The 230,686-nt window shown below is 39.7% G+C and carries 203 protein-coding genes, 21 tRNA genes, 12 rRNA genes, 3 pseudogenes, 1 riboswitch and 2 other annotated features (1 of these 242 cut by a window edge); of the genes and pseudogenes, 30 read left to right on the top strand and 209 right to left on the bottom strand.

Annotation, left to right across the window (positions count from 1 at the left end; translation table 11 throughout):
• From gnd to JFV29_RS29720, 7 genes and pseudogenes are all read right to left on the bottom strand, one after another.
• Positions 1-963 carry the 5' portion of a decarboxylating NADP(+)-dependent phosphogluconate dehydrogenase gene (gene gnd / locus JFV29_RS29750; RefSeq protein WP_201188359.1) on the bottom strand. It extends 441 nt beyond the left edge of the window, so only the first 963 of its 1,404 coding nucleotides appear in the window; it begins with the start codon at positions 961-963; its stop codon lies beyond the left edge, outside the window.
• Between the two features lie 77 nt (positions 964-1,040).
• Positions 1,041-2,387 carry a GntP family permease gene (locus tag JFV29_RS29745; RefSeq protein WP_201188357.1) on the bottom strand — a complete coding sequence of 449 codons (1,347 nt, stop codon included), beginning with the start codon at positions 2,385-2,387 and terminating at the stop codon, positions 1,041-1,043.
• 18 nt (positions 2,388-2,405) lie between these two features.
• Entirely contained in the window at positions 2,406-3,950 is a 1,545-nt protein-coding gene (gntK, locus tag JFV29_RS29740; protein WP_201188355.1) for a gluconokinase, read from the bottom strand.
• Complete coding sequence (locus JFV29_RS29735; RefSeq protein WP_201188353.1) at positions 3,943-4,674, bottom strand: GntR family transcriptional regulator; 732 nt, start codon at positions 4,672-4,674, stop codon at positions 3,943-3,945. The genes gntK and JFV29_RS29735 overlap by 8 nt, the downstream gene beginning before the upstream one ends.
• 193 nt (positions 4,675-4,867) lie before the next feature.
• Positions 4,868-4,984 (bottom strand): annotated as a pseudogene (locus JFV29_RS29730) (IS6 family transposase); the annotation flags it as partial.
• 122 nt (positions 4,985-5,106) lie between these two features.
• Positions 5,107-5,874, bottom strand: coding sequence for an ABC transporter ATP-binding protein (locus tag JFV29_RS29725; RefSeq protein WP_201188351.1), 768 nt, complete (start codon positions 5,872-5,874; stop codon positions 5,107-5,109).
• 170 nt (positions 5,875-6,044) lie between these two features.
• Positions 6,045-8,462, bottom strand: a complete 2,418-nt coding sequence (locus tag JFV29_RS29720) for an ABC transporter permease (RefSeq protein ID WP_242486996.1) — start codon at positions 8,460-8,462, stop codon at positions 6,045-6,047.
• 651 nt (positions 8,463-9,113) lie between these two features.
• On the opposite strand from JFV29_RS29720, the gene JFV29_RS29715 reads away from it, so the two are divergent.
• Positions 9,114-9,290, top strand: coding sequence for a hypothetical protein (locus JFV29_RS29715; protein ID WP_242486995.1), 177 nt, complete (start codon positions 9,114-9,116; stop codon positions 9,288-9,290).
• Positions 9,291-9,361: 71 nt separating this feature from the next.
• Here the strand turns inward: JFV29_RS29715 and groL are convergent, their stop codons facing one another.
• On the bottom strand, positions 9,362-10,999 hold the full coding sequence (gene groL, locus JFV29_RS29710) for a chaperonin GroEL (RefSeq protein WP_053348953.1): 1,638 nt from the start codon (positions 10,997-10,999) through the stop codon (positions 9,362-9,364).
• Between the two features lie 59 nt (positions 11,000-11,058).
• A complete protein-coding gene (groES, locus tag JFV29_RS29705) occupies positions 11,059-11,343 on the bottom strand; it encodes a co-chaperone GroES (RefSeq protein ID WP_053348954.1) in 285 nt (94 codons plus the stop codon).
• Between the two features lie 337 nt (positions 11,344-11,680).
• Between groES and JFV29_RS29700 the strand changes: the two genes are divergently transcribed.
• The gene (locus JFV29_RS29700; protein ID WP_201188347.1) at positions 11,681-12,406 is read left to right on the top strand and encodes a CPBP family intramembrane glutamic endopeptidase; all 726 of its coding nucleotides are present in this window, start codon (positions 11,681-11,683) and stop codon (positions 12,404-12,406) included.
• Complete coding sequence (locus JFV29_RS29695) at positions 12,403-12,618, top strand: YdiK family protein (RefSeq protein ID WP_201188345.1); 216 nt, start codon at positions 12,403-12,405, stop codon at positions 12,616-12,618. Before JFV29_RS29700 ends, JFV29_RS29695 begins: the two co-directional genes overlap by 4 nt.
• 27 nt (positions 12,619-12,645) lie before the next feature.
• On the opposite strand, the gene JFV29_RS29690 is transcribed toward JFV29_RS29695, so the two are convergent.
• Both JFV29_RS29690 and moaC read right to left on the bottom strand, forming a co-directional pair.
• Positions 12,646-13,305, bottom strand: a complete 660-nt coding sequence (locus tag JFV29_RS29690; RefSeq protein ID WP_053348957.1) for a redox-sensing transcriptional repressor Rex — start codon at positions 13,303-13,305, stop codon at positions 12,646-12,648.
• 34 nt (positions 13,306-13,339) lie between these two features.
• The gene (gene moaC, locus JFV29_RS29685; protein WP_053348958.1) at positions 13,340-13,849 is read right to left on the bottom strand and encodes a cyclic pyranopterin monophosphate synthase MoaC; all 510 of its coding nucleotides are present in this window, start codon (positions 13,847-13,849) and stop codon (positions 13,340-13,342) included.
• Between the two features lie 130 nt (positions 13,850-13,979).
• On the opposite strand from moaC, the gene JFV29_RS29680 reads away from it, so the two are divergent.
• Entirely contained in the window at positions 13,980-15,899 is a 1,920-nt protein-coding gene (locus JFV29_RS29680) for an ABC-F family ATP-binding cassette domain-containing protein (RefSeq protein WP_201188343.1), read from the top strand.
• 280 nt (positions 15,900-16,179) lie between these two features.
• On the opposite strand, the gene tsaD is transcribed toward JFV29_RS29680, so the two are convergent.
• The 20 genes from tsaD to JFV29_RS29580 form a co-directional block, all read right to left on the bottom strand.
• Positions 16,180-17,193: a tRNA (adenosine(37)-N6)-threonylcarbamoyltransferase complex transferase subunit TsaD gene (gene tsaD, locus JFV29_RS29675; RefSeq protein WP_056523290.1), complete on the bottom strand. Its 1,014-nt coding sequence runs from the start codon at positions 17,191-17,193 to the stop codon at positions 16,180-16,182.
• Entirely contained in the window at positions 17,190-17,642 is a 453-nt protein-coding gene (rimI, locus tag JFV29_RS29670; RefSeq protein ID WP_201188341.1) for a ribosomal protein S18-alanine N-acetyltransferase, read from the bottom strand. Before rimI ends, tsaD begins: the two co-directional genes overlap by 4 nt.
• A gap of 25 nt (positions 17,643-17,667) precedes the next feature.
• Positions 17,668-18,360: a tRNA (adenosine(37)-N6)-threonylcarbamoyltransferase complex dimerization subunit type 1 TsaB gene (gene tsaB / locus JFV29_RS29665; protein WP_201188339.1), complete on the bottom strand. Its 693-nt coding sequence runs from the start codon at positions 18,358-18,360 to the stop codon at positions 17,668-17,670.
• On the bottom strand, positions 18,360-18,812 hold the full coding sequence (gene tsaE / locus JFV29_RS29660) for a tRNA (adenosine(37)-N6)-threonylcarbamoyltransferase complex ATPase subunit type 1 TsaE (protein ID WP_053348963.1): 453 nt from the start codon (positions 18,810-18,812) through the stop codon (positions 18,360-18,362). Before tsaE ends, tsaB begins: the two co-directional genes overlap by 1 nt.
• 225 nt (positions 18,813-19,037) lie before the next feature.
• Positions 19,038-19,111, bottom strand: a tRNA-Met gene (locus JFV29_RS29655).
• A gap of 71 nt (positions 19,112-19,182) precedes the next feature.
• Positions 19,183-19,298 (bottom strand): 5S ribosomal RNA (rrf, locus tag JFV29_RS29650).
• Between the two features lie 115 nt (positions 19,299-19,413).
• A 23S ribosomal RNA gene (locus JFV29_RS29645) occupies positions 19,414-22,347 on the bottom strand.
• A gap of 175 nt (positions 22,348-22,522) precedes the next feature.
• Positions 22,523-24,075, bottom strand: a 16S ribosomal RNA gene (locus tag JFV29_RS29640).
• Together the 16S, 23S and 5S rRNA genes with 12 tRNA genes alongside form the textbook arrangement of a ribosomal RNA operon.
• 97 nt (positions 24,076-24,172) lie before the next feature.
• Positions 24,173-24,246: transfer RNA gene (locus JFV29_RS29635), tRNA-Gly, on the bottom strand.
• Between the two features lie 32 nt (positions 24,247-24,278).
• Positions 24,279-24,355 (bottom strand) — tRNA-Pro (locus tag JFV29_RS29630).
• Between the two features lie 6 nt (positions 24,356-24,361).
• A tRNA-Arg gene (locus JFV29_RS29625) sits at positions 24,362-24,438 on the bottom strand.
• Positions 24,439-24,456: 18 nt separating this feature from the next.
• Positions 24,457-24,542, bottom strand: a tRNA-Leu gene (locus tag JFV29_RS29620).
• A gap of 59 nt (positions 24,543-24,601) precedes the next feature.
• Positions 24,602-24,683, bottom strand: a tRNA-Leu gene (locus tag JFV29_RS29615).
• Positions 24,684-24,692: 9 nt separating this feature from the next.
• A tRNA-Lys gene (locus tag JFV29_RS29610) sits at positions 24,693-24,768 on the bottom strand.
• Between the two features lie 9 nt (positions 24,769-24,777).
• Positions 24,778-24,852 (bottom strand) — tRNA-Gln (locus JFV29_RS29605).
• A gap of 82 nt (positions 24,853-24,934) precedes the next feature.
• Positions 24,935-25,010: transfer RNA gene (locus JFV29_RS29600), tRNA-Asp, on the bottom strand.
• Between the two features lie 27 nt (positions 25,011-25,037).
• Positions 25,038-25,112: transfer RNA gene (locus tag JFV29_RS29595), tRNA-Glu, on the bottom strand.
• A 17-nt stretch (positions 25,113-25,129) separates the two neighbouring features.
• Positions 25,130-25,220 (bottom strand) — tRNA-Ser (locus JFV29_RS29590).
• A gap of 6 nt (positions 25,221-25,226) precedes the next feature.
• Positions 25,227-25,301, bottom strand: a tRNA-Asn gene (locus JFV29_RS29585).
• A gap of 132 nt (positions 25,302-25,433) precedes the next feature.
• Positions 25,434-25,913 carry a SprT family protein gene (locus JFV29_RS29580; protein WP_201188337.1) on the bottom strand — a complete coding sequence of 160 codons (480 nt, stop codon included), beginning with the start codon at positions 25,911-25,913 and terminating at the stop codon, positions 25,434-25,436.
• An 85-nt stretch (positions 25,914-25,998) separates the two neighbouring features.
• Between JFV29_RS29580 and cmpA the strand changes: the two genes are divergently transcribed.
• Positions 25,999-26,118, top strand: a complete 120-nt coding sequence (cmpA, locus tag JFV29_RS29575) for a cortex morphogenetic protein CmpA (RefSeq protein WP_089364909.1) — start codon at positions 25,999-26,001, stop codon at positions 26,116-26,118.
• 96 nt (positions 26,119-26,214) lie between these two features.
• Here the strand turns inward: cmpA and JFV29_RS29570 are convergent, their stop codons facing one another.
• The 14 genes from JFV29_RS29570 to acpS all read right to left on the bottom strand — a co-directional run bounded on the left by JFV29_RS29570 (position 26,215) and on the right by acpS (position 37,625).
• Entirely contained in the window at positions 26,215-28,398 is a 2,184-nt protein-coding gene (locus JFV29_RS29570; RefSeq protein ID WP_242485343.1) for a Tex family protein, read from the bottom strand.
• A gap of 93 nt (positions 28,399-28,491) precedes the next feature.
• Positions 28,492-29,103, bottom strand: coding sequence for a PP2C family serine/threonine-protein phosphatase (locus JFV29_RS29565; protein WP_309558402.1), 612 nt, complete (start codon positions 29,101-29,103; stop codon positions 28,492-28,494).
• On the bottom strand, positions 29,103-29,888 hold the full coding sequence (sigB, locus tag JFV29_RS29560; RefSeq protein ID WP_056526373.1) for an RNA polymerase sigma factor SigB: 786 nt from the start codon (positions 29,886-29,888) through the stop codon (positions 29,103-29,105). The genes JFV29_RS29565 and sigB overlap by 1 nt, the downstream gene beginning before the upstream one ends.
• The gene (gene rsbW, locus JFV29_RS29555) at positions 29,866-30,339 is read right to left on the bottom strand and encodes an anti-sigma B factor RsbW (protein WP_053348277.1); all 474 of its coding nucleotides are present in this window, start codon (positions 30,337-30,339) and stop codon (positions 29,866-29,868) included. Before rsbW ends, sigB begins: the two co-directional genes overlap by 23 nt.
• Positions 30,336-30,668: an anti-sigma factor antagonist gene (locus JFV29_RS29550; RefSeq protein ID WP_201188335.1), complete on the bottom strand. Its 333-nt coding sequence runs from the start codon at positions 30,666-30,668 to the stop codon at positions 30,336-30,338. Before JFV29_RS29550 ends, rsbW begins: the two co-directional genes overlap by 4 nt.
• Before the next feature lie 59 nt (positions 30,669-30,727).
• Positions 30,728-31,738: a PP2C family protein-serine/threonine phosphatase gene (locus JFV29_RS29545; RefSeq protein WP_201188333.1), complete on the bottom strand. Its 1,011-nt coding sequence runs from the start codon at positions 31,736-31,738 to the stop codon at positions 30,728-30,730.
• Between the two features lie 8 nt (positions 31,739-31,746).
• Positions 31,747-32,148, bottom strand: coding sequence for an anti-sigma regulatory factor (locus JFV29_RS29540; protein WP_053348280.1), 402 nt, complete (start codon positions 32,146-32,148; stop codon positions 31,747-31,749).
• A 3-nt stretch (positions 32,149-32,151) separates the two neighbouring features.
• A complete protein-coding gene (locus JFV29_RS29535; RefSeq protein WP_034306376.1) occupies positions 32,152-32,508 on the bottom strand; it encodes an STAS domain-containing protein in 357 nt (118 codons plus the stop codon).
• Between the two features lie 2 nt (positions 32,509-32,510).
• Positions 32,511-33,338, bottom strand: coding sequence for an RsbT co-antagonist protein RsbRA (locus JFV29_RS29530; RefSeq protein ID WP_053348281.1), 828 nt, complete (start codon positions 33,336-33,338; stop codon positions 32,511-32,513).
• A gap of 483 nt (positions 33,339-33,821) precedes the next feature.
• A complete protein-coding gene (locus JFV29_RS29525; protein WP_034306610.1) occupies positions 33,822-34,172 on the bottom strand; it encodes a type II toxin-antitoxin system PemK/MazF family toxin in 351 nt (116 codons plus the stop codon).
• Between the two features lie 7 nt (positions 34,173-34,179).
• Complete coding sequence (locus tag JFV29_RS29520) at positions 34,180-34,461, bottom strand: CopG family ribbon-helix-helix protein (protein WP_034306380.1); 282 nt, start codon at positions 34,459-34,461, stop codon at positions 34,180-34,182.
• 160 nt (positions 34,462-34,621) lie between these two features.
• The gene (gene alr / locus JFV29_RS29515; RefSeq protein WP_242486994.1) at positions 34,622-35,896 is read right to left on the bottom strand and encodes an alanine racemase; all 1,275 of its coding nucleotides are present in this window, start codon (positions 35,894-35,896) and stop codon (positions 34,622-34,624) included.
• A gap of 133 nt (positions 35,897-36,029) precedes the next feature.
• On the bottom strand, positions 36,030-37,034 hold the full coding sequence (locus JFV29_RS29510; protein WP_056526359.1) for a LolA family protein: 1,005 nt from the start codon (positions 37,032-37,034) through the stop codon (positions 36,030-36,032).
• A gap of 234 nt (positions 37,035-37,268) precedes the next feature.
• The gene (acpS, locus tag JFV29_RS29505) at positions 37,269-37,625 is read right to left on the bottom strand and encodes a holo-ACP synthase (protein WP_056526356.1); all 357 of its coding nucleotides are present in this window, start codon (positions 37,623-37,625) and stop codon (positions 37,269-37,271) included.
• Between the two features lie 110 nt (positions 37,626-37,735).
• Here acpS and JFV29_RS29500 point away from each other — a divergent pair, with 110 nt between their 5' ends.
• Complete coding sequence (locus JFV29_RS29500) at positions 37,736-38,326, top strand: rhomboid family intramembrane serine protease (RefSeq protein ID WP_201188331.1); 591 nt, start codon at positions 37,736-37,738, stop codon at positions 38,324-38,326.
• A gap of 27 nt (positions 38,327-38,353) precedes the next feature.
• Here the strand turns inward: JFV29_RS29500 and JFV29_RS29495 are convergent, their stop codons facing one another.
• The 3 genes from JFV29_RS29495 to JFV29_RS29485 form a co-directional block, all read right to left on the bottom strand.
• Positions 38,354-39,829 carry a PH domain-containing protein gene (locus JFV29_RS29495; protein WP_201188329.1) on the bottom strand — a complete coding sequence of 492 codons (1,476 nt, stop codon included), beginning with the start codon at positions 39,827-39,829 and terminating at the stop codon, positions 38,354-38,356.
• Positions 39,822-40,295, bottom strand: coding sequence for a PH domain-containing protein (locus JFV29_RS29490; RefSeq protein ID WP_056526348.1), 474 nt, complete (start codon positions 40,293-40,295; stop codon positions 39,822-39,824). Before JFV29_RS29490 ends, JFV29_RS29495 begins: the two co-directional genes overlap by 8 nt.
• Positions 40,296-40,514: 219 nt before the next feature.
• Entirely contained in the window at positions 40,515-42,014 is a 1,500-nt protein-coding gene (locus JFV29_RS29485) for a DEAD/DEAH box helicase (RefSeq protein ID WP_201188327.1), read from the bottom strand.
• Between the two features lie 1,452 nt (positions 42,015-43,466).
• Here JFV29_RS29485 and JFV29_RS29480 point away from each other — a divergent pair.
• The gene (locus JFV29_RS29480) at positions 43,467-44,618 is read left to right on the top strand and encodes a PP2C family protein-serine/threonine phosphatase (protein WP_201188325.1); all 1,152 of its coding nucleotides are present in this window, start codon (positions 43,467-43,469) and stop codon (positions 44,616-44,618) included.
• Positions 44,619-44,671: 53 nt separating this feature from the next.
• On the opposite strand, the gene JFV29_RS29475 is transcribed toward JFV29_RS29480, so the two are convergent.
• The 3 genes from JFV29_RS29475 to JFV29_RS29465 form a co-directional block, all read right to left on the bottom strand.
• On the bottom strand, positions 44,672-46,054 hold the full coding sequence (locus JFV29_RS29475; protein WP_201188323.1) for a UDP-N-acetylmuramoyl-tripeptide--D-alanyl-D-alanine ligase: 1,383 nt from the start codon (positions 46,052-46,054) through the stop codon (positions 44,672-44,674).
• Between the two features lie 160 nt (positions 46,055-46,214).
• Positions 46,215-47,297, bottom strand: a complete 1,083-nt coding sequence (locus JFV29_RS29470; RefSeq protein ID WP_056526341.1) for a D-alanine--D-alanine ligase — start codon at positions 47,295-47,297, stop codon at positions 46,215-46,217.
• Positions 47,298-47,821: 524 nt separating this feature from the next.
• The gene (locus tag JFV29_RS29465) at positions 47,822-48,604 is read right to left on the bottom strand and encodes a hypothetical protein (protein WP_201188321.1); all 783 of its coding nucleotides are present in this window, start codon (positions 48,602-48,604) and stop codon (positions 47,822-47,824) included.
• 244 nt (positions 48,605-48,848) lie between these two features.
• Between JFV29_RS29465 and JFV29_RS29460 the strand changes: the two genes are divergently transcribed.
• Positions 48,849-49,592, top strand: coding sequence for a class I SAM-dependent methyltransferase (locus JFV29_RS29460; RefSeq protein ID WP_201188319.1), 744 nt, complete (start codon positions 48,849-48,851; stop codon positions 49,590-49,592).
• Positions 49,593-49,654: 62 nt separating this feature from the next.
• On the opposite strand, the gene JFV29_RS29455 is transcribed toward JFV29_RS29460, so the two are convergent.
• The 4 genes from JFV29_RS29455 to JFV29_RS29440 all read right to left on the bottom strand — a co-directional run bounded on the left by JFV29_RS29455 (position 49,655) and on the right by JFV29_RS29440 (position 54,924).
• Positions 49,655-50,917, bottom strand: coding sequence for a cation:dicarboxylate symporter family transporter (locus JFV29_RS29455; protein WP_201188317.1), 1,263 nt, complete (start codon positions 50,915-50,917; stop codon positions 49,655-49,657).
• A 171-nt stretch (positions 50,918-51,088) separates the two neighbouring features.
• Positions 51,089-51,236: riboswitch (cyclic di-AMP (ydaO/yuaA leader) on the bottom strand.
• A gap of 210 nt (positions 51,237-51,446) precedes the next feature.
• Complete coding sequence (locus JFV29_RS29450; RefSeq protein WP_201188315.1) at positions 51,447-52,706, bottom strand: efflux RND transporter periplasmic adaptor subunit; 1,260 nt, start codon at positions 52,704-52,706, stop codon at positions 51,447-51,449.
• 204 nt (positions 52,707-52,910) lie between these two features.
• A complete protein-coding gene (locus JFV29_RS29445) occupies positions 52,911-53,384 on the bottom strand; it encodes a hypothetical protein (RefSeq protein ID WP_201188313.1) in 474 nt (157 codons plus the stop codon).
• Between the two features lie 661 nt (positions 53,385-54,045).
• Positions 54,046-54,924, bottom strand: coding sequence for a TetR/AcrR family transcriptional regulator (locus tag JFV29_RS29440; RefSeq protein ID WP_201188311.1), 879 nt, complete (start codon positions 54,922-54,924; stop codon positions 54,046-54,048).
• A 191-nt stretch (positions 54,925-55,115) separates the two neighbouring features.
• Here JFV29_RS29440 and JFV29_RS29435 point away from each other — a divergent pair, with 191 nt between their 5' ends.
• Positions 55,116-58,247, top strand: coding sequence for an efflux RND transporter permease subunit (locus JFV29_RS29435; protein WP_201188309.1), 3,132 nt, complete (start codon positions 55,116-55,118; stop codon positions 58,245-58,247).
• 405 nt (positions 58,248-58,652) lie between these two features.
• Here the strand turns inward: JFV29_RS29435 and JFV29_RS29430 are convergent, their stop codons facing one another.
• The 11 genes and pseudogenes from JFV29_RS29430 to JFV29_RS29390 form a co-directional block, all read right to left on the bottom strand.
• Positions 58,653-59,492 carry a tyrosine-type recombinase/integrase gene (locus tag JFV29_RS29430; protein WP_201188307.1) on the bottom strand — a complete coding sequence of 280 codons (840 nt, stop codon included), beginning with the start codon at positions 59,490-59,492 and terminating at the stop codon, positions 58,653-58,655.
• A 329-nt stretch (positions 59,493-59,821) separates the two neighbouring features.
• Positions 59,822-59,937, bottom strand: a 5S ribosomal RNA gene (rrf, locus tag JFV29_RS29425).
• Between the two features lie 61 nt (positions 59,938-59,998).
• Positions 59,999-62,930: ribosomal RNA gene (locus JFV29_RS29420) — 23S ribosomal RNA — on the bottom strand.
• Positions 62,931-63,105: 175 nt separating this feature from the next.
• Positions 63,106-64,656 (bottom strand): 16S ribosomal RNA (locus JFV29_RS29415).
• A gap of 416 nt (positions 64,657-65,072) precedes the next feature.
• A complete protein-coding gene (locus tag JFV29_RS31830; protein WP_446728274.1) occupies positions 65,073-65,177 on the bottom strand; it encodes a hypothetical protein in 105 nt (34 codons plus the stop codon).
• 6 nt (positions 65,178-65,183) lie between these two features.
• Positions 65,184-65,977: pseudogene (locus JFV29_RS29410) on the bottom strand (transposase); the annotation flags it as partial.
• Positions 65,978-66,211: 234 nt separating this feature from the next.
• Entirely contained in the window at positions 66,212-66,427 is a 216-nt protein-coding gene (locus tag JFV29_RS29405) for a DUF3951 domain-containing protein (protein ID WP_201188305.1), read from the bottom strand.
• Between the two features lie 775 nt (positions 66,428-67,202).
• On the bottom strand, positions 67,203-67,415 hold the full coding sequence (locus tag JFV29_RS30060; protein ID WP_207205218.1) for a hypothetical protein: 213 nt from the start codon (positions 67,413-67,415) through the stop codon (positions 67,203-67,205).
• 85 nt (positions 67,416-67,500) lie between these two features.
• Positions 67,501-67,616 (bottom strand): 5S ribosomal RNA (gene rrf / locus JFV29_RS29400).
• Positions 67,617-67,677: 61 nt separating this feature from the next.
• A 23S ribosomal RNA gene (locus JFV29_RS29395) occupies positions 67,678-70,610 on the bottom strand.
• A gap of 175 nt (positions 70,611-70,785) precedes the next feature.
• Positions 70,786-72,336: ribosomal RNA gene (locus tag JFV29_RS29390) — 16S ribosomal RNA — on the bottom strand.
• 714 nt (positions 72,337-73,050) lie between these two features.
• Between JFV29_RS29390 and JFV29_RS29385 the strand changes: the two genes are divergently transcribed.
• Both JFV29_RS29385 and JFV29_RS29380 read left to right on the top strand, forming a co-directional pair.
• Positions 73,051-73,809 (top strand): alpha/beta hydrolase, encoded by a 759-nt coding sequence (locus JFV29_RS29385; RefSeq protein WP_201188303.1) that lies wholly within the window; start codon positions 73,051-73,053, stop codon positions 73,807-73,809.
• A 78-nt stretch (positions 73,810-73,887) separates the two neighbouring features.
• On the top strand, positions 73,888-74,058 hold the full coding sequence (locus tag JFV29_RS29380) for a CsbD family protein (protein ID WP_082527580.1): 171 nt from the start codon (positions 73,888-73,890) through the stop codon (positions 74,056-74,058).
• A gap of 102 nt (positions 74,059-74,160) precedes the next feature.
• Here JFV29_RS29380 and JFV29_RS29375 read toward each other — a convergent pair whose 3' ends face one another.
• From JFV29_RS29375 to JFV29_RS29355, 5 genes are all read right to left on the bottom strand, one after another.
• Positions 74,161-75,303 (bottom strand): fused response regulator/phosphatase, encoded by a 1,143-nt coding sequence (locus JFV29_RS29375; RefSeq protein ID WP_056525851.1) that lies wholly within the window; start codon positions 75,301-75,303, stop codon positions 74,161-74,163.
• A gap of 305 nt (positions 75,304-75,608) precedes the next feature.
• Complete coding sequence (locus JFV29_RS29370; RefSeq protein WP_201188301.1) at positions 75,609-76,442, bottom strand: CheR family methyltransferase; 834 nt, start codon at positions 76,440-76,442, stop codon at positions 75,609-75,611.
• A gap of 28 nt (positions 76,443-76,470) precedes the next feature.
• Positions 76,471-79,248 (bottom strand): response regulator, encoded by a 2,778-nt coding sequence (locus tag JFV29_RS29365; protein WP_242486993.1) that lies wholly within the window; start codon positions 79,246-79,248, stop codon positions 76,471-76,473.
• 341 nt (positions 79,249-79,589) lie between these two features.
• Positions 79,590-80,885 (bottom strand): hemolysin family protein, encoded by a 1,296-nt coding sequence (locus JFV29_RS29360; RefSeq protein WP_053348273.1) that lies wholly within the window; start codon positions 80,883-80,885, stop codon positions 79,590-79,592.
• A gap of 214 nt (positions 80,886-81,099) precedes the next feature.
• The gene (locus JFV29_RS29355) at positions 81,100-81,531 is read right to left on the bottom strand and encodes a MerR family transcriptional regulator (RefSeq protein WP_309558392.1); all 432 of its coding nucleotides are present in this window, start codon (positions 81,529-81,531) and stop codon (positions 81,100-81,102) included.
• A gap of 529 nt (positions 81,532-82,060) precedes the next feature.
• On the opposite strand from JFV29_RS29355, the gene JFV29_RS29350 reads away from it, so the two are divergent.
• Positions 82,061-82,486, top strand: a complete 426-nt coding sequence (locus JFV29_RS29350) for a DUF4395 domain-containing protein (protein WP_201188297.1) — start codon at positions 82,061-82,063, stop codon at positions 82,484-82,486.
• 39 nt (positions 82,487-82,525) lie between these two features.
• Here JFV29_RS29350 and JFV29_RS29345 read toward each other — a convergent pair whose 3' ends face one another.
• From JFV29_RS29345 to JFV29_RS29330, 4 genes are all read right to left on the bottom strand, one after another.
• On the bottom strand, positions 82,526-84,280 hold the full coding sequence (locus JFV29_RS29345) for an FTR1 family protein (RefSeq protein ID WP_201188295.1): 1,755 nt from the start codon (positions 84,278-84,280) through the stop codon (positions 82,526-82,528).
• Between the two features lie 89 nt (positions 84,281-84,369).
• Positions 84,370-85,656 carry an iron uptake transporter deferrochelatase/peroxidase subunit gene (gene efeB / locus JFV29_RS29340; protein ID WP_397329060.1) on the bottom strand — a complete coding sequence of 429 codons (1,287 nt, stop codon included), beginning with the start codon at positions 85,654-85,656 and terminating at the stop codon, positions 84,370-84,372.
• Positions 85,657-86,508, bottom strand: a complete 852-nt coding sequence (efeO, locus tag JFV29_RS29335; protein ID WP_201188293.1) for an iron uptake system protein EfeO — start codon at positions 86,506-86,508, stop codon at positions 85,657-85,659. It lies immediately after the preceding gene.
• Between the two features lie 204 nt (positions 86,509-86,712).
• Entirely contained in the window at positions 86,713-87,201 is a 489-nt protein-coding gene (locus JFV29_RS29330; RefSeq protein ID WP_201188291.1) for a MarR family winged helix-turn-helix transcriptional regulator, read from the bottom strand.
• A 132-nt stretch (positions 87,202-87,333) separates the two neighbouring features.
• Between JFV29_RS29330 and JFV29_RS29325 the strand changes: the two genes are divergently transcribed.
• Both JFV29_RS29325 and JFV29_RS29320 read left to right on the top strand, forming a co-directional pair.
• Positions 87,334-88,848 carry an MDR family MFS transporter gene (locus JFV29_RS29325; RefSeq protein WP_053348259.1) on the top strand — a complete coding sequence of 505 codons (1,515 nt, stop codon included), beginning with the start codon at positions 87,334-87,336 and terminating at the stop codon, positions 88,846-88,848.
• 168 nt (positions 88,849-89,016) lie between these two features.
• The gene (locus JFV29_RS29320; protein ID WP_201188289.1) at positions 89,017-89,709 is read left to right on the top strand and encodes an SGNH/GDSL hydrolase family protein; all 693 of its coding nucleotides are present in this window, start codon (positions 89,017-89,019) and stop codon (positions 89,707-89,709) included.
• Positions 89,710-89,751: 42 nt separating this feature from the next.
• Here JFV29_RS29320 and def read toward each other — a convergent pair whose 3' ends face one another.
• A complete protein-coding gene (gene def, locus JFV29_RS29315) occupies positions 89,752-90,330 on the bottom strand; it encodes a peptide deformylase (protein ID WP_201188287.1) in 579 nt (192 codons plus the stop codon).
• A gap of 232 nt (positions 90,331-90,562) precedes the next feature.
• Here def and JFV29_RS29310 point away from each other — a divergent pair, with 232 nt between their 5' ends.
• On the top strand, positions 90,563-92,290 hold the full coding sequence (locus JFV29_RS29310; protein ID WP_201188285.1) for an AAA family ATPase: 1,728 nt from the start codon (positions 90,563-90,565) through the stop codon (positions 92,288-92,290).
• A 45-nt stretch (positions 92,291-92,335) separates the two neighbouring features.
• Here the strand turns inward: JFV29_RS29310 and nagE are convergent, their stop codons facing one another.
• Positions 92,336-94,246: an N-acetylglucosamine-specific PTS transporter subunit IIBC gene (nagE, locus tag JFV29_RS29305; RefSeq protein WP_201188283.1), complete on the bottom strand. Its 1,911-nt coding sequence runs from the start codon at positions 94,244-94,246 to the stop codon at positions 92,336-92,338.
• 312 nt (positions 94,247-94,558) lie between these two features.
• On the opposite strand from nagE, the gene nagA reads away from it, so the two are divergent.
• The 5 genes from nagA (at position 94,559) to JFV29_RS29280 (ending at position 98,750) form a co-directional block, all read left to right on the top strand.
• Positions 94,559-95,737: an N-acetylglucosamine-6-phosphate deacetylase gene (nagA, locus tag JFV29_RS29300; RefSeq protein ID WP_201188281.1), complete on the top strand. Its 1,179-nt coding sequence runs from the start codon at positions 94,559-94,561 to the stop codon at positions 95,735-95,737.
• Positions 95,737-96,471, top strand: coding sequence for a glucosamine-6-phosphate deaminase (gene nagB / locus JFV29_RS29295; protein ID WP_201188279.1), 735 nt, complete (start codon positions 95,737-95,739; stop codon positions 96,469-96,471). The genes nagA and nagB overlap by 1 nt, the downstream gene beginning before the upstream one ends.
• A gap of 14 nt (positions 96,472-96,485) precedes the next feature.
• Positions 96,486-97,208, top strand: a complete 723-nt coding sequence (gene phnF, locus JFV29_RS29290; RefSeq protein ID WP_053348252.1) for a phosphonate metabolism transcriptional regulator PhnF — start codon at positions 96,486-96,488, stop codon at positions 97,206-97,208.
• Positions 97,209-97,294: 86 nt separating this feature from the next.
• Positions 97,295-98,017 carry an SIS domain-containing protein gene (locus JFV29_RS29285; protein WP_201188276.1) on the top strand — a complete coding sequence of 241 codons (723 nt, stop codon included), beginning with the start codon at positions 97,295-97,297 and terminating at the stop codon, positions 98,015-98,017.
• Positions 98,018-98,225: 208 nt separating this feature from the next.
• Positions 98,226-98,750: a YtxH domain-containing protein gene (locus tag JFV29_RS29280; protein WP_201188274.1), complete on the top strand. Its 525-nt coding sequence runs from the start codon at positions 98,226-98,228 to the stop codon at positions 98,748-98,750.
• A 171-nt stretch (positions 98,751-98,921) separates the two neighbouring features.
• Here JFV29_RS29280 and JFV29_RS29275 read toward each other — a convergent pair whose 3' ends face one another.
• The 10 genes from JFV29_RS29275 to JFV29_RS29230 all read right to left on the bottom strand — a co-directional run bounded on the left by JFV29_RS29275 (position 98,922) and on the right by JFV29_RS29230 (position 110,198).
• Entirely contained in the window at positions 98,922-99,812 is an 891-nt protein-coding gene (locus tag JFV29_RS29275) for a foldase protein PrsA (RefSeq protein WP_201188272.1), read from the bottom strand.
• A gap of 365 nt (positions 99,813-100,177) precedes the next feature.
• Positions 100,178-101,251: an ABC transporter substrate-binding protein gene (locus tag JFV29_RS29270; protein WP_201188270.1), complete on the bottom strand. Its 1,074-nt coding sequence runs from the start codon at positions 101,249-101,251 to the stop codon at positions 100,178-100,180.
• A complete protein-coding gene (locus JFV29_RS29265; RefSeq protein WP_201188268.1) occupies positions 101,248-102,051 on the bottom strand; it encodes an ABC transporter permease in 804 nt (267 codons plus the stop codon). The genes JFV29_RS29270 and JFV29_RS29265 overlap by 4 nt, the downstream gene beginning before the upstream one ends.
• A gap of 1 nt (position 102,052) precedes the next feature.
• Positions 102,053-102,856, bottom strand: a complete 804-nt coding sequence (locus JFV29_RS29260; RefSeq protein ID WP_053348246.1) for an ABC transporter permease — start codon at positions 102,854-102,856, stop codon at positions 102,053-102,055.
• Complete coding sequence (locus tag JFV29_RS29255) at positions 102,846-103,955, bottom strand: ABC transporter ATP-binding protein (protein ID WP_053348245.1); 1,110 nt, start codon at positions 103,953-103,955, stop codon at positions 102,846-102,848. The genes JFV29_RS29260 and JFV29_RS29255 overlap by 11 nt, the downstream gene beginning before the upstream one ends.
• 73 nt (positions 103,956-104,028) lie before the next feature.
• Positions 104,029-104,571, bottom strand: a complete 543-nt coding sequence (locus JFV29_RS29250) for a helix-turn-helix domain-containing protein (RefSeq protein WP_201188266.1) — start codon at positions 104,569-104,571, stop codon at positions 104,029-104,031.
• A gap of 173 nt (positions 104,572-104,744) precedes the next feature.
• On the bottom strand, positions 104,745-106,130 hold the full coding sequence (locus tag JFV29_RS29245) for a protoporphyrinogen oxidase (RefSeq protein ID WP_201188264.1): 1,386 nt from the start codon (positions 106,128-106,130) through the stop codon (positions 104,745-104,747).
• Between the two features lie 296 nt (positions 106,131-106,426).
• The gene (locus JFV29_RS29240; RefSeq protein WP_201188262.1) at positions 106,427-106,921 is read right to left on the bottom strand and encodes a GNAT family N-acetyltransferase; all 495 of its coding nucleotides are present in this window, start codon (positions 106,919-106,921) and stop codon (positions 106,427-106,429) included.
• A gap of 114 nt (positions 106,922-107,035) precedes the next feature.
• A complete protein-coding gene (locus JFV29_RS29235) occupies positions 107,036-109,069 on the bottom strand; it encodes a Na+/H+ antiporter (RefSeq protein ID WP_201188260.1) in 2,034 nt (677 codons plus the stop codon).
• Positions 109,070-109,307: 238 nt separating this feature from the next.
• On the bottom strand, positions 109,308-110,198 hold the full coding sequence (locus JFV29_RS29230; protein ID WP_201188258.1) for a diacylglycerol/lipid kinase family protein: 891 nt from the start codon (positions 110,196-110,198) through the stop codon (positions 109,308-109,310).
• Between the two features lie 714 nt (positions 110,199-110,912).
• On the opposite strand from JFV29_RS29230, the gene yhfH (JFV29_RS29225) reads away from it, so the two are divergent.
• The 6 genes from yhfH (JFV29_RS29225) to yhfH (JFV29_RS29200) are packed head-to-tail and all read left to right on the top strand — an operon-like array spanning position 110,913 to position 111,892.
• Positions 110,913-111,047 (top strand): protein YhfH, encoded by a 135-nt coding sequence (gene yhfH, locus JFV29_RS29225; RefSeq protein ID WP_082527581.1) that lies wholly within the window; start codon positions 110,913-110,915, stop codon positions 111,045-111,047.
• Positions 111,048-111,093: 46 nt separating this feature from the next.
• Positions 111,094-111,231 carry a protein YhfH gene (yhfH, locus tag JFV29_RS29220; protein ID WP_098176682.1) on the top strand — a complete coding sequence of 46 codons (138 nt, stop codon included), beginning with the start codon at positions 111,094-111,096 and terminating at the stop codon, positions 111,229-111,231.
• A gap of 28 nt (positions 111,232-111,259) precedes the next feature.
• Positions 111,260-111,400: a protein YhfH gene (gene yhfH / locus JFV29_RS29215; protein WP_082527583.1), complete on the top strand. Its 141-nt coding sequence runs from the start codon at positions 111,260-111,262 to the stop codon at positions 111,398-111,400.
• 23 nt (positions 111,401-111,423) lie between these two features.
• The gene (yhfH, locus tag JFV29_RS29210; protein ID WP_082527583.1) at positions 111,424-111,564 is read left to right on the top strand and encodes a protein YhfH; all 141 of its coding nucleotides are present in this window, start codon (positions 111,424-111,426) and stop codon (positions 111,562-111,564) included.
• 23 nt (positions 111,565-111,587) lie between these two features.
• Positions 111,588-111,728, top strand: coding sequence for a protein YhfH (yhfH, locus tag JFV29_RS29205; protein ID WP_082527583.1), 141 nt, complete (start codon positions 111,588-111,590; stop codon positions 111,726-111,728).
• A gap of 23 nt (positions 111,729-111,751) precedes the next feature.
• Positions 111,752-111,892, top strand: a complete 141-nt coding sequence (gene yhfH / locus JFV29_RS29200) for a protein YhfH (RefSeq protein ID WP_082527586.1) — start codon at positions 111,752-111,754, stop codon at positions 111,890-111,892.
• A 148-nt stretch (positions 111,893-112,040) separates the two neighbouring features.
• Here yhfH (JFV29_RS29200) and JFV29_RS29195 read toward each other — a convergent pair whose 3' ends face one another.
• The 11 genes from JFV29_RS29195 to JFV29_RS29145 form a co-directional block, all read right to left on the bottom strand.
• Positions 112,041-113,675, bottom strand: coding sequence for a PucR family transcriptional regulator (locus JFV29_RS29195; RefSeq protein ID WP_201188256.1), 1,635 nt, complete (start codon positions 113,673-113,675; stop codon positions 112,041-112,043).
• 324 nt (positions 113,676-113,999) lie between these two features.
• Positions 114,000-114,215 (bottom strand): hypothetical protein, encoded by a 216-nt coding sequence (locus JFV29_RS29190; protein WP_053348238.1) that lies wholly within the window; start codon positions 114,213-114,215, stop codon positions 114,000-114,002.
• 16 nt (positions 114,216-114,231) lie between these two features.
• Positions 114,232-115,716: an NCS1 family transporter gene (locus JFV29_RS29185; protein ID WP_201188255.1), complete on the bottom strand. Its 1,485-nt coding sequence runs from the start codon at positions 115,714-115,716 to the stop codon at positions 114,232-114,234.
• A gap of 46 nt (positions 115,717-115,762) precedes the next feature.
• On the bottom strand, positions 115,763-117,181 hold the full coding sequence (gene hydA / locus JFV29_RS29180; protein ID WP_201188422.1) for a dihydropyrimidinase: 1,419 nt from the start codon (positions 117,179-117,181) through the stop codon (positions 115,763-115,765).
• A gap of 27 nt (positions 117,182-117,208) precedes the next feature.
• Complete coding sequence (preA, locus tag JFV29_RS29175) at positions 117,209-118,495, bottom strand: NAD-dependent dihydropyrimidine dehydrogenase subunit PreA (RefSeq protein ID WP_056525941.1); 1,287 nt, start codon at positions 118,493-118,495, stop codon at positions 117,209-117,211.
• A gap of 26 nt (positions 118,496-118,521) precedes the next feature.
• Positions 118,522-119,880 carry an NAD(P)-dependent oxidoreductase gene (locus JFV29_RS29170; RefSeq protein WP_201188420.1) on the bottom strand — a complete coding sequence of 453 codons (1,359 nt, stop codon included), beginning with the start codon at positions 119,878-119,880 and terminating at the stop codon, positions 118,522-118,524.
• A 744-nt stretch (positions 119,881-120,624) separates the two neighbouring features.
• Positions 120,625-121,887: a GTPase HflX gene (hflX, locus tag JFV29_RS29165; RefSeq protein WP_201188254.1), complete on the bottom strand. Its 1,263-nt coding sequence runs from the start codon at positions 121,885-121,887 to the stop codon at positions 120,625-120,627.
• A gap of 625 nt (positions 121,888-122,512) precedes the next feature.
• Entirely contained in the window at positions 122,513-124,636 is a 2,124-nt protein-coding gene (locus JFV29_RS29160) for a heavy metal translocating P-type ATPase (protein WP_201188253.1), read from the bottom strand.
• Positions 124,629-124,991 carry an ArsR/SmtB family transcription factor gene (locus JFV29_RS29155; RefSeq protein ID WP_376107593.1) on the bottom strand — a complete coding sequence of 121 codons (363 nt, stop codon included), beginning with the start codon at positions 124,989-124,991 and terminating at the stop codon, positions 124,629-124,631. The genes JFV29_RS29160 and JFV29_RS29155 overlap by 8 nt, the downstream gene beginning before the upstream one ends.
• A gap of 691 nt (positions 124,992-125,682) precedes the next feature.
• The gene (locus JFV29_RS29150) at positions 125,683-125,883 is read right to left on the bottom strand and encodes a cold-shock protein (protein WP_034304915.1); all 201 of its coding nucleotides are present in this window, start codon (positions 125,881-125,883) and stop codon (positions 125,683-125,685) included.
• Between the two features lie 251 nt (positions 125,884-126,134).
• Positions 126,135-126,713 carry a TetR/AcrR family transcriptional regulator gene (locus JFV29_RS29145; RefSeq protein WP_056525955.1) on the bottom strand — a complete coding sequence of 193 codons (579 nt, stop codon included), beginning with the start codon at positions 126,711-126,713 and terminating at the stop codon, positions 126,135-126,137.
• A 185-nt stretch (positions 126,714-126,898) separates the two neighbouring features.
• Here JFV29_RS29145 and JFV29_RS29140 point away from each other — a divergent pair, with 185 nt between their 5' ends.
• A complete protein-coding gene (locus JFV29_RS29140) occupies positions 126,899-127,657 on the top strand; it encodes an SDR family oxidoreductase (protein ID WP_056525958.1) in 759 nt (252 codons plus the stop codon).
• 61 nt (positions 127,658-127,718) lie between these two features.
• On the opposite strand, the gene JFV29_RS29135 is transcribed toward JFV29_RS29140, so the two are convergent.
• The 11 genes from JFV29_RS29135 to sigW all read right to left on the bottom strand — a co-directional run bounded on the left by JFV29_RS29135 (position 127,719) and on the right by sigW (position 139,343).
• A complete protein-coding gene (locus JFV29_RS29135; protein ID WP_242486992.1) occupies positions 127,719-129,413 on the bottom strand; it encodes a methyl-accepting chemotaxis protein in 1,695 nt (564 codons plus the stop codon).
• Between the two features lie 13 nt (positions 129,414-129,426).
• Positions 129,427-130,596, bottom strand: coding sequence for an ATP-grasp domain-containing protein (locus JFV29_RS29130; protein ID WP_201188252.1), 1,170 nt, complete (start codon positions 130,594-130,596; stop codon positions 129,427-129,429).
• 625 nt (positions 130,597-131,221) lie between these two features.
• A complete protein-coding gene (locus JFV29_RS29125) occupies positions 131,222-131,593 on the bottom strand; it encodes an iron chaperone (protein WP_201188251.1) in 372 nt (123 codons plus the stop codon).
• Position 131,594: 1 nt separating this feature from the next.
• Positions 131,595-131,741, bottom strand: a complete 147-nt coding sequence (locus JFV29_RS29120) for a hypothetical protein (RefSeq protein WP_201188250.1) — start codon at positions 131,739-131,741, stop codon at positions 131,595-131,597.
• A gap of 366 nt (positions 131,742-132,107) precedes the next feature.
• Positions 132,108-133,910 (bottom strand): glutamine--fructose-6-phosphate transaminase (isomerizing), encoded by a 1,803-nt coding sequence (gene glmS, locus JFV29_RS29115; protein WP_201188249.1) that lies wholly within the window; start codon positions 133,908-133,910, stop codon positions 132,108-132,110.
• 94 nt (positions 133,911-134,004) lie between these two features.
• Positions 134,005-134,163, bottom strand: coding sequence for a hypothetical protein (locus JFV29_RS30055; RefSeq protein ID WP_201254159.1), 159 nt, complete (start codon positions 134,161-134,163; stop codon positions 134,005-134,007).
• Between the two features lie 196 nt (positions 134,164-134,359).
• Complete coding sequence (glmM, locus tag JFV29_RS29110; protein ID WP_056525971.1) at positions 134,360-135,709, bottom strand: phosphoglucosamine mutase; 1,350 nt, start codon at positions 135,707-135,709, stop codon at positions 134,360-134,362.
• Positions 135,710-135,764: 55 nt separating this feature from the next.
• Positions 135,765-137,105 carry a CdaR family protein gene (locus JFV29_RS29105; protein ID WP_201188247.1) on the bottom strand — a complete coding sequence of 447 codons (1,341 nt, stop codon included), beginning with the start codon at positions 137,103-137,105 and terminating at the stop codon, positions 135,765-135,767.
• Complete coding sequence (cdaA, locus tag JFV29_RS29100) at positions 137,098-137,922, bottom strand: diadenylate cyclase CdaA (RefSeq protein ID WP_056525977.1); 825 nt, start codon at positions 137,920-137,922, stop codon at positions 137,098-137,100. Before cdaA ends, JFV29_RS29105 begins: the two co-directional genes overlap by 8 nt.
• A gap of 211 nt (positions 137,923-138,133) precedes the next feature.
• The gene (locus tag JFV29_RS29095; protein WP_201188245.1) at positions 138,134-138,763 is read right to left on the bottom strand and encodes an anti-sigma factor family protein; all 630 of its coding nucleotides are present in this window, start codon (positions 138,761-138,763) and stop codon (positions 138,134-138,136) included.
• A gap of 16 nt (positions 138,764-138,779) precedes the next feature.
• On the bottom strand, positions 138,780-139,343 hold the full coding sequence (gene sigW, locus JFV29_RS29090; protein ID WP_098176663.1) for an RNA polymerase sigma factor SigW: 564 nt from the start codon (positions 139,341-139,343) through the stop codon (positions 138,780-138,782).
• A 172-nt stretch (positions 139,344-139,515) separates the two neighbouring features.
• On the opposite strand from sigW, the gene JFV29_RS29085 reads away from it, so the two are divergent.
• A complete protein-coding gene (locus JFV29_RS29085) occupies positions 139,516-139,701 on the top strand; it encodes an aspartyl-phosphate phosphatase Spo0E family protein (protein WP_201188243.1) in 186 nt (61 codons plus the stop codon).
• 132 nt (positions 139,702-139,833) lie between these two features.
• Here the strand turns inward: JFV29_RS29085 and rocF are convergent, their stop codons facing one another.
• From rocF to JFV29_RS29015, 14 genes are all read right to left on the bottom strand, one after another.
• The gene (gene rocF / locus JFV29_RS29080; protein ID WP_201188241.1) at positions 139,834-140,736 is read right to left on the bottom strand and encodes an arginase; all 903 of its coding nucleotides are present in this window, start codon (positions 140,734-140,736) and stop codon (positions 139,834-139,836) included.
• Positions 140,737-140,972: 236 nt separating this feature from the next.
• Positions 140,973-141,048, bottom strand: a tRNA-Ala gene (locus JFV29_RS29075).
• Positions 141,049-141,068: 20 nt separating this feature from the next.
• A tRNA-Gly gene (locus JFV29_RS29070) sits at positions 141,069-141,140 on the bottom strand.
• A gap of 3 nt (positions 141,141-141,143) precedes the next feature.
• Positions 141,144-141,218: transfer RNA gene (locus tag JFV29_RS29065), tRNA-Gln, on the bottom strand.
• A 103-nt stretch (positions 141,219-141,321) separates the two neighbouring features.
• Positions 141,322-141,405, bottom strand: a tRNA-Tyr gene (locus JFV29_RS29060).
• A gap of 18 nt (positions 141,406-141,423) precedes the next feature.
• Positions 141,424-141,499, bottom strand: a tRNA-Thr gene (locus JFV29_RS29055).
• A gap of 19 nt (positions 141,500-141,518) precedes the next feature.
• Positions 141,519-141,594 (bottom strand) — tRNA-Val (locus JFV29_RS29050).
• 18 nt (positions 141,595-141,612) lie between these two features.
• A tRNA-Glu gene (locus tag JFV29_RS29045) sits at positions 141,613-141,687 on the bottom strand.
• Positions 141,688-141,716: 29 nt separating this feature from the next.
• Positions 141,717-141,789 (bottom strand) — tRNA-Thr (locus JFV29_RS29040).
• A gap of 3 nt (positions 141,790-141,792) precedes the next feature.
• Positions 141,793-141,867, bottom strand: a tRNA-Asn gene (locus JFV29_RS29035).
• 46 nt (positions 141,868-141,913) lie between these two features.
• Positions 141,914-142,029, bottom strand: a 5S ribosomal RNA gene (gene rrf, locus JFV29_RS29030).
• 74 nt (positions 142,030-142,103) lie between these two features.
• Positions 142,104-145,034: ribosomal RNA gene (locus JFV29_RS29025) — 23S ribosomal RNA — on the bottom strand.
• A gap of 176 nt (positions 145,035-145,210) precedes the next feature.
• A 16S ribosomal RNA gene (locus JFV29_RS29020) occupies positions 145,211-146,762 on the bottom strand.
• A 290-nt stretch (positions 146,763-147,052) separates the two neighbouring features.
• A complete protein-coding gene (locus tag JFV29_RS29015) occupies positions 147,053-147,283 on the bottom strand; it encodes a hypothetical protein (RefSeq protein WP_201188239.1) in 231 nt (76 codons plus the stop codon).
• 132 nt (positions 147,284-147,415) lie between these two features.
• On the opposite strand from JFV29_RS29015, the gene pdaB reads away from it, so the two are divergent.
• On the top strand, positions 147,416-148,168 hold the full coding sequence (gene pdaB / locus JFV29_RS29010) for a polysaccharide deacetylase family sporulation protein PdaB (protein ID WP_201188237.1): 753 nt from the start codon (positions 147,416-147,418) through the stop codon (positions 148,166-148,168).
• A gap of 129 nt (positions 148,169-148,297) precedes the next feature.
• On the opposite strand, the gene JFV29_RS29005 is transcribed toward pdaB, so the two are convergent.
• Entirely contained in the window at positions 148,298-148,975 is a 678-nt protein-coding gene (locus JFV29_RS29005; protein ID WP_056521928.1) for a KinB-signaling pathway activation protein, read from the bottom strand.
• 137 nt (positions 148,976-149,112) lie between these two features.
• On the opposite strand from JFV29_RS29005, the gene gerD reads away from it, so the two are divergent.
• On the top strand, positions 149,113-149,712 hold the full coding sequence (gene gerD / locus JFV29_RS29000) for a spore germination lipoprotein GerD (RefSeq protein WP_201188235.1): 600 nt from the start codon (positions 149,113-149,115) through the stop codon (positions 149,710-149,712).
• Between the two features lie 36 nt (positions 149,713-149,748).
• Here gerD and JFV29_RS28995 read toward each other — a convergent pair whose 3' ends face one another.
• The 85 genes and pseudogenes from JFV29_RS28995 to JFV29_RS28580 form a co-directional block, all read right to left on the bottom strand.
• A complete protein-coding gene (locus tag JFV29_RS28995; RefSeq protein ID WP_201188234.1) occupies positions 149,749-150,807 on the bottom strand; it encodes an Mrp/NBP35 family ATP-binding protein in 1,059 nt (352 codons plus the stop codon).
• Positions 150,808-150,956: 149 nt separating this feature from the next.
• Entirely contained in the window at positions 150,957-151,673 is a 717-nt protein-coding gene (gene cwlD, locus JFV29_RS28990) for an N-acetylmuramoyl-L-alanine amidase CwlD (RefSeq protein WP_201188232.1), read from the bottom strand.
• 86 nt (positions 151,674-151,759) lie between these two features.
• Positions 151,760-152,185 carry a DUF2521 family protein gene (locus tag JFV29_RS28985; protein WP_201188230.1) on the bottom strand — a complete coding sequence of 142 codons (426 nt, stop codon included), beginning with the start codon at positions 152,183-152,185 and terminating at the stop codon, positions 151,760-151,762.
• 438 nt (positions 152,186-152,623) lie between these two features.
• On the bottom strand, positions 152,624-153,169 hold the full coding sequence (locus JFV29_RS28980) for a LysR substrate-binding domain-containing protein (protein ID WP_242486997.1): 546 nt from the start codon (positions 153,167-153,169) through the stop codon (positions 152,624-152,626).
• Positions 153,170-153,831: 662 nt separating this feature from the next.
• On the bottom strand, positions 153,832-154,782 hold the full coding sequence (gene manA / locus JFV29_RS28975) for a mannose-6-phosphate isomerase, class I (protein WP_201188226.1): 951 nt from the start codon (positions 154,780-154,782) through the stop codon (positions 153,832-153,834).
• A 61-nt stretch (positions 154,783-154,843) separates the two neighbouring features.
• Positions 154,844-155,737 (bottom strand): ROK family protein, encoded by an 894-nt coding sequence (locus JFV29_RS28970; protein ID WP_201188225.1) that lies wholly within the window; start codon positions 155,735-155,737, stop codon positions 154,844-154,846.
• Positions 155,738-155,761: 24 nt separating this feature from the next.
• Complete coding sequence (locus tag JFV29_RS28965) at positions 155,762-156,661, bottom strand: ROK family protein (RefSeq protein ID WP_201188223.1); 900 nt, start codon at positions 156,659-156,661, stop codon at positions 155,762-155,764.
• A gap of 61 nt (positions 156,662-156,722) precedes the next feature.
• On the bottom strand, positions 156,723-158,129 hold the full coding sequence (locus tag JFV29_RS28960) for a glycoside hydrolase family 1 protein (RefSeq protein WP_201188221.1): 1,407 nt from the start codon (positions 158,127-158,129) through the stop codon (positions 156,723-156,725).
• Positions 158,130-158,204: 75 nt separating this feature from the next.
• Positions 158,205-159,659: an ABC transporter substrate-binding protein gene (locus JFV29_RS28955; protein WP_201188219.1), complete on the bottom strand. Its 1,455-nt coding sequence runs from the start codon at positions 159,657-159,659 to the stop codon at positions 158,205-158,207.
• 39 nt (positions 159,660-159,698) lie between these two features.
• Positions 159,699-160,553 (bottom strand): carbohydrate ABC transporter permease, encoded by an 855-nt coding sequence (locus tag JFV29_RS28950; RefSeq protein WP_053349095.1) that lies wholly within the window; start codon positions 160,551-160,553, stop codon positions 159,699-159,701.
• Positions 160,554-160,742: 189 nt separating this feature from the next.
• Entirely contained in the window at positions 160,743-161,627 is an 885-nt protein-coding gene (locus JFV29_RS28945; protein ID WP_053349096.1) for an ABC transporter permease, read from the bottom strand.
• Positions 161,628-161,882: 255 nt separating this feature from the next.
• On the bottom strand, positions 161,883-163,388 hold the full coding sequence (locus JFV29_RS28940) for a response regulator transcription factor (RefSeq protein WP_201188217.1): 1,506 nt from the start codon (positions 163,386-163,388) through the stop codon (positions 161,883-161,885).
• 1 nt (position 163,389) lies between these two features.
• Positions 163,390-165,060: a sensor histidine kinase gene (locus JFV29_RS28935; protein ID WP_201188215.1), complete on the bottom strand. Its 1,671-nt coding sequence runs from the start codon at positions 165,058-165,060 to the stop codon at positions 163,390-163,392.
• 304 nt (positions 165,061-165,364) lie between these two features.
• Positions 165,365-168,499: an alpha-mannosidase gene (locus JFV29_RS28930; protein ID WP_201188214.1), complete on the bottom strand. Its 3,135-nt coding sequence runs from the start codon at positions 168,497-168,499 to the stop codon at positions 165,365-165,367.
• 20 nt (positions 168,500-168,519) lie between these two features.
• Positions 168,520-169,164 carry a YesL family protein gene (locus tag JFV29_RS28925; RefSeq protein WP_201188212.1) on the bottom strand — a complete coding sequence of 215 codons (645 nt, stop codon included), beginning with the start codon at positions 169,162-169,164 and terminating at the stop codon, positions 168,520-168,522.
• Between the two features lie 67 nt (positions 169,165-169,231).
• Entirely contained in the window at positions 169,232-171,889 is a 2,658-nt protein-coding gene (locus JFV29_RS28920) for an endo-beta-N-acetylglucosaminidase (RefSeq protein WP_207205217.1), read from the bottom strand.
• Positions 171,890-171,964: 75 nt separating this feature from the next.
• Positions 171,965-173,293 (bottom strand): glycoside hydrolase family 125 protein, encoded by a 1,329-nt coding sequence (locus tag JFV29_RS28915; protein ID WP_201188210.1) that lies wholly within the window; start codon positions 173,291-173,293, stop codon positions 171,965-171,967.
• Positions 173,294-173,298: 5 nt separating this feature from the next.
• Positions 173,299-176,016 carry an alpha-mannosidase gene (locus JFV29_RS28910; RefSeq protein ID WP_201188208.1) on the bottom strand — a complete coding sequence of 906 codons (2,718 nt, stop codon included), beginning with the start codon at positions 176,014-176,016 and terminating at the stop codon, positions 173,299-173,301.
• A 1,085-nt stretch (positions 176,017-177,101) separates the two neighbouring features.
• Positions 177,102-177,494: a 30S ribosomal protein S9 gene (gene rpsI, locus JFV29_RS28905; protein ID WP_053349043.1), complete on the bottom strand. Its 393-nt coding sequence runs from the start codon at positions 177,492-177,494 to the stop codon at positions 177,102-177,104.
• A 20-nt stretch (positions 177,495-177,514) separates the two neighbouring features.
• Positions 177,515-177,952, bottom strand: a complete 438-nt coding sequence (gene rplM, locus JFV29_RS28900) for a 50S ribosomal protein L13 (RefSeq protein WP_034304960.1) — start codon at positions 177,950-177,952, stop codon at positions 177,515-177,517.
• Between the two features lie 267 nt (positions 177,953-178,219).
• Positions 178,220-178,960, bottom strand: a complete 741-nt coding sequence (gene truA / locus JFV29_RS28895) for a tRNA pseudouridine(38-40) synthase TruA (protein WP_201188206.1) — start codon at positions 178,958-178,960, stop codon at positions 178,220-178,222.
• Positions 178,961-178,976: 16 nt separating this feature from the next.
• Positions 178,977-179,774, bottom strand: coding sequence for an energy-coupling factor transporter transmembrane component T family protein (locus JFV29_RS28890; protein ID WP_056521844.1), 798 nt, complete (start codon positions 179,772-179,774; stop codon positions 178,977-178,979).
• Entirely contained in the window at positions 179,774-180,640 is an 867-nt protein-coding gene (locus JFV29_RS28885) for an energy-coupling factor ABC transporter ATP-binding protein (RefSeq protein ID WP_056521841.1), read from the bottom strand. The genes JFV29_RS28890 and JFV29_RS28885 overlap by 1 nt, the downstream gene beginning before the upstream one ends.
• The gene (locus JFV29_RS28880) at positions 180,616-181,455 is read right to left on the bottom strand and encodes an energy-coupling factor ABC transporter ATP-binding protein (RefSeq protein WP_056521838.1); all 840 of its coding nucleotides are present in this window, start codon (positions 181,453-181,455) and stop codon (positions 180,616-180,618) included. Before JFV29_RS28880 ends, JFV29_RS28885 begins: the two co-directional genes overlap by 25 nt.
• Before the next feature lie 375 nt (positions 181,456-181,830).
• A complete protein-coding gene (gene rplQ, locus JFV29_RS28875) occupies positions 181,831-182,193 on the bottom strand; it encodes a 50S ribosomal protein L17 (RefSeq protein WP_056521835.1) in 363 nt (120 codons plus the stop codon).
• Positions 182,194-182,275: 82 nt separating this feature from the next.
• Positions 182,276-183,220 carry a DNA-directed RNA polymerase subunit alpha gene (locus JFV29_RS28870; RefSeq protein WP_053349049.1) on the bottom strand — a complete coding sequence of 315 codons (945 nt, stop codon included), beginning with the start codon at positions 183,218-183,220 and terminating at the stop codon, positions 182,276-182,278.
• A 176-nt stretch (positions 183,221-183,396) separates the two neighbouring features.
• Positions 183,397-183,786, bottom strand: coding sequence for a 30S ribosomal protein S11 (gene rpsK, locus JFV29_RS28865; protein WP_028390438.1), 390 nt, complete (start codon positions 183,784-183,786; stop codon positions 183,397-183,399).
• A 22-nt stretch (positions 183,787-183,808) separates the two neighbouring features.
• Complete coding sequence (rpsM, locus tag JFV29_RS28860) at positions 183,809-184,174, bottom strand: 30S ribosomal protein S13 (protein ID WP_053349050.1); 366 nt, start codon at positions 184,172-184,174, stop codon at positions 183,809-183,811.
• A gap of 22 nt (positions 184,175-184,196) precedes the next feature.
• A complete protein-coding gene (gene rpmJ, locus JFV29_RS28855; RefSeq protein WP_003156543.1) occupies positions 184,197-184,310 on the bottom strand; it encodes a 50S ribosomal protein L36 in 114 nt (37 codons plus the stop codon).
• A gap of 40 nt (positions 184,311-184,350) precedes the next feature.
• Positions 184,351-184,569 carry a translation initiation factor IF-1 gene (infA, locus tag JFV29_RS28850; protein ID WP_028390440.1) on the bottom strand — a complete coding sequence of 73 codons (219 nt, stop codon included), beginning with the start codon at positions 184,567-184,569 and terminating at the stop codon, positions 184,351-184,353.
• A gap of 177 nt (positions 184,570-184,746) precedes the next feature.
• Positions 184,747-184,964 (bottom strand): annotated as a pseudogene (locus JFV29_RS30835) (M24 family metallopeptidase); the annotation flags it as partial.
• Between the two features lie 169 nt (positions 184,965-185,133).
• Complete coding sequence (locus JFV29_RS28845) at positions 185,134-185,787, bottom strand: adenylate kinase (protein ID WP_201188204.1); 654 nt, start codon at positions 185,785-185,787, stop codon at positions 185,134-185,136.
• Between the two features lie 58 nt (positions 185,788-185,845).
• Positions 185,846-187,141 carry a preprotein translocase subunit SecY gene (gene secY / locus JFV29_RS28840; protein WP_053349052.1) on the bottom strand — a complete coding sequence of 432 codons (1,296 nt, stop codon included), beginning with the start codon at positions 187,139-187,141 and terminating at the stop codon, positions 185,846-185,848.
• Positions 187,141-187,581 carry a 50S ribosomal protein L15 gene (rplO, locus tag JFV29_RS28835; RefSeq protein ID WP_053349053.1) on the bottom strand — a complete coding sequence of 147 codons (441 nt, stop codon included), beginning with the start codon at positions 187,579-187,581 and terminating at the stop codon, positions 187,141-187,143. The genes secY and rplO overlap by 1 nt, the downstream gene beginning before the upstream one ends.
• A gap of 32 nt (positions 187,582-187,613) precedes the next feature.
• On the bottom strand, positions 187,614-187,796 hold the full coding sequence (gene rpmD, locus JFV29_RS28830) for a 50S ribosomal protein L30 (RefSeq protein ID WP_053349054.1): 183 nt from the start codon (positions 187,794-187,796) through the stop codon (positions 187,614-187,616).
• Positions 187,797-187,812: 16 nt separating this feature from the next.
• Positions 187,813-188,313 carry a 30S ribosomal protein S5 gene (rpsE, locus tag JFV29_RS28825; protein WP_034304987.1) on the bottom strand — a complete coding sequence of 167 codons (501 nt, stop codon included), beginning with the start codon at positions 188,311-188,313 and terminating at the stop codon, positions 187,813-187,815.
• A 23-nt stretch (positions 188,314-188,336) separates the two neighbouring features.
• Positions 188,337-188,699 (bottom strand): 50S ribosomal protein L18, encoded by a 363-nt coding sequence (gene rplR, locus JFV29_RS28820; protein ID WP_053349055.1) that lies wholly within the window; start codon positions 188,697-188,699, stop codon positions 188,337-188,339.
• A 32-nt stretch (positions 188,700-188,731) separates the two neighbouring features.
• Positions 188,732-189,268: a 50S ribosomal protein L6 gene (gene rplF / locus JFV29_RS28815; protein ID WP_053349056.1), complete on the bottom strand. Its 537-nt coding sequence runs from the start codon at positions 189,266-189,268 to the stop codon at positions 188,732-188,734.
• Positions 189,269-189,298: 30 nt separating this feature from the next.
• Entirely contained in the window at positions 189,299-189,697 is a 399-nt protein-coding gene (gene rpsH, locus JFV29_RS28810) for a 30S ribosomal protein S8 (protein WP_053349057.1), read from the bottom strand.
• A gap of 30 nt (positions 189,698-189,727) precedes the next feature.
• A complete protein-coding gene (locus JFV29_RS28805; RefSeq protein ID WP_034304998.1) occupies positions 189,728-189,913 on the bottom strand; it encodes a type Z 30S ribosomal protein S14 in 186 nt (61 codons plus the stop codon).
• Between the two features lie 25 nt (positions 189,914-189,938).
• Positions 189,939-190,478: a 50S ribosomal protein L5 gene (gene rplE / locus JFV29_RS28800; RefSeq protein ID WP_053349058.1), complete on the bottom strand. Its 540-nt coding sequence runs from the start codon at positions 190,476-190,478 to the stop codon at positions 189,939-189,941.
• Positions 190,479-190,507: 29 nt separating this feature from the next.
• Complete coding sequence (gene rplX / locus JFV29_RS28795; RefSeq protein ID WP_053349059.1) at positions 190,508-190,819, bottom strand: 50S ribosomal protein L24; 312 nt, start codon at positions 190,817-190,819, stop codon at positions 190,508-190,510.
• A gap of 43 nt (positions 190,820-190,862) precedes the next feature.
• Positions 190,863-191,231, bottom strand: coding sequence for a 50S ribosomal protein L14 (gene rplN / locus JFV29_RS28790; RefSeq protein ID WP_053349060.1), 369 nt, complete (start codon positions 191,229-191,231; stop codon positions 190,863-190,865).
• Between the two features lie 41 nt (positions 191,232-191,272).
• Entirely contained in the window at positions 191,273-191,536 is a 264-nt protein-coding gene (gene rpsQ, locus JFV29_RS28785; protein ID WP_034305007.1) for a 30S ribosomal protein S17, read from the bottom strand.
• A gap of 18 nt (positions 191,537-191,554) precedes the next feature.
• A complete protein-coding gene (gene rpmC, locus JFV29_RS28780; protein ID WP_034305010.1) occupies positions 191,555-191,758 on the bottom strand; it encodes a 50S ribosomal protein L29 in 204 nt (67 codons plus the stop codon).
• Positions 191,748-192,182, bottom strand: coding sequence for a 50S ribosomal protein L16 (gene rplP / locus JFV29_RS28775; RefSeq protein ID WP_053349061.1), 435 nt, complete (start codon positions 192,180-192,182; stop codon positions 191,748-191,750). The genes rpmC and rplP overlap by 11 nt, the downstream gene beginning before the upstream one ends.
• Before the next feature lies 1 nt (position 192,183).
• Complete coding sequence (gene rpsC / locus JFV29_RS28770) at positions 192,184-192,840, bottom strand: 30S ribosomal protein S3 (protein WP_053349062.1); 657 nt, start codon at positions 192,838-192,840, stop codon at positions 192,184-192,186.
• Between the two features lie 3 nt (positions 192,841-192,843).
• Positions 192,844-193,185 carry a 50S ribosomal protein L22 gene (rplV, locus tag JFV29_RS28765; RefSeq protein WP_034305017.1) on the bottom strand — a complete coding sequence of 114 codons (342 nt, stop codon included), beginning with the start codon at positions 193,183-193,185 and terminating at the stop codon, positions 192,844-192,846.
• 17 nt (positions 193,186-193,202) lie between these two features.
• Complete coding sequence (gene rpsS / locus JFV29_RS28760; RefSeq protein WP_034305018.1) at positions 193,203-193,481, bottom strand: 30S ribosomal protein S19; 279 nt, start codon at positions 193,479-193,481, stop codon at positions 193,203-193,205.
• A 60-nt stretch (positions 193,482-193,541) separates the two neighbouring features.
• On the bottom strand, positions 193,542-194,372 hold the full coding sequence (gene rplB / locus JFV29_RS28755; protein ID WP_053349063.1) for a 50S ribosomal protein L2: 831 nt from the start codon (positions 194,370-194,372) through the stop codon (positions 193,542-193,544).
• Positions 194,373-194,398: 26 nt separating this feature from the next.
• Positions 194,399-194,683 (bottom strand): 50S ribosomal protein L23, encoded by a 285-nt coding sequence (gene rplW / locus JFV29_RS28750; protein ID WP_034305023.1) that lies wholly within the window; start codon positions 194,681-194,683, stop codon positions 194,399-194,401.
• The gene (gene rplD, locus JFV29_RS28745; RefSeq protein WP_053349064.1) at positions 194,683-195,306 is read right to left on the bottom strand and encodes a 50S ribosomal protein L4; all 624 of its coding nucleotides are present in this window, start codon (positions 195,304-195,306) and stop codon (positions 194,683-194,685) included. Before rplD ends, rplW begins: the two co-directional genes overlap by 1 nt.
• 25 nt (positions 195,307-195,331) lie before the next feature.
• Complete coding sequence (rplC, locus tag JFV29_RS28740; RefSeq protein ID WP_201188202.1) at positions 195,332-195,961, bottom strand: 50S ribosomal protein L3; 630 nt, start codon at positions 195,959-195,961, stop codon at positions 195,332-195,334.
• 40 nt (positions 195,962-196,001) lie between these two features.
• On the bottom strand, positions 196,002-196,310 hold the full coding sequence (gene rpsJ / locus JFV29_RS28735; RefSeq protein WP_019244375.1) for a 30S ribosomal protein S10: 309 nt from the start codon (positions 196,308-196,310) through the stop codon (positions 196,002-196,004).
• A gap of 421 nt (positions 196,311-196,731) precedes the next feature.
• Entirely contained in the window at positions 196,732-197,919 is a 1,188-nt protein-coding gene (tuf, locus tag JFV29_RS28730; protein WP_201188200.1) for an elongation factor Tu, read from the bottom strand.
• Between the two features lie 120 nt (positions 197,920-198,039).
• On the bottom strand, positions 198,040-200,118 hold the full coding sequence (gene fusA / locus JFV29_RS28725; RefSeq protein ID WP_056521830.1) for an elongation factor G: 2,079 nt from the start codon (positions 200,116-200,118) through the stop codon (positions 198,040-198,042).
• 44 nt (positions 200,119-200,162) lie between these two features.
• Positions 200,163-200,633 carry a 30S ribosomal protein S7 gene (rpsG, locus tag JFV29_RS28720; protein ID WP_048677878.1) on the bottom strand — a complete coding sequence of 157 codons (471 nt, stop codon included), beginning with the start codon at positions 200,631-200,633 and terminating at the stop codon, positions 200,163-200,165.
• A 41-nt stretch (positions 200,634-200,674) separates the two neighbouring features.
• Complete coding sequence (gene rpsL / locus JFV29_RS28715; protein WP_053349068.1) at positions 200,675-201,097, bottom strand: 30S ribosomal protein S12; 423 nt, start codon at positions 201,095-201,097, stop codon at positions 200,675-200,677.
• Positions 201,098-201,201: 104 nt separating this feature from the next.
• Positions 201,202-201,450 (bottom strand): 50S ribosomal protein L7ae-like protein, encoded by a 249-nt coding sequence (locus JFV29_RS28710; RefSeq protein WP_034305040.1) that lies wholly within the window; start codon positions 201,448-201,450, stop codon positions 201,202-201,204.
• 294 nt (positions 201,451-201,744) lie between these two features.
• On the bottom strand, positions 201,745-205,344 hold the full coding sequence (gene rpoC / locus JFV29_RS28705) for a DNA-directed RNA polymerase subunit beta' (protein ID WP_098174991.1): 3,600 nt from the start codon (positions 205,342-205,344) through the stop codon (positions 201,745-201,747).
• Positions 205,345-205,527: 183 nt separating this feature from the next.
• Entirely contained in the window at positions 205,528-209,097 is a 3,570-nt protein-coding gene (rpoB, locus tag JFV29_RS28700; protein ID WP_201188198.1) for a DNA-directed RNA polymerase subunit beta, read from the bottom strand.
• A gap of 238 nt (positions 209,098-209,335) precedes the next feature.
• Positions 209,336-209,941, bottom strand: coding sequence for a class I SAM-dependent methyltransferase (locus JFV29_RS28695; RefSeq protein ID WP_201188413.1), 606 nt, complete (start codon positions 209,939-209,941; stop codon positions 209,336-209,338).
• 190 nt (positions 209,942-210,131) lie between these two features.
• Positions 210,132-210,491 carry a 50S ribosomal protein L7/L12 gene (rplL, locus tag JFV29_RS28690; RefSeq protein ID WP_053349071.1) on the bottom strand — a complete coding sequence of 120 codons (360 nt, stop codon included), beginning with the start codon at positions 210,489-210,491 and terminating at the stop codon, positions 210,132-210,134.
• A 63-nt stretch (positions 210,492-210,554) separates the two neighbouring features.
• On the bottom strand, positions 210,555-211,055 hold the full coding sequence (gene rplJ, locus JFV29_RS28685) for a 50S ribosomal protein L10 (RefSeq protein WP_201188196.1): 501 nt from the start codon (positions 211,053-211,055) through the stop codon (positions 210,555-210,557).
• Positions 211,056-211,094: 39 nt separating this feature from the next.
• Positions 211,095-211,245, bottom strand: a sequence feature (ribosomal protein L10 leader region).
• A 46-nt stretch (positions 211,246-211,291) separates the two neighbouring features.
• A complete protein-coding gene (rplA, locus tag JFV29_RS28680; RefSeq protein WP_056521819.1) occupies positions 211,292-211,987 on the bottom strand; it encodes a 50S ribosomal protein L1 in 696 nt (231 codons plus the stop codon).
• Positions 211,988-212,091: 104 nt separating this feature from the next.
• Positions 212,092-212,517, bottom strand: a complete 426-nt coding sequence (gene rplK / locus JFV29_RS28675; protein WP_053349074.1) for a 50S ribosomal protein L11 — start codon at positions 212,515-212,517, stop codon at positions 212,092-212,094.
• A 174-nt stretch (positions 212,518-212,691) separates the two neighbouring features.
• Positions 212,692-213,225, bottom strand: a complete 534-nt coding sequence (gene nusG, locus JFV29_RS28670; protein ID WP_053349075.1) for a transcription termination/antitermination protein NusG — start codon at positions 213,223-213,225, stop codon at positions 212,692-212,694.
• A 257-nt stretch (positions 213,226-213,482) separates the two neighbouring features.
• A complete protein-coding gene (gene secE, locus JFV29_RS28665; protein ID WP_053349076.1) occupies positions 213,483-213,665 on the bottom strand; it encodes a preprotein translocase subunit SecE in 183 nt (60 codons plus the stop codon).
• 54 nt (positions 213,666-213,719) lie between these two features.
• Positions 213,720-213,869: a 50S ribosomal protein L33 gene (gene rpmG / locus JFV29_RS28660; protein ID WP_082527447.1), complete on the bottom strand. Its 150-nt coding sequence runs from the start codon at positions 213,867-213,869 to the stop codon at positions 213,720-213,722.
• A 206-nt stretch (positions 213,870-214,075) separates the two neighbouring features.
• Entirely contained in the window at positions 214,076-214,708 is a 633-nt protein-coding gene (gene sigH / locus JFV29_RS28655) for an RNA polymerase sporulation sigma factor SigH (RefSeq protein WP_098175004.1), read from the bottom strand.
• Between the two features lie 85 nt (positions 214,709-214,793).
• Positions 214,794-215,303 (bottom strand): NYN domain-containing protein, encoded by a 510-nt coding sequence (locus JFV29_RS28650; RefSeq protein WP_053349078.1) that lies wholly within the window; start codon positions 215,301-215,303, stop codon positions 214,794-214,796.
• Positions 215,304-215,307: 4 nt separating this feature from the next.
• Complete coding sequence (gene rlmB / locus JFV29_RS28645) at positions 215,308-216,051, bottom strand: 23S rRNA (guanosine(2251)-2'-O)-methyltransferase RlmB (RefSeq protein WP_056521815.1); 744 nt, start codon at positions 216,049-216,051, stop codon at positions 215,308-215,310.
• Positions 216,048-216,470 carry a Mini-ribonuclease 3 gene (locus tag JFV29_RS28640; RefSeq protein WP_201188195.1) on the bottom strand — a complete coding sequence of 141 codons (423 nt, stop codon included), beginning with the start codon at positions 216,468-216,470 and terminating at the stop codon, positions 216,048-216,050. The genes rlmB and JFV29_RS28640 overlap by 4 nt, the downstream gene beginning before the upstream one ends.
• A 3-nt stretch (positions 216,471-216,473) precedes the next feature.
• Positions 216,474-217,871 (bottom strand): cysteine--tRNA ligase, encoded by a 1,398-nt coding sequence (gene cysS / locus JFV29_RS28635; RefSeq protein WP_201188194.1) that lies wholly within the window; start codon positions 217,869-217,871, stop codon positions 216,474-216,476.
• Position 217,872: 1 nt separating this feature from the next.
• Entirely contained in the window at positions 217,873-218,523 is a 651-nt protein-coding gene (gene cysE, locus JFV29_RS28630) for a serine O-acetyltransferase (protein ID WP_201188193.1), read from the bottom strand.
• Between the two features lie 85 nt (positions 218,524-218,608).
• Positions 218,609-218,858 (bottom strand) — a binding site (T-box leader).
• Positions 218,859-218,900: 42 nt separating this feature from the next.
• Complete coding sequence (gene gltX / locus JFV29_RS28625) at positions 218,901-220,358, bottom strand: glutamate--tRNA ligase (RefSeq protein ID WP_201188192.1); 1,458 nt, start codon at positions 220,356-220,358, stop codon at positions 218,901-218,903.
• Between the two features lie 90 nt (positions 220,359-220,448).
• Positions 220,449-220,928: a 2-C-methyl-D-erythritol 2,4-cyclodiphosphate synthase gene (gene ispF, locus JFV29_RS28620; protein ID WP_056521805.1), complete on the bottom strand. Its 480-nt coding sequence runs from the start codon at positions 220,926-220,928 to the stop codon at positions 220,449-220,451.
• A gap of 17 nt (positions 220,929-220,945) precedes the next feature.
• Positions 220,946-221,626: a 2-C-methyl-D-erythritol 4-phosphate cytidylyltransferase gene (ispD, locus tag JFV29_RS28615; RefSeq protein ID WP_201188191.1), complete on the bottom strand. Its 681-nt coding sequence runs from the start codon at positions 221,624-221,626 to the stop codon at positions 220,946-220,948.
• Between the two features lie 21 nt (positions 221,627-221,647).
• On the bottom strand, positions 221,648-222,745 hold the full coding sequence (locus JFV29_RS28610; RefSeq protein ID WP_056521799.1) for a PIN/TRAM domain-containing protein: 1,098 nt from the start codon (positions 222,743-222,745) through the stop codon (positions 221,648-221,650).
• 226 nt (positions 222,746-222,971) lie between these two features.
• Positions 222,972-224,045: a DNA integrity scanning diadenylate cyclase DisA gene (disA, locus tag JFV29_RS28605; RefSeq protein WP_201188190.1), complete on the bottom strand. Its 1,074-nt coding sequence runs from the start codon at positions 224,043-224,045 to the stop codon at positions 222,972-222,974.
• Between the two features lie 2 nt (positions 224,046-224,047).
• Positions 224,048-225,436 (bottom strand): DNA repair protein RadA, encoded by a 1,389-nt coding sequence (radA, locus tag JFV29_RS28600; RefSeq protein WP_201188189.1) that lies wholly within the window; start codon positions 225,434-225,436, stop codon positions 224,048-224,050.
• A gap of 234 nt (positions 225,437-225,670) precedes the next feature.
• Positions 225,671-228,112: an ATP-dependent protease ATP-binding subunit ClpC gene (gene clpC / locus JFV29_RS28595; RefSeq protein WP_056521792.1), complete on the bottom strand. Its 2,442-nt coding sequence runs from the start codon at positions 228,110-228,112 to the stop codon at positions 225,671-225,673.
• Between the two features lie 118 nt (positions 228,113-228,230).
• Positions 228,231-229,307: a protein arginine kinase gene (locus JFV29_RS28590; protein ID WP_053349090.1), complete on the bottom strand. Its 1,077-nt coding sequence runs from the start codon at positions 229,305-229,307 to the stop codon at positions 228,231-228,233.
• On the bottom strand, positions 229,304-229,855 hold the full coding sequence (locus tag JFV29_RS28585) for a UvrB/UvrC motif-containing protein (protein ID WP_201188188.1): 552 nt from the start codon (positions 229,853-229,855) through the stop codon (positions 229,304-229,306). Before JFV29_RS28585 ends, JFV29_RS28590 begins: the two co-directional genes overlap by 4 nt.
• A gap of 20 nt (positions 229,856-229,875) precedes the next feature.
• Entirely contained in the window at positions 229,876-230,337 is a 462-nt protein-coding gene (locus tag JFV29_RS28580) for a CtsR family transcriptional regulator (protein ID WP_053349092.1), read from the bottom strand.
• Between the last annotated feature and the right edge of the window lie 349 nt (positions 230,338-230,686).

The following is a 230,686-nucleotide window of genomic DNA, read 5'->3' as shown; positions in this document are numbered from 1 at the left end:
AATATAGTCAATCCACTCATTTTCATCTAATTTTTGCTGAACGTTCTCAGGGCCTGTTAGAATATTTTCTGCATTAATCCGTTCCTCTTTTAAAGCGGAAATGTAACGAGCAAACAAAGACTCTGTAATAATTGATGCTGGTATTCCGTTATTAATAGCTTGCATGCTGGTCCATTTACCTGTGCCTTTTTGTCCTGCTTTATCAAGAATCACATCGATCAAGGGTAAGCCCGTTACTTCATCTTTTTTCCTTAAAATCCCGGCTGTAATTTCGATTAAATAACTTTTCAGTTCGCCTTGATTCCATGTTTCAAAGATGTCAGCAATCTCATTAACTTCTAAATGCAACTTTTCTCTTAAAAACGTATAGGCTTCGGCGATTAATTGCATATCTGCATACTCAATCCCGTTATGTACCATTTTTACAAAATGACCTGCTCCTTTTGGACCGATATAGGTACAGCAAGGGTTATCATATACTTTGGCTGCGATTTTTGTCAGAATCGGAGCTACTTTTTCATAGGCGTCTTTATCTCCACCTGGCATGATTGAAGGTCCTTTTAACGCCCCTACTTCTCCACCAGAAATACCAATTCCTAAATAACTGATTCCTTTAGATTTCAATTCATCATATCTGCGTTCAGTATCTTCGTAATGGGAGTTACCGCCGTCCATGATAATATCGCCTGATTCAAGATGAGGAAGTAATGAATTGATCACCGAGTCGATCGGCTTACCCGCCGTCACCATTAGAAAAATCTTTCTTGGAGTTTCTAGTGACTGAACAAAGTCCTGGATTTCGTAATACGAATGGAGCGACTGACTGTCCAATTTAGCAACAAGCTGATCCGTTAAATCTCTTGTGTAGTTATAGACAGCTACTTGTTCCCCTTTACTAGCCATATTTAAAGCTATATTACTGCCCATTACCCCTAAACCTATGACACCAATTTTATTGAACATTTAATTCTGCTCCTTTTATGTAAGAATAATAGGCAGTAAATCCCTACATAAGTGGGGGATTTACTGCCGGGAAAGGCCTATACAAATAAGCTTAGTAATAGAATAAATCCTAATCCAGCTACTGAAATAATCGTCTCAAGCAAGGTCCACGTTGCAAATGTTTCTTTCATGCTTAAACCAAAATACTCTTTAAACATCCAGAAACCAGCATCGTTAACGTGTGAAGCGATTAAACTTCCCGCGCCTGTAGCAAGTACTACTAGAGCAAGGTTAACGTCCGTCTGACCTAACATCGGAATAACTAAACCAGCTGTTGTTAAGGCAGCAACGGTAGCAGATCCTAAGGAAATACGCAGGATTGCCGCGATGATCCAGGCAAGCAAGATTGGTGATAATGATGTTCCTTTGAATAATTCAGCTACGTAGTCACCTACACCGCCGTCGATCAATACTTGCTTGAAGGCTCCGCCGCCCCCTATGATTAATAGCATCATTCCAATATGCAAGATTGCTGATGTACAAGATTCCATAATATCTTTCATTGGAATCTTTCTTGCTAATCCCATTGAATAGACCGCAAATAATAAGGAAAGCAACATGGAAGTACCGGCTTCGCCAATAAAACGGATAGCTGCTAGTAAACCATTATCTTCAAAGCCCATTGTTTTTTGCATCAAAGTGATAATCGTAGCAATTGACATTAAAATAACGGGAAGTAAAGCGGTAAATACACTGATCCCAAATCCAGGTGTGTCTTCAAGTTTAAATGATTTTTGGTTTCCTAAAGAGGCAATGCTGCCTGTTTTCGTAAATGATGCAGGTACGAGTTTTTTAGCTATCTTCGTAAATACTGGTCCAGCTAAAATAACTGTTGGGACCGCAATAATGAAGCCGTAAAGTAAAACTTGACCAATGTCTGCACCATATTCACCAGCGATAACGGTTGGTCCTGGGTGCGGCGGCAAGAAACCGTGTGTTACGGATAATGCCGCTACCATTGGAATACCAAGATATAATATCGAAACTTTTAATTCTCTTGAAATTGCAAATACGATTGGAATTAATAATACTAATCCCACTTCAAAAAATAACGCGACACCGATAATAAATGATGCTGCTACTACTGCCCATTGAATATTCTTTTCACCGAATTTTTTAACAAGGGTCATGGCAATGCGTTGCGCGCCGCCTGAATCTGCGATTAACTTACCCATCATCGCTCCAAGTCCAAAGATTAACGCTAAGTGACCAAGTGTTCCGCCTAATCCAGCTTCAATGGTTTTGACAATTTCCTCAAGTGGCATCCCAAGTGCTAAAGCTACTCCAAACGATACAATGATTAAGGAAATAAAGGTGTTTAATTTTAAGCCCATTATTAAAATTAATAAAGCGACAATTCCTAAAGCGACAATAACTAATGGCATTGTAATTCCTCCATGTGTTTACTTTGTAGCATTTATTAAGTTTCTTTGATAATTCGCAATCTGAGTATATTCGTTTTCCAATACCCTTGATAGGTTAATAAAAATCGGCAGTAGTTGCCTATATTCTTTTACAGAATCATATTTCGGTGTGTGCTTGTGGGTATTGCCTATCATTTCAGAAACTACTTCGAAGGAATCAATTTCCCCGGTGGCATATAATCCTAATATACAAGCACCCAGGCATGAACTTTCGTAGCTTTCTGGAACCACCACTTCCGATTCGAAGATATCGGACATCATTTGCCGCCAAACAGACGACCTTGCGAAGCCTCCCGTAGCTTGAATTCGGGTCACCGGACCGTCCATACATTCGGTTAAGGCTAAAAATACGGTGTATAGATTGTAAATGACTCCTTCTAGAGCCGCTCGAATCATATGTTCTTTCTTATGCGATAGTGTTAATCCGAAAAATGAACCCCGTACGTCTGGATTCCATAATGGTGCACGTTCACCTGCAAGATATGGATGGAATAACAATCCATCAGCGCCTGGTCTTACACGTTCGGCAATCTTGGTTAAGACTTCATAAGCGTCGATTCCAAGTCTTTTAGCTGTTTCTACCTCGGAAGAAGCAAATTCGTCGCGAATCCAGCGAAGGACCATCCCGCCATTATTTACCGGCCCTCCAATCACCCAATGCTTTTCCGTTAAGGCATAGCAAAAGATTCTTCCTTTTTCGTCTGTTTTCGGCTCGTCAATAATCGTTCGAATCGCACCGCTTGTCCCAATCGTGACAGCAATTTCACCTTTCCGGATAGCGTTTACACCTAGATTTGAAAGGACACCATCACTTGCCCCAATGACAAAAGATGTTTGTGGATCAATCCCGATCTGTTTGGCTAAATCCGGGTCACAGTTGTTAAAGATCTTTGTTGTTGGTACGAGTTCAGATAATTGATCACGCGTTATTCCAGCAATTCTTAGGGCTTCCTCATCCCAATCCATGTTTTTGAGATTCATCATGCCCATAGATGAAGCAAGGGAATAATCGACAACATATTGATCAAAGAACTTTTTAAAGATATATTCTTTAATCCCGATATACTTTTTAACATTGGTTGCGATCTCTGGGCGATCATTCACGATCCAGGTGATTTTGGATAATGGTGACATCGGGTGAATCGGTGTTCCGGTTCGTTTGTAAACTTCATGCCCATCTAATTCATCTTTTATTTTATGGGCCAAAGCTTCACTGCGATTATCTGCCCAAGTGATACAAGGGGTTAGCGGCTGGTCATTTTCATCCATAGCTATAACACTATGCATCGCACTGCTAAATGAAATAAATGATATCTTTTTATCTGAATGCTGTTTCGTTATATTTGAAAAGGCTTTCAAAACGGCCTGAAAAATCTCTTCAGGGTCTTGTTCCGCTGTTGCCATATCCGGTGTGTAAAGAGGATAACCAATATTCTCTTGCTGAATGACATCGCCTTTTTTCGTAAATAATACAGCTTTTGTACTTGTTGTTCCGATGTCTACACCTAACATATAGCTAGTCATTTTCTTGTTCGACTCCTTTTGAAAGCATCTGTTGAGACATCCATAAGTCATCAACTTTCTCTTGAACATCATCAAAGTTTTCATGTAACGACTTAATCATGAGGTCTCGATCTTTTGTTTTGATCGCATCAATATAAAGTTGATGATTATTTATGATCCGTGTAAAGTCTTCATACTTTTCTTTAAAACGACAACGCATGGATAGAAGAATCAAACTTTCCATCACAGGTTTTAAATTATCCCAGATCATCAGAATGTAGGAATGATTGATCGACCGAATAATTGTTTCGTGGAATAGGACATCCTGATAGGAAAACTCATCAGCATCTCGGTATTTTATGGAGATTTTCATCATTTCCAGTATTTTACTAAGTTCCATTACTAATTCATTCGTGTCCATCCTCACTAGACGTTCAAATACAAACGTCTCGATGAGTATCCGTACATCATATATTTCTGCATATTTTTTTCCTGTTAAACCAATGACAACCGCACCCATTCTTTCTAATCGGATGATATTTTCAGATGCCAGTATTTTTAACGCTTCTCGAACTGGTGAGCGACTGACACCGAAATCAGCAGCTAATTTATTTTCAGACAGGATGGTACCGCTTTCAATCATCCCCGAAATAATACGCATTCTAAGCTCGGATGTTACACGATCACCAGCTGAAGCTTTTGAAAGCCATTTTACAGGATAAAGAAATTCCTTTGATTCAGCCATAAATTCACCTTCTTGTAGAGTTCAAGTACACTTGTATACAAGTATTATAATAAAAATAATGAATAATGCAAGCATTTTGAATGTAACTAGATTCTCATCAATATAAGTCAAAGTTTGTTGGGAGTTTAGAAGGTTCTAGTGCAAAAATAATGAAATAGAAACATAGAATGGTAATATCCTGTTAACTTTGGGATTAAGCAGCTACTCCGAACAACTTACGAATGAATTCAACCTCATTTTGGGCAGACTTTGCCTGTTGATGAGGTTGATTTTTTTTAACCATATGCATAGGTTCGATACCACTCAAAATATTCTGCTTGATTGTGTTAACAAATTGTTAGCGTGTCTTTCCTTACAAACATTCTTCATTTTTCCTATCGAACTTACCAAATAAAGTTTCCATATGAACTTTATGCGAATGCCAATGAAAAATTAGAATCCATTTTCTACTAACCATTTCATAATGCTTTCTTCTCTTTTCTTAATATCGTCATGCTGGTTATCGTATTTACTCATTTTCTTCTGTGCAACAAGATTTCCATCTACCATAAACAATATTCTTTCGGTTTTTGCTGCCACCTTTGCATCATGCGTCACGAGCATGATGGTTGTCCCTTCATTATTAATCTCTGCCAGAATAGACATAATGTCTGCTGACGATTTGGAATCTAATGCTCCGGTCGGTTCGTCTCCAAAAATGATATCCGGATCATTTATCAATGCTCTGCAGATGGCGACTCTCTGCAGCTGGCCGCCAGAGCCCTGAGTGATCGTATTATCTGCAAGCTTTTCAATTCCTGTCATTTCCATCAGTTTTTTTGCTTTTTGATACACCGCACTTTTATCCGCATCTTTTGATACAAGAGCAGGAAACATAACATTGTCAATCAATGACAGATTTTTTAATAGATTAATATCCTGAAAGATAAATCCCATGTGATTCAGTCGAATCTTCGCCAATTCTTCTTCTTTTAGTGTGCCAATTTCACAGTCTTTAAATTTCACACTGCCGGAAGTAATTCTATCCATACCGCTTACATTATAAAGAAGTGTTGATTTCCCGCTTCCGGATGGCCCCATGACCGATACGAATTCACCTTCTTCTATATCCAGGTTTACATCCTTTAAGATATGAAGCTCATTATCTTTTCCTAATTCTACTTTTTTGTTCATACTTATTGCTTCTAATATATTGCTCATCTATATTCCTCCAATGCCAAATATTAAAATCAAAGTCTATTTCCACAGAGGCGCCCCGGAATGCTTTTTTTCAGGCATCTGCATTCTTATCTGCATAGGGGTCTTCACACAGGAGACTTCTTCTGCCTTAGCAGATACACTTCCTGCCCGAACCTTTTTTTTCAGTACTTCTAACTTCTTAAAACGACAGATAAATCATCTTTTACGGCTACCTTACAGGACACAAATATCGTAAAGCCGACTACTACAATCAGCACTAACGGACATAACAGCCAAGTCTGCCATACAACATGAACAAATTCAATTTTTGCAGCTCCCATAGTGGACATTGCCATACTTACAAGTAACTCCCCTAAATAATTAGAAGCCAGCACTCCAACTATGATTCCCAATATCAGTACCATCATAGTTCCTGCCATATATTGATGTTTAATATTTTTAGAAGTTAATCCCATACTTCGCATGATTGCAATCTGAGACATATCCTTTGATAATAGCATCCGAAGGAATAGTGCCGTGATCAATACAGCTATGATTACTGCAATGGCGAATGCGCCTATCACAACTGTGCTCATCTGATCAATGATATTTCCAAGAGTCTGCCGTGTATATTCTTTGATATCATTGACCTGCGTAGAATCATAGGCATTCTGGTAGTAGTCCATTTTCTCACGAATATCAACGCCTTGAGCCACATCCATGTACACAATATACCAAAGAACGGCCTCATTATTTACTCCAAGACTGGTAGGCGCCTTTGCTGTTTTCCCGCCATTTGTAATATCTTGATAAATACCAGTTACTTTCAAATTCTTTTCTTCCCCGCCAACCTTTACTGCTACTTCATCTCCTACGTTCTTGTTTAATCCGTCTTTTGACGCATTGGCAAAGGAAAGTGATATTTCTCCTTCACCCTCCGGTGCTCTTCCTTCCAGATAATTTAATGGAAATACGGAAAAATCTCCGGTTTCAATATTCATATAATCCCAGGATTCCGCATTTTTGACCTGGTAGGAACTTGTGATGTAGGCCGCATACTTTTCAATATCCGAATCATTTTCCAGCTCTTCCTGCAGCTTTTTAAAATCTTCTGTAATACTATCGGTCCTTCGAAGATCGATTCTCATATCGGACTTTCCTATTCCCATGTATGTAGAAAATTCCGGTGAATTCATGGTGTTATAAATATTTATAGGAAGTATTACAATAAACGTACATACGATAAAAATAAAGAACAGTAGCCTGTATAATTTGAATCGTTTACATACATCCCTAAGTCCCATATAAATATTGGTGCTGAAGAATTTGTTCTTAAGCAGTGGAAAACTGTATTTTTGGTTCTTTCCATGCTCCATAGAATCTTTCCGTAAGGCTTCTACCGCAGAAATCTTATCGATTCTTTTCAGTACTTTCTTGCAATACATCACAATCATGAAATATACCAATAATGGAGCTATAAGAGATAGTACATATTTTAAGTTTCCTGATAAATCCGAAGATATGTAAAGTCTCATATTACCGTTAAACAGATTTACCACGGCAAAGGAAAGCAGATAGCCTATTATACCGGCTACTACTGACATGACTCTGTATTTGTTAAGATATACCTTCTTTATATCTTTTTGGGATATTCCTATTGCTTTCATCACACCGATTTCTCTTAAATCTTCATCAATGGTTGCCAGAAACGTAAGTCTGATACAGAGCGAAGCTATAATAATCAGCAGAACACTGATAAGTATAATGACCATCACAACTGCCGCATCTGACATGGCATTAAACATCAGAAATATCTTTCCTCCGACTGTAGGACCGTTTGCTGGAAGACCTCCTTCGATATATGCAGTCTGAAGTCCTTGAGAATCACCGTTTTCATGCAGTTTGAATTCGATCAGATATTCCAGTTCCCCGGCCTGCTTTAAAAGCATTTCATTATAGTCTGCCTGATTAATAACAAACCGTTTCGAAGAAGTAAGGGAAGAGTTCATCTCATAATCTCTTGCATAATCTGAAATGACAAACTCATTCTCATACTCTCCGCTTTTCACCGTAATCGTATCACCTATTTTTAAGTCATATTGTTGCATGAAATAGATGGGAACCGCCACTTCCCCTTCCGTTACATCCAGCTTTTTATTATCCAGATCCAATATAAAATCGAATTTTTTATTCTGTACAACAAATGAAATATCCTGTACAGTTCCAGCCATCGTTTGATTATTGCCGAAATGAATATTACTTCCATCCAAAGTCAGAAGAAACATCGTCTCCTGCATCGCTATATTCTCACGCTGTTCTTCTGTAAATTTATCGATTTCTGCCTGATCAAATTCTCCGGAATGCATCTGCGTAATGTCAGCTGGTACTGCACGTTCCTGCAGGTCCGACATCGACTGAATCAGATTGGCAATGTTATTTATTGCACTAGCTCCCAAAAGAACTGCCATAGCGATAAATACAAATACTGAAATTGTTACAATTTTCTGTCTGACAAAATCATTCCTTACCATCTTTAAAAACAATATTTTTCCTCCTTCTACATAGATAATTTTTTCTATTTTATCCTTGCCTCTATCAATCTTGCTCATTTCTTCAGGGGAATAATTTCCGTAAACTTTCGAATTAATAAGGCTCTTAATGAACTTTTTTCATTTCTATAACTTTTTCATTTCCAGAACAAGCACTAAGCATGGATGTTGAAAATCTTAAACAATAACCTTTGAAAAACTATACATGCTGATTTCTTAGTAGACTTGACCTGAATAATTATTGAGAGTACAAAGTAATCATACAAAATGGTATTTATTAGGTAAACCAACTTAAGCCTAATTGTTTACTAAGCCCGCAGCCCTATTTTAGTATGTTGACTATTGGAGTTAATTAGAAAAAATCAATCGAAATGGAGGGAAGGAAGTGGAAGGAGTAACAATTGCTTCAACTGCAACTGACAATCCCAAAGAGTTAATTGATGAACTAATGCGTACATATGGTCAAGATTTAGGAATTTAATTCAAACATATGGATATACAATAGGTCTAGTAATCTTTATCTATCTTTCTAGCTCGAATTTGGATGATTTCACTTTCAATAAAAGACCCATTCGGAAAATTACTTATCATTTGAAGCGTATTACTTTTTGCTACTCAATATATAGTTTAATTACCGCTTCACCTACCACAACCTTTCGTCTAGATTTTTTCGCTTTGGGCGTGACCAACTGATATTACACTATATTATTATTGGGATTAATCATACCTTCTCTACTTGCAGAAGCTGATGTCTCACTTGAACAAATTATGGACAGACTTGGTCATACCGATGATCTGATTACAAAGAATGTATATCTCTATGTAACTCAAGAAATGAAAAAAGAAGCTTCCCATAAGTTTGTTCAACTTATGAGAAGCTTCCGTTAAAATCCTCAATGTTAGCAAAATGTTACCATTTCACTCTCAAACCCTTATATATCAAGGGATTGACGGCTTTATTACATCATGCCGCCCATTCCGCCCATGCCACCCATATCAGGCATGCCCATGCCACCAGCGCCAGCAGGTTCTGGTTTGTCAGCAACAACAGCTTCTGTTGTTAAGAACATTGCAGCAACAGAACCAGCGTTTTGTAGAGCTGAACGAGTTACTTTAGTAGGATCCACGATACCAGATGCAATCATGTTAACCCATTCGCCAGTAGCTGCATTGAAGCCAGTTCCAACTGCTTCACCTTTAAGGCGTTCTACGATTACAGAACCTTCAAGTCCAGCATTGTGAGCGATTTGGCGTACTGGCTCTTCGATAGCACGAAGAACGATTTTCACGCCTGTTGCTACGTCGCCTTCCGCTTGAATTTCTGCCACTTTATTGTATACGTTTAGAAGAGCTGTACCACCACCGGCTACGATACCTTCTTCAACAGCAGCACGAGTAGAGTTCAATGCATCTTCAATACGAAGTTTACGTTCTTTTAATTCTGTTTCAGTAGCTGCACCGACTTTGATTACTGCTACACCACCAGCTAATTTAGCAAGGCGTTCTTGTAATTTTTCACGGTCGAATTCAGAAGTTGTTTCTTCTAATTGAACACGGATTTGGTTTACACGAGCTTGAATTTGAGCTGTATCTCCAGATCCTTCAACGATAGTTGTGTTTTCTTTTGTAACAACCACTTTAGACGCACGTCCTAAAGATTCGATTGTTGCAGATTTAAGATCAAGTCCGATTTCTTCAGTGATTACTTCGCCGCCTGTAAGAGCTGCGATGTCTTCAAGCATTGCTTTACGACGATCACCGAATCCAGGAGCTTTAACCGCAACTGCATTGAATGTTCCACGAAGTTTGTTCACAACAAGAGTTGCAAGCGCTTCGCCTTCTACATCTTCAGCAATCAATAATAGTGGTTTTCCTTGTTGAACAACTTGCTCAAGTACAGGAAGGATTTCTTGGATATTCGTTACTTTTTTATCCGTGATTAAGATATATGGATTGTCTAAAACAGCTTCCATTTTATCTGAATCAGTAACCATGTAAGGGGAAGCATATCCACGGTCGAACTGCATACCTTCTACAACGTCCAATTCAGTTGTGAAACCTTTAGACTCTTCGATTGTGATGACGCCGTCGTTACCAACGCGTTCCATAGCTTCAGCAATCAGTTGGCCTACTTCTTCATCAGCTGAAGAGATAGCAGCAACTTGTGCAATCGATTCTTTGTTTTCAACAGGTTGAGAAATGGCTTTTAATTCTGCAATCGCAGTATTAACCGCTTTTTCGATTCCTTTACGGATACCCATTGGGTTAGCACCAGCTGTTACGTTTTTAAGACCTTCACGGATCATTGCTTGCGCTAGAACCGTTGCAGTAGTTGTACCGTCACCAGCTACGTCGTTTGTTTTGCTTGCTACTTCAGCAACCAATTTCGCACCCATGTTTTCGAATGCATCTTCTAATTCGATTTCTTTAGCGATTGTTACACCGTCATTTGTGATAAGCGGTGAACCGAATTTTTTCTCAAGAACCACGTTACGACCTTTTGGTCCAAGCGTTACTTTAACTGCATCTGCAAGTGCGTCCACACCACGAAGCATTGAGCGGCGTGCTTCTTCACTAAATTTAATTTCTTTAGCCATTTATAAGTACCTCCCTAAAATTTTAAGAAAATTTTCGTTCAGTTAAGTATGATGTATAATTAGCCAATAACAGCTAAAATGTCGCTTTCACGTAAAATTAAGTATTCAGTATCTTCGTATTTCACTTCAGTACCAGCATATTTTGAGAAGATAATTAGATCGCCTTGGGCAACCTCTAAAGCAACACGTTCGCCATTTTCAAGAACACGGCCCGTACCAACTGCTACGACCTTACCTTCTTGTGGCTTTTCTTTTGCAGTATCAGGAAGAACAATACCGCTTGCCGTTTTTTCTTCAGATTGAACTAGTTCAATAATAACGCGATCACCTAATGGTTTTAACAAGTGAAACAACCTCCTCATATTCTCTTGATAATTTGCTTTGTGATTATTAGCACTCTTCATCATCGAGTGCTAACACATTTATAATATTAAATAAACCGAGCCTTTTTTGCAAGTATCTTATCGAAAATTTTTTATTAATTTCTGATAAATTCCGGGTATACTACTTTAGGATAATGTTTCTTTTAACAAAGGAGATGAAATGTTCTCTTATGCGTACGTTTAAGTGGAGTTATGTCTCATTATTTGATACCATTTTGGAGTATACGTTTAGAGATTGTCCCCATGTCAGGACCGTTATAAGAGAAATGGCGGACTAAAATAAAAGGAGTTTTCATTTTTGAAAAAAGAATATTGGTTCGTCATCATCACTTACATAGCCATGCAATTATCCAGTATTGTTGGGATGCCTATTTTCATGCTGATTGGATCTTTAAGCGAAATGCCTGCTGATGAACTCAAAGTTAAAGCAGCAGCATACTGGATTGTATTCAGCTTTCTCGCAGCTCTAACACTGATTTTAATTTTGATGAGAAAAGATATGAGGGAAAGGATAGACACACGTAATCAAGCTTCAATCCCTACGTCTATATTGTGGGCGATAGCAGGTGTATTTCTGGCACTTATTGCTCAAAGCCTAGCTGGAAGCATTGAACAAATGCTCGGGGTGAAGTCTGAATCTGAAAATACGCAGAATCTTATTTCACTCATATATGAAGTCCCAATGGTCATTTTCGTGACTTCAGTAATTGGACCTATTTTGGAAGAAATCCTTTTCCGGAAAATCATTTTCGGATCACTTAATAAACGCTTTAATTTCTTTATTTCTGCTTTAATTAGCTCAGTTATTTTCGGCTTGGCGCATGGTGAACTCGAACATCTTCTTTTATATTCAGCAATGGGCTTCACCTTTGCATTTCTTTATGCGCAAACCGGTCGTATCCTTGTGTCGATGGTGGCACATATTGCAATGAATACCCTTGTTATCATCCTTCAAGTGTTTTATAGAGATGATATTGAGAAGATGCTAGATACTGCACAGGCCTTTATCGGAGGTTTATTATGAAACGTCGTCAATCACCACTATTTATCGGTATCATCTATGCAGGCTTAGGGGCTCTTTTTACGGCTATCGCAATCCAAACCGTCAATTCAACAGGATGGGGAATCTTTGCCTACATACTCGTACTTATTGCAACTCTTGACTTTGGGTCAGGGTTACGTATGATCATGATGCACTTTAAAATTAAATCCGCAAACAATAAGAAGAAAAAATAAAAAACGCTGCGAAGACGCAGCGTTTTTTTATTCCTCTAATGCAACTTCTTCTACCACAGGATAATGCTTTAAAAAGTAGATGAGGGACTGAAGCTCTACAGCCAGGTCAATGTGGTGAACTCTTATGGACGGCGGTACAGTCAGCCGAGCAGGAGTGAAATTCAATATTCCTTTTATATCAGCTTTAACTAAACGATCGGTTATCGTTTGAGCCACTTGGGCAGGTACTGTCAAAATAGCTGCTGTAATATTATTTTCCTGCAAAAGCGTATCTATTTGGTCCATATGATAGATTGGCACATCAGCTATTCGCTTTCCAACCTTATCTTCAGAAACTTCAAATGCCATTTCAATTTTTGTATTATTATTTTTCAAAAAATTGTAATTTAAAAAAGCGGTCCCTAAATTCCCTACTCCAATTAAAGCGACTTTTGTCAATTCATCTTGATCTAGTGTTTTTCTGAAGAAGGATAGTAAATAATTTACATTATAGCCGTAGCCCTTTTTTCCAAGCGCGCCAAAGTAGGAAAAATCACGGCGAATTGTAGCCGAATCAACTTTTACAGCTTCGCTAAGCTCTGCCGAGGATACTCTTTGTTTACCTGAGGAATGTAAGTTCTTTAAAAATCGATAATATAAGGGCAACCTTTTGGCCGTTGCCTGCGGTATCTTTGGGTCATGGTTCATCGTTCTTCCCCGCCTTCACACATGCTTTTCAAACTTATTCTTCTTTATCTGTTTGATTCAACTGTCTTTTGTAATCGCTACTAGACACCCCACCTGTTTTCTCCACTAAAAATGTAGGCCCGATTACCATTCCTTTATCAATAGCCTTACACATATCGTAGACAGTTAAAGCGGTCACAGATGCAGCTGTTAACGCTTCCATTTCAACACCTGTACTCCCTTTTGTCTTGGCTTCTGTTTCTATTTTAAGCCTATAACCTTGTTCTTCTTTTACCCAATCAAAGGCTATATTGACCCCTTGTAGAGAAATAGGGTGACACATCGGGATTATATTGGATGTATTTTTGCTTGCCATGATGCCTGCAACCTGTGCAACTGACAGAACATCACCTTTTTTCATTTTCTGGTTCGTGATTTTTTCATATATTTCATCGTTCAATAAGATACTCGATTGAGCTGTTGCCGTCCGAATGGTTTCAGGCTTCGCACTCACATCAACCATTTTAGCTCTGCCTTGTTCATTAAAATGCGTTAAGTCCCCCATTAATAACCCCTCCTAAATCATACACTATTATTCCACATTATGTAACAGCTTGTTTTTGCTTAGACCTCAGCTGTTGCCGATAATTACTATAATACGTTACACTAACAATAATCAATTGAGGTGAAAATTTATGATTTTATTACAAATCAATCAACTATCCAAATATTACGGAGCTGAACTTATTTTATCAAATATGAAGCTCGAAGTTCAAAATAAAGATCGAATTGCCCTAGTTGGCCGAAACGGCGCTGGAAAATCAACTCTGCTAAAAATCATAGCCGGACAACTTTCCCATGATGGCGGCGAGATCATCAAACCCAAAGGCGTCACTATTGGCTATATGGCACAGGATACAGGTTTAGAATCCGAACTTTCCATTTGGAATGAGATGCAGACTGTATTCAAAGACCTAATAGAGCAAGAGAAAGAACTGCGCCGACTTGAGGCCGAAATGGCCAAACCTGACACTTTTGATAACGAAATACTTTACCAAAAGGTGTTAAATGAATATGACACTTTACAGGTAGCCTTTAAAGAAAAGGGGGGCTATCAATATGAAGCAGATATCCGTTCCGTATTACATGGTCTTCAGTTTGGTGACTTTGACTATTCCACTCTCATTTCCACGTTGAGTGGAGGCCAAAAAACACGGCTTGCATTAGGAAAGCTGCTTTTAAAGAAGCCCGATATATTGATTCTCGATGAACCAACAAACCATCTGGATATCGAAACTCTCTCCTGGCTTGAACAATATTTACAAAGTTACCAAGGTGCTGTACTTATTGTTTCCCATGACCGCTATTTTCTAGATAAAGTTGTAAACCAGGTGTATGAAATTTCAAGAAATAATATGAAAAAGTACTATGGTAATTACAGTTCTTACTTAGAAGGAAAAGCGGAAGATTATGAACGGGACATGAAGCAATTCGAAAAACAACAAGGTGAAATCGAAAAACTGCGTGACTTTGTTCAACGTAATATCACAAGAGCTTCGACCACCAAAAGAGCGCAAAGCAGGCGCAAGCAGCTCGAAAAGATGGACGTATTGGACAGGCCACAAGGTGACGAAAAATCTGCTAATTTTTCCTTCCAAATTGAAAAGCAAAGCGGAAACGAAGTACTTCATCTTCAAAGCTTAGCTATTGGTTATGAAGGGGAAACAGTATCTAATAATATTAACTCTCGGATGACAAAAGGAGAAAGTATTGCCCTTGTCGGTCCAAATGGCGTTGGTAAATCGACGTTATTAAAAACGATTATATCCAAGCTGCCTGCAATTTCTGGCGATTTCCGTTTTGGAACGAACGTCGAGGTCAGCTACTACGATCAAGAACAGGCCAATTTGATTTCTAATAAACGCGTACTAAATGAACTATGGGATGAATATCCCCTTAAACCGGAAAAAGATATCCGCACAGTACTTGGTAATTTCCTTTTTAGTGGAGATGATGTATTGAAAACCGTTTCGACACTAAGCGGTGGTGAAAAGGCACGGCTTGCTTTAGCCAAAATGATGATGGAAAAAGGGAATTTTTTAATTCTTGATGAACCAACGAACCATTTAGATCTCGACAGCAAATTAGTGCTTGAAAACGCTTTGATAGATTATCCAGGAACCATTCTTTTCGTCTCACATGACCGTTATTTTATTAATCGAATTGCAACAAAGGTCATTGAGCTATCCAAAGACGGCAATGAAGAGTTTCTCGGCGATTATGATTACTATGTAGAGAAGAAACAAGAGCAAGCAGAAATTGAAGCACTCGAACAACAAAATAAATCGACCAATGTGGAACTAATCGTCGAAAAGACAAACTACAAAATTGATAAAGAAGCAAAAAAAGCAGAACGCCAGCGAAAACGCCGTATCGAGGAAATCGAGTCAGCCATGGAGCTACTCGAAACTGAAATAAACGAGTATAATGAGCTCCTTTGTGACCCAAACGTCTTCCAAGACCATGAGAAGGTAATGGAAGTTCAGACAAAGCTTGATAAAGCACAGGAAACTTTAGATCAGCATCTTGAAGAATGGGCTGAATTAGAAGAATAAACAATCGGACCGAGTTATTTAACTCGGTCTTTACATGATGTTTTGAAAAGATCGACTCAAAGTTATCCACATTTTTATACACAAACAAGTTGCTACTCAATAGCTACTCAATCAATTTATCCACAATATCCACAGAAACTTATGCACTTATCCACATAACAATTGGTTATACACAGCGGGTTTGAATAATAAAAAAACGTTATCCACAGAATATTCTATTTTTTTAAAACATGATAAAAAAGACAGGATACCGAAGTTTGGTCTCCTGCCTTTTTTATCGTTAGAAAACTTCTAAATCTAATCCGGGGTTTCCGTTCAAATCTAACCCAGAGCGCTTTCCTTTTTCAAACATGACACTTGCAGCTGCACCAATCATTGCTGCATTATCCGTACAAAGGTATAAAGGGGGAATAGAAATATCCATTGGTAAATCCATAAAGGCTTCAGTTAGTGCTTCCCGTAGGCCTTTATTAGCGGCAACACCACCTGCAAGTAACACCTGTTTCACATCATATTCCTTAGCAGCTTTTACAGCTTTTGTCACAAGTACCTCTATGACGCTTGCTTGGAAACTTGCGGCCAAATCTTTAGGATCAATTTTTTCTCCACGTTGTTCTGCATTATGCAAAGTGTTAATTACAGCTGATTTCAACCCACTGAAAGAAAAGTCATAGCTGCCATCCAGCCATGCCCGAGGCAGTTTCAAAGATGGTGAACCCTCTTGTGCAAGCCTATCGATATGAGGACCGCCTGGATAAGGAAGTCCTAAAGTTCGAGCTACTTTATCATATGCCTCTCCTGCTGCATCGTCCCGCGTCTCCCCTATTACTTTAAAGGAACCGGGCTCCTCTAAAAGCACCAATTCCGTATGGCCTCCTGAAACGACTAATGAGAGGGCTGGGTACTGAATTTCTTGAACAAGTCTATTAGCATATATATGGCCCGCGATATGGTGCGTTCCAACAAGCGGGATTCCATGAGCGAATGCCACCGCTTTAGCAGCATTAACACCTATTAACAATGCCCCTACTAGCCCAGGACCTTCTGTAACAGCAATAGCGTCCAAATCTTCGTACGTCACACCAGCCTGAAGCAAAGCCTCTTCAAGCACGATTGTAATTTGCTCTACATGGTGCCGGGACGCTATTTCAGGTACAACACCACCAAACCGCTTATGGCTTTCTATTTGTGAAGCAACGACATTGCTCAATATCTCTGTTCCATTTTTTATGACAGCTGCAGCAGTTTCGTCACAGCTGGTTTCAATTCCTAATATAAGTTGATCTTTTTTCATGAAAAATTCACCCACATAACATAAGCATCTTCTTGATTATCTGTATAATAATTTTTACGAATTCCACCCTTTTGAAAGCCTAGTTTTTCATAAAGTGAAATGGCCACTGCATTACTAACACGAACTTCAAGCGTCATCCTTACAACGCCCATGCTAATTGAGATTTCAATCATCTTTCTAAGCAGAGCTTCACCCAGCTTTTGCCCTCGGTATTCAGGTAAAATAGCGATATTGGTAATATGCGATTCATCAATGACAATCCACGCGCCGCAATAACCAGCAATTTCCCCTTCATCTTCAATAACCATGTAAACAGCATATTGATTATGATTTAATTCATTAAAAAAAGCTTCCCGGCTCCAAGGCAAAGTAAAGGATTGTTTTTCTACGTTTAACACTTGGTCGATATCTTCCGTTTTCATCTTTCGAAACGTCAATGTTTTACTCATAATAATCGGTCGCTTTCCTATTATTTTATTTCCCCTGCTGTTCGAGCCACTTAGCTTCCGCTTCAGCCATACGAATATAGTTCGGTACAAACTGGTGTATGTCCACTTCATTCTTGTTCAGGCCAATAAATGCAAGTTCGCTTGGTCGAGAGTTAAATAACTGTACGGGAGAAAATGCTGCTAAATTCCCTAACACTTTCGTAATCGCTTCCCGATGAATTTCTACATCCTGACCAACAAATAAAACAGGACGCTTTAATTCCTTTAATCGAATTGCCCATTCAGAGGATAGAATATTGCAATCTTCCATGACTGTATTTAACACATTATTTTCTATTTCATATAATCCAGTATAAATCTGGCCTCTTCTTGCATCAAACAAGGGCGAAACTAACCCGTTAAAATAACGTCCATTAGCAGCTAAAACTTCTAAACTAGAAACAGCCGATAATGGAATTTTCAACGTCCACGCCAATGTTTTCGCAATTGTCACACCAATCCTAACCCCTGTATAAGATCCAGGGCCCTGAGCGACCACAATTTTAGTCAATTCCTTAGGACTAGTATCACAATCCCTTAATAGGGTCTCAATTGCTGGCATCACTCGAACCGAATGATTTTTCTTTAAATTCGTAGTATACTCGCCAATTACTTGAGTATCATTTATTAGAGCAATCCCTAACGTGAAGTTCGATGTATCTATAGCTAAAACCTTCATCAAATAATCTCCTTACATAACGTAACATACCTTTCGCCTTTGGCTTCTAAGACAAGACGGCGGCTTGTATCACTAAGACGATAAATATAAATAGTTAAGATTTCATTTGGAAGCTGGTCTTTAATTAAATGAGCCCATTCCACAACGGTCACACCTTCACCATCAAAATATTCATCGAAACCTAAATCTTCTTCTGATTCACTTACCCGATATACATCCATATGGTATAAGGGTAATCTCCCAACGTATTCCTTTATTATCGTAAAAGTTGGGCTATTCACAGTTCTAGATACACCTAAACCTTTAGCAAGACCTTTTGTGAACGCCGTTTTCCCTGCTCCCAAGTCCCCTTCTAAAGCAAGTACATCACCACTTGAAAGCTTTTGTGCTAATTCCTGTGCAAAATGCGCTGTTTCTTCCTCATTCTGAGAAATCCATTCAAATTGTTGCATATATCAATCACCTTTATCATCTATTAGGAAAATGTTCTCTAGTTTTATCTTGAGAACCATAAACACAATACTTAAAAAAGCTAACGACCATAATTATATCCCTAATAAAGCATTCTATATGTAGTTTACCTTGTTTCAAAAGAAGAAACAAATAAGTTAAGGACATTATTATCCGAAATTCAGATAAAACAAAAAAACGAAACCAAGGTTTCGTTTTTTTCATGATTGCGGGGACAGGATTTGAACCTGCGACCTTCGGGTTATGAGCCCGACGAGCTACCGGACTGCTCCACCCCGCGACGGTATAAATGTTTCTTTTATAAAATTTAGTATGTCCTTTTTTTAAAAAAGGATACAATTAAAGGTTATAGCTTGGCGGCGTCCTACTCTCACAGGGGGAAACCCCCAACTACCATCGGCGCTGAAGAGCTTAACTGCCGTGTTCGGAATGGGAACGGGTGTGACCTCTTCGCTATCGCCACCAAACATTTAACCTTTTATCAGGACATATATTATTATAACATGCATCCTAATAAAATGCAAGAAGAAATTTTCATTCCTTCAAAACTAGATAATAAGAAGGTATTTCATTTTTTAAAGCGTGGTTAAGTCCTCGATCTATTAGTATCAGTCAGCTCCACATGTCGCCACGCTTCCACCTCTGACCTATCAACCTGATCATCTTTCAGGGATCTTACTAGCTTGCGCTATGGGAAATCTCATCTCGAGGGGGGCTTCATGCTTAGATGCTTTCAGCACTTATCCCGTCCGCACGTAGCTACCCAGCTATGCCTTTGGCAAGACAACTGGTACACCAGCGGTGCGTCCATCCCGGTCCTCTCGTACTAAGGACAGCTCCTCTCAAATTTCCTGCGCCCGCGACGGATAGGGACCGAACTGTCTCACGACGTTCTGAACCCAGCTCGCGTACCGCTTTAATGGGCGAACAGCCCAACCCTTGGGACCGACTACAGCCCCAGGATGCGATGAGCCGACATCGAGGTGCCAAACCTCCCCGTCGATGTGGACTCTTGGGGGAGATAAGCCTGTTATCCCCGGGGTAGCTTTTATCCGTTGAGCGATGGCCCTTCCATGCGGAACCACCGGATCACTAAGCCCGACTTTCGTCCCTGCTCGACTTGTAGGTCTCGCAGTCAAGCTCCCTTGTGCCTTTACACTCTACGAATGATTTCCAACCATTCTGAGGGAACCTTTGGGCGCCTCCGTTACTCTTTAGGAGGCGACCGCCCCAGTCAAACTGCCCACCTGACACTGTCTCCCACCCCGATAAGGGGCGCGGGTTAGAATTTCAATACAGCCAGGGTAGTATCCCACCAACGCCTCCACCGAAGCTAGCGCTCCGGCTTCTCAGGCTCCTACCTATCCTGTACAAGCTGTACCAAAATTCAATATCAGGCTGCAGTAAAGCTCCACGGGGTCTTTCCGTCCTGTCGCGGGTAACCTCGCATCTTCACAGGTACTATAATTTCACCGAGTCTCTCGTTGAGACAGTGCCCAGATCGTTACACCTTTCGTGCGGGTCGGAACTTACCCGACAAGGAATTTCGCTACCTTAGGACCGTTATAGTTACGGCCGCCGTTTACTGGGGCTTCGGTTCAAAGCTTCGCTTGCGCTAACCTCTCCCCTTAACCTTCCAGCACCGGGCAGGTGTCAGCCCCTATACTTCGCCTTGCGGCTTCGCAGAGACCTGTGTTTTTGCTAAACAGTCGCCTGGGCCTATTCACTGCGGCTTTTCTGGGCTATTCACCCTAAAAAGCACCCCTTCTCCCGAAGTTACGGGGTCATTTTGCCGAGTTCCTTAACGAGAGTTCTCTCGCACACCTTAGGATTCTCTCCTCGCCTACCTGTGTCGGTTTGCGGTACGGGCACCTTACATCTCACTAGAGGCTTTTCTTGGCAGCGTGGAATCAGGAACTTCGGTACTATATTTCCCTCGCCATCACAGCTCCGCCTTAATGGAAACGGGATTTGCCTCGTTTCCGGCCTAACTGCTTGGACGCGCATATCCAACAGCGCGCTTACCCTATCCTTCTGCGTCCCCCCATCGTTCAAACGATGTATAGGTGGTACAGGAATATCAACCTGTTGTCCATCGCCTACGCCTTTCGGCCTCGGCTTAGGTCCCGACTAACCCTGAGCGGACGAGCCTTCCTCAGGAAACCTTAGGCATTCGGTGGAAGGGATTCTCACCCTTCTTTCGCTACTCATACCGGCATTCTCACTTCTAAGCGCTCCACCAGTCCTTCCGGTCTGACTTCAACGCCCTTAGAACGCTCTCCTACCATCGACACCATACGGTGTCAATCCACAGCTTCGGTGATACGTTTAGCCCCGGTACATTTTCGGCGCGGAGTCACTCGACCAGTGAGCTATTACGCACTCTTTAAATGATGGCTGCTTCTGAGCCAACATCCTGGTTGTCTAAGCAACTCCACATCCTTTTCCACTTAACGTATACTTTGGGACCTTAGCTGGTGGTCTGGGCTGTTTCCCTTTCGACTACGGATCTTATCACTCGCAGTCTGACTCCCAAGAATAAGTATTTGGCATTCGGAGTTTGACTGAATTCGGTAACCCGTTGGGGGCCCCTAGTCCAATCAGTGCTCTACCTCCAATACTCTCATCTTGAGGCTAGCCCTAAAGCTATTTCGGAGAGAACCAGCTATCTCCAGGTTCGATTGGAATTTCTCCGCTACCCACACCTCATCCCCGCACTTTTCAACGTGCGTGGGTTCGGGCCTCCATTCAGTGTTACCTGAACTTCACCCTGGACATGGGTAGATCACCTGGTTTCGGGTCTACGACCTCATACTCATTCGCCCTATTCAGACTCGCTTTCGCTGCGGCTCCGTCTTATCAACTTAACCTCGCATGAAATCGTAACTCGCCGGTTCATTCTACAAAAGGCACGCCATTACCCATTAACGGGCTTTGACTACTTGTAGGCACACGGTTTCAGGATCTATTTCACTCCCCTTCCGGGGTGCTTTTCACCTTTCCCTCACGGTACTGGTTCACTATCGGTCACTAGGTAGTATTTAGCCTTGGGAGATGGTCCTCCCTGCTTCCGACGGGATTTCTCGTGTCCCGCCGTACTCAGGATCCACTCAGGAGGGAACGAAGTTTCAACTACAGGGTTTTTACCTTCTTTGACGGACCTTTCCAGATCACTTCATTTACCCCGTTCCTTTGTAACTCCATGTTGAGTGTCCTACAACCCCAAGAGGCAAGCCTCTTGGTTTGGGCTAATTCCGTTTCGCTCGCCGCTACTCAGGAAATCGCATTTGCTTTCTCTTCCTCCGGGTACTTAGATGTTTCAGTTCCCCGGGTCTGCCTTCAGTACCCTATGTATTCAGGTAAAGATACTGTTCCATTACGAACAGTGGGTTTCCCCATTCGGAAATCTCCGGATCAAAGCTTACTTACAGCTCCCCGAAGCATATCGGTGTTAGTCCCGTCCTTCATCGGCTCCTAGTGCCAAGGCATCCACCGTGCGCCCTTTCTAACTTAACCGTTAAAAAAGATCTTACTGATGCTTTGAAAAAATTAATTGCCTTCTATCTATTATCTAGTTTTCAAGGAACAAAGAAGAAAGAATTCCATCACTACGTGATGAGATCTTTCGAATCTGAATGAATTACTCATTCAAAACTGAACAAAACAAAAGCGCTCTCGTATTTATCCTTAGAAAGGAGGTGATCCAGCCGCACCTTCCGATACGGCTACCTTGTTACGACTTCACCCCAATCATCTGTCCCACCTTAGGCGGCTGGCTCCATAAAGGTTACCTCACCGACTTCGGGTGTTACAAACTCTCGTGGTGTGACGGGCGGTGTGTACAAGGCCCGGGAACGTATTCACCGCGGCATGCTGATCCGCGATTACTAGCGATTCCGGCTTCATGTAGGCGAGTTGCAGCCTACAATCCGAACTGAGAATGGCTTTATGGGATTCGCTTACCTTCGCGTAGGTTTGCAGCCCTTTGTACCATCCATTGTAGCACGTGTGTAGCCCAGGTCATAAGGGGCATGATGATTTGACGTCATCCCCACCTTCCTCCGGTTTGTCACCGGCAGTCACCTTAGAGTGCCCAACTGAATGCTGGCAACTAAGATCAAGGGTTGCGCTCGTTGCGGGACTTAACCCAACATCTCACGACACGAGCTGACGACAACCATGCACCACCTGTCACTCTGTCCCCCGAAGGGGAACGCCCTATCTCTAGGGTTGTCAGAGGATGTCAAGACCTGGTAAGGTTCTTCGCGTTGCTTCGAATTAAACCACATGCTCCACCGCTTGTGCGGGCCCCCGTCAATTCCTTTGAGTTTCAGCCTTGCGGCCGTACTCCCCAGGCGGAGTGCTTAATGCGTTAGCTGCAGCACTAAAGGGCGGAAACCCTCTAACACTTAGCACTCATCGTTTACGGCGTGGACTACCAGGGTATCTAATCCTGTTTGCTCCCCACGCTTTCGCGCCTCAGTGTCAGTTACAGACCAGAAAGTCGCCTTCGCCACTGGTGTTCCTCCAAATCTCTACGCATTTCACCGCTACACTTGGAATTCCACTTTCCTCTTCTGCACTCAAGTTCCCCAGTTTCCAATGACCCTCCACGGTTGAGCCGTGGGCTTTCACATCAGACTTAAGGAACCACCTGCGCGCGCTTTACGCCCAATAATTCCGGACAACGCTTGCCACCTACGTATTACCGCGGCTGCTGGCACGTAGTTAGCCGTGGCTTTCTGGTTAGGTACCGTCAAGGTACCAGCAGTTACTCTGGTACTTGTTCTTCCCTAACAACAGAACTTTACGACCCGAAGGCCTTCTTCGTTCACGCGGCGTTGCTCCGTCAGACTTTCGTCCATTGCGGAAGATTCCCTACTGCTGCCTCCCGTAGGAGTCTGGGCCGTGTCTCAGTCCCAGTGTGGCCGATCACCCTCTCAGGTCGGCTACGCATCGTCGCCTTGGTGAGCCATTACCTCACCAACTAGCTAATGCGCCGCGGGCCCATCTATAAGTGACAGCCGAAACCGTCTTTCCATCTTCTCTCATGCGAGAAAAGAACGTATCCGGTATTAGCTCCGGTTTCCCGAAGTTATCCCAGTCTTATAGGCAGGTTGCCCACGTGTTACTCACCCGTCCGCCGCTAATCTCAGGGAGCAAGCTCCCATCGATTCGCTCGACTTGCATGTATTAGGCACGCCGCCAGCGTTCGTCCTGAGCCAGGATCAAACTCTCCGAAGAAATGTTTGACTTGCTCATTTTGCTTTTTTTGATAGTGTGTGCTCACTTAAAATTTAACGTTGGCGCTTTGTTTTGTTCAGTTTTCAAAGAGCAATAATGGAGCGGGTGAAGAGAATCGAACTCTCATCATCAGCTTGGAAGGCTGAGGTTTTACCACTAAACTACACCCGCATTTAATTTTTCAAATTATTTCTAAGAAAGAATGGTCGGGAAGACAGGATTCGAACCTGCGACCCCTTGGTCCCAAACCAAGTGCTCTACCAAGCTGAGCTACTTCCCGTAAATATGGTGCGCCCGGCGGGAGTCGAACCTACAACCTTCTGATTCGTAGTCAGATGCTCTATCCAATTGAGCTACGGGCGCTAATTTCTATGATGTTTTTGGTGCGGCCGAGAGGATTTGAACCTCCACGGGGTTTCCCCCACTAGGCCCTCAACCTAGCGCGTCTGCCATTCCGCCACGACCGCGAAAGCGACTTTGTAAGTCTAACACCTTTTCAACTTGTTGTCAAGAAGAAAATTATCAGTGCGGGTGAAGGGACTTGAACCCCCACGCCTTGCGGCGCCAGATCCTAAGTCTGGTGCGTCTGCCAATTCCGCCACACCCGCGAAATAAAATGGTGAGCCATGAAGGATTCGAACCTTCGACCCTCTGATTAAAAGTCAGATGCTCTACCAACTGAGCTAATGGCTCTAAATAAAATGGCTGGGCTAGAAGGGATCGAACCTTCGCATGACGGAATCAAAATCCGTTGCCTTACCGCTTGGCTATAGCCCAATAATCAATTACTAATTAACAGCCAGATTAATATTATATCACAATAACTTAATTCTAGCAAGTGTTTTTTTAAAGAAATAAATGGCGGTCCCGACGGGAATCGAACCCGCGATCTCCTGCGTGACAGGCAGGCATGTTAACCGCTACACCACGGGACCAGTAATTTAATTTAAACATACAAAAGATGGTGACCCATACGGGATTCGAACCCGTGTTACCGCCGTGAAAGGGCGGTGTCTTAACCGCTTGACCAATGGGCCGTGATAAAATGTGTAGCTGGCGGAGAAGGAGGGATTTGAACCCTCGCGCCGCTTACGCGACCTACACCCTTAGCAGGGGCGCCTCTTCAGCCTCTTGAGTACTTCCCCAAAAAATGGCTCCGCAGGTAGGACTCGAACCTACGACCGTTCGGTTAACAGCCGAATGCTCTACCACTGAGCTACTGCGGAATAATGAAAATTGGGTTCCTTTTTTACGCTCAAGGACCTTAGTGGTTGTCGTGAAGAACAAGTTGTTATCTTGTCGACTCTTATGATTATAAGGAGGTTGCAACATAAAGTCAAGGGTTCTTTTGTTTTTTTTTATTTATTTGCTTCTTTTTCTTTAAAACCTTGGTATATCAGTGTTCCACGACACTTACCACAGACAAAACGAGTGGTATCGATACGCTTCTTTCTTAAATATAACTCCTGACAGTTTTCACATCTATATTGAATAGTATTCATTTTTCTCTTTAACTGGTTTGACGGTAGTGGCGTGCAAAATCTTGGGGCTCCAACTTTTTCGAGTAAACGCTTAAAGTCAGCATCACGATGCTGGTATCCTTTCTTCTCAAGGTGGAGGTGATAATGGCACAATTCATGCTTTATGATTCCTATCAATTCTTCCACTCCACGTTCATCAAGATATTTCTTATTAATTTCTATATTATGTGAACGTAGCAAGTACCTTCCTCCAGTCGTTCGAAGGCGTGGATTAAAACAAGCTAGGTGTCTAAAGGGCTTTTGAAAGTCTTTCCTCGAAATATCTTCAACTAATTTTTGCAATTGCTGATTATCCATCTTCCCCCTCCCTTTCCTTGGTAACATGACAACCCATTATAACATAGACTAATAAAACAATAGAAAACTACTGGAGGTAAGCGCTATGCCTAATTGGTTCCAAAATCAAATTCGTAAAGCCTTTTATGAAAAGGATTATTATCAAGTGAAGATGTTGAATCAATGCTGGTTTTTTTATCAAAAAAAAGAAAGTCTTCGATTATAGACCTCTATTTGAACCAAGCACTAATAAATTATAAAGAAGCATTACTATTCTTACAGTGATAAAAAACCCCTTCTATATAGAAGGAGTTTATAATAGCTAATCTTGATCTTTAGGCTGCAGCATCGTTAAAGATACCCTTTGCTTTTGAGAGTCCACCTTCTCGACCCAAACTGTTACAACATCCCCAACAGCAACTACATCCAATGGATGTTTTACAAATCGGTTGCTTAATTTAGAAATATGCACCAGCCCGTCCTGTTTGACACCGATGTCCACAAATGCACCGAAGTCTACAACATTCCTTACTGTACCTTGTAATTCCATTCCGGTTTTTAAATCCTCCATTTTTAGCACATCTTGCTTAAGTAGAGGTTTTGATAGTTCATCCCTAGGGTCTCTTCCCGGCTTCATTAAATCATCAATAATGTCCTTAATCGTGATTTCTCCAATTTCTAATTCATCCACTAATTCTGTTGGATTTAATTTGACTAACTCTTTATTCAAAACATCACTGCCTAAGTCTTCAGACGTGAATCCTATTTTCTTTAACAGTTTATTCACGGCCCCGTAGTTCTCCGGATGGATCGCGGTTTGATCCAACGGTTCATTGCCATTAATAATACGCAAAAAACCTATGCACTGTTCGTACGTTTTAGCACCAAGCCGAGGAATTTTCTTTAATTCCTTCCTGCTTGAAAACTTCCCTTCTTCTTCCCTTTTCTTCACTATATTTTGAGCAACAGATTTTGATAACCCAGCTACATATTGTAATAGAGATGACGAAGCTGTATTGACGTTCACCCCAACTTGGTTAACAGCCGTTTCAACAACAAAAGTAAGGGATTCTGATAACTTTTTCTGAGAAACATCGTGCTGATACTGACCTACTCCTACGGATTGGGGATCGATTTTAACAAGTTCCGCAAGTGGATCTTGCAGTCTTCTCCCAATTGATACTGCACTTCTCTGCTCAACTTGAAGATCCGGAAACTCTTCACGAGCAATATCAGATGCTGAATACACACTGGCACCTGCTTCATTAACAATTATATAAGAAATATTCCCTTTCACTTCTTTTAAAATATCTGCAATAAATTGCTCCGATTCACGAGATGCCGTTCCATTACCTATTGCCACAATCTCCACTGCGAATCGCTGAAGAATTTCAATTGTCTTTTCACGAGCAGCTTCAAACTTCGCAGCAGGAGGGTGTGGGTAGATTACACTGATATCGAGTACTTTGCCTGTTTCATCAATAACAGCCAACTTACAACCCGTCCGATATGCTGGATCTAGAGCAAGGACCACTTTCCCTTTAAGAGGAGGCTGTAGTAGTAAATTGCGAAGGTTTTCCGAGAATATATGGATAGCTTGATCTTCTGCTTTTTCCGTTAGCTCTTTTCTTATTTCCCGTTCTACAGAAGGCATGATTAGACGCTTAAGTCCGTCTTCAATCGCTTCCTTAATCAACCCTGCCGCTTCGGATTGATTATTTTTAATGATTTTCCGTTCCAAATAACTAATAATAATTTCTGTCCGAGGCTGGATGGATATTCGTAGAACCTCTTCCTTTTCACCTCTATTAAGTGCCAAGACTCGATGTGGGACGATTTTTTGGACAGGCTCTTCATATTCATAGTACATTTCGAAGATTTTTTTTTCGTCCTTTTCTTCATTTTTCACAATGGAGAACAATTTTCCTGCTTTAAAAATCTCAGCCCTTATCCATTTCCTCAATTCAGCATCATCAGAAATAAGTTCAGCAATTATATCCTGCGAACCCGCAATTGCCTCTTCAATAGAAGGAACTTCTTTTTCTTCAGATATGAATTCGGCTGCTTTTTCACTAACTGAAGCCTGAACTTGACATTCAAGAAGCCAAATTGCAAGCGGTTCAAGGCCTTTCTCTTTAGCCACAGTTGCTTTCGTTCTCCTTTTTTGTTTAAAAGGTCGGTATAAATCTTCCACTTCCTGCAGCTTTGTTGCCTTTTCAATTTGTAACTTTAATTCTTCTGTCAATTTACCCTGTTCACTAATCGAGCGTGTAACTTCCACTTTTCTCTGCCCAAGGTTTTCTAGATAGTTCCATCTTTCCATAATAGAACGAATCTGCACTTCATCTAGTGAACCCGTCATTTCTTTTCGATAACGAGCAATAAAAGGAACGGTATTACCATCTTGAAGCATCTGTATGACATTTTGCACTTGATGATTTTTCAAAGTTAACTCATTAGATATTTGTTTAATTAATTCTTTTAATGAATCTTCTACTACTATCAAATTTATTACCTCCAACCTTTTTATTCTGATATATATAGTCTAGCAAATGAGAGATGAAGTTGCGAATCCAATACAAAAAAGCTCACTTCCGAATTACGACGAAAGTAAGCTTCCTAAAATGAAAGTTGTATCATCCGCAGTAGCTGGGCTGCTTTCCAAAATACAACGAGCGTTTTTATCGATAGGGACCAGCCTCTTTAAGTACGATTTAGCTCCCTTAAGTTCCAACCCATCTGAATGAATAATGAATTTGGCATTTGGTTCGTATTTGAAGCTCTGCGTTCTATACTTTTGCTTCCTACCGGATAAATATCCGGTTACAGGTAGGGGGTAAACCAGCTTGTCGACGCTTGGATTGTACAAGAAAAAGCGAACGTTGCCTACTGAACTGTATACGAACTCATTCTTTTCATAATAGATTTTCAAGATAGAAACGGCCGCTCCCCGCTTATCGATCAAAACTTGATTACAGACCTCCATTAGCAACTCAACATCTAACTCATGGTTACGTTTTACTACCTCTATTACGGCATGGGAGGATTCATAAGCGGATTTTCCGCTACCTAGGCCATCCGCTAATACACAAACAAAGTATTCCTTCGTATGAAGAAAAAAGTAATCATCACCACAATAAATCATTCCGTTTTTAGAAGATTGGGAGACAAGGACTTCTATTTTCTCTTCTCGCATTATGTCTTTAATCACTATATTAACTCCGAGTTTTCAGCATTAATAGCTTCTTGAAGTTTTTTGATTGCGCGGCGCTGGAGTCTCGATACATGCATTTGTGAAATACCAAGTTTGTCCCCCGCTTCTTTTTGGCTTAAATTTTCTATATAAGTGTGTTGAATAATCATCTTTTCACGGTCACTTAGTACATGCAGCACCTTTTCAAGTACTAGGCGCTGATTGACTTTTTCAAAACCTTCATCTACATTGCCGAATATATCCAGCAACGTAACCGTACCACCATCAGAATCTGCCTCAATAGAATGATCAACAGATAAAGCCTGATAGCTTTTCCCCATTTCCATTGCTTCTAAGATTTCTTCTTCTGTTACTCCTATACAATCAGCTATTTCATCTATTCTTGGTGAACGATGCAGAGTCGTCGTCAATTCCTCGACTGTCACTCTGATTTTTGGTCCAAGTTCTTTTATTCTTCTTGGCACATGGACGCTCCATGTTTTATCACGCAAAAACCTTTTGATTTCCCCGATAATAGTAGGAACAGCAAATGCCTCAAAGCTTTTACCGAAAGATTCATCATATCGTCGAATGGCACCTAATAAACCAATCATACCGACCTGAGCGATATCTTCCTGAAACGATCTCCCTTTTGCATATTTACGAGAGATTGTTTCAACCAAACTTTTATAATGAATTACCAGATTACTTTGCGCTTCATCATCTTGATTCTGCTGATAGGCTCTAATCCATTCATTAACTTGTTCTCTTTGTGCTTGATTAGGTTGAGACTGTTTTTGCATCCATCTCCACCTGCTCTCCTTCTAAAAACTTAGTCATAAAAACTGTAACCCCGTCATGCTGATGAATTTTCACATCATCCATCAAAGTTTCAATGAGGTAAAGACCCAAGCCTCCTTCTCTCAAGAGTTCAACTTTTTGCCCATGCTCATATGGACCGAGCCCTTGACGAACCTCTTCGAAATTACAGCTCTTTCCACTATCAGAAACCATGACCTCTAGGCGGTCAGGGTAAAGCCCAAAACTTACTTTCACTTCGCCTTTTTCAAGATCTTTATAGGCATGCTGTACCGCATTTGTACACGCTTCACTGGTAGCGATTTTCAAATCCTCAATTTCATCATACGCAAATCCCATCCGGCTACCTATCCCAGAAAGTGTTAAACGGATGACACCGATGAATTCCGGTTTTGCAGGTATTTTCATTTCAATGTAATCATATACTTGACTCATTCTAACCCACCCTCTGTACCACTTTTAATATCAATGATATCTGCAAGACCCGTAATATCAAATAATCGTCGTAACCTTTCTGATAAGCCAATCAAGGTAAATTCGCCATTATGTGCTCTTACGCTTTTAAACGCACCAACAAATACCCCCAACCCGGTACTGTCCATATAGGAAACTTCAGTTAAATCAATAATAATCGAAACATTGTCCTGCTCTGAAATTGGAAATAGCGATTCTCTTAATTTTGGTGCAGTATAGGCATCAATTTCACCTTTTAGTTTCACAATAAATTCCGCATTTAGTTCATTAACATCTACCGTTATATTCATCCTTGACCCACCTCTTTATATCCTCTTCATGCTTATATCTATACCCCGAAGAAAATATACTAAACATTTGATTTTAAAATTATTAATGTAAAATCATCCCTTAGTTGAAAGTTCTGCATTTTCTCCAATTGTTTATATATGTTATTTACTATTTCCTGTGCTTGTAAATGCATATTCTTTTGGATAAAACCAATGAGTGTTTCCCGTTCTATAAAACCATCATTTGTTCGGCACTCTGTTACTCCATCCGACAACAAAATGATCATATCTCCCGGATTAACTGTTTTTTCATATTGTCGATACCTTGTTTTTTTATCTACCCCAAGCAGTAAACCTTTTGCATCTAAATCGCTAAAATTCCCTGTAGCGGCGTCATAGTAAAACCCCGGCTCATGACCAGCTGAAGCATAGGAAAATTGCTTGTCATGAGGGTCATATAATCCATAGAACATCGTAATAAACATACTTGGATCAACATTGTGCTCTACGACACGATTTAAACTCTCTAGCACACTATTCGGTTCATGCCTATGTTCAGGAAGACTATCCATCGCATATTTAATCATTGACATGCACAAGGCCGCAGGGATCCCTTTCCCTATTACATCCGCAATTCCTACTCCGATGCGCTCATATTCATCCTGAACAAAGTGATAATAATCTCCATTCATTTGCCTAGCAGGGACACTAATCGCCCCAATTTCCAGGCCTTTGATATCCGGTATCTTCGTTTCTAAAAGCGTATGTTGGACATTTGCTGCAATCTCTATCTCCGTTTTTAGTTCCTGCTGTTGATGTCTAAGGCTCTGATGTTCACGATATGCAATACCGTAGCCCATCATGACTTCAAGCAGAAAATCGAAAGAATCCATTACTTTCACTGGTAAATCCGGGTATAATTCGATTAAGTTATTTTTATGCATACTGATAATTTCTTCTGGAGATATATTGTATTTAATATTTAGGCGACTGATTTTTTGACCTTGATAAAGCGCCTGCTCATTTTGGTCTTTAAGATAGGTAGAAAGCGCCTCATAATACTTTTTCTCCATATTCTCTTTAATATCCATAGTCCCCCCTAACGGAGCCATTTGGTTGCGACGATCTTAGTCCCTTCACCTGGTATCGATTCAATATCGAAATCATCCATTAAACGTTTGGCTCCAGGAAGGCCTGCTCCCAGTCCCCCTGAAGTGGTATATCCATCTTCCATGACCCTGCGGATATCCTCTATTCCCGGCCCCTGGTCCTCTGCAATGATTTTCAACCCTGACTTTCCATTTATATTTAGCTTTTCTATGCTTACACTGCCTTGTCCAGCATATAGATATATATTTCGGGCCAATTCGCTTATAGCTGTTGTGATTCTAGCCTGGTCTATTGTACCGAATCCCAGCTCTTTAGCGACATTTCTTCCGAGCTGCCTTGCAGCTACAATGTCCCATTCATTTATGATTTTTACGCAGGATTGGAACTCCATTCTTTAATCCCCCAGTTCCTGTTGTAATTTCTCCAGGCCTTTCTCTAAATCTAATGCTGTCAGAACATCATCGAGACTTATTCCCAGTTCAATTAATGTTATTGCAACAGCCGGCTGGATTCCTGTAATTACAACCTTGGCCCCCATAAGCTTTGACATACTAAAAACATCACCTAATACCTTTGCGATAAAGGAATCTATAAAATCAATTGATGTAATATCAATGACAACTCCATTCGCGCTTGTTTCGTGTATCTTATGCAGTAAATCCTCTTGAAATTGAAGGGCTGTCATATCATCCAATTCCCACTGTATAGAGACTAACAAGCAGTCATAAAGCTTTAATATCGGAATCCTCATACCTATCCCTCCACCTTTACAATCTTACGGCTCGTTAATTCTAAAGCAACTTCAATTCCTTTTTTCAATGTATTCTTTGTAATCACTTCATTTAAATTAATTCCAAGGTTCACAATAGTTTGGGCGATTTCAGGGCGAATGCCGCAAAGTATGCATTTCGCGCCTACTAATCGGACTGCTTCTGCTGCCTGAATAATATGATGGGCAACCATTGTATCCACAACCGGAACTCCTGTTATATCAATTAGAACGACTTCAGACCTATGCTTAACCACACCAGTCAACAGATTTTCCATTATCTGCTTCGCACGCTCTGTATCAATTGTTCCAATTAGCGGCATAACCGTAATACCTTCCAATACAGGAATAAGTGGCGCCGAGAGTTCTTGCAAGGCTATTTTTTGCAATGAGACAGTTCTTTCCCAAGTTTGGGTATATATATTGACTATTTCATTATTTATTGGAGTGGACCACTTATCTAAATGGTTAACAAGTTCCACTTGATTACCAGGAGTTACAATGCCTTTTTCAACCATTCCATTAATAACAATTAGCGTGAATTTATGAAGTCCTTCATTCACAAAGGTAAGCGGCCATCCTAATTGGACGACTTTCTCAGCAAAATCAGAAAGCTTCAAGGTAAATTCCCTGTTTTTACTATCAACATGCGTGATAATCATATCTATAAATTCACTACTCGTTTGTGTAAACATCCGATCAGAGACAACTTTAATTAATCTTTCGTCCGTACTTTCCTTCATGATATCCATCCACTCAGTTAGGATGTAATCTTGATTTTGCTTAATAAAATCGTAAACCAATTGATTCATAATATCCTCCCATTCTAACACAATTACTATGTTTTCCCGTCCTCGTCACAAGGATGTTATCGAACTGTAATGTAACTCCACCAAGGGTTGTTACCGTTCTTCCCCAATATTTTTGTTTGTTTTATTTAATATTTACAACATACCTTTTTACCCGAAAAAGGAATTTGAAAACATTATTCAAAAAAAATTTGGAGATACTATTTAAAAAATTGTATAAACATTCTATTATTTCGTTAAAATTTTTATTTTTCCTGCTGAAAGTTCCATCCATCATTAAACAATAAAATGAGAGGGACTACCTTAACTGCATTAATTCTTCTTCTTCAAATCCTATTAGAAATAAAAAGATCACAGGAGAATAATACACTGAATCCACAAATGCAAAAAAACACGATTCCCACTAATGCAGGAATCGTGTCATCTAAAATATAGAAAGAATAATTTGTATTATAATAACGCCCGTAATAACGGGAAAACTTTTCTCTAAAACTCAATGAGCCCTAAGCTAATTTGCAAAGCTTCATTGACTTTTTGCATCATAGGTTCGTCAAGATGCGTAATTTTATCAGTTAAACGCTGCTTATCAATTGTCCGGATCTGTTCTAATAAAATAACGGAATCTCGTTCGAATCCGTACTTTTTCGCATTAATCTCAACATGTGTAGGCAATTTCGCTTTTTGAATTTGAGCTGTAATGGCTGCCACAATCACAGTCGGACTAAAGCGATTACCAATATCGTTTTGTAGAATGAGTACCGGACGTGTTCCACCCTGCTCTGAACCGACTACCGGGGAAAGGTCTGCGAAGTATACGTCACCACGCTTAACAACAATCAATGGCTCAGCCTCCGCTAACTAATCGTTCAACGCAATGCCCAGCCTCGAATTCAGCCTGAAAGGCTTCAGAAGCAATCGTTAAATTAATGGCCGCCATTTCAATATAACCGCGTTTCATCGATTCACGAAACTCTTTCTTTTTACGTTCGCGAAGATACATTTTTGTGGCACGATAAATAAATTCACTGCGATTAACATTTTCTTCACTCGCATACCCATCTAACTCAGTTAAAAAATTTTGAGGTAATCGAATTAATATCTCTCTTGTTGCGCTGGATTCAGACACAAACATACACCTCCACCATCACTACACACCTTTATTATATATCCTTTTCAATATTACCATTAAAATGCCTATCTGCAAAGAGTATATTCTATTCTCAATCCTATTATCAGCATAATGAAGGAAATCTTATTCACAATCTTAGGATTTTTTTACAATCCAATTATTCTAAGATAAAGTTGCGTACATGATCTAAAAGATTGTCTTTTATATATATGCGGGGGACCCTCGCACCTATCATACAAGTTACTTCATAATTAATTGTTTCTAGCTTCGCTGCTATCTCATCAACAGAAACCGCTTCATTTCCATTATCTCCAATAAGCGTTACCTCTGTTCCTACAGGGAAAGACTCGGGTAGTTTAATCATGCATTGATCCATGCAAATCCTTCCGACTATTGGCACTCTTCGCCCCTCTACAATAACTTCCTGTCCTTGAAGCTTTCGTATCCAGCCATCGGCATACCCTATTGGCAATGTGGCAATCCATTCATTTCCCTGAGCAGTATAAGTCGCTCCGTAGCTAACACTTTCACCCTTAACTAGTTGCTTTACTGCGACCATCTTCGTTTTCAACGATATGGCTTGTTTTAACGGGAACGGTAAAATCGGAAGCATTTCCATTGAGGGACTTAGACCATACATGGAAATGCCCATTCTTACTGCATTCCATTCAGGATCAGTAAACCTTAAAGATGCTGCGCTATTAGCGGCATGAATATATTCAGGTCGTCTAATTAAGGTTGAAAGCATTCCTTTAAATACCTCAAGTTGTTTTTCATAATAGTCGGTCTTAAGTTCATCTGCTGTAGCAAAATGAGTGAATATCCCTTGAAAGTTGAAACTCGCTTCTTGATTAAGTAAGCTCTCCACCTTCGTGAGCTGGTCTTTATCACGAATCCCAATTCTCCCCATACCACTATCCACTTTCACATGAACTTGTAGAATTTGACCCGGTTTAAGATTATCCCTTGCTCTTTCCAACCAGGCTACATCAAAAACCGTCAACGAAATACCCTGTTCAGCAGCAAGTCCTGCACTTTCAGGCCTTGAGACCCCAAGTACTAGAATCGGCGCTGAAATCCCCTTTTTCCTTAAAGCCAGAGCCTCATCTACAAATGCAACACTTAAAAAGTCAGCCCCTGCTTCAAGCGCAGTTTGAGCCACTTCAAAATCTCCGTGTCCATACGCATTTGCTTTTGCAACAGCGAAAAGACTAATGCCGGATGGCAGCCTTTTTTTCATAGAAGTGATATTTTCATAAATGTTATCTAAATTTACTTCTGCCCATGTATCTCGGTGAAATATTTTCGTTTCCAAACCAAGTTCCTTCTTTCTTACACTCGCAATAAGATTTCTTCTCAGTATCGAAGTTTGCCTTTTATTATAGACCATTCTATAACCAACGGATAGAAAGTTAAAGTGCTTTTTTACCATGACGCTAATTTTCCATAAATAATAAACCGCTCCAACCGAAAATAATTTAACAGTATAACAAGCCGCTTTCCCGCCTATCCTTCACGGGAGAACCCTTAAAAGGCGACGGGAAACATCAGCTCATTATGCACTGCTATTTAACAGGGTCTCCCCCAACTGAACGGGCTACTTCTATCATCTCTTCCTGGGTTAAGTCCTTTGATGCAAGCATGTAATCTACACCTTCAAAAGTCCATGCAATCGTATTTCCCGTCATAGCTCCAACTGTATATCCTAAATCAACCGGTTCTCCATTCACATTAGTTGAAACTGACGTCTGTACTACCTCAGCTTTTTCCTGAACCAATGTAAAACTTTTTGTGCCCTCATATGTCAAAATGATACGTTCTCCCTTTTCGGTTGCAATTTCTTTTTCTTCTGTTAAATTCATCCCATTAATAGCTTCAGGATATTTAACCGCAAACCCTTCATCTTGGACTTCTGCCATGACAGGGGCTTCAAGTTGTGCACTTGTCATGTTCTTTTTCATATCAAATGCATCTTTATCAAAATTCGTATTGAATTTCACTTTTGAAAATTCCACAAGGACTAACGCCGTCTTATCAGGGTCCATGACTTTAACACTCACTGGAGATAGGTCTTTTTTATTTATAGTAATCTCTTGAAAAGGTAGCATTTTATTGTTTTGATAGCGTGTTTTTGTCTCAAAAACATAGTGTTTATCTGTTTCTTTATAAGTCGCACTCTTATCTTCCGTAATGTCTTTCACTAACGACTCAAACAAATAGGCCTGGCTGCTGTTCTCCGGCCACTCGCTTTGAAATTTAAAGCTTTTATTCAAAGCAGGTGTCAATACATACACACCATCATCATTTTTCAAGATCATCTGACTTTGATCCTTCTCTTCATTTTTTAGGTTTACGCGATAAAAAGAAGGATCTTTATGCCAGATTTCCACATTATACACTTGAGGCTCCGTCCCCATCTTCAGTGTCATTTTCGCATTGGCTTTATATCCCTTCATTTCTCCAAGCTTGTCATTCAGTTCACTCACTACATCACCTTGTGATTTTTGGCCGCAAGCAGAAAGAGCAAGCAAGAGCATGATCCCTGCAAAAAGCATTAACATCTTCTTCATCTTTTCAACCCCTTTTTGTCATTTGAACGTAAAAGGGAGAGGAAAAGGCAGGATCCGGACATTGGCTCGACTGATGTCTTACATTCCTCAGCATTTTAGCATGGACCCTTTTAATCCCGCTAAAATCTTTTCGAGAGCACCTACTCTGCCATGTACCTTTTACCGGGCCTTGTCTCCCTATAGCACTAAATGTATATGAGACAACCTTAAGGATTATGACCCGATAAGACAAACTCAGTTCATCCTTTCAATTACAACTTGAGCTACTGCATAGTCACGGCTATGGCTGATTGAGAGGTGAACCCCCTCCGAAAAAGGCTTTGAAATCAACGGTTTACCTTTTTCATCCGTGATGACTTCTATATCTAGAAAAGACAAGTGTTTACCAATTCCAGTACCGTAAGCTTTTGAAAAAGCCTCCTTTGCAGCAAAACGACCAGCAAAATACTCAATCCTTCTTCTTCCATTTAGTTTTTCGAATATCAAAATTTCTCTGTCAGTTAATATGCGGTTCTTAAAACGGGGTTGCCGCTTGATCAATGTTTCCATTCTGTCCAACTCGGTAATGTCCACGCCTATTCCTTTAATCACTTTGACACCTCTTCTATTAATTAATATCTTGCATAGGTATTAGGAGGACCCTTTTACCAAAAAATGATAATATTATATGTAATTGAAATCTTTATGATAAGGAGGAATTTATGTTTACAAGAACTGAAAGTTTTCGTGAATACGCTACTTCCCACCGAGCCGTGACTGTGCTCATTCTTATTATGATGATTGTTTTTGTTCTCGTCCTTTTCCCCATATTTCCCGGCAATGTACTTTTTTATTATGGTACAGGTGTGAACTTATACATTGCTGATGGACAATGGTGGCGCTTGATTACACCAATTTTTCTACATAGCACCTTTTCACATTTACTTTTTAATGGATTCTCACTTGCCATCTTTGGTCCATCACTTGAGAATTTTCTCGGCTCCTTTAAATTCACGATCTTTTTTTTATCGACCGGTATCCTTGCGAACATTGCAACCTTCTTAGTTAAGCCACTAACTTATAGCCACGTTGGCTCAAGCGGTGCAATTTTTGGCTTACTCGGTTTCTTCCTCTACCTTGTGTTGTTTAATAAAAGTAATTTTTCGAACAACGAGAAAAATACGGTTTATACCCTAACTGGCATTGCAATTATTATGACATTTATTCAACCGCAAATAAATGTTGTCGGACACTTATCAGGTCTAGTAACTGGCGTTTTAACAGCTCCTTTATATTGGAGAAAAAAATGGTAGGACAAACAGCCGACTCTTCCTATTTTATCATTGGGAGTCGACTGCTTTTTTTGGTAAAAACCAAGATTTAATTATTTGACAATCTTTTTCTTCTACATCCACTACCATACCGACTTGAGAGCCGACTCCTGATTTAATCGAAGCTGAAATAGTTGCTAGTTCTTTACGTTTTTGAAACCAACTCTTTTTATATGTGATTGATTGAATCCTGTTTCTCTGCATAATCAAAGTCTCTTTAGAAAGAAAACGACTGCATAAAAGCAATAAATCCCCCTCAATACTCCACCCAGCATCTCTATATTGGAGATAAGCCCAAACCAATACAAACGGAATAAGCAACAGTGAGAGAAACCCCCATGGTCTGAAAAACCATACCATGGCACCGATAATTGGGATGATGTAGATACCTTTTCGAAATACGTATCGGGAATAAGCACGCTTAGGTAGAGGTGTCATTTCCATAGCTGTTTGATAAACCGGTAAAATTTCTTGGATTTTGCCATGTAAATGTTTCCTTTTGATCAAAGGGAACAGCATGATGGATAAACTTTCTTTATCTTCCACACTGCCACCTGCATACTCCAGGTAAACTGTCGCCAACCCCAATGGCTTTCGAACCAGATTTTCCATGATTCGAATACCTTGTACTTTATGAATGGGGATAGTCAGCCTCCTTTTCTCAAGCAGCCCCCTAGAAATAACAATTTCCTCATCCGTTTTTACCACGGTAAAAGAAGCATACCTAATAACCATACTTAAGGTAGCAAGCACATAAACGACCAATATACCCAATATAGCTAGCACAGTAAGAATAATAGTGCCCATTCCAATAAACTCTTCATAATCCTTAAATATTCGCTCAAAAGGGATTATCTCATCAAACTGTGAAATAAAAGCGATTCCGCCAGATAAGAATACACCAATTGCACCCGAAGTAGCTGCCATAATGAATAGTTGTGGCAATGTCTGCTTAAAAACGGAAGTGGCTTTTTCTACTTCTCCATTCCCTTTTATTCCCTCTTCTGAAAAATCCCCTTCAAGAGAGTTATTTGTTTTTTTGTTTTTTTCCTCTATTATTAAAGCGTTAAGTTGTGCGGCTTCACTTTTCCTTATGGCTGATAAAACAGCATCCGCCTGAGTACCGCCTGCAGTTTCAATGTTCACCTTCACCAGACGGAATATCCGCTGGATAATGCCCTCTGAAATATCTATACTATGTATCCGATCGAACTTAATATACCGTTTCTTCCTTACGATTACTCCGGACTCAATTCTAAATTCGCCGTCCTCTATGCGATATGTAAAACGTAACCATTGTATAAATGCGTTAACAATTAGTAAAAGTACTATAATGCCAATGACCAGAGGTTGAATCCAACCTGGTATTCCATCATTCTTCCCTGGAAGAACGACCACTAGTAGAAAAGGAAAAACTAACTCTTTTATCGATTTAATAATGTTGAGCAATACAGCTATGGGGTGAAGCCGTTTAGGTTCAGACATCTTCTTCCTCCACACTGGCCATTTTAGAAATATAGTGCCGTAATTCATCTGCCTCTGTAAGATCCAGAGCAGGTATGACATGCATTGTTGCTGCCGTAGAAATTTCAACAGACGCTAATTCATATTTTCTTAATAAAGGTCCTTGCTTCGTTTCAACATGCTGAACCCTAATCATCGGTATGAGCGTTCTTTTAATGACAAAAATACCACTTTGGATGTCAATCTCTGTATTTCTCACTTCGTAACGCCATCTCTTCCATTTTACCGAAGGAATCAGAAAAATGGTCAGGTAGGATTGGATTATTGAAATAATAATCATTGCCCCAAAAACCCAATAAGTCCAATCAAAAATGATGGTTAACACTAAAATAGCGATGCTCAAAATCCACGTTATTGAACAGCCTATAAGTCCACTGATTTTCCAAACAGTCAACGCCTTATTCGAAATACGATTTTGAGGCTCCATAAGGTTCTCCTCTTCTGCACAGGCTATATTTGAATGAATCTACGTCATCCACCCTTCGCTTTCATCCATTATACTATATTTGGATGATGGGATTTAAACACTTTCCAAACAATGTTAATAACCAGCCTATTCAATACTGAATTCAACTTAGGAATCCTAAGGAATTAGGGGGATTAGACAAAAAAAATGCCGCTCTAACGAGCGGCATTTTAAATTCAATTAAATTTTATTCGATTTTTCTCTTTTTTGGCTCGTGCTACGATTACCGTAACCATTTGATTTGCGGTTTGTGCTAGGACGTTTACTTGACCCGCTACCGTAATCTTTTCTGCCAGAAGAACTACGTCCATTACGTTGTCTGTTATTAGAAGAACTGCTTCCACCGCGGTTACGACGCATTGGGGATGGAGACTCTTCCGTTAACTTGATTGGCGTTTGATCCGGTTCTTTTGTCATTGATTTAAGCATAGCTGCAACTAAATCTGCTGCGCCGTGTTTTCGTAATAACTCTTCAGCTTGACCAAGGTATAATGATAAATCATCATTCTCAATTGCTGAAAGAATTTTTTCTGTTACTGCTTTTTGTTGGCCTTCCAACGCTTCAGTTAATGTAGGAGTTTTAAGTTTCTCCATACGTTTTTTCGTTGTATGTTCAACCGCATGCAGTTGGCCTCTTTCTCTTGGTGTTACAAACGTAATCGCAATACCATGTTTGCCCGCACGTCCTGTACGTCCAATACGGTGAACGTAGCTTTCTGGATCTTGAGGGATATCAAAGTTGTATACATGAGTTACGCCGGAAATATCAAGTCCACGTGCAGCCACATCTGTCGCTACAAGTACATCAATACTACCTTCTTTAAATTTTTTCAATACTGACAGACGTTTCGCTTGGCTAAGGTCACCATGAATACCTTCAGCCATATAGCCACGGATATTCAATGCAGAAGCCAATTCATCTACACGGCGTTTTGTACGTCCGAAGACAATAGCAAGATCCGGTGTTTGAATATCAAAAAGACGCGCTAGTGTATCGAATTTTTCACTTTCTTTTAGCTCCAAGTAATACTGTTCGATAAGATCTACAGTCATTTCTTTAGCTTTTACACGCACAAGAACTGGTTCTTGCATGAATCTTTCAGCAATTTTACGGATTGGGTCAGGCATAGTAGCTGAGAAGAGCAACGTTTGTCTTTCGTCCGGAACCGTTGAAAGGATTGATTCGATATCCTCAATGAATCCCATGTTAAGCATTTCATCTGCTTCATCAAGAACTACAGTGTGAACTCCGCCTAATTTAATATTTTTACGTTTGATATGGTCCAAAAGACGACCTGGTGTACCAACGATAATATGTGGTTTTTTCTTTAAAGCACGGATTTGACGGTCGATATCTTGTCCACCGTAAACCGCTAATACACGAGCGCGTTTTCCATAACCAAGTTTGAAAAGTTCTTCAGAAACTTGAATCGCAAGCTCACGTGTAGGTGCAATAACAATTCCTTGCACATTTTCATTGGCAATATCGATATTTTCCATCAATGGAATACCGAACGCTGCTGTTTTACCTGTTCCTGTTTGCGCTTGACCAATAATGTCTTTACCTTCAAGTGCTAGTGGAATCGTTTGGGCTTGAATCGGGCTTGCTTCTTCAAATCCCATTTTTTCTATTGATTTCATAGACGTTCTATCTAATCCTAATTCGCTAAACAATGTCAATGTTTTCGTACTCCTTTTTATATCGTAAATTTACACGTGCATTCATAGATCATGCACAGATGTTTAGTTCAAATCCTCATCATCATGACGGATGTTCTACTTTATCTCTTATGAAAAAGTTTATCATTATCACCTAAAAGTATGTCTGCCTTTTAGTTCAAATGAACTCAATATGATTTTTTAAAAAGGAAATATACCAGCACGAACATTTCACTGGCATTCTTAGCATCGCGCACGTGTAGACTTATTTTTAACATACGCCCATCTTTTTAAAAGTACATGTAACCAAAATTAAATTCAATATGGAAAATTAAAAGTAGCATAAACGGCTGTTTCACCGTTTTATTCAGGTGAGGGCTGCTGCACCTATTATTCCACAGACTTAAAAGACTGTATGAATAAAACTTGACGAGCGCCAAGATTCTTATACAAAACAGGCCCGGTGCGTTGAGGATTTGCAGAAGTGGAAAAGCGCTAAACGCGGCTTGATTCCCTATTAGCTACTAAAGCCGCCAAGAAATGCAGCTTTTATATATGACCAGACGCGCGGCCTATTTAATCTAAAATAATCTCAAAAATGAACCTCATGAAACATGTAAGAACAAACAATTTTGTTGCCTCAACCTGATTTAATTTAATTAATCATCAATGATAAGACATTTAAACTCATACTTTATATTACCATTTTCAAACTGTTATTGCAATAAAGGATATCACTGCATCCATGGTTACTCAAAAGTTTCGAGTATTCAAGAAAAGCTAAAATGAAAATCCCCATAGAAAAATGTGCGGCCGAGATACGTTTATTAACTAATATATTGTATTCATACAACATTGAAACTGTTTAATGTTTGGTTTCAAAAAAATCCTGTCACACTTGTCCATTAGATTTGTCTAAAACTCTCCTCAAATTAGGGGAACTTAGACGTATCTACATTTAGGCTAGAAAACTGCTTCCTTTACAATTGACCAAACTTACACTAGATAAATCAAATCAATGGTATTTTATATTTTTTTGGAACTTGGAATCTTGCCTATAACACCTCACAGTATGTTGAATTCTCAAAATAAACGTTATATCTCCATATAATGTTTTGGGTCAATATAGTTCCATCATTCTTTTTCAATGCTGCTTAACATAAGTAAAAGGGCAAAATATAAAGGCGCACGAGTCAAAATACATTCAGAGAACCGCTGAATTCTTTCTCTTTTTTCAGTAAATTCTTCCTTAAATATAAAATACCCATTTAATTAGAAACCCACTCACCCTTATTCCATTCTTCCTTTTCTCGCAACAAGACTTTATACCCGTAATTCTTTATAGTTTAACGTGTTTATAAATAAGTAGAAGTCGGATAATTCAAAAAAATAATTAATTTTCACTTAAAATAGATATTAAACTTGTCGAAATGCAGTATGATTGACCTATTAAAAAGATACTAGGGGGGTTACATGAACATATACACATTAGATATTCCTTTGTGCAAGGACTTTAGTCTTATGTTAGAGACATTTAGTAAAAAAGTCATTTTTTTAGAAGACCCACTCAATCAAAGGCATCTATTCCATGCCCCAACGGACTTATTGCAATCATTATTTATATTACCTTTACACATTTCAAAAGATTGTTGGCAGCAAACTTCCATGTTTGCCTTAGCAGAATCCCTTGAGATTCCTATTTTATTTATTTACAAACGATCCAGAAGAATGGAAAATCCTCAGGTGTTACCGAAAAAGACCTTTTATGAAATCATAGCAGTTCCAGCCAATTCTGTGGAAATTAAGATAAAATTCAAATCCCTCCAAAACATCAGCATGCAGTTGTACTCAGCAAAAATGAATGAACAGGAACTTGAAAAAATTAACAAGAAATCAAAAAAGAGTCTGCACATTGCAAGGAACTTTCAACAATTAGGTTTACCACTGTCGATCCAGAAGAAAGATATAGAGATCCATGGGCTTTTCCAACCTTCAAGTGAGCTGTCCGGAGATTTATTTTACTGGATGGAGGTTGACGACGGAAAGTACGGATTCATAATCATCGATGTTTGCGGAAAAGGCATTCACACCGCACTTATAAGCATGTCCATCCGCACTTTAATGCCAGACCTTATTAAACGTGTAAAAGACCCTATTTTCATTACAAAGGAACTGAATAAACATATGGGGCAACTATTTCAAGATATGCAGAAGGTAAGTGTGAATAACTCTTACTTTACAGCCTTCATTGGTTACGTGAATACAAGGACACGGCTCATCGAATATGTGAACTGTGGACACCCTCCAGCCTTTATGTATTCCCCATGCACCAATGAAATCCACAATTTAAGTGAAGGGTCGATACCTATAGGCCTTATTCCTGATATGCCTATTAAAAAAGTGGTATTTCAATATGATGCCGGGAGCCGTTTCATCACCTATACAGATGGACTTTCTGAGTCATTCAATCGCCCTGCCGTTAACCGGTTTGAAAATATTGAGAGGGAGTTTATTGATAACGTCCATCTTGATACGCATGACCTTCTGCAGAAGTTACTGGTTTCAAGGATGAAGCATTCAGAAATAAATGATGACATCTGTATTATTGCTGGTACGCTTTTTTGAATGTGATAGAAAAAAGCCGATTTCAAAAAAATCGGCTTTTTTTACTCTAGATTTTACTTTTGTAAAGCTTGAACAACTTCCTCTAACTTCATACCTCTCGATGCTTTAACAAGAATTATATCATTGGCCTGGGTAGACTTCTTAAGCTCTTCAATTAGCTGCTGCTTATCTTGAAAAGACCGAACCTTCTCAGCTGAAAAGGTTTTGCTCGCTCCTTTGGCAATGAAGTTGGCTAGCGGACCATACGTAAAGATTCTATCAATACGATCACCAGAAATTAGTTCACCGATTTTCAAGTGAAAGTCTTTTTCCTGTCTCCCTAGCTCCAACATATCTCCCAGTACTAGGATTTTATTTTCAAAACCAGATAAGCCTTCAATCAACTCGACCGCAGCTTTAACAGAAGTTGGACTGGCATTATACGCATCATTGATGATTTTCTGTCCCTTCGCACCCTCAACCATTTCCATTCTCATATTAGTTAACCGGATAGTTGACAGACCTTTTTGAATCGATGAAACATCTACTTGCAATTCCTTCGCAGCCAGTATAGCTGCCAATGCATTAAGAACATTATGATGCCCTAGAACTGGAATCTCATAGTTAATTTCCTGTTTATCATTTGTGATTGTAAACGAGGTGTTGTCTGTCCCTTGCGTAATCGTCTTTGGAAATAAATCATTTTGTTCAGTACGTCCAAAAGATACTACCCTTAATTCAGGAAATTCGGTTTTAATCCGGTTACAGAGCAAAGGTTCATCACCATGGTAAATCAGTGTTCCGTCTTCTGCCAATCCTTCAACAATTTCTAGCTTTGCATTGGCAATCTCTTCACGTGAACCTAAATCCAATAAGTGTGATTCACCGATGTTGGTAATAACGGCTACATCAGGTCTTGCCATTTTGGATAAAAACTCGATTTCACCACGGCTACTCATCCCCATTTCCAAAACAGCCACTTCCGTATCCTCATCCATAGAAAGCACCGTCAGCGGCAGACCAAGATGATTATTGAAGTTACCATTGGTTTTATGAACTTTATAGGTGGTAGCTAGCAGGGCAGCCGTCATATCTTTTGTAGTTGTTTTACCATTGCTTCCCGTTATCCCAATGACTTTAATATTCAATTGCTGACGATAAGAGCGCGCTAATTGCTGGAGTGCTATTTCGGTATCTTCGACAATGATAATCGGTAAATCTTGGGGAGGATTCGGAATATCTCGTTGCCAAAAAGAAGCCGCCGCTCCTTGCGCTAATGCCTGCTTGACATATTGATGGCCATCAACCTGCTCACCCTTTAACGGAATGAACAAACATCCTTCCTTAACTGTTCTTGAATCAATAGTTACTCCATGAATTCCTTTGGACTGAAATGGAATAATATCATTCAATCCACCTACCATTTCATATACTTGTTTTAACGTTCTCTTTATCATTTCGTTCCTCCTACATTCATCGAACCGTTAACCGCTCTCTCTTTTTCCATTAAACAAACTTAGCAGAAACCGGTATGATACCCCGACTCCTGCTGAATTGAATCCATTACATAAATCACCTTTGATGGATTATTATAATTACTAATAAATTCTCTGACGTTTAAACTGTATATTTGATTTTCTGTTTTTCTTCATGACGTTCCAAGGCAAGCTTCACAAGTGTTTCAATTAACGCTGGATAGTCAATGCCTGTGTGCTTCCACAATAACGGGAACATACTGAATGGAGTAAATCCTGGCATTGTATTAACTTCATTAATATAGATTTTTCCTTCTTTCGTTAAAAAGAAATCAGCTCGAACCAGTCCAGAACAGTCTAATGACTTGAAGGCCGTTATAGCCATTTCAGATAAAGCTGCATATTCACTTTCCTTTATCTCCGCTGGAATGACCATCGCTGAATTACCGTCAACATATTTTGCTGAATAATCATAGAAGGCAAAGTCTTTCTTAGGAATAATTTCTCCTGCTACTGAACAAGAGGGGTCATCATTACCAAGAATACCAAACTCAACTTCACGAGCAATGACTCCTTCTTCGATGATTATCTTCCGGTCAAATTGAAATGCTTCTGCAACTGCTTTTTCTAATTCGTCTGCATCATTACATTTGCTGATACCGACACTTGAACCTAAATTAGCCGGTTTAACGAAGCATGGGTACCCTAACTCTTCTGCCACCTTATTAATGGAGCTTTCAGTATTTTTCTCCCACTCAGAGCGGATAAACCAAGTGTATTTCACTTGCGGAAGACCAGCCTGAGCAAAAATATTTTTCATGATTACCTTATCCATTCCAGCAGATGAAGCTAGAACTCCATTCCCTACATAAGGAAGATTCAATAGCTCAAGCATCCCTTGTACGGTTCCATCTTCCCCATTCGGTCCGTGAAGTAGTGGGAAAATGACATCATATCCCGTAGATCCACTATTTTCATCCGTTGAATGAGCTTGTAGAGCAAGAGGAGAGATCGATCTTTCAGTTGTAAAAGTTAGAGCCTCCACACTCTCAGCAGGTCCTGTTAACTTCGGTCCATTTATCCAAGAACCATCTTTTGTTATGTAAATCGGATATATATCAAACTTTGCTAAATCGAGAGCTTTAATGACCGCTAAAGCCGTCTGCATTGAAACATCATGCTCCGCAGATTTCCCACCATAAAGCAAACCAAGTTTAGTTTTCATGAGTTATTACCCTCCAATATTCTATTAACCTTGTTCATTGTATCATTTTACACTAAAACGGATAAAGTGAAACTTCTATCGTTGGTGGTTTTCCAATGATGGTTAGTTAAACCAATCGGGCATTTACAGGCTGTTGACCCGAAATTTCCCCTTTTTTATTACCTTTACAGCCTGTTGATGCGGGGAAAAGTGAAACTTCTATCATTGGTGGTTTTCCAATGATTACCTTAGTATAATCACAGGCTAAATTCGCCACGTCCTGTGGCAACTCCTGTGTTAGCACATCTTGTGCGTTGGAACCAATCGGGCATTTACAGGCTGTTGACCCAAATTTTTTCCTTTTTTATTACCTTTACAGCCTGTTGATGCGTGGAAAAGTGAAACTTCTATCATTGGTGGTTTTCCAATGATAAAATAGACCATTAATTACTTTATGCATGGGATAGTAAGTTTTACACCTAAAAACCTCATATATATCAAGGGTAAAAATTCCTTCTATGTAACCCCAGGCAACTTTCGAGGTATTATGAGAATGAGTTGCTTTTTATAACACTCTCCCATACTTTTTCCTTTCGATGAAAGGTGATAAAGACATCCGGTTCTTTTATTTTTCTATCAGAAAAGTCGTCATACATCTCATCCATGTTTAAATAATCCCCCACAACCCATGCCGGAACCTCAATCTTAGTCCTTGAGTACTTAACATGCCTGAATGAAAAAACGAGACCCTCTGCCAGAATAGGGGCCAAGGCAGTAATGATATCTACAGGAATAGCCGTTAATTCTTTTTTCTTTCTGATCCTCAACCAATTTCTTTCCACTTTTAATGGCTCCAGCTTCAATGGAATTAGACTCCCTAACATATTATAATATGTCGAAAGAGAACGAAAATAAATTTTATTAAACCAGCCGTCATCCTGAGCAAGATACACGAACTGATTATTCAGTTTACGAAAAAAAGGAGGCTCCAAATGATTTTTCGTATGCCCTAAATATAAAAGTTCCGATATTTCCCTCCCCTCTAATTCATCTAATCCGTCTGCCTCTTCAAAATCGATCCAACAGAAATCCCCATACCCTTGAACATTCTCTTTAAGGAGTTTAGAAATATCTTCAGATGATACGCTTTCAAGCAGAACATTCAAATTATATTCCCCACCATCGAATTGATGTTTCAATAATAAGATGGAATTCAAGGTATATGGCAGTGAGAAGGCAAACTCTTGAAAAGTAAGACCGTTAAAAAGGACAAACCGTTCGGAAGCCTGCATATGCATATATAAAATATCATTACTTTCATTTTTCATAACCTTATCCCCTCCGACCCTTTCAATCATTAGTGTTATTTTATCAAACTTTTTGGATTTCACGAAGGTTATATAATTAAGAATGTAAATCCACACCTGCATTTTATGACATTATAGTGAAAGATATATGCCTTTATTTCTTACCATGTAAAAAGTTCAGCCATTAATTTAAATAAGATAGATCCAAGCTCGACAAAAATAAATATCCATATTATAGTAAAAATAAAGGTTTGGAGGAATGACGATGGATAAAATTGAAAAAGGTTTTATCATTAATTCTTTTCATGAAGCCGCTCCCCTTTATGCCGATGCAACGAAAAAGATAGGCCTGTGGCAATCTGAAAAGTATGCATTCGAGAAATATTTTTCCCAAGATGACAAAATCCTTGATATCGGTTGTGGTACAGGAAGAACCACCTTTTCCTTATATAAACAAGGTTTCCACAAAATAACCGGGTTCGACTTAACTCCTGCCATGCTACAAGAAGCCCGGAAAATATCACGCGAAGAAAACCTAGATATACCTTTTATCCTTGGCGACGCCACAGACCTTCCTTTCAATAACTCATCATTCGATAAAGCAATCTTCACCTTTAATGGTTTAATGCAAATCCCTCAACGAAAAAACCGCATTCTAGCTTTAAAAGAAATTAACCGTGTTTTAGTATCTGATGGAATTTTCATTTTTACCACCCATGACCGTGACAAAAATGAAAATTACCTGAATTTTTGGGAGCAGGAAGAAATGATTTGGTGTGAAGGTAAACAGGATGACCGGCTATATGAGTTTGGTGATATATTCACTTCTGGAAAGACCCTACAAAAAGATACCTTTCTTCATATACCTAATCAACGGGAGGTCTTTGACAGTCTCAATGAAGCAGGTTTTACTTTCCTAGAAAGTTTTTACCGAAGTGAATTATTCCATGAAAGCGATGATGTCATCACTTTCTCATCAGATTGCCGCTTCTGGATTGTTCAAAAGTAAGAATTAGTTTTTCAAAATTCACAAAAAAAACCAGAGTGACATATCACTCTGGTTTTTTTATATTAAGAAACTTGTTCTAGTTTTTCATTATTGGCAGGAGGGTTGAATTGACCTTCCCATTTTGAGATAACGATTGCTGCAAGTGAATTACCAATAACGTTTACTACTGTACGGCCCATATCAAGAATACGGTCTATACCAGCAATAAATGCTAAACCTTCAATTGGAATACCAACTGTTCCTAATGTCGCTAAAAGAACTACGAAAGATACACCAGGTACACCTGCAATCCCCTTAGATGTGATCATTAACACTAACATTAGTGTAATTTGTTCATAAGCGCTTAAATCAATCCCATACATTTGAGCGATGAAGATAGCTGCTAACGCTTGATATAATGTAGAACCATCAAGGTTAAAAGAGTATCCTGTCGGAATAACAAACGTAGCAATATGTTTCGGACATCCCGCTTTCTCCATTTTTTCCATGATTCTCGGAAGAACTGCCTCAGAACTTGCTGTCGAGAACGCAAGAATTAATTCCTCTTTTAGAAGCTTAATCAACGTAAAGATATTGAACCCTACAAATTTTGCAATAAGACCCAGAACGACAATTACAAAGAAAATCATTGTTCCGTATACAGAAAGCGCTAACTTACCTAATGGAATTAAAGATTCCAAACCGAACTTGGAGATGGTCACACCGATTAGTGCAAATACCCCGATAGGAGCAAATTTCATGACCATATTAGTTAAGTAGAACATTCCTTCTGCTGCACCTTGGAAGAAACGGAATACAGGTTTACCTTTTTCACCGATAGCCGCAATACTAAGTCCAAACAAAACAGAGAAGAAAATGATTGCTAGCATATCGCCTTCTACCATAGCTTTAATTGGATTGGATGGCACAATGTGAACAATTGTATCCACAAAAGATTCATGCTGCTTAGTTTCTGCTGTATCAACATAGGTAGAAATATCAGTTTGTTCTAGATTGTTCATATTTACACCAGCACCAGGCTGGATAATATTCGCGGAAACTAGACCAACAGCAATCGCTATCATTGTTACCACCACAAAGTATGAAAGTGATTTAGCTCCTAGTTTACCTACTGCTTTTAAATCACCTACACCCGCAACTGCAACGATAAGACTTGACACAATGATTGGTACTACAATCATTTTAATCATTCGTAGGAAAATGTCTCCGAATGGTTGTAAAAAGTTTTGGGCTGTCGCATTACCATAAAAAATGGCACCAACAATAATCCCTAGAATTAAACCAATAAAAATTTGGCTAGCTAAACTTAATTTAAATTTCTTCATTTACTTTCCTCACCTTCCATAAAGTCTTTAAAGCAAAAACATTTTGTCTCGGTAAGGGAAACAAGATACTAATAGAAAGAAAGTAATTTTTCTTTTATTGAAAAACTCTATCTTTACGCCGAAAAAAAGACACTTCATGTGTCGATTTCCTATAGGCGTGAATATTCACACATGTTCCCTTAAAGACGCTGACGAGGTTAGCTGTCGGGTTAGGAATTGGAAACACAAAAGCCCTTTCATTTCTGAATTCACCCCTAGCGAAAAAAATCCGCAAAAATGGGTCCCCCGTTCTTGTAATAAGATTAAGCGAATACTTAATAATAAAATATTATACTAAAAATGTTATTCTGTAAATATTTTTTCTTGTCCCTTTAAGAAAAAACCTTTGCAAATGTCTGAATATTCTGTATTAGTGACTATTTTACCTATAATAACACATTCTCTATTTTGCTTAATTTTGTTATATGGATATATAAATAACAATAAAACTGATTGATATATCCCTTCTCTCGAATAATGAAAAAATGGATTATTTTTCTAACATACCCAGTAATATATACCTCACCTTTTCCCGAGTGGTGAATTTTTTATAACTAGCAGATTTCACCTTCTCAAACTGAATTGGAGTAACAAAATAAGAATGATTTTTCACAATCCTATTCGGTTCTATTAGAATAACATCACCTACCGCCGGTCCCTTTATGAGTTCTTGCTTTCCTTCTGCTTTAAGCCCTTTTGTAATATAGTGTTTATCCACATAGCCTTTTTTAGTCAATTTGTAGACATGCGGCTGTTTTTTATGATGTACTGCCTCTACAGGGATAGAGGGTACACCCGCTTTCTCATTGGTTATTACAGTAAGATTGACTTTTGACCCTACCAACAAAGGTTTAGTTTCTTCATCTCCTGGCTCAATCAATGCCTGAAATGGAAATCTGTTATCTTTTTTTAGTGATGGCTCCTCTTCTGGATAAGAATGTATACGACCTATTGTTCCGTTCAACGCCTTTTTTAAATCAGGGGAACTTGCCTTTATAGTCATGCCCACTTCAGCTTTTTTCATCTCCTCTTCAGAGAAATCCCCTTCAATTGCCACATTTGTTGAAACAATGGATATAATGGGATTATTCAGGTTTTTATTGATATTTTTTACAACACCATCAGCCTCACTCGCCGTCTCAACCGCGCCTTTTTGCTCCTCAATTGAACTTAATTGAGCATCCAGCATAACAACCTTTTCTTCCAAGCGGTTTTTTTCAAGTTCCAGCTTGTACATTTCTTGCTCAATATTACTTTCAATCAAGTCTGAAGAGGTAGTTGTTATATCAATATTTAAGCTCTTTTCTATCGAATTATCGATTACTGCTTTATTAGAATTACTTGTCAAACTTCCTTGATAAGCTTTCAACTTATCAATGTAATCATTAATCCCCACCATTTCACCCTCAGCGGCAGTTTTTTCCGCTTCTAGATTTCCTTTGAGAGCATCAAGTTCGGGTGTAGTATATTCAAACAACGAAGATCCAGCCGTTACCTCATCTCCCTCTTTTACAAGGAATTTCTGAAAATCATTTTTCTTGGTATCGAAATAGATATCATACTCTTCTACAGGTTTAACTACCCCTTTTGTTTGAATAGTATCCGTAATTGTATCTTTTTTTACCTTTGTCCAGTTTTCGACAAAAACAGTTCGTTCTACTTTGCTTTCTTTCTTTTCAATAAGGTAAAAGTTAACGGTTATTAACGCAGCCGATGCCACTGATACGGCTGCAATTTTCCATTTTTTCATTGTTTTCACCCACCTTATACAAATACGCCCACTTGGATGTACGCTAAAAAGGCTTTAACAAACCCCGTGGCCAGATAGAATAGAACAATCATTAAAAGCACCAAATAATTATTCCGTTCTGAAAATTCCTTTAAATAGAAATATTGCAGAGCAATAATCAGAAATTGAAAAATGGTGATTTCACTGAAAAAGTGAATAAAGTAATCACTTCTGAGAAAGTACTGACTGATAACTCCCAATGAAAAAGGATTTGCATCGTTTCCGATATCCATTAATACTAATATAGGGATTAGAAACACCTTTTCTAATAATTGCAAACCAAGAATAATCATTTGAACGATTACTAATTTTATGTATGGGATATCTATAACAATCCAAAAGAATAGAGATGATAAAAATAAGTATATGGTAGGGTAAAATAGACCTCGCTATTATATTGCCGCCTACTATCAACAACTTTCCCATTTCAAATTCACTAGAATCCATCTTCGTAATTTCTTTGGAAAACGATTCCGATCCAACGCCAAAATATCCTTCCACAGCAAAAACTATGAAACTAAGAAAATATAATAATAGTAATTTCCATCCAAGTCGTGTGACTGCTTCTGCATTTTGCAGCTGATAACGACTCCTATGAGGCTCTAAAATGCCCTTTAACAATCTGACCTGGTACACCATATGTGTTCCTCCTGCAATAAATGAAATATCACTCTATATTTTATCTTATTTTGGAAACAATTGCAGAAATAAGGAATGAATAAAACAAAAAAAACACATTAATATTAAATAATACTTTGTCTCCCTAATTTGAAGTTAATATAGAAAGATGATGCATAAAGACGTTGATTCGCATTGGCGATTTGCTATAATTCCCTCCATACTTATCTACCTCAAGCGGCACTTTTGTTTCAATACAGATGCCCCGCCTTCACATTCTTCAACCCTGACTGAGTTAGGATTTTCAGATTAGGAAAGCTTGAATTTGAGTCGATGGCAAGCCAAAAAAACCAGCGCCTGGACTGACCATGGGGAAATGCATTAAACTCGCGCCTATAAAACTCTTCTGGACCAAAACCATCATAGTCTTCCCTACATCAATCGACGAAACTTGCCATTTAATTAAGCTTCTAGACTTCTTTCAAACTTATCATTTCCATAATAATTAACTTTCCTTTTTCCTTTTCTGACCTCAACCTCATATAAAAAGTTACCTTCTTCCTACTCTTTCCTAATCATCAATTTTGAAATTTAATCATAATCATGTGAAGAAATTTATATAGGAGTTATTTAGAAAAAGGTTTAAATAAAAGAAGAGGCAGTATGCCTCTTCAAAAAATCTTTAATTTTTTGTCAAATAATCCTTCATTAAAATGATAAGCTTAGAACACATGGTATTTCGTTTTTCGTTTTTTTCTAAAAATAATAAAAGTCCTTCTAATATTATGCCATTTGGTCTAACTTTAGAGAACTCCTCTTGAATTGCTTTTAACGCTTCAACATTTTTACTTGTCTCTAACCCCTCTTCTTTATGCTTTCCTACTTCCAATACCTGGCGAATGATTGAACTAATTTCCTCTTTAGGGCTCACTTTTTGTATGGAACATTCAATTAAAGGGAATTCTTTCAATAAAGGATCGTCCGTTTTATGTAGACCTTTTATAATGGAATCCATCCGATTTAAAATGAAGATAGGCAGCCTCTCCACTTCAAATGAATGTCTGTTTCTGAATAAAATTCCGATATAACCTTTGAAAAGTGCGTCTAACATAATAGTACAATCTGGCAAGAAGTTTGTCGGTATTTCTGGATACAATTCTACTATTTTACGTTTGAACCAAACTAAGCCCTCTTCATGGATATAGTGTAAAAACCTATCTAGCTCTTTACTGATATGAACCATTTGTTCCTGCATCATCATTCGAATCAAGTTGGTATTTCCTGTCACGTGCTCTATTTGTACAATGATTTGCATCAAAAATTTCTCTTTACTGGATAAAGAATCATCTAACTCGATATCAAGCAACGAGTCCGTTAATGCACCATAATAATATTTGAAAATTGAAACAAGCAACTCTTCCTTCGATTTAAAATAATTATAAAAGGATCCCTTGGCTATCCCACACTTTTCAGTAATTTCCTGAACGGAAGTAGCATGATAACCTTTCTCTGCGAAAATCTCTACGGACTTATCTATAATTATTTTATGCTTTTCATTCATCAAATTCATCCTATCTCTTAAATATTGTCCTCTATATGACCAGCGAGTCATTTCTTCCACATTGTATCTCAAAACCCTTGAAATCACAACGTTACACCAACTGAATATTATTTATTGCATTCATAATCCATATACTATATATTTGAGTTTATGACCGACTAGTCACAATATAAAGTATGGAGGGTAAAAGTTTGAATTCAATCATTAAATTTTCTTTGAAAAACAAACTGGCAATCTGGTTGCTGACAATTATCATCGTTGCAGCAGGTCTATATTCCGGTTTAAACATGAAGCAAGAGACCATTCCAAACATCTCTACTCCTTTAATAAGCATTTCCACGGTATACCCTGGTGCTGCACCTGAAGAAGTAGCCAATAAACTTACAGATCAAATTGAACAAAAAGTCACAAACTTATCAGGAGTTGAATTAGTTAGTTCTTCTTCTATGGCTAATGTTTCTTCAATCCAATTACAATATGACTATGATACGGATATGGACGATGCTGTAAAAGAAGTGAAAGAAGCATTAGAGAAATTAGAACTACCTGAGGGGGTTGATAGCCCCAGCGTATCTAAACTAGAGCTAAACGCTTTTCCTGTTGTAGCACTCAGTATAACAGATAAAGATTCGGATTTACCTGCCCTAACAAAAAATGTCGAAGAGGTGTTAGTCCCTAAACTTGAAGGAATTGACGGAGTGACTTCCGTAACAATTTCAGGACAACAGGTAAATGAGGGTAGCCTTGCATTCAATCAAGAAAAGATGGCTCAATACGGGCTAGATGAAGAGACCGTAAAAAAAGTCATCCAAGCTGCTAATGTAACAATGCCACTTGGTCTATATAACTTTGATGATAAAGAAAAAACAATTGTTGTTGATGGAAACATCTCCACTTTAAAAGACTTAAAAAACATAAAAATACCTTTAACAGGCGGTTCTAACACAAAGGCACCAACTCAAACAGCACCGGGAACCAATCAAGTATCACCTGAACAAGCACCTGATGCAACAGTTCCTCAACTACAAAGTGTCAAATTATCAGACATTGCTGATGTGAAAATCACCGGTAAGGCTGAGACTATATCAAGAACAAACGGTAGTGAATCAATCGGGATTCAAGTAACCCGATCGCCGGATGCCGATACAGTTGCAATCGTAGACGAAGTGCAAGACCAAGTTTCGAATTTTAAAGATGAATTTAAAGGCGTAAGCGTACATACTACGCTTGATCAAGCCAAACCGATTAAAGATTCTGTCGAAACCATGATTAGCAAGGCCATTTTCGGCTGTCTGTTTGCCGTCATAGTGATCATGCTTTTCCTAAGAAACTTTAAAACGACCCTAATATCCGTCATCTCGATTCCATTATCTTTGTTGGCAGCCCTTTTGGTGCTCAAACAATTGGACATCTCATTAAATGTTATGACATTGGGAGCCATGACAGTTGCTATTGGCCGAGTCGTCGATGACTCAATTGTCGTAATTGAAAATATTTATCGAAGAATGGCATTAAAAGGCGAGCAATTAAAAGGCGGCGAATTAATACGTTCCGCTACTAAGGAAATGTTCATTCCTATCCTTTCATCAACTATCGTTACTGTAGCCGTTTACCTGCCGTTAGCAAGCGTTACAGGACCTGTTGGCGAACTATTCATGCCATTCGCTTTTACAATGGTGTTTGCATTAGTCGCATCATTAATAATTGCCATCACTCTTGTACCGGCCATGGCAGACTCATTATTTAAAAACGGCCTTTCCGAAAAAGAATTGAAATCACATGAAGAAAAGCCAAGCAAGCTATCTGGATTCTACCGTAAAGCACTGAATTGGTCATTAAGCCATAAGTTGATCACATTCGGTACAGCAATAGTATTATTAGTCGGTAGCTTATTCCTCATTCCAAGCATCGGTGTCAGCTTCATGCCTGCGGATGAAGAGAAGCAGATCATCGTTACTTATACCCCAGCACCTGGCGAATTAAAAGAGGATATTGAAAAGGAAACGGAAAAAGTAGAAAAGTACCTAATGGATAAAGATGATGTGAAGACAGTCCAATACACACTAGGTGAAAACATGATGAGTGGCATGATGGGCGGCTCTAGTAACTCAGCCCTCTTCTATGTACTTTTTGATGAAGACACCGAAAACTTCGGGGAAAAGAAAGAAAAGATCATAAAACATTTAACCAATCTTGACTCTCCTGGAACGTGGAAGCAACAAGAATTCACTTCCACATCAAGCAACGAAACGACCCTTTATGTCTATGGAAATACACAAAAAGACATTGAACCGGTAATCGATGATATTCAAAACATCATGAAGAAAAATAAAGAATTGAAAGATGTCGACACAAGTCTTTCCGATGCATATGAGCAATACACACTCGTGACAGACCAGAAGAAACTTAGTGAACTTGGATTAACAGCCGCCCAAGTTGGCATGTCCATTGCAAATTCAAACAAAAATGATGCTCTAACTACAATTAAGAAAGATGGAGAAGAAGTCAAAGTATATGTAGAGACAGAAGAAAAGACATTCGAAGATAAAAAAGATCTCGAGAATACGAAAATCACTTCTCCAATGGGAATGGAAATTCCTTTAAAAGAGCTTGTTAAAATCGAGGAAGGCAAGGCATCCGATACTATAAGCCGTCGCGATGGAAAAATTTACGCGGACGTTTCTGCAACAATCAAATCGGATGATGTTGCAGCAGTAACATCAGAGGTACAAAAGGAAGTTGAAAAATTAGACCTTCCAGCAAGTGTCACTGTAGACTATGGTGGAGTAACCGAAGATATCCAAGAATCATTCACTCAACTTGGAATCGCTATGTTGGCAGCCATCGCTATCGTTTACTTTGTCCTTGTCGTTACTTTCCATGGCGGGTTAGCGCCAATCGCCATTCTATTCTCCTTACCATTCACGGTAATCGGAGCTTTAGTAGGCTTATTCATTGCCGGTGAGACCATCAGCGTTTCGGCCATGATGGGTGTGCTCATGCTTATCGGTATCGTTGTAACCAACGCCATCGTATTAGTGGACCGGGTAATCAAAAATGAAGAATCCGGCTTATCAACACGTGAAGCATTACTCGAGGCGGGATCTACCCGTCTACGTCCAATCTTGATGACTGCCCTTGCTACGATCGGTGCTTTAATACCATTGGCCATAGGAGCAGAAGGCAGTGGCTTGATCTCACAAGGTTTGGGAATTACCGTTATCGGCGGACTAGTGAGTTCTACATTGCTTACACTTGTCATCGTACCGGTAGTATATGAAGTAATAATGAAAATTGGTAAAAAGAAAAAAACAGCTAAGTAAGCAAGCAAGAGGGTATCTCATACTGGGATACCCTTTTTAGTTTGATAATTTGGACCCACATCGTTATCCAATACATCATAATTCTTATCGATGTTATTAATGTGGTGGCTTCTAAACCTAAAAAAACGTTTGATTGACTTAACCCTCACCTTCCTTGAGATATAAAACAGTTAATAGTTTATACTTACAAGTTTTCGGTTTCTGCTTCACTAAGAGGCTCCATATTGTGCATCATTAATTGTTTCAGGGTGCTACATCAATCAGACTCCGTATTCCTTTTCATCCAACCCTGCCGACAGAAACTAGACAACTGACTCCCTATCCCCTGACAATCCATAGTCTCAAATGCCAATTTTTATAACAAAAAAAGGAAGGGTTTACCCCTTCCTTTTTATTTTATATAGACTAATGTTTGGTAAAAGTTTGATCTATCGCATTTTCAAGATTCAGTGATTTATCTTTCAAATAACGCTTCGTGACGTTCAAATCTTTATGACCAGCTAACTTGGAAATGGTTTGTACATCTATCCCGTTATCCACTAATCTTTGACAAAATGTATGACGTAATTTATGTGGGTGTACATTGTACTTTTTCAAAATATATTGTACCGATCTCGGAGTGATTCTTTGATTGTAACTTGAAATAAACAACGGATCTGCTTTTTCTTTTAATGAATAAAGGTAATTCTTAACATGTAGTATAGCCGATACTGTAAGTGGGACTGTTCTATCAATTTCACCCTTCGCGTTCCGGACAAGGATATAATTTCGATCTGTATCCATGATGACATCTCTACTATTTAAGTCGCATAATTCAGAGACACGAATTCCAGTATGTAATAATAGGTAGACGATGGCAATATTCCTCAGATTCCCCTCTGCCTCTATATCCCTCAAAAGTGCCTCCTGCTCTTTGATGCTTAAGGTTTCTGGCACCTCATGCTTGTGCTCCTTTACCTTACGCTCAACAGAAAGCATTATCTGTGGCTTTTCTAAAAATTTAAAGAAGACATTTAGAGCAATATAATGCTTTTCAATTGTCCCTGGACTTTTCTTGCAATTTTCTAAATAATCCAGATAATCTTGAATATCCTCAGAGTGAATCTCCATTAATATCTTCTGTGTCTGCTCACAAAACTGTGAAAGAACACCAGTATACGTTTTGATCGTATTATCTGATTTGCCTTGGTCTCTCAACCATCCAGCAAACGAAAAAATCATTTCATCTTTAGCAGAGGTATCCATCGGCTATTCCCCCAATGACAGTTTCAGAACTAATTTAAGTTTAACATATATCCCTTTAGAAACGAAGAATTCTGTCCATTTGTCTTTACACAGGTATGATTATACAGATATAAGAAAAATATCCCTTACGAACAATAAAAAGTAAATTTAATGTATCATTCGATATAGTATGTCTATATCCTACACACTTCCCTAACTACATCCAATTTTTCTCTACAGTTATCATTCTCTACCTTTTATGTTAACTCAATGGTGGTTAGACCTTTATTATACAAATATAAATATAATACAAAAAAGACCAGCCAAGGATGGCTGATCTTTTCAAAATGGCTTGGCGGCGTCCTACTCTCACAGGGGGAAACCCCCAACTACCATCGGCGCTGAAGAGCTTAACTGCCGTGTTCGGAATGGGAACGGGTGTGACCTCTTCGCTATCGTCACCAAACAATAAAGGAACGTTGTTCCTTCAAAACTAGATAATAAGAAGGTATTTCATTTTTTAAAGCGTGGTTAAGTCCTCGATCTATTAGTATCAGTCAGCTCCACATGTCGCCACGCTTCCACCTCTGACCTATCAACCTGATCATCTTTCAGGGATCTTACTAGCTTGCGCTATGGGAAATCTCATCTCGAGGGGGCTTCATGCTTAGATGCTTTCAGCACTTATCCCGTCCGCACGTAGCTACCCAGCTATGCCTTTGGCAAGACAACTGGTACACCAGCGGTGCGTCCATCCCGGTCCTCTCGTACTAAGGACAGCTCCTCTCAAATTTCCTGCGCCCGCGACGGATAGGGACCGAACTGTCTCACGACGTTCTGAACCCAGCTCGCGTACCGCTTTAATGGGCGAACAGCCCAACCCTTGGGACCGACTACAGCCCCAGGATGCGATGAGCCGACATCGAGGTGCCAAACCTCCCCGTCGATGTGGACTCTTGGGGGAGATAAGCCTGTTATCCCCGGGGTAGCTTTTATCCGTTGAGCGATGGCCCTTCCATGCGGAACCACCGGATCACTAAGCCCGACTTTCGTCCCTGCTCGACTTGTAGGTCTCGCAGTCAAGCTCCCTTGTGCCTTTACACTCTACGAATGATTTCCAACCATTCTGAGGGAACCTTTGGGCGCCTCCGTTACTCTTTAGGAGGCGACCGCCCCAGTCAAACTGCCCACCTGACACTGTCTCCCACCCCGATAAGGGGCGCGGGTTAGAATTTCAATACAGCCAGGGTAGTATCCCACCAACGCCTCCACCGAAGCTAGCGCTCCGGCTTCTCAGGCTCCTACCTATCCTGTACAAGCTGTACCAAAATTCAATATCAGGCTGCAGTAAAGCTCCACGGGGTCTTTCCGTCCTGTCGCGGGTAACCTGCATCTTCACAGGTACTATAATTTCACCGAGTCTCTCGTTGAGACAGTGCCCAGATCGTTACACCTTTCGTGCGGGTCGGAACTTACCCGACAAGGAATTTCGCTACCTTAGGACCGTTATAGTTACGGCCGCCGTTTACTGGGGCTTCGGTTCAAAGCTTCGCTTGCGCTAACCTCTCCCCTTAACCTTCCAGCACCGGGCAGGTGTCAGCCCCTATACTTCGCCTTGCGGCTTCGCAGAGACCTGTGTTTTTGCTAAACAGTCGCCTGGGCCTATTCACTGCGGCTTTTCCGGGCTATTCACCCTAAAAAGCACCCCTTCTCCCGAAGTTACGGGGTCATTTTGCCGAGTTCCTTAACGAGAGTTCTCTCGCACACCTTAGGATTCTCTCCTCGCCTACCTGTGTCGGTTTGCGGTACGGGCACCTTACATCTCACTAGAGGCTTTTCTTGGCAGCGTGGAATCAGGAACTTCGGTACTATATTTCCCTCGCCATCACAGCTCCGCCTTAATGGAAACGGGATTTGCCTCGTTTCCGGCCTAACTGCTTGGACGCGCATATCCAACAGCGCGCTTACCCTATCCTTCTGCGTCCCCCCATCGTTCAAACGATGTATAGGTGGTACAGGAATATCAACCTGTTGTCCATCGCCTACGCCTTTCGGCCTCGGCTTAGGTCCCGACTAACCCTGAGCGGACGAGCCTTCCTCAGGAAACCTTAGGCATTCGGTGGAAGGGATTCTCACCCTTCTTTCGCTACTCATACCGGCATTCTCACTTCTAAGCGCTCCACCAGTCCTTCCGGTCTGACTTCAACGCCCTTAGAACGCTCTCCTACCATCGACACCATACGGTGTCAATCCACAGCTTCGGTGATACGTTTAGCCCCGGTACATTTTCGGCGCGGAGTCACTCGACCAGTGAGCTATTACGCACTCTTTAAATGATGGCTGCTTCTGAGCCAACATCCTGGTTGTCTAAGCAACTCCACATCCTTTTCCACTTAACGTATACTTTGGGACCTTAGCTGGTGGTCTGGGCTGTTTCCCTTTCGACTACGGATCTTATCACTCGCAGTCTGACTCCCAAGAATAAGTATTTGGCATTCGGAGTTTGACTGAATTCGGTAACCCGTTGGGGGCCCCTAGTCCAATCAGTGCTCTACCTCCAATACTCTCATCTTGAGGCTAGCCCTAAAGCTATTTCGGAGAGAACCAGCTATCTCCAGGTTCGATTGGAATTTCTCCGCTACCCACACCTCATCCCCGCACTTTTCAACGTGCGTGGGTTCGGGCCTCCATTCAGTGTTACCTGAACTTCACCCTGGACATGGGTAGATCACCTGGTTTCGGGTCTACGACCTCATACTCATTCGCCCTATTCAGACTCGCTTTCGCTGCGGCTCCGTCTTATCAACTTAACCTCGCATGAAATCGTAACTCGCCGGTTCATTCTACAAAAGGCACGCCATTACCCATTAACGGGCTTTGACTACTTGTAGGCACACGGTTTCAGGATCTATTTCACTCCCCTTCCGGGGTGCTTTTCACCTTTCCCTCACGGTACTGGTTCACTATCGGTCACTAGGTAGTATTTAGCCTTGGGAGATGGTCCTCCCTGCTTCCGACGGGATTTCTCGTGTCCCGCCGTACTCAGGATCCACTCAGGAGGGAACGAAGTTTCAACTACAGGGTTTTTACCTTCTTTGACGGACCTTTCCAGATCACTTCATTTACCCCGTTCCTTTGTAACTCCATGTTGAGTGTCCTACAACCCCAAGAGGCAAGCCTCTTGGTTTGGGCTAATTCCGTTTCGCTCGCCGCTACTCAGGAAATCGCATTTGCTTTCTCTTCCTCCGGGTACTTAGATGTTTCAGTTCCCCGGGTCTGCCTTCAGTACCCTATGTATTCAGGTAAAGATACTGTTCCATTACGAACAGTGGGTTTCCCCATTCGGAAATCTCCGGATCAAAGCTTACTTACAGCTCCCCGAAGCATATCGGTGTTAGTCCCGTCCTTCATCGGCTCCTAGTGCCAAGGCATCCACCGTGCGCCCTTTCTAACTTAACCGTTAAAAAAGATCTTACTGATGCTTTGAAAAAATTAATTGCCTTCTATCTATTATCTAGTTTTCAAGGAACAAAGAAGAAAGAATTCCATCACTACGTGATGAGATCTTTCGAATCTGAATGAATTACTCATTCAAAACTGAACAAAACAAAAGCGCTCTCGTATTTATCCTTAGAAAGGAGGTGATCCAGCCGCACCTTCCGATACGGCTACCTTGTTACGACTTCACCCCAATCATCTGTCCCACCTTAGGCGGCTGGCTCCATAAAGGTTACCTCACCGACTTCGGGTGTTACAAACTCTCGTGGTGTGACGGGCGGTGTGTACAAGGCCCGGGAACGTATTCACCGCGGCATGCTGATCCGCGATTACTAGCGATTCCGGCTTCATGTAGGCGAGTTGCAGCCTACAATCCGAACTGAGAATGGCTTTATGGGATTCGCTTACCTTCGCATAGTTTGCAGCCCTTTGTACCATCCATTGTAGCACGTGTGTAGCCCAGGTCATAAGGGGCATGATGATTTGACGTCATCCCCACCTTCCTCCGGTTTGTCACCGGCAGTCACCTTAGAGTGCCCAACTGAATGCTGGCAACTAAGATCAAGGGTTGCGCTCGTTGCGGGACTTAACCCAACATCTCACGACACGAGCTGACGACAACCATGCACCACCTGTCACTCTGTCCCCCGAAGGGGAACGCCCTATCTCTAGGGTTGTCAGAGGATGTCAAGACCTGGTAAGGTTCTTCGCGTTGCTTCGAATTAAACCACATGCTCCACCGCTTGTGCGGGCCCCCGTCAATTCCTTTGAGTTTCAGCCTTGCGGCCGTACTCCCCAGGCGGAGTGCTTAATGCGTTAGCTGCAGCACTAAAGGGCGGAAACCCTCTAACACTTAGCACTCATCGTTTACGGCGTGGACTACCAGGGTATCTAATCCTGTTTGCTCCCCACGCTTTCGCGCCTCAGTGTCAGTTACAGACCAGAAAGTCGCCTTCGCCACTGGTGTTCCTCCAAATCTCTACGCATTTCACCGCTACACTTGGAATTCCACTTTCCTCTTCTGCACTCAAGTTCCCCAGTTTCCAATGACCCTCCACGGTTGAGCCGTGGGCTTTCACATCAGACTTAAGGAACCACCACGCGCGCTTTACGCCCAATAATTCCGGACAACGCTTGCCACCTACGTATTACCGCGGCTGCTGGCACGTAGTTAGCCGTGGCTTTCTGGTTAGGTACCGTCAAGGTACCAGCAGTTACTCTGGTACTTGTTCTTCCCTAACAACAGAACTTTACGACCCGAAGGCCTTCTTCGTTCACGCGGCGTTGCTCCGTCAGACTTTCGTCCATTGCGGAAGATTCCCTACTGCTGCCTCCCGTAGGAGTCTGGGCCGTGTCTCAGTCCCAGTGTGGCCGATCACCCTCTCAGGTCGGCTACGCATCGTCGCCTTGGTGAGCCATTACCTCACCAACTAGCTAATGCGCCGCGGGCCCATCTATAAGTGACAGCCGAAACCGTCTTTCCATCTTCTCTCATGCGAGAAAAGAACGTATCCGGTATTAGCTCCGGTTTCCCGAAGTTATCCCAGTCTTATAGGCAGGTTGCCCACGTGTTACTCACCCGTCCGCCGCTAATCTCAGGGAGCAAGCTCCCATCGATTCGCTCGACTTGCATGTATTAGGCACGCCGCCAGCGTTCGTCCTGAGCCAGGATCAAACTCTCCGAAGAAATGTTTGACTTGCTCATTTTGCTTTTTTGATAGTGTGTGCTCACTTAAAAAATTAACGTTGGCGCTTTGTTTTGTTCAGTTTTCAAAGAGCAATTTTATCGTCGTTCTTTCGAACAACTTGTTTATTCATCATAACACGCTATTGATTAGTTGTCAACTTCTGCGAAGTTTTTAACTTATTTTAAATCGCTGTGTTTTTCAGCGACCATTTCATCTTAACATTTTCATAATAAGAAGTCAACAGTTATTATTTCTTTTAGTAATCTACCAAAAGTGGATGAAGTTTTTTGTTTGTCATACTTGGTGCTTATTTATATTAATCCTTTCCTACCTTAAAGTCAACACATTATATATATAAACTTCAGTTTTATTTTAAGCTCTAGTAAGAATGCCCTTTATTAAGAATAAACAATACCTATAATTCTTCTTGGTATGCAGCCTTCATTAAATTCATGGTAGCGAAAGTAAGCATCGCCTGCATCGACAATTTTTTAAGTCCCCTTAAAGTAGTCCAGCGCATACCATGCTTTTCTTTTGCATCTGCGGCAACAGCTTCAGGTTTTCCAACTTTCTCAATCACTTGTTCAACAAGAGGCTCTAAGATATGACTATCATGCGTATTTCCTGGTGTTACAATCGTCCCCAGCACAAAACCGTTGCGGTCTGCAGCCGTATGAAATGAATAGGCAAACTGTTTTGTTCGTTCATCTTTTACATAGTAGCCACTCTCAGGGTCAGTTGGACTTTCTTTAATTTATTTGGTTTCTTCTTTATCAAATTTATCCGGCGGAAAAGGCTTCTTTCCATTGTTTTCACACTCTTGATTTATTTCTTCTTGAAGGCGTCCTTGATATGCTCGTGTTTCCTTACGAATGATTTTCTTTTCGAATTTTCGCTTATTCGCACTGGCTTTCACATGTGTTGAATCAACGAATACGTGCTCTACACTTATTAACTTTCTTTCTGAAGCTGTCATTAAGATACAATAAAAAATCTGTTCAAACAGGTCTGTATCTTTAAAGCGACGCTCATAATTTTTCCCGAACGTTGAGAATTGAGGTACTTTATCATAGAAACCGTAACCTAAAAACCAACGGTAAGCCATATTCGTTTCAACTTCTTCAATCGTTTTAGCATCGAACGAATACCGAAGGTATATTGAATGAATGTCAATTTAACTAAAATAACTGGATCAATACTTGGGCGCCCTATCTCTGAATACATCTCTTTCACCAAGTCATAAATGAAAGTGAAGTCAATGGCCCCCTCAATTTTACGAACCAAATGGTTCGCTGGCACCAGTTGATCCAAAGTAATCATTTCATAGAATTATGTTTCGAAAGCATCACCTCAAGTTTTAATACTCCTATATTAAAACAAAGTTGATTAGAACGGAAGGTACGAGACTCCTGCGGGAAAAGCGTGTCCAAGGGAGACCCCACAGGCGCAAAGGCGCCGAGGAGGCTCCCTGACCGCCCGCGGAAAGCGAGTGCCTGGAGGAAATCAACGTTTTAATTTTTACAACCCCTCAAAAAAAACTGTAGACAAGACCGTTTATACGGTCTTGTCTTTATCGCTTTTTTCTTCATATTTGATATTGTGTTTTGTATCTTGTGCAGGGTGATTTCTTTTAACATCATCTTTTTTTCCCATAACCATGTCATCATAAGGTGTATACATGTTAGAAGGCGTTTTCTTTTTGAAAATCATTCTGTAACCAATCAGTCCTATAATGCCAACCACAATTATAGTAAATATATACGCCACCATACTATCCCCCCAAAAAAAGATACTATATAAATTGAACTTATCAATGCAGCAAATGACTATTACCATATTATAACATATAACTAATGGGTCAAGATTACTCTGATATCTTTCAATACATTTTTTTGCAAAATACTTTTTTGATTTGTAGAAAATCACGATCTATATATTCAGCAATTAGGTGACTATTTTTTACGTACTATTTCCTACTTGATTGCGTGAAATTATTGTTTTTTAAGGATGGTGTTTATCTCTAGATTTTTTAAAAAGAAGCACAGCTGACTTATCCGTTGAAGAAAGACAAATTCTTATTGTATAAAATCAAATGAAGTAAATAATCATAAAAGTTACAAAAGGCAATAAAAGTAATGCGATATTGGAAAAGTAGAGTGAAGCATACTTAGAGAAGGAGATTCACATCAATTTTAAGTAAATCACAATTTTATTATCAACAAATGCCACAAGACAATAACCGTTTTATTCATTTGGTTAGTAAACTACTAGCATTTGCTTTTCTATTAAGTAGACATCTACCGGTATAGGGAAACGATAGACTTATAACCAATAAGAGATTAATGGGATCTTATTTTAGAACAAAAAATGGCGAATACCCATAAGAGCACCGCCATATAAAGTAATATAAAGAAAATGGCAGCAAAAATAAACCTCTAAAAATGGATATTTTTTTAAAGGTTTAAACCAGATTCGCTTTTTTGTGGGTACGGTACTTTTCCCAAATCGTTGGTAGTGGAGCTTCCACTTGATGGTAAAAAACGTTTCAATACCAATCAATATTTAAGTTATTATCATCTAAGAATTGAATCACATATTCTTGAAGCTTTACATTAATAAAGACTCCAACAGATTTTATCTTGTTTCCTTTACGCATTAGTCCTCTAGTTGCTCTAATTTTTGACGTTTTTTCATTATATGCTTCCTTTTCAATAATGCAGAACCTGGGCTTAATATGTAATCCATACTTACGACCCAAAATTGCGTTATAATTTTTGTTCTTTACTTTTCAAATTATATAAACACAAAAAAGACCAGCCAGAATGGCTGATCTTTTCAAAATGGCTTGGCGGCGTCCTACTCTCACAGGGGGAAACCCCCAACTACCATCGGCGCTGAAGAGCTTAACTGCCGTGTTCGGAATGGGAACGGGTGTGACCTCTTCGCTATCGTCACCAAACAATAAAGGAACGTTGTTCCTTCAAAACTAGATAATAAGAAGGTATTTCATTTTTTAAAGCGTGGTTAAGTCCTCGATCTATTAGTATCAGTCAGCTCCACATGTCGCCACGCTTCCACCTCTGACCTATCAACCTGATCATCTTTCAGGGATCTTACTAGCTTGCGCTATGGGAAATCTCATCTCGAGGGGGCTTCATGCTTAGATGCTTTCAGCACTTATCCCGTCCGCACGTAGCTACCCAGCTATGCCTTTGGCAAGACAACTGGTACACCAGCGGTGCGTCCATCCCGGTCCTCTCGTACTAAGGACAGCTCCTCTCAAATTTCCTGCGCCCGCGACGGATAGGGACCGAACTGTCTCACGACGTTCTGAACCCAGCTCGCGTACCGCTTTAATGGGCGAACAGCCCAACCCTTGGGACCGACTACAGCCCCAGGATGCGATGAGCCGACATCGAGGTGCCAAACCTCCCCGTCGATGTGGACTCTTGGGGGAGATAAGCCTGTTATCCCCGGGGTAGCTTTTATCCGTTGAGCGATGGCCCTTCCATGCGGAACCACCGGATCACTAAGCCCGACTTTCGTCCCTGCTCGACTTGTAGGTCTCGCAGTCAAGCTCCCTTGTGCCTTTACACTCTACGAATGATTTCCAACCATTCTGAGGGAACCTTTGGGCGCCTCCGTTACTCTTTAGGAGGCGACCGCCCCAGTCAAACTGCCCACCTGACACTGTCTCCCACCCCGATAAGGGGCGCGGGTTAGAATTTCAATACAGCCAGGGTAGTATCCCACCAACGCCTCCACCGAAGCTAGCGCTCCGGCTTCTCAGGCTCCTACCTATCCTGTACAAGCTGTACCAAAATTCAATATCAGGCTGCAGTAAAGCTCCACGGGGTCTTTCCGTCCTGTCGCGGGTAACCTCGCATCTTCACAGGTACTATAATTTCACCGAGTCTCTCGTTGAGACAGTGCCCAGATCGTTACACCTTTCGTGCGGGTCGGAACTTACCCGACAAGGAATTTCGCTACCTTAGGACCGTTATAGTTACGGCCGCCGTTTACTGGGGCTTCGGTTCAAAGCTTCGCTTGCGCTAACCTCTCCCCTTAACCTTCCAGCACCGGGCAGGTGTCAGCCCCTATACTTCGCCTTGCGGCTTCGCAGAGACCTGTGTTTTTGCTAAACAGTCGCCTGGGCCTATTCACTGCGGCTTTTCTGGGCTATTCACCCTAAAAAGCACCCCTTCTCCCGAAGTTACGGGGTCATTTTGCCGAGTTCCTTAACGAGAGTTCTCTCGCACACCTTAGGATTCTCTCCTCGCCTACCTGTGTCGGTTTGCGGTACGGGCACCTTACATCTCACTAGAGGCTTTTCTTGGCAGCGTGGAATCAGGAACTTCGGTACTATATTTCCCTCGCCATCACAGCTCCGCCTTAATGGAAACGGGATTTGCCTCGTTTCCGGCCTAACTGCTTGGACGCGCATATCCAACAGCGCGCTTACCCTATCCTTCTGCGTCCCCCCATCGTTCAAACGATGTATAGGTGGTACAGGAATATCAACCTGTTGTCCATCGCCTACGCCTTTCGGCCTCGGCTTAGGTCCCGACTAACCCTGAGCGGACGAGCCTTCCTCAGGAAACCTTAGGCATTCGGTGGAAGGGATTCTCACCCTTCTTTCGCTACTCATACCGGCATTCTCACTTCTAAGCGCTCCACCAGTCCTTCCGGTCTGACTTCAACGCCCTTAGAACGCTCTCCTACCATCGACACCATACGGTGTCAATCCACAGCTTCGGTGATACGTTTAGCCCCGGTACATTTTCGGCGCGGAGTCACTCGACCAGTGAGCTATTACGCACTCTTTAAATGATGGCTGCTTCTGAGCCAACATCCTGGTTGTCTAAGCAACTCCACATCCTTTTCCACTTAACGTATACTTTGGGACCTTAGCTGGTGGTCTGGGCTGTTTCCCTTTCGACTACGGATCTTATCACTCGCAGTCTGACTCCCAAGAATAAGTATTTGGCATTCGGAGTTTGACTGAATTCGGTAACCCGTTGGGGGCCCCTAGTCCAATCAGTGCTCTACCTCCAATACTCTCATCTTGAGGCTAGCCCTAAAGCTATTTCGGAGAGAACCAGCTATCTCCAGGTTCGATTGGAATTTCTCCGCTACCCACACCTCATCCCCGCACTTTTCAACGTGCGTGGGTTCGGGCCTCCATTCAGTGTTACCTGAACTTCACCCTGGACATGGGTAGATCACCTGGTTTCGGGTCTACGACCTCATACTCATTCGCCCTATTCAGACTCGCTTTCGCTGCGGCTCCGTCTTATCAACTTAACCTCGCATGAAATCGTAACTCGCCGGTTCATTCTACAAAAGGCACGCCATTACCCATTAACGGGCTTTGACTACTTGTAGGCACACGGTTTCAGGATCTATTTCACTCCCCTTCCGGGGTGCTTTTCACCTTTCCCTCACGGTACTGGTTCACTATCGGTCACTAGGTAGTATTTAGCCTTGGGAGATGGTCCTCCCTGCTTCCGACGGGATTTCTCGTGTCCCGCCGTACTCAGGATCCACTCAGGAGGGAACGAAGTTTCAACTACAGGGTTTTTACCTTCTTTGACGGACCTTTCCAGATCACTTCATTTACCCCGTTCCTTTGTAACTCCATGTTGAGTGTCCTACAACCCCAAGAGGCAAGCCTCTTGGTTTGGGCTAATTCCGTTTCGCTCGCCGCTACTCAGGAAATCGCATTTGCTTTCTCTTCCTCCGGGTACTTAGATGTTTCAGTTCCCCGGGTCTGCCTTCAGTACCCTATGTATTCAGGTAAAGATACTGTTCCATTACGAACAGTGGGTTTCCCCATTCGGAAATCTCCGGATCAAAGCTTACTTACAGCTCCCCGAAGCATATCGGTGTTAGTCCCGTCCTTCATCGGCTCCTAGTGCCAAGGCATCCACCGTGCGCCCTTTCTAACTTAACCGTTAAAAAAGATCTTACTGATGCTTTGAAAAAATTAATTGCCTTCTATCTATTATCTAGTTTTCAAGGAACAAAGAAGAAAAAACTTCATCACAACGTGATGAGATCTTTCGTATCTGAATGAATTACTCATTCAAAACTGAACAAAACAAAAGCGCTCTCGTATTTATCCTTAGAAAGGAGGTGATCCAGCCGCACCTTCCGATACGGCTACCTTGTTACGACTTCACCCCAATCATCTGTCCCACCTTAGGCGGCTGGCTCCATAAAGGTTACCTCACCGACTTCGGGTGTTACAAACTCTCGTGGTGTGACGGGCGGTGTGTACAAGGCCCGGGAACGTATTCACCGCGGCATGCTGATCCGCGATTACTAGCGATTCCGGCTTCATGTAGGCGAGTTGCAGCCTACAATCCGAACTGAGAATGGCTTTATGGGATTCGCTTACCTTCGCAGGTTTGCAGCCCTTTGTACCATCCATTGTAGCACGTGTGTAGCCCAGGTCATAAGGGGCATGATGATTTGACGTCATCCCCACCTTCCTCCGGTTTGTCACCGGCAGTCACCTTAGAGTGCCCAACTGAATGCTGGCAACTAAGATCAAGGGTTGCGCTCGTTGCGGGACTTAACCCAACATCTCACGACACGAGCTGACGACAACCATGCACCACCTGTCACTCTGTCCCCCGAAGGGGAACGCCCTATCTCTAGGGTTGTCAGAGGATGTCAAGACCTGGTAAGGTTCTTCGCGTTGCTTCGAATTAAACCACATGCTCCACCGCTTGTGCGGGCCCCCGTCAATTCCTTTGAGTTTCAGCCTTGCGGCCGTACTCCCCAGGCGGAGTGCTTAATGCGTTAGCTGCAGCACTAAAGGGCGGAAACCCTCTAACACTTAGCACTCATCGTTTACGGCGTGGACTACCAGGGTATCTAATCCTGTTTGCTCCCCACGCTTTCGCGCCTCAGTGTCAGTTACAGACCAGAAAGTCGCCTTCGCCACTGGTGTTCCTCCAAATCTCTACGCATTTCACCGCTACACTTGGAATTCCACTTTCCTCTTCTGCACTCAAGTTCCCCAGTTTCCAATGACCCTCCACGGTTGAGCCGTGGGCTTTCACATCAGACTTAAGGAACCACCTGCGCGCGCTTTACGCCCAATAATTCCGGACAACGCTTGCCACCTACGTATTACCGCGGCTGCTGGCACGTAGTTAGCCGTGGCTTTCTGGTTAGGTACCGTCAAGGTACCAGCAGTTACTCTGGTACTTGTTCTTCCCTAACAACAGAACTTTACGACCCGAAGGCCTTCTTCGTTCACGCGGCGTTGCTCCGTCAGACTTTCGTCCATTGCGGAAGATTCCCTACTGCTGCCTCCCGTAGGAGTCTGGGCCGTGTCTCAGTCCCAGTGTGGCCGATCACCCTCTCAGGTCGGCTACGCATCGTCGCCTTGGTGAGCCATTACCTCACCAACTAGCTAATGCGCCGCGGGCCCATCTATAAGTGACAGCCGAAACCGTCTTTCCATCTTCTCTCATGCGAGAAAAGAACGTATCCGGTATTAGCTCCGGTTTCCCGAAGTTATCCCAGTCTTATAGGCAGGTTGCCCACGTGTTACTCACCCGTCCGCCGCTAATCTCAGGGAGCAAGCTCCCTGAGATTCGCTCGACTTGCATGTATTAGGCACGCCGCCAGCGTTCGTCCTGAGCCAGGATCAAACTCTCCGAAGAAATGTTTGACTTGCTCATTTTGCTTTTTTGATAGTGTGTGCTCACTTAAAAAATTAACGTTGGCGCTTTGTTTTGTTCAGTTTTCAAAGAGCAATTTTATCGTCGTTCTTTCGAACAACTTGTTTATTCATCATAACACGCTATTGATTAGTTGTCAACTTCTGCGAAGTTTTTAACTTATTTTAAATCGCTGTGTTTTTCAGCGACCATTTCATCTTAACACTTTCATAATAAGAAGTCAATAGTTATTATTTCTTTTAGTAATCTACCAAAAGTGGATGAAGTTTTTTGTTTGTCGTACTTGGTGCTTATTTATATTAATCCTATTCCACTTGAAAGTCAACGACTATTCCTATTTTTATAGTTTTTATTTTGTTAGGCATTTTAACAACCTCTTAGATCGGTATTTTAGTAAACATATATTATAGAAGGAGTTGTATTTATTAATTGAAACCAAGCTAGATTTCTTTGTTATATTTAGGTACTCGCGTCAACGTATATCTTCCACAAGTATTTGCAGTCCTGTTTTTTTCTTGCCTTAAGTACCTTCTTGATGTATTGAACAAGAAACATAACCAAGTTGACTTTCTAAATCTTGTTATGATATTATATAACCAAGTAATATAATCGGAATAGTTAATATTATTAGAAAGACAGAATCTAATAATCAATAACCCCTTTTTTAATAGATTATGATTTAAAGGAGATGGAGATATGACAGAAGCAAAGGTAATACCAGGTGCAGAATCTTTTTTCCTCCCTGGCAATTCTATCGGAATCCTCATTTGCCATGGCTTTAATGGCACACCACAAAGTGTAAGGTATTTAGGTGATAACCTCGCTGCTAAAGGCTATACAGTCTATGCTCCACGTTTGAAGGGCCATGGTACCGATGAGCTGGATATGGAAACGAGCCATTATCAAGATTGGGTACATGATGTCGAGACTGCCTATGCAAAGCTAAAGCAAACCTGCACATATGTATTTGCAATAGGACAATCAATGGGCGGCGCCCTTGTTTTGGATTTAGCGACAAAAGTACCTTGTGAAGGAATTCTCACTATTAACGCCGCACTTCAAGTTCCTGAGTATGAAATCTATCGTAACCAATCGGTTCCGCGTTTCATTCCTGAAGGTGAGCCTGACGTAAAAGACGATACTGTTACTGAAATCACTTATGACCAAGTTCCCTCAAAAGCAATTAATCAGTTGCTTGATATTATGGAGCATACAAGTCAACAGCTCGAAAACATTAGCTGCCCGATACTTCTTTTTCATTCTCCAGAAGATCACGTTGTACCAGCCCAATGTTCCAATCAAATATACGATACTGTATTGTCCCTTGATAAGGAATTAATCGCCCTTGAAAATTCCTACCATGTTGCTTCGTTGGATTATGATAAAGATCAAATCATTGAACAGGCTTATCGGTTCATTCAAATCCACAGTAAAAAGGCAACAATCGCTTCATAAATGATTCTTATATACAACTTGGTTTACTCGACCTATACAAGGGTATATATAGTATATAAAGAAAAAGGAGGCAGCATAATGAGCAGTTTATCAGACAAAGTTAAAAGTACGGTCAATAAAGTAAAAGGCGAAACGAAAGACCAGGTCGGTAACGCGAAAAATGATCCTCACTTACAAGCAGAAGGTAAAGTTGATAAATTAAAAGGCAATCTCCAAGACGCTGTTAGTAAATTGAAAAATAAACGTTAATTAGCAAATTAAAATCGCTGGATACTACATCGAAACTCTCCTATATAAGAATTTCCACACCACAGAAGAGGCTGCAGGTATAAACTGCAGCCTCTTCCTTTTTCAATTAGCTTGAATTACAACAACACACATATCATCCGGCTGGTCTTGTTGCATTTCAGGGGGCATAACAAAATCAATAGGAGCGGTTTCCTTGATATCAAACCAACTCGTTGAGACCGCTTCTTGTATTTGATTCAGCCCTTCGGTGCCATCCCGATCGATGGCCTCCATGACACCATCTGTAAATAACAGAAGTTGAATTCTGTCTTCATAATGAATGATTGATTTCTCTATATTCATCTCAGTGAAGAATCCCACAGGACATGTCCCTTTTGAAAGAGAAGCCACTTTTCCATCATCCATTAAAGCGAAACCTGGAGGATGTCCAGCGTTAACATATTCCACTGTTTTTTGCTCTGTATCAATAATCATATAAATCGCTGTAAAATAATAGTGCACTTGGTTATCTTCTTTATTAAGGACACTCATCCAGTGATTCATTTCGTTTATGACTGCAACAGGATCTGTATGTGTCCGAATCGCATCCCTCAAAACAGAGGAAATAAACATACAAACAAGTGAAGCGGATATTCCATGCCCCATCATATCAAGCAGAATGATTCCATATCGATTTTCATCAATGCGATGCCAATAGTACATGTCTCCCGCTAACTTATTTGCAGGTAAGTATGAGGCTTTGATAGTTAAGTGGTCATTGTGAATGGGCTCACTTAAGAGACTGCTTTGGACCTGCATCGAGAGATCTAATTCATTACGAATTTTTTCATCCTGCATTTTATGCCAATCTTTTTCATATTTAAGCCTTAATCCCACACGAATCCGGGCCAGCAAGTCAATTTTATTAATAGGCTTCATTATATAATCAATACCGCCCACATCAAGTGCCTCGGCTACCTTGTTTGAGTCTTCAAGTGCGGTCACAAAAATCACGGGTATATCTTTAAGGTGTGGGATATTTTGAAGACGTCTGCACGCCTCTATTCCATCGATTTCAGGCATCATAATATCAAGCAGAATAATATCAACAGAAGTCTCCTTTGGTTTCAGACCATCCACCTGTAAATATTCAAACATCTCCACAGCAGAAGTTAATGATAGAAAATCCGTATAGCCAGCCCTCTTTAGAATTTTCTCTATAACGAAAAGGTTAACCTGGTTATCATCTACGATTAATATCGTCATTCTTTTATTCCCCTTTTGGCTTATATCGAGCGGCAAGTTTTTATCTTTATTATGTAAATGCGTTTCATTATTGTGGTTCCCTATAGGGTAGTTTCCATTTTATTATAACGAAGCTCAGTCTCTTTTAATAATAATAAACCACTTTATCATCACATTCGCAGACCAATTCATTATATATACCCGTTACTATGACACTCTAAACATATTATAAGCATTTTTTTGTATCACCCAAAAACAGGGTGAGAACATATTACTAGTGGCCTAATGAAAAAGAGGAGTCCGCTAAATATGCGAACTCCCCCTTCTTATAATTTCCGATAAATCCGTTCCTTTGAATCAAAGTCCTCATAATCTTCCGATAAGGAAGATGTATGAAGTGTTTCCTTACTACCAACTGCAAGAAAGCCTTCTTTACTAAGACTGTCATAAAACAAATGGTTTACATAGGTTTGTAATTCACCGGTAAAGTAAATCATCACATTTCGGCACATGATAATATGAAACTCATTGAACGAACCATCAGTGACCAAATTATGCTGGAAAAACACTATGTTTTTAAGAAGGCTAGAATTAAGATAGGCATTTTGATAATCCGTCGTATAATACTCCGAAAATTCCTGTTTTCCGCCGGCCTGCAAATAGTTTTTTGTATAAGACTGCATTCTATTTAGCGGAAGTATCCCTTTTTCTGCATGGCGGAGGACATCTTCATTCATATCAGTCGCATAAATTTTCGCCTTTTCATAAAGCCCCTCTTCCTTAAGAAGGATGGCCATTGAAAAGGCTTCTTCACCAGTCGAACAACCCGCATGCCAAATTCTAATTTCCGGAAGCTGTTTTAAAAGCGGTACAATTTTTAATCGAAAAGCTTTAAAGAAATCCGGGTCGCGAAACATTTCAGTAACGTTTATCGAAAAATCATTCAGAAGTTTCTCGACATAACCTTTTTCATATAAAACCATTTCAATCATTCCACTTATCCTACGAATATGGTCCAGCCTCATCCGATTTTCAACTCTCCGCTTTATAGAAGAACGCATATATTTCCGAAAATCGAAGCCGGAGACAGAATAAATGGCTTGCAATAATAATTCAATTTCTATATCTTCTCGTTCTTCAACAGTTAATGTATCCTTCATGAAAAACCTTCCTTACCCGTACTATCAATCAATTAGTCAGCCACACACGAAGAACTGATAGCAACTGATCTAATTTTAATGGCTTACTGACATAGTCGGACGCGCCAGCTTTCAGGCATTTTTCTCTATCGCCTTTCATCGCTTTAGCTGTTAAAGCGATGATTGGAAGATTCTCGAACTTATTCTGCTCGCGAATTCTAGTCATCGTTTCATAACCATCCATTCCTGGCATCATAATATCCATTAATATTGCATCTATATTATTTACTTTTTCAAGAAGCTCCAAACATTCATAGCCATTTTCAGCCGTAAGGATTTCCATCCCCTCATGCTTCAGGGCATTTTTTAGTGCAAAGATATTACGGTGGTCATCATCGACGACCAGTACGGTTTTATTGCAGAATGGATTACCATTTTTCTTGCCGTCACCATCGAATATTACGACATCCTGTTCTTCCTGCTCTACAGAAGATTCGGTTGCTTCATGGGAAGCTGCTGCCACTTCTGTAGAAGCAGCTATTGCTTCGCCAACATGTTTGAAGCCCTCTGGCATGCTTGGAATAAAGAAGGTAAATGTACTACCTTGGCCTTCTTTACTATCTACAATGACCCAGCCTCCTAGCAGCTTGGCAAACTCACGACATATGGAAAGCCCAAGTCCTGTACCACCGTATTTCCTCATTGTAGCTCCGTCGCCTTGCTGGAACGCCTCAAAGATTAGTTTTTGCTTTTCTTTGGAAATTCCAATACCAGTATCCGCCACATTAATTTCAATCCAATTGCTTGCACCTTTTGTTTGAATCCACTGTGCGACATTTTCTTCATCCGCTTTTTTAATTCGGACAGACACAGAACCTTTTTCCGTGAATTTAAATGCGTTGGACAATAAGTTTTTCAAGATTTGCTGGAAGCGCTGTTCATCCGTAAAGAAAATGTCCGGTACATTTTTATCTCTATCGATTATAAAGTCGATGTTCTTTTTCTTCGCTACATGATCAAAGTTACGGTGCAAAACCTCAGGCAGCTCACTCATATTCATTTCGTCAAAGACAACTTCAAGTTTTCCAACTTCAACTTTTGATAAATCCAGAATATCATTAATCAATGTTAATAAATCTTGACCTGATGAGTTAATAACACGAGCAAATTCCTGCTGCTCTTCATTTAATTTACTATCATTAGGATCCGAAAGCATTTCAGATAAAATCAAAATACTGTTAAGCGGCGTCCGCAATTCATGGGACATATTTGCCATGAACTCCGATTTGTATTTTGAACTTAACTTTAATTCTTCTGCTTGTTTTTCAAGATTTAATTTTGCGACTTGAAGCTCTTTCGATTTATCTTCGGTTTCGCGATTTCTCTCTTCTAATTGTTCGTTAATCATCCGCAACTCTTCAGCCTGTGTTTGCAATTCCTCTGATTGGGCCTGCATTTCCTCTGACTGAGATTGTAACTCTTCCGATTGAGCCTGCAACTCTTCGGTCTGTGCCTGTGATTCTTTCAATAAACGCTCTATTTCCATCCGACCTTCTACATTATTGATCGTGATGCCTAGAGTATCCAACACACGGGTTAAGAAACTTTTTTGCAACTTCGTAAAGGCCTCCAAACTTGCCAATTCAACCATTGCAACAACTTCGTCCTCAAATACGACCGGTGCAATGACAATACTTTTAGGATTGACTTCCCCTAGCCCTGTTGTAACCAAATGGAAGTCTTCTGGAATATTGTCGATGAATTTCGATTTTCCTTCTTGAGCGCATTGTCCAATCAAACCTTCACCCAGTCGAAATTCACGTCTACCTGCATCCTCACCATCTCCTGCAAAGCTGGAAATCTTTACAAAACGCATATCTTTTCCCACACCTCGCCTGACGTAAATCGCCCCAATGGACGCTCCCATCATCGGCGCAAGCCTTGTAATGAACCTGTCAGCAAGAACCTCCACATCAACAATACGCTGATACATGGTAGCAATATCTGCAACACGAGTCTGAATCCAGTTCTGTTCACTGATTTTTTCAGTGAAATCTTTCTCCTTTTGATTATAGGCTTCAAGCGATTCTGCCATATCATTGAAGGATCGAGCGATATCACCAATTTCATCTTTTGTTCGAACTGAAATTCTTGGTACTACCGATAAGTTTTTAAAATCAATATTCTTGATGACCTTCGTAATGGATTGCAAATCTTTTGATGTGCTGCGAATCATCCAAACCATCGTTACTGAAATAACTAAAATGCTAAGAATAACAGCGAAGATTGTGAAACTAATCATATCTTCATAGGTTTGTTTCGAATTCCTTAAGGTTTCTTTCATAATGCCTTCTTGGAAATCTTTAAAGTCATCCATCGCGCTGATAACTTTTGTCCGCTTTTCCCGCTGATCTCTCATCAACCTGGAAATATTTTCAGAAGAATTTTCTTCTTGTATATTTTGAATAATCTCAGTCTCTGTTATGGAGTAAGATGTATATTGAGTCTCAAACTCTTTCAACAATTGCTTTGCTTTTACTTTATTTAAAGTACCTGATAATTCAGCAATTTGTGATTCAATCAAACTATGATTCTCTTTTATAATTTCTAGACTATCAGCTCTTTCTTCTTTATTCGCATCATCAGCAGCAAACAAAATTTCACGGTCTGACCTTGAAAACAACTGACGGATTTCCATCGAAGCTTGAACTTTTTCATAGCGGTTTTCAACTATTTCGGTCATACTGCTCTTTAAATTGTTAAGCGTAAACATCATGAAAGAAAGTAATATAGCCAAGAAAAGCAAGATTAAACCGAACCCTAACATTTGCTTCCTCTTAAAACCCATTTTTCCGCCTACCTTCTTCTCTTAATTTATAATCAGCCAGAAAAAGAATGTCTTTGCAAAGATAAATCTTATTACTAACATTCCAATATGTTTATATTTAGATAGATTTAATGTCTCACTCTACATTTTAACATTTTCATAGTATAAATTGTACCTACAGCGTTATTATTCATGAATTCCTTTTCCATTAGAGTAGTAGTCTACCTTTTTAATTGTAAGAAAATCCAAAGCATTGTGTTCGAATCCATACTCAATTATTAATTCATTATTTAGTAAAATTATAAAAACCGAAAGCTTTCGCTTTCGGTTTTTCGTGATTATTAAATTTTCTTAACTTCAACATATAAGACATGATGGCCATCCATCTCTTTTACGGTAAATTCAAAGCCGGCATATTCTATTCTATCGCCGACTGCAATTTCAAATCGCCCTGTTAGGAACCAACCGCCCAATGTATCTATATCTTCTTCTGGCAATTCTATTGCAAGGGTATCATTAACATCTTCGACCAATGTTTTTGCATCAAAAACATAATGTCCCTCATCAATTTTTTGAATAAGCGGCCGTTCGTCTTGGTCAAATTCATCTCGTATTTCTCCGACGATTTCTTCGAGAATGTCTTCAACCGTAACAAGACCTGCAGTACCGCCATATTCATCTGTTAAAACGGCCATATGAATCCGTTCCTTCTGCATTTTCAGTAGTAAATCATGAATTGCGATTGTTTCAAGAACACGAATAATTGGTGTTACAAATGAATCAACCGTCAATTCTGAAACATTTTCTTCTGTAATTGTTGCTGTATAAAGACGCTTGATATTGACCATACCCACTACATTATCTTTATCACCGTCTATAACAGGATAACGGGTGTATTGCTCTTCTTGAATGAGTTCAACAACTTCCAATAAGGGCATTCCTTTTTCAATTACGGTCATTTCCGTACGAGGAACCATAATCTCATTGGCAATACGCTCATCAAATTCAAAAATTTGGTTTACATATTTATACTCTGATTGATTAATCTCACCGCTTTTATAGCTTTCTGATAAAATAATGCGTAGTTCTTCTTCTGAGTGAGCCATTTCAGATTCAGAAGCAGGCTTTAACCCGAACATGCCTGTAAGAACACGAGCAGAGCCATTCAATAACCAAATAAACGGGTACAAAATACGATAAAACAGAATTAATGGCTTTGAAAACATTAATGTTACTTCCTCAGCCTTTTGAATCGCAACTGTTTTTGGTGCTAGTTCCCCGACTACAACGTGTAGGAATGTGACAGAGCCAAATGCGATCACGAAAGAGATAATATGACTTACGGATTCATCTAATCCCCATCTTAAAAACAAAGGTTTAAATATTGCCTCCACCGTCGGTTCACCCAGCACCCCTAAACCTAATGCGGTTACTGTAATCCCCAATTGACAAGCAGATAAGTACTCATCAATATGTGTGGTTACTTTCTTGGCTGCAAGTGCATTTCTATGTCCTTCTTCAATCAATTGATTAATACGAGAACTTCTGACTTTTACGATTGCAAATTCTGAGGCAACAAAAAATGCCGTTAATGCTATTAATACAGCTACTGCTAATAATTTTATAAAAATCTCCAATATGTGCGGGTTTACCATGTATATACCCTACCTTGAGTAATACCAAGGAATAGGCAAACACGGTTTAATCCCAAGCACCTCCTGTGTAAATGGTTAATGTCCATTTCAAAAACAAACTGAATTTTAACATGAATGCCGCATCCCAACCATTTTGTGAAGATGTCCTTTATTAATATGCACCTTAGTACAGTAAACTATCGAGAATAAATCTGGATTATACTAACAACACTAATAATGATTGGATTAAGGCAATGCTTTCGTGAGAAATCTGTTTTTTTAGAAGAAGTTCATTTTTTTCGTCCTTTTCAATCAGCCTGATTACTTCCCGTAGTTCCTCATTCAAGCCATCCAGTTTACTTTTCAGTTGAAGTCCTGTTTCCTCAATGGCAGATGAAACTTCCTTGTCCTGGTTAAATAGTTCCTTTATATCTTCTAATGAAAGGTTTTTTCTTTTATACTCCTCAATACGGTGAAGCCGTTCAAGTTCCCTGACTGAATAATAACGGTAGTTAGAGGCGGAACGTTCTGCTTTTAGCAGGCCCATGTTTGTATAGTAATCAACAGTTCTCTTCGTAACATTCGCCATTTCTGCCAACTCGCCAATTTTCAACGTCTCGATCCCAATATAACCCCTCCCAACCGTCACGTGATGGTTTAGACACTAATACACTGTCTTTTGTTCCACCCTGACATTAAATTCTATTCTCTAATCGTACATTATTTTTACTCAAAATTAAAATATTTAATATTGGATAAAAAGATATTTTTTTTAGTTACACATCTTTACACTCCACAAGTAAACAAAAAACCGATTATTTCCAATAACCGGTTTAATTTACCATTCTATTTTATGCCGTTTATTTTTTTGTTTTAGCTGGAAATTGATTGCTCAATATTTTAGGACCGCATTGGCATATCGAAGAATGCTTTAGTTTTTTTATTGGTGTACCGCATGTTTGACAAACTTTTGTTACCATTATACCGTCCTCCTACTTTAACTAATTGTTATATATTATATTATACCGATTTAATAATAATAATCAATACTAAATTAAAATTATTATAAATAAGGAGGTTGAGTTTTGATTTTATAGACTTTTTTATCATTCCCACTTAACAAGTAGCCATAATAAAGATAAAATATAATAAAACTCATCAGGAAGGTTGGTATTTAAATGACGAGTGAAATTCGTTCTATTCCCCGTCCCTTAGTACGCACGAATCAATGGGTCATATTTTCAAGTGTGGTGACTGCCTTACTAACCGGTCAAATATGGATATTAGCGGTTCCGTTTACAGCAGGACTTTTAGGGCTTATCTTTAATTTCAATCCGATTATGCGGCTTGCAAAGCTCTTCTTGAAAAAGCGGCCTTCTGATTATATTCCGGAAGATCATTCACAACAGCAATTCAACCAAGTTATTGCAGTCGTTTGCTTGGGACTTGGATTAATTTCTTTCCTGCTTGGTTGGACCGTTTCAGGATATATTTTTACGGTGATGGTCGGGCTTGCTTCTTTCATAGCCATCCTTGGATTCTGCATTGGTTGCTTTATCCTCTATCAATGGAAACAATATTCCTATCGCCGATCTCTGCGCTAGATACTACAAAATAGGACTGACATTCGTCAGTCCCTTTTTTTATTCAGATGCATGTACAGAATTATTTTTTTTAACCCAATAGGTAGCCAGTAAGATCAACAGAATTAATACAGCTTGCGGCAGTAACGTTTCTACTGTCGGATAAAGTCCTATCCATTCTACAAACGGGAAGGAAGTAATCGTATGTGTCTGCAGAACTTGTGAAACTTGAAGTGAATGAATAGAGACCCCAAGAATCTTAAATGCCAAAACATAGATGAGTATCGTTGCTGCTTTAAAGAATAGGGTAATCGGTAGTTTCACGCTGTAACGTAGCATGATAAAACCAATCACTACTAATATGAGGAAGGCAATTACAATCCCGCTTAATAGCTGCTTCAATTCCATATAAGGCGCCATACCTGCATAAAAGATAATTGTCTCCGCACCTTCACGGAAAATGGATAAAAAGCTAATTAAAGCAAACGAGACGATACTACCTGTAGCAATAGCTTGGTCCATTCGCTTGCCAATATAACGGTTCCATGCATGGATATTCGATTTACTATGGAGCCAAAGGCCAATTGTCAACATCATCAATACTGCCACTATCCCTGTGATTCCCTCAATGTACTCACGGCTTGACGCAGCTGTAATTTGAGAGAAAACAATATTGATGATGACCGCAAAGATGGTACTCGCGGCTAATCCAGCACCTACCCCTGTCCAAATCCATTTTTGTTTGTCCGCTTGTCCAATTTTCTTTAGAAAAGACAATAATGTCGCTACAATCAAGAGTGCTTCTAGCCCCTCCCGTAAAAGAATCAAAGCAGCATCCCATGTTGTATAACTCGTATCATCAATCAAGGGTAGCAACCGGGTGTTTAAATCCGAAACGATATCCTTCGCTTCCTCTGCTTTTATCTTTTTCGATTGTAACAAGCTGATTGCGGTCGGAACTTTTGTTTCCATATCACTGTACAACTTGCTGTCTCTTGTTGAAACTTCCCCTTCGACATTAGGCCAAATTGTTAAAATTTCATTCAACTGATCAATTGCTGAATCGACATCATTTTTTTCAATATCGGTTATGCTTCCTTGTAAGAGTTGTGTAACATCTCCAAGTGAATAAGTCACCTTCTGGTCTTCTTCTTTAACCTTACCAGCAAGAAAATCCTCCAGTAAACCTTTTAATTCAGAAAGATTCGTTTTGGCTTTTTCCGAATCAGGTGGGTCCTGGGTAATGGCTATCCGCACAAAGGCCATATACGTTTCAATCTTACCGTATGAAGCAACACTTGCCTCCCGAACAACAACCTCTGCGTCAATCCAATGATTCCGTAGGTTTGTATATTGACTCTTAGCTTGAACAAAGTCACCTTCAGCTATTGTTGCATCCAACTTATCTATTAATGGGATTAACGCTTGTAACCGGTCTTTATAGACCGTCTTATCTACTGGGTTTTCCTCTGTATCATATGTAATTAGAGTACTTGATAAAGCCGATAATTGCTTTTTAATTTCATCAGCGTCTGCTTCGTTCTTCACAGCACTTTTTACAGCCAATAGTTGCTTATCAACTTTCTTCGCAACTTCACTGTCCGTTTTTATCATTTTCCAATCTTTTTCAAATAAAGCTATATTATCCGAAACTGCGTCAAGGTCGCCGGATTTTGTCTTCATTAAACTATCGCCAATATAGACAAAAAGCTGATCATGATTTTCACCTGCCGAAACAACTCGTACTGCAGATGAAATAAATAAAAGACTGACTATTAAAACCAATATCCCACTTTTCCATTTAGAAACAGTCATACTGGTACCCTCCTTATTTATGAACTAAAATCGCCAACCCGGATACGCATCCATGCTGGCGATTTTCTCGTCTATCTTTTAAAATTCAATTACCTAAAAAGGGATTCTCCGATATAGCCACCCTTTTTCACACCTGGCAAACAAGCAAATACAGCACTACCTCGGTGAATGATATATTCATTCAGCTTATCATTTTTCGCAAGGCGTTCCTGTATAGGAACAAATTGTTTACTTGGGTTGCGTTGATAACAAATGAACAGAAGGCCAGCGTTCAAGCTTCCTGTTTTGGGATCCATTCCATCCGCATATGAATAAGGACGCCGCAGAATCTTTGCTTTTCCGTCCCCCCTGGATAGACTCATATGCGAATCTTCTGGAATAATCCGATTTCCATTTTTATCTTTAGCTTCTAAATCAACACTATCAAATTCATTCTTCATCCCTAATGGAGCTCCACTGTCACGGTGACGGCCAAATGTATTTTCCTGCTCTTTCAATATAGTACGGTCCCATACTTCAATGTACATCTGAATTCGGCGTACAACCATATAACTGCCGCCAACAAGCCAGTCTGGACCATCCCCAGCCTTTACCCAAACATGATCATTCATTTCACTACTTTTCTTCGTATCCGGATTGGCAGTTCCGTCCTTAAACCCGAATAAGTTACGCGGTGTCGTTTTTTGAGAATCGGCTTGTTTAGTACGTTGGAAACCTGTTTGGGCCCAATGAATAATCGTTTTCCCTCTCCCGATTCTCACTAAGTTCCTAACGGCATGAAAAGCAACCTGAAGATCATCTGCACATGCTTGAATACAAATATCTCCACCGCTCCAAGAATCTTCTAACGCATCTAAAGGGAATTTGGGCAGATCCTTTAATTCAGCAGGCTTTTTCGATTTCAAACCAAACCGATCTTTACCATTCTTCGTAAATAGGGTAGGACCCACTCCAAAAGTAATCGTCAAATTAGAGGGTGACAATTCTTTTGCTTCCCCAGTATCTTTTGGAGGCATACTAGCATTTAGAGAAGCTTCACCTACCAATTTTCCCTCTGTCATCTGAGCCGCTGCTTCTGTCCAGTCCTTAAATAGCTGGATTAAGTCGGATTTATTATCTGTCGTAACTTCCAGTGCTGCAAAATAAAGGTTATCCTGAGCTTCAGTAGTAATGCCCGCTTGATTGGCCCCATAAAATGGAACAATATCATTAGTTTGTCCATTTGCCTTCGAATCAGATAGATTCAAAAGCCCACCAAATCCAGAGGCTCCTATCACGACTCCGACCCCACCAACTCCTGCTGTTTTCAACATATTGCGACGACTTACTTTTTTAGTAAAAAGCGAGGTTTCGTCATTCGGCATTTTCTCTTTCAATTATGATTCCTCCGTTACAATCCCTATTTGCGAAAGTGGTTCAGCTAATGCATCAATGGCTTGGCTTAGCTCTTTAACCTCAGATTCTTTTAAATCCGTATAAGAGGTATAGCCATCACCTTCTTTATGCTTCTCAAGCAAGCTGTATACATCGTCAAAACGTTGTTGGATTTCCGTTACAAGCTTTTCGTCTTTTTCTTTAAGAGCTGGTGTAAGAAGTTCGTAGATTTTTTCGGCACCTTCTACATTTGCAACAAAGTCATATAAATCTGTATGAGAGTATCGATCCTCTTCTCCAGTTACCTTACTGGTAGAAACTTCATTTAATAAATCAACCGCACCTGTGATTAATAAATCCGGTGTGACCTCAACAGTTTCAACTTTGGCACGAAGCAAATTGACATCACTCATCAATTGATTTGCATACTCTTCATAACCTTTTGTTGTGTTTTCTTCCCATAAACCCATTTCAATCCGGTGGTAACCGCCCCACTCTTCATCTTTAACGTCCCCTTTACGCGCATCAATTTTGGGATCAAGATCGCCAAATACTTCTGCAATTGGTTCAGCTCTCTCATAATGCATACGGGCCGGTGCGTATACTTCCTTCGCTTTTTCAATATCACCAGACGTTACAGCTGTCGTAAACTCTTCAGTCGCTTTTACAAACTCCTCTATTTCACCAATCGCATATTCCCGATATTCGCTAGATACATCATCTAAAGCACTCGCACTTGCACTCGTTTCTTTGGCATTCTTGTCTGCCGGCTTTACTTCTTCCTTTTCCTGTGAGCAGCCAAATAGTAGGCTAGTAGATAGTAAGACTGCTAATGATGCCTTTGTTTTCTTCATATATGAATCTCCCTTTTAAATGAATTCTAGATTCATATTAGCAGACAATGAAAATCATTATCAATATAAATTTTGTTGAAAACGAGACATTTTTCATATGTTGTGGAAGAATTTGTTATACCCCTAGCGTTTTTCTTTCTCATTAAAAAGGAAAAAACGCCTATTTCACTCTCCTCATATCTCTAAAAGTAAAAAGGGTAGCCTTTATTTCAGCCACCCTTCCCGTTCACTCATTAACTTGTCATTTTCCTTGTCCATAATTTCTGAGATATCCTCCACAAATTGAAGGATAAATGTAAGCTCTTGCTCATTATAAGTGGAACATAGATTTTTGGTAGCCGTAGAGAGTGATTGATAATGCGATTTGATCTGTTCTTGTCTTGCGGGCATTGGGACAATCATTACCCGCCTTCCATCCAATTGATCTCGTTCCCTTTTTACATAGCAAGATTTTTCAAGACGATCGATTAGCGCCGTTACAGAGCCCGTGCTCAACCCCGTAATTTTCGATAGTTCACCGGCGGTTATCGGTCCTGTTTCATTCAAGATCTCAGCAGTCTTTAAGTCCGTATGGGTAACTCCTATTTTTTGGGCCATGTTTTGTTGAAATAAAACCGATCTCATTCCATATTTTTTCAGACTATGCGTTAACTTCTCTAACATATCTGCATTCACCATATTATCGCTTGACATAAAATACCACCCCTCTTACACTTAAATTTATCTTGAAAATCAAGATAAATGATTTTATTTTATCTTAATGGTTATCATTCATTTATGTAAATAAAATTATGAAATATTAGTACGCACTAAGGAGGAAAATAAATGAAAGAACAAAAAAACCAAAAATTCATTGTTGCCGGTTTATTATTAGGTATCTTGATGTCAGCAATGGATAATACGATTGTTGCGACTGCCATGGGAACGATCGTTTCAGATTTAGGCGGTTTCGATAAGTTTGTCTGGGTGACATCCGCTTATATGGTCGCCACAATGGCAAGCATGCCAATTTTCGGTAAGCTTTCCGACATGTATGGACGGAAGAGGTTTTTTATTTTTGGCCTCGTAGTCTTTCTAATCGGCTCTGCATTATGTGGTATGGCTCAAAGCATAGTCCAGTTAAGTATTTTTCGGGCAATCCAAGGGATTGGCGGCGGCGCTTTAATGCCAATTGCTTTTACAATCATATTCGATATTTTCCCACCTGAGAAACGCGGAAAATTAACTGGGCTTTTCGGAGCAGTATTTGGAGCTTCAAGCGTATTGGGCCCGCTTTTAGGTGCTTATATTACAGAGTATTCTAGCTGGAACTGGATTTTCTATGTCAATGTTCCAATCGGAATCATTTCTTTATTTTTCATCATGCGATATTACAAAGAGTCAGCCAATACCCAAGAACAAAAAATTGATTGGGGTGGGGCAGCAACACTCGTTATTGCCGTTATTAGCTTAATGTTTGCCCTCGAACTGGGCGGAGAGTATGGTTGGGATTCATTTCCTATCATAGGTCTGTTTGCAAGCTTTTTAGTTTTCTTCATTTCTTTTTTCTTTTTCGAAAAAAGAGCAAAAGATCCTATCATTTCATTATGGTTATTTAAAAGACGGTTGTTTGCAACCTCTCAAATCTTAGCCATCCTATATGGCGGTACATTTATTATTTTAACTGTCTATATACCAATTTTCGTCCAAGCTGTTTACGGGGGATCTGCAACAAATGCCGGGTTAATTCTTACTCCCATGATGCTTGGTTCCGTCGTTGGTAGTGCAATTGGTGGGATATTCAATACAAAGACCAGCTTCCGCAACTTGATGACAATTTCTGTCGTCTGCTATTTTGCAGGAATGCTTCTGTTAGGGACAATTACCCCTGATACCAGCAGAACTTTACTAACACTTTACATGATTCTTACTGGCTTCGGCATGGGCTTTTCGTTCTCTCTTTTGCCTATTGCTTCGATTCATAATTTGGAACCGAGATTTCGCGGATCGGCCAACTCTACAAACTCATTCCTACGTTCTTTTGGGATGACACTCGGTGTTACGATCTATGGAGCGATACAGAATAATGTATTCACAAGTAAAATGACAGACGCATTTAAAGGGATGCAGGGAGGACCGGACACATCTGTACTAATGGAGGACCCTCGTCAGCTCTTCCAATCAGATGCACGTGCACAGATTCCGGACTTTATCCTAGATAAAATTGTTCATGCAATGTCTGATTCCATTTCCTTAATATTCACTTTGGCCCTCATCCCAATCGGTCTTGCTGCAATCACAGTTTTCTTTATGGGAAAAACAAGAGTAGAAACGCCTCCAAAAGAGGAATCGTTACAATGACTAAAAAAGCGCTGGGCTTTCAGCGCTTTTTAAAGTTTTTATTAAGGAAAAGCGGGTACTATTTCAATAAAATACCTCTCTTCTATATGAATAGAAAGTAAAGTTTGCTGAAAAACTATTCTACTACTAAAATAATAAGTAACACAGTCACATACCGAGGTGAGAAATTTGAAGATTGTATGTTTTGGGGATAGTTTAACCAGAGGTATTTCTTATGTTAAAGGTCGGCTTCGCATTATTAAAGACAATTATCCGAACTCTTTAGCTAAGCTTACAGAATCGTTGCCATTCGTTGAAGTATTGAATAAAGGGGTTTTCAATGACAACTCCGACCTGCTAGTTAGCCGGATCGATAAAGATGTCATGTCAGAAAATCCTGATATCGTATTAATAGAGGTTGGTGGAAACGACTGTAACTTCCATTGGGATGAAGTCGCCAAAAATCCAGAAGGTGATCATGAGCCAATTGTTCCCATCGAACGGTACCTAGAAAATATTACTCATCTTGTTAAACAGGTTCAGGACAAGCATGTCACACCTTTTCTTTTGACCCTCCCACCATTAGATCCAGCTAGGTATTACCGATCTATCGCTGAAAGGTTCGGGCCTTCAATCGGGCATTTTGTGTCCCAAGTCGGCGGAATTGAACATTGGCATGGAATGTATAACCGCCAATTGAAAAACCTCGCTGAAGAACTTAAGGTGCCACTGATTGATGTGCGTTCCTACATTAAATCCGCTGGCGACTTGAACCACTTAATTAGCGATGATGGCATCCACCTCACCTCCAAAGGATACCAACAAATGAGTATGGCCATATTCAGTGATTTACAGAAGCATATGGCAGGAAGACAATCTTAAACATGTAAAAAGGCAAAGCATTGGCGCTTTGCCTCTTTGGTATTACAAGCTTTTCACTTCTACATTTTCTGGAAGCTTGAAAGGGTTCTCGATATTGATACGGTCATAAAACATCATCCCGTTTAAATGATCTAGCTCATGTTGAAACACGATAGCAGCAAAGCCCTTCAGCCGCATCTCGATTGTCTCACCTTTGCTATCCAATGCTTTAATTTTAACGCGTTCATAACGAGGTACATAGCCTTTTATATCACGGTCAACAGAAAGACAGCCTTCACTTTGCGGTAAATAAATCATCGTAGCTGAATGGCTGATTATTTTCGGGTTCACAAGGGCATATTCAAACAGCTTCCCTTTTTCATCCGGAAAATACATAACAAACATGCGTTTATTCAAGCCAATCTGATTTGCCGACAAACCAACACCTTCACGTAAATTGTATTTCTTTTGAAGTTTTGGGTCTTGGCTATTTTTCAAATATTGCATCATGCACTCCAGCGTTTCACGATCTTCATCTGAAATCGGCAGGCTAACTTCATCCGTTACCTGACGCAGAATTGGATCTCCTTCTCTGACGATATCCTTCATTGTAATCAAATAGTCTTTTATAAATTTACTCATAGAACTTCACACTCTTCTACCTTTTTATTTTTTCATGACTTAGACCATTTCACTTTAGCATTTCATTTTTAAAAAGTCTAATATGCAGGTTGAAAATAGAATAGTACTCATCCCTAAGTTATTGGAATTTCGTTCCTTTACATTATTTACCTAAATTTTAAGGACTAAAGACCTATAGAATACACGTTTAAAAATTCTATACTGAATATATATCCTTAAAGGAGATGAAAATTTGAACTCGAATTCTAAATTTGTCTCGAAGTTGCTGCCGTTCTTAACGGCTTTCATTGTGATAATAGGTGGAATTAGTTGGTATGTTGTAACTCAATCAAAGGAAATGGTTATTCCCTTTTCTTCTGTTGAAAAGACAATTAAAGCTCAAAATGGGGCCCTTGTCTCAATAGAAGAGAAACGAAACGGTACCCTTCACATCACTACACCAGATGGAGAATATGTTTCTAATATTCCCCCCAATAGTCAAATGATCAATAAACTAGTCGAAACTTATAATGTTCAATATTCATTTTCATCAACTAATAAGTCAGCATTATGGATTTTAGGTGGATTGATGGCAGCATTAGTCACAACCATTGTTATTATACAGAAAAGGTCAAAAGGTGGATTACTTATTGGCAGCAAGAAACAAAGCATTTCTGCTCCTAGAGATTTGCCCGAGATAACTTTGGAGGATGTAGGCGGTTTGCAAACCGAAATCAAACAAGAAATCCTGCAAACCCTAACTACTCTAAAAGAACCAGAACGTTCAGCTAAAATTGGAATTAAGCCTCCTCAAGGCATTTTATTATACGGCCCACCAGGAACTGGGAAAACGCTTCTTGCACAGGCAATTGCAAAAGAATTGGGTGCCAACTTCTTCTCAACAAGCGGTTCGGCCTTCAACGAAATGTTTGTCGGTGTTGGAGCAGCCCGTGTCCGTAGTCTTTTTCAAAATGCACGTAAGCAATCACCAGCTGTCATTTTCATTGACGAAGTAGACGCATTAGCGGGTAAACGGAAAGCTCATGGCGGAGAAGAAGGCGAAAAAACGCTGACTGAACTGCTTGTCCAATTGGATGGAGGTCATCCAAATGAAGGCATTTTATTTATTGCCGCAACAAACCGGAAAGATATGCTCGATGAGGCATTTCTTCGCCCTGGTAGAATTGATTTCTCCTTTCAAGTACCACTTCCAGATACACAGGGAAGAAAAGAGATCATCGCTATCCATACTAAAGGAAAGCGACTCGCAACAGATGTACTTGCTTCCTTGGATGAACTGGCTGAAAGCACATCAGGTTTCTCCGGAGCAGATTTAAGGTCTTTATTTGATACTGCTTCCCGTCATGCTCTCAGAAATGAACAGGAAATGATTCGCAAACAAGATCTCGATTATGCCATTGACCGTACAATTCTCGGTGCCACATCACGTACCTTGAATGATGTAGATACTAAACGCCGCGTGGCCATCCATGAAAGTGGACATGCTTTGATTGCAGCCCTAACCAAACCGGGCTCTGTTCGAAAAGCTACCATCATACCGCGTGGTGAAGCTCTTGGATATGTAGCACCGATTCCGAAAGAACTTCATTTATCTACAGCAAGTGAATTACTTGATCAAGTCAAAATGATTTTAGCAGGTGGCGTTGCAGAAAGAATGTATTTAGGGGAACACAGCATCGGTGTAGGCGGCGACGTACAACAGGCGAAACATCTGCTTGAGCAAATGGTCGATACCGGAATGCTTCAAGATGGATTTACCCTAACATTTAATAAAGGCGAGAAAGAACAAAAGATGCAGGAACTGTTCACAAAAGCGATTCAGGAAACGGAAAAATTGCTCGATTCAAATCGCCCGCAGTATGAAGAGCTGGTCGAAGAGCTACTGAAAAAAGAAACGCTTGAAGGGACGGAAGTTCAAAATATTGTTGATGCTTCACCTCAGGAACTGGTTTTGGTTTAATTTAAAAGAAGGCGTCCTATTGGACGCCTTCTTTTTTACTGTTATTTAAAGTTTTTCCAACCGAATGATGTCTGCTGTATTTTGTTTCTGGAACCCTGTCTTCTGTAATTTCACTGCCGTTCCTTCAGGTAAGTTAGTGAATATGATAGGAGTAACAGTAGACGGAGCATTTCTTTGTATGAAATCTAGGTCAACTTCCAAAAGAGGCGTTCCTTTTGTTATCTTTTGACCTTCTTGTACAAGAGATGTAAAGCCTTCTCCATTTAATTTAACTGTATCTAAACCAACATGGATCAGAATTTCAAGACCATTATTCATTTTCAATCCCAATGCATGCTTTGTTGGGAAGATACTGAACACTTCCCCATCAATTGGTGATACGAGTGTCCCATTTACCGGCTCAATAGCGAAGCCGTCACCCATCATTTTCATAGCAAACACTTGATCAGGAACCTGGTCTAACGGCAAAACATTACCTTCTAACGGAAGAACAAAATCATTTACATCTAAAGCTTGGTTTTCTTCTACTGTTTCAGCCATTACTTGTGCTGATGGTTTTGTTTTAACTTGGCTTGGATGAGCATCATTCTTTACAAGTTGTTTCATCGCATTGGCAACAAATTCTACATTTGTTCCAACAATGACCTGAACACTTGATTTATTTAACTTCATCACGCCACGTGCACCATGTCTTTTTAATGCTACTTCATTCACATTATCTGAATTGCCAACCTCTAAACGTAACCGTGTTGCACAATTATCTATAACTTTAATATTTTCTTTACCGCCAAGGTCTTGAATGAAAAGTGACCCCATATCGGCATATTTATCCCCTGTTTTCACAACAGTATCTTCTTCTGCTTCTTCCTCATCATCTTCACGACCAGGTGTTTTTAAATCCATAATTTTTATAACAAAATAGAAAATCACAAAGTAAATTGCAGCGTAAACTAATCCAATCGGTATTAACCATAGTGGTTTTTGAGCAATTCCAAAGTTCAAGAAATAATCAATGGCTCCTGCCGAGAATCCAAAACCATGATGGATATCCAATAGAACAGCGAGAGCTAATGAGATCCCAGTTAAAATTGCATGTATTACATATAATACTGGAGCAATGAACATAAACAAAAATTCAATTGGTTCAGTGATTCCTGTTAAGAAAGAAGTGAAAGCTAAACCAACCAGCATCCCCGTTACTAATTTACGTTTCTCTTTCTTAGCAGCTGCAATCATCGCTAATGCTGCTGCTGGTAAACCGAACATCATGATAGGGAAAAATCCTGTCATAAATGGCCCAGCAGTTGGATCACCTGCGAAGAAACGGTTTATATCACCAGTTGCTCCATTGTATTCACCAAAAACAAACCATACCATACTATTCAAGACGTGATGCAAACCTACTGGAAGCAATAAGCGATTCAATACGCCAAATACACCAGCACCTAAAGCTCCTGCACCTGTAATCCAGTCTCCAACGTTATTGATTACATCTTGAATTGGCGGCCATACAAAGCCAAATATTCCTGCCAGTATTATCATCGCTAACGATGTAATAATCGGAACAAATCGTTTCCCTGAAAAGAATCCAAGCCATTCAGGGAGTCTTATTTCAGAGTATCTATTATATAGGAAGGCAGCAACTATACCTGATATAATCCCACCTAAAACAGCCATGTCGATATCTTTATTAATTGCTTGTGTACCATTCGTTAAAACAAAGTAACCAACAAGACCAGCTAATGCCGCTGCACCGCTTCCGTCTTTAGATAATCCTATCGCTATACCTAAAGCGAACAGTATGGCAAGATTATCAAAAATCGCTTTTCCTGCGGCAGCTATAAATGCAATATCAAGTAAATCCGGTTGACCTAGGCGAAGCAATAAAGCCGCTGCAGGCAAAACAGCGATCGGTAACATCAAAGCTTTCCCAATCTTTTGTAAAAAATTTAACATCGAACTCATCTCCCTTGTTCCTAACTTCTTTTGATTCAGCAGAACGACAAGACGTATAAAGCGTTTTCATTTTGTCAATATAATAACTTTTCTTTGGATTATACTAGCATAGAAAATATATAGATGTCTATACCAATTTATTTGAAAAATATACTATATCCTTCGAAAATAAAGCAAAAATATCATTTTTATTCCCGCTACTCCATAACTGGTCTAGACAACTTATAATAAAAGCGATAAAATGAGGGCAAAATATATGAGACCAATTTATGACTCATTCATTAAGTTTTACTTTCATAAAGGAGATTATGTATGAAAACATTCATTATTAATAATCTAATAGTTTATAGCGAAAAGGAAACATACAAAAATGGGTACATTAAAGTCGTCGACGGAAAAATTGCCGAAGTAGGTCCAGTCAACCAATACAAACATGACGATGATGCTAAAGTAATTACACTTTCACCGGATTATCAGGTAATTCCAGGTGCCATCGATATTCATATTCACGGGGCATCTAATGCTGATGCAATGGACGCCACATATGAAGCTTTATCTACAATGGCAGAAACACTTCCAAAAGAAGGAACCACCAGCTTTCTGGCCACTACAATGACTCAATCGACAGATGCCATTGAATCAGCACTTCTTAATGCGGGTAATTATATCGGAAATCAAACACAGGATCACGCTGAAATAGTTGGGATTCATTTAGAAGGTCCTTTCATTTCACCAGCACGTAAGGGAGCACAGCCTGAAGAGTACATCGTTGATCCTGATGTCCCTCTATTTAAAAGATGGCAGGAAATTGCCCAAAATCAGATCAAGCTTGTAACGCTTGCACCTGAACAACAAAACGGATTAGATCTTGCAGCTCACTTAAAGGAAACAGGCGTCGTCGCTTCCATTGGACATTCAGATGCAACGTATGACCAAATAGGTGAAGCGATTTCTGCAGGGACTACTCACGTCACGCATCTTTATAATGGGATGCGGGGTCTTCATCACCGCGAGCCTGGTGTATTGGGTGCTGCTTATCTTAGAGACGAGCTGTTTGTTGAACTTATTGCTGATGGCATTCACTGCCGACCGGAAATGGTGAAGTTAGCTTATAGCCAAATTACCAGTGACCGGATGATCTTGATAACGGACTCGCTTCGTGCCAAATGGCTTGAAAAGGGTACCTATGATTTAGGCGGCCAGCCCGTGTATGTTAACGAAACGACAGCAACCCTATCAAATGGAACACTCGCAGGCAGTATATTGAAAATGAACGATGCCATTAAGAACACCTTGCAATATACAGGTTGTTCCATGACTGACATTATTAAAATGACGGCAGAAAATCCTGCCAAACAGCTTGGGATTTTTGATCGAAAAGGTAGTATACAGGTTGGAAAAGATGCTGATCTTGTAATATTAAATGAAAAATTGGATGTTGAAATGACGTTCTGCAGAGGTAAATTAGCATTTAAAAAGGAGAATGTATAATGAATATTATTAAAGTGCAGGATTACAAAGAAATGAGTCAGTCAGCTGCAAATATAGTCATTCGAAAAGTTAAAGAGAATTCGAAAATCAAGCTCGGTCTTGCAACAGGCGGGACACCAAAAGGGACGTACGATACGCTAATTGAAGATCACATGCAAAATAATACTTCTTATGAAAACGTAACATCATTTAATCTTGATGAGTATATCGGCTTAGATTCAAATGATCCAAACAGTTATCATTATTATATGGACCAGTCATTATTTGCTCATATTAATATAAATAAAGAACAAACTTATCTTCCAAATGGTACAGCCGATAATCTTGACAAGGAATGTACTCGTTTTGACAAAATGATTGAAACATTGGGTGGGATTGATCTTCAAATACTTGGAATTGGACAAAATGGTCATATTGGTTTTAATGAACCAGGAACTTCTTTCTCGTCTGGTACACATGTAGTCGCACTTGAGGAATCAACTCGACAAGCGAACGCACGCTATTTCGACTCCATCGACGAAGTACCCACACATGCAATTACGATGGGTATTGCCACAATAATGAAAAGTAAAGAAATTCTACTGCTAATATCAGGAGAAGAGAAAGCCGAAACCTTGAAGAAATTAATACACGGGGAAATAACAGAGGAATTTCCTGCATCTATCCTTAAAAAACATAATAATGTTACAATTATCGCAGACCAAAAAGCGTTATCTGGAGTGTTAATACCCTAAAGGAGCGAAAATCAATGATTGATAAAAACTCACCTCTTCCAATTTATTTTCAAATCGAAGAACAAATAAAAAGACAAATAGAAAGTGGTGAGTTCCAAGCGCACAATGCCCTTCCATCTGAACGTGAATATGCAGAACAATTCGAAATTAGCCGAATGACTGTCCGTCAAGCCATAAATAACCTAGTTAATGATGGATACCTATATCGTCAGAAAGGCAGAGGAACCTTTGTAGCCGATAAGAAGCTGGAGCAGCAGCTTAATGGACTGACTAGCTTTACAGAGGATATGAAAGCCCGAGGGCTAAACCCAAGCAGTAAACTGCTGAGCTTCGAAATCATTCCGGCAAATAAAAAAATTGCTAATGAACTGCACATTTCCACTTATGCTCCTGTTTATGAAATAAAGCGGATACGATTGGCCGATGACGTTCCAATGGCACTCGAAACGATGTATATGTCTGCGAATTTAATTAAGGGATTAACTGAAGAAATTATCAACCTGTCCCTTTACCAATATATAGAAAATTACGCTAAACTTAAAATCGACTATGCTACACAAACATTAGAATCAGCGATTGCTTCAGATACAGAAATTACCCATTTAGCGATTCCTAAACATTCGCCCATTTTATTCATTCAAAGGAATACGTTTTTACAAGATGGAACCCCCCTAGAATATGTTAAATCAGCTTATCGTGCAGACAGGTATAAGTTTACAATCAACATTACTAGATAATTTGAATATTTTTACCGGATATGCAAGTAAGGACAAATTCATCACTATAATCTTTTAATGCTAAAGGTAATCGGAGGGTGTCACATATGAACTCATATTTTGAAGCAGTGCAGGATTTACTCTCAACTGTGGTAGAACAGGAAAAGCTTTCGATTAAGGAATCTGTGAAACACATCTCAAAAGCAGTAATGTCAGATGGAATCATCCATTTGTTTGGAAGCGGACACTCTCATATATTGACAGAAGAGGTATTCTACCGCTCAGGCGGGTTAGCAGCCATTCGTCCTATTTTCGTTGAAGATTTGATGCTTTTTAAGGGAGCATCAAGGTCATCGCAACTTGAAAGACAAAATGGCCTATCAGAGAAATTCATGAATGATGAGGATATCCGTCCTGGTGATGTCTGTATCGTCATTTCATCCTCTGGTGTCAATCCCGTTCCCATCGATGTTGCTACAATCGCAAAAGAAAAAGGCGCCTTTGTTATTGGATTGACTTCACCTGAGTATGCTAACAGTTGTTCTTCACGGCATAAACAGAAACTTTTTCTCCACGATGTCGTTGATTTAATCATAGACAATCATATTTCCAAAGGTGATACATTACTGAAATCAAACAATATATCATTTGGATCTGGATCGACTGTAATTGGAGCTGTCCTTCTAAATATGATTTTCACCCAAGTCATTGAGACCATTATTAAATCAGGGGTGACCCCTCCCGTTTTCCTAAGTGGGAATATCGAAGGGGCAGATGAACACAATCAAAAACTAATCGCGAAATATAAAACAAGGATTCCCCAATTGTGAATCCTTTTCCCAAAAAGGAATACATAAGTTTTTTGTTTCGTTAGTTCCATATGCAAAATTAAAAGAAGGCATCCATACGGATGCCTTCTTTTAATTTTAGAGGTACTCCCTTTTATTCCTTGTTTTTATTATACAAGTTTAAGTTATGGTAAATAAGGGAAAACCCTAATAAGCAATCAATCTACTATTCTTAGAGGAGGAAATATAGATGACACAACCAACTATTGAAACTGAAACGAATAGCAAACTGTTAAAAGGTATTCTTATTGGCGGACTTGTAGGTGGTGCTTTAACCTTACTTGACTCCAATACAAGGAATAAAGTAAAAAGATCGGCAATCCTTTTAAAAGACAACTCCGTGAATATGATTGAACAAGTTAAGGAAAATCCAGGCGAAGTGAAGGAACAGATGGTATCTGGCGTTAAAGGAGCAGCCAACACGATTAAAGAGGCAATCAATGACGTTGAAACTTTATATGAAAACGTTAATGAAGACGTGGTAGGCAAGGTAACCGAAGTAAAGGATATCTCCACTGATGCCCTTGATTCAGCCAAAGAAGCAACAAGTGAACTAAAAGGCATCAGCTCCAAAGTTGTAGTGGCGGGAAAACAATTGAAAGAAACCCCAGCTCAGTCATTAAAAGATGACAATAAAAAAGGAGAAAAAGAAAGTGATGAACTAGTTACAAAATCAGAACTCTCCAATGAAAAGTCCATTTCATCTAACTTCTAACAAATAAAAAAGGAGAAGAGGACAATACGTCTCTGCTCCTTTTTTCTAAATATGGTCCTATCCTCTTCAATAATCATATTTTCAAAAAGATTACTAAATACAATGGATAGTGTTATAAAAAAGATGGTCCAAAGTGGATGTTATTCGATTTGGAATCATCTTTTTCACCCCTTATTCAGTACCTTCTAATTTATTCGTTATCTCATGATCTTCTTTTACTTCAGCTAACCAAACAGAATATTCCTCTTGTAATCTTTCAGAAAGAAGCGTTTCTTTAATTTCTTTTTTACTGTCTTCTAAATTAGCTTTTTTCGCTTCCTTCTTACCGGTTACTTTTATGATATGGTACCCATAATCTGATTTAACTGGATCACTGACTTTATCTATATCAAGATCAAAGGCAACGTCTTCAAATTCCTTCACCATATCACCTTTACCAAAGTATCCTAAGCTTCCACCCTTTTCTGCCGTTTCTGTATCAGTAGAATATTCAGCTGCCAATTTAGCAAAATCGCCACCTTCTGCAATTTCTTTCGCAACTTTCTTAGCCGTTTTTTCGTCATCAACTAAAATATGACTAGCTTCCACTTGTTCTGCTTGAGCAAAGGTATCTTTATTATCTTCAAAATACGTGCTGATTTCATCATCTGTCACGGTAATTCTCGGTTCAATCAATTTTTTCGTTTGAAGATAAACCACAATGTCTTTTTTCAAGGCATCCATGGAAGAACCGCTTGCTTCCAATTGTTCTTTGAACGCTTTTTCATCACCATAGGATTCTACCAGAGTATCGATCTCTTTCTGGATTTCTTCATCCTTAATTTTAATTCCCTCTTTTTCCGCTTCCAATGCAACCAATTTATTTGTAATTAATAGGTTTAATGTATCTGCTCCATACCCCTCAACAAGCGCGTCATAAAGCTCATCCTTATTGATTTTCTCTCCATCTACGCTCGCCATTGTCTTATCTGTAGACGAAATCATCGCAAATACCATGATACCAGCAATGACTAAGATGCTTCCTGCCCAAACATATGCCTTCGTGCTTCTTAATAGTTTCATGAATACTCTCCTTAATTTTTCTATTATAATAGCTTGGAAATATTAATAAATCCTTAAGATTTCACTCCCACTGCTGTATACACTTTATCCAGTCATTATACTAACATACTTATCTCTCAACTGATATTTTAGAGTACTTTTACTAAAGACTGATTGTCTACCGTCTGACCAATTCAATAAAGATTCATTATTCCAAAGATGATAAGTTATATCATAATACTGAATTTGGGAGTATAGCTAACAGGAGATGATGATGTACTTTTATATGTTTGGCACGAAATCCACATTAGAACTAGTCACAAACTTAGAAAAGAAAAAGCATGGCGTAAGTAGAGGATTCCTCTTACACCATGCTCTTTCTTGTATTATTTACGATGCATTTTGAATTCCAAAAAGAGTTCATTGTAATGGGCTAAGTTTTTCTTCCCAAGGTTTTCGTACACTTCCAGTTTCTCTGTTAATTCTGGTGATGGATAAAAACGTTCATCCTTCACTACTTCTTCCGGCATATATTTCAACGCTTCTTTATTAGGAGTTGAGTAGCTAACATATTCAGCGTTTTGTGCCGCTACTTCTGGATCCAGCATGAAGTTGATAAACTGATGAGCTGCGTCCACATTTTTGGTCGTTTTCGGTATTACCATATTATCAAACCATAAATTAGACCCCTCTTCAGGCACCACATATTCGAGATCTTCATTTTCAGCCATAATTTCAGAAGCCACTCCCGACCAAACCAGACCAATCGCCGCCTCCTGTGCTTCCAATAGCATGCGGCTTTCATCCCCAACAATTGCTTTAATGTTCGGAGTGAGTGTATCGAGCTTGGCTTTTGCCGCTAGAAGATGTTCTTCATTCGTATCATTCAGGGAATAATTCAAAGAGTTCAGCCCCATACCAATTACTTCTCGGGCACCATCTGTTAAGAGGATTTCATTTTCCAAATCCTTATCCCATAAATCTGCCCAGGCTGTAATCTCTTTACCACCAAGCATCTTAGAATTATAAACTATACCAACAGTTCCCCAGAAGTAAGGAACGGAAAATTTATTTTCTGGATCGAACGGCAGGTTGATAAATCGCTCGTCGATATTTTTCAAATTAGGAAGCTTGGAATGATCCAAGGGAACAAGTAAATCTTCTTCACGCATTTTATCAATCATATATTCGGACGGGATAGCGATATCATAAGTCGTACCGCCCTGTTCGATTTTGGTCATCATTGCTTCATTAGAATCGAACGTCTCATAAATGACCTTGATGCCTGTTTCTTCTTCAAAACGGTCGATTAAATCTGAATCGATGTAATCGCCCCAATTATAGATGGTAAGCGTATTGCTGCTCGTAAAACCCTGCGATGTATTCAATCTTGAAATCGCATATAAAAGCAGGGCAGATACGACAGAAATGACTAAGAACATTTGGACGAGCTTTTTCATCGTCTCCCCCCCATTCCCGTCTGCCTGACTCGTTGAGTAATAAAATAATAAACGACAACCAACAGAAGTGTTACTGCGAACAGCAATGTCGATAACGCATTAATATTTAATGAAATTCCACGGCGCGCCAATGAATAGATTTCCACGGAAAGGGTGGAGAATCCGTTACCAGTCACAAAAAATGTAACCGCAAAATCATCGAGTGAATAAGTCAAAGCCATAAAAAATCCAGCAAAGATACCTGGTAAAATGTAAGGCAAGATAACCTTCGTCAATACATCCCACCGGCTTGCCCCTAAATCACGGGCAGCATCGATTAAGGTCGGACTCATCTCCTGAAGTTTTGGAAGCACGAGTAGAACAACAATTGGAATACTGAAGGCGATGTGTGACAACAGTACGGAGTAAAACCCGAGCTTGATTCCGGCCATTGTGAAAAGAATCAGGAAGGAGGCACCAATAATCACATCTGGGCTGACGATCAATACGTTATTCAGAGACAATAACGTATTTTTTGCTTTACTGCTCGTAAAGGACCGGATTCCAATTGCTCCAATCACGCCAATGATCGTAGCGATTAGTGCAGATAATAAAGCAATCACAAGTGTATTTAATACAATGATCAACAACCTTGTATCTTGGAACAGCTCCCTGTACCATTCAAAGGTAAACCCTTTGAAGTCATACATCGTACCACCGCTGTTAAACGAGTAAAATACTAAAAAGAAAATCGGTGCATAGAGTACGAGAAAAATCAAAACGAGAAACGCTTTTGATAATGGTGATAATTTATTACTCATTTTACACACCCTGCTTTCGGTTACCCGTTACAAACATAATCAGGAACATTATAATAATCAAAAAGACAGCAATTGTGGAACCCATTCCCCAATCCTGTGTCACGAGAAAATGCTGCTCGATTGCCGTACCAAGGGTAATGACACGATTACCGGCAATCAACCTTGTCAGCATGAACAATGAAAGTGCTGGGATGAAGACGACCTGGCACCCCGTCTTAACACCGTCGATTGTTAACGGGAAAATCACGCGGCGGAATGTCATCCATCGGGACGCTCCTAAGTCATTTGCCGCATCTAAAAGTGTTGGATTCATTTCGTCCAGTGCATTGAATATCGGTAAGATCATGAACGGGATAAATATATAAACCGAAACGAATATGAAACTGAAATCTGTAAAGAGAATTTGCTGCTTCCCAATTCCTATGGCTTCTAGAAAACCATTCGCCACACCATATGTGCCAAAAATACCGATAAAGGCATAAGCTTTTAAGAGTAAATTAATCCAAGAAGGTACGATGATCAGTAACAGCCACAACTGCTTATGTTTGGTTTTTGTCAACAAGTAAGCAGTCGGATAGGCCACTAACAGCGATATCCCTGTAATTAAAAAAGCATACCAAAATGAGCTCAAAGTCATTTTTAAATAAACGGGTGTAAAGAATTTTTGATAGTTAATCAATGATAGATTTCCTTCGATATCAAAAAAAGAATAATAAAGGATGAGCAGAATAGGCGCAATAACAAATAGAGCAATCCATAGGACATAAGGAATGAAGTAAATATTACGGGACATTTTATTCTGCATGACTTTCCCCATCATGATACGCTTCTAGACGCTTATCGAATTCTTCCTCTGTTTCACCTAACCTCATGACATGAATTGCTTCAGGATCGAAATACAGTCCAATTTCGTCTCCAACTGTCGCCTTTTTAGTAGATTGGACAAGCCATTCATTACCATCATGGTCATAGCAGCTGATTTCGTAATGCACACCACGAAATAGCTGAGAATCCACTCGAACCTGCAGTTTCCCGCGATCAACAGAAGTAATCTCTAAATCTTCTGGACGGATGACAATATCCACTGCTTCATTACGATTCAAACCTTGGTCGACGCATTCAAATTGCCTGCCGACAAATTCCACTAGATAATCTTCAATCATTTTTCCTTTTACGATGTTAGACTCACCAATGAAATCAGCAACAAACCGATTCAGCGGCTCATCATAAATATCTGTAGGCGTCCCACTTTGTTGAATTTTCCCTTTGTTGAGGACAAAGATTTCATCCGACATCGCGAGTGCTTCCTCTTGGTCATGAGTGACGAAGATAAAGGTGATTCCAAGCCTTTGTTGTAGTTCACGTAATTCATATTGCATTTCTGTACGCAATTTCAAATCAAGGGCAGATAACGGTTCATCAAGAAGGATAACTTCTGGTTCATTAACAATCGCTCTGGCAATCGCTACCCGTTGGCGCTGACCACCGGACATTTCCCTGATTTCACGTTTTTCATAGCCCTCCAAATTTACGAAGCTCAGAGCTTCCTTTACCTTTATTTCTACATCCGCATTTTTCATTTTTTTGATTCGGAGCCCGAATGCCACATTTTCAAATACATTTAAATGCGGAAAAAGTGCATAATCTTGAAAAACCGTATTAACTTGTCGTTTATTGGCTGGAACATTATTGATTTTTTTTCCTTCAAAATAAATATCGCCCTTGGAAGCTTCCGTAAATCCAGCAATCAAGCGAAGGATAGTGGTCTTACCACAGCCTGAAGGACCTAAGAGTGTGTAGAACTTGCCCCTCTCAACTTCAAAACTAACATTATCGAGAACAACGGTATCATCATCAAATTGCTTTGTAACGTGTTCGAAGCGTATAATCTTCTCGTTTGTCATAGCTACTTCCCTCTTTCCATTACCTTAATAATCTATTTTTACCCTAAACAAACGGCAGCATATGTTTTGGTTTCTATAAATATGATTCCGTCACCACAAGCAATAACTCAGATGGACCAGAAAAATCATTGATGATTTGGTGTTCATCAGATGCATGAAAATAAATCGATTCCCCGGCTTTTACTAGATAAGTATGTGTACCTAGCTTTACAATAACTCTTCCACTTAATACATAACCGAATGTTTCCGATAAGGATGGTTCAAATTTTTTGAATTCCCCCTTTTCCTGAAGAGTCAGGCGAATTGGTTCCATTTCCTTCTCATTCGATTCAGGTACAAGCCACTGAATTTGATAGCCTCGTTCCTCATCGATAAAAAATGTTTGTGCCTCTTCCTCATAAACTACTTTCTGGACCTGTTCCTCTTCATCGAAGAATTGCTTTGGAGTACAGCCTAGTACTTCTAAAATATTGAAGAAAGTTTCAATTGAAGGCGAACTCAAATCTCTTTCTAATTGTGAAATATACCCTTTGCTTAAATCAGTTCTTTCTCCCAACTCTTCTTGGGTCAATCCCTTTTTCAAACGAAGGTTTTTTATTTTCTTTCCAATTTGCATAATTTTACCCTCAATCGGTTTACAAATAGTAAACTCGAAGTGCATAAAGTTTTGTATTAGTAAACTTAAAGTTTAATTTAACGAATATTATTATACAGGAAATGCAGGAAACTTCAAACGAAATTTCCAGGATAGCAGATACAAAAAAAAGGACTGCCCCGTGCAGTCCCCCTTTACAACTTCGCATAAATCTCTTGTGCTTTCTTTTCCCCATCTGCAATACAGTCCGGTATTCCGACACCATTGTATGAACAGCCAGCAAGTAAAACATTCGGATAATTCTCGGCGATTTTCGCCTCCAACGATTGAACAATGTGAGGATGCTTTATATGGTAGTTCGGCATATCTTCATGCCATTTTGTTACTTCACTAGTTATAGGAGTCCCGGAAATATCCAAGCTATTTTTAATATCACCTAAAGCCACCTGTATTAATTCCTGTTTCGTTAGGGACTGTAATCGATCATAGTCTGGACTTGAGCTTTTATAAAAGAGCCTTACTAAAAGCTGACTGTTTTCAGAGGTATGCCCCCATTTCCTGCTCGTCCACGTACAGGCGTTACAAATTAAATCACTATTATCACCAGCAATGAAACCTGTCCCATCATTAGGAAGCATGATATCTGGTATATCAAACCCAAGATAAATGCTAATCATCGAGCTATTGATTAAGCCCGCGAAGTCTTTATCCAGCTCCTGATCACCCAATAGTTTCTGGGCAATAGTGTGCGGCGTACTCAATACGACGAAATCCGTTTCCAGCATTTCACCATTTGCCAATGAAATTATATACCCTTCATCATTCTTTATTATTTTTTCCGCCTGGGTCCCTTTTAAAATTTCCACCACATCGAGACTTTCCTCAATACGGTCAATCAATACAGATAAGCCATTTTTAAATGAAAGGAACTTCTTATTTCCCTTGCTCTGGTATTTCTGCTTATTTTCAGATAGACCGCGTATGATGCTGCCATATTCATTTTTATAATCCAGCATCTCTGGCAGTGTTTTAGCAATGGTCAATTCATTCAATTTCCCTGAATAAACTCCCGATAGGACAGGTGAAATTTGTTTTTGCACCAATTCCTTACCTAAGAAACTTTCAAGAAATAAGCCGATTGAGTCATTCTTCGTAAACGTCTCATTTTTTGTATAGAAATCCTTTAAGGCGTCGACCTTCCCTTGTGCAGATACAAGTTCACTCTCCGCCAAAGACTCTAAGCTCATTGGAATTCCAAATAAGGCATCTTCCGGGATTTTCTTTAGCACGCCATCCGTATGGATAAATGATTTTCCTGTAGCATTATAGACCACTTGATCCTCTAGGTTCAATTCTTTAAGAAATGGTTTTATATTTTGTTTCCTGGCGACAATCGAATCGGCACCCGCTTCTATTTTAAATGGCCCGTCATGCACGGTCCTGATTTTACCGCCTAATTCCTCATTACCTTCTATTAATATTAATCGTACGGAGAGACTGTCCGCTTTAGCTGCTTTTTGTAAATAATACATGGTTGATAAACCTGTAATGCCTCCACCTACGACTACGACTGTTTTCATTAGGACTACACCTCGATTAACGAAATTTTCATTAAGTAAAGTGTACCATAAGGCAGCCGTATTATTAAAAGCGACCCTCTAAATCATCAAGTTTCCTAATGAAACTTGTAACAAATTGGACAAAGAAAAAGACCTTCCCTGTTTCGAAAAGTCTAATTGCCCTATGCATATATCAGTTGTTACCTATTTAATAATTCGTAATCGAATGAATCTATATTTACGTGTGGTTCCTTTTTCTTTTTTTCCAATCAGAAGGAAAGCAATACACTTCACAAACCAACCCATCAAATGCAATCTCATAATCTATATTCCATTATCTCCATCCACCCGCTTCTTCCTTCTTTTTGAATTCCTGTATCTTGAAATCCGGATTTCTCATAAAGAGTTTTCGCTATCACGTTCATAGCGTCCACTGCAAGAATAATCGAATCTTTGTTTGGAAAAATCTCCTTTGCGAATTCCGGAAGGACTCGCAAGGCTTTCTTCGCAATCTTTTTGCCTTGGTGCTTTTGATCAACGAGAAATCCACGGAGTAAAATTGCTTTCTTATTGTTGGTGAAAGGGCTAATGTTTTCTCCAATGTGTAAAACGAAAAAACCAACAGGGATACCATCAGCCAATATAACGAAAGGATGCCTGTCCACATCTTCCCGGCAGTATTGTAGTGACTGTTCCGGTAGAGCTGAAAAGGAGGTTTGTGTTTCCGGTAAATAAAACTGTGACAGCTCCTGATGATGTTCCAGCAGATAAGGCGTTAAAGTGATGGTCTCGATTTTCTGATCCTGTTCCAACTGATCACACTCCTTCAATATTGAATACCTTAATAATTCGATACTTCCTCCGAAAATCCCTCCACTAACTGGAAGAAGCGCTACCGAAGATATCGGCAGCGCTTCTTCATATATTCAGTGAGTGTTTTCATTGATTGTTAGTGCTTCACGTAAATTGATTTGCTGGCGGAGTATATTGGCGACATCACGGGAAATTTGTCGTTTTTCAAACATATCCTGTACTTCGTCACGCTCTGCCTGAATCGCTTTATAGAATAGCTCTCTTTCATATTCGACCATTTTACTGGGAACACGGCCTCTATTTTCTCGTTTGCATCTTAAAATAAGCACTTTATACTCTTCAATAATCATGGAAGACGTCTCATGGTTTTCGGAAGTAATCCCGGCTTGGATCTCTTGGATGGCAGCTTTATACATCCTGATTTTAAGGTCTCTTACCTTTTCCAATCTCTTTAAATTGATTCTTCTTATTTCATTTTTATTAGGGAAAAATAATTTAAAAACTCGCAACATACTTCTTCTAAAAAGTGTTACTGTCCTGAAAAAACGGAATTTCATCCGATTTGTGACCGCGCCTTCCATACGTTGAATATATTCCTTGCATATAAATGCCGTTTCTCGGTCCACTTTCTCATCTTTAATAAGTTTATCTAGGAATCTTTGCTCTGCCTCAAGAGCTTTAAAGCGAAGAACCCTTTCTTCCTCTCTTAGTGCAGCAGGCTCTTTCTCTTGTTCTACATAGGACAGTGCGTTGATTTTCGTATGATATCTTGAAATGATCGATAAAGCCGCTTCTCGGTTTTCATCTGTCATTTGGGATTCTACAACTCGAATCGCCGCTTGATGTGTGTGAATGGTAGCCGATTTTGTTTTATCAGCCTGCTTATCTACGATTTCCACTTCTTCTGATCTTGCTACAATAGGTAGAAATACACTCGCAACAATCAAGGTCAATAGTATAACTCCTGCTGCAATAAAGATGATTAACGAGCGCTCTGGGAAAGGACTTCCATCTGCCAATACGTATGGAATCGAAAATGATCCAGCTAATGTTACCGCTCCTCGTACTCCGGAAATGGTAATGATTCCGGCCGCTTTCAAGTCTGGTTTTTGGGCTCCAGCTTTTTTTGTGATCCAGCCAATCGACCAAGCTGCGATAAGCCAAATGAATCGTAAAGCAAAGAGGAACAGTGTAATAATCACAATATAAATAATCACTTGTCCATTATTGAAAGCTGGATCTTCAAATATAATTTTCGCCACGCTTGGAATTTGCAGGCCAAGTAATACAAACACAAGTCCATTTAGTACATACAAAATGACAGACCATGTACTCTTTGAAACAACCTGCAGTTCTACCGTCGGTGATAATTCCCGATCCCGTTCAATGGCATGGACAATACCCCCAGCCACGACCGCTAAAATCCCAGAAAGGTGGAAATGTTCCACAGCGAGGAAAATAATAAAAGGAGTCAGGATTTGGATTAACATGTGCATCGTAACATCTTCCATTCCTAAACGGCGAAGAAATACACGGAGCCTGATAATGATGAAGGCAATAATTGCTCCACCTACAAAACCACCAGTCGCAATCCATATGAAACTGAACGTTGCGTCCACTAAGGAGAAAACACCAGTGACTGTAGCTGCAACGGCAAATTTAAAGGCAACTAGACCTGAGGCATCATTCATGAGCCCTTCTCCTTCAAGAAGGTGCATTATGCTCTTCGGCAGCTTAACGCGGCTCGCCAAAGCGCTGACTGCCACTACATCGGTAGGTGACAAAATGGCAGCTAAAGCAAATGCAGCCGGCAGTGGAATCGAAGGAATCATCCAGTTGATTAGATACCCTCCTGCCCAAACCGTTATGAATACTAGGCCTAATGCAAGCATGAGAATAGGCGCTCTCAGCCTCCATAGGGCTGTACGGGGCACATTCTTCCCATCGTTGAATAAAAGAGGTGCGATAAATAACAGCAAAAACAGCTCTGTCTCCATCTCTACGTGGATACCAAAAGGTAAAAGCGCCAGCACAACACCCAGCGTTATTTGAATTAACGGTACAGGTATAAAGGGTATAAAATGGTTAATTACATTAGACATTCCAATTAAAATTAGAAGGGCTAATATAACAAGAAAAAACTCCATACAAACATCAAACATCCTCTCTCATCTATTTTCATAACTATAAGCGTACCATATATATACCCCTTCATTCATTCAATAACTATTATTTCCTAGAAGCACCCGGAATAATGATACCTTTTTATAAAAGCAAGTGACCCTCACGTTGCGGGATAGATAAAGTTGAATATTGAGGTGATTTTGCGACATTTACCCTATCAGCTTTTTCCGATTAGTGTACTCGACTTCTATACCTATACATTCATATTGTTCGCGGAACAAAAAGACGAAGGTGTTTGTGCAACACATTTGCCTGAATAGGTAAAAGACACCCTACATCGCCATCAATATTGATTGCAAGTTCCTCTGATGTAGATAAATGCAGCTTAGAAGTTTGAATATATTCTACTTCTTCGTGTCCCTTTACCTCGCCCTTTATTAAACTCGGAATAATCTTGATAATAAGAGGAAGGGATAAATCTTTAATAATAAATGTGTGCAACTTTCCATCATTTACTTCCGCCTCGGGTGCAAGTTGTTCGAAACCTCCGACTGAATTAGTCATCGTGGCAATTAATAAATAAGCCTCTCCCAACCACCTTCCCTGATCATGTTCAACAGTTAAAGGAAACGGAGTCTTTTTGACTAATGTTTTTGCTCCTTCTATAAAATAAGCAAGTGAGCCCAGACGAGTTTTTTGCTCAACGGTCACATTAGAGGTAGCCTCAGCAATTGCACCGACCGCCAGCACATTCATGAAATAACGATCATTGATCTTCCCGATGTCAGCATCCTTAATCTGTGCTTCTTTTAACATCTCTATGGATTTATCAGGATCCAACGGTATGCCAAGGGACCTAGCGAAGTCATTTACCGTTCCTAGTGGAATGATGCCGAAAACAGGCCGATGCTTCTGTTCGGCCAACCCATTCACTGTCTCATTTACTGTTCCATCTCCCCCCATCGAAATGACAGCATCAAATTTTTCTGCACAGGATTCCTTAGCAAACTCCATAGCATCACCTTCGACTTCGGTTTTACGAACAATCACTTGATCATAGATATCACCGAGTACCCTTTCTGCGTTCGGCAATATCTGTCCTGCCTTTTCCTTCCCTGAAGATGGATTTATGATAATCATCACTTTTGACATATGCGACCTCCCATTAATGTACTTCTACTACCAAGTTACCTCTTTACTAAAGCACTAAAACCGCACACCCCCTTTTCAGGAGCTTAATATTCATTTTTTTGAATCAAAAGTATCTGATCACGAAAAAAAAGAACGCAACACTACTGACAAGTCAGATACTTTCCTTCTTTACGATGATATTTTCCGCCGTACTTTAACAAGTTGAGAATGCAAGCCATCGTTTCATATTTCTAGTATTCACTCTGTTTTTTGCTTATCGGTGCTTAAAGGAGAAAAAGTTATATTCATTAGTCCTGCACAGGAACTTTCATATATTAACTGCTGTCTTATGAACTTACCGACATTTTAGAGCAGCTAAAAGACATATAGAAATAGAAACAGGTTAGCCATCAATTTGTTTTTCGTGTAATTTATCTGTACTTCAATCTGTTACATAAAACACTATTTTATTTCATTGAATATTGCATAACCTTTCGTTCGCTCTTAATTTCCCTCACTTCTCAACCTATATATTTCTTCAGATTTTCATTTTTTTTAATAAATGACAAAAAAAATATTAACAAAAACCCTATTCCTATAGGGTTTTTGTGCTCAATCTGAAATATTTTTTAAATTTTCTGTAAAATACCTATACATTTTCCAATTCCGGGTATATACTGTATTATAACAACAAGCAAACAACAAAAACTGTACTATACAGAGGAGGAGCGAGACATGCAAACAAATCAATCAAGTTTATTAATAAACCATTCATTTAAACATTGCCCGGAATGTGGTGAAACACTTGTTGAACAATCAGATTCCTATCTGATGGAATGCGATCGCTGCCTTTCTAAACGTGAAGAATAAATCATTTTAAGAAAAAATATAAAAACATTAAAAGGAGGAAATAATCATGCAAACGAAAAAAACCATTGAATTTTTCAACAATATCCCTGCTAAACATTGCCCTGAGTGCGGTGATCATATTGTCGAACATGCTGAGTCCTACTTAATGGAATGTGACCGCTGTCTTACCAAACGTGAAGACTAGTTTAACCAAATTAAAAGGAGGGAACCACATGCAAACTAAAAATCCGTTGGAGTTCTTTAGAACCCTGCCACCTAAACAATGTCCCGAGTGCGGTGATCAAATCACTGAACAAGCTGAATCTTACTTAATGGAATGTGACCACTGCCTTTCTAAACGCGAAGACTACTAAACCATTTAAAGGAGGAAACTATCATGCAAACTAAAAATCCGTTGGAGTTCTTTAGAACCCTGCCACCTAAACAATGTCCCGAGTGCGGTGATCAAATCACTGAACAAGCTGAATCTTACCTCATGGAATGTGACCACTGCCTTTCTAAACGCGAAGACTACTAAACCATTTAAAGGAGGAAACTATCATGCAAACTAAAAATCCGTTGGAGTTCTTTAGAACCCTGCCACCTAAACAATGTCCCGAGTGCGGTGATCAAATCACTGAACAAGCTGAATCTTACCTCATGGAATGTGACCACTGCCTTTCTAAACGCGAAGACTACTAAACAATTAAAAGGGGGAAACTATCATGCAAACTAAAAATCCGTTGGAATTCTTTAGAACCCTGCCACCTAAACAATGTCCCGAGTGTGGTGATCAAATCACTGAACAAGCTGAATCTTACCTCATGGAATGTGACCACTGCCTTTCCAAAAAAGATGAATATTAAAAAAAAGATACTGACATCAAGAAGCTGTAAAGGCCAACTTTTTGATGTCAGTACATTTCCGAGAAATCACAAATATATTAACTTGCCACTCCAACTCCCTTTCAGTGCATTATAAAAAGGATGTCCTTTGAACACCCTTGGTTTTTTTCTATTTACCCACATATTTATCCATATATTCCCCACTAGTCTTCCTACTACTGTTCTGTAAGTAATCCAAGGCAAAAATCATGAATTCGATGCCAAGGCGTTGATCTGAGCGCATAAAATTTGACCCTAATAGTTTTTCTAATTTTTCTAGCCGATGGTACAGTGTTTGCCGGACAATAAATAGTTGTTTTGAAGTTTCCTGTTTCGATCCATTACAAGCGAGATAGGTCTTCAAGGTAGGCATCAATTCACCGTTATTTTGTTTGTCATATTCGATAACAGGACCTAAATATTCATGAACGGTTTCTTCCAAATTACCATGCTTATTGATTAGAGAAATCATACGATACATATGTAAGTCCTGATAAAAAAAGCTTCTGTTCTCCTCTGGTAAGGTATCCTGAAGCAATAAAGTCTCACGAGCCGTTTCATAACTTTTATAAATCTCACTTAACTTTTGAACGTGTTTTCCAAACCCAATAGTAAGCAGGCTCATACGATTACGTCCGCTGACATCCATTTTCATAATACGATCCAAGGCACTTGTCACCCTTCCTTTCCAATCTTCGGATGAACGATTATCGCCTAGGATGAAGACAAGGTGCTGATGAATTTCCATAGAGAAAATCTGAAAACCATATTGTTCAAAAACTGTCCTAAACATTATCTTAAAATAGGTTCCATCTAATTTTGTTGAACTTTTATTATACCGTGGATGTTGTTTGCAAATGCAAACAATCCCGCCATCTAGCTGCATTTTCGGATCAATATAGGAAAGCCGCTCACGGATTGCTTCGTCGCTATACTCCCCTTCAATCCAGTTTGTTAGCCATTTGCTTTCTTCTGACATTTTCTTTTCTTCTATATATAAGTCCCGTAATAGATGCTGAGCCAAAGCGGTGGCTGTCCGATCCAAGATCAGTGAATCAAAATCCGTCAACTCTCTATCGCTACTGCAAATGAGCAGTTCCGCATAATTCTCACCGAGCACTTGAATCGGTTGTCTAAGAACGGTTTTGTTCAAAGTTCTCTTTTCTTCATTTACTTCCACTAACATTTGATAGGTTATTTTTTTCTTTATTTTTGGAATACTGGCTATATCGTTTTCATTAAAGATAAGAATAACCTGTACATTTAAATAGTTATGGAGAAATTTTAGAATTGATTCATAATGGTCAATTTCGAGGAGATTTTTATTTAGCTGCTGGGAGTAGTTCTCTAAGTTGGAGATCATTTGATATTGTTTATTAATGATTAGGGAATGAATATCCTGAGTAATTTCTACGAATGGAACTTCTTGATGAAATAGGATGATAGGGAATTGGTGTTCATCTGCAAGATCTATCGCACATTGGGGAATTGCCATGGTGCGGGTACCTATCTCTATACACAGTCCTGCTGCATTACATTGAATTAGCTGATTTAAATAGGAAAGAAATGTGCTATCACAATCTTTCCACCCCAAACCGGTGGTCAGAATCAGTTCATTTCCATTTAACAAGTGGCTGATTTGGGTGACTTCCATGCAGTGGACCCATTTCACTTGACGCTTTATTCCACTGCTGCCGGCGATTATATCCGTCTGATTAAAATGCCTGCGCGTTAGAATTTCCTCGATTGTAATCGAAGTATTCATTCATCCATCCACCATCCTTCTATAAAACTGCTATAAAATCTATTATAAACGGACAGTCTATAAATCTCCAGACACTTGTCAGAAAATCTAACGTCAAAATTCAACAAAAAATTCATCACTTATGTTCAAAATGATGCTATGAACTCAAATTCTACATTGATTATCTATATCTATTGGCTATCTATCTTATCATTTCTATCAGAAAGCCAAGAATATTGATTTCTTAGGTTTAAAAGCATTCTCGAACTTTGATTCAAGACAGCTACACAAAAGTGGCCTATTCATTTAACGAATAGGCCAGAATTTCAAGTTTATACGTGAATTTTAATGCAACTTCCTGAAAAGCAATGTTGAGAAGTATTTTCTTCCTTCCGGGGTTTTGATATTCAACTGCTTCCATTCCTGCTTCGTACCTTCTATCAGTTCGAAATCGAGAAAAGCCCCACTTAAATTTTCCGAGACTCGGGTGATTCGATATCCTCTTTCAAGTAAAAAATCAATTTGTTCCCTTTCTAAGCGATACTCTTGATATTCGGACATTTCTACTCCCCCTTTTTTACACATTCTCCCCGCCAGTAGCAGTCGTAATAACCAATTCTTTTTCAATTTCTAATTCCTTTTCGATTTTCCAATCCCTCCCTATTGATATACCTAAATATTTCTCATCACTTGGGTCAATAATTTCGGCTTGTTCATATTTCTTAAACCACCAAAATTTTGCCAATACATAATAACTTGCGCTACCAAGCACGAATCCCACAATAAACGAATAGTTTGAAAAAACTGTGGCACCTATTCCACCAATCGCCCAAGAAATGATTCCCGCCCAATTCACACCATTCAAGTATTTATATTGACCTTCACTTTCATATAGTTCTGGTACATTAACACGTCGTTTACGAAGGAAATAATAATCAGCCACCAAGATGCCAACAATAGATGCTAAAACTCCACCTACAATTAACAAAACTTCTATTATTATGCCGAACAAGCTCCATGGCTGAACTACGATTCCAATAAACCCGGCGACAACAACTCCCGCCCAAAAAGGCATTTTAGGACCCATGATATTTGAGAAAATGGTAGCTGCCGGGATTACATTGGCAGTAGTATTCGTCGACCATTGAGCAAAAACTATCATGATTAAAAGGACTCCAAGAGCAATTCCACTTGCCGATCCTTGTATAGCAACGACGGGATCATAATTGGAAACAGCCATGTAAGAAACCCCTCCGATAATAACCATGAACGTCTGAGTAATGGGATAGGTAATAATATTCCCAATAACCTGCCCCTTATTGCGCCTGAACCAATTTTTTTCATTTTTAGGTGCCTTGATATAACGAGAAAGTGTCGGCATATCCGCCGCCAACGTACCCCAAAATCCCATATTAGCCATTATGACGACCATGAAAGCCGTTGCCGCTGCACCTCCAGTTACCGGACTTTCAATCCAGGTCCATACATCTCTTCCTTGGGCCACAGCTTGATCGGAAAGAGTAAAATACATCCAGCCTGAAATCAAGATGATGACTGGTGCTGCTAAGTCAGCAAATCGTTCAATCGACTTGATTCCCATTGCCGTGTTAACTAATTGTAAAACGGCAAAAATGAGGAAGCAGATAAACCAATTATCAAAGTTAAAAAGGGTTGCAAAGATTGCATTCATTGCAGTTGCACCGAAGTAGGTGTTAAGACCGAACCAGCATGAGGCAACAAACCCCCTAACAACCGATGGAATATGGGTACCGATCGTACCGAATGGCGCCCTCATATAGACTGGGAAAGAGATGCCATGCTCAACCCCGATATCTCCTGTCATTGTCATCAAAAAGCCAAGAACTACACAAGCAATGACCGTTGCCAGCACGACCCAACCAAGCGCTAAGCTTTGTACACCGTTACCGCCAATTGCAAAGGCGGCCAATACTACAGCCATTCCTACCCAAATAAATCCAAAACCGGCTGCACTTATGTTCTTCTCACTATGAGGTATAGGCAGCAAATCGGGAGACTTTAAATAATCTTTCTTCTCACTCATATAAAATCCCCCAATATTAATTTGCTTGTTTTTCCTTACAGACGTTTTAGACAGGAAGCTTTTGCTCTGAATCCGACTCCAGCGACGTGTTATATTTAGCCCGTTTCAAGAATTGCCCTTTTCCAGCCTCACCTACAAATTGCTTTTCTCTAATGACAAATTGACCGCGTGATAAAACAGAAACCGGTTCACCTGTTATTTTCATTCCCTCAAACGCATTATAATCGACAGCCATATGATGAGTATCTGCAGAAATAGTCCGCTCCACCTTTGGATCAAAGATGACAATATCCGCATCTGATCCTACAGCAATCGTTCCTTTTTTAGGGAACAATCCAAAAAGTTTGGCTGCCCGGGTTGAAGTGATGTCCACGAATTGATTCAAGGTGATACGCTCTTTCTTGACTCCTTCCGAAAACAGAATACTCATTCGGTCTTCTATTGTAGGACCACCATTGGGGATTTTCGTAAAGTCTTCACGCCCAAGATCTTTTTGACCTTTAAAATCAAAAGAGCATTGGTCGGAGCCTATCGTTTGCAACTGGCCTGTTTTTAAAGCGTTCCATAGTACTTCCTGATTTCTCTTTTCCCTTAATGGAGGAGACCATACATATTTAGATCCTTCGAAATTGGGCTTTTCAAGGTAGGTTTGGTCAAGGACCAAGTATTGCGGGCAAGTCTCACCCCAAATATCAACCCCTTTATTTCTTGCCTCTGTAATTTTTTCAACCGCATCTTCACATGTGACATGAACGACATAAAGCTGACTGTTTGCCATCTCCGTCAACTTGGCTGCTCGTCCCGTTGCTTCTCCTTCAAGTTCCGGAGGCCTTGTTAACGCATGATAAATCGGATCAGTATGACCTTCAACAAGCGCCTGTTTTGTTAAATAATCAATCACATCGCCATTTTCAGCATGGACCATGACAAGTGCGCCAAGTTCTTTCGCTTGAAGCAGTGTACGGTAAAGTGTCGCATCATCGGCTTGAAAAACATTCTTGTAAGCCATAAACACTTTAAACGAAGAAATCCCTTCATTCTCGATGATACTTGGCAACTCAGCCAGAACCTTATCATTAATTTCACTAATCATTAAATGAAAACTATAATCTATTGCTGCTTTTTCACTTGCCTTTTCGTGCCACGTTTCTATAGATTTCTTTAATGGCGCCCCTTTTTCGGTCAAACAAAAGTCGATGACCGTAGTCGTACCTCCATATGCAGCAGCTATCGTACCTGTTTCATAATCATCCTTTGTTGTAGTCCCACCGAACGGCATATCAAGATGGGTATGTGGGTCAATACCTCCTGGAAAAATATACGCGCCTTTTGCATCAATGATTTCCGCTCCCTCTGCTGAAAGGTCTTTACCAATCATTGTAATGATTTCATTTTCAATTAAAATATCCGCTTGATACGTATCTGCAGCCGTTGCAATTGTTCCATTTTTAATAATTTTCTTCATGATCTTCTTCATATATAATCTCCTCCATTATTTTACGAAATCAACACTTTCATTACCGATGTTCCCAAGGAATGCCTGACGTTCATTCCAAGTCATTGGAGGCAAATCACTTGTCAGTTCAATCATGTCGATTGCCCCATCAACCGGGCATACAATCGAACAAAGATTACATCCGACACAATCTTCTTCACGGACTCGTAAGAATGGGCTGCCTGACGGGTCTTTTAACATATCTATACATTGATGTGAAGTATCTTCACAGGCAATATGACATTTATTGCAGTTAATGCATACATCATTATTAATGCGCGCCACTACCTTATAATTAAGATCTAAATTTCCCCAATCGGAATAACGGGGTACAGACTTACCAACAATATCCATCACAGAGGATATCCCTTTTTCATCGAGGTAATTAGACAGACCATCAATCATGTCCTCGACAATTCGAAAACCGTGATGCATGGCAGCAGTACAAATTTGCACCCCCGTTGAACCCATCAATAAAAATTCAACCGTATCCTGCCAATTAGATATTCCACCGATTCCCGATATCGGAACATTAATCAGTGGATTCCTTGCACATTCTGCAACCATATTTAAAGCAATCGGCTTCACAGCAGGACCACAATACCCGCCATGGGCACCCTTACCGCCTACATGGGGAATCGTATTCCATGAATGGATATCCACTCCTGCCAGGCTGTTAATCGTATTAATCATACTAATTGCATCCGCTCCACCGCGTATAGCGGCTTCCGCAGTAACCGTGATGTCAGTTATATTCGGAGTAAGTTTGACAATGACAGGTTTCGATGCCGCTTCCTTTGCCCAATATGTTTGCTTTTCCACAAGCTCAGGAACCTGTCCAGAAGCAGCGCCCATACCCCGCTCAGCCATACCGTGCGGGCAGCCAAAGTTCAATTCATAACCATCAACCCCCACGTCTTCTATGCGTTTGATAATTTCATGCCACTTATCTTGATGCGGTTCGACCATTACTGATGCAATGATTGCATGGTCAGGGAAACGTTTTTTCGTTTCATATATTTCTTTTAAGTTCACCTCAAGTGGTCGATCCGTAATCAATTCAATATTGTTGAAACCAGCTACTCGCTGGCCATTAAAACCCACAGCTGCAAAACGTGATGAGACATTCAGAATAGGATCTCCCAACGTCTTCCAAACGGCTCCTCCCCAGCCAGCCTCAAATGCCCGCTGCACTTGATACCCCGAATTAGTAGGTGGTGCCGACGCCAGCCAAAAAGGATTGGGAGATTTAATACCCGCAAGATCAATTGATAAATCAGCCATGTTAAGCCTCCTAATTTTCATTTTTATTAAGCAATATCTACCGCTTCGCTCATTAAAATCCGGTCAATTTCATAGGCTGTCTTCTTCCCTTGCTGGGCAGCCGAAACAACCATTGCCTCACCTTGGCCTTTTCCAAAAATAACGTCACCACAGGCAAATACTTTTTCATTCGACGTTTTATATGAGTCTCCTTCTAATGTTACGACGCCTCCATCATGCTCAATGCCAAACTGTTCAATCAGTCCTACATATCTAGATTGGCCGATAGCACGGATAACGCCATCGACAGGTATAACAAATTCTGATCCAGAAATCGGTACAGGACGACGGCGACCATCTTCTCCTGCCTCACTAAGCACCATTTTTACACACTCGATACCCGTTACCTGACCATTGCTATCTGAAATAATCCTAGAAGGGTTCGTCAGCCAGTGAAACCCGACACCTTCCTGTTTAGCAAACTCATATTCAAAATCGTAAGCTGTCATTTCCTTCTGGGTACGACGATAGATAATTCCAACTTGTTCGGCACCAAGACGTACAGAACAGGTTGCTGCATCAATCGCTGTATTCCCAGCTCCAATGACCGCCATCTTCTTCCCAACGAATTTATCAGTGATAGCCTCTGTTTTCGTTGCCTTGACGAAGTCGATTGCATCATATACTTCAGCCAGGTCTTCTCCTTCAATTCCAAGTTTTGGAACATCAGACATACCAATCGCCAAAATAACGGCATCATAGTCGGTGGTTAGCTGGGTAGCAGAAACATCAACACCAACCCTCGTATTCGTTTTAATTTCAACATCTAAACTCTTTACTTGTTCAACTTCCCAATAAGAAATGCTCTGTGGCAAACGGAAAGATACGATACCGTACGTATTTAATCCACCTGGATTTTTTTCAGCTTCGAAAATGGTTACACTGTAGCCAAGCAAGGCTAATTCCCTTGCTGCAGATAAGCCCGCAGGTCCGCTTCCGACAATGGCAACCTTTTTGCCATTCTTCTTCCCGGCCTTGAATAGAGCTTGTTTATTTTGGATGGCCCAATCTGTGGAATAACGCTGGAGATTGCCAATCATGATTGGCTTTGTAGAATGGTTTAGGACACATGCCCCCTCACATAATTCTTCTGTCGGGCATACTCGCGCACAACTGGCACCGACTGGATTGGCTGTCATGATCGTCTTGGCCGATCCTTTAAAATTCCCTGATGCTATTTTCTTAATAAAACTTGGAATATCTATCCCTGTCGGACAGGCTTGAATACATGGGGCATCATAGCAGTATAAACATCGATTCGATTCTTCCAAAGCTTCACGTGGGGTTAACCCCCTCTCCACTTCCTGAAAGTTCATCGCCAGACCATCTTTTAACGGACTCGTCATACTCATCTACTATTCTCCTTCCAAAAATTTATTTGTGAAAAATAAAAAGGGAGGAATTGCATGTATTCTAAAATAGCATTTCCTATCCTTACAATTAGAGAATTTATGGCAGTAACCCACTGTCGTTCTTCATCGTTCTATTTAGAAAGACAGTCACGACGATATAATTGCCAATAATCTCACATTCCGTTTATTATTTTCTTTTATTTTCTTGATGATCACGCCTTGGTCTCTGCTTCCTTTGGCCATTAAAAGCCCCCCCAATCGTTCTTAAAAACTCACAATCTGGTAATAACCAGATAAATTGAGTATTCTTTATTTTATAATGATAAAAAGCAAGTTACATTATACAAAGTGTAAAATATTGTTAACTGTTTAATGTGCACTATGTAATAACCATGTGATATTTCCTAACAACAAATGATAAACATCGTCATTTTTCTACAAACCTTACTTAATATTCATCACACTTACTGAATTTTTTTAATAAAACTAACTTATCAACACTTTGTCCACAAATTAAAAAGCCCTAGAAAATATTGAATGCAATTTTCTAGGCTTTTTAATTTTATTCACAGGTTATCCACATAAAAATAATATGTGGATAACAAGAAATACTGAGTTATTTCAACGTTTTCCAGTAAGTATTGTATTTTTCTTAAAAAACTATACACAGGTTCAATAGTGAATTTTCAGTCATTAACAACTTGCTAACAACTTATACACATATTATCAACAAAACGATTACTTAGAGTTAATAACGTATTGATGATATTTTTCATAATCTGTTTTCTTGCACTCAAGTTTTAATTTAGATCCATTCTCATCATATTCTGTTTCCGTTATATGACCATGCTCATTGAAATAGGATACCAACTGTCCCTGGTCATACGGAATCAGCATCTCACAGCGAATATAGTCTACAAAAACATGTCCTCGGATTTGATCGATCAATTCCTGTATGCCTACTTTGTTTTTCACTGACATATAAACAGAGTCACGATTCACCTGCGGGATATCTATTTCAGTCAGATCTGCTTTATTATAAGCAAAAATAGTTGGAATTTCTTTAATGCCTATATCATTCAAAGTTTGATCTGTAATCTCTATTTGCTGCTCATAATTGGGATTGGAAAAATCAACAACATGAATCAATAAGTCAGCTTCGACCACTTCTTCTAAGGTTGAACGGAACGCTTTCACAAGATGATGCGGTAGTTTTGAAACAAAACCAACCGTGTCCGTCAGTAAAAATTCCTTATTATCCGGCAAAGGAATGTTTCGCACGGAAGTCTCAAGCGTAGCAAACAGCATATCCTTTTCCAAAACCTGCTTTTCGGTTGTTGGGTAAAACATTTCAATCAAAGCGTTCATGATCGAGGATTTCCCTGCATTCGTATAACCGACTAAAGAAACGACTGGGATGGCATTCTTTTTCCGCTGCTTCCTCTGCGTTTGACGGTGTGCAACAAGTTCTTCCAGTTCTTTATTCAAAACACTTATATTTTCCTCTATTCTCCTACGGTCAAGCTCTAACTGCTTTTCCCCAGCACCTTTGTTTGTACCAACTCCACCACTCTGACGACCTAATGACTCCCTTAATCCAACGAGACGTGGGAGCATATATTGAAGTTTTGCCAATTCTACCTGAAGCTGGGCTTCCTTTGTTTTTGCTCGGTGTGCAAAAATGTCCAGAATCAAGATTGTCCGATCAATTACCTTACAATCCATGTCCCTCTCCAGATTCCGAAGTTGTGAAGGCGACAACTGATCATTAAAGATGACGACATTCGCTTCCTTATACTCCACAAGATTTTTTACTTCCTCAATCTTTCCGGTTCCAATAAAATGTGATGAGTTCACCCGATGCAAATTCTGTGTGATCGTCCCGACAACCTCTACCTCACAGGCCTCCGTTAAATTAGCCAATTCCTCCATTGAATAATCAAAATCCTTTTGGCTATTGAGGTTTACCCCAACTAAGATTGCCCTTTGCTCTAATTCCATTCTTTCAAATCCCTTCCTGTAACTGCCATACTCAATTTAACAATCACACAGGATCATCCTATGCCTCATTAAAAGTCAGCCACATTGTAGCACACTACATAGAACATGCATAACGATTGCTTGGCTCTGCATTCAAAAATGTTCTTATTAGGATTCCTTTTACTTAAAAGAAAATTCAACATATTAAATACCAGGCCATATTCAGACCTGGTATTTTTGATATTCTATTGGTTTCTTATTTTCTTTCGACCTTATAGGATTGAATTCTATCGTTTATTAATCGTCCCGCTCTACTTTACCCTCTTTTACCTCGTCATTTTCATTAAGCAACTCGAGCCATAGTGGAAATTCAGATTCAGCTATATATCCGCCTTTTTTATACGATACCAGGACTCTTCCAGTATCGAACCGTTTCTGTACATCCCTTCCTCTTTTCTCAATAATGGTTTCGATAACGATCGATCACTTCATCTGGCGACGTTGTACTCGCCCATTCAATTGCTTTACTGTTGAGTGAAAAACTTCTGAACTGTATGTGAATTATCAGTTTCACATGAAACATTTTGAAGCAGTACAAGAAAAGGCTTCCTTGCACCTTTAAAAGGAACCAGGAAGCCATATTCAATTACTCTTTTATTCTTAGCAATCTAAGACTGTTCAATGTGACCAATAACGTTGCTCCCATGTCTGCAAAAATTGCCATCCACAGTGTTAACCAGCCTGGTGCTATCAATAGTAAAGCCAGAATCTTAATCGCTAACGAAAATGTGATGTTCTGCTTAATAATTTTTAACGTTTTACGACTTAGGCGTATCGTATAAGGCAGCTTTGATAAGTCATCACCCATTAAGGCAATATCTGCGGTTTCAAGGGCGGTGTCCGTCCCCGCTCCCCCCATCGCAATCCCAACCGTGGAAGCCGCTAAAGCCGGTGCATCATTGACACCATCGCCAATCATAGCCACTCGATTATATTTCTGTTTCCATTGTTTGATAAAGGCCAGTTTATCTTGCGGCAATAGCTCCGCTTGAATCTCATGAACGCCAGCTTCTGCTCCAATCGCTTTTGCTGTTCCGATATTATCCCCGGTCAGCATTATCGTTTTTTCAATCCCGAGAGCATGCAGTTTCCGGATTGCTTCCTTACTGCTTTCCCTTATTTCGTCCGCAACTGCAATCAGTGCAAGGAGTTTTATTTGATTGCCAAGCACCATCACCGTTTTTCCTTCATTTTGATAATCATTTATTTGGATACGAACATCTTCAGAAAAGGCTAAACCGCCCTCTTCTTCAAAAAGATGTGGTTTCCCAATGTAATAGACTTCTCTATTTATTGTTCCTTTTATACCTTTACCCGTGATTGCGGTAAAATCCTCGACCACTAGAGAGTGATAGTCCATGTTCTGGCTCTCTGCTTTTTGGAGAATGGCCGTGGCAAGAGGATGTTGTGAACAACTTTCTAAAGCTGCAGCAATCCCTAGAACTTCCTGTTCACTCACCCCGTCAACCAATACCGTGAAATCAGTCACTTCAGGTATTCCCTTTGTCAAAGTACCTGTTTTATCAAACGCAATCGCCTTTATGGCTCCAGCTTCCTCCAAATGGACTCCGCCTTTAATCAGTACACCATTTTTCGCAGCATTTCCGATGGCTGTTACAATTGCAATTGGTGTAGAGATAACTAAAGCACATGGACAACCAACAACCAGCACAGCCAATCCTCGGTAAATCCATTCACTCCATTCCCCGTTTATGACAAGCGGCGGAATAACGGCAATGGCCAACGCTATCAGCATAATGGCGGGCGTATAGAATTTTGCAAATCTATCAACAAATGCCTGGGAAGGAGCTTTTTCAGCCTGAGCTTCTTCAACAAGATGTATGATTTTTGCAATCGTCGTATCCTCTACTCGTTTCGTGACCTCCACTTCCAGCAGTCCTTCACCATTTAAGGTTCCAGCAAATACTTCACCCTCAACCGTTTTAAATATTGGCTCTGATTCCCCTGTAATGGCTGCTTGATTCAGTGTCGAGGCACCTTTCGTGATCCTGCCGTCCATAGCGAGCTTCTGACCGGGTTTGACAATCATGGTGTCGCCCACCTCAATCTCATCAACAGCAACCATCATTTCGTGATGTCCCCTACGAATCAAGGCCTCTTTAGGAGCTATATTCATTAATGATTCTATAGAATTCCGGGCTTTATCCATCGAATATTTTTCCAGCGCTTCACTGATTGCAAACAGAATAACGACTGTTGCTCCCTCGCCCCATTCACCCAGCACAGCTGCTCCAATAATTGCAACCGTCATTAGGGTGTGCATATCAAAGCGCAGTCTGACAAGATTTTTCAGTCCATTGATAAATAGTGAATATCCACCAACTAAAATTGCAGCCGCATAGCCAATCACTGACATGTTGCTTCCATCACCATATTGTTTATCCAATATCCAACTGATTAAAAGAAGGATAGCAGAAAACACTACTTTAATATTTTCTTTTTGCTTCCAAAACGGTTCCTTTTCCATAACCTGTTCTTGTTCATCCCGGATTTTAAGATTATCAAAGGCTCCCGCTTTTTCAATTTCTTCAATTGTTGTACTTCCTTGAATCGAAATCTTCGAAGCCCCGAAGTTGATTTTGGCAACTTTCACTCCCTCAAGGTCACGGACATTATTTTCAAATTTAGCCGCACAATTCGTACAGGATAGACCTTGAATTCGATACGTTTTTGATTGGGATTCAGCCATCGACCCTCACCTCCTGCTGATGTTCTAATGCAATAAGAATTAATTGTTTTATATGATGATCATCTAATGAATAAAATGCTAACTTACCTTCTTTTCGATATTTTACGATTGCATGTTTATATAGGGTACGAAGATGATGTGAGGTTGTCGCCATTGAGGCACCAATGATATTCGCCAAATCACACACACACAACTCCTCATCCGTACATAGCGCATAAGCAATTTTCGCTCTGTTTTCATCACCGATAACTTTAAACAGCTTCGATATACTAGAGATATTCACCTGGCTCATTTCTTCTTGAATGCAGTTCACCTTTACTTCATCATGCAGGTGAACATCACACATATCCTTCATTTCCGCCATCTTCTCACCCCCCTCATTCAAATATGCGTTTGATTATAATATACCATAATTTGCTGAATATTCAAACCTAGATTTGAATGTAAAAGAAACTTACTTCCTCCCCAAAGCAGACTTGATAAAAGCGGCATATATGACTATATATGAAAAACACTGGCTTTTGTTTCAATTTGAACTTCATCCACATACACCAAGATCAGATCAACGCATGACTAGAAATCGTTCATAACTCATAAATTTTATTGTTGTATAAACGAAGAGAGGTCAAAGTGCCTATTTTGGCAACCTGACCTCTGTATTATTATTCTCTATACCTTTATAGGTGTCATAGAAGGCTTCATTCTAAAATGGTTAAGAAATGTCTTATCAAATATCCCCTGAATCGTATCAATTTTTTCTTTAATCATCTTCTAATGAAAAAAAAGATTGAAAGGATATGAGCTTCCCTCATGTCCCTTCAATCTAATGATTTCCGTACTTTCCTATCCCAATGCCTTAATAGAATAAAATAATTAATTTAGTATTTTTTTGAAAAACTATGATATACTTAGTCAAACCTTTTAAGCGTTTTACTTTACTTGTACCATTTACCCTGCTCAATCTTTGAGCAGGTTTTTTTGACTTTCTTTTTACAAAACAAAAAGACAGACCCTATAACTAGGATCTGTCTTTATTTGTTTTGAAATTATGCTTTTTGAACGTTAGAAGCTTGAGGTCCACGTTGACCTTGCTCTACTTCAAAAGTAACTTCTTGACCTTCGTCTAAAGATTTGAAACCTTCGCTTTGGATAGCTGAGAAATGTACGAATACGTCGTCTCCGTTTTCGCGTTCGATGAATCCAAAACCTTTTTCTGCGTTAAACCATTTCACTTTACCTTGTTCCATTGTTGTTGCCTCCTAGTGCATTTAAGCACATTGTATTACTATCCTTGCTCTAAGTCATCATCGAAAACGAAAAGTAGTACTTTTAGTATCCTTAGTACCGAACAAAAATAATTAAGACTAAGCATAACATTAAATGGCAGCGATTGCAAATAGTTTAAGTAAACTTTTTTCAAGCAATTTTTAATACTCTTAAAATTCGACTTCAATCAACTTCTATATACTAAAGTGGGTCGGACCACATAAGCACTTTTTTACTTTTTAGGAACTGTTACTCCTATCGGCCGATAATGTATGATTTTAACAAGTTGCTCAGCCATATATTCAGGTGTATTTTTAAATTCATCCTGTACCCATTGTATGATCATTCCCAATATAGAATAAGCATGATAACTAGCAAGCAAGTCTTTATTAATGGCTTTGTCATCACTTCCTACCAATAAGTCCTCTAGAGATAATTGTTTTATGACAGTCCCCAATCTGTTCTGAAAACCAGACAAGGCCGTTGGCTTCAATATCATTTGGTAAAAGGTCCTATGATTTTCTACATGATGAAAAATACGTATAGTAGAAGACTGCAACCGTTCTATATCCAAAACCTCAATAGTCTTGTAAGGTGCTTGATACGATTCAATTAAGTCATTCATCACGTCATCAATCACGTCATTAAACAAGTCTTCTTTGTACTGAAAATGCTTATAAAAAGTGCCACGATTAAGATCCGCTCGTTGTACGATTTCTGAAATTGTTATTTCTCTAAATTCTTTTTCAACCATTAAAGATATAAGGGCCTCTTTTAATGCAGCTATAGATTTTTTTACCCGCCTATCCATTTCATAACCTCCAACACATTTTAATGCACATACTTTCATTTATTTGTCTATTAATAAACAAATTATGGTTTATTTGCTGATTGTACCTCTTTATATAGGGGATTATAATATAGATATTGAAAGTTAACAAACAAGTGTTCATTAAGTATCCAGTAATTAAACATTATGAATCTGGGGGAACAAATATGAAATTACAAGGGAAAGTAGCCGTTGTTACAGGCGCTGCATCTGGTATGGGGAAAGAAATCGCGGTTCTTTACGCAAAAGAAGGAGCAAAAGTAATCGTTTCGGATATTAATCTAGAAGCGGCACAAGCAGTCGTTTCTGTTATCGAAGCAAACGGTGGCACAGCTGCTTCCATCTTAGCTAACGTTGCTAAAGAAGAGGACGTACAAGCCATGATCGACCTTGCTGTTGAAAAATATGGTACTCTGGACATTTTAGTAAATAATGCAGGCATCATGGATAACTTCATTCCAGCTGCTGAAATTACAGATGAACATTGGGAACGGCAATTTGCAATCAATACAACGAGTGTAATGCGCTCAACAAGAAAAGCCCTTCCAATCTTTCTTGAAAAAGAAGCAGGAGTAATTGTGAACATTGCCTCTGCTGGCGGATTATTCGGTTCAAGAGCAGGTGCTGCCTACACAGCTGCTAAACATGCTGTAATGGGTTTTACAAAAAACGTTGGCTTCCAATATGCAACAAAAGGTATCCGTTGTAACGCCGTTGCCCCAGGGGCCGTAGCCACAAATATCGGTACAACCATTAATCAGCCAAATGATTTTGGTATGGAGAGAGCAATGGTTGGAATCAACGTCAACCCTCGTGTGGGAGATGCTACAGAGATTGCTAAAGTAGCTTTATTCCTGGCTTCTGATGACTCGAGCTTCGTGAATGGAACAGTTGTTACAGCTGATGCCGGCTGGACTGCTTATTAATTTATAAAAAACTCACTGACGCCTTTCTCAGTGAGTTTTTTTAATGATTATCTTACCTTTTTTATTTTTCGGTAATAAACTTTTCGACCATTTCCTCTAATAAGGCTGATTCTTTTGCCAAGTCTCTGTTTTGTGCCTTTAATCCGGTCATAATGTTACTTTGTTGAATAGCAGCAGCAGAAATTTGTTCAGTTGTTGCTACTCCCTCTTCTGAGATTGCAGCGATTTCCTGAATAGATGCTAAACTTTCATCTGAGGATACATTAATTTTTTGCGAATGGTGCGCTAATTGTTCTGTTCCTTTCAATAGTTTTTCTACAGAATCAAAAATCTTATTGAAAATCTCACCATTGTTCTCCACTAAGGATACTCCATTTAATATATCTTGGAAGCTCTCATCATTATTTTGGATAACCTTTGCGGTTTGTTCATTAATTCGCATGATAGATTCAGAAATAACATCAATGGATTCATCTGTTTGTACAGCCAGTTTTTGCACTTCGTGGGCAACTACAGCAAAACCTCTGCCTGCATCCCCCGCTCGTGCAGCTTCAATAGAAGCATTCAAGGATAGCAGGTTCGTTTGAGAAGCAATGATTCGTATTAAACCAATCACTTCATTTATCTTAACTACATCCTCTTCCAAGCTCACCAAATTGGCTTTACTCGCTTGGCCATTTCCCATAATTTTATCCATCTGACTCGTTACATCCTGTACTTGTTTACTCCCCTGTTCAGCAAGTTTGTTCGTATGTAGTGTAAATTCGTTCATTGTATTCGTTTGCTCGCTCATTAAACGAATTGTATCCGTTAAATCACTGATCATATTAGAAATTCGGTCAATATGGTGGGCCCGTTCTTCTGAAGCTTTTGCTTCTTCCGTTGTCCCTGTTACGATCTGATCATAGGATTCTACCATCTCTTCAAAAGATTGATGAATGGACACTGTGGTTTTATTCATCGTTTGAGCACGTTCACGGACATTTTGAATAATATGGGACAAGCTCACTCGCATATCTTCAAACCCGTGTGATAGATCCCCAATTTCATCTTGTCGAACACTAGTGATAGGTTTACTTAAATTCCCTACTGCCATTTCACTTGTGAAACCAACTAGTTCATTAACAGGACGGGAAATTTGTCTCCCTATAACATAAGCGCTTATAGCACCCAATAATACTGCACTTATTAAAAATAGAATATTAAAGACAATCATTTTGCTTTTCATCTCAGGAATAAACGAAGCATCCATATCAATACCTACAATAGCATCCGTTCCTTCGATAGGTGTAAAGTAAGACTTGTGTGTGCCCCATTTATCGTTATAGATTTCACTTAACACTTCTTCTTTTCCATTTATCGATTTTGCCTGTTCTGGTGTAAACGGGGATTCCACCATGAAATCCTTGCTGCCATTCAAGGCCACAATGACATCTGAATCATTCTCCCGCTTCAGGACATAAACATATTCAATGCCTTTTCTCTTTTCAACGAAGGCATCTAATTTTCCCAAGATAGCTCCTCCCTGATCTGAAGCATTTTCTATCAAATCCGGATCAATGCTTGCAGCCAAACTGCGGGCATTTTCAGATAGCCGCTCATCAAATTGTGGAAGGACATTTTCATTAATCATATTATTAGTAATATATGAAAAACAAAAATCCATAGCACCTGCAAATAGTACGAACGGAATTATGTAGAATACGAATAATTTAGCTAGTAAAGATCGTTTTGGATTTAGCTTTGAAATTTTCAACCTTACATCCTCCTTAGATTAAAGCCAGCTCTTTTATAGTTAGAAAAGGAAATAAATCTAAATGAAGCAATTGAAGATTCTTGTTCAAATCTTCACTTCTATAAAAGATGATTGCCATACTTCGATCATTTTGAAAAGGAAGCTGTCTATATTCCAAAATATGTTCAAACTCATTTTGAAGTCCTATATGATTAATCCGTTCAACATCTTCTAAATTTATTTCCAATGGAACCTCTGCAAAGAAAAAGCTATAAATATTATCGTCCATCTCTTCCAATATTCGATTCCAATCAGGTTTCGTCCCTAAGAAATAGTGTTCATACATATTCATCCCATAGGCATGATACCCTAGATCTGTTGTGCCCGCTCCCGCAAAACGCAAGGGATTAATTTCTATGGGAATAACCCTGTCTCCCTTTTTGCGAATTTCAAAGTGTACAGGGTAATTCCTTAGGGGTAGAACAGTTTGGACTTTCTTCATAAACTGTAGGGCATCATCATAGATTTCATTTACTGCTATCTTCGACGTGTAATAGATTCGATCGGATGTATCATAATCATCCTTAAATAAACGTTTAAACGCGTTCAATATAATTGGTTCACCATCCTGATTAAAATAACCATCAATGGCATATTCCTCTCCCTGAATCCACTCTTCTATTAAAACAGTCTGAGAACCTACTACTGTTGAATCATACAATCCATCGGAATGCAGTAAATCTTCCTTCAAATGGCTTACGGCTATATCCCAATCCTGTTCATTCTTAACTTTGTGTACCCCTACACTTGAGTAGCCAATATTAGGTTTGATAACCACAGGAAACGGAATTTGTTTTTTATCCATATCACTTATTATGGATAGATCAATTTCTTGGAAATAGAAATCAGGATATAATGATTTCGTTAGATTACGAACCTTACTCTTATCTTTTAATAACTTAGACCATATGTATTCATTGCTATTGGGTTGAAAATGACCTAATAATGTAATGCCATTCTCAGAGTTTGTAAGAATCCTTTTGCCCATTTCCATAGACTTAAAAAACTCCGTATCTTTTTGAATGTTTAGCTTTTCTGATGATAGTGTGTTTCTCCATCGCCCATGCTCCAACACTGGAATCTGCTGTTTCTCTAATACCTTTAGAAGAATTGGTGACACAATGGGCTCATTCAAAATAATCATGTTTTCCACCTAACTTATACTGTTTTATGTATCCCCATAATTAATCGGTTAAAAGTGGTAAGTATTTAGCTTATATAGGCATTTATTATTATTTAATTAAACAATAGTCACAATATAAATAACAATACATAATTCTTTTTACCTAATTTTATCCAAAAAAATACAGAAGCATGTCGATCTTCATTACACGTCCCTCTGAACAGAACAGGTAAATGGTATCTAATGATATTTTTTTGACATAACAAAAAGCCCGGATTCTATCCAGGCATTCCTTTTTCCTATTTTTAAAAGTGATAATAATTTCTTTTACCTATAAACAATATTTATATTCCTTTATTGTCGCAATGGCTCGAAAAAGGAATTTTCCAAAAACCTTTAGAGTACCTTTCTCTATAAGTCCCGCCATTGCACAAAACACCCTTAGGATGGTTGATATTTGGATTTCGCATAACAAGTGAATCTATAAAACTATGAAGGAATAGAGATTACCTAATAATTCATGTACTCTCACCGATTCCTAAAAACAAGCATAAAAAAACGTGCCTTAGAATAAATTCTAAGGTGTTGGTTTTTAATAAAGTTTGATTAAAATTAATTGAACTGAACCCCGAATAATCCGATTTTTTTATTTCCGCCAAAAAGTTGAACAGTCCGTCTTATCCAAAATATTAAACTCGATCATTTTCTCAAGTAATGAGAAATTAACCGGACTATCCCACTGGATACGTATCAACTGCTTGGTGTGATCATGACCAGCCTGCACAATTTCATCAGAAAAATGAATAATCCCTGCCCTTTCAGGGGCAACAGCCAAATGATGTTTGGCTACGCTAAAGCCAATAATAAATGTGCCATGATCGGTAAACATAGGCTGATTCCACGCAATTTTTGGCATTAAATTTGGGAATTTCTTAGTTACCCAAACCAAAACTTCTTCCGTTCGGTCCCGATGTTGCGGGTTATCAATACTCGCTAAATATTCTATAAAAACTTCCATGTCATTCTCTCCTAAAATAAAAAATTATTTTTGAACGATGTAATTTTTCATGCCAATACGTCATGACATCAATTGCACCATTCGCAACCTCATCCGTATCTTTGACAGGATACCTAGACATCTCAAAAATCGCCTTTTGTTCATCCATAGTTTTTTTACTTCTTCTTCAATTTCGACAATGCACAATCGCTTTGCAATCTAACCTCATTGTGTGTTTATATAATAAAGCTGTTTAATTTTGCTCTTAAAGATGCAGCAATTACCTTCCGATAGATTTGATAGATGGTATAAATGACTTTATTATTTTTCAAACAAATTTATTGTCACTGCACACCAATTCCTATTCCTCGGCCTTCTTTAATCCACTTATCAACTTTAGATGTTCTCGCTCTTTTAGGCATAAAAAAACACCCCTTTAGATAATCATATCCAAAGGGGTGAAACGGTGCAACTTTTGAAAAAACGGTTAAACTTTATTTCAAAACTACATAAGGCACGTTATATTCATTCCAGCTTACTCAACCGTTACACTTTTCGCAAGATTACGTGGTTTATCCACGTCACATTCGCGGTGCAAGGCAGCGTAGTACGCAATGAGTTGCATCGGGATAACAGAGATAAGGGGTGTTAATAGTTCGTTCACTTCCGGGATGACAAAGCGATCATCTTCTTCTTCCAACCCATTCATAGAAATAATGCATGGGTTAGCACCACGGGCAACGACTTCTTTGACATTACCACGGATGCTTAGGTTGACGCCTGCTTGCGTAGCAAGAGCTATAACAGGTGTACCTTCTTCAATCAAGGCAATTGTTCCATGTTTAAGCTCACCACCAGCAAAGCCTTCTGCCTGGATGTAAGAGATTTCTTTCAGCTTAAGCGCCCCTTCAAGACCAACATAGTAGTCAAGGGACCGGCCGATGAAGAAGCAGTTTCTTGTAACAGACAAATATTCATGGGCAATAGCTTCCATCTCTTCTTTCGAATCGCATAGAGCTTCCATTGCTGTCGCAACAATTCCAAGCTCCTTAACAAGGTCGAAATCAAACTCTAGGTTACGGAATTGTCCAGAAACATTTGCTAATATAGCCAATACAGCTACTTGAGCTGTGTAAGCTTTTGTAGAGGCAACTGCAATTTCAGGGCCAGCATGCAGCAAGAGCGTATAATCCGCTTCACGTGACAATGTAGAGCCCGGTACGTTTGTAATGGTTAATGCTTTATGACCAAGCGCTTTAATTGCCACTAATACCGCACGGCTATCCGCAGTTTCTCCACTTTGGGATATGAAGATGAAAAGCGGTTTTTTCGATAATATCGGCATGTTGTATGTGAATTCCGATGCTACATGGACTTCAACCGGAATTTCAGTCATTTTTTCGATGAATTGCTTACCAATCAAGCCTGCATGATAGCTAGTTCCACAAGCGACGATATAGATACGGTCAGCCTCAGTTACTGCTTCTGCAATACTATAATCGATTGCCAGTTTGCCTTCTTCATTTTGATAAGCTTGAATAATTTTACGTATGACAGCAGGCTGCTCGTCGACTTCTTTAAGCATATAATGAGGATACGTACCTTTTTCAATATCACTCGCATCCAGTTCAGCAGTGAATGGCTCACGAAAAACTTCTTCGTTAGAAAGATTCTTAATCGTTACCTCTTCATTTGTCACTATAACCATTTCTTTATCCATCAGTTCAAGGAATTGATCTGTGACTTGCAACATAGCCATTGCATCAGAAGCGACAACGTTAAAGTCTTTTCCTACACCAATTAGCAGCGGGCTTTTATTTTTTGCGACAAAAATGGTTTCATCATTTTCAGCATCTAAAAGGGCAATGGCATATGAGCCTTCTAAAAGAGTGAGTGTTTGACGGAACGCCTCTTCTACTTCCATACCATCGTTTACAAACTTCTCTATAAGTTGAACGATGACTTCCGTATCTGTCTCACTTTTAAAAGCAACATCCTTCAAATATTCCCGTTTTAGAATCGCATAGTTTTCAATGACCCCATTATGAACTAAAGTCAAGCGACCTGAATTACTTTGGTGAGGATGAGCATTATCACGACTTGGCACACCATGAGTGGCCCAGCGCGTATGACCTATTCCAGTATGTGCAATAGTTTTTTCATCCACAGCTCCACGGAGGTCTGCAATTCGTCCCTTTTCCTTAAAGATTGTCACACCTGAATCATTTTTGACAGCAATCCCTGAAGAATCGTAACCGCGGTATTCAAGCTTTTCAAGACCTTTTAATAGAATTTCTTTCGCATCATTAAGTCCAATATATCCAACAATTCCACACATAATTTCTGTTCCTCCAACCGATTCGAGGGAACAGGAATGCACGGGGGCATCCCTGCCCCCTCATCTCTGATATTTATTTTTATAAAGGAAATGCTTATAGCCTTTTTTCCCTTTGTGCATTTCCAATCCTTTGTGCAGTAAGTTGCCCTACTGTTTTAAGATTGAAATTACTGCGGCTGTGCACTTCAGCCGGGAGGTATCCGCCGATCATTCGATAAACCTCCTCCTCGTCAACTAAGCCATTCTCGACCAAGCTTAGTTCAGGCGCTTTTGTATTTCCTTTTCTCCCTGCCTACCCTCCTTTAAACAAAATATGTTTTAAATCAGGATAATCATACCTTACAAAAGGGACATAGGTCAATTCTTTGTTACCTTAACCAATGAAAAAAACACTTCTTTATAAAAATATGCATAAAAGGATATTCTGTTCCTTTTATGCATATGATTAGTTATTCGTTTATTCCCATTTCCGCTCTCACCACAGAGACGATGCGATCAACATAACGATTGCATTCTTCTACAGTTGGTGCTTCAGCCATAACACGGACAAGAGGTTCAGTTCCAGATGGTCTAACCAATATACGCCCGTTTCCTTCCATTTCTGCCTCAACATCTTTAATGACTTCCTGCACCTTTTCATTATCAGTTACAGCATGCTTGTCAGTCACTTTAACATTGATAAGCGTCTGTGGATATTTTTTCATCTCATTTGCAAGCTCTGATAAGGGTTTTTGTGTTTCACTCATAATGTTTACAAGCTGTAAGCCTGTCAATAAGCCATCCCCTGTCGTATTGTAGTCCAGGAAGATAATATGCCCGGATTGCTCACCGCCAAGGTTGTAGCCGCCTTTTCGCATCTCTTCTACAACATAGCGATCGCCCACTGCTGTTTGGGCACTTTGTATTCCGTGCTCCTCAAGACCTTTATAAAAACCTAGGTTACTCATGATTGTAGAAACCACAGTCCCCTGTTTCAAACGATTGTTTTCTTTCAAGTATTTCGCACATATATACATAATTTGATCGCCGTCAACTATATTTCCTTTTTCATCTATGGCAATGATGCGGTCGCCGTCACCATCGAAGGCAAGTCCAACATCGGCCCCTTTTTCTTTTAAGAATTCAGCAAGTGCTTCAGGGTGCGTGGAACCTACCTTATCATTGATGTTCAAGCCATTGGGCGATGCCCCCATTGTAGAGATATCTGCATCTAGATCCGCAAACAAATGCATAGCCAAGGATGATGTCGCGCCATGTGCACAATCAAGCGCAACATGAATGCCTGTAAAATCTTCATCGACTGATTGCTTTAAGTACTGGAGATACTTTTGTCCACCTTCGAAATAGTCGTTTAGATGGCCTAAATCTCCGCCTACCGGACGTGGAAGTTCATCTTTTTCTAAATCTAACAATGTTTCAATTTCCGCTTCTTGATCATCCGATAGCTTAAAACCATCCGGACCGAAGAATTTAATGCCGTTATCTGCAACCGGATTATGTGAAGCAGAAATCATAACCCCTGCTTCAGCACTTAACGCCTTTGTTAAATAAGCAACACCTGGTGTTGAAATTACACCAAGACGCATAACTTCAGCCCCAATAGATAATAGACCAGCAACTAGTGCACCTTCCAGCATTTCACCTGAAATACGTGTATCGCGTCCTATCAGCACTTTAGGTTTTTCTGTATTTTTAGTAAGAACGTAGCCGCCAAAACGGCCTAGTTTAAATGCCAACTCCGGTGTTAATTCGCTATTCGCTATACCCCTAACTCCGTCTGTTCCAAAATATTTACCCATCTTTTTATCGCTCCTTCTTCGAATCGTTACTAAATTAAATGATGTTAAAGGAAGGTTATGTTTCTTCTTCGTCTTTTTGAGTAATAGAGACCTTAGCCGTTTTTGAATCTAGTTCCCAATTCACTCCTGCAGGCGCTTTTACTACCAGTTCTACATCATGTATACCTTCATCTAAATTACTCACATCTACTGTAAGTGTAATGTCGTTTTTAGTTATTTCTTTCAAATCATCCGCTTTCCCACGCAAAGTAATGCTTGCTACATCGGATTCCAATTCGGCTTCTTGGTCTTCCTGTATACCTACAGGTTCTATTTTTAAATTGGTGAAAGTTTTAGTCTCGATGGCAGGTGGTTCATCCTCTTCAACTACCTCTTCTTCGACTTTTTCGACTTCTTCGACTGCCTCTACATCCTCTACATTCTCATCTTCTACATCAATTTTTTCTGTATTAATTTTGACCTTTGCCTTACCCAAGGACATTTTTTGTACACTTTCTGGTTTAGTAAGATCCAATTCCAATTCGGCATCTCCATCAATTTTGGAAATATTAACAGGGAGATTTATTTCGCTTATTTGTTCAAGGCTGGCTTCTGACCCATAAAGGATTACCTCTTTTGGATCGACACTTATACTCTTAATACGGATGCCGTCCTTTACTTTTCCAGTTTGCTTAGGTGCAATGGTTACCGTTTTCGACGGGATACTAACTTCTAGTGACACTGCAACTGAAGCAGGTTCAATCGTAACATCCAACTTGTTTAAGTCCCGGTCAAGAGCTTTTACTGTCGCCTTGCCGTTCATCGTTTCGTTAAGACCCTTACTTATTTCAAGATTTGCCTTAACATAGGAAATTTGTTCAATTACATCTTTAGCCCCAGTTATTTTAACAGTTTTAGGGTTGACTGTTGGCTGTCCAGCGGTATAACCCTCTTCAAGTAAAGAATTATTATATTCTGCTTCGACGGAGAATTCCTTCGTCACTCGTTCCTGAACATTGACTTCTGCATATTCAGGCTCGATTGTCGCCACTAACTTTTCGTTTAAATCGCTTATTTTGAAGGTAACAGTTCTGTCTCCCATCGAGATTTCAGGATCAGAAAGGTCTACATATACTTTAAAGTCTCTTTGGTTTTTTGCACTTATCAGTAGGCTTTTAGCTCCCTTTAAAGTAACATCCACCGTTTCTGGTACTCCGCTCACCACCAAATTTTCACGGTCATAGTACACTTCAACCGGTACATTTTCAATGGTTTCCGTACTAATCTCAGGGGCAGTAGATAAACCAAGAGATTTTTTATCTGACTCCATCTCAAAATTAACGGAGATGAATAACAGAGCTGCCAAAGCAAAAGCAACAATTCTCATAAACCATGTACTATTGGTATATTTATCCATTTTTCTTCCCCCTCCAATTCCAGATACTCGAGGAAGTTGTTTTGATATTTTCCACTACCAGTTCACTAGTAAGCATTGCCCTAAATGACTCTTGATTCAAATCTCGGAACAGTTCTCCATTTTTAGTAACAGAGATTCCTCCCGTTTCTTCAGATACAACGATTGTAATACTATCCGTCACTTCACTCATACCAATAGCTGCCCTATGCCGAGTACCAAGTTCTTTTGAAATGAACGGACTTTCTGATAAAGGCAGATAGCAAGCTGCAGCTGCCACCTGGTTATTTTGTAAAATCACTGCACCATCATGGAGCGGCGTATTAGGTATAAAGATATTAATAAGCAACTCTGAAGAAATATAGGACTTTAGAGGAATCCCTGTTTCAACATAATCGCCCAGTGCCGTTCCTTTTTCAATCGTAATCAAGGCTCCAATTCGCCTTTTCGCCATATAAGTGGACGCCTTTAAGATTTCTTCTACTAAACGCTCTTGCTGGTTCTCTTCTGGAACGCTACCTCTTGTAAAGAGCTTCCCACGTCCTAATTGTTCAAGCGCTCTCCTCAGTTCAGGTTGAAAAATGACAAGAATCGCCAGTACTCCCCAATTCATGACTTGTGCCATTAACCATCCAAGTGTATTGAAACCAAACAGGTTGCTTAAGCTTTTTACAATGACTATTACAAAAATTCCTTTGAGCAGCTGTATAGCCTTCGTGCCTCGAATAATAGTTAACAATTTATATATCACAAACCAAACAAGGAGAATATCAATGAAATTTACTACATAGTCCCAAACATTCAAATTGGATAAAGACATGTTGTTTCCTCCAGTCAGTATTACTCCAAATAACAATAACAATCGTTATGTAATAACCTTAATAGTATACCATTTTTTAAATAATACTTCTAAAACTAGTGTGATAAAGTTACATGTTAAGGTCTAATGAAGTAAAAAATTCCCTCCTTTTACAAAGTAAAGCTGAGCGATGGCACCGTATATTGAAAACGATGCATTCGCTCAGCTCATCTTACTCCTTATTCCCTTTTTCTTCTTTAATAGGAAGCACAGACGTTGCGGTATCCTTAATTTTGTACCACATCCACTCAAAAGCTTGGTCAATAACATGGATGCTTCCGGTCACATTCCCCGCCTTAGACATATAATTATGTCCATTAATGACCGTCACATCTCCCTTCACTTCACCTTCAATTCGAATGTTACCGTTTTGAACTACCACATTCCCCTCAACGGTCTCACCTGCAGGCACAATCACCGTTTCTCCTTCGACTAATAAATTAGATTGCTTGGAAACTGAAAAATGTTCGTCCTGATTATATGTGGAAAAAAGAGAACCTGTCATCAATACAATGAACACGGCTGCTGCCGTCATAAAAGGATGGCTTTTTAACCAACGTTTGGCACCCGTTGTTTTCGTTTCCTTTGGCAATTGAGCCATTACCCTTGCTGTAAAGTCATCTGGAGCCTTAATATGGGAGGTACTTTGTACAAGAGCGACTGCCTTTTTCATTTCATGAAAATAATCCCGGCATTCAGCACAAGTATGCAAGTGATCACGTAAAGCTTCTTTATGCTCTGGTTTGATGTCCTCATCTAAATAATCATGCATATAATCAATGATTTCCTCATGGTAGTTCATTTTTCTCACCTTCTTTTTATAAATGGCGTAGTTGTTTACGCAAGGCTTCCCGACCACGATGTATTCTCGTCTTAACCGTGCCGACTGGCAAATCAAGTATTTCACTGATTTCCTTTAACGATAATTCTTCAATGTACTTCAATACGATTACCGACCGATATTTCTCCGGCAACTTCATAATTTCTACTTGAATGGTTTCCTGAAGTTCTAACGATTCAACTTCATCCTCGGGCTTTGCCATATCTGATGCAATTTGGGAATACATATTCAATCCCTCAGTTCCACTAACTTCTGCATCCAAATAGTAATCCGGCTTTTTCTTACGAAGACGGTCAATGCAAAGATTCGTCGCAATACGGTATAACCACGTAGAAAATTTCATTTGTATATTGAAACTACGAATATTCACAAAGGCTCTAACAAAGGCCTCTTGTGCCAAATCTTCTGCTTCTTGCCTGTTTCCGAGCATCCTAAAACATATCTGGAAAACTTTGTCCTTGTATAGTTCGACAATTTCTCCAAATGCATTATGGTCTCCCTTTAATACTTGATTAATTCTCTCTTTAATGAGTGCATCCATTTTCCGGTTTTTACCCCCGCTCATGCGGCTATACGATTATTACGAATCGTAAGCTAAAAGGTTTCATAATTTATTACTTTAATTTTAACAAAGTTTTACAATTTATGTTTAAGAAAAAAAAAACAAGGCTATATAATTAAAAATTGTAAAACCTAAGGGAGTGAATCGCTGTATGACTGCTGAACAAATTTTAGATCATATTGAACTATACAGACAGAAAATGATAATTTTAGCTTCCCGCTCCTCGATGGTTGATAATGAAGTTATTGAAGTAAGCAGTAAACTAGATGTTTTGATCAATCAATACTTCCATTTAACTAAAAATGGAAGTCGGATCGACCGATGTGCTCTAAAGTGAATATGGAGCTGAGATTACAACCATATAAATCTAGATATTATAAAACCATCCTGAAAAATCAACTTACGTCTTCTAGCATATAAAAAACAGTAACCTAACACAAGCTGGTTACTGTTTCTTTTATTTTATCAGTTATACTAGCTTTTCTCCAAATAGCGAGCCCATTAAGGCCACGGCAACGATTGCGGTTTTATTACGTTCATCTAAAATAGGGTTTACCTCAACAAATTCAGCTGATGTAATTAACTCAGACTCCGCCAGCATTTCCATAGCCAAATGACTCTCACGATAACTAATACCACCAATTACCGGTGTTCCTACCCCAGGCGCATCCGCGGGATCTACTCCATCCAGGTCCAAAGAAAGGTGAACACCATCTGTTCTTTCTCTTAAATAATCTATACACTCTTCCATGACTCTAGCCATTCCCATTCGGTCAATTTCATGCATTGTAAACACTTTAATCCCTTTTTCACGTATTAATTCTTTTTCACCTTCATCTAATGAACGTGCCCCGATAATTACGATATTTTCTGGTTTTACTTTAGAAGTTGAACCATGAATATTGACTAGATCGGGATGGCCAAGCCCCATACTGACAGCCAGAGGCATACCATGTATATTCCCTGATGGTGAAGTTTCCTCCGTATTTAAATCTCCATGTGCATCATACCAAATTACACCTACATTTTCATAGTGCTTCGAAACCCCTGCGAGTGTTCCGATGGCTATCGAATGGTCTCCCCCAAGAACGAGCGGGAAAGATCCGTCTTGTATAATTTTATCTACTCTTGTTGCTAATTGAATGTTTCCCTTAGCAACTAGCGATAAGTTTTTTAAATTTGTACCAGATTTCTGTGCATTTTCAGGGCGTCCTACTACTATATCTCCTAAATCCTCAACTTCTATTTTTAATCGTTCAAGCCGTTCGACAATCCCTGCACAGCGGATTGCACTCGGTCCCATATCAACCCCTCGTCTCGCCTGACCAAGATCCATAGGTAGACCGATAATGGAAATTTTCTGAATAGACATATAATTCCCCCTTTCTACCATTTTATATCTTATATGCCTAGTGGTTCAACTGAACATTTATATGTATAAAGATGCAGCTAATTAGCTTTTTTACAGTATTTACTCTTTGTCTTAAAATCCCTAATTGAACCGTTCTCTTATTAGAAGGTAAAAGTAATAAAAGTTAGATATTTAAAATAAAAAAAGTCTTAAGCCGTAATCGGCTTAAGACGTAAGTTTTAGTGTATGTAGTTAGATGGTGGAGCCTAGCGGGATCGAACCGCTGACCTCCTGCGTGCAAGGCAGGCGCTCTCCCAGCTGAGCTAAGGCCCCTAAAGGAATAATATATAGTAAGCGGAAGACGGGATTCGAACCCGCGACCCCAACCTTGGCAAGGTTGTATTCTACCACTGAACTACTTCGGCAAATGGCTGGGCTAGAAGGGATCGAACCTTCGCATGACGGAATCAAAATCCGTTGCCTTACCGCTTGGCTATAGCCCAATATATAATATGTATAATTAATATTCAACAAAATAAAAAGGTGGTAATCATATATTTCCCTTTTACAGAGAATATATAACTGATCCACAGGTTTTTATTAAAATGGTGGAGGGGGGCAGATTCGAACTGCCGAACCCGAAGGAGCGGATTTACAGTCCGCCGCGTTTAGCCACTTCGCTACCCCTCCGCAATATATGGTTGTAAATGGTGCCGGCAAGAGGACTTGAACCCCCAACCTACTGATTACAAGTCAGTTGCTCTACCAGTTGAGCTACACCGGCAAATATTTTTAAAATAAAATGGTGGAGGATGACGGGATCGAACCGCCGACCCTCTGCTTGTAAGGCAGATGCTCTCCCAGCTGAGCTAATCCTCCGGACTAATAAGTATATAATGGTGACCCGTACGGGATTCGAACCCGTGTTACCGCCGTGAAAGGGCGGTGTCTTAACCGCTTGACCAACGGGCCGATATTTTATGATAATAGATAGATTGGGAAGCTCCCAAGCGGATTCGAACCGCTGACCTCTTCCTTACCATGGAAGTGCTCTACCTACTGAGCTATGGAAGCATATGGCTCCGCAGGTAGGACTCGAACCTACGACCGTTCGGTTAACAGCCGAATGCTCTACCACTGAGCTACTGCGGAATAATATAATGTTTCCTAATACTCATTTAAAGATTTTAAATGAATAGCCTGGCAACGTCCTACTCTCACAGGGGGAAACCCCCAACTACCATCGGCGCTGAAGAACTTAACTTCCGTGTTCGGAATGGGAACGGGTGTGACCTCTTCGCCATCATTGCCAGACTATATTCATTTTTTTGAAGAAATTTTCATTCCTTCAAAACTAGATAATAAGAAGGTATTTCATTTTTTAAAGCGTGGTTAAGTCCTCGATCTATTAGTATCAGTCAGCTCCACATGTCGCCACGCTTCCACCTCTGACCTATCAACCTGATCATCTTTCAGGGATCTTACTAGCTTGCGCTATGGGAAATCTCATCTCGAGGGGGGCTTCATGCTTAGATGCTTTCAGCACTTATCCCGTCCGCACGTAGCTACCCAGCTATGCCTTTGGCAAGACAACTGGTACACCAGCGGTGCGTCCATCCCGGTCCTCTCGTACTAAGGACAGCTCCTCTCAAATTTCCTGCGCCCGCGACGGATAGGGACCGAACTGTCTCACGACGTTCTGAACCCAGCTCGCGTACCGCTTTAATGGGCGAACAGCCCAACCCTTGGGACCGACTACAGCCCCAGGATGCGATGAGCCGACATCGAGGTGCCAAACCTCCCCGTCGATGTGGACTCTTGGGGGAGATAAGCCTGTTATCCCCGGGGTAGCTTTTATCCGTTGAGCGATGGCCCTTCCATGCGGAACCACCGGATCACTAAGCCCGACTTTCGTCCCTGCTCGACTTGTAGGTCTCGCAGTCAAGCTCCCTTGTGCCTTTACACTCTACGAATGATTTCCAACCATTCTGAGGGAACCTTTGGGCGCCTCCGTTACTCTTTAGGAGGCGACCGCCCCAGTCAAACTGCCCACCTGACACTGTCTCCCACCCCGATAAGGGGCGCGGGTTAGAATTTCAATACAGCCAGGGTAGTATCCCACCAACGCCTCCACCGAAGCTAGCGCTCCGGCTTCTCAGGCTCCTACCTATCCTGTACAAGCTGTACCAAAATTCAATATCAGGCTGCAGTAAAGCTCCACGGGGTCTTTCCGTCCTGTCGCGGGTAACCTGCATCTTCACAGGTACTATAATTTCACCGAGTCTCTCGTTGAGACAGTGCCCAGATCGTTACACCTTTCGTGCGGGTCGGAACTTACCCGACAAGGAATTTCGCTACCTTAGGACCGTTATAGTTACGGCCGCCGTTTACTGGGGCTTCGGTTCAAAGCTTCGCTTGCGCTAACCTCTCCCCTTAACCTTCCAGCACCGGGCGGTGTCAGCCCCTATACTTCGCCTTGCGGCTTCGCAGAGACCTGTGTTTTTGCTAAACAGTCGCCTGGGCCTATTCACTGCGGCTTTTCCGGGCTATTCACCCTAAAAGCACCCCTTCTCCCGAAGTTACGGGGTCATTTTGCCGAGTTCCTTAACGAGAGTTCTCTCGCACACCTTAGGATTCTCTCCTCGCCTACCTGTGTCGGTTTGCGGTACGGGCACCTTACATCTCACTAGAGGCTTTTCTTGGCAGCGTGGAATCAGGAACTTCGGTACTATATTTCCCTCGCCATCACAGCTCCGCCTTAATGGAAACGGGATTTGCCTCGTTTCCGGCCTAACTGCTTGGACGCGCATATCCAACAGCGCGCTTACCCTATCCTTCTGCGTCCCCCCATCGTTCAAACGATGTATAGGTGGTACAGGAATATCAACCTGTTGTCCATCGCCTACGCCTTTCGGCCTCGGCTTAGGTCCCGACTAACCCTGAGCGGACGAGCCTTCCTCAGGAAACCTTAGGCATTCGGTGGAAGGGATTCTCACCCTTCTTTCGCTACTCATACCGGCATTCTCACTTCTAAGCGCTCCACCAGTCCTTCCGGTCTGACTTCAACGCCCTTAGAACGCTCTCCTACCATCGACACCATACGGTGTCAATCCACAGCTTCGGTGATACGTTTAGCCCCGGTACATTTTCGGCGCGGAGTCACTCGACCAGTGAGCTATTACGCACTCTTTAAATGATGGCTGCTTCTGAGCCAACATCCTGGTTGTCTAAGCAACTCCACATCCTTTTCCACTTAACGTATACTTTGGGACCTTAGCTGGTGGTCTGGGCTGTTTCCCTTTCGACTACGGATCTTATCACTCGCAGTCTGACTCCCAAGAATAAGTATTTGGCATTCGGAGTTTGACTGAATTCGGTAACCCGTTGGGGGCCCCTAGTCCAATCAGTGCTCTACCTCCAATACTCTCATCTTGAGGCTAGCCCTAAAGCTATTTCGGAGAGAACCAGCTATCTCCAGGTTCGATTGGAATTTCTCCGCTACCCACACCTCATCCCCGCACTTTTCAACGTGCGTGGGTTCGGGCCTCCATTCAGTGTTACCTGAACTTCACCCTGGACATGGGTAGATCACCTGGTTTCGGGTCTACGACCTCATACTCATTCGCCCTATTCAGACTCGCTTTCGCTGCGGCTCCGTCTTATCAACTTAACCTCGCATGAAATCGTAACTCGCCGGTTCATTCTACAAAAGGCACGCCATTACCCATTAACGGGCTTTGACTACTTGTAGGCACACGGTTTCAGGATCTATTTCACTCCCCTTCCGGGGTGCTTTTCACCTTTCCCTCACGGTACTGGTTCACTATCGGTCACTAGGTAGTATTTAGCCTTGGGAGATGGTCCTCCCTGCTTCCGACGGGATTTCTCGTGTCCCGCCGTACTCAGGATCCACTCAGGAGGGAACGAAGTTTCAACTACAGGGTTTTTACCTTCTTTGACGGACCTTTCCAGATCACTTCATTTACCCCGTTCCTTTGTAACTCCATGTTGAGTGTCCTACAACCCCAAGAGGCAAGCCTCTTGGTTTGGGCTAATTCCGTTTCGCTCGCCGCTACTCAGGAAATCGCATTTGCTTTCTCTTCCTCCGGGTACTTAGATGTTTCAGTTCCCCGGGTCTGCCTTCAGTACCCTATGTATTCAGGTAAAGATACTGTTCCATTACGAACAGTGGGTTTCCCCATTCGGAAATCTCCGGATCAAAGCTTACTTACAGCTCCCCGAAGCATATCGGTGTTAGTCCCGTCCTTCATCGGCTCCTAGTGCCAAGGCATCCACCGTGCGCCCTTTCTAACTTAACCGTTAAAAAAGATCTTACTGATGCTTTGAAAAAATTAATTGCCTTCTATCTATTATCTAGTTTTCAAGGAACAAAGAAGAAAGAACTTCCATCACTACGTGATGAGATCTTTCGAATCTGAATGAATTACTCATTCAAAACTGAACAAAACAAAAGCGCTCTCGTATTTATCCTTAGAAAGGAGGTGATCCAGCCGCACCTTCCGATACGGCTACCTTGTTACGACTTCACCCCAATCATCTGTCCCACCTTAGGCGGCTGGCTCCATAAAGGTTACCTCACCGACTTCGGGTGTTACAAACTCTCGTGGTGTGACGGGCGGTGTGTACAAGGCCCGGGAACGTATTCACCGCGGCATGCTGATCCGCGATTACTAGCGATTCCGGCTTCATGTAGGCGAGTTGCAGCCTACAATCCGAACTGAGAATGGCTTTATGGGATTCGCTTACCTTCGCGAGGTTTGCAGCCCTTTGTACCATCCATTGTAGCACGTGTGTAGCCCAGGTCATAAGGGGCATGATGATTTGACGTCATCCCCACCTTCCTCCGGTTTGTCACCGGCAGTCACCTTAGAGTGCCCAACTGAATGCTGGCAACTAAGATCAAGGGTTGCGCTCGTTGCGGGACTTAACCCAACATCTCACGACACGAGCTGACGACAACCATGCACCACCTGTCACTCTGTCCCCCGAAGGGGAACGCCCTATCTCTAGGGTTGTCAGAGGATGTCAAGACCTGGTAAGGTTCTTCGCGTTGCTTCGAATTAAACCACATGCTCCACCGCTTGTGCGGGCCCCCGTCAATTCCTTTGAGTTTCAGCCTTGCGGCCGTACTCCCCAGGCGGAGTGCTTAATGCGTTAGCTGCAGCACTAAAGGGCGGAAACCCTCTAACACTTAGCACTCATCGTTTACGGCGTGGACTACCAGGGTATCTAATCCTGTTTGCTCCCCACGCTTTCGCGCCTCAGTGTCAGTTACAGACCAGAAAGTCGCCTTCGCCACTGGTGTTCCTCCAAATCTCTACGCATTTCACCGCTACACTTGGAATTCCACTTTCCTCTTCTGCACTCAAGTTCCCCAGTTTCCAATGACCCTCCACGGTTGAGCCGTGGGCTTTCACATCAGACTTAAGGAACCACTATGCGCGCGCTTTACGCCCAATAATTCCGGACAACGCTTGCCACCTACGTATTACCGCGGCTGCTGGCACGTAGTTAGCCGTGGCTTTCTGGTTAGGTACCGTCAAGGTACCAGCAGTTACTCTGGTACTTGTTCTTCCCTAACAACAGAACTTTACGACCCGAAGGCCTTCTTCGTTCACGCGGCGTTGCTCCGTCAGACTTTCGTCCATTGCGGAAGATTCCCTACTGCTGCCTCCCGTAGGAGTCTGGGCCGTGTCTCAGTCCCAGTGTGGCCGATCACCCTCTCAGGTCGGCTACGCATCGTCGCCTTGGTGAGCCATTACCTCACCAACTAGCTAATGCGCCGCGGGCCCATCTATAAGTGACAGCAAAACCGTCTTTCCATCTTCTCTCATGCGAGAAAAGAACGTATCCGGTATTAGCTCCGGTTTCCCGAAGTTATCCCAGTCTTATAGGCAGGTTGCCCACGTGTTACTCACCCGTCCGCCGCTAATCTCAGGGAGCAAGCTCCCATCGATTCGCTCGACTTGCATGTATTAGGCACGCCGCCAGCGTTCGTCCTGAGCCAGGATCAAACTCTCCGAAGAAATGTTTGACTTGCTCATTTTGCTTTTTTTGATAGTGTGTGCTCACTTAAAAAAAATAACGTTGGCGCTTTGTTTTGTTCAGTTTTCAAAGAGCAATTTGTTTCGCTTTATCTCTTAGCGACTTTTAATATCTTAACATCTTATCTCTGCTTCGTCAATAACTTTTTTTAAAAAAGTTTTTTTTGTTCTTTTTTAAAAGCTATTATCTTGCAGCAACTTTTATAATATACCAGCGTATAAATTAATAGTCAATAGATTTTTTAAATTTAATTCACTTTTAAAAATCAGGACTAATTCTTCTCATTAAAGTTTGTTTTTACTTTCATATAAATAAGGCATTCCTTTTCTGTACTTAGCCTTTTAAACAATCTGAAAAGGATATTATATTTTTCATTTATAGCTCTTTTAACTATGCAATCGATTCTATCATCTTGTAAATCAAATAATATTTCATCCATCTCTCTTTTTAAGAGGTACTCTAATTCCTTCTTTTCTTTTTCATTAATCAATAAGCCAAGCATAACTCACACCTCCATCAGTCATTTTTCCCCATTCATCTTAATTTTATGAATTTTTATATTGATTTTTTTGCATAACGGAACAGCCTCTGCATAAATATGAAAACAAGAGCTTTTGGACAAGGGGATGGATTAATGAAATTTTTCATGGTGCTCCAGGCAAAGAACATCAAACATTATTCGTTAATTTTACTTACGGCACTCTTTACCGCTTGGTTCCTTTTTGTACAAAACATTCTTCATTCACCTGTTTTTTCTACCGAAGATGGACCAAAAGCGGTTTATAAAGGGGAAAAGAATGTAGCCGTCACATTCAATATTGGCTGGGGCGATGAAAAAGCAGCCCCGATTTTAGAGACATTGAAAAAAGAAAAGATTAAATCCGCCACCTTCTTCCTTTCCGGATCTTGGGCAGAGCGTCACCCTGACATAGTGGATGAAATTGAAAAAGAAGGCTATGAAATCGGAATGCTCGGATACGATTACAAAGATTATTCCGATCTGGATGACCAAGAAATCATCCGTGATATTTCAAAAGCACAGGAAGCTTTTAAAAAACTAAATGTTAAAAATATCGAGCTTTTACGTGCGCCCACCGGACACTTTGATAAGCGCCTCCTGAAAATTAGTGAAAAATTCGGCTATACTGTGGTTCATTGGAGTATCGATTCAAAGGATTGGACTAACCCAGGCGTTGATCGAATTGTTCATAACGTTAACAAGGCTCAAAAGGGTGATATCATCTTATTACACGCTTCAGACTCAGCAAAACAAACTAATAAAGCATTGCCAGAACTAATAGATGAACTTCGCTCCAAAAATTTAAACTTCGTAAACGTTTCTGAGATGATCTCTAATTCATCAGCAAGCAGTGAAGAAATCCGGTAACATCATTTACTAGAACACAAAAACATAAAAAACTGCGTACTAAGGGTCATGCTTAACCTTTAGGACGCAGTTTTTTGTATGTAGAATTTCTTATGTATTCCGCTTTCCAATAAGGTTAGCCACTTTTACCTACTTCCCTAATTCTCCTGCTTTTAATTTCTTTCCCTTTGCTTTAGTTTGCATCCGTGTTTTTTTACTGGCTAATTCTTTTTGTGAACGATCGATTAATTTGCTTAAAACCAATAATTGATAAGCATTGCATACTAGTAATGGAAACAGCATGAAGTAGAGCCAGCCTTCATCATTAGAACTTAGTACAGGTACCCACTCTAATACTGTGGCCACAACCATAAAAAACATCGCCGGAATAAATGACTGTTTATTTGTTTGTTTCATTTTAAAATAGGCCGTAATCAACGCTGCGGCTAATACAACCAAAGCTAACACAATGTAGGAACTAATCCCCTCACCTGAACCAAAATTAAGATATCGTAAATAGACTAGATCAAATACAACGAAAAGAATAAGTACGAGTTGTACTGCATTCCATAAGGAAGCACTTTTAAATATCCCTAGACCGAAACGATGTATCGTTAAATAGGCAAAAAAACCAGCTTGGCTTATGACACTAAAAATTAATCCGACACCGAATAACCATAAAAACGTTGAAAGAATGGCACTGATTTCAAAAGAAGAAAAATAAGGCTTAAACTCACTCCAACGAGCTAAGAACCCTACAACTCCGCCCGTTACACCACCGATAAGCAATGTTGTTAAAAACAATTTAACTAAATTACGGCTGTTCATTGTTTTCCTCCATACATTTCTATTTCATTTCCTTAATTGTACCAACCAAATTTGGAAAAATCCACTTATTCTACAAGGGAATAATATCGTCGATTGGAACCATATTAACAATAAGAAGGATGAAAGGGGCCCTGCGTATGAGAGTGGGAGTTGCTTTGCTTTTCACGTCATTCTTACTCGTTTGTTCCGGTTGTGCGCAGAATGGAGCAAGCGCAGATAAAAATGAGTATGAAGAGACAAAGAAAATGGTCGTCGATATTTTAAAAACAGACGATGGTAAAAAGGCCATCCAGGATATCATTTCTGATGAGAAAACAAAAACTGAACTTATTATGGACTCAGAGATCATTAAGAAATCCATTGAAGATACGGTCACTTCAGATAAAGGGAAGGAATTTTGGAAAAAGACCTTTAAAGATCCTGAATTTACCTCTGCCTATGCTAAAGCTTTAAAAGACGAACACAAAAAGGTATTGAAAGAATTAACCAATGACCCTCAGTATCGCGGAATGCTTATTGAAATTTTAAAAGACCCAGATTTGGAAAAAGAAATGAATAAGTTACTGAAGACTAAAGACATGCGGGCCATTTATAAAGAAGTTATCATAGAAACTATGGATAGTCCTTTAGTTCAAGCGAAGATCCAAGAAAGATTGGATCAAGCTGTAACAAAAGCAGCTGAAAAGGCAACAAAGGCGGAATCAGGTGATAAAACTGAGAAAAAAGACAAAGAATAACAAAAGGCTGATTCCAATTGGAATCAGCCTTTATTTTTATTGCAACTTTTCAATGACTTTTTTAGCAATATCTTCATAAATTCTGCCTAATCTATGGTCTGCTGCGTAAATAGAAGGTGCAAAATCTTCTTCGTTCCAATCTGGCTGTTGCAAAGGAAGCTGCCCTAAGACTTCTGTACGTAGTTCATCTGCAAGCTTCGCACCGCCGCCTTTACCGAATACATATTCTTTTTCACCTGTCGTTTTACTCTCGAAGAACGACATGTTTTCAATGACACCAATGACTTCATGTTCAGTCTTGATGGCCATCGCGCCCGCTCTTGCTGCAACAAAGGCTGCAGTTGGATGCGGTGTCGTTACGATAATTTCCTTACATGAAGGTAGCATTGTATGCACGTCCAACGCAACATCGCCTGTACCCGGTGGTAAATCAAGGACTAAATAATCTAACTCTCCCCATTCTACCTCGTTAAAGAAACTGTTCAGCATCTTTCCTAGCATTGGCCCTCTCCAGATAATAGGCGCGTTATCTTCTACAAAGAATCCCATTGAGATAACCTGAACACCAAAACGTTCCACAGGAATAATTTTCTCCCCACGCACCACCGGCCTTTTTGTAATCCCCATCATATCTGGTACGCTAAAACCATAAATATCAGCGTCCACAAGTCCAACCTTTTTACCAAGTCGTGCAAGTGAAGTAGCAAAGTTCACTGAAATCGTTGATTTACCAACTCCGCCTTTACCACTAGCAATCGCAATAAATTGCGTCTTGCTATTCGGTCCAAGTAAACCTTGATCCACTTCATCCTGTGGTATATTTTCACGATGCTTGGATAACTCTTCTTCAGAAAGTTCTGTGAAACGAATCCCTACAGATTCTGCCCCGCCTTCTTTCAGCAAGTTTACCACTTCTGTTTGCATTTGCATTTGCTCGGCAGTCCCTGTTTTTGCAATGGCAAGCTTAACGCTTACATGATTTTTTTCAGGCTTTATTTTCACTTCAATGATTCCATTTGTTTCTTCAAGGCTTTTATGTAGAAAAGGGTCTTTAAGATCCTTTAATAAATTCAGTACTTTCTCTTCAGTTAACAAGTCGAGCACCCCTTTGAATTCGTTTTATTTTCCCATTTAAGTATACCATATCACTTAAATAAAGCTTATTATCTGCCCTTTAAATGAGCACATGACTTTTATCTCAATAATAAAAAGGCCTTGTACCATACAAGACCCGAACTAGAGAATCACTCTTCATCTGAAAGTTTTTCCTCTGTGAAATACCGTAAAATCCCCATATAAATCGAACTTGCAATCTTTTCTTGATACCCATCACTGATAAGGCGTTCCCTTTCCTCCGTATTAGAAAGAAAGCCAATTTCAACAAGCGCCCCTGGTTTCTTCGTATAATTCATCAAATACACATTATTAATCGTTTTTGCATCTCGCTTTGTATTTTCTAGGTTTCTTATGATTTCAGTCTGAATAAACTTTGCCACCTGTTCATTTTCCTCAAACCTTTTCGTATAAAATGTTTGAGCACCTTTTGATGATGCTGACGGAAAAGAATTTAAATGAATACTTAAAAATAAATCCGCTTCTGAATCATTAATCATTTCAACCCGATTTCGCAGGTCTTCCTGTTTTCGCTGACGGATCCCTTTTGTATCCCCCTGTGCCAGATCTTCATCTTTCTCACGAGTCATAATGACAAGGGCACCCTGTTCCTGTAAATAGTCCCTAACCTTTAACGAAACAGAAAGGGCAATTTCTTTTTCCATTACCTTTTGCACATTTGCCCCGCCATCCATTCCTCCATGTCCAGCATCCAAAACGATTACCTTACCTGCCAAGGGAAGGTTCCAGGAGTCCCAAGAATCATCTTCAACAAATTTGAAAGTTACAATTAAAAAAAGGATAAACAATCCCATCGCGATTCCTGTATATTTTAGCTTACTACGCATGAACGTTCTCCTTCCACAAGTCCCTATATCTAAAAGTATGGGACAAACCATGGAATTAGAACAAAGAATGGATACTTCACTCCTTCTTAGTGCAACTTCATTTTATATCGCTTTTCACCCGTCTTAAAGCCGTCCATCCACCATTCACCTACAAACCCTTCACAGCAATAAAACAAACCTTCATTGAAAGCGTTATTTGCCGTTACTTCCCGCCAATACAAAATAAAATTAAAAAGGGTATCAATCAAAAATTTCTCTTCCCTCCAGCACCGAGCCCTTACATCATCCTCCGACTCACCATAATAGCCAAACTTACTATAGTTAGCTCCCAATAAATAGGCCTCAATGGCAACATCAAAATAGCCTTCCTCCAACACCTCCATGAAATCCTGTCCAAAGTAACGCTGAATCCTCACCTTCATATCCTCGATTGAAAGTTCCCTAAGTAACCTTCGCTCAAACTTCAACTGCCTCTCCCTTTGCATCTCCTGTAAACCTAAAATCACAGCCATCATATCACCTCCGGGGTCAGACCCCATTTCCCAAATTATTTCCCAAGTAATATGTAGTTTTTGCGTTCTATCATGAACCATTCATTTATACAGTTGGCAATAATTAATGAGGATAGTTTTAGATATGTTTATAAACGCCAATAATATCAAAATTAACATTTGAAGACTGAAGTGGACGACTTGTACCTCAGACCTTATTTTTACGTTCTTTTGTTTAAAAGAAGCATGTAATAAGACTCCCCTTAGATTAAGGAGGCAATCCTCTACCATCCATGTTGAAAAAGGCAGGCAACACCGTCTTGGATGTAATGCCTGCCACCTTATTTTTATTAAGACTTTATAGATAGAAATATTTACTTACTTCATGTTTAAAAAAGCCAAAGGTGAATTCCCGGAAATCTATTGCAGCTTGAGAGAGATAGTGAGTTTTTTTCCATGCTATCCCAATCGTTCGTTTGCAATTCGGATAGGTGATTGGAATCTGAACGGTTTCTGCATTGATTGGCGTAATAAAGACAATTGAGGCGTGAACGAAACACCCATTCCCATTTCTACAAGTCGGAGTATTGCTCCTGCTTCTTCTAGTTCAATTGGGGTGTAAGGTTCAAAGCCCGCTTCCCTGCAATACTTATCCGTAACGTCCCGGAATCCGTACCCTGACGTTCTGCTGATGAAGGCCTCATTTGCTGCTTCCTGAAGAGCAATGGATTTTTGCTTTGCTAAGTGGTGGCTTGGTGGTACCGATAAAAAAATCTCTTCTTCTAATAAGGGCATCCATTCAATGTCGTCTCCATAAATAGGACTCATTGAAATACAAAGGTCGACTTCGACATTCTCTAGTTGTTTTTTCATCCCAGTGGATGAAGCCAAATACTGGCTAATATGTACATTAGGGTTAAGTTTCAAAAATTCAGCGATTAATATAGGAAGAATATGAGGCAACGCAATAGAGACAGAGATCGACCTTTCTATTAATCCAGCCATGTCTTTCAATTGGCGTTCTCCTTCTTCTATATGAAGTATAACTATCCTCCGGTAACTTGGGTAACTTGCTTCTCGGGTTGCTTCTCGAGGCTATCCTTGCCACCGCGGGTCGCTCACTGCTAGCGTCGCTAAAACTCTTTTATAAGTCCCCTGTACTTCATTCATGCTTTCCACTACCTAACAATAGCTTTGTATTCTTAAAGGATCTTCAACTGGTTAATAAGTAATTCTATGTTTGAAAAATCCAGCATTTACTTTTACATTAAAGTTAACATTGGAATATTATCCCACCCAAGCATCATGATGTAAAGCCATTATATGTATCCCAACTTGCACAATGTCAGAATTTTCAGATTTATTTAATTGCATCATTAACTTCATCCGTTAGAAGTTCGGATAATTTAATATTTTTCCGTCGGTATCTTTTAAATAATGTTGATTCCAGCAGCCGCTTAAAAGAAGGACACAGATGCAAGCAAGATAGCAGAAGAAATTTGAATTTTTCATACTCACACAGCTCTCTGCAATTCTTTTTTCCGTGTATGACAGAAACCAATAAAAAGATAGATGGTAAAACTTACGTCTCTTTTTAAAGCTGGAACGTGGTGCAAAGTGAATCTATGTTTCTATTAATCGTTTTCCGCAACAGAGCCGGATGAGGTCTAAGGGTGTGATACAATAAGCTTCATATTCCCCTTTAAGATAAATTCACCATATTTATACGGCAAAATAAAATGAGCTCCTTTTCTTATTGTGTAACCTTCACTGCCTTTCAACAATCTTCCTTCCCCATCGATGATGCTTACAAGCATAAACGCTTGATTTTGCTGAAATGTCGCTTCTCCATTCACATCCCATTTATTAACAGAGAAAAAGTGATTTTGTACAAACTTTGTAACTTCTACACCTTCTCGCTTTTCTATTTTAGGAGCGATATTGGTATCAATATGAGGTGCATTAATGACGCCCATTGCTTTTTCTAAATGCAGCTCACGTTTACTCCCTTGATTATCTATACGGTCATAATCATAAACTCGGTATGTTGTATCTGAGCTTTGTTGTGTTTCTAACACCAACGTCCCATTACATAAGGCATGAACGGTTCCACTTGGTACGTAGAAAAAATCACCAGGTCTAATGGTAACTTTACGTAAAAACCTCTCCCAATTTCCACTTTGAATCATTTCTCGTACTTCTTCTTTTGTTTTAGCATGATGTCCAAACACTAATTCAGCATCTTGATCACAATCAATGATGTACCAACATTCCGTTTTACCGTACTCGCCATTTTCATGCTCGTTGGCATAATCATCATTTGGATGTACTTGTACAGACAATTCTTCATTCGCATCCAAAATCTTTATAAGAAGCGGAAATTTCTCACTCTTATAGTTTCCAAACAACTCATGGTGATTTTCCCATACTTCTTTTAATGATTTACCTTGAAACTTACCATTTTCAATAAGACTCAGGCCGTTTGGATGGGCAGAAATTGCCCAGCATTCTCCTGTAATTGCTGATGGGATTTCATAGCCAAAACGGTCATAAAGAGCTGTTCCACCCCAAATACGTTCTTGAAAAACCGGTTTTAAAAATAATGGTGTATCATTCATTTTTCTATTCCTTTCTTTATTAGTATAAGTAAAAGAGGATATCATTTTTGTAAAATACTCCCTATTCCCGATTCAAGAAATGAAATAAGGCTCCAATTAAGTTTGCATCGTTATCAAATTTACAAGCTTCAACCGTAATATCCAATGTAGAGATATCATCCTTCAATTGTGCCAATTCATTATTTATGCCTTCAATTACATCCGGTCGCTTGCTGATTCCCCCGCCAATTAGGATCTTGTTAGGATCTAGTACATACTTCAAATTATAGATTCCTATTCCCAGCTTCTTATATAGGTTGGCAATGCATTCATTCGCAATGGAGTCTCCTGCTTCCGCCAATCGAAATATTTCTTCTCCGTCCAACGTTCCCCTTACTAGAGATTTTCTCATTTCGACTTCTTCTACAAGTGAATTTGTCGATGCAACTTTGCTCCAAGTTGATTGTAGAGGGCTCTTACATGATTCTCCCATTATCATGTACCCAAACTCACCTCCGTGAAGGGTAGCTCCACGTAAAATAGATTGGTTAATCACAATTCCCCCGCCAATTCCTGTACCAATTACAATACAAATGTAGAAATCAGTTTCCTTCGCTGCACCTAACCAGCCTTCTGCCAAAGCCGCGCAGTTTGCATCATTTTCAACTGACACCTCCAGACCTGTTCGTTCCTTTAGTAAGCTTGTCATGTTTACTCCATGTATAAAGGGAATTGCACTTGCCCCGCCAATAAACCCTGTTTCCACGTCTACGGCACCGGGCGAACTTAAAGCGATACCTTGAATTTCAAATGACTCCGAATAATGTTTAACTATTTCGGTAATGTGATCTAAAAATATATCTAATCCTTCTTTAGGAGTTGGAATCTTCCCGCATTCCAGTTTCTTTGATTTGTCATCCATTACCGCATACTTTATATAAGTTCCGCCAAAATCAAACACCATGTAAGCTTTCATTGTCATCCCCTTCACTTACTGGAACTATGCTTGCTGTGTCAACAGAGCCGCGCCGATAACACCAGCTTTTGTTCCTAACGAGGCACATTCAATTTGTACCCTATTACGTAACTGTGGATATAAGTAATCATTTACTTTTTCAAGAAGAATCGGCATTATATACTCTCTTGATTGCATGACCCCCCCGCCTAACACAATCATGTGCGGGTCAATTGTATGAACAATATTGGAGATTCCTTTTGCCAAATAAGTTAGCATGGTATCAACTATCGCTTCCGCTTCTTGCTGGCCGTTCATCGCCAAAGTAAACACTTCTCCCGCATGTCCTGTTATACCTAACTTTTCTTTTCCGAGACGATGCACAGCTGTACCGCTTGCCAAAGATTCCAAAGAGCCAATATTCAGAATATAATGCGTTGGACCATCTCGATTAACCATCATGTTGCCAACTTCCCCCGCACAGAAATTAGCACCTTGAATTAACTGATTGCGATATACATATCCTCCGCCGATTCCTGTACTGATCGTCATATAAAAAACAGATTCTTTTCCTTTGCCTGCCCCAATCGTTGCTTCCGCTAAAGCAGCTGCGTTGGCATCATTATCGAGCACTACTTTTTTCTCTAAAGCTTTTTCTAACATTAGAGCTAAAGGAACCTCATCCCACCCAGGTAAATTGGGAGGGCTTAAAATAATACCTTGCTTTGAATCTAAAGGACCCGGAGCTCCGATTCCTATTGCTTCAATTTTTCTTTTCTGTAACAGCCCCTCGCATATTTTAATCATGTTATCGATGACATGATGTGGTCCTTTGTCACTTTCCGTTTTTACATTGACCTCTTCTATAAGTTTGCCTTCCAATGTTACAACGGCAATTCTCAAGTTTGTTCCACCCAAATCAATGCCAAGAAGATACTTGTCCATTCCCTTCACTTCCTTCGTGATATTCTGATAGAACAAATGCTTAGTAGCGCTCTTCTAATAATCAAAAACCGTTGTTTTCAGATAATTCTTTGAACCATTTACCTGATTTCTTGATTGTGCGCTTGAAGTTTCTATTTAAATCTACTTCTACTAGTCCGTATCGGTTCTTATATGAATTTAACCATGACCAGTTATCCATAAATGTCCATACATGATACCCTTTTACATTGGCACCTTCGTTTAGTGCTTTATGTATCCACTTTAAATGATCTTCGTAAAAGGTAATTCGATAATCATCCTGAATCATTCCACTCTCATCCTTAAAGCGTTCTTCTGCTTCAACTCCCATACCGCTTTCCGATATTAAACATTCAATATTCCCATAGTTTTCTTGGATGTTTTTTAAAATATCGTAGACACCCTTTTCATAAATCTCCCAGCCTCTGTATGGGTTCACCTTTTTCCCTGGCATGTCATAATTATCAAAGTACCGTTCTGGCATGAATAGAGCATTTGGATTTGGGATGTTTTCCTTCGCCTTAACTCTTCGTGGTTGGTAGTAATTAATCCCTAAAAGGTCAACTGTATTTTCACGAATAATATCCAAATCTTCAGTTAAATACTTAGGTAAAAAGTTTTCTACCCGCAACATGTCAATTAGTTTCTCAGGAAAAGTGCCTTTGACTGATGGATCTAGAAAGGAACGGTTAAATAGCAAATCCGCTTTTTCAGCAGCATCTAAGTCAGCAGGGTGATTACTCCTTGGATACGAGGGAGTAACATTCAGTATAATTCCAATTTTTCCTCCTAGCTCTTTATCATGGTATGCCTTAATTGCTTTTGCGGAGGCTAATACAGAATGGAACCCAACTTGAACAGCCTTTCCAAAATCACAAAATGCTGGATAATGATGTCCATATAAATAACCGCATTCAACAGGTACGATTGGCTCATTATGTGTGAACCATTTCATCACACGGTCTCCAAAGTTCTCAAAACAAGTAGACGCATATTCCACATACGCATCAACTACTGAGCGGCTTTCCCAACCACCCTCTTCTTGCATAGCCATAGGCATGTCAAAATGATAGAGATTCACAAAAGGCTCAATCTCATTTTCTAGTAAGGTGTTAATGACGGTATTATAAAAGTCAATCGCCTTTGGATTTATTTCTCCACGCCCCTTTGGAAACATGCGGGACCACGAGATAGAAAATCGAAAACTGTTATGTCCCGTTTCTTTCATGAGCTGAATATCGTCAATAAAATTCGTATAAAACAGTGAAGTGTTATTAGGTCCAATACCCTGGTAAAAACGATTCGGTTCTGTTTCATACCAGTAGTCCCATATATTCTTCCCTTTACCATCTGCCCCTGAAAATCCTTCCATTTGTGTTGCAGATGATGCAGATCCCCACCAAAAGTCTTTCGGAAACATGTAAATATTCTTTTCTACTTCTGTACTCATTTTCAATCCTGCCTTCCCTTAAAAGAAAGCAGTCGGAAAATTAAGTTTCCGACTTTGCCTCCTGAATGAGATCTATTAGTTATTTTTCTTCCACTCATCATATTGTTTTTGAATTTCTGCAAGCACTTTATCTAATCCAGCTTCTTTAAACTTCTTATTAGCCTTTGGTAGATATTCCTCAGGGTCAACACTGCCAGTTAATAGCGGAGGTGCATATTCATTCGCAACGTTTGCAATTGCTGCGATCTCTGTACGAACAGGATTTGTATCAAAATAGAAACCTAAGGTTGGTGCTTGAACAGAAGCATCATTGAATTTTTTGAACGCATCCCATTTATCTTCAGGATCATTTTCATATAACTTAAGAATGAAATGGTTTCCTAGAGAGTAACTTGGCATGTTGTAGCTTTCTACACGAGCTGGAAGGTCTTTAATTTTACCGTTATCGACCTCTTCATAATGCACACCTTCAATACCTCTATCAATTAAATTACGAAGGTATGGATCTGTATTTAATAGATTTAAGAACGCCATAGCCTTCTCTGGATGTTTGGAAGTTGCTGAGATAGCTTGAATAGCCCCTGTTACAGAGTTGTTAAATGTAATCGGATCATGCATTGGTTGAACGGCTACATTATAACCTGCAGAACGAGACCATATTAATTCCGCATATGGCTGGTACATTTCTTTACGTACGAACCAGTTTTGTACCTCTAACGGCCATGGATCTGTACTTGTTGCTGCATCCGCTTTTATATAACCAGCTTTATAGAATTCGTGCATTGTTTTTAACGTTTCCATCATAATATCTGATTCAAAGATATTAACTACCTTTCCTTTATCTCCTTCTAGAGGAAACGCAAACGGCAATTCATCTTCTAATACATAATCAAATGGTAAATACGGTTTGAAAGTTGCAATTGGTGTAAAGTCTGGCTCATTTTCTTTAACTGTCTGCAATAAAGGTTTCAAGTCTTCTAAAGAGTTAATGCTTGAAATATCCATATTGTATTTATCGACTATATCCTTATTAAATACGTACACACTTTGCTGACCTACTTCTTTGTTAGAAGGAATACCGTAAAGCTTTCCATCAATTTTAGCCCCTTCTAAGTACGCTGGATCAATTGTTGCTTTTAATTCTTTTCCATGTGTGTCAAGAAGTTCATTTAGGTCTTTAAATGCTCCTTTTTGTGCATTTAACACATAGTTTCCACCTGCAGTATAGGCAATATCAAATGATTCACCTGAAGCAATCATAACTTGCATTTTTTGATCATAATCGCCCCAGTCAATTTGTCTCATTTTAACGGTTGCGTTAATTTTCTCTTTCGTGTATTTACTTACTTCCTCCATTACTTTATCGACATCTTTTTGAGGTGTCCCAATCGTGTACCACGTAATTTCATAAGGTTTTTCTTCACCAGCTTTACTTCCGCTCGTTTTATCTGAATTCCCTCCACTACATGCAGCTAAAAATGTAGATAAACTTAATAAGAGTACTAGAATAATAGCTAACTTCTTATTCATTTTAACTCCCCCCTTTTATTTGTTTATTTCAAAAAGCAATTATTCCTTAACCCCACCGATTGTCAATCCACTAACAAAGTATTTTTGGAAAAATGGATATGCAATTGCTATTGGCAAAGTTGAAATAACAACCATTGCCATTTTTGCAGCATCTTGAGGTATTGCACTTAATAAATCATTTTGTATACCGCCTGCTAACGAATTTTGCCTTAAAAATTCTATGTTGTTTTCAATTTTCATCAGCATTGATTGCAGTGGCACCAAGTGCGGTTCATCAATGAACAACAGTGCATTAAACCAATCATTCCAGTAACCCAATGTACTAAAAAGGGCAATAGTTGCAAGACCTGGTAATGAAAGTGGAGCAACAATTTTGACAAAGATTCGTAATTCACTTGCTCCATCAATTCTAGCCGATTCTAAAATGGATTCAGGTACAGACCTTTGGAAAAAGGTTCTCATAATTAGAATGTAGAATGCATTCATTGCAAGTGGTAATATCAATGCCCAAATAGAGTTACGTAGATGTAAAAACTGTGTTGCTACTATATAGAAAGGAATTAGTCCTCCACTAAAAAGCATTGTAAAGAATGCAATAAAAGTAAAGAAACCGCGATATTTGAATTGCTTTCTAGAAATAGCGTAGGCATATAAAGAAATCATTATTACACTGACAAGTGTACCAAGCACCGTTACTACAATCGTTATAGTATAAGATTGAAGTAATTGATCCTTCATTTGCCACAAGTATCGATATGCTTCAAAACTCCATATTTCAGGTAGAAGCTGATATCCATTTCGCGCTAAGGTTTTCTCATCAGTTAAAGAGATGACGATTACATATAGAAATGGAAAGATACACATTATAGAAAATGACCCTAACAAAATGTTCATTAAAAGATTAGGAAACCCACTTAGACCATGTGGTGTGTACTTTTTCTTACGCTTACTTTTTTTGTTTGGTTGATTCACTTGGTTTTGAGCATTCCCTTTATTTAATGGAGTAGGTTGAGAGCTATTTTGATTTGTTATCATTGTATTTTGCCACAAAACTGCGGCCACCCTCCTTTCTCTCTCGTTTTTTTAAAATAGGGCATATTCTTTATCAACCTTCTGAACAAGATAATTTGTCAGCATTACTAATGCAAATCCAACAATTGATTGGTAAAGACCAGCGGCAGTACTCATACTAATGTCCCCCATTGTCGTTATCCCTCGGTATACATAAGTATCTATAACGTTTGTTACTGAATATAACGGACCTGAATCACGAGGAACCTGAAAAAACAGACCAAAGTCTGCACTAAAAATTCTACCAACGTTTAAAATGGTTAAAATAACAATGAGCGGTGTTATCATCGGAATCGTAATATTACGAATTTGTTGCCACTTATTTGCACCATCTATCATAGCGGCTTCGTAATAGTTTTTATCAATCCCAACTATAGCTGCTAAATAAACAATACTTCCATAACCAACGCCCTTCCACATACTTGTTAGAACGATAATAACAGGCCAATATTTTGCTTCGTTATACCACGATATAGGGTCTTCTACTCCAAACCATAGAAGTATATTATTAAGTAGACCTCTATCCACGCTTAGAAACGTGAATACGAAATAACTAACAACAACCCATGATAAAAAGTGTGGAAACAGCATTCCTGTTTGGTAAATTTTAGACAATCTCTTATTTGCGAGCTCACTTAGAACAATTGCCACAAACACTGCTAATATAAGCCCAACAACGATAAAGACTAAATTATATAGAACCGTATTTCTTGTAATGATCCAGGCGTCATTTGTATTAAATAAAAACTTGAAGTTTTCAAAGGCAACCCACTCACTATTTAGGATACTTGCAAAAAAACCATTCGGATCATATCGGAAATTTTTAAAGGCAATGACAGTTCCAAACATCGGAAGATATGAAAATAACAATAGCCAAATGGTTCCTGGTAAAACCATGAGGAGCCACACACGATTCTTATAAACATCTTGGAAAAAACTCTTGATACGATTCACAAAGCCCCTCCTCCCTTATATTGAAAACCCTTACATCTCTATATTAAGAAAAAGTCAAAAATGTATAAAGTTAACAATATTAAGATTTACTGTACTTATTAAACATTCGATAGTTAATACAGCATTTTTCATCATTTTTTGATTCTTTTAGGATCAGAGACGCTCCTCAAAACAAAAAAAATCCCGAATAACGGGATATCAAGATTTGATATTCATTGTTCTCCATGCTGATGGTGTAATCCCCACCGCCTTCTTAAACTGTTTATAAAAATAAGCAGAATCCGAATAGCCAACTTGTTTTCCAATTATTCCAGCCTTTAAATGTGTCCCTCTCAACAATTGCTTTGCTTTTTCGAGTCTTAAATGATTAATATACTCAGAGAAAACTAAGCCAGTTTCTTTCTGGAAAAGTTGTCCTAAGTAAATCGAATTTATATGAAATTTATAGCTTAATGTTTTCAAAGAAAGTTCCTCATAAAAATGTTCTTGAATATATTGCACCACGCTTTGAATAATAGGACTTCGATGCTCCGGCTTTTGTTCCAATGTTCTAAAAATTCCTTCGATAAAATCAATAAGAATGTCAACTAAAATTCCAATTGAATAGGCCTCTAAGATTCGCTTTACAATACCTACTGTTTGATCATTTGCATGTGACGATACATCTTTTTGGATAGACGTAACTATTTCAATAGCGAACCCTCTAATAATAGTTGGAGCAACCTTTTTAGTAGATTTATTAATCTCATCGAAGGCACCTTTGATCCACAAAAACGCCTTTTCCTGTTCTGAGCCAACAATATATCTCTTTAGATCATCCAATTCATTCGAAGTAGAAAGGCTTGCTTGCGTATACTGCTTTGTTAATTCATCTGTTATGAGTCCACTTTCTTTGAGTACTAATCGATAGCTAGATAACTCTTTTGCACGTTGATAGCTCTTATACAATTCACTTGTGGAGCAAACAAATGATCCAACATTAATATGATACTTTCCAGAAACATATCCAGCAAATAGCATGTTCAATTCATCTAGTTTTTTCTTAAGGCCATCTTCACAATTAAACGAAACTAAAAGGATAAGTTCGCCATCTGGATTAATAATACAGACAGACTGAAATAACTCCTCTACTCTTTTTCTAAAAAAGGAAGAGTTTTCATGTTCGCCATCTGATATTTGCATTAAAACAACAGCTAGATTCTGACCATCGAACTCCAAACTATACAACTCTACTCTTTCACGCCATTCTTTTGCATCGATGTCTTGATTAAGACATCGCCAAATCGTATTATCTCTTAAAATAGTATAGGCTTCCTCATTATTTGTAGATTTCTCAAGTTTCTCTATACTATTTTCCAATGTTGAAATGAGTTCTTGCTCATTGACAGGCTTTAAAAGATAATTTTCGATTCCTAGCTTCATACCCTTTTTCACATATTCAAATTCTTCGTATCCAGATAAAACGATATATTTTGTATTAGGATGACGTTCTTTCAACGTACTAATTAACTCTAATCCATCCATTATGGGCATCATTATATCAGTTAATAATATATCAACATGACACGTTTCTAACTTTTTAATAGCCTCACTACCATTAGAAGCTTCACCAACAACTTTTAGTCCATAATCTTCCCAAGGTACCAATGCTCTCATGCCTTCAATAATAAATGGTTCATCATCTACTAAAAATACGTTATACATGTTATATCTGTTCCCTCCTAGCTGCTGGAATTCTAACTTCTACAATAGTTTCTTCTCCTTCATTACTACTAATCTGAATTCCATAATTTTGTCCGTATTTTAATTGTATTCTTTGATGAACATTACTCAGCCCGATTGAGCCCTCAGAGGTGGTAGTTCCTTCTAATAATTTAGTTTGAATAGCCAATAGTTTATCTATTGGAATACCTCTCCCATTGTCTTTTATTATTATTTCTATTTCCCGATGAATTCTTTGAACTTTTATTAGTAATTCATTATTATTTGTTTCTTTTCGGAAGCCATGAATCAAATAATTTTCAATAAGGGGTTGAAGGGTAAATTTGAGAATTTTTTCGTCTAAACAATTTTCTGGAATCTCGTACGTTACGTGTAAGCGGTTAGAATATCTAATCTGATTTAGACCTATATACTCCTTAACATGTTGGATTTCATCAGAAATTTGAACGATTTCTTTACTACTTAAAGAATAACGAAATAATTGTCCTAAACTATAAATCATATTACTAGTTGGTTTAGATCCGTCAGCTATAGCTTTCATGCGAATAGCTTCCAATGTATTATATAGAAAATGCGGCTGAATTTGTGACTGAAGCGCTTTCATTTCAGCCTCTCTTTGGCGGATATTTAAAACATATACATCTTTAATATACATGTTTAGATCATCTAACATATCATTGAAACTTTCTGATATGGCTGTTAACTCGTCTTTTTCTCTACTATCAGGTATTCTAATTTGCAAGTTTCCATCTCGAACTTCGTGAATGGCAGTTTCTATTTTATTAATTCTTCTAGAATAAGATCTCATCGCAAAATAGGTTACAGCAATTGCTATACAGGAAAGTAAAACTGTAGATAATAACATATACCTATGAACAATCGTTATTTTCTTAATATCATCCTCAGGCATGAAACCTACATATAAGTAGCCCCTGTGGTCATCAGCCAATGTATTAATATAGTAGTTTTTTCCCTTCCACTTTATTTTCTTAAAGCTCGTTTCAAATGATATATCTTTCAATGGTACTGGAATGGTACCATCGTCTGACGAGTAAAGATAATCCCCATTACGTTGAAAAATATGGACTGTTCCTTTAAATTGGGATTTCCTCAAACGAATCAAATCTTGAATTCCCGCTGTATCATAAAAAACCGTCAGATCCCCTAATTTCTTAAGGGTCGCAGGATCATTAATGGAACGAGATATTTGAATATTGTTGAAGATACTCCTTTCTTGCTCCCACTCAACTTGCTTAAGTTGCAAGTCTTGAGGATGAACAGCTATATCTTCCTGAGTCCCTTTCTTTTGCTCTCTCCTATCCATATATTTATTCCATCTATAGTGGCTATTTATATATTCATACTCTGTACCGGGGCTTGCACTTTTTAAACGCACTGCATTGATATCAGGGTCTTGACTAAAATACGCTTGGAAAAATGTATTAAGGTTGTTCGGAATAAATGAAGAGTTTTCACTGTACTTATCTAGTCGATACGCAAGATATGAATCATAATCATGCTGCAATGCAAATGCAATATCATTATAAATCAGATCTGTTTTTAAATATAATTCTTGCATAACATATTGTACATGCTCATCTTTTTGCTGGAGATAAGATTCGACCCTTTCTAGTGTTTCTGTACTTGCGTCCATTTCTTTCTGAATAATAACTTCTGTATAATAGCGTGATAATACAAGTAGTAATAGAAACATTGTAAGAAGGATTGTTACGGAATAAGTGATTAAAATTTTGCTAAACACCTTATTCGTTAGCCGCCGCCTTATTATATTACTCAAGAACATCCTTTATATCCTCCCATGATGACTTACTAACTCAAGAACATCCCTTATATCCTTCCCTGCAGATTTACTAACTCAACTACTATTTTACTGTATTTCCTGCCGGAAAGTGAAGTTGATTCACTGCCCGACAGTGGGATAAATAGTTTATAATGTATTATCTTATTTCATCATGAAAATAGACTAGTATTGTTTTAATTTCATACGGTTTTATTTCTAAGTCGATTTGTTCGGTTTGTTTCTTGCTATCAACTTGTTCCATCAAGTTTGTTTCATACCATTCTTTAACGTTTCTTGGGAATTCAATCAAGACATTTCCGCGTCGCCCTTCATACTCATGAAGGCGAATAATTACTGCGTCATCACCCTCTTTTTTCTTTATCGCATCGACCTTAACATGATCGTTATTCAGATTCATAAACGAGCTTTCTTCTGGTGAAAATCCACCTTTTACTACTTTCAATTGATTATTTAAAAACCAAGCTTGCTTTACTGTTTGCCCAACTCTCCAATCTCCCTGATGAGGTAGCAGTGAATACGTAAACTCGTGTTCTCCTTGATCTGCGGTTGGATCAGGGTAGATTGCTGCTTTTAGCAAGGATAAGCGAATCGTTTGGTCTTTAATGTCATACCCGTATTTGCAATCATTTAACAAACTCACTCCGTACCCTGTTTCAGAAAGGTCTGCCCACTGATGTCCAACTGTTTCAAATCGTGCCATATCCCAGCTCGTATTCCAATGTGTCGGTCTCTTAACATTACCAAATTGAATATCATAAGTTGCTTCGGTAGAACGAATATCAACTGGGAATGCTACCTTCATTAACTTACGTTGCTCATGCCAATCCACTTTTGTTTTAAAATCAATACGTCTATTTTGAGCATAGAAAATCATATCTTGTTCAACCAAAGAATTTTGATACTTCCATTTCGTCCGGATGACAATACGAAGCGGACCATTTTCAACAACTTCACTTGATACTACATCACGGATTTCCTCCATTTTTTCTTGGTAATACAAATCAATATCCCACGCATCGTGTGCTAATGGTTTATCTTCAAAAATTTGAATGGTGTTTCCTTTTTCCTGTTGTGCTATTACTTCACGCCTAGCTTCCTTATCAAATATACGAGTCAGTTGCAGGGAGTTATTCCATTCAACTTGATAAAAAGGTGTTTCTAACAACATTCCCTTAATAAGAAATGGTGTTTTGTTTTCTACCATAGGATCTTGTTTGAATTGAATTTCTACTGCACCAAATTGTTTGGTCTCCTCTAATTCAACTAACCAACCATTTTCAGTTCGTTGGCTATTTAGAATTTCACCTGAACCTGATGTCCATCCTCCAACCACATCATTCGTTTGATCGTATGGGATGAATACACTTTGTTGATCTTGCCAACTAGTTGCATTGAAGACTGTATACGTTCCATGCTTAGGTTCAATAAACTCATTGAAATTATTCTGATCAATTTCGAGTTGTATATCTTCTGCTTGTTTATATTCCACTTTTGCATCTTCATATACTTCCTTAATGGATGAACCAGGAATAATATCATGGAATTGATTTCGCAAAATAATCTTCCAACCTTCATCAAGCTGTTGCTTAGGATATTTCGCCCATGAAGACATTAGAGAGTTCCACACAGACAACCATTCCGACTCCCTATAACTCAACTCGAGTTTACGATTCATTCGTTTTGTATATGCTTGACTTGTATAGGTCCCCCTGTGGTATTCAAGGTACAATTCACCGTCCCAAGTGTGGACATACTCATTTGAATTCTCAATATTTTCGTGTAACTTTTGGAAGTACTCTCCAGCTTTTGTCGTTTTTACTTTTGGCAGTCCTGGCATATTCTCAAATCTGCGACGAAGCTCTATCATCTCTCGATTGACTCCTCCACCCCCATCACCATACCCATAGGAAAGAAGTAAATCTTGGTTAACATCTTTATTCCGGTATGAATTCCATGTACCGTTTACAGTCTTTGCGGTAATCAGCCCATTATATGTATAAAACCATGAATCTTCCGAATTCCAAGGTTCAGGAGTGGTTACAAAATGAGTTAGGATTTCTGTCCCATCAATTCCACGCCATTTAAAAGTATCATTTGGCATACGATTGTACTGATTCCAACTTATTTTAGTGGTCATAAATGTATCGATTCCTGACTTTTTCAAAATTTGTGGAAGTGCCCAGCAATACCCAAATACATCTGGCAGCCATAGATACTTGCAATCTACCTCAAATTCCCTTTTAAAGAATTCCTTCCCGTACAAAATTTGTCTCACTAGTGATTCCCCGCTTGGAATATTACAATCTGCTTCTAACCACATTGCACCCTCAGTTTCCCAACGACCTTCTTTTACACGCTTTTTAATATTTTCATAGATTTCTGGGTAGTCTTCTTTAATATATTCATATAACTGTGGCTGTGTTTGGAGAAAATAATATTCAGGATATTGTTCCATTAATCTTAAAACAGTAGAAAAAGATCGAGCAGCCTTTTCACGTGTATGTTTTAAACGCCATAGCCATGCAACATCAATATGTGTATGACCAACACAATGAATGGTCACAGGATGATGTTTTTCGATTTCGTTAAGACTTTTATTTAATTCCACACTAGCAATCTCACAACTACTAAAAAATGCTTCATTACCTGGTTTACTCCAATTTATTTTCATAAAAGCTTGATTCAACGCTTTTATAATTGCATGTTTTTCTGGTCGGTCATCACCAAGTTCTTTAATTGTTTGCCACGCTGCTAGGGATGTATAATATAAATCATCTACAGCCTCGTCTAACCAAGCCAATTGGGCCATCTCAAGTGTATAAATTTGCTCCTTTGGCTCTCCACCACCTTCAAGTCCAGACCAAAGTCTGAAATCTAATTGAACAGTGTTTCCTATTTCGGTTGGTGGAAAAAATACTTCCTGATGGTTAGAATCAACACCTTGGTATGGATTCCCATTTAAGAATAATAATGATTCAAATCCAGAATTATTTCCTCCGCCTGTACGTCCAAAGTCAAATAAACCAACTACTTTTCTATTTGCCCATTCCGTCGGAAGTTGAACATCTGCATGTAGCCAAAGATACCGGTCTCGCCCCGTCCATTGGTCTCTTAGTTTTAAAGTCGATTCACCCTTTTCTATAGGAGGATATGTGCCTACTACACCCTCATCCTCAATCGTACTAAACTGACCAATCTCAATTCCATCACGATAGCGGTACTGCGCCAATTCTTGTATTCTTGCTTCTAGCTTTCTTTCTACTAAAAACATATAAATCCCCCATTTTTATATTAATTTATACTTTCCTCGATCTTCATATGTTCATTTACTTGTGATTGCTGTTGTTCTAGAGTTTTAAACCTTTTTATACAAACATTCATAATCCAATATGCAGGTAGTACACCTGAAATAAATGGTATAAGTCCCGGCATATTCGTGATTAAATAGCCAATAAAAAACAAACCAATACAAATCATTAATGTAGAAAAAGGACTAATAAGTGAAATAATAAATGATTGTTTTATGTAATCCTTTATTGAGTAATGATAATGTACATACAGAGGGAAAAAGTGAACAATAGCATTCAAATATAAAAGAATGATAAAGCTAATAAAGACATAAAGAATAACGGAAAACGTTCCTTCCATGCTTTCAGCAATTCTTAAATCGACATATAAAAAAAAGCCAATTACTGCATAAATCAGCCCAATACAATTTGAACGGACAAACTCTTTTTTAAAGGTTTCTTTAAATGTTTTCAATAAGGAAACATCCAGGTCCTTCATCTTCCACTTTCGTGTAACAGCAAATAAAGCAACAGTCGCCGGCATAATCCCAAAAACACCTAATCCAGCTACAATAAATACAAACCAAAGAATATTCGTCCATACTAACCTAACGATCCATTCACTTACTTCTTGTAACATTCTCCCCATGTTTTTCATCCCCTACCAATATGATAAAAGGAAAGGGGGAAAAACCCCTTTCCGATTATCATATTACTTAATATCCATATGCTTCGACTTCAAATATTCTAATTGCTTGATCTCCACCTTGAGTTGGTTGTTGGACAGAAAAGCGAATATATCGAGCTTCTGTCGTTGTAATGGCATGTTCTGAGATAGCATCTGTATTATTTGTGACAGTTACTGCGTTCGTCCAATTTTCACCGTCAAGACTTACCTCGATCGTGAATGCCCTCGTATTAAAGGCGGCTGGCTCTCCACCCGCTTCAGCATGTTTGACAACAAACTTTGATAGATGAAACGCCTCACCGAAATCGACTTCTAACCAATGATTTGCACCAATTGCACACCATTTACTATTATTCGTCACGATTCCATCAATCGCGTACTTTGGTCCTTCAGAAGGGGCGCATTGTCCACTAGCAGTTGCAGTTTTGTCCAGTGCAACGTTAGTAATGTTTTTTGCATCCTTTGAAATTGTAATAAATCCCTCTTTTGTAAGGACATCCTCCCCTTCGCTATTTTTAGCGATTAGGGTAACTGAGTACACTCCTTCTTCTTCATACCTTACAACTGGATTTTTCTCAGTACTTACTAAAGGTGTACCACCTTCAATCTGCCATTCAACTTCTTCTGTCGCTTCAGATGAATTGTTGAAAAATTGGATTTCTTCACCTGGTGCTGCGACTGTTTGACTTACGCTAAAGTCTGCCTTTGGTTGTGGGTATGCAGGCCATTTAAACATTACCTTCGCAGCTTTACCTCGAACAAAATCAGTAGTTACAGCTACGATTTCTAGGGTAGTTGCTGTTTCCTTACCACTTCTTCGTAAATTCGAAATGTAGTATGCATCGTTTGGAACTGCTCCGATAAATTCTTTTTTACCTTTAGGAAGGTCGCGATAAATTTCATAATGCTGAATATCACCTTCCACTGACTCCCATGATAAATCTAAATCAGCATATAGTCCCTTCAAGAAAGTTGGATTTTTCACCTTAGCTTTCGTTGATATAGCTGGGACCTCTTTATCGTTATGTTTATTTGTAACTTTAATTTCTCCGATGTTGATTTGATAATCTTTTATTGCATCATCACTCTCGAAGAATAGAGAAATAGTTGCAATTTTTTTTCCCTTATATTTGTTTAATTTAAATGTTTCTTCCATCCATTGATCTCGACTCTTTTTCTTCACATCAAAAAACACAAAATCATCGGGTTGATCCACAAAGCTTACACCAAGCTTCATGTTAGGCTTTTTCACATCAGTTTTGTAAGTTACAGAAATCTCAGTATCCTTTTCAACTGGTAGATTCGTTTTATAAAGCTTCACATGTGTCGCATTTTTTTTCGTTAGGTTACCAGAAACCTTCAAAGAGCTACCACCGTAAAATGCTGTATCCCAATCGAAATCAACATTTAGAGGCTCCCCTTTGCTATCCTTTAACCAGCGCCATGTTGGTAAAATATCTTGTAAACTACGGTTATTCCATTCTTTTATACTTTGTGTAGAACCACCTACTGCAAAGAATTTCCCACTACCTGTATTAAAATGTGTTACAAACGGAAGCTCTTGAATTACCGTTTTTGCAGTAAAATAGTGAGCCATCCCTTTCCAGTTTCCATTTTCACCAGTCTTGCGAGGATCCCCAGCTTTTCCAGTCCAGAATTCTTGTTCTTTCTGATAGAACGCTTCCATTGTTTCAGTTGTTTTAAAAGCCCAGTCTGGACGGTAAATCCCTAAGGAAGTCAAAGGTTTTTGTCCTTCTGGGAAAATGCCATTCCAAGGAATGTTTGTCTTAGTTCCATTTGCTTCTACATCAATGCCAGTATATAGGTCATATGGACTTCTACCAATTTCCAATGCCTTATCATGAGAAGATTGTTGATTCGTCCACCAGAAATTTAAAAACATACTGTCGGAAATTCTGTCATTACCATCTTGTAAGAACATTTTATTACGATCTGTTAAGTGATTTTGCCAGTTAATTGATCCGTTTTCTACCATTGAGTCATACCACATAATGTGCATGTCTTCTTGCTTATTGCCTTGTAGATATTTTAAAAACTTTTTCGTTTTTTGTGCAGTCTCATTATTTCCACCTGCTGTTTCTTGGTTGATAAACCAGCCGTCAAATCCGTAATATTTAGCAACCTCTAAAAGTTTGTCAGCAGCAGGAAATGACCCATCCTCACGCTGTGTAAGCATTTGGTCTACCCATTTCGCTTGTCCTCCGTACGTTATTGGAGGAAAGAAAATAGTACCTAAGATTGGAACGCCATTTTTATGAGAAGCATCAATCACATCAGCGCTTGGAGGAGTAATAATTCCTTCTCCAGCAGAACCCGCCCAATACACCATTAAATCAACGTACTGCCAGTAGCTAAATGTATTTGCAAAAAATTTATTTCCGCCTTGAGATGGAACCCCGCTTGTGTTGGAATTTAATGCCGATAATGCAACCAATTTAGCTTCTGACTGAGATGTTTCATTCACATTGAAAACAACTTCTCTATCAGCTAATGGAACAGTACTTTTGTTATATACAGCATCAGAATCATTTTCTGGACTCCACTTTAATAATGTTTCAGGATACCAATAAGATGATTCCGGCTGTTTTGCAAAACCCGTAATCGGAAGTACACAAACTAAAAGCAAACCTAAGAACGCAGTGACAAGACCATAGCTTATTTTCAACAAATTCCCACCCCTGTTAGTAAGATCATTTTATCCATCCTCTGCAACAACCAAGATGCGGTACTGTGTCTTAACTTAGATATTGTTTTCTTGTAGCTTTTTATAAAGCGGACTACCTTTAACTGCAAAACCACATAAACTTAATACAAATTCACTAAACATCGAATTCGCCCATGAGAACCACTCTCTCGTAAATTCTTCTGGTTGGTCTGAATTAAAGCCCTCATGCATAAATCCAGTTCCGCCATCCGATTGCTTCATCTCTTCCAAAATTCTCTTTTTATCAGAAGCATCTGTAGATGTCATCCCCTCAATTGCTAATGCAATATGCCATATATAATGATCGGGTGTATGAGGACTCCCAATTCCATTGGCCACTTTTCCTTCATAAAAGTAAGGATTATCTCTACTTAATAAAAAGCCGCGAGTATTCTGATAGGTTTTATCATCAAATTGGCACCAGCCCAGATAGGGAGCCGCTAGTAAACTAGGGATGTTCGCATCATCCATAAGATGATATCTTCCCATTCCATCCGTTTCATAGACATATAAATCTCCATAAATCGGATGTTCTAACACTGCATATTCTTCTATTCCTGCTTTTATCTCAGAAGCTAGTTGCTCACATTGCTTTGCAAGACTTTCATCCTTTAAAACTTCTCTACAAATCTCTGATGCATAACCTAGCACTACTACCGCAAACATATTTGCAGGTACTAAATAACCATATAAACAAGCATCATCACTTGGTCTAAATCCACTCCAAGTCATTCCTGTTCTCACAGTTTTAGATCCTTTCCCATCCCTGTTCAGAGTATCTGATTGTCTTACATCCATTCTTTCAAAGCTATATGGTGATTCATCCTCATGATTTTGTTCCACTTTCCAGACATGCAAAATCTTGTTCAATGCTTTTACAAATGTGTCATCAAAGTAGGACGTTCTTCCAGTTGATTTCCACAAAAGATAAGAAAGCTGAATTGGATAGCAAAGTGAGTCAATTTCATATTTACGTTCCCATGTCATTGGGGACATATCAGTTTTATCATCTTGATGGCCTTTTCCATTAGCGGTTTCATTGAATGCATTTGCATATGGGTCATGAACGATATAGCTCATTTGACGACGAACAACACCTTCAATTAATTTCGCCATTTCTTCGTCCTTTTCAGCAGCAAGTAAATATGGACGTACTTGGGCAGCTGAATCTCTTAACCACATAGCTGGTATATCACCTGTAATGACAAATGTTGTTCCATCTTCTTGTGGCTTTAGTGTTGTTTCATACGTATTAACAAAACATTGTTCAAACATCTCATGAAGCTTTTTATCTTCAGGGAAATTCTTCTTCACCTTTTCGATTAAATAAGATAGTGATTGTGGGATTGTTTTCTCAGTGTTCATTACCTTCACTCCTTCACTTGCCAACCAAGGCTAATAATTTCAAACGGTTTTACTTTTTCTTGAATTTGCGTATTTTCAAACGGCTCTTTCACATTCTCAACGATAGTACTCTTATAGCTATTTGTACCTTGCATTGGTTGAGCAATTACCCTTGTTTCTTTTTCAGATGTGTTAAACCACCGAGCAATTACATCATCTCTTTCCTCCGCTAATTTGATAGAAGAGATTGCTAATGATTTACCTTCCCAAGTAAAAAATGTCTTTTCGGTTGGAAGTAACCCTTCATGTACATCTGTTTGTACAGCAATCACAGGCACTTGGAAGTCATACGCCTCTTTGAATACTTCTGACTCAACCACTGTACCTTTGTGAGGGATAACCATCCATTCTGCTTGGTACGTTCCAATACATTGAGCCTCTGGTGTTGAAAATAGACCCCAATCCCCTAACTCAGAAGTTGAACGGAGAATCGTAACGGCTATTGTTTGTTGTTCCTCAAGGATTTCATACTCATGTAATCCTTTATTCGCAATTGTCATCCCATGCTTTCCATCTGTTACACTTACAAAAGCCTGTTGGTGATGATCGAAACTAGGATTGTCCCACTCTCTTTCAGGTATATTAGGACGTTTTGCCACTTCAAAAATACTGTCTGCATAGTGTTCATTCGTACTTAGATTAGTTGGAAAAAGAACACGTAGACGATGATCCTTTGCTTGGTTTTCAATTGTAACCTTAACAGAAGGCCCCTTCGCTTTTTGATCTAACTGAATATGAGTAGTTAAACGAATTGTTACATTTTCAGAAGATCGACCTGATAGCCGGTCCTTATGCCAAACTAATAGTTCCTTTTCTCGTTGAAATTGTTCATCAGCCTCTTTTGGAATCTTCCACTCATGAACAAGTTCTATAACGGAACGTAATGAATGGTCTTCAACTACTCTTATCTCCGCTTTCAAATCTTTCGTTGTAAGTGGAACTTCACCATTTGGCTTCCTAAACATATATTCGTTACCAATGTCCCCGCTATTCTCATAGATTCCTAGATTTTCGAATACTTTCCCAGTCTGTTTGTCAGTCAATGTATACGAACCATTTTCATGAACAAACAAATGAACAAATTCATTCTCCAATTCACGAGCACATTGATTAATCGATGGCTGTTCATTCAACTTCGTTTCCTTGGCCGGTTTGATATAAAATGTTTTATATCCATAGCCCGGAAGAGATTGAGCTAGGAATGTTAATTTGATAATTCTTGCATAATAGGGACGTCGGAAACCATCTCCTGGTAACTCATATCCAAAACGGGTACCAATGTCCTTTGTTTTACAAACATGTACCTTACCACTTTTATCAACCAAATTAATATCAGGTAAATCCTTCGAACCAAGGAAATCTGGAATCTCTGAAAAAGGCATATCTGAAAAATAGACTTTTTCTAGCTCAACTTCCTTTTCGATAACCACATCTCGTGTATTTCCTGATGTGTTAAAAACAACAACTGGAATCATATCCTCATCAACAACACTTTGTTTCGTTGAAATATGAGATACAACTTCATTGGCCTTCTCCTCGATAATAGTTGATGCAGTCTGCTGAACCTTCTCAAAACGAGTTACCATTTCTCGATGTACTTCATCTACACTACAACCGCAAATACTGTCATGTGGATGGTTTTCCATCAAAGTTTTCCATGCATATCGTAAATAATCACGTGGATATTCATGACCAAGAAAATAGGAAAAAACGGATAGTGGCTCAGCCACTTTTTCTAAAAGTGTTTGACACTTTTGATTCATCTGCTTTAAATAGATGCGGGCAGAGGCTGTATTTACAAGAGTTGACCACCCATCTGTACGTTGATTCCGCAGTTCACCGGTAATCGTCTGGAGTTGTTCTGGTAATGATTCCTGAAGTACTTCCATATAATCATCAAAATTAGAGTGTACAAACGTGATATCTGGAAAAAGTTCTTCAGCCACCTTGATTGCATCTCCTATATCCACTTGAATTGGCTGATGATCACAACCATTCATGAAAAGAAGATTTGGTGTTGAAGAATATTTCTTAGCATCAGCTAGTTTTGTTTCCCAATATTTTTTCGCACTCTCTCTATCCACTGGTACTTCATTGCCGTTTGAATACCAATTCGCAAACAAAACACCAAGCACCGCCGATCCATCTGGCGACTTCCACTTAAGTTCTGAATATGGCGATTCAAATGTTTTCGCATCGCTCACCATATTATTAAATCCGGTTGGTTTTACACCTCTCCCAAACGCAGCAGTTTTAATATTAGCTTGCTGAAGCAATTGAGGTGCTTGACCGTAAATGCCAAATGTATCTGGGAAGTACCCTACCTTTGACACAACACCGTATTCCTTTGCAGCTTGTAACCCATACAACATATTTCTGACATTCGCTTCCGAGCTTGTTAAAAATGCGTCCTGTAACACATACCAAGGACCAATATGAAGCTTTTTTTCTTGTACTAGCTTCTTAATCAATTCTTTTTTATCAGGACGAATTTGGAAATAATCTTCTAAAATAATCATTTGTCCATCCAAGTGAAAGCTCTGAAAATCTTCCCCCTTTTCAAACAAATCGATAAGTGTATCCATCAACTTCACTAAGTGGTACCGATGCTTTTCAAAAGGCATATACCATTCCCGATCCCAGTGGGAGTGAGAAATAATATGCGCAGTAGTCTTAAATTCCATTTTGTTTCCCTCCTATATCTCAAATCCTTCGACAGGATAGTAGCCGCAGCACCCTTTATTCCCGTCAATGTACCATGACGCTTTTTCTAACTTCAGTAATTAGCTATCTTGGTGTAAAAGGTAATTGGTTATTTTCTACTAGCCATTAATAAAATGCTGGCTGTTCGATGATGGCACCACCACCTAATACGAACAGCTAAGGATTTAATACTTGAACTGCTAGATCGGCATTAGGAAAGCGCTATCAATATTTTGTACTATAGGATAACCATGCCACGATTTAGATTGTGTGGATTTAGTACCTTCACTTGTTTCGAATCTAGCTGACCCGGAGCACCTATACCGATTCCTGTAATGGTTAGGAATTGTTGCATTGAATTCTTTTACACACGATACACTCAAGTTGGTAGCGTATAACCTGGTATTTTACTTGGGTCGGAAATTCATGTGCTGGTAGGACGTCTCCATCCTCTTGTACAAAGTCAATCGCTATATTCGTTGCTCCAATATCATGCCTATACCAGTTTTCATGTACAATCGCCTTCTTCTACTTTTCTTCACATTAACGATATGTTTCAGCAAATCAATAGTCAATCACCACAGAGAAAGTGATAAGCTTTTTCCATATAATCTAAAATTTATCCATATTTTATGAAAGTGCAATTTTTTTTTAGTTTAAGACCTTTAGAAAGACAAAAAGAGCCGAGTAGATCAATGCACCCAAATTTAGAGTAGTGGGGGAGATATCATTTTAAAGTCAAAATTTCAATGCTTGGCTTACTTTTATGATAAGTATCTGTAATTTTTGAAAAGCATAAAGAACTTTACCCCATTACTATACATGCTTCCCTTTTATTTGAAGCTGGTGCAGGTATAAAAGAGGCTCAAGAGCGATTAGGTCATCTGGATATTCAAATTACAATGAACGCCTATAAACACCTTACAGACTACTTAATAGAGCAGACAGGAGAGCCCCAAAGGTACATTGAGCTATGATAGTGATGAAATACGTGTGGGCAAAAAATTTTATACAAAAAAAAGACCCCCAACCAAAATGGTTGAGAGCCTTTGAAACGGTAATAGAATTAACGTTTTGAGAACTGAGGTGCACGACGTGCGCCTTTAAGACCGTATTTTTTACGTTCTTTCATACGTGGGTCACGAGTTAGTAAACCAGCAGATTTAAGAGCTGGACGGAATTCTGGATCAACTTGAAGCAATGCACGAGCGATACCGTGACGGATTGCTCCAGCTTGACCAGTGTATCCACCACCGCTAACGTTTACAAGAACGTCGTAATTTCCAGTAGTTTCTGTTGCAACTAGTGGTTGGTTAACAACTTCACGTAATGCTGCGAAAGGAATATATTCATTAATGTCACGACCGTTAATAACGATGCGACCTTCGCCTGGTACTAAACGTACACGAGCTACTGAGCTCTTACGGCGACCAGTACCATAATATTGAACTTGTGCCAAGATAGTAACCTCCTTAGTAATTATCCGCGTAATTCGTATACTTCTGGTTGTTGAGCAGCGTGTGGGTGCTCAGCTCCAGCGTATACGTGTAATTTTTTATAGATTTGACGACCAAGAGAATTCTTTGGAAGCATACCTTTGATAGCAAGTTCAAGCATTCTCTCAGGGTAGTTTGTACGCATTTCAAGAGCAGTTCTAGTTTTAAGACCGCCTGGATGCATAGTGTGACGGTAATAAATTTTGTCAGTCAATTTTTTACCAGTCAAATGGATTTTTTCAACATTGATCAAAATTACATGATCACCAGTGTCAATGTTTGGTGTAAAAGTTGGTTTATGTTTACCACGTAAGATGGATGCTACTTCAGTAGAAAGGCGACCCAAAGTTTTGCCTTCAGCGTCAATCACATACCATTTACGTTCTACTTCATTAGCTTTCGCCATAAATGTCGTACGCATGGTTAACCTCCTAAAAAACTTTTTAATTTTTTATATTTATTTTCAATCACAATAAACTTCCGGGGCTTATCGTGGGATTAAAATACATACCATATTATATTAACTTCTCCCAGTTTCATTGTCAAGGGAATGTTACACTAGGATAAGTTGTCTATAAAACACTTTCTACAACTCAGCGAAAAGATCAGTATCGCCTCAACCCGCTTTACTATTGACCTTAACCATTTTGTCACTTGTAAAAAAACTGGTATCACACTTAAAATATTTTTATTTGTAAAATACTTTCCATAAATACAGTCCATGACCTGGTGCTGTTTTCCCAGCAAAACTGCGGTCTTTCTTGTCCAATATCCCAATTATATCTCGAGGTGCTATTTTGCCGCTCCCGACTTCTAGAAGCGTCCCAACTAAGATACGCACCATATTATACAGAAAGCCTTCTCCAACAAAGCGAAAAACCATAAATCCATCAGTCTCATTAAAATCCATTTCTTGAATAGTTCGGACTTTATCGACCACTTCTGTTTTTGCCGAACAAAAACTTGTAAAGTCATGGGTCCCTATTAAATAGGACATTGCTTCCCTCATTGCCTTTTCATCTAATGAATAAGGATAATGATAGGCGTAATTGCGTTGAAACGGATCCTGCAGTTTTGAACGGGCAATAATATATCGGTACTCCTTGCCAGTCGTATGGAACCTTGCATGAAAATCTGCAGACACAATATCGACTTCCAAAACGACGATATCGCTTGGAAGAAGGGCGCTGAACGCCTTTACCCAATTTTCAGTAGGAAATGTAAGGGGTGATTCAAAATGAATGACCTGACCCTTTGCATGAACCCCTGAATCTGTCCGGCCTGAAGCTGTCACTTTTACAATTTCACCCTTATGCATTTTGGCTAGGACTTCCTCAAATTCACTTTGTATCGTTCGTTTCTCAGGTTGCACCTGATAACCAGCGAAATCTGTGCCATCATAAGCAATCACACATTTATATTTTGGCATATAGTACTCTTCCTTATTATGAACGTAATAAAAATAACATGACCGCAAGAGCACCTAGAGAGACCATCAACAGGCTGTCACTAGTCTTCCAACTTAATTGACGGTATTTTGTACGGCCTTCCCCACCACGGTATCCTCTGGATTCCATGGCTGTTGCCAATTCTTCTGCCCGTTTGAACGAGCTCACAAATAATGGGACAAGCAGCGGTACTATCGATTTAACCCTATCCTTTATTGGACCTGATGAAAAGTCAACTCCCCTTGCTGTTTGTGCCTTCATGATTTTTTCGGTTTCTTCCATTAGCGTTGGAATGAATCGAAGGGCAATGGACATCATCAATGCTAGTTCATGAACCGGCATCTTCCATTTTTTTAAGGGACCCAACAACTCCTCCATTCCATCAGTAATGGATATCGGGGTTGTCGTCAACGTTAATAGAGACGTAACCAGAATTAGTAAGGTAAACCTTAAGGATATAAATAACCCTTGAATCAAGCCACCTTCGTAAATTTCAAACCAGCCATATTTAAAAAGGACTTCTCCTTCTTTCGTAAACAAGATATGCAGTAAGAATGTAAAGACGATTAAGAAAAAGATAGGTTTTAATCCATTATAAAGATAGCGAAGCGGAATCTTAGAAAGACTAATCAACATTACAGTAAATACAGCAAGCAAAGAGTATGAAACGACATTATTCGCCAAAAAAACGACACAGACAAACAGGAATACCAAGAGTAGCTTAGCCCTCGGGTCCATTTTATGCATCACAGAGTCAGAAGGGACATAACGCCCGATAATCATTTTATCCAGCATTAGCGGTTCCCCCGTTTCATCGCTTTATCGATTTCTATCGCTAAATCCCCGATATTAAGACAAGGGTGATCAAAACGAACACCTAGTTCCTTCTGAAGCTTGAGTTGAAAACGGACCGTATCAGGTACATCCAGACCAAGCTCTAGCAACTGCTCAGGTTGGGAAAAAATCTCCTGAGGAGTTCCTTTTTTGAACACCGTACCCTGGTGCATGATAACGATGTCATCCGCATACTTAGCTGCATCCTCCATGCTATGAGTCACCAGAATCGTTGAAATGCCGCGAACTTTATGCAAATCATAAAACATATCCATAATCTCTTTCCGTCCTCGTGGATCAAGTCCGGCTGTAGGCTCATCTAGTACCAATACTTCAGGTTCCATAGCCAGTACACCTGCTATGGCTACCCGTCGCATTTGACCACCGGATAAGTCGAATGGAGATTTTACCAGGATATCCTCACTTAGTCCAACTTGTACAATGGCTTTCCTTGCTAATTTCTTAGCTTCTACTTCAGAAACCCCAAAATTCATTGGCCCGAAACATATATCCTTTTCAACGGTTTCATCAAATAGCTGGTGTTCCGGAAACTGAAAAACAATACCGACCTTTTGTCTAATCGGCCGTAATAACTTTTCTTTTTTTCCGGCTTCTATCGTCCGGTCTCCAATGAAGACTCGCCCCTTAGTCGGTTTTAAAAGAGCATTTAAATGCTGCAGTAACGTTGATTTACCTGAGCCTGTATGGCCTATTATTGCAGTATAGGTTCCCGATTCCATTGAAATATTAACATCATGAAGGGCTAGATGTTCAAAGGGAGTATTGACCTGATAGCGGTATTCTACATCATCGAGTGTAATTCGCATAAATCCTTCACCAACTCTTCCTCTGTCAAATGCCCATTCACAACACGAACACCATTTTTTTGCAACTCTTTAGTTAGTTTTACCGAAAAGGGAATATCTAGACCAAGAGCTATTAATTCTTCCTCTAATTCAAAAATATCTTGAGGAGGCCCTTCGCGATATAACTGACCTTGATTCATGACTATCATACGATCAGCTTTCGCAGCTTCCTCAAGATCATGGGTAATCGATATAACTGTAATCTCATTTTCCTGTTTTAATTCTCTCACAGTTTCAAGCACTTCTTCACGGCCTCTTGGGTCAAGCATAGAGGTTGCTTCATCTAAGATGATGATATCTGGCTGTAAGGCAATGACACCTGCTATGGCCACTCGTTGCTTTTGACCGCCGGATAGATGGTGCGGCTCTTGATTAAGAAAGGCATTCATTTTAACCTTATTCAGCGCACCATGAACACGCTCCACCATAACCTGCTGAGAAACACCGGCGTTTTCTAAACCAAAAGCCACATCATCCTGAACTGTAGTGCCTACAAATTGATTATCTGGATTTTGAAAAACCATGCCAATTTTCTGGCGTACATCCCAAACGGTTTCTTCCGTCAATATTTGATCATTAATCATAATCGTACCTGAGTGGGCGAACTGAAGACCATTCAATAACTTCGCTAATGTCGACTTGCCGGAACCATTATGGCCAACGATCGCAAGCCACTCCCCTTGATAAATATCAAAAGAAACATCATCTAAGGCGTTTCGAGACTGACCCTCATATCTAAAAATAATATTCTCTAAAGAAACCAGCTTCTTCCCCATGTGGCCCTCCTCATCCTCGACTGCACTCATCTTATCTTAACTCTGCTGAATTAACATAAATAAACAATGAAATATCGGTATTTATTCTTCTGAAAATATAAAAAAACGCTGCACCCCTTCCACCGAAAGAATTTTCGGTAAATTAAGAGCAGCTTACAGCGGGCCTGTTACGAAAAACAGGTTATCTTATAATCGCTTATAAAAAGCGGGAAGGGATGCTTGAGCTAGACGTGAAGGCTCCCTGTAGAACAGGTTCCGCCAGCCATCGTAACACTCAATGCGAATTTCTAAAAAAACAGAATTTCTATAAAAAAAGAAAAAGGGCAAAGAACAAGTGAGTATATTCATTTGTCCTGCCCTTTTTCATCGTTGTTATTAAACTAATTCAATAACCACGACTGGTGCACCGTCACCGCGGCGTGGACCAACTTTCATGATACGAGTGTATCCGCCTTGACGTTCTTCATAACGTGGAGCAACGTCACTGAATAGCTTTTGAAGGGCATCTGTACCATTCTCAGCGTCAGCGATTTCGTTACGGATGAATGCTGCAGCTTGACGGCGTGCATGCAAGTCACCACGTTTACCAAGAGTGATCATTTTATCTACTACAGAACGTAATTCTTTTGCACGTGCTTCAGTAGTTTCAATGCGCTCATGGATAATAAGATCCGTAGCTAAATCACGAAGTAATGCTTTACGTTGTGCGCTAGTGCGTCCTAACTTTCTGTAACCCATTAGAGATTCCCTCCTTTGTTGAAGTTCTATATTGTGTGTCTATTACAAGGCTCACAACATAATGGATGATTCCGCCATGTTATCAGTCGTCTTTACGAAGACCTAAGCCTAATTCTTCTAGTTTCGCTTTCACTTCTTCGAGTGATTTACGGCCTAGATTACGAACTTTCATCATATCTTCTTCCGTTTTGTGAGCAAGCTCTTGAACGGTATTGATTCCAGCACGTTTCAAGCAGTTATAAGAACGAACAGAAAGGTCTAATTCTTCGATCGTCATCTCAAGAACTTTTTCTTTTTGATCCTCTTCTTTTTCAACCATGATTTCAGCATTTTGAGCTTCGTCAGTTAACCCAACAAAGATATTTAAATGCTCTGTTAAAATCTTAGCTCCAAGTGCTACCGCTTCTTGCGGACCCGTACTGCCATCAGTCCAAACATCGAACGTTAACTTGTCAAAGTTAGACAACTGTCCAACACGTGTATTTTCAACTTGGAAAGATACTCGTGAAACTGGAGTGTAAAGAGCATCGATTGGAATTACACCAATTGGCTGATCTTCTCTCTTGTTTTGAACAGCAGGAGTGTAGCCGCGGCCGCGACGTGCAGATAAACGCATACGCATATGACCGTTTTTACCGATTGTAGCAATATATAAATCCGGATTAAGAATTTCTACATCACTATCATGAGTGATATCAGCAGCCGTAATGACTCCGTCACCTTGAACGTCAATTTCTAGCGTCTTCTCTTCATCAGAGTAAATCTTTAGAGCTAGTTTTTTCACATTAAGAATGATAGATGTAACATCCTCTACGACGCCTTCAATTGTTGAGAACTCATGTAGCACTCCATCAATTTGTATAGCTGTGACAGCAGCACCTGGGAGTGAGGATAAAAGGATACGACGTAAGGAGTTACCCAATGTAGTACCATACCCACGCTCTAGTGGCTCTACGACGAATTTACCGAATTTGGTATCGTCGTTGATTTCAACCGTTTCGATTTTTGGTTTTTCTATTTCGATCATCAATAAACCCTCCTTCAAAACGTCAAAACCCCGGTAAGTAAACATGTCACTTAAACCGAAATTCCCCATGTATACGTTCCCGCTGTGCGCAACAACTGAAAATTAATCTTCTGTAAGAACGCAAACTTAGTATTATATCCCATTATTGACAGGAATACAAAATCTATACAGAAAAATTAAACACGGCGACGTTTTGGTGGACGGCATCCGTTATGTGGAACTGGAGTTACATCTTTAATTGCAGTTACTTCTAGGCCAGCAGCTTGAAGTGCACGAATAGCAGCCTCACGTCCAGCACCAGGTCCTTTAACTGTAACTTCAAGAGTTTTCATACCATGTTCAATTGATGTTTTAGCAGCTGTTTCAGCAGCCATTTGTGCAGCGAATGGCGTAGATTTACGAGATCCACGGAATCCTAAAGCTCCAGCACTTGACCAAGAAATAGCATTACCATGAGAGTCAGTGATCGTAACGATTGTGTTATTGAATGTTGAACGAATATGTGCAATACCAGTTTCTATATTCTTTTTCACACGACGTTTACGTGTATTAGTTTTACGTGCCATGAAAAGTAACCTCCTTTACTAATTATTTTTTCTTGTTAGCTACAGTACGACGAGGTCCTTTACGCGTACGAGCATTGTTTTTTGTATTTTGTCCACGAACAGGAAGTCCACGACGGTGACGTAAACCACGGTAAGAACCGATTTCCATTAGACGTTTAATGTTAAGGGAAATTTCACGACGAAGGTCGCCTTCTACTTTTAACTTGTCAATGATATCACGAATTTTGTTCAATTCGTCTTCCGTTAAGTCACGAACGCGAGTTTCTTCAGAAACACCAGCTTCTGCAAGAACTTTAATCGCTGTTTGTTTTCCAATACCATATATATATGTTAATGAGATAACAATACGTTTGTCACGGGGAATATCTACTCCAGCAATACGTGCCATGCTTGAGTGCACCTCCTTCTATTTAGCCTTGTTTTTGTTTATGTTTAGGGTTTTCGCAAATAACCATAACTTTACCTTTTCTGCGGATAACTTTACACTTTTCGCAGATTGGTTTGACTGATGGTCTGACTTTCATTGCTATCTAACCTCCTTATACAGATCGGAGCGTAACCGGATTATTTAAACCGGTATGTGATTCTGCCGCGAGTTAGATCATACGGGGAAAGCTCAACCGTAACTTTATCTCCAGGCAAAATGCGAATAAAGTGCATACGAATTTTACCGGATACATGAGCTAAAACAGTATGACCATTTTCTAATTCTACCTTAAACATTGCATTTGGCAAAGTCTCTTGTACTGTGCCTTCTACTTCAATTACATCATCTTTCGCCATTAAAGTGATTCTCCCTTCTCTATGCGTGAACCTATTAAAGGTACACATCTTTCCGTCAACATTACTCCAGTCCAATTATCCTCAAAAGTCATACAATTCTGCATCAAGTATTCACCATTTTGTAGAACCAGGCTTTAACTGAGGACCTTTATCAGTTGGACCGAAATGAGGAATTTATGGGTCCTCATGTAAGTCTTGACCGATTCCGTGACCGACATACTCTCAAAATAGAGAAGCAATTAGTCTCGACATAGGTTTGAATAGCATGGGAGATGTTTGAAAGGCGCACGCCTGACATAGCTTCTTTCAACCCTCTATATCATGACTCTTTAGGAATCCTAATAGAGTCACTGCATTTCTTCATCAATTTTGCCGACCGGATATGTCCATGAAGATTACTTATAAAGTAATCGCCCAATTCAGGGAATACCAAGTACAAGAACCTGATTAATAAATGTGAGAATGCTCTAGCGAAATCCATTATACCCTTTGTATTAAAGGAATGCACCAAGTTTAACTAGTAAGTTGTAAAAATGGTATGAATTTCATAAATCAATACGATGATTAATTTTGCAAAGCACCAAGTAACACATCAATGTTTTCAAATACCTTATTAATATCTTGCTGTCCGTTAATGTTTACCAAGTATCCTTTTTCTCCGTAGAAATCAAGAAGTGGCTTAGTTTGTTTCAAATTCACATCTAAGCGATTTTGAACCGTTTCTTCATTATCGTCAGCACGTTGATATAATTCTCCGCCACAGCGGTCGCATACATCATCTTTAGCAGGAGGATTGAATACAAGATGATATGTCGCACCACATGATTTGCAAATACGACGTCCTGTCAATCTTTCCATTAAGATGCTTTTATCCACATCGATATTAATGACAAAATTTATTTTGCGATCTAAATCAGTAAGGATGCTTTCAAGTGCTTCTGCTTGTGCCACAGTACGTGGGAATCCATCAAGCAAAAATCCTTTTAGGCAGTCCTCCTTGCTTAAACGCTCACGTACAATGCCGATGGTAACTTCATCAGGTACCAATTCGCCTTTGTCCATGAATGATTTTGCCTTTAGACCTAATTCTGTTCCATCTTTGATAGCTGTTCGGAACATATCTCCAGTAGAAATATGAGGGATATTATATTTTTCTACGATTTGTTCGGCTTGAGTACCCTTACCAGCACCCGGCAGACCCATTAACACTAGATTCAATTTTCTTCCCCCTCAAACTCTATAATGGGTAAAGGGAACATGTTGTTCCCAAAACTCATTACTTTATAAAACCTTTATAGTGTCTTTTCACAAGTTGTGACTCTAGCTGTTTCATCGTATCAAGGGCTACCCCTACAACGATTAGTAAACTAGTTCCACCAATCTGTGCAGATTGAGGAAGATCAGCAAGCTTTATGAAAAATACCGGTAAAACGGCGATGACTGCTAAGAATATAGAACCAACAAACGTTAGACGGTATAAAACACGTGTTAAATATTCTTGTGTACTCTTACCTGGACGAATCCCTGGCACATAGCCACCTTGCTTTTTCAAATTCTCAGCCATTTGTTCAGGATTAACCTGAATGAATGCATAAAAATACGCAAAAGCAATGATAAGAGCAACATATATGATCATACCAATTGGATTGGTATAAACAAGATGTTCTGTAATCCAACTAGTAACACTGTTCTTTCCAAAAAAAGAAGCGATTGTAGTTGGGGTGATAAGAAATGCCATTGCAAAGATTACCGGAATAACCCCCGCAGCATTTACTTTCAATGGTAAATGTGTAGACTGGCCACCCATTTGTGTACGACCTACCGCAGCACGCTTGGCATACTGAATAGGAATTTTACGCAATGCCTGCTGAATAAAAATAACAGCAACCACGATTGCTAATACTGCTAAAACAATAAGGACTATAGTTATTATTCGTAAAAATAATTGATCTCCAGCATTTTCGAACTGTTGTGCGTAGATCTGGTTTGCCGTATTTGGCAAACTAGCCACGATACCAGCAAAGATTATGATAGAAATCCCATTACCTACACCTTTAGCAGTGATCAGCTCTCCTAACCACAAAAGAAAAGCTGTTCCTGCCGTTAAGACAGTCGCAATAAGCAAGTATGTTGCAATTCCAGGATTTTCAATCAATTGGCCACCTGACATATTATTGAACCCATAAGACATACCAAAAGCTTGGATAAATCCGAGTATAATAGTGAAGTACCGCGTGAATTGAGCTAATTTACGGCGCCCTGCTTCTCCTTGTTTAGACCATTCAGTGAACTTTGGTACAACATCCATCTGTAATAGTTGAACGATAATAGATGCCGTGATATACGGCATAATACCCATCGCTAAAATAGAGAAGTTTTGAAGTGCCCCGCCGCCAAAGGTATTTAAAAGACCTATGACGCTTAGCTGGTCCTGTGCAGCGAGAAAATCGGCATTCACATGCGGCACAGGAATAAATGTACCGATGCGATAGACGATTAACATTAGAAGGGTAAAAATAATCTTATTCCTTATTTCACCCACGCGCATAAAATTGGAGATCGTGCGAAACATTAGATCACCTCTGTATTACCGCCAGCAGCTTCGATAGCTTCTTTAGCAGTAGAAGAGAATTTGTGAGCTTTAACAGTAAGCTTTTTCTCAATGCTTCCTTTTGCAAGAATTTTGATTCCTGCTTTTTCTTTACTTACAATACCAGTCTCAAGTAATAGAGCTGGTGTTACTTCAGTACCGTCTTCGAAAAGATTTAACGTATCAAGATTCACGATAGCATAGTCTTTACGGTTAATGTTGGTAAATCCACGTTTAGGTAAACGTCTGAATAGAGGAGTTTGTCCCCCTTCAAATCCAAGGCGTACACCGCCGCCGGAACGAGCGTTTTGTCCTTTGTGACCTTTACCTGCTGTTTTACCGTTACCAGATCCAATACCGCGACCTTTACGTTTACGTTCTTTACGAGAACCTTCTGCAGCTTTTAACTCATGAAGTTTCATGTTGGCACCTCCTTGTTAAGTTAAAAATTATTTTATTGTTCTTTTACAGTAACAAGATGAGCAACTTTGGTAATCATACCGCGAATCGCAGGGTTATCATCATGAACAACCGTTTGATGCATTTTACGTAAACCCAAAGTGTTAACTGTAACACGTTGATCTTCAGGACGACCAATCAAGCTGCGAGTGAGGGTAATTTCTAATTTATTAGCCATAATTTGATTTCCCTCCTTATCCTAACAGTTCTTGTACTGATTTTCCACGTAACTTAGCTACGTCTTCAGCACGTTTCAATTGCTTCAATCCTTCGATTGTTGCGCGAACCATATTAATAGGTGTGTTAGTACCTAGTGATTTAGACAAGATATCGCTAACTCCGCCTAATTCAAGTACCGCACGAACAGGACCACCAGCAATTACTCCTGTACCTTCAGAAGCTGGTTTCAATAGAATGTGACCTGCGCCATAGCGTCCGTTCACAAGGTGAGGAATTGTAGTTCCAACCATTGGTACAGTAATTAGATTTTTCTTAGCGTCCTCAATAGCTTTACGGATTGCATCCGGAACTTCTTGAGCTTTACCAGTACCAAATCCAACATGACCGTTTTTATCACCTACAACTACTAGTGCAGTGAAACGGAAACGACGTCCGCCTTTAACAACTTTAGCTACACGATTTACTGTAACTACGCGTTCTTCAAGTTCTAATTTATTAGGATCAATGCTACGCATCTGTTTATGTCCCTCCTTATCCATTAAAATTCTAAGCCGTTTTCACGAGCAGCGTCAGCCAATGCTTTAACACGACCATGGAAGAGGTAACCACCGCGGTCAAATACCACAGCTTTGAAACCTTTTTCAACAGCACGTTTCGCAATAAGTTCGCCAACTTTTTGAGCTGCTTCAGCATTGCTACTAGCTTCGATACCGATCTCTTTATCAAGAGTTGAAGCACTTGCTAATGTTACGCCTTTTGCATCGTCAATTAATTGTGCGTAAATGTGTTTGTTTGAACGAAACACATTTAAACGAGGACGAGCTTCTGTTCCAGAAAGCTTTGCACGCACACGTGCATGTCTTTTCTGACGAGTAGCATTTTTATCAAGCTTCGTAATCATTTACGTCACTCCTTTCGTTTACTTATGCGGCATTACTTACCAGTTTTACCTTCTTTACGACGAACGAATTCGCCTTCGTAACGAATACCTTTACCTTTATACGGTTCAGGTGGGCGAACATCACGGATATTAGCTGCAAGAGCTCCTACACGTTCTTTGCTAGCACCTTTAATAATTACTTTTGTATTAGAAGGAACTTCGACTTCAACACCAGCTTCTGGTTCTATTTCTACAGGGTGAGAATATCCTACGTTAAGGATAAGCTTAGTACCTTGCTTTTGCGCACGGTACCCAACCCCAATAAGTTCAAGTGATTTTACAAATCCTTTTGATACACCTTCAACCATGTTAGAGATAAGTGCGCGAGTAGTACCGTGTAAAGAACGGTGAGTCTTCTCGTCAGACGGGCGTGTAACAGTTACCACGTTCTCTTCAACAACGATTGTAAGATCAGGACTAAATGATCTAGATAATTCACCTTTAGGTCCTTTTACAGTTACTTCACTTCCGTTAACAGTAACTGTTACACCTGCAGGGATTTCAATAGGTTTTTTACCTATACGAGACATATTGTGCACCTCCATTCTTGTGAAAATGTATTACCAAACGTATGCTAAAACTTCTCCGCCAACTTGTTTAGAGCGAGCTTCCTTGTCAGTTAAAACTCCGTGAGAAGTAGAAACAACTGCGATACCTAAACCGTTTAAAACGCGTGGTACTTCTCCAGTTTTTGCATATACACGCAAACCAGGTTTGCTGATACGTTTTAGACCAGTGATAACACGTTCGTTGTTTGCACCGTATTTTAAGAAGATACGGATGATACCTTGTTTGTTGTCTTCGATTAATTCAAAGTCACGTACGAAGCCTTCACGCTTTAAGATCTCAGCAATTTCTTTCTTGATCTTTGAAGCAGGAACTTCTAGTTTTTCGTGACGAACCATATTCGCATTACGGATGCGAGTAAGCATATCTGCAATAGGATCTGTCATGACCATTATATTTTACCTCCTTCCCAAACTCGGGTTTTACCAGCTAGCTTTTTTAACGCCAGGAATTTGTCCTTTATATGCAAGTTCGCGGAAACAAATACGACAAAGCTTAAATTTACGTAATACAGAATGTGGACGTCCGCAACGTTCGCAACGTGTATATTCTTGTACTTTAAACTTTTGTTCGCGTTTTTGCTTTACGATCATAGACTTTTTAGCCACGATTTCGCCTCCCTTTATTTAGAGATTACTTTTGGAACGGCATTCCAACTTGAGTAAGTAGTTCACGAGCTTCTTCGTCAGTGTTGGCAGTCGTTACGATAACGATATCCATACCACGAACTTTGCTCACTTTATCGTAATCAATCTCAGGGAAGATAAGTTGTTCTTTAACACCTAATGTATAGTTCCCACGTCCGTCAAAAGATTTCTTTGAAACGCCGCGGAAATCACGTACACGTGGTAAAGATACTGATACTAGCTTATCAAGGAATTGATACATACGTTCTCCACGTAATGTAACTTTCGCTCCGATAGGCATACCTTCACGCAAACGGAAGCCTGCGATTGATTTTTTAGCTTTTGTTACAACTGGTTTTTGACCAGTGATAAGTGTAAGTTCTTCAACAGCTGTATCTAAAGCTTTTGAGTTAGATACTGCGTCACCAACACCCATATTAATAACGATTTTCTCAATGTTTGGTACTTGCATTACTGATTGATAGTTGAATTTACCCATCAATGATGGTGTAATTTCACTTTTGAATTTTTCTTTAAGGCGGCTCATTGCTTAGTGTACCTCCCTTCATTTATGACTTATTTATCTAAAGTTTCACCTGATATTTTAGCTACGCGTACTTTTTTACCATTTTCAATCTTATATCCAACACGAGTCGGTTTACCTGATTTTGGATCAAGTGGCATTACATTGGATACGTGAATTGCAGCTTCTCTGCTAATAATTCCACCTTGTGGATTAATTTGAGATGGCTTGGAATGCTTTTTCACGATGTTAATTCCTTCAACAAGCACACGATTTTGTTTCGGATATGCTTCAAGAATTGTTCCTTGTTTGCCTTTGTCCTTACCAGAGATGACTACGACTTTGTCACCTTTTTTAACATGCATTAGCTTGGCACCTCCTTGAAAGGCTTTATACAAATTTTACATATTATAGAACTTCTGGAGCTAGAGAAACGATCTTCATGAAACTATTGTTACGTAATTCACGAGCAACAGGTCCAAAAATACGAGTTCCACGTGGGCTCTTATCGTCACGGATAATTACACATGCGTTTTCATCAAAACGAATGTAAGAACCGTCAGGACGACGCATACCACGTTTTGTACGGACAACAACAGCCTTAACGACTTCACCTTTTTTAACAACGCCTCCTGGTGTTGCCTGTTTAACTGTACAAACGATAACATCACCGATGTTAGCATATTTACGGCCAGAACCACCTAGGACTTTAATTGTTAGTACTTCACGAGCACCTGAATTGTCAGCGACTTTTAAACGAGATTCTTGTTGAATCATGTACGGTACCTCCCTTCGGAATTAGCTTAATCCGAACTATATTAAATAATTACTGCTTTTTCTACTACTTCTACAAGACGGAAGCGTTTTGTAGCTGAAAGTGGACGAGTTTCCATAATACGTACTACGTCGCCAGCTTTCGCTTCATTTAGCTCGTCATGAGCTTTTAACTTTTTAGAGTATTTCACGCGTTTACCGTATAAAGAATGCTTTTTATAGGTTTCTACAACAACTGTTACTGTTTTATCCATTTTATCGGATACTACGCGGCCAGTGTAGATTTTGCGTTGGTTGCGTTCGCTCATTCTGCAAACCTCCATTCATTATCGATTAGTGACACCGATCTCTCTTTGACGAACAACTGTTTTCATACGAGCAATCGATTTGCGAACTTCACGGATGCGAGCTGTATTTTCAAGTTGTCCAGTAGCTAACTGGAAACGAAGATTAAATAGTTCTTCTTTAAGAGATTTTAGTTTTTGTTCAATTTCAGCAGTGGTTAGATCTTTGATTTCATTAGCTTTCATTTGTTTCACCACCAATTTCCTCTCTTTTTACAAACTTACATTTGATTGGAAGTTTGTGTGCTGCAAGGCGCAATGCTTCTCTTGCCACCTCTTCAGATACACCAGAGATTTCAAACAATACTTTGCCCGGTTTAACTACTGCTACCCAACCTTCAGGAGCACCTTTACCGGAACCCATCCGTACTTCAAGCGGTTTTGCAGTGTAAGGTTTGCTTGGGAAAATCTTAATCCAAACTTTACCTCCACGTTTCATGTAACGAGTCATCGCAATACGAGCTGCCTCGATTTGACGGTTAGTGATCCAAGAAGCTTCTTGAGCTTGAAGTCCAAATTCTCCAAAATGAACTTCAGTGCCGCCCTTAGCCATCCCTCTCATCTTACCGCGATGTTCACGACGGTATTTTACGCGTTTTGGCAATAACATATTATTTTCCTCCTTCCTCAGATTTCTTCTTAGTAGGAAGAACTTCTCCACGGTAGATCCAAACTTTCACGCCTAGCTTCCCGTAAGTAGTATCTGCTTCAGCATGAGCATAATCTATGTCAGCACGAAGTGTGTGAAGTGGAACTGTTCCTTCGCTGTAGTGTTCAGCACGAGCAATATCAGCACCGCCAAGACGACCAGAAACTTGTGTTTTGATTCCTTTTGCGCCAGAACGCATAGTGCGTTGAATAGCTTGTTTTTGAGCACGACGGAATGAAACACGGTTTTCTAATTGACGAGCGATGTTTTCAGCAACCAATTTTGCGTCAAGATCTGCTCTTTTAATTTCAATGATATTAATATGAACTCTTTTGCCAGTTAGCTGGTTCAAAGCTTTACGAAGTGCTTCAACTTCAGTACCGCCCTTACCGATAACCATTCCTGGTTTAGCAGTGTGAACTGATACATTGATGCGGTTAGCAGCACGTTCGATTTCAACCTTGGATACAGAAGCATCACTTAAGCGTTTCGCGATATATTCACGAACTTTAATGTCTTCATGCAAAAGAGTAGCGTAGTCTTTATCAGCGTACCATTTGGATTCCCAATCACGAATGATTCCGATACGCAAACCGATAGGATTTACCTTTTGACCCACAGATTACCCCTCCTTCTTTTCTGATACAACGATTGTAATATGACTAGTACGTTTGTTTATTGCACTCGCACGACCTTGAGCGCGAGGACGGAAACGTTTTAATGTTGGTCCTTCGTTAACGTATGCCTCTGAAACGACTAGGTTATTAATATCCATTTCGTAGTTATGTTCTGCATTTGCGATAGCAGATTTCAGAATTTTTTCTACGACTGGAGAAGCAGATTTTGGTGTTAAGCGAAGAATCGCCACTGCTTCACCTACTTGTTTTCCTCGAATTAAATCTGCGACTAAACGCACTTTACGAGGAGCAATACGAACTGTTTTAGCGACAGCTTTTGCTTGCATGAGATGCCCTCCTCTCATTAACGTCTTGTTTTCTTGTCATCACTTGCGTGACCTTTATAAGTGCGTGTAGGCGCGAATTCGCCTAGTTTGTGACCTACCATATCTTCTGTTACATAAACCGGCACATGCTTACGACCGTCATAAACAGCGATTGTATGTCCGATGAATTGCGGGAAGATTGTTGAGCGACGAGACCAAGTTTTTACTACCTGTTTCTTGTCAGCTTCATTTAATTTTTCAACTTTTACCAATAAATGATCATCAACAAAAGGCCCTTTTTTTAAGCTACGACCCATGCGAGTACCTCCCTTCGTGACTGTTCTACGGTTCTATATATGAACCGTAGGTCAATCCCGTTATTTTTTACGACGACGTACGATAAATTTATCGGATTTATTTTTCTTCTTACGAGTTTTGAATCCAAGAGTTGGTTTACCCCATGGAGACATTGGTGATTTACGTCCGATTGGAGATTTACCTTCACCACCACCGTGTGGGTGATCGTTCGGGTTCATTACTGATCCACGAACAGTTGGGCGTTTGCCTAACCAACGATTACGACCAGCTTTACCAATGTTGATAAGTTCATGTTGTTCGTTACCAACTTGACCGATTGTAGCACGGCAAGTAGCAAGAATCATACGAACCTCACCTGAGTTTAAACGTACAAGTACATAACGACCTTCTTTACCAAGTACTTGAGCAGATGTTCCTGCTGAACGGACTAATTGTCCACCTTTTCCTGGTTTAAGTTCGATGTTATGAATTACTGTACCAACTGGGATGTTAATAAGAGGAAGAGCGTTACCCACTTTAATGTCAGCTTCTGGACCTGACATGATTTCCAAACCTACTTCTAGGTTTTTCGGAGCTAGGATATAACGTTTTTCTCCATCAACATAATTAATTAATGCAATGTTTGCAGAACGATTTGGATCGTACTCAATAGTAGCAACGCGTCCAGGTATACCATCTTTATTCCGTTTGAAATCGATGATACGGTATTGACGCTTGTGGCCGCCACCTTGATGACGAACTGTTAACTTACCTTGGTTATTACGGCCGCCTTTGCTGTGTAAAGGAGCAAGTAATGATTTTTCCGGTTTGTCTGTAGTAATCTCAGCAAAATCGGAAGTTGTCATATTACGTCGACCGTTAGAGGTAGGTTTATACTTCTTAATCGCCATTTGTATTTCCCTCCTTCTCTAATGAATTAAGCCTCGAATAGCTCGATTTCTTTGCTGTCAGCAGTTAATTTAACAATAGCTTTACGGCGCTTGTTAGTATAGCCTGCATGTTTGCCCATACGTTTAAATTTACCTTTGTAGTTCATGATGTTTACTTTCTCAACTTTAACGCCGAAAATTTCTTGAACAGCATCTTTAACTTGAGTTTTGTTAGCTCTAACATCAACTTCAAAAGTATATTTTTTCTCAGCCATTATGTCTGAAGAGCGTTCAGTGATTACGGGGCGCTTAATGATATCGCGTGCATCCATTATGCAAGCACCTCCTCTACTTTTTCGACAGCTGATTTAGTCAAGATCAATTTGTTGTGTGAAACAACATCAAGAACATTAAGACCAACAGCTTCCACTACAGTAACACCAGGGATGTTACGTGCAGAAAGAGCAACTTTCTCATCTAAACCGTCAGTAACGACTAACGTTTTAGTATCAACAGAAAGGTTTTTAAGTACTGCTACAAATTCTTTTGTTTTTGGAGCTTCGAAAGACAAGCTTTCAAGTACCAAAATGTTCTCTTCCAATGCCTTTGCAGACAATGCAGATTTAATAGCTAAACGACGTACCTTTTTAGGTAGCTTGTAAGCGTAAGATCTTGGAGTTGGTCCAAAAACAACACCACCGCCACGCCATTGTGGAGAACGGATAGAACCTTGACGCGCACGTCCAGTTCCTTTTTGTTTCCAAGGTTTACGTCCACCGCCTGCAACTTCAGAACGGTTTTTAACTTTATGAGTTCCTTGACGTAAGGAAGCTCGTTGCATAATGATTGCTTCAAATAATACATGATTATTAGGTTCGATACCAAAGATGGATTCATTTAATTCGATGTCGCCAACTTGTGAACCTGTTTGGTTGAACAATGTAACTTTTGGCATTCTATTGCTCCTCCTTTCTCAGAAATTACTTTGCTTTAACAGCAGTTTTTACTTTGATCAATGCTTTTCTAGCACCAGGTACATTACCTTTGATCAATAGTAGGTTACGTTCAACATCAACTTTAACGATAGCTAAGTTTTGAACAGTAATTTGTTCCCCACCCATACGTCCTGGTAATAGTTTACCTTTGAATACGCGGTTTGGAGCTACAGGACCCATTGAACCTGGGCGACGGTGGTAACGAGAACCATGAGACATTGGTCCGCGTGATTGTCCATGGCGTTTGATAGAGCCTTGGAAACCTTTACCTTTTGAAATTCCTGTTACATCTACTAAATCGCCTTCAGCGAAAATACTAACATTGACTTCTTGACCGATCTCATATTCATTAAGATCCGTTCCGCGGAATTCGCGAATGAAGCGCTTAGGAGTAGTATTTGCTTTTTCAACATGTCCCTTTTCAGGTTTGTTAGAAAGCTTTTCACGTTTGTTTTCAAAACCAACTTGAACTGCTTCATAGCCATCAGTTTCAACAGTTTTCTTTTGAAGAACCACGTTATTAGCAGCTTCGATAACTGTTACCGGGATAAGTTCACCGTTTTCAGCAAAAACTTGAGTCATACCGATTTTTCTTCCTAAGATTCCTTTGGTCATAAGTCACACCTCCTAGAGTAATTGTTCATATTTATATGAATTATAATTTGATTTCAATGTCAACGCCTGATGGTAAATCTAAACGCATCAATGAATCAACTGTTTGTGGAGTTGGATTAACGATGTCGATTAGACGTTTATGCGTACGCATTTCGAATTGTTCACGAGAATCTTTGTATTTATGAACCGCACGTAGGATCGTGTATACCGATCTTTCAGTAGGTAATGGAATTGGACCAGATACAGCCGCACCAGAACGTTTTGCAGTTTCAACAATTTTCTCAGCAGATTGATCAAGAATTCTGTGATCATATGCTTTTAAACGTATACGAATTTTTTGTTTTGCCATAATTTTCCCTCCTTTTCGCCTATTTTAAAATAGACCTTCTCAATGGAAATTTCCCACACACTCGCCATGGCAAAGCGGCCGGGTGTGTCAGCAACCTTCCATATCATCGCAGTCAAAGACCAACATTGTCTATTATACATAAAGCACAAGTAGAATGCAAGTTAAACTTAAACTTTTCTTGTGCAACACACTTTTATTATTATACATACTATCACAAGTATTTACAAGTACATTCTACACGGTCTTTCATATCCATTTTCTTCTTCTGAAAGATCATTAAAAATCTCTTTAAAATTTAATTACTTTTTAAGCAATACTATAGAAGAAATAAATTAAAAGTCTTTAATAAATAAAAAAAGCAGATGGCGTCCCATCTGCTTTTCCCGGAAGGCGTCCCTTCCAATATTCATTAAAGAATCAATTACTCTGTGATTGTAGCAACGACGCCAGCGCCTACAGTACGTCCACCCTCACGGATAGAGAATTTAGTACCTTCTTCGATAGCGATTGGAGCGATTAGTTCTACAGTCATTTCGATGTTGTCTCCAGGCATAACCATTTCTACGCCTTCAGGAAGGTTACAAATACCAGTTACGTCAGTTGTACGGAAGTAGAACTGAGGACGGTAGTTTGTAAAGAATGGAGTGTGACGTCCACCTTCTTCTTTAGAAAGAACATAAACTTCAGCTTTGAAACTTGTGTGTGGAGTGATTGTACCTGGTTTAGCAAGAACTTGTCCACGTTGGATATCTTCACGAGCAACACCACGAAGTAGTGCACCGATGTTGTCACCAGCTTCAGCATAATCAAGAAGCTTACGGAACATTTCAACACCTGTTACAGTTGTTGGTTTAGACTCTTCGTTGAAACCGATGATGTCAACAACGTCACCGACTTTAACTTGTCCACGCTCAACACGGCCAGTAGCAACTGTTCCACGACCAGTGATAGAGAATACATCCTCAACTGGCATCATGAATGGTTTGTCAGTGTCACGAGTTGGTTCTGGGATATACTCGTCAACAGCTGTCATTAATTCATGAATTTTTTCTTCCCAAGCAGCATCTCCTTGAAGAGCTTTTAGTGCAGATCCTTTGATAACTGGAATGTCATCGCCAGGGAATTCGTATTCAGATAGAAGATCACGGATTTCCATTTCTACTAATTCAAGAAGTTCTTCGTCATCAACCATGTCGCATTTGTTCATGAATACTACTAGGTATGGTACACCTACTTGACGAGAAAGAAGGATGTGCTCACGAGTTTGTGGCATTGGGCCATCAGCAGCAGATACTACTAAGATTCCGCCGTCCATTTGTGCAGCACCAGTGATCATGTTTTTAACATAGTCAGCATGTCCTGGGCAGTCAACGTGTGCATAGTGACGAGTAGCTGTTTCGTACTCAACGTGTGCTGTAGAGATTGTGATACCACGTTCTCTTTCTTCTGGAGCACCATCAATTTGGTCATAAGCGCGAGCTTCTGCTCCACCTGATTTAGCAAGTACAGTTGTGATTGCAGCAGTTAGAGTTGTTTTACCATGGTCGACGTGACCAATTGTTCCAACGTTAACGTGCGGTTTTGAACGATCAAATTTAGCTTTTCCCATTAGGAATTCCTCCTTAAAATTATAAATAATAGATTAAGTATATAGGGCTGTGAAGGAAGACTAATTCTTCCATCACAGCTTACATAAGATAGTTATACTTTAATAAGAGATGAAAATCAATTATTCACCTTTATTTTTTTTGATGATTTCTTCAGAAATGCTCTTAGGTACTTCTTCATAATGATCGAAGTGCATAGAGAATGTTCCGCGTCCTTGTGTGTTAGAACGTAGAGATGTAGCATATCCGAACATTTCAGATAGTGGAACCATCGCTTTAACCATTTGTGTGTTACCGCGAGCTTCCATACCTTCTACACGACCACGACGAGATGTGATATCTCCCATGATGTCGCCTAGGTAATCTTCAGGAATTACAACTTCTACTTTCATAATTGGTTCAAGGATAACAGGTTTACATTTAGAAGCAGCATTTTTTAGTGCCATGGATGCTGCAATTTTAAATGCCATTTCATTGGAGTCAACGTCATGGTAAGAACCGTCAAATAATTTTGCTTTGATGTCGACTAGCGGGTAACCAGCAAGTACACCACGGTCAAGTGAATCAACTAATCCAGCTTGTACAGCAGGGATGTATTCACGTGGTACTACACCACCGACGATAGCATTTTCAAATTCGAATCCTTTACCTTCTTCGTTTGGACCAAATTCAATCCATACGTGTCCGAATTGTCCACGACCACCTGATTGGCGAACGAATTTACCTTCAACTTTAGCTGAACCACGGAAAGTTTCACGGTATGCTACTTGAGGAGCACCAACGTTAGCTTCCACTTTAAATTCGCGACGCATACGGTCAACAAGGATGTCCAAGTGAAGTTCACCCATACCAGCGATAATCGTTTGACCAGTTTCTTGGTCAGTATGCGCACGGAATGTTGGATCTTCATCTTGTAGCTTTTGTAAAGCTTGACCCATTTTGTCTTGGTCTGCTTTCGATTTTGGTTCAACTGAAAGAGAAATAACTGGTTCTGGGAATACCATGGACTCAAGAATAACTTGGTTCTTGTCGTCACATAGAGTATCACCAGTTGTAGTATCTTTCAATCCTACAGCTGCAGCAATATCTCCTGCGTATACAGTTGATATTTCTTCACGGCTGTTTGCGTGCATTTGAAGGATACGTCCAATACGTTCACGTTTACCTTTAGTTGAGTTGATTACATAAGATCCTGATTCTAATGTACCTGAGTACACACGGAAGAATGTAAGTTTACCAACGTAAGGATCCGTCATTACTTTAAACGCTAAAGCGGAGAACGGTTCAGAATCATCTGAGTGGCGTTCTACTTCTTCTTCTGTATCTGGAAGAGTACCTTTAATTGCAGGTACATCTAAAGGAGATGGAAGGAAGTCGATAACGTTATCTAGCATTAATTGGACACCTTTGTTTTTGAAAGCTGATCCACAGATAACTGGGAAGAATTCAACGTTAACAGTTGCTGTACGAATAGCTGCTTTTAATTCAGCAATGCTGATTTCTTCGCCGCCAAGGTATTTTTCCATTAAGTCTTCATTAACTTCTGCAACTGCTTCAATTAACTTTTCACGGTATTCTTCAGCTAGTTCCCGATGTTCTTCAGGAATCTCACCAACAGTGATATCAGTTCCTAAATCATTAGCATAGAAATGAGCTTTCATTTCAATTAGGTCAATGATTGCAGAGAATTGATCTTCAGCACCGATTGGTAACTGAACTGGATGAGCATTAGCTTGTAGACGATCGTGGATTGTTCCAACTGAATAAAGGAAATCCGCACCGATTTTGTCCATTTTATTTACGAATACGACACGCGGTACACCATAAGTTGTAGCCTGGCGCCAAACTGTTTCAGTTTGAGGCTCAACACCTGATTGGGCATCAAGTACAGCTACAGCTCCATCAAGTACACGCAATGAACGTTCAACTTCAACTGTGAAGTCTACGTGTCCTGGTGTATCGATGATGTTTACACGGTGACCTTTCCACTGTGCAGTTGTTGCAGCGGATGTGATCGTGATTCCGCGTTCTTGTTCCTGTTCCATCCAGTCCATTTGTGAAGCACCTTCGTGTGTTTCACCAATTTTATGGATTTTACCAGTGTAGTATAGAACACGTTCTGTTGTTGTCGTTTTACCAGCATCGATGTGAGCCATGATACCGATATTACGAGTGTTTGCTAAGGAGAACTCTCTTGCCATTTGTCTTTCTCCTTCCTTCTATAAGGATTTTATAGTAATTGATCTTACCAGCGATAATGAGCGAATGCTTTATTAGCTTCAGCCATTTTGTGTGTATCTTCACGTTTCTTAACAGCTGCTCCAGTATTGTTAGCAGCATCCATGATTTCATAAGCTAAACGCTCTTCCATCGTTTTTTCTCCACGAAGGCGAGAGTAGTTTACTAACCAACGAAGTCCTAGAGTTGATTTACGATCTGGGCGCACCTCAACTGGTACTTGGTAGTTAGCTCCACCCACACGGCGTGCTTTTACTTCTAATACAGGCATGATGTTTTTAAGTGCTTGATCAAAAACTTCGATTGGTTCATTGCCAGTACGTTCTTTGATTAAATCAAATGCAGAGTAAAGAATTTTTTGTGATTTACCTCTTTGTCCATCAACCATTAATTTGTTGATTAAGCGAGTCACAAGTTTTGAATTATAAATTGGATCTGGTAATACGTCTCTTTTCGTTACAGGTCCTTTACGAGGCATTATATTTCCTCCTTTCAAGAAAGTTAATTTTTTGTTTCAAATTATTTTTTTGCTGCTTTCGGACGCTTAGTACCGTATTTAGAACGGCTTTGCATACGATTATTTACTCCTGCAGTATCAAGAGCACCACGTACGATATGATAACGTACCCCTGGTAAATCTTTTACACGACCGCCACGGATAAGAACCACGCTGTGTTCTTGTAGGTTGTGTCCAATACCTGGGATATAAGCTGTTACCTCGATACCGTTTGTTAAACGTACACGCGCATATTTACGTAACGCGGAGTTTGGTTTCTTCGGTGTCATAGTACCCACACGAGTGCAAACACCACGTTTTTGCGGAGATGATACGTTAGTTTGTGCTTTTTTAAAGCTGTTGTAGCCTTTGTTAAGTGCTGGAGATTTTGAATTAACCTCTTTAGACTCGCGTCCTTTACGCACTAATTGATTAATAGTAGGCATTACATTTTTCCTCCCTTCACGTTTTCATTTCTAGTACCACACATCCAGGTGGTTCATAAATGGGTAAAAACAAAGTCTTTGCAAATAGTATTGCAAAAACATTTTTACTTTTTAATGGCAACAGTTGCTGCTCCGACATCAATACCACATGCTTTGCCAAGCATTCTCATCGAATCAACATATGTGATAGGAACATCCAATTCTTTAGCGGTCTCAACGACACGCCCAGTCAAGTATATATCTGCATCATCAGCGATGATAACTTCTTGAATTAAATTGTTTTTCAGAGCTCTAACTGCTTGTTTCGTCCCTATAATCACTGACTTTGCCTGTATTACTTTTTCATAAGACATGGTCCATATCCTCCAAAGTTACAGGGTAACATAGGAGCACCTTTGCTATAGTATCACTTTTAGTCGGATACTGTCAACTTCTTTCAAAAAATTAATTTAAGCAAAAGGTTTTCCTTACATAATACTATTAAGATATTCACTTTGCCTAAAATAGAAATAAAGCGAGTTTTCACTCGTCTATTTAGTTAGTCGTTCTTATTAAGAGAGACCAGCTCAATAAATTCTGATCCTTCAACTCCTCCATAGTAAAGGAGTGCGGTCTTCAGTTTTAATGATGAGCTGGTCATATTTCATTTAATCTACTGTTACTGTATCTGTGCTTTCGCCACCAACAACGACAGGGTTAGCTTTTCTGTAACGAAGCATACCTGTTCCTGCAGGGACAAGTTTACCGATGATAACATTTTCTTTAAGTCCAAGCAATTCATCACGTTTTCCTTTAATTGCTGCATCCGTCAAGACTCTAGTTGTTTCTTGGAATGACGCTGCGGACAAGAAGGAATCCGTTTCTAGAGATGCTTTTGTAATACCTAGTAATACAGGACGTCCAGTAGCAGGTAATTTGCTAGTCAGTAATGCATCTGTGTTCGCAGTTGTAAACTGGTTAACATCCAATAATGTTCCTGGAAGAACTTCAGTTTCACCAGCGTCAAGCACACGGACCTTACGCATCATTTGTCTAACCATAACCTCGATGTGTTTATCACCGATTTCTACCCCTTGCATCCGGTATACTTTTTGTACTTCATGAAGCAGGTATTCCTGAACAGTAAGTACATCAGTAACTTTCAGCAATTCTTTCGGATCGATTGAACCCTCTGTTAGCTCTTCGCCTCGACGTACGGCTGTATCAACAGCTACCCTTAAACGCGCTGTGTACGGCGCAGTATAAGTGCGTGATTCAACTGCACCTTGAACAACGATTTCCTGTTGTTTATCGCGGATTTCATTAATCGAAACAACTGTTCCTTCGATTTCAGAAATGATAGCTTGACCTTTAGGATTTCTCGCTTCAAATATTTCTTGGATACGAGGTAAACCTTGAGTAATATCATCTCCGGCAACCCCACCAGTATGGAATGTACGCATCGTTAACTGTGTACCTGGTTCTCCGATTGATTGAGCAGCAATAATACCAACTGCTTCGCCCACTTCAACTTCTTGACCAGTAGCCAAGTTACGTCCATAACATTTTTTACATACACCATGACTAGTGTTACATGTAAAGGCAGAACGAATCCATGCTGTTTCAATACCAAGAGATTCAATATAATTAGCCAGATCCTCAGTGATAAGATCGTTTTCAGCTACAATCACTTCATTTGTTTCTGGATGTTTAATCGCTTTTCTTGCATATCGACCTACTAGACGCTCTTCTAGATGCTCGATTATTTCTGTACCCTCTCTCAAGGCAGAAATTTTCAAGCCGCGGTCTGTACCACAATCATCATCACGAATGATAACGTCTTGAGCTACGTCAACTAGTCGGCGTGTAAGGTAACCGGAATCGGCTGTTTTAAGTGCTGTATCAGCAAGACCTTTACGAGCACCATGTGTAGAGATAAAGTACTCTAACACTGTTAAACCTTCACGGAAACTTGATTTAATCGGTAATTCAATGATACGTCCAGCCGGGTTGGCCATCAATCCACGCATACCCGCAAGCTGCGTAAAGTTGGATGCATTACCACGGGCACCGGAGTCACTCATCATGAAGATTGGGTTGCGTCGGTCCAGAGAGTCCATAAGTTTGGACTGAATGGTATCCTTAGCAGCACTCCAGATTGAGATAACGCGATCATAACGCTCATCTTCCGTAATTAGACCCCGTCTAAATTGTTTTAGGACGTTATCTACTTTCGTTTGAGCTTCAGTAATGATTTCTTGTTTTTCTTTTAAAACAACAATATCAGCCACACCAACGGTAATACCTGCTTTTGTCGAATATTTGAATCCAAGATCTTTCATCCTGTCAAGCATTTTAGAAGTTTCGGTAATTTTGAAACGTTTAAAGACTTCCGCAATAATATTCCCAAGAATTTTTTTCTTGAATGGATCAATAGCGGGTTGAGCCTTAATCAATTCAGGTATATCAGCGCCTTTTTCCACGAAATACTTCTCTGGAGTTTTTGTTTCCAAATTATAACGTGTTGGTTCGTTAATATACGGGAATGATTTTGGTAAAATTTCATTGAAGATCAATTTACCAACAGTTGTTATTAAGAGTTGGCTATTTTGCTCTTCCGTGAATGTTTCATTATTTAGTGATGATGCATGCACAGCACAACGGGAATGTAAGTGTACATAACCATTTTGGTATGCAAGCAACGCTTCACTTGTATCTTTAAAGATCATACCCTCACCGATAGCGCCTTCTCTTTCCAATGTTAAGTAATAGTTACCTAATACCATATCTTGAGAAGGTGTAACAACAGGTTTACCATCTTTAGGATTCAAAATGTTTTGCGCAGCAAGCATTAGCATACGAGCCTCTGCCTGAGCTTCAGAAGATAAAGGAACATGGACCGCCATTTGGTCACCGTCAAAGTCAGCATTGTAAGCTGTACATACAAGCGGGTGCAAACGAATTGCGCGACCTTCAACTAGAGTTGGTTCAAATGCTTGAATACCAAGTCTATGAAGAGTCGGTGCACGGTTCAGTAGTACCGGGTGTTCTCTAATAACTTCTTCAAGCACATCCCAAATTTCAGGAGATAGTCGTTCAATCTTACGTTTAGCAGATTTAATGTTATGCGCTAAACCTCTTTGAACTAGTTCCTTCATAACGAATGGTTTGAATAATTCAATCGCCATTTCTTTCGGCAGACCACATTGGTACATCTTTAAGTTAGGTCCAACTACGATAACAGAACGACCAGAGTAATCAACACGTTTACCAAGAAGATTTTGACGGAAACGGCCTTGTTTACCTTTTAACATATGAGATAAAGATTTTAATGGACGGTTACCAGGTCCAGTTACTGGACGACCACGACGGCCATTATCGATTAAAGCATCGACAGCTTCTTGAAGCATACGTTTTTCGTTTTGAACGATAATGCTTGGTGCTCCAAGGTCCAATAATCTTTTCAACCGATTATTACGGTTGATAACACGACGATATAAATCATTTAAATCAGATGTAGCAAAACGACCACCATCAAGTTGTACCATTGGACGAAGCTCCGGTGGAATAACCGGTAGCACGTCTAGTATCATCCATGAAGGCTCATTACCAGAGTTACGGAATGCTTCTAGCACTTCCAAGCGTTTAATTGCACGGGTTCTGCGTTGTCCTTGAGCTGTTTTAAGCTCTTCTTTCAACGACTCTACTTCTTTTTCCGTATCAATGTCTTGTAAAAGTTTTTTAATAGCTTCCGCACCCATCGCTGCTTGGAACTTCTTACCGTATTTTTCACGGTATGTACGATATTCTTTTTCAGAAAGAAGCTGTTTCTTCTCTAAAGTTGTATCGCCTGTTTCAGTTACCACGTAAGATGCAAAGTAAATAACTTCTTCCAATGCACGCGGAGACATATCAAGAACAAGTCCCATACGGCTCGGAATTCCTTTAAAATACCATATGTGTGAAACTGGAGCTGCCAGCTCAATATGACCCATACGTTCACGACGAACTTTAGCACGAGTGACTTCAACGCCACAACGGTCACAAACTACGCCTTTATAACGAACACGTTTATATTTTCCACAATGACATTCCCAGTCCTTTTGAGGTCCAAAAATTCTCTCACAGAATAAACCGTCTTTTTCTGGCTTTAACGTACGATAGTTGATTGTTTCTGGTTTTTTAACTTCTCCATGCGACCAAGAACGAATCTTGTCTGGCGAAGCAAGACCAATTTTCATATACTCGAAATTATTAACGTCTAACAAGGGGCCTACCTCCCTTTTAATCTCCAGGTTTAACCCTTGATTGCCGTCTTAATATCAGGCAATCTACACCGGATGATGGTTGATTGAATCAATAAGACTCTAACAAGGCAGCAGGATCATAAAAGAAACATCTTGCTGCCAGTCAGAGCGGATAATATATAAATTGATGTGTTTATATTTAATTTATTCTTTAGCTGGTGCCCCTACTTCGGAAGCAACCATATCTTTTGTTTCTGAATCAAGGCTTAATTTGTCTGCTTGGTTGGCTTCTTCTTCATCTTCCAAGTCACGCATTTCAATTTCACGGTCTTCGGCATTAAGAATTTTAACATCCAATCCTAAGCTTTGAAGTTCCTTAATCAATACTTTGAAGGATTCAGGGACACCAGGCTCAGGGACATTTTCACCCTTGACAATCGCTTCGTAAGTCTTCACACGACCGACGACATCATCTGATTTAACGGTAAGGATTTCTTGTAATGTATAAGCAGCACCATAAGCTTCAAGTGCCCATACCTCCATCTCACCGAAACGCTGTCCACCAAACTGCGCTTTACCACCAAGTGGCTGTTGCGTAACAAGGGAGTAAGGTCCAGTTGAACGAGCATGAAGTTTATCATCAACCATATGTGCAAGTTTAATCATATACATGACACCAACAGACACACGGTTATCGAATGCTTCACCTGAACGTCCGTCATAAAGGACAGTTTTTGCATCACGGGACATCCCAGCTTCTGCAATCGTACCCCAAACATCTTCCTCAGTAGCACCATCGAATACCGGCGATGCTACATGAATGCCAAGCGCGCGTGCTGCCATACCTAAGTGAAGCTCCAGCACCTGCCCGATGTTCATACGTGATGGTACACCCAATGGGTTTAACATGATGTCGACCGGTGTGCCATCTGGTAAGTAAGGCATATCTTCTTCAGGAAGAATCCTAGAGATTACCCCTTTGTTACCATGACGTCCAGCCATTTTATCGCCTTCGTGGATCTTACGTTTTTGAACGATATATACACGCGCAAGTTGGTTTACACCAGGAGGTAGTTCATCGCCATCTTCTCTGTTAAATACTTTAACATCAAGAACGATTCCACCGCCGCCGTGAGGTACACGAAGTGATGTATCCCGTACTTCACGTGCTTTTTCACCGAAAATTGCATGTAATAAACGTTCTTCAGCAGTCAATTCTGTTACACCTTTAGGCGTAACTTTACCAACTAGAAGGTCTCCGTCTTTTACTTCAGCGCCGACACGGATAATTCCGCGCTCATCAAGATTGCGAAGCGCATCTTCCCCAACATTCGGGATATCACGTGTGATCTCTTCCGGTCCCAATTTCGTATCACGGGACTCAGACTCATATTCTTCAATATGAATAGAAGTGTACACATCATCTTTAACTAAACGTTCACTCATGATGATGGCATCTTCATAGTTATATCCATCCCAAGTCATGAAGGCAACTAATACGTTACGTCCAAGCGCTAACTCACCTTTTTCCATTGAAGGACCATCAGCAAGAATCTCACCTTTTACAACGTTGTCACCAACACTTACGATTGGGCGTTGGTTATAGCACGTTCCTTGGTTGGAACGGATGAATTTTAATAAACGATATTTATCAATGTTTCCTTTTACTTGCTGTCCGTCAACCTCACTTACCCTACGTACCCATACTTCACGTGATTCAACGTGTTCTACGATACCAGGATGTTTACAGATGACAGCAGCACCAGAGTCTTTCGCTGAAACATATTCCATACCTGTTCCAACACGAGGGGCTTCTGGTTGAAGCAAAGGTACTGCTTGACGTTGCATGTTCGCTCCCATAAGGGCACGGTTGGAGTCATCATTTTCCAAGAAAGGAATACATGCTGTCGCGGCAGATACAACCTGTTTAGGAGATACATCCATGTAATCTACGCGGTCACGCGGTACAACGGTATTTTCACCGCGGAAACGAGCAACGACATCGTCATCAAGGAATGATCCGTCATCTGATAGACGAACATTCGCTTGAGCAACTACATAGTTATCTTCTTCATCAGCTGTTAAGTAATCAATTTGGCTTGTAATTCTACCTGTCTCAGGGTCCACACGACGATATGGTGTTTCGATGAAACCATACGGGTTTACCTTTGCGAAACTAGATAATGAGTTAATCAAACCAATATTCGGTCCCTCAGGCGTTTCAATCGGACACATACGGCCATAGTGGGAGTAATGAACGTCACGTACTTCAAAGCCCGCACGTTCACGTGTTAAACCACCAGGTCCCAATGCAGATAGACGACGTTTATGCGTCAACTCAGCCAGCGGGTTAGTTTGATCCATAAATTGAGAAAGCTGAGAGCTTCCAAAGAATTCTTTAATAGATGCAATAACTGGACGAATGTTAATTAGTTGCTGTGGAGTGATTGTATTCGTATCCTGAATAGACATTCTTTCACGAACGACACGTTCCATACGAGATAAACCAATTCTAAATTGGTTTTGCAGCAATTCACCAACAGAACGCAGACGACGGTTTCCTAAATGGTCAATATCATCTGTGATTCCTACACCATGCAATAAGTTAAAGAAATAGCTAATAGAAGAAATGATATCAGCCGGTGTAATGTTTTTAACCTGGTCGGTCACGTAAGCATTACCGATGATATTAATCACTTTTTCGCCTTCAGCATCGTTTGGTGCAAATACTTTAATAGGTTGAAGAAGAGTTTCTTCTTCTACCACGCCACCAGATGGGTGGAATGTTTTAAAACCGATTCCCGCTTCAATATGAGGCAGAATTCTATCAAGAGTCCGACGGTCAAGCATTGTACCTTTTTCAACTATAATTTCCCCTGTTTCTGGATCAATCAAAGTCTCCGCAATACGTTGCCCAAACAAACGGTTCTTAATATGCAGTTTTTTGTTTATTTTATAACGACCTACGTTAGCTAAATCATAACGTTTTGGATCAAAAAAGCGGGATACTAAAAGACTTTTCGCGTTATCGACTGTAGGTGGTTCACCCGGGCGTAGACGCTCATAAATTTCTAGTAATGCTTTTTCCACACTCTCAGTGTTGTCCTTTTCAAGAGTGTTACGAAGGTATTCATTGTCACCGATTAAATCAATAATTTCTTGATCGGTTCCGAATCCAAGCGCACGCATCAATACCGTAATAGGCAATTTCCTAGTGCGATCGATTCGAACATACACAACATCCTTGGCGTCTGTTTCGTATTCGAGCCATGCGCCACGGTTAGGAATAACGGTCGCAGAGAATCCAAGCTTACCGTTTTTATCCATTTTACCATTGTAGTAAACACTCGGTGAGCGCACTAATTGGGATACAATTACCCGTTCTGCACCATTGATGACAAATGTACCTGTTTCAGTCATCAGAGGGAAGTCGCCCATAAATACATCCTGGTCTTTTACTTCCCCTGTTTCTTTGTTAACAAGGCGCACTTTCACACGAAGTGGAGCAGAGTAAGTAACATCGCGTTCTTTCGTTTCTTCCACAGAGTACTTCGGTTCAGCTAGGCTGTAATCGATGAACTCTAATGATAAATTACCTGTAAAATCCTCAATAGGAGAAATATCCTGGAACATTTCTTTTAAACCTACATCTAGAAACCATTGATAAGAAGCTGTTTGAATTTCAATCAGATTCGGAAGATCCAAAACCTCACTGATTCTTGCATAACTTCTACGTTGGCGGTGTCGTCCATACTGAACAAGTTGACCTGTCAACTGATTCACCCCTTAAATCAAGCGTTATAAGGATCAATTTGCCTCGGAAAAGGAATCATTTCCATAGACAAAAAGAAAATGGTTTTTATTTTAAAAACCACTATTTCTCATAAAACGAACTATTATTTATATATTTTTCCCATATTATCCATTGGTTATACACCAATGGTATAAAAATTGCATAGTTACGGAATTATATATATGCATTTTATAATACTAACATAGCGAAAATTTAGAGTCAAACCTTTTTGGATAATAGTATATAGTAACCCTTTTTCTTAACTGGCACCTCAATATTTCCAAATAACTGCTCCATTTTATCCATGGCGGATGGTGCACCTTGTTTTTTTTGAATGACAACCCATAATTCTCCACCAGCTACCAAACTTTGATAGCTTTCTTCTAAAATTTCGTGGACAACACTTTTACCTGCGCGAATGGGAGGGTTCGTAAGAATTGCAGCGAATTGACTGGAGCCAACTTTGTCAAAACGATCACTTTCGAATATTTTTACATTGGCGATCCCGTTAGAAGCGGCATTCTCTTTTGACAATTCAACTGCCCGGCTATTTATATCAATCATTTCTATCGCTCTATCGGGATAAGCTGCTGCAATTGATATTCCAATTGGTCCATAACCGCAACCTACATCAAGAATATCTCCTTCCACAGCTTCATTAAGGTTAAAGGTTTCAACCAAAAGACGAGAACCAAAATCAACTTCTTTTTTTGAAAAAACGCCATTATCGCTTTTGAAGCGGAAAGTACGTCCCTTTAATGTAAAATCCCAAAATTTCGGATTGCTTACGACATCCGGTTTATGTGAGTAGTAATGCTCTGTCAGAGTCATCTCCCCCTATCAGAAAGGAATATTGAAGATTTAATGAGAGAAGAGATTTGAAGAATGGATACTTGCATGCCGTTAAGTTTGTAGAATCTCTTAACCAAACTATTAACAACAATTTTCCGTCATTTTCTTTAAAATGAAGAGAAAAAAGCCCGCCAGTGATAGCGAGCTTTTTGTTTATGCAAGATTACTTAACTTCAACGCCAGCTCCAACTTCTTCAAGTTTAGCTTTAACTTCTTCAGCTTCTTCTTTAGAAGCGCCTTCTTTGATTGCTTTTGGAGTGTTGTCAACAAGTTCTTTTGCTTCTTTAAGTCCAAGACCTGTAACTTCACGTACAGCTTTGATAACTTTGATTTTTTGATCTCCAGCAGATGTAAGGATTACATCAAACTCAGTTTGCTCTTCAGCAGCAGCGCCACCAGCAGCAGCTACAGCTACAGGTGCAGCAGCAGTTACGCCAAATTCTTCTTCGATTGCTTTTACAAGGTCGTTTAATTCTAAAACAGTCATGTTTTTAACTGCTTCTAAGATTTGATCTTTAGTCATTGTTATTTCCTCCTCGAAATGGTTGGTTTTTTTTTGAATCAATAGGCTAGATAAGCGGTTAGCTTACGCGCCTTGTTCTTCTTTTTGATCTGCAACTGCTTTTGTAGCAATAGCAAGTCCGCGCATAGGTGCTTGTAGCACGCTGAGTAGCATTGAAAGTAGGCCTTCGCGTGAAGGTAGTTCTGCAAGAGCTTTAATTTCTTCTGCAGTTGCAACATTTCCTTCGATAACTCCAGCTTTGATTTCTAACGCTTCATGTTTTTTCGCAAAATCGTTAAGGATTTTTGCTGGCGCAATAACATCTTCAGTTGAGAATGCAATTGCGTTTGGTCCTGTTAATGATTCGTTCAAAGCGCTAAGTTCAGCACTTTCAGCAGCACGACGAGTTAAAGAGTTTTTGTAAACTTTAAACTCAACGCCAGCATCACGAAGTTGCTTACGAAGTTCTGTTAATTCAGCAACAGTCAATCCACGGTAGTCAACAACTACTGTTGATTGGCTTGCAGTTAATTTTTCAGAAATCTCAGCAACGATTTTTTGCTTTTGTTCAATAATTGCGTTCATCCTTACACCTCCTGTAGATTTGCTTGAAAACATTTATACCGTTTCAAAGAAAAAGCCTTCATCTCTATTGCAGACATGAAGGCAGTAATTTCAAAGGTCATAGTCAACGACTATTATTATCGAATTACCTCGGCAGGGAATTAAGCTCTAGTTGAGCACCTACTGTCTACGGTACAAATGATATTCATTTATTCACAACAAAACATATTATAACAATAATAGTTTTGGAATGTCAATTATTTATTGAAAGAAGATGAATCAACTTTCACACCAGGGCCCATTGTAGTTGTTACAGAAACGTTTTTCATGTAAGTTCCTTTAGCAGCCGCAGGTTTCACTTTCATTAACGTATCATAGATAGTAGTGAAGTTTTCCACTAGTTTAGCATCTTCGAAAGATACTTTACCGATTGGAGCATGGATGTTACCAGCTTTATCTACGCGGTATTCAACTTTACCAGCTTTGATTTCGTTAACTGCTTTTGTTACATCAAATGTAACTGTGCCTGTTTTAGGGTTAGGCATTAAACCTTTAGGTCCTAATACGCGACCAAGTTTACCAACTTCACCCATCATGTCTGGAGTCGCAACGATTACATCGAATTCGAACCAACCTTGTTGGATTTTGTTGATGTAGTCAGATTCGCCAACATAGTCAGCACCAGCAGCTTCAGCTTCTTTTGCTTTTTCGCCTTTAGCGAATACTAATACGCGTTGAGTTTTACCAGTACCATTCGGTAGAACAACTGCTCCACGAATTTGTTGGTCTGCTTTCTTAGGGTCTACACCTAAACGGAAAGCCACTTCAACAGTTGCATCGAATTTTGCGAAGTTAGCTTTTTTAGCAACTTCGATTGCTTCAGTTACAGCATAAGCCTTAGAAACTTCTACAAGCTTAGCTGCTTCAAGATACTTTTTACCTTTTTTCGCCATGATATAAATCCTCCTAAATTGTGGTTTTAACGGTATAACCTCCCACGAATAAAGGTTGCGAGTATCAATCGCAACCCCGTAGAAACAAATAGCAATTACATGGATTAGTCTTCGATGACAATACCCATGCTGCGAGCAGTACCTTCAACCATACGCATTGCAGCTTCAACGTTTGCAGCGTTTAGGTCAGGCATTTTAGTTTCAGCAATCTCGCGCACTTGATCACGCTTGACTGTAGCAACTTTTTTACGGTTAGGTTCACCAGAACCAGACTCAATACCTGCTACTTTCTTAAGCAATACAGCAGCGGGTGGAGTTTTTGTAATGAATGTAAATGAACGGTCTTCAAATACCGTGATTTCAACAGGAATAATTAGACCAGCTTGATCTGCTGTACGAGCGTTGAACTCCTTACAGAATCCCATGATGTTTACACCAGCTTGACCTAATGCAGGACCAACTGGGGGAGCCGGATTCGCTTTACCAGCAGGAATTTGCAATTTAACCATTTTAATTACTTTTTTAGCCACGAGACACACCTCCTTATAAGTCCGTGATGTGGTAATAGGGATATACCCTCCCACTCATCTTGAATTCTTTATATATTAATAAAGAATGCTTGTATCGTTGAGGCCTAAAAATTGAAACATACTGACCTTTGAAATTTTACCACTTTCAAATGGCAATTTCAAGTTTTTTTCCGTTTATAATTTTTCCACTTGATTAAAGTCAAGTTCAACTGGCGTATCACGGCCAAACATATTAACCAGAACTCTTACTTTACCTTTATCTTTATCAAGTTCTTCAATAGGACCTGCAAAGGTTGCAAATGGTCCCTCTTTAACCTGAACGGTATCACCGATTTCAAAATCAACTTCGATTTTGCTTTCATCAACGCCCATCCGCTTAAGAACGACTTCAATTTCTTCAGGAAGAAGCGCTGTCGGTTTAGATCCAGCTCCTGACGAACCCACAAAACCTGTTACGCCAGGTGTATTCCGAACTACATACCAGGAATCGTCCGTCATAATGATTTCCACTAGTACATACCCTGGGAATACTTTCTTTTTCGTTACTTTCTTTTTGCCATCTTTAATTTCTGTTTCTTCTTCTTCAGGAACTACAACTCGAAAGATTTTGTCTTCCATCCCCATTGTTTCAACACGTTTTTCCAAGTTAGCCTTAACCTTGTTCTCATAACCTGAATAGGTGTGAACTACATACCAATTCTTTTCCATGTGATAGGACTTTAACGTCCTTCCCTCCCTGCAACAATCATTTTCTTTATTAAACTTTATCTTTGAACGTTTTAGCCAAAAATCAATCCCCGGCGTTATCCCGACTTAACTAGAATATATTGTGATAATTCATTTTACAGCAGTGCTGAATTTTGAACTTCTTCACTTCTTAAAAAAGACAAATTAAAAAACCCGTTTCCGGGCTTTTCTGCTGACACATATTATTCTATCACTATTATACCTTATTTTCGAATCTCTTATTCAATAACTAAGCGAATTAATTCGGAAATGCCCAAATCTACCACCGTAAAGAATAAAGCCATAAACAATACAGTTGTTACTACCACGATTGTATATTTGGTAAGCTCTTTGCGTTTCGGCCAGCTTACTTTTTGCATTTCGCGAGCCACTCCGCTGAAAAATTCGGTCAAGCGTTTCATGAATGTATCCTCCAAGCATTAGAAAGCTTCTTTGTTAATCTATTAATAAAACGGTTATTTCGTTTCTTTATGAATCGCGTGTGAATTGCATGTACTACAAAATTTCTTTATTTCAAGGCGTTCGCTGCTTGTTGATTGATTACTTTCATAACTATAATTTCTTGAACCACATTCAGTACAAGCTAGAACAATTTTTTTTCTCATTTGATACACCTATCCTATCTACTATATCCATAAAACCTTATCACGACTGTCTTTTATTGTCAATAACAAAGCGGGCTGAGCCCATCCCAGTATGGATAATCGTGTATCGAAAACCTTTGTTTCTTTACATCCAATTTCAAATCTTAGTGAATAAAACTTCCAAGTGGAGATGGGACAGATGAGATTAAGCGGAAAAAGCGGAGGGATTATAAACTGATTTCCCTTACTTCCAAATAGCGCTCGAGCTTTCTTTTCACCCGCTGAAGGGCGTTGTCGATTGACTTCACATGTCGGTTCAACTCTTCCGAAATCTCTTGGTAGGTTTGTCCATCTAGGTAAAGAGCTAACACTTTTCTCTCCAGATCACTCAGAAGCTCGGCCATCTTTAATTCGATATCGTCAAACTCTTCTTGATTGATAATCAGCTCTTCCGGGTCTAAAACTTTTGTACCCGATATTATATCCATAAGAGTTCGATCGGATTCCTCATCATAAATAGGCTTGTCCAGGGAAACATAGGAATTGAGCGGAATATGCTTTTGACGCGTTGCTGTTTTAATAGCTGTAATGATCTGCCTCGTAATACATAGTTCGGCAAACGCTTTAAAGGAGGATAACTTATCACCTTTAAAATCACGGACGGCTTTATATAAACCAATCATACCTTCTTGAACGATGTCTTCCTTATCTGCACCAATTAAGAAATAAGTCCTTGCCTTTGCTCTAACAAAATTACGATACTTTTGGATCAAGTAATCCAGCGCTTCACTGTCTCCAGTGTGTACCAACTCTATCAATTCATCATCATCAAACTGCAGATACTTTTCGTTCAGTTTCATTCCGAATTTGAGACCCACATTATATCCCCCTGACCTGACTCAGATAGAAATATTATACAGCAGGTAAAAATTACCCGTCAATGGTTCAAATCTTCCCTCGACGCCATTTTTCGAAAATTTCCGCAACTTCTTCACTTAAAGGGATTTTAGCAGCGGGTTTTATTATGGTTGTTTTTTTTACATCCTTCTCAATTTCCCCTTGAATTTCTTCCATCTCAATAAGCAGTTCGCGGGCAGATTTCCTTAGAGCCCCTTGGCCAAATATCACCCACTGCTCCGTGAAGTCAGAAGTCGCCACTTGAATCTGCGTTTTGATATTATTCAGTTCAATTGCCATCTTTTCTATTCTCTCATCAGCAGTTTCATTTTCTTTTGTAAAAATTACATCTACCTTATGATTTTTGAATATCCGGGCAATTCCTTGAACATATTGGGCGTCAAATACGACAATTACGCGATACCCGGTAAAGGCTTGATATTCCGCCATCATTTCAATTAACCGGTCCCTTGCAGCAGCAAGATCCCGTTCTTTCAATTCTCTCAGTTCCGGCCAGGCCCCAATAATGTTGTAACCGTCCACTAACAGAATATTCATCCCATTATTGGCCTAAAGGATTTCTTTTTCTATAGACCTCATACATCAATAAACCAGCTGCTACCGATGCATTTAACGACGTTACTTGTCCTGCCATAGGGAGACGGATGAGGAAATCGCATTTTTCCTTCATTAAACGGGCCATTCCTTTACCTTCGCTACCAATTACAAGTCCAATGGGCATCTTGCCATCCATGTTACGGTAATCATCGCTACCTTTCGCATCTGTACCGACAATCCAGACACCACGCTCTTTTAACTCTTCAACTGCTCGTGCCAAATTCGTAACACGAGCAACTGGAATATACTCAATTGCACCGGTCGATGCTTTCGCTACTGTTGCCGTTAATCCCACTGCTCTCCGTTTTGGAATAATAATTCCATGGGCTCCGACAGCATCTGCTGTTCTCATAATTGATCCTAAATTATGTGGATCTTCAACTTCATCAAGAATCATGAAAAATGGCGCTTCATCCCGTTCTGCCGCTTTGGCGAATAAGTCATCCAATTCTACATATTCATAAGCCGCCACTTGTGCGACAACACCTTGATGAATACCATCTGCCATTTGATCAATTTTTTTCTTTGGAACAATTTGCACAAATACCTTCTTTTCTTTAGCAAGACCAATAAGTGGTTGCATTGACCCTTTTTGTGAGCCTTCTGCTATCCAAATTTTATTTATATCCCGTTCGGAGCGAAGTGCTTCCAATACGGGGTTTCTTCCAATGATGTATTCTTCACTCATGGGTTACTCCCCTTTTCTTCTTCAATGAATTCAATAGACTTTCTAATAAGCTCTTCCATTCTTTCTATTCGACCGGATAAATACAGAAAGCCCATAAGAGCCTCAAAGGCCGTACTGTAACGATACGTTTGCACATCTGTATTCTTCGGAACCGAACCGGATTTCGCATTACGGCCGCGACGGACGACAGCGGATTCTTCTTCTGATAACCAACCTGACTCCAAGAAAAAATGAATAATCTTATTTTGAGCTTTAGCTGATACAAAAGATGTTGCTTTTTTGTGAAGAAGATTAGGCTTGACCGCTCCTTTTTGAATGAGATGATGCCGGATATACGTTTCATATACGGCATCACCTATATAGGCTAGAGCAAGACTGTTTAACATTTTTTCATCTACTTTATTATCGTAATGAAGCATCAATTACCCTCTTTTCCATCTTGTACCTTGAGGGGTATCCTCTAATATAATATTCATGTTTTTCAAGCGGTCACGAATTTCATCAGATAACCCAAAGTTGCGATCTTTCCGCGCTTGAATTCTCTGCTGAATCAAGCCTTCAATTTCTTCATCCAACAACCCTTCTTCTTCTAGAGACAAACCTAGAACTGAAAACAGTGTTTGGAATTCTTCAAGGAAAGCCTCAATGACTTCCTTGTCGGTATTTTTCTCCATCAAGTAATAATTTGCTTGCTTGGACAGTTCAAAGAGAATGGATATCGCGTTAGCTGTGTTAAAATCATCGTCCATTTCTTGAATGAACTGTTCATGTAACGCATTTACTTTCTCCAGCCAAACATCATTATTCTCAGTCAACCCATCACTTACTTGGAGACGATGCTTTAAGTTTTGGTATGATGTTCTTAAACGATCAAGTGCCGCCTTTACATTCTCTAGTACTTCTTCGCTGTAATTGATAGGATGGCGGTAATGTACGGATAACATGAAGAAGCGTAACACTTGTGGATCATGCTTCTGAATGATGTCATGCACAAGAACAAAATTGCCTAAGGACTTAGACATTTTTTCATTATCAATATTGATATATCCGTTATGCATCCAATAATTCGCAAAGGTCTTGCCCGTTAATGCCTCAGATTGTGCAATTTCATTTTCATGATGGGGAAAAGCTAGATCTTGGCCGCCTGCGTGTATATCAATTGTATCGCCCAAATACTTTCTGACCATGGCAGAGCATTCGATATGCCAACCAGGACGCCCCTTACCCCATGGACTCTCCCAAGATATTTCACCTTCCTTAGCCGCTTTCCAAAGGGCAAAATCAAGGGCATCTTGTTTTTTCTCACCAATTTCAATGCGTGCCCCAACTCGCAGCTCATCGATGGATTGGTGGGACAACTTTCCATACCCTTCAAATTTACGAGTTCGGTAGTACACATCACCTTCAGATTCATAAGCGAATCCTTTTTCAATCAATGCCGAAATAAATTCAATAATTGTATCCATGTTCTCCATCACGGTCGGATGTGCATCCGCCTTTTTGCAACCAAGCGCAGAAACGTCTTCAAAATACGCCTTAATAAAACGTTCTGAAATGGCCGGGACATCTTCCCCCAATTCTTTTGCTGCGCGAATGAGTTTATCATCAACATCTGTGAAATTCGAAACAAATTGAACTTCATACCCACGATAATCTAAATATCTTCGAACGGTATCAAATACTATTGCGGGTCTAGCATTTCCAATATGAATGTAATTGTAGACAGTAGGTCCGCACACATACATTTTCACCTTTCCTTCTTCAATCGGAACGAAGGCTTCTTTCTGTCTTGTAACTGTGTTATATATTTTAATTGCCATATTATAAACTCCTTTCTTCCTGCCTCTGCTCAGCCAACTTCGCTTTTAAGGCAAAGATTTCTTTATCCATTTCCTTGAAACGGTCAGCAATCGGATCAGGAAGATCTGAATGATTTAAGTCTTTATTGATTTTGATACCATCTCGAATGACTACTTTACCTGGAATGCCTACCACCGTTGAATTAGGAGGTACTTCCTTTAAAACGACAGAACCTGCACCGATTTTTGAGTTTTCACCAACTGTGATGGAACCCAGTACTTTTGCTCCTGTTGCAATCAATACATTATCTTTTATCGTAGGATGGCGTTTTCCCTTTTCCTTACCTGTTCCTCCAAGCGTGACCCCTTGAAAGACAGACACATTGTCGCCAATTTCACATGTTTCACCAATGACGATCCCCATTCCATGGTCAATGAAAAATCGACGGCCTATAGTAGCCCCTGGGTGAATTTCAATCCCAGTAAAAAACCGACTGATTTGAGAAATACTTCTCGCTAGGAAAAAAAACTTCTTCTTGAAAAGTACGTGAGCCATTCTATGACTCCAAATTGCATGTAAACCAGCATACGTTAAAATAACTTCCAAATAACTACGCGCAGCAGGATCTTGATCAAAAACCACTTCGATATCCTCTTTAAACATCTTTAACAAAATGATTCCCCCCTATGTTCCTTCCTTTTCCAACATCCCCTCATAAACCTTTTAAAGCATATAAAAAAGCGTCTCTGTCCTAATAGACAGAGACGCTCTAAGCGCGGTTCCACTCTGTTTGGAATGGTTTCCAGCAGGTAAAAAGCACCCCTGTTTTTCCATTCCCAACTTTTATCCCTATAACGGAGGATATTCCGCCTGTGCCTACTAGAGGTTAGTTCAGCAAAGGACTCAAGGGTGCATTTCAGAAAACGAGAGGCTTGAACCACTTTCAGCAGGTTATGGTTCTCTCTAATAAGCTTCGTTTACTTACTTCTCCCCATCTACGCGTTCTTTTGTAAGATTATTAAATACTATATTACATTTTTGACAAATTGTTAATATAAAATACTTTGAATACGTTGTTTAATTTTTTCTTTGCCAAGTAATGAAATAGCTTTAGGCAAGTCAGGTCCATGTGTTTGACCAGTCACAGCTGCACGAATTGGCATGAATAATTTTTTCCCTTTATGCCCTGTGCTTTTTTGTACAGCTTTAATTGACTTCTTAATTTCGTCGGCCTTAAATTCCTCCAGCCCTTCGATTTCTTGAAGGAAAGCATTCATGACTTCTGGTACTTGCTCTTCTGCTAGGACTTCTTTCGCTTCAGTCTCAAACTCGACCTCATCCTTGAAAAATAGTTCAGACAGCTCAACAATTTCCGCTCCATAGCTCATCTGCTCTTGATAAAGAGAAACAAGCCCGTGTACCCACTCTTCTTCTTCAGCAGTTAGGGACGCAGAAACCTTCCCAGCCTTGATTAAATGTGGCATAGACAATTCCACTGCACGATCCTCATCCAATTGCTTCACATATTGGTTATTCATCCAAGTAAGCTTTTGCTTATCGAAAAGTGCAGGCGATTTAGACAATCGATCAGGCTCAAAAAGATTAATAAACTCTTCTTTTGAGAAGATCTCTTCCTCGCCGCCCGGTGACCATCCTAGTAAAGTAATGAAGTTGAATAACGCTTCAGGCAAATAACCCAACTCTTCATATTGCTCAATGAATTGAATAATCGATTCATCACGTTTACTTAGTTTTTTTCGGCTTTCATTTACAATTAGAGTCATATGACCGAACACAGGCGGTTCCCAACCGAATGCTTCATAAATCATTAATTGCTTTGGAGTATTGGAGATATGATCATCACCGCGAAGAACATGGGAAATCTTCATCAAGTGATCATCAACCGCTACCGCAAAGTTATAAGTTGGAATACCATCTTTTTTAACGATAACAAAGTCTCCAAAGCCATCTGTCTCAAACGATACGTCATCCTTAACCATATCTTTGAACGTAAGGACCTTACCTGAAGGAACGGCAAAACGAACGCTAGGCTTTCTGCCTTCTGCCTCTAGTTTCACTTGCTCTTCATCAGTTAAATGCCTGCACTTCCCTGAATACTTTGGTGTTTCATTACGTTCAACCTGTCCTTCCCGCTCTGCTTCAAGTTCCTCTTCCGTACAATAGCATTTATAAGCCAAGCCTTTGTTCAGAAGCTCTTGATACAATTCTTGGTACAGGTCGTTTCTCTCTGATTGACGATACGGGCCATATTCCCCGCCAATATCAACACCTTCGTCCCAGTCCATACCAAGCCATTTTAAATATTTCAGCTGACTTTCTTCGCCGCCTTCAATATTTCTCTTTTTGTCGGTATCTTCAATCCGGATGATGAATTTCCCGCCTTTATTTCGTGCGTATAAATAATTAAATAAAGCCGTCCGTGCATTTCCTATATGTAAATGTCCAGTCGGACTCGGTGCATAGCGAACTCGAATATCGCTGCTCATGATATATCTAGACCTCCCAGTCTTTCTTTTCTATCGTTTATTTTATCATTTAAATTCATTGGGATAAAGGTATCCACTCTAAAAACGAATTTAGTTTGATTTAACCAATAAGACAACAGCCTGTGCCGCAATTCCTTCACTTCTGCCAGTAAAACCAAGCTTCTCGGTTGTGGTTGCTTTTACATTGATTTGATCAACTGAAGCATCTAAAAGTTCTGCAATCCTGACTCGCATTTCTTCAATATATGGAGCCATCTTCGGACTTTGTGCAATGATTGTACAATCAGCATTCCCTAGTACATAGCCTTCTTTTTTTACAATCGCCCAAATATACTGCAGCAGTTTTGCCGAATCAGCGTCTTTAAATTCCGGGTCAGTATCCGGAAAATGCTTACCAATATCTCCTGCACCAATTGCTCCTAAGCAAGCATCGGCAACAGTATGTAGAAGCACATCCGCATCCGAATGGCCAAGTAACCCTTTCTCATAAGGAATTGTAATCCCACCAATAATTAAAGGTCTTCCCTCTACAAGCTGATGAACGTCATATCCTTGTCCAATTCGAAACATCTTATTCTCCCCTATCATCAAAGTTGTTGTTTATGTAAAATCGCTTCTGCAAAATAAAGGTCTTCCTGTGTCGTAATTTTAATATTATCATAAGTGCCTTCAATAATAACTACCTGTTCGTTGATCCGTTCTAGCAAACTTGCATCGTCCGTACCTAAAAATGACTCCAACTCCGCCTGTTCATGCGCCCTTTTTAATATAGATACACGAAAAGCTTGTGGAGTTTGTACCGCCCACAAGCTTGATCGTTCCACCGTTTCTAGAACCTTTTTATCGGCGGCTTTTTTTATGGTATCCTTTACTGGAACCGCAATGACCGCCCCTCCATGAAGGGAAGCAGAAGACGTTAATTCACTGATTTGCACCTGGTCGATAAAAGGGCGAGCGCCGTCGTGGACCAGGATAATTTCTTCTCCTGCATGTTTTAGCCCATTATAAACACTCTGTTGACGTTCCTTGCCACCTGTCACGAGTTTCTTGACCTTCTTAAGGTCATAAGTCGCTATCATTTGTATGAAATAATCCTCTTCTGTCGGATTTATCGAAAGGATAATCCCCCGACAGTTAGGATCTTCTTCAAAAACACGAAGTGTATAAACAATAATCGGGGTACCTGATAGTTCAATAAAAAGTTTATTCTTGCCCGCTTTCATTCGTTTTCCTTGTCCAGCTGCAGGTATCACTACTTCATAAAACATAACGGTTTCTCCTACTCTTCTTTATAATGCTTTTTCTAATAGTTTCGGTTTAGCAAAAATCATCCGACCTGCTGAGGTTTGCAGTACACTTGTCACAAGTACATCAATGCGTTTTCCAATATGATCACGACCACCTTCGACAACAATCATCGTACCGTCGTCTAAATAAGCAATGCCTTGATTCTGCTCTTTCCCATCCTTAATGACTTGCACATTCATTTCTTCTCCAGGAAGTACAACAGGTTTAACAGCATTCGCCAGGTCATTAATATTAAGGACTGCTACATTTTGAAACTCGCATACTTTATTTAAATTAAAGTCATTTGTAACAACCATCCCACCTGATATTTTGGCAAGCTTCACTAATTTACTGTCCACTTCTTGGATGTCTTCAAAATCCCCTTCGTACATCTCTACTTTAATCGGTAGTTCTTTTTGAATCCGGTTAAGGATATCCAATCCACGTCTACCGCGGTTCCTTTTCAAAGCATCTGAGGAATCAGCAATGTGCTGAAGCTCGTTTAATACGAATTGTGGTATTACTATGGTACCTTCTAGGAAGCCTGTCTGACAGATATCTGCAATTCTACCGTCAATAATAACGCTTGTATCGAGGATCTTCAATCGCTTGCTGTAACCTTCTTCGTCCTCTTCACTCTCTTCACCGTCTGAAGTTTTTTTCTTATTATTTTTCGTAAATAAATTCAATAGTTCATCACGTTTTTTAAAGCCAACCTGAAACCCAAGATAACCAAACAAAAGCGTAAGGATGATAGGAACTACTGTATTTAAAATAGGCACCCTAATTGCACTAAAAGCGGATCCAACTAAAAATGCCGCAAGTAGTCCCACTAAAAGACCAACGCTGCCAAAGATTATGTCCGTACTTGGTATCTTAACAAGCTGTTCCTCCAGCCACTTCATAAAATAGATCACATGATCTACTGCCCAAAAAGTAATAAGATAAAAGATAATGGCACCCAACAGTACACTTACATAAGGATTGTTTATTAAAGCAATATCATCTGCATGTAAAACAATTAATAATTCCGGAATAAGTAACATACCAAGTGTCCCACCGACTATTAAGAAGCATGCTTGTATAATGCGTTTTAACATCCCTTTCACCTCCCTCTACTCATTATTGACCAATAAAAAAAAATGAAACCTTCGAAAATTCGTTTTCATTATATACGTGAAATTCACCTAAGGAATTAGTGGATTTACAAATATGATCCCTTCTCTTTTTCGTATTATTAGCCTAGCACCCTAAGTTTTGAGTGTCAAAAATAAACACCAATCAATTTCAAGCTAATATAGGAAAATTTAGATGTAAGTTTGCACCTTACATCCTTCGATTTGTGACAAGCTGATTTTTCAAAATACGAAGTCCTTCTCTAATTTTATTGGCACGGACTTCCCCAATACCTTCTACATCGTCAAGATCTTCAACCGTCGCTTTATTGACCTCCTTAAAGCTTTCGAACTGTTTCACTAAATTTTCAATGATCAAACCCGGCAAGCGTGGGATTTTATGAAGAATCCGGTATCCACGGGCATGTATAGCCTCATCAAGATGAATGTAACCATGATAGCCCAGTATTTTTAAAAGTATGCTTTCGTCCAATTGTTCCTGCATGGCCAACTCTTGAAGCCGGAAGATAATTTCTTCAGGTTTTTCATCATTACTAGAGGTATAATCCTTGATAAGCCATTTTCCTTCCGTTTCAATATCCGCCAGAATTTCGTTCATTTGCAGACGGATCAGCCGTCCTTCTGTACCGAGTTCATTTAGGTAGGTAAGTAACTCAGCTTTGATTCGAAGAACCATAACATAACGATGAAATACTTGTAAAAGGTCAGCATAAGTCACAAGTTCTTCAAATTCCAGAGCTCCTAACACAGATATGCTCTGCTGCAGTACCACCTTATATTTTTCCAAGGTTTGAATGGCTAGATTAGCCTTAGCGAGTATGACACCAATATCTTTAAGGGCATATCGAAAATTACCTTGATATAAAGTAATTACATTTCGACGTTGTGAGATTGCAATTACTAAAGACTTGGTCTCTCTAGCTACACGCTCCGCTGTCCGGTGCCGCATACCTGTTTCAGTGGAGGGTGTACTATTATCAGGTACTAATTGAGCATTGGCGAAAATGATAGTATCGGCCTTTTCATTTAAAATGATGGCTCCGTCCATCTTCGCCAGCTCATATAATGTACTTGGGGTACAGTTACAGTTAATTTGGAAGCCACCATCTACAATTGTGCGTACCTTTTCGTTATATCCAACTACAATCAATCCACCCGTATTTGCCCTCAGGACATTTTCAATGCCTTCCCGAAGCGGGGTACCCGGGGCTACAATTTGCAAAATCTCCAATTTGGTTTTCTCATACCCTTTTTTATCTGTCATCTTTACCCCCCTAACGAATGATGAAGAGCCTCCGAAACCGATGAAACCCCAACAATCTTAATACCCTTTGGAGCTGTCCATCCACCTATATTATTAGCTGGTATAATGACCCGTTCAAACCCTAGTTTTGCTGCTTCCTGTACTCGTTGTTCAATCCGGGACACCCTTCTTACTTCCCCCGTTAACCCAACTTCTCCAATGATGCAATCGGCAGGATTTGTTGGTTTATCACGGAAGCTTGAGGCAATGCTAATTGCCACAGCCAGATCAATTGCCGGTTCATCCAGCTTGACACCTCCAGCAACCTTTAGGTACGCATCTTGGTTTTGTAATAACAAACCCACTCTCTTTTCCAAGACTGCCATTAAAAGCGAGACCCTATTGTGATCAATCCCAGTAGCCATTCGCCTTGGATTTCCAAAACTCGTCGGTGAAATTAATGCCTGAATTTCGACAAGCACCGGTCTTGTTCCTTCCATTGACGCAACAACGGTAGATCCCGAAGCTCCTTGTGACCGTTCCTCAAGGAAAATTTCCGAGGGATTCGCGACTTCTTCTAGACCATGTTCCTTCATTTCAAAAATACCCATCTCATTTGTCGAACCAAAGCGGTTTTTGACCGCGCGTATAATTCGATATGTATGGTGTCTTTCTCCTTCGAAATATAAAACAGTGTCTACCATATGCTCAAGCAACCTTGGCCCTGCAATCGCCCCTTCTTTCGTAACATGCCCGACGATAAAGATCGCAATTCCATTCGTCTTCGCAATACGCATGAGCGATGCCGTACATTCCCTTACTTGTGAAACACTTCCCGGCGCGGAAGTCACTTCAGAATGATACACTGTTTGAATTGAATCAATAATAACTAAATCCGGATTTACCTCTTGAATTGCCTGTTGGATATAATCCATATCAGTTTCCGCATAAACGAATAGATTTTCTGACATAACCCCAAGCCGGTCCGCTCTCAGTTTGGTCTGTTTAACTGATTCTTCACCTGAAATATATAGCACTTTTTTCTGTTTATGCGCCAACTGTGAAGATACTTGCAAAAGTAGGGTAGATTTACCAATACCCGGATCTCCTCCAATTAACACAAGTGACCCCTGCACAATCCCGCCACCAAGCGCACGATTCAATTCCATTAAATCTGTCTTAATTCGAGGTTCCTTGTCTGACTGAATAGTAGTTATAGGTGCCGCCTTCTCACGTTCCCCGGAACCTCTAACCTCTGAATGAGTAAAAGCCCCTTTTCTAGCCGGTTTAACAATTTCGGTTTCCTCGACCATCTTATTCCATTCTCCACAGCCCGGGCACTTTCCCATCCACTTCGCTGATTCATACCCACAAGACTGACACATAAACTTCGTTTTCTTTTTTGCAGCCATAATTACTCCTCTTCCTATTTGAAAAAATACCTATATAAAGGATATTATATCTCGGTTTTATTTAAACCTTCTTAATGATAAGTTTTTTAGAAAATAACTTCTGCACCCATATTTCCCTTTTTTTCGCCAGATATTGATTGCTTAAAAATTTTAAATATGAACATTTCTACCTATGAATAAAAAACAGAGGTACACTGCAAAAAATCTGCGTGTACCTCGAAGTTTAGAATCAGATTATTCACTTACGTTAACAGGCTCGCCTTGTCGGATTGCAAACTCATTATTCACAACGTCCATCACGACCGTTTGCCCTTTTTTCACATTACCTTTCAGCAACTCTTCGGACAAATAATCTTCTACATGTTTCTGAAGCGCTCTTCGGATTGGACGTGCCCCGTATTCAGGATCAAAGCCTTCCGTAGCAATTTTTTCTCTAGCCGCATCTGTCAGCTCCAAGTATATTTCCTGTTCTTTCAAACGAGTAGTCAGCTGATTAGACATTAATGTAACAATTTGTTTCAAGTGATCTTTCTCTAACGAGTGGAACACGATGGTTTCATCAATACGATTCAGGAATTCTGGACGGAAGGCACGTTTAAGTTCTTCCATCACTTTCCCTTTCATATTTTTGTAGTCCTGGCCAGTGTCCTGGATGTTAAAACCGACATACTTATCAATTTTTAATGCAGAAGCCCCAACATTTGAAGTCATAATCAGAATCGTATTCCTAAAATCGACAGTACGGCCTTTAGAGTCTGTCAGCCTTCCGTCTTCTAGTACTTGAAGAAGAATATTAAAAACATCTGGATGTGCCTTTTCAATTTCATCAAGCAGAACGACGGAATATGGTTTTCTCCGCACTTTTTCTGTTAACTGTCCGCCTTCTTCGTATCCTACATATCCTGGAGGAGATCCAACAAGACGTGAAGTTGAATGTTTCTCCATATATTCAGACATGTCGATCCTTATCATGGCATCTTCATCACCAAAGATGGATTCAGCTAGAGCACGGGCAAGCTCGGTTTTACCAACTCCTGTAGGCCCCAAGAAGATGAATGAACCGATTGGACGCTTAGGATCTTTCAATCCTGCTCTTGCACGTCGTACCGCTTTAGAGACCGCTATGACGGCTTCTTCCTGCCCAATTACACGATCATGGAGGATTGATTCCATATTAAGCAGTTTATCAGACTCAGTTTGCGCCAGTTTAGTAACCGGAACTCCCGTCCAGCTGGAAACGACATGGGCAATATCGTCCACTGTCACTTCACTGTTCTCTTGCCCTTGTTTTTCTTTCCATGTTTTCTTCGTTTCTTCCAATTGTTCTCTTAAACGTTGTTCTGTATCGCGAAGTGAAGCAGCTTTTTCAAACTCTTGACTTTGAACGGAAGCGTCCTTTTCCTTACGAACATCATCTAGTTTCACTTCAAGTTCTTTTAAGTTTGGTGGTGTTGTATATGAGCGTAACCGTACTTTTGAACCTGCTTCATCAATCAAGTCAATCGCTTTATCCGGTAAGAAGCGATCGGAAATATAACGATCAGATAATTTAACTGCAGCGTCAATCGCTTCATCCGTAATTGAAACGCGGTGATGGGCTTCATACCGGTCACGTAAACCCTTCAATATTTGAATGGACTCTTCCATCGTTGGCTCGTCGACTTGAATTGGTTGAAAGCGTCGTTCTAGCGCAGCGTCTTTTTCGATATATTTACGGTACTCATCCAAAGTCGTTGCACCGATACATTGTAATTCACCACGGGCCAATGAAGGTTTAAGGATATTAGAAGCATCAATGGCACCTTCAGCCCCGCCAGCACCAATCAATGTGTGCAACTCATCGATGAATAAGATTATATTGCCTGCCTGACGAATTTCGTCCATTACTTTCTTTAAACGGTCCTCAAACTCACCACGATATTTCGTACCAGCTACAACAGTACCCATATCAAGTGTCATAACGCGTTTATCGCGCAGGATTTCAGGTACCTCATTATTAATGATCTGTTGGGCAAGGCCTTCAGCGATGGCTGTTTTACCAACCCCAGGTTCACCGATTAATACTGGGTTATTTTTTGTACGACGACTTAATACCTCAATGACTCTCTGTATTTCCTTGCTTCTTCCGATAACAGGATCCAGGCTGCCTTCACGAGCAATCGCCGTTAAATCTCGGGCAAGACTATCCAGGGTTGGTGTGCTTGCATTTGACGCTGCTGACCCCTGATGTCCACCTGATTCATTACTGCCTAACAGTTGTAATACCTGTTGGCGTGCTTTATTTAAGCTTACTCCAAGGTTGTTCAGTACTCGGGCTGCAACACCTTCACCTTCTCGGATTAGACCAAGAAGTACATGCTCTGTCCCAACATATGAATGGCCTAATTTTCTTGCTTCATCCATTGAAAGTTCAATGACTTTTTTAGCTCTTGGGGTATAGTGTATTGTTTGGGCAGTATCCTGTCCACGGCCAATCAGGTTTTCTACTTCTTTCTGGATTTTTTCCGCTCCTAAACCAAGAGCATATAACGCTTTAGCTGCAATACCATCGCCTTCTCGAACCAGGCCTAACAAAATATGTTCTGTACCAATATTATTATGTCCTAAGCGGATTGCTTCTTCTTGGGCTAATGCTAATACTTTCTGGGCTCTTTCAGTAAAACGACCAAACATCATAGGGAATTCCTCCTTAAGAATTTTCGTTTTGAGTAAAGCTACTCTAAGTAACGGCAGAGGCTTCATTGCACTACATTTATTACATGAATATAGGTACTCACTCAGAGGTAATTAACCTCTATGAGGAGGAAGTTTCCGTGAAGTTTAAGCGTTCTCGAATGAGTGCTGCTCTACGGATATCCCTTTCATGGGATCTTAATGGGCCACCTGCGTATTTTTGTAAAAATCCTGACTGAGTTAATATCATCAACTCATTTAAGATGCTTTTAGAAATATTTTTTATATACCCAAGATCTATACCTAACCTAACATCGGAGATACAGGTAGTTGCTTCCTTAGTCTCAATGACTCGAGCATTAGACAAAATCCCATAAGAACGGTAAACTCTATCTTCTAATTGTATGTGAGAGGTCTTCACTAATGCATCCCTTGCTGACCTTTCCTGGGCAATGATTTGTTGAACTACACTCGTTAGATCTTCAACGATGTCTCTTTCAGACTTTCCGAGAGTAATTTGATTAGAGATTTGAAAGATATTCCCTAACGCTTGACTGCCCTCTCCATAAATCCCTCGAACTACCAACCCTAATTGATTGATAGCCGGTATAATTTGATTCATCTGCTGTGTAAGGACTAGGCCCGGCAGATGCATCATGACCGAAGCCCTTAATCCTGTTCCCACATTAGTTGGACAACTAGTTAAGTATCCTCTTTCTTCATCATATGCATAGTCTATGGATTCTTCAATCCAATCGTCAAGAACATTTGCGAGCTTTAACGTTTCTTTTAGCTGCAGCCCAGACATTAAACACTGAATACGGAGATGATCCTCTTCATTGATCATGATACTTATTTCTTCATTTTCTGAGAGAAGACAAGCACCTTTTGCTGATTCATCAACTAAATGAGGACTGATTAAATGCTTTTCAACGAGAACACGCTTTTCTAGTGGTTGGATTTGGTCAATCTCTAGAAGTTCAAGTTTGCCAATCTCCGGGGTAACTTCCTCTTCAATTCTTTTTTTTACTAATTCAATGATTTCTTTAGCTTCTTCGTTAGAAAAGGAGGTAGGAAAGGTGAAATCTTTGAAATTCCTGGCCAACCGAATTCTAGAACTTAATACAATATCAATTTCAGGCCCTTCGGCACTCATCCAGGAACTCAAGGCGTTTTCTACAAACTTTTCTAAACTCATAATTCGTCGCCTCCCTCTTGTGCTTCATACCTTTTTTCAAGGGAACGAACCTTATCTCTTACTTCTGCTGCTTTCTCAAATTCCTCTTGATTGATGTGAATCTTTAAAACCTCTTTCAAATCTGAAATTTGTTTTCGAAGATAAATGGTGCCACCAATCCTTTTTGGAATTTTACCTATATGTGCAATGTTGCCGCTATGAACCCTCTTTAAAATCGGATTTAATTGATCATTGAAAGTTTTATAACATTCAGCACATCCAAATTTACCAAGGTGGACAAACTCTTTATAGGATCGGTGACAATGAGGGCAGCGCTTCTCTTCTGTCTTAGGAAATGCATTTGCCTTCGTCTGTTGAATATTCGACTCCATATTCAACAATCCTGCTAATAAATTATTTATTGAAAAACCATGTCCTCCTGCAACCATAGCCATTTCACCTTTTTCCTGAGCACATTTCTCACAAATCATAACCTCGGTTTTTTTTCCATTAATGATCTTGGTGAAGTGCAGGGTAGCAGGTCTTTGATGACATTCTTGGCAAATCATGTTCATCACCTCTGCCAGTTTTATTTATATTTTAAAGTTGTAAGCATCGCAGTTAAAATCCTTGCCCTAAGCTCATCTCGGTCGGGTAAATCTATATAAATCACCGATCTATCAATGACGCTCATCATGATCTTGGCTTCTCTTTCATTTATAACTTCTTCACTCATAAGCCGAGAAATAACACCTTCAGCCATCGATTGAGTTACCCTAGAACCAATAAGGGACAATAATTGGTTAATAAGATGCACGTAATCCTGCGATTTCACTTTCATGATCCGTATATAACCGCCGCCTCCACGCTTACTCTCTACAACATAACCTCTTTCGATTGTAAACCTGGTATTAATTACGTAATTGATTTGAGAAGGAACACACTGAAATTTATCTGCTATTTCACTTCTTTTAATTTCTAAGATATCTTTCTGACTTATTTCTAGTACTTGTTTCAAATAAGTTTCGATAATATCAGATATGTTTCTCACTCAGCCTCCTCCAATCTGACTTTGACTATATTTGACTATTATTATACAAGGAAAAATGCATTTTGCAACTTAAATGCACTCATTTAAATGTATTATCCATTTTCTCCAAATTATATGTACTTACATACCCTAATGCACACTAAAATTTAAATATCTTACTTAAATACCCTAAACAGTTAAACACAAAACCTATTTTATAATAGAATATTCTATTACGTGTATTAATTCTCCTGCCGAATCCAAACACCTGGTCAAATACAAAGAAGACCAACATCTTTGCTGATCTTTAAATCGCTATCTATTTGTAAAGAAAAAAGACCAGCCAAGGATGGCTGATCTTTTTGATTGG

It is taken from the genome of Peribacillus sp. TH16, from assembly GCF_016651095.1.
GTDB lineage: Bacteria > Bacillota > Bacilli > Bacillales > DSM-1321 > Peribacillus > Peribacillus butanolivorans.
This window is presented reverse-complemented; position numbering and strand designations above follow the sequence as displayed.

Bases quoted from the DNA above. Each gene is read 5' to 3' on its own strand.
- JFV29_RS29745 (WP_201188357.1), bottom strand. From the start codon at position 2,387: ATGCCATTAGTTATTGTCGCTTTAGGAATTGTCGCTTTATTAATTTTA.
- gntK (WP_201188355.1), bottom strand. From the start codon at position 3,950: ATGACTAGCTATATGTTAGGTGTAGACATCGGAACAACAAGTACAAAA.
- JFV29_RS29735 (WP_201188353.1), bottom strand. From the start codon at position 4,674: ATGGCTGAATCAAAGGAATTTCTTTATCCTGTAAAATGGCTTTCAAAA.
- JFV29_RS29725 (WP_201188351.1), bottom strand. From the start codon at position 5,874: ATGAGCAATATATTAGAAGCAATAAGTATGAACAAAAAAGTAGAATTA.
- JFV29_RS29720 (WP_242486996.1), bottom strand. From the start codon at position 8,462: ATGAGCAAGATTGATAGAGGCAAGGATAAAATAGAAAAAATTATCTAT.
- groL (WP_053348953.1), bottom strand. From the start codon at position 10,999: ATGGCTAAAGAAATTAAATTTAGTGAAGAAGCACGCCGCTCAATGCTT.
- JFV29_RS29695 (WP_201188345.1), top strand. From the start codon at position 12,403: ATGAAACGTCGTCAATCACCACTATTTATCGGTATCATCTATGCAGGC.
- JFV29_RS29690 (WP_053348957.1), bottom strand. From the start codon at position 13,305: ATGAACCATGACCCAAAGATACCGCAGGCAACGGCCAAAAGGTTGCCC.
- moaC (WP_053348958.1), bottom strand. From the start codon at position 13,849: ATGGGGGACTTAACGCATTTTAATGAACAAGGCAGAGCTAAAATGGTT.
- JFV29_RS29680 (WP_201188343.1), top strand. From the start codon at position 13,980: ATGATTTTATTACAAATCAATCAACTATCCAAATATTACGGAGCTGAA.
- tsaD (WP_056523290.1), bottom strand. From the start codon at position 17,193: ATGAAAAAAGATCAACTTATATTAGGAATTGAAACCAGCTGTGACGAA.
- rimI (WP_201188341.1), bottom strand. From the start codon at position 17,642: ATGAGTAAAACATTGACGTTTCGAAAGATGAAAACGGAAGATATCGAC.
- tsaB (WP_201188339.1), bottom strand. From the start codon at position 18,360: ATGAAGGTTTTAGCTATAGATACATCGAACTTCACGTTAGGGATTGCT.
- tsaE (WP_053348963.1), bottom strand. From the start codon at position 18,812: ATGCAACAATTTGAATGGATTTCTCAGAATGAGGAAGAAACAGCGCAT.
- JFV29_RS29580 (WP_201188337.1), bottom strand. From the start codon at position 25,913: ATGGATAATCAGCAATTGCAAAAATTAGTTGAAGATATTTCGAGGAAA.
- cmpA (WP_089364909.1), top strand. From the start codon at position 25,999: ATGCCTAATTGGTTCCAAAATCAAATTCGTAAAGCCTTTTATGAAAAG.
- sigB (WP_056526373.1), bottom strand. From the start codon at position 29,888: ATGCAAAAACAGTCTCAACCTAATCAAGCACAAAGAGAACAAGTTAAT.
- rsbW (WP_053348277.1), bottom strand. From the start codon at position 30,339: ATGAGTCAAGTATATGATTACATTGAAATGAAAATACCTGCAAAACCG.
- JFV29_RS29550 (WP_201188335.1), bottom strand. From the start codon at position 30,668: ATGAATATAACGGTAGATGTTAATGAACTAAATGCGGAATTTATTGTG.
- JFV29_RS29545 (WP_201188333.1), bottom strand. From the start codon at position 31,738: ATGGATATTAAAGAGAATATGGAGAAAAAGTATTATGAGGCGCTTTCT.
- JFV29_RS29540 (WP_053348280.1), bottom strand. From the start codon at position 32,148: ATGGAGTTCCAATCCTGCGTAAAAATCATAAATGAATGGGACATTGTA.
- JFV29_RS29535 (WP_034306376.1), bottom strand. From the start codon at position 32,508: ATGAGGATTCCGATATTAAAGCTTTATGACTGCTTGTTAGTCTCTATA.
- JFV29_RS29530 (WP_053348281.1), bottom strand. From the start codon at position 33,338: ATGAATCAATTGGTTTACGATTTTATTAAGCAAAATCAAGATTACATC.
- alr (WP_242486994.1), bottom strand. From the start codon at position 35,896: ATGGTAAAAAAGCACTTTAACTTTCTATCCGTTGGTTATAGAATGGTC.
- JFV29_RS29510 (WP_056526359.1), bottom strand. From the start codon at position 37,034: ATGAAGAAGATGTTAATGCTTTTTGCAGGGATCATGCTCTTGCTTGCT.
- JFV29_RS29500 (WP_201188331.1), top strand. From the start codon at position 37,736: ATGTTTACAAGAACTGAAAGTTTTCGTGAATACGCTACTTCCCACCGA.
- JFV29_RS29495 (WP_201188329.1), bottom strand. From the start codon at position 39,829: ATGTCTGAACCTAAACGGCTTCACCCCATAGCTGTATTGCTCAACATT.
- JFV29_RS29490 (WP_056526348.1), bottom strand. From the start codon at position 40,295: ATGGAGCCTCAAAATCGTATTTCGAATAAGGCGTTGACTGTTTGGAAA.
- JFV29_RS29480 (WP_201188325.1), top strand. From the start codon at position 43,467: ATGAACATATACACATTAGATATTCCTTTGTGCAAGGACTTTAGTCTT.
- JFV29_RS29475 (WP_201188323.1), bottom strand. From the start codon at position 46,054: ATGATAAAGAGAACGTTAAAACAAGTATATGAAATGGTAGGTGGATTG.
- JFV29_RS29470 (WP_056526341.1), bottom strand. From the start codon at position 47,297: ATGAAAACTAAACTTGGTTTGCTTTATGGTGGGAAATCTGCGGAGCAT.
- JFV29_RS29465 (WP_201188321.1), bottom strand. From the start codon at position 48,604: ATGAAAAATGAAAGTAATGATATTTTATATATGCATATGCAGGCTTCC.
- JFV29_RS29460 (WP_201188319.1), top strand. From the start codon at position 48,849: ATGGATAAAATTGAAAAAGGTTTTATCATTAATTCTTTTCATGAAGCC.
- JFV29_RS29455 (WP_201188317.1), bottom strand. From the start codon at position 50,917: ATGAAGAAATTTAAATTAAGTTTAGCTAGCCAAATTTTTATTGGTTTA.
- JFV29_RS29450 (WP_201188315.1), bottom strand. From the start codon at position 52,706: ATGAAAAAATGGAAAATTGCAGCCGTATCAGTGGCATCGGCTGCGTTA.
- JFV29_RS29445 (WP_201188313.1), bottom strand. From the start codon at position 53,384: ATGGTGTACCAGGTCAGATTGTTAAAGGGCATTTTAGAGCCTCATAGG.
- JFV29_RS29440 (WP_201188311.1), bottom strand. From the start codon at position 54,924: ATGAATGAAAAGCATAAAATAATTATAGATAAGTCCGTAGAGATTTTC.
- JFV29_RS29430 (WP_201188307.1), bottom strand. From the start codon at position 59,492: ATGGATACCTCTGCTAAAGATGAAATGATTTTTTCGTTTGCTGGATGG.
- JFV29_RS31830 (WP_446728274.1), bottom strand. From the start codon at position 65,177: ATGCGCTGGACTACTTTAAGGGGACTTAAAAAATTGTCGATGCAGGCG.
- JFV29_RS29405 (WP_201188305.1), bottom strand. From the start codon at position 66,427: ATGGTGGCGTATATATTTACTATAATTGTGGTTGGCATTATAGGACTG.
- JFV29_RS29385 (WP_201188303.1), top strand. From the start codon at position 73,051: ATGACAGAAGCAAAGGTAATACCAGGTGCAGAATCTTTTTTCCTCCCT.
- JFV29_RS29380 (WP_082527580.1), top strand. From the start codon at position 73,888: ATGAGCAGTTTATCAGACAAAGTTAAAAGTACGGTCAATAAAGTAAAA.
- JFV29_RS29375 (WP_056525851.1), bottom strand. From the start codon at position 75,303: ATGACGATATTAATCGTAGATGATAACCAGGTTAACCTTTTCGTTATA.
- JFV29_RS29370 (WP_201188301.1), bottom strand. From the start codon at position 76,442: ATGAAGGATACATTAACTGTTGAAGAACGAGAAGATATAGAAATTGAA.
- JFV29_RS29365 (WP_242486993.1), bottom strand. From the start codon at position 79,248: ATGTTAGGGTTCGGTTTAATCTTGCTTTTCTTGGCTATATTACTTTCT.
- JFV29_RS29350 (WP_201188297.1), top strand. From the start codon at position 82,061: ATGACGAGTGAAATTCGTTCTATTCCCCGTCCCTTAGTACGCACGAAT.
- JFV29_RS29345 (WP_201188295.1), bottom strand. From the start codon at position 84,280: ATGACTGTTTCTAAATGGAAAAGTGGGATATTGGTTTTAATAGTCAGT.
- efeO (WP_201188293.1), bottom strand. From the start codon at position 86,508: ATGAAGAAAACAAAGGCATCATTAGCAGTCTTACTATCTACTAGCCTA.
- JFV29_RS29330 (WP_201188291.1), bottom strand. From the start codon at position 87,201: ATGTCAAGCGATAATATGGTGAATGCAGATATGTTAGAGAAGTTAACG.
- JFV29_RS29325 (WP_053348259.1), top strand. From the start codon at position 87,334: ATGAAAGAACAAAAAAACCAAAAATTCATTGTTGCCGGTTTATTATTA.
- def (WP_201188287.1), bottom strand. From the start codon at position 90,330: ATGAGTAAATTTATAAAAGACTATTTGATTACAATGAAGGATATCGTC.
- nagE (WP_201188283.1), bottom strand. From the start codon at position 94,246: ATGTTAAATTTTTTACAAAAGATTGGGAAAGCTTTGATGTTACCGATC.
- nagA (WP_201188281.1), top strand. From the start codon at position 94,559: ATGAAAACATTCATTATTAATAATCTAATAGTTTATAGCGAAAAGGAA.
- nagB (WP_201188279.1), top strand. From the start codon at position 95,737: ATGAATATTATTAAAGTGCAGGATTACAAAGAAATGAGTCAGTCAGCT.
- phnF (WP_053348252.1), top strand. From the start codon at position 96,486: ATGATTGATAAAAACTCACCTCTTCCAATTTATTTTCAAATCGAAGAA.
- JFV29_RS29285 (WP_201188276.1), top strand. From the start codon at position 97,295: ATGAACTCATATTTTGAAGCAGTGCAGGATTTACTCTCAACTGTGGTA.
- JFV29_RS29280 (WP_201188274.1), top strand. From the start codon at position 98,226: ATGACACAACCAACTATTGAAACTGAAACGAATAGCAAACTGTTAAAA.
- JFV29_RS29275 (WP_201188272.1), bottom strand. From the start codon at position 99,812: ATGAAACTATTAAGAAGCACGAAGGCATATGTTTGGGCAGGAAGCATC.
- JFV29_RS29270 (WP_201188270.1), bottom strand. From the start codon at position 101,251: ATGAAAAAGCTCGTCCAAATGTTCTTAGTCATTTCTGTCGTATCTGCC.
- JFV29_RS29265 (WP_201188268.1), bottom strand. From the start codon at position 102,051: ATGAGTAATAAATTATCACCATTATCAAAAGCGTTTCTCGTTTTGATT.
- JFV29_RS29260 (WP_053348246.1), bottom strand. From the start codon at position 102,856: ATGCAGAATAAAATGTCCCGTAATATTTACTTCATTCCTTATGTCCTA.
- JFV29_RS29255 (WP_053348245.1), bottom strand. From the start codon at position 103,955: ATGACAAACGAGAAGATTATACGCTTCGAACACGTTACAAAGCAATTT.
- JFV29_RS29250 (WP_201188266.1), bottom strand. From the start codon at position 104,571: ATGCAAATTGGAAAGAAAATAAAAAACCTTCGTTTGAAAAAGGGATTG.
- JFV29_RS29245 (WP_201188264.1), bottom strand. From the start codon at position 106,130: ATGAAAACAGTCGTAGTCGTAGGTGGAGGCATTACAGGTTTATCAACC.
- JFV29_RS29235 (WP_201188260.1), bottom strand. From the start codon at position 109,069: ATGGAGTTTTTTCTTGTTATATTAGCCCTTCTAATTTTAATTGGAATG.
- JFV29_RS29230 (WP_201188258.1), bottom strand. From the start codon at position 110,198: ATGTCAAAAGTGATGATTATCATAAATCCATCTTCAGGGAAGGAAAAG.
- yhfH (WP_082527581.1), top strand. From the start codon at position 110,913: ATGCAAACAAATCAATCAAGTTTATTAATAAACCATTCATTTAAACAT.
- yhfH (WP_098176682.1), top strand. From the start codon at position 111,094: ATGCAAACGAAAAAAACCATTGAATTTTTCAACAATATCCCTGCTAAA.
- yhfH (WP_082527583.1), top strand. From the start codon at position 111,260: ATGCAAACTAAAAATCCGTTGGAGTTCTTTAGAACCCTGCCACCTAAA.
- yhfH (WP_082527583.1), top strand. From the start codon at position 111,424: ATGCAAACTAAAAATCCGTTGGAGTTCTTTAGAACCCTGCCACCTAAA.
- yhfH (WP_082527583.1), top strand. From the start codon at position 111,588: ATGCAAACTAAAAATCCGTTGGAGTTCTTTAGAACCCTGCCACCTAAA.
- yhfH (WP_082527586.1), top strand. From the start codon at position 111,752: ATGCAAACTAAAAATCCGTTGGAATTCTTTAGAACCCTGCCACCTAAA.
- JFV29_RS29195 (WP_201188256.1), bottom strand. From the start codon at position 113,675: ATGAATACTTCGATTACAATCGAGGAAATTCTAACGCGCAGGCATTTT.
- JFV29_RS29190 (WP_053348238.1), bottom strand. From the start codon at position 114,215: ATGTCCGAATATCAAGAGTATCGCTTAGAAAGGGAACAAATTGATTTT.
- JFV29_RS29185 (WP_201188255.1), bottom strand. From the start codon at position 115,716: ATGAGTGAGAAGAAAGATTATTTAAAGTCTCCCGATTTGCTGCCTATA.
- hydA (WP_201188422.1), bottom strand. From the start codon at position 117,181: ATGAAGAAAATTATTAAAAATGGAACAATTGCAACGGCTGCAGATACG.
- preA (WP_056525941.1), bottom strand. From the start codon at position 118,495: ATGGCTGATTTATCAATTGATCTTGCGGGTATTAAATCTCCCAATCCT.
- JFV29_RS29170 (WP_201188420.1), bottom strand. From the start codon at position 119,880: ATGACGAGTCCGTTAAAAGATGGTCTGGCGATGAACTTTCAGGAAGTG.
- hflX (WP_201188254.1), bottom strand. From the start codon at position 121,887: ATGGAATTAGAGCAAAGGGCAATCTTAGTTGGGGTAAACCTCAATAGC.
- JFV29_RS29160 (WP_201188253.1), bottom strand. From the start codon at position 124,636: ATGGCTGAATCCCAATCAAAAACGTATCGAATTCAAGGTCTATCCTGT.
- JFV29_RS29155 (WP_376107593.1), bottom strand. From the start codon at position 124,991: ATGAAGGATATGTGTGATGTTCACCTGCATGATGAAGTAAAGGTGAAC.
- JFV29_RS29150 (WP_034304915.1), bottom strand. From the start codon at position 125,883: ATGGAACAAGGTAAAGTGAAATGGTTTAACGCAGAAAAAGGTTTTGGA.
- JFV29_RS29145 (WP_056525955.1), bottom strand. From the start codon at position 126,713: ATGGATAGGCGGGTAAAAAAATCTATAGCTGCATTAAAAGAGGCCCTT.
- JFV29_RS29140 (WP_056525958.1), top strand. From the start codon at position 126,899: ATGAAATTACAAGGGAAAGTAGCCGTTGTTACAGGCGCTGCATCTGGT.
- JFV29_RS29130 (WP_201188252.1), bottom strand. From the start codon at position 130,596: ATGATTATTTTGAATGAGCCCATTGTGTCACCAATTCTTCTAAAGGTA.
- JFV29_RS29125 (WP_201188251.1), bottom strand. From the start codon at position 131,593: ATGGAAGTTTTTATAGAATATTTAGCGAGTATTGATAACCCGCAACAT.
- JFV29_RS29120 (WP_201188250.1), bottom strand. From the start codon at position 131,741: ATGGATGAACAAAAGGCGATTTTTGAGATGTCTAGGTATCCTGTCAAA.
- glmS (WP_201188249.1), bottom strand. From the start codon at position 133,910: ATGTGTGGAATTGTTGGATATATTGGACTTAATGATGCGAAAGAAATT.
- glmM (WP_056525971.1), bottom strand. From the start codon at position 135,709: ATGGGTAAATATTTTGGAACAGACGGAGTTAGGGGTATAGCGAATAGC.
- JFV29_RS29105 (WP_201188247.1), bottom strand. From the start codon at position 137,105: ATGGATAAATATACCAATAGTACATGGTTTATGAGAATTGTTGCTTTT.
- cdaA (WP_056525977.1), bottom strand. From the start codon at position 137,922: ATGTCTTTATCCAATTTGAATGTTTGGGACTATGTAGTAAATTTCATT.
- JFV29_RS29095 (WP_201188245.1), bottom strand. From the start codon at position 138,763: ATGAACTACCATGAGGAAATCATTGATTATATGCATGATTATTTAGAT.
- sigW (WP_098176663.1), bottom strand. From the start codon at position 139,343: ATGGATGCACTCATTAAAGAGAGAATTAATCAAGTATTAAAGGGAGAC.
- JFV29_RS29085 (WP_201188243.1), top strand. From the start codon at position 139,516: ATGACTGCTGAACAAATTTTAGATCATATTGAACTATACAGACAGAAA.
- rocF (WP_201188241.1), bottom strand. From the start codon at position 140,736: ATGTCTATTCAGAAAATTTCCATTATCGGTCTACCTATGGATCTTGGT.
- JFV29_RS29015 (WP_201188239.1), bottom strand. From the start codon at position 147,283: ATGCTTGGCTTATTGATTAATGAAAAAGAAAAGAAGGAATTAGAGTAC.
- pdaB (WP_201188237.1), top strand. From the start codon at position 147,416: ATGAAATTTTTCATGGTGCTCCAGGCAAAGAACATCAAACATTATTCG.
- JFV29_RS29005 (WP_056521928.1), bottom strand. From the start codon at position 148,975: ATGAACAGCCGTAATTTAGTTAAATTGTTTTTAACAACATTGCTTATC.
- gerD (WP_201188235.1), top strand. From the start codon at position 149,113: ATGAGAGTGGGAGTTGCTTTGCTTTTCACGTCATTCTTACTCGTTTGT.
- cwlD (WP_201188232.1), bottom strand. From the start codon at position 151,673: ATGCGTAGTAAGCTAAAATATACAGGAATCGCGATGGGATTGTTTATC.
- JFV29_RS28985 (WP_201188230.1), bottom strand. From the start codon at position 152,185: ATGGCTGTGATTTTAGGTTTACAGGAGATGCAAAGGGAGAGGCAGTTG.
- JFV29_RS28980 (WP_242486997.1), bottom strand. From the start codon at position 153,169: ATGGCTGGATTAATAGAAAGGTCGATCTCTGTCTCTATTGCGTTGCCT.
- manA (WP_201188226.1), bottom strand. From the start codon at position 154,782: ATGAATGATACACCATTATTTTTAAAACCGGTTTTTCAAGAACGTATT.
- JFV29_RS28970 (WP_201188225.1), bottom strand. From the start codon at position 155,737: ATGAAAGCTTACATGGTGTTTGATTTTGGCGGAACTTATATAAAGTAT.
- JFV29_RS28965 (WP_201188223.1), bottom strand. From the start codon at position 156,661: ATGGACAAGTATCTTCTTGGCATTGATTTGGGTGGAACAAACTTGAGA.
- JFV29_RS28960 (WP_201188221.1), bottom strand. From the start codon at position 158,129: ATGAGTACAGAAGTAGAAAAGAATATTTACATGTTTCCGAAAGACTTT.
- JFV29_RS28955 (WP_201188219.1), bottom strand. From the start codon at position 159,659: ATGAATAAGAAGTTAGCTATTATTCTAGTACTCTTATTAAGTTTATCT.
- JFV29_RS28950 (WP_053349095.1), bottom strand. From the start codon at position 160,553: ATGAACATTTTGTTAGGGTCATTTTCTATAATGTGTATCTTTCCATTT.
- JFV29_RS28945 (WP_053349096.1), bottom strand. From the start codon at position 161,627: ATGGTTTTACCAGGAACCATTTGGCTATTGTTATTTTCATATCTTCCG.
- JFV29_RS28940 (WP_201188217.1), bottom strand. From the start codon at position 163,388: ATGTATAACGTATTTTTAGTAGATGATGAACCATTTATTATTGAAGGC.
- JFV29_RS28935 (WP_201188215.1), bottom strand. From the start codon at position 165,060: ATGGACGCAAGTACAGAAACACTAGAAAGGGTCGAATCTTATCTCCAG.
- JFV29_RS28930 (WP_201188214.1), bottom strand. From the start codon at position 168,499: ATGTTTTTAGTAGAAAGAAAGCTAGAAGCAAGAATACAAGAATTGGCG.
- JFV29_RS28925 (WP_201188212.1), bottom strand. From the start codon at position 169,164: ATGGGGAGAATGTTACAAGAAGTAAGTGAATGGATCGTTAGGTTAGTA.
- JFV29_RS28915 (WP_201188210.1), bottom strand. From the start codon at position 173,293: ATGAACACTGAGAAAACAATCCCACAATCACTATCTTATTTAATCGAA.
- JFV29_RS28910 (WP_201188208.1), bottom strand. From the start codon at position 176,016: ATGGAATTTAAGACTACTGCGCATATTATTTCTCACTCCCACTGGGAT.
- rplM (WP_034304960.1), bottom strand. From the start codon at position 177,952: ATGCGTACGACATTTATGGCGAAAGCTAATGAAGTAGAACGTAAATGG.
- truA (WP_201188206.1), bottom strand. From the start codon at position 178,960: ATGCCAAAATATAAATGTGTGATTGCTTATGATGGCACAGATTTCGCT.
- JFV29_RS28890 (WP_056521844.1), bottom strand. From the start codon at position 179,774: ATGCTGGATAAAATGATTATCGGGCGTTATGTCCCTTCTGACTCTGTG.
- JFV29_RS28885 (WP_056521841.1), bottom strand. From the start codon at position 180,640: ATGCGAATTACACTCGATGATGTAGAATACCGCTATCAGGTCAATACT.
- JFV29_RS28880 (WP_056521838.1), bottom strand. From the start codon at position 181,455: ATGGGGAAGAAGCTGGTTTCTTTAGAGAATATTATTTTTAGATATGAG.
- rplQ (WP_056521835.1), bottom strand. From the start codon at position 182,193: ATGGGTTACAGAAAGTTAGGACGCACTAGCGCACAACGTAAAGCATTA.
- JFV29_RS28870 (WP_053349049.1), bottom strand. From the start codon at position 183,220: ATGATCGAAATAGAAAAACCAAAAATCGAAACGGTTGAAATCAACGAC.
- rpsK (WP_028390438.1), bottom strand. From the start codon at position 183,786: ATGGCACGTAAAACTAATACACGTAAACGTCGTGTGAAAAAGAATATA.
- rpsM (WP_053349050.1), bottom strand. From the start codon at position 184,174: ATGGCACGTATTGCTGGAGTAGATATTCCCCGTGACAAACGTATTGTT.
- rpmJ (WP_003156543.1), bottom strand. From the start codon at position 184,310: ATGAAAGTCAGACCATCAGTCAAACCAATCTGCGAAAAGTGTAAAGTT.
- infA (WP_028390440.1), bottom strand. From the start codon at position 184,569: ATGGCGAAAGATGATGTAATTGAAGTAGAAGGCACAGTACAAGAGACT.
- secY (WP_053349052.1), bottom strand. From the start codon at position 187,141: ATGTTTCGCACGATCTCCAATTTTATGCGCGTGGGTGAAATAAGGAAT.
- rplO (WP_053349053.1), bottom strand. From the start codon at position 187,581: ATGAAACTTCATGAGTTAAAAGCTGCAGAAGGTTCTCGTAAAGAACGT.
- rpmD (WP_053349054.1), bottom strand. From the start codon at position 187,796: ATGGCTAATAAATTAGAAATTACCCTCACTCGCAGCTTGATTGGTCGT.
- rpsE (WP_034304987.1), bottom strand. From the start codon at position 188,313: ATGCGTAGCATTGATCCTAATAAATTAGAACTTGAAGAACGCGTAGTT.
- rplR (WP_053349055.1), bottom strand. From the start codon at position 188,699: ATGATTACGAAGCTTGATAAAAATGCTACTCGTCAGAAAAGACATGCA.
- rplF (WP_053349056.1), bottom strand. From the start codon at position 189,268: ATGTCTCGTATAGGTAAAAAACCTATTGAAATCCCTGCAGGTGTAACA.
- rpsH (WP_053349057.1), bottom strand. From the start codon at position 189,697: ATGGTCATGACAGATCCTATTGCAGATATGCTTACTCGCATCCGTAAT.
- rplE (WP_053349058.1), bottom strand. From the start codon at position 190,478: ATGAGCCGCCTTAAAGAAAAATTCAAAAGTGAAATTACACCATCATTG.
- rplX (WP_053349059.1), bottom strand. From the start codon at position 190,819: ATGCATGTTAAAAAAGGTGACAAAGTCGTAGTCATCTCTGGTAAGGAC.
- rplN (WP_053349060.1), bottom strand. From the start codon at position 191,231: ATGATTCAACAAGAATCTCGTTTAAAAGTCGCTGACAATTCAGGTGCT.
- rpsQ (WP_034305007.1), bottom strand. From the start codon at position 191,536: ATGAGCGAACGCAACCAACGCAAAATCTACACTGGCCGCGTAGTATCC.
- rpmC (WP_034305010.1), bottom strand. From the start codon at position 191,758: ATGAAAGCTAATGAAATCAAAGATCTAACCACTGCTGAAATTGAACAA.
- rplP (WP_053349061.1), bottom strand. From the start codon at position 192,182: ATGTTATTGCCAAAACGCGTAAAATACCGTCGTGAACATCGCGGTAAG.
- rplV (WP_034305017.1), bottom strand. From the start codon at position 193,185: ATGCAAGCAAAAGCTGTCGCTAAAACAGTTCGTATTGCTCCTCGTAAA.
- rpsS (WP_034305018.1), bottom strand. From the start codon at position 193,481: ATGGGTCGTAGCTTAAAAAAAGGGCCTTTTGTTGATGATCATTTATTG.
- rplB (WP_053349063.1), bottom strand. From the start codon at position 194,372: ATGGCGATTAAGAAGTATAAACCTACCTCTAACGGTCGACGTAATATG.
- rplW (WP_034305023.1), bottom strand. From the start codon at position 194,683: ATGGATGCACGCGATATCATTAAGCGCCCCGTAATCACTGAACGCTCT.
- rplD (WP_053349064.1), bottom strand. From the start codon at position 195,306: ATGCCAAAAGTTACATTGTTCAACCAAACAGGTTCACAAGTTGGCGAC.
- rplC (WP_201188202.1), bottom strand. From the start codon at position 195,961: ATGACCAAAGGAATCTTAGGAAGAAAAATCGGTATGACTCAAGTTTTT.
- rpsJ (WP_019244375.1), bottom strand. From the start codon at position 196,310: ATGGCAAAACAAAAAATTCGTATACGTTTAAAAGCATATGATCACAGA.
- tuf (WP_201188200.1), bottom strand. From the start codon at position 197,919: ATGGGAAAAGCTAAATTTGATCGTTCAAAACCGCACGTTAACGTTGGA.
- fusA (WP_056521830.1), bottom strand. From the start codon at position 200,118: ATGGCAAGAGAGTTCTCCTTAGCAAACACTCGTAATATCGGTATCATG.
- rpsG (WP_048677878.1), bottom strand. From the start codon at position 200,633: ATGCCTCGTAAAGGACCTGTAACGAAAAGAGACGTATTACCAGATCCA.
- rpsL (WP_053349068.1), bottom strand. From the start codon at position 201,097: ATGCCTACTATTAATCAATTAGTGCGTAAAGGACGCGAGTCTAAAGAG.
- JFV29_RS28710 (WP_034305040.1), bottom strand. From the start codon at position 201,450: ATGTCTTATGAAAAAGTAATACAGGCAAAGTCAGTGATTATAGGGACG.
- rplL (WP_053349071.1), bottom strand. From the start codon at position 210,491: ATGACTAAAGATCAAATCTTAGAAGCAGTTAAAAACATGACTGTTTTA.
- rplJ (WP_201188196.1), bottom strand. From the start codon at position 211,055: ATGAACGCAATTATTGAACAAAAGCAAAAAATCGTTGCTGAGATTTCT.
- rplA (WP_056521819.1), bottom strand. From the start codon at position 211,987: ATGGCGAAAAAAGGTAAAAAGTATCTTGAAGCAGCTAAGCTTGTAGAA.
- nusG (WP_053349075.1), bottom strand. From the start codon at position 213,225: ATGGAAAAGAATTGGTATGTAGTTCACACCTATTCAGGTTATGAGAAC.
- secE (WP_053349076.1), bottom strand. From the start codon at position 213,665: ATGAAACGCTTGACCGAATTTTTCAGCGGAGTGGCTCGCGAAATGCAA.
- rpmG (WP_082527447.1), bottom strand. From the start codon at position 213,869: ATGAGAAAAAAAATTGTTCTAGCTTGTACTGAATGTGGTTCAAGAAAT.
- sigH (WP_098175004.1), bottom strand. From the start codon at position 214,708: ATGAAACTGAACGAAAAGTATCTGCAGTTTGATGATGATGAATTGATA.
- JFV29_RS28650 (WP_053349078.1), bottom strand. From the start codon at position 215,303: ATGAATATTCTGTTAGTGGACGGTTACAACATTATTGGGGCCTGGCCG.
- rlmB (WP_056521815.1), bottom strand. From the start codon at position 216,051: ATGAGTGAAGAATACATCATTGGAAGAAACCCCGTATTGGAAGCACTT.
- JFV29_RS28640 (WP_201188195.1), bottom strand. From the start codon at position 216,470: ATGCTTCATTACGATAATAAAGTAGATGAAAAAATGTTAAACAGTCTT.
- cysS (WP_201188194.1), bottom strand. From the start codon at position 217,871: ATGGCAATTAAAATATATAACACAGTTACAAGACAGAAAGAAGCCTTC.
- gltX (WP_201188192.1), bottom strand. From the start codon at position 220,358: ATGAGCAGCGATATTCGAGTTCGCTATGCACCGAGTCCGACTGGACAT.
- ispF (WP_056521805.1), bottom strand. From the start codon at position 220,928: ATGTTTCGAATTGGACAAGGATATGACGTTCATCAGCTTGTAGAGGGA.
- ispD (WP_201188191.1), bottom strand. From the start codon at position 221,626: ATGTTTTATGAAGTAGTGATACCTGCAGCTGGACAAGGAAAACGAATG.
- JFV29_RS28610 (WP_056521799.1), bottom strand. From the start codon at position 222,745: ATGTTAAAACGCATTATACAAGCATGCTTCTTAATAGTCGGTGGGACA.
- disA (WP_201188190.1), bottom strand. From the start codon at position 224,045: ATGACAGATAAAAAAGGGTATGAGAAAACCAAATTGGAGATTTTGCAA.
- radA (WP_201188189.1), bottom strand. From the start codon at position 225,436: ATGGCTGCAAAAAAGAAAACGAAGTTTATGTGTCAGTCTTGTGGGTAT.
- clpC (WP_056521792.1), bottom strand. From the start codon at position 228,112: ATGATGTTTGGTCGTTTTACTGAAAGAGCCCAGAAAGTATTAGCATTA.
- JFV29_RS28590 (WP_053349090.1), bottom strand. From the start codon at position 229,307: ATGAGTTTAGAAAAGTTTGTAGAAAACGCCTTGAGTTCCTGGATGAGT.
- JFV29_RS28585 (WP_201188188.1), bottom strand. From the start codon at position 229,855: ATGATTTGCCAAGAATGTCATCAAAGACCTGCTACCCTGCACTTCACC.